Annotated in this window: 198 protein-coding genes, 1 other RNA gene, 2 pseudogenes and 1 riboswitch (2 of these 202 only partly in view); of the genes and pseudogenes, 120 read left to right on the top strand and 81 right to left on the bottom strand. The window is 37.6% G+C overall.

Annotation, left to right across the window (positions count from 1 at the left end; all coding sequences use genetic code 11):
* Window positions 1-948: the 3' end of an Eco57I restriction-modification methylase domain-containing protein gene (locus NOX80_RS10830; RefSeq protein ID WP_256549797.1), read on the top strand. The gene continues 2,799 nt to the left of window position 1, outside the view; 948 of the gene's 3,747 nt are visible here — the last part of the coding sequence; its start codon lies off the left edge, out of view; the stop codon is at window positions 946-948.
* On the opposite strand, the gene NOX80_RS10835 is transcribed toward NOX80_RS10830, so the two are convergent.
* A complete protein-coding gene (locus NOX80_RS10835; RefSeq protein ID WP_256549798.1) occupies window positions 945-2,111 on the bottom strand; it encodes a type IIL restriction-modification enzyme MmeI in 1,167 nt (388 codons plus the stop codon). The genes NOX80_RS10830 and NOX80_RS10835 overlap by 4 nt on opposite strands.
* A 97-nt stretch (window positions 2,112-2,208) precedes the next feature.
* Between NOX80_RS10835 and NOX80_RS10840 the strand changes: the two genes are divergently transcribed.
* Window positions 2,209-3,366, top strand: a complete 1,158-nt coding sequence (locus NOX80_RS10840; protein ID WP_256549799.1) for a site-specific integrase — start codon at window positions 2,209-2,211, stop codon at window positions 3,364-3,366.
* Window positions 3,367-3,416: 50 nt separating this feature from the next.
* Here NOX80_RS10840 and NOX80_RS10845 read toward each other — a convergent pair whose 3' ends face one another.
* The 14 genes and pseudogenes from NOX80_RS10845 to NOX80_RS10905 all read right to left on the bottom strand — a co-directional run bounded on the left by NOX80_RS10845 (window position 3,417) and on the right by NOX80_RS10905 (window position 24,062).
* Window positions 3,417-4,601 carry a tyrosine-type recombinase/integrase gene (locus NOX80_RS10845; RefSeq protein WP_256549800.1) on the bottom strand — a complete coding sequence of 395 codons (1,185 nt, stop codon included), beginning with the start codon at window positions 4,599-4,601 and terminating at the stop codon, window positions 3,417-3,419.
* Between the two features lie 548 nt (window positions 4,602-5,149).
* Entirely contained in the window at window positions 5,150-9,706 is a 4,557-nt protein-coding gene (locus NOX80_RS10850; RefSeq protein ID WP_256549801.1) for an NACHT domain-containing protein, read from the bottom strand.
* Between the two features lie 139 nt (window positions 9,707-9,845).
* Entirely contained in the window at window positions 9,846-12,359 is a 2,514-nt protein-coding gene (locus NOX80_RS10855) for a DEAD/DEAH box helicase (RefSeq protein ID WP_256549802.1), read from the bottom strand.
* Window positions 12,356-13,270, bottom strand: coding sequence for a HamA C-terminal domain-containing protein (locus NOX80_RS10860; RefSeq protein ID WP_256549803.1), 915 nt, complete (start codon window positions 13,268-13,270; stop codon window positions 12,356-12,358). Before NOX80_RS10860 ends, NOX80_RS10855 begins: the two co-directional genes overlap by 4 nt.
* A gap of 143 nt (window positions 13,271-13,413) precedes the next feature.
* Window positions 13,414-15,144, bottom strand: coding sequence for a hypothetical protein (locus NOX80_RS10865; protein WP_256549804.1), 1,731 nt, complete (start codon window positions 15,142-15,144; stop codon window positions 13,414-13,416).
* Between the two features lie 927 nt (window positions 15,145-16,071).
* Window positions 16,072-17,007: a BsuBI/PstI family type II restriction endonuclease gene (locus tag NOX80_RS10870; protein ID WP_256549805.1), complete on the bottom strand. Its 936-nt coding sequence runs from the start codon at window positions 17,005-17,007 to the stop codon at window positions 16,072-16,074.
* A gap of 1 nt (window position 17,008) precedes the next feature.
* Window positions 17,009-18,577: an Eco57I restriction-modification methylase domain-containing protein gene (locus tag NOX80_RS10875; protein WP_256549806.1), complete on the bottom strand. Its 1,569-nt coding sequence runs from the start codon at window positions 18,575-18,577 to the stop codon at window positions 17,009-17,011.
* A 155-nt stretch (window positions 18,578-18,732) separates the two neighbouring features.
* Window positions 18,733-19,596 (bottom strand): annotated as a pseudogene (locus NOX80_RS10880) (IS3 family transposase); the annotation flags it as partial.
* 8 nt (window positions 19,597-19,604) lie between these two features.
* Window positions 19,605-19,895 carry a transposase gene (locus tag NOX80_RS18620; protein ID WP_371926029.1) on the bottom strand — a complete coding sequence of 97 codons (291 nt, stop codon included), beginning with the start codon at window positions 19,893-19,895 and terminating at the stop codon, window positions 19,605-19,607.
* 77 nt (window positions 19,896-19,972) lie between these two features.
* Window positions 19,973-21,466 (bottom strand): tetratricopeptide repeat protein, encoded by a 1,494-nt coding sequence (locus NOX80_RS10885; RefSeq protein WP_371926092.1) that lies wholly within the window; start codon window positions 21,464-21,466, stop codon window positions 19,973-19,975.
* Between the two features lie 96 nt (window positions 21,467-21,562).
* Complete coding sequence (locus NOX80_RS10890; protein WP_256549808.1) at window positions 21,563-22,117, bottom strand: RNA 2'-phosphotransferase; 555 nt, start codon at window positions 22,115-22,117, stop codon at window positions 21,563-21,565.
* Between the two features lie 2 nt (window positions 22,118-22,119).
* Window positions 22,120-22,707 (bottom strand): hypothetical protein, encoded by a 588-nt coding sequence (locus tag NOX80_RS10895; RefSeq protein WP_256549809.1) that lies wholly within the window; start codon window positions 22,705-22,707, stop codon window positions 22,120-22,122.
* A gap of 256 nt (window positions 22,708-22,963) precedes the next feature.
* Window positions 22,964-23,569, bottom strand: a complete 606-nt coding sequence (locus tag NOX80_RS10900) for a hypothetical protein (RefSeq protein WP_256549810.1) — start codon at window positions 23,567-23,569, stop codon at window positions 22,964-22,966.
* Complete coding sequence (locus NOX80_RS10905; RefSeq protein ID WP_256549811.1) at window positions 23,559-24,062, bottom strand: RNA polymerase sigma factor; 504 nt, start codon at window positions 24,060-24,062, stop codon at window positions 23,559-23,561. The genes NOX80_RS10900 and NOX80_RS10905 overlap by 11 nt, the downstream gene beginning before the upstream one ends.
* 565 nt (window positions 24,063-24,627) lie before the next feature.
* Between NOX80_RS10905 and NOX80_RS10910 the strand changes: the two genes are divergently transcribed.
* On the top strand, window positions 24,628-25,668 hold the full coding sequence (locus NOX80_RS10910; RefSeq protein WP_256549812.1) for an IS110 family transposase: 1,041 nt from the start codon (window positions 24,628-24,630) through the stop codon (window positions 25,666-25,668).
* 200 nt (window positions 25,669-25,868) lie between these two features.
* Here NOX80_RS10910 and chrA read toward each other — a convergent pair whose 3' ends face one another.
* The 12 genes from chrA to NOX80_RS10970 form a co-directional block, all read right to left on the bottom strand.
* Window positions 25,869-26,999 carry a chromate efflux transporter gene (gene chrA, locus NOX80_RS10915; protein WP_256549813.1) on the bottom strand — a complete coding sequence of 377 codons (1,131 nt, stop codon included), beginning with the start codon at window positions 26,997-26,999 and terminating at the stop codon, window positions 25,869-25,871.
* Entirely contained in the window at window positions 26,989-27,423 is a 435-nt protein-coding gene (locus tag NOX80_RS10920) for a DoxX family protein (RefSeq protein ID WP_256549814.1), read from the bottom strand. Before NOX80_RS10920 ends, chrA begins: the two co-directional genes overlap by 11 nt.
* Window positions 27,401-28,000 carry a phosphatase PAP2 family protein gene (locus NOX80_RS10925; protein WP_256549815.1) on the bottom strand — a complete coding sequence of 200 codons (600 nt, stop codon included), beginning with the start codon at window positions 27,998-28,000 and terminating at the stop codon, window positions 27,401-27,403. The genes NOX80_RS10920 and NOX80_RS10925 overlap by 23 nt, the downstream gene beginning before the upstream one ends.
* Complete coding sequence (locus tag NOX80_RS10930) at window positions 28,000-28,473, bottom strand: hypothetical protein (protein WP_256549816.1); 474 nt, start codon at window positions 28,471-28,473, stop codon at window positions 28,000-28,002. Before NOX80_RS10930 ends, NOX80_RS10925 begins: the two co-directional genes overlap by 1 nt.
* Window positions 28,474-28,552: 79 nt before the next feature.
* Entirely contained in the window at window positions 28,553-29,353 is an 801-nt protein-coding gene (locus NOX80_RS10935) for a helix-turn-helix domain-containing protein (protein WP_256549817.1), read from the bottom strand.
* A gap of 34 nt (window positions 29,354-29,387) precedes the next feature.
* A complete protein-coding gene (gene arsB, locus NOX80_RS10940) occupies window positions 29,388-30,419 on the bottom strand; it encodes an ACR3 family arsenite efflux transporter (RefSeq protein ID WP_256549818.1) in 1,032 nt (343 codons plus the stop codon).
* Between the two features lie 3 nt (window positions 30,420-30,422).
* The gene (locus NOX80_RS10945; protein WP_256549819.1) at window positions 30,423-31,034 is read right to left on the bottom strand and encodes a protein-tyrosine-phosphatase; all 612 of its coding nucleotides are present in this window, start codon (window positions 31,032-31,034) and stop codon (window positions 30,423-30,425) included.
* 10 nt (window positions 31,035-31,044) lie between these two features.
* Window positions 31,045-31,665 (bottom strand): class I SAM-dependent methyltransferase, encoded by a 621-nt coding sequence (locus tag NOX80_RS10950; protein ID WP_256549820.1) that lies wholly within the window; start codon window positions 31,663-31,665, stop codon window positions 31,045-31,047.
* A gap of 21 nt (window positions 31,666-31,686) precedes the next feature.
* The gene (locus NOX80_RS10955) at window positions 31,687-32,148 is read right to left on the bottom strand and encodes a DUF6428 family protein (protein ID WP_256549821.1); all 462 of its coding nucleotides are present in this window, start codon (window positions 32,146-32,148) and stop codon (window positions 31,687-31,689) included.
* Window positions 32,149-32,205: 57 nt separating this feature from the next.
* Window positions 32,206-32,535, bottom strand: coding sequence for an ArsR/SmtB family transcription factor (locus NOX80_RS10960; protein WP_256549822.1), 330 nt, complete (start codon window positions 32,533-32,535; stop codon window positions 32,206-32,208).
* A gap of 235 nt (window positions 32,536-32,770) precedes the next feature.
* The gene (locus NOX80_RS10965) at window positions 32,771-33,223 is read right to left on the bottom strand and encodes a hypothetical protein (RefSeq protein WP_256549823.1); all 453 of its coding nucleotides are present in this window, start codon (window positions 33,221-33,223) and stop codon (window positions 32,771-32,773) included.
* Window positions 33,224-33,387: 164 nt separating this feature from the next.
* A complete protein-coding gene (locus NOX80_RS10970) occupies window positions 33,388-33,645 on the bottom strand; it encodes a hypothetical protein (RefSeq protein ID WP_256549824.1) in 258 nt (85 codons plus the stop codon).
* A gap of 756 nt (window positions 33,646-34,401) precedes the next feature.
* Here NOX80_RS10970 and NOX80_RS10975 point away from each other — a divergent pair.
* From NOX80_RS10975 to NOX80_RS11030, 12 genes are all read left to right on the top strand, one after another.
* On the top strand, window positions 34,402-35,994 hold the full coding sequence (locus NOX80_RS10975) for a T9SS type A sorting domain-containing protein (RefSeq protein WP_256549825.1): 1,593 nt from the start codon (window positions 34,402-34,404) through the stop codon (window positions 35,992-35,994).
* Window positions 35,995-36,005: 11 nt separating this feature from the next.
* Window positions 36,006-39,395, top strand: a complete 3,390-nt coding sequence (locus NOX80_RS10980) for an RHS repeat domain-containing protein (RefSeq protein WP_256549826.1) — start codon at window positions 36,006-36,008, stop codon at window positions 39,393-39,395.
* Between the two features lie 7 nt (window positions 39,396-39,402).
* Window positions 39,403-43,017, top strand: coding sequence for a DUF6443 domain-containing protein (locus NOX80_RS10985; RefSeq protein WP_256549827.1), 3,615 nt, complete (start codon window positions 39,403-39,405; stop codon window positions 43,015-43,017).
* Between the two features lie 6 nt (window positions 43,018-43,023).
* The gene (locus NOX80_RS10990) at window positions 43,024-43,941 is read left to right on the top strand and encodes a pentapeptide repeat-containing protein (RefSeq protein ID WP_256549828.1); all 918 of its coding nucleotides are present in this window, start codon (window positions 43,024-43,026) and stop codon (window positions 43,939-43,941) included.
* Between the two features lie 8 nt (window positions 43,942-43,949).
* Complete coding sequence (locus NOX80_RS10995; protein WP_256549829.1) at window positions 43,950-44,864, top strand: pentapeptide repeat-containing protein; 915 nt, start codon at window positions 43,950-43,952, stop codon at window positions 44,862-44,864.
* Between the two features lie 8 nt (window positions 44,865-44,872).
* The gene (locus NOX80_RS11000; RefSeq protein WP_256549830.1) at window positions 44,873-45,787 is read left to right on the top strand and encodes a pentapeptide repeat-containing protein; all 915 of its coding nucleotides are present in this window, start codon (window positions 44,873-44,875) and stop codon (window positions 45,785-45,787) included.
* Between the two features lie 8 nt (window positions 45,788-45,795).
* Window positions 45,796-45,933, top strand: coding sequence for a hypothetical protein (locus tag NOX80_RS11005; RefSeq protein ID WP_256549831.1), 138 nt, complete (start codon window positions 45,796-45,798; stop codon window positions 45,931-45,933).
* A gap of 88 nt (window positions 45,934-46,021) precedes the next feature.
* A complete protein-coding gene (locus NOX80_RS11010; RefSeq protein WP_256549832.1) occupies window positions 46,022-46,276 on the top strand; it encodes a hypothetical protein in 255 nt (84 codons plus the stop codon).
* A gap of 378 nt (window positions 46,277-46,654) precedes the next feature.
* Window positions 46,655-47,023 (top strand): hypothetical protein, encoded by a 369-nt coding sequence (locus NOX80_RS11015; RefSeq protein ID WP_256549833.1) that lies wholly within the window; start codon window positions 46,655-46,657, stop codon window positions 47,021-47,023.
* Between the two features lie 115 nt (window positions 47,024-47,138).
* The gene (locus NOX80_RS11020; protein WP_256549834.1) at window positions 47,139-47,519 is read left to right on the top strand and encodes a hypothetical protein; all 381 of its coding nucleotides are present in this window, start codon (window positions 47,139-47,141) and stop codon (window positions 47,517-47,519) included.
* A gap of 127 nt (window positions 47,520-47,646) precedes the next feature.
* Window positions 47,647-47,934: a hypothetical protein gene (locus NOX80_RS11025; RefSeq protein ID WP_256549835.1), complete on the top strand. Its 288-nt coding sequence runs from the start codon at window positions 47,647-47,649 to the stop codon at window positions 47,932-47,934.
* Window positions 47,935-48,108: 174 nt separating this feature from the next.
* The gene (locus tag NOX80_RS11030) at window positions 48,109-48,444 is read left to right on the top strand and encodes a DUF4844 domain-containing protein (RefSeq protein WP_256549836.1); all 336 of its coding nucleotides are present in this window, start codon (window positions 48,109-48,111) and stop codon (window positions 48,442-48,444) included.
* Between the two features lie 106 nt (window positions 48,445-48,550).
* Here NOX80_RS11030 and mobC read toward each other — a convergent pair whose 3' ends face one another.
* The 5 genes from mobC to NOX80_RS11055 form a co-directional block, all read right to left on the bottom strand.
* Window positions 48,551-50,542, bottom strand: a complete 1,992-nt coding sequence (gene mobC / locus NOX80_RS11035) for a conjugal transfer protein MobC (protein ID WP_256549837.1) — start codon at window positions 50,540-50,542, stop codon at window positions 48,551-48,553.
* Window positions 50,543-50,552: 10 nt separating this feature from the next.
* Window positions 50,553-51,866 carry a relaxase/mobilization nuclease domain-containing protein gene (locus tag NOX80_RS11040; RefSeq protein WP_256549838.1) on the bottom strand — a complete coding sequence of 438 codons (1,314 nt, stop codon included), beginning with the start codon at window positions 51,864-51,866 and terminating at the stop codon, window positions 50,553-50,555.
* A complete protein-coding gene (locus NOX80_RS11045) occupies window positions 51,854-52,237 on the bottom strand; it encodes a plasmid mobilization protein (RefSeq protein ID WP_256549839.1) in 384 nt (127 codons plus the stop codon). Before NOX80_RS11045 ends, NOX80_RS11040 begins: the two co-directional genes overlap by 13 nt.
* Window positions 52,238-52,444: 207 nt before the next feature.
* Complete coding sequence (locus tag NOX80_RS11050; RefSeq protein WP_256549840.1) at window positions 52,445-53,359, bottom strand: toprim domain-containing protein; 915 nt, start codon at window positions 53,357-53,359, stop codon at window positions 52,445-52,447.
* A gap of 92 nt (window positions 53,360-53,451) precedes the next feature.
* Window positions 53,452-55,305 carry a KAP family NTPase gene (locus tag NOX80_RS11055; RefSeq protein ID WP_256549841.1) on the bottom strand — a complete coding sequence of 618 codons (1,854 nt, stop codon included), beginning with the start codon at window positions 55,303-55,305 and terminating at the stop codon, window positions 53,452-53,454.
* Window positions 55,306-55,417: 112 nt separating this feature from the next.
* Here NOX80_RS11055 and NOX80_RS11060 point away from each other — a divergent pair, with 112 nt between their 5' ends.
* From NOX80_RS11060 to NOX80_RS11070, 3 genes are read left to right on the top strand one after another with little or no spacing between them, the layout of a single operon-like run.
* The gene (locus NOX80_RS11060; RefSeq protein ID WP_256549842.1) at window positions 55,418-55,585 is read left to right on the top strand and encodes a hypothetical protein; all 168 of its coding nucleotides are present in this window, start codon (window positions 55,418-55,420) and stop codon (window positions 55,583-55,585) included.
* 7 nt (window positions 55,586-55,592) lie between these two features.
* Window positions 55,593-56,171, top strand: coding sequence for a conjugal transfer protein TraO (locus tag NOX80_RS11065; RefSeq protein ID WP_256549843.1), 579 nt, complete (start codon window positions 55,593-55,595; stop codon window positions 56,169-56,171).
* Window positions 56,172-56,204: 33 nt separating this feature from the next.
* Window positions 56,205-56,612 (top strand): TraQ conjugal transfer family protein, encoded by a 408-nt coding sequence (locus NOX80_RS11070; protein ID WP_256549844.1) that lies wholly within the window; start codon window positions 56,205-56,207, stop codon window positions 56,610-56,612.
* 66 nt (window positions 56,613-56,678) lie between these two features.
* On the opposite strand, the gene NOX80_RS11075 is transcribed toward NOX80_RS11070, so the two are convergent.
* Window positions 56,679-56,852: a hypothetical protein gene (locus NOX80_RS11075; protein WP_256549845.1), complete on the bottom strand. Its 174-nt coding sequence runs from the start codon at window positions 56,850-56,852 to the stop codon at window positions 56,679-56,681.
* Window positions 56,853-57,029: 177 nt separating this feature from the next.
* Between NOX80_RS11075 and NOX80_RS11080 the strand changes: the two genes are divergently transcribed.
* Both NOX80_RS11080 and NOX80_RS11085 read left to right on the top strand, forming a co-directional pair.
* Complete coding sequence (locus NOX80_RS11080) at window positions 57,030-57,311, top strand: hypothetical protein (protein ID WP_371926031.1); 282 nt, start codon at window positions 57,030-57,032, stop codon at window positions 57,309-57,311.
* A gap of 154 nt (window positions 57,312-57,465) precedes the next feature.
* On the top strand, window positions 57,466-58,248 hold the full coding sequence (locus NOX80_RS11085; RefSeq protein ID WP_256549847.1) for a hypothetical protein: 783 nt from the start codon (window positions 57,466-57,468) through the stop codon (window positions 58,246-58,248).
* A 203-nt stretch (window positions 58,249-58,451) separates the two neighbouring features.
* Here the strand turns inward: NOX80_RS11085 and NOX80_RS11090 are convergent, their stop codons facing one another.
* A complete protein-coding gene (locus NOX80_RS11090) occupies window positions 58,452-58,838 on the bottom strand; it encodes a hypothetical protein (RefSeq protein WP_256549848.1) in 387 nt (128 codons plus the stop codon).
* 94 nt (window positions 58,839-58,932) lie between these two features.
* Here NOX80_RS11090 and NOX80_RS11095 point away from each other — a divergent pair, with 94 nt between their 5' ends.
* From NOX80_RS11095 to NOX80_RS11105, 3 genes are all read left to right on the top strand, one after another.
* Window positions 58,933-59,793: a LytTR family DNA-binding domain-containing protein gene (locus NOX80_RS11095; RefSeq protein WP_256549849.1), complete on the top strand. Its 861-nt coding sequence runs from the start codon at window positions 58,933-58,935 to the stop codon at window positions 59,791-59,793.
* A gap of 314 nt (window positions 59,794-60,107) precedes the next feature.
* A complete protein-coding gene (locus tag NOX80_RS11100) occupies window positions 60,108-60,506 on the top strand; it encodes a hypothetical protein (RefSeq protein WP_256549850.1) in 399 nt (132 codons plus the stop codon).
* A 259-nt stretch (window positions 60,507-60,765) separates the two neighbouring features.
* Complete coding sequence (locus tag NOX80_RS11105; protein ID WP_256549851.1) at window positions 60,766-61,080, top strand: hypothetical protein; 315 nt, start codon at window positions 60,766-60,768, stop codon at window positions 61,078-61,080.
* Window positions 61,081-61,128: 48 nt separating this feature from the next.
* On the opposite strand, the gene NOX80_RS11110 is transcribed toward NOX80_RS11105, so the two are convergent.
* From NOX80_RS11110 to NOX80_RS11125, 4 genes are all read right to left on the bottom strand, one after another.
* Window positions 61,129-62,469 (bottom strand): TlpA family protein disulfide reductase, encoded by a 1,341-nt coding sequence (locus NOX80_RS11110; protein WP_256549852.1) that lies wholly within the window; start codon window positions 62,467-62,469, stop codon window positions 61,129-61,131.
* A gap of 185 nt (window positions 62,470-62,654) precedes the next feature.
* Complete coding sequence (locus tag NOX80_RS11115) at window positions 62,655-64,034, bottom strand: RagB/SusD family nutrient uptake outer membrane protein (RefSeq protein WP_256549853.1); 1,380 nt, start codon at window positions 64,032-64,034, stop codon at window positions 62,655-62,657.
* A gap of 3 nt (window positions 64,035-64,037) precedes the next feature.
* Window positions 64,038-67,532: a SusC/RagA family TonB-linked outer membrane protein gene (locus tag NOX80_RS11120; RefSeq protein WP_256549854.1), complete on the bottom strand. Its 3,495-nt coding sequence runs from the start codon at window positions 67,530-67,532 to the stop codon at window positions 64,038-64,040.
* Between the two features lie 192 nt (window positions 67,533-67,724).
* Window positions 67,725-68,801, bottom strand: a complete 1,077-nt coding sequence (locus NOX80_RS11125; RefSeq protein WP_256549855.1) for a FecR family protein — start codon at window positions 68,799-68,801, stop codon at window positions 67,725-67,727.
* Window positions 68,802-69,134: 333 nt separating this feature from the next.
* Here NOX80_RS11125 and NOX80_RS11130 point away from each other — a divergent pair, with 333 nt between their 5' ends.
* The 3 genes from NOX80_RS11130 to NOX80_RS11140 all read left to right on the top strand — a co-directional run bounded on the left by NOX80_RS11130 (window position 69,135) and on the right by NOX80_RS11140 (window position 71,705).
* Window positions 69,135-70,031 (top strand): Abi-alpha family protein, encoded by an 897-nt coding sequence (locus NOX80_RS11130; protein ID WP_256549856.1) that lies wholly within the window; start codon window positions 69,135-69,137, stop codon window positions 70,029-70,031.
* 123 nt (window positions 70,032-70,154) lie between these two features.
* Window positions 70,155-70,748, top strand: coding sequence for a hypothetical protein (locus NOX80_RS11135; protein WP_256549857.1), 594 nt, complete (start codon window positions 70,155-70,157; stop codon window positions 70,746-70,748).
* 12 nt (window positions 70,749-70,760) lie between these two features.
* Window positions 70,761-71,705, top strand: a complete 945-nt coding sequence (locus tag NOX80_RS11140) for a hypothetical protein (protein WP_256549858.1) — start codon at window positions 70,761-70,763, stop codon at window positions 71,703-71,705.
* Between the two features lie 924 nt (window positions 71,706-72,629).
* Here the strand turns inward: NOX80_RS11140 and NOX80_RS11145 are convergent.
* Window positions 72,630-73,223, bottom strand: a complete 594-nt coding sequence (locus NOX80_RS11145; protein ID WP_256549859.1) for an RNA polymerase sigma factor — start codon at window positions 73,221-73,223, stop codon at window positions 72,630-72,632.
* 274 nt (window positions 73,224-73,497) lie between these two features.
* Between NOX80_RS11145 and NOX80_RS11150 the strand changes: the two genes are divergently transcribed.
* Entirely contained in the window at window positions 73,498-74,703 is a 1,206-nt protein-coding gene (locus tag NOX80_RS11150) for a hypothetical protein (protein WP_256549860.1), read from the top strand.
* A 121-nt stretch (window positions 74,704-74,824) separates the two neighbouring features.
* Here NOX80_RS11150 and NOX80_RS11155 read toward each other — a convergent pair whose 3' ends face one another.
* Both NOX80_RS11155 and NOX80_RS11160 read right to left on the bottom strand, forming a co-directional pair.
* Window positions 74,825-75,700: a DUF4238 domain-containing protein gene (locus tag NOX80_RS11155; RefSeq protein WP_256549861.1), complete on the bottom strand. Its 876-nt coding sequence runs from the start codon at window positions 75,698-75,700 to the stop codon at window positions 74,825-74,827.
* Between the two features lie 2 nt (window positions 75,701-75,702).
* On the bottom strand, window positions 75,703-77,091 hold the full coding sequence (locus NOX80_RS11160; RefSeq protein WP_256549862.1) for a hypothetical protein: 1,389 nt from the start codon (window positions 77,089-77,091) through the stop codon (window positions 75,703-75,705).
* A 276-nt stretch (window positions 77,092-77,367) separates the two neighbouring features.
* Between NOX80_RS11160 and NOX80_RS11165 the strand changes: the two genes are divergently transcribed.
* The 20 genes from NOX80_RS11165 (at window position 77,368) to NOX80_RS11265 (ending at window position 100,450) form a co-directional block, all read left to right on the top strand.
* Complete coding sequence (locus tag NOX80_RS11165) at window positions 77,368-77,829, top strand: hypothetical protein (protein WP_256549863.1); 462 nt, start codon at window positions 77,368-77,370, stop codon at window positions 77,827-77,829.
* 191 nt (window positions 77,830-78,020) lie between these two features.
* Window positions 78,021-78,308 carry a DUF4134 domain-containing protein gene (locus tag NOX80_RS11170; RefSeq protein ID WP_256553005.1) on the top strand — a complete coding sequence of 96 codons (288 nt, stop codon included), beginning with the start codon at window positions 78,021-78,023 and terminating at the stop codon, window positions 78,306-78,308.
* A gap of 70 nt (window positions 78,309-78,378) precedes the next feature.
* The gene (locus NOX80_RS11175) at window positions 78,379-78,747 is read left to right on the top strand and encodes a hypothetical protein (RefSeq protein ID WP_256549864.1); all 369 of its coding nucleotides are present in this window, start codon (window positions 78,379-78,381) and stop codon (window positions 78,745-78,747) included.
* A gap of 38 nt (window positions 78,748-78,785) precedes the next feature.
* Window positions 78,786-84,305: a helicase-related protein gene (locus tag NOX80_RS11180; protein WP_256549866.1), complete on the top strand. Its 5,520-nt coding sequence runs from the start codon at window positions 78,786-78,788 to the stop codon at window positions 84,303-84,305.
* An 11-nt stretch (window positions 84,306-84,316) separates the two neighbouring features.
* The gene (locus tag NOX80_RS11185; protein WP_256549867.1) at window positions 84,317-84,655 is read left to right on the top strand and encodes a DUF4133 domain-containing protein; all 339 of its coding nucleotides are present in this window, start codon (window positions 84,317-84,319) and stop codon (window positions 84,653-84,655) included.
* Entirely contained in the window at window positions 84,642-85,136 is a 495-nt protein-coding gene (locus tag NOX80_RS11190) for a hypothetical protein (RefSeq protein WP_256549868.1), read from the top strand. The genes NOX80_RS11185 and NOX80_RS11190 overlap by 14 nt, the downstream gene beginning before the upstream one ends.
* Before the next feature lie 40 nt (window positions 85,137-85,176).
* Window positions 85,177-87,645, top strand: a complete 2,469-nt coding sequence (locus NOX80_RS11195; protein WP_256549869.1) for a TraG family conjugative transposon ATPase — start codon at window positions 85,177-85,179, stop codon at window positions 87,643-87,645.
* A gap of 2 nt (window positions 87,646-87,647) precedes the next feature.
* A complete protein-coding gene (locus tag NOX80_RS11200; protein WP_256549870.1) occupies window positions 87,648-88,331 on the top strand; it encodes a conjugal transfer protein TraI in 684 nt (227 codons plus the stop codon).
* A gap of 26 nt (window positions 88,332-88,357) precedes the next feature.
* Entirely contained in the window at window positions 88,358-88,759 is a 402-nt protein-coding gene (locus NOX80_RS11205) for a hypothetical protein (protein ID WP_256549871.1), read from the top strand.
* Between the two features lie 4 nt (window positions 88,760-88,763).
* Window positions 88,764-89,411, top strand: coding sequence for a hypothetical protein (locus NOX80_RS11210; protein ID WP_256549872.1), 648 nt, complete (start codon window positions 88,764-88,766; stop codon window positions 89,409-89,411).
* A gap of 4 nt (window positions 89,412-89,415) precedes the next feature.
* On the top strand, window positions 89,416-90,045 hold the full coding sequence (locus NOX80_RS11215) for a TerB family tellurite resistance protein (RefSeq protein WP_256549873.1): 630 nt from the start codon (window positions 89,416-89,418) through the stop codon (window positions 90,043-90,045).
* 30 nt (window positions 90,046-90,075) lie between these two features.
* Window positions 90,076-91,245, top strand: a complete 1,170-nt coding sequence (gene traJ, locus NOX80_RS11220) for a conjugative transposon protein TraJ (RefSeq protein ID WP_256549874.1) — start codon at window positions 90,076-90,078, stop codon at window positions 91,243-91,245.
* Between the two features lie 22 nt (window positions 91,246-91,267).
* On the top strand, window positions 91,268-91,879 hold the full coding sequence (traK, locus tag NOX80_RS11225) for a conjugative transposon protein TraK (RefSeq protein WP_256549875.1): 612 nt from the start codon (window positions 91,268-91,270) through the stop codon (window positions 91,877-91,879).
* 1 nt (window position 91,880) lies between these two features.
* Window positions 91,881-92,261, top strand: coding sequence for a hypothetical protein (locus tag NOX80_RS11230; RefSeq protein WP_256549876.1), 381 nt, complete (start codon window positions 91,881-91,883; stop codon window positions 92,259-92,261).
* Window positions 92,254-93,510, top strand: a complete 1,257-nt coding sequence (gene traM, locus NOX80_RS11235) for a conjugative transposon protein TraM (protein ID WP_256553006.1) — start codon at window positions 92,254-92,256, stop codon at window positions 93,508-93,510. Before NOX80_RS11230 ends, traM begins: the two co-directional genes overlap by 8 nt.
* 22 nt (window positions 93,511-93,532) lie before the next feature.
* Window positions 93,533-94,372: a conjugative transposon protein TraN gene (gene traN, locus NOX80_RS11240; RefSeq protein WP_256549877.1), complete on the top strand. Its 840-nt coding sequence runs from the start codon at window positions 93,533-93,535 to the stop codon at window positions 94,370-94,372.
* A gap of 63 nt (window positions 94,373-94,435) precedes the next feature.
* A complete protein-coding gene (locus tag NOX80_RS11245; protein WP_256549878.1) occupies window positions 94,436-95,302 on the top strand; it encodes a hypothetical protein in 867 nt (288 codons plus the stop codon).
* Between the two features lie 14 nt (window positions 95,303-95,316).
* Entirely contained in the window at window positions 95,317-96,378 is a 1,062-nt protein-coding gene (locus tag NOX80_RS11250; RefSeq protein ID WP_256549879.1) for a hypothetical protein, read from the top strand.
* A gap of 623 nt (window positions 96,379-97,001) precedes the next feature.
* Entirely contained in the window at window positions 97,002-97,304 is a 303-nt protein-coding gene (locus NOX80_RS11260; protein WP_256549882.1) for a hypothetical protein, read from the top strand.
* Window positions 97,305-97,513: 209 nt separating this feature from the next.
* Window positions 97,514-100,450: a type I restriction enzyme HsdR N-terminal domain-containing protein gene (locus tag NOX80_RS11265; RefSeq protein WP_256549883.1), complete on the top strand. Its 2,937-nt coding sequence runs from the start codon at window positions 97,514-97,516 to the stop codon at window positions 100,448-100,450.
* Window positions 100,451-100,709: 259 nt separating this feature from the next.
* Here NOX80_RS11265 and NOX80_RS11270 read toward each other — a convergent pair whose 3' ends face one another.
* Both NOX80_RS11270 and ssrA read right to left on the bottom strand, forming a co-directional pair.
* The gene (locus NOX80_RS11270) at window positions 100,710-102,104 is read right to left on the bottom strand and encodes a site-specific integrase (RefSeq protein ID WP_256549884.1); all 1,395 of its coding nucleotides are present in this window, start codon (window positions 102,102-102,104) and stop codon (window positions 100,710-100,712) included.
* 290 nt (window positions 102,105-102,394) lie between these two features.
* Window positions 102,395-102,791: a transfer-messenger RNA gene (gene ssrA / locus NOX80_RS11275) on the bottom strand.
* Window positions 102,792-103,001: 210 nt separating this feature from the next.
* Here ssrA and NOX80_RS11280 point away from each other — a divergent pair.
* A complete protein-coding gene (locus NOX80_RS11280; protein ID WP_256549886.1) occupies window positions 103,002-104,204 on the top strand; it encodes an NAD(P)-dependent oxidoreductase in 1,203 nt (400 codons plus the stop codon).
* 45 nt (window positions 104,205-104,249) lie between these two features.
* Here NOX80_RS11280 and NOX80_RS11285 read toward each other — a convergent pair whose 3' ends face one another.
* Both NOX80_RS11285 and NOX80_RS11290 read right to left on the bottom strand, forming a co-directional pair.
* On the bottom strand, window positions 104,250-105,167 hold the full coding sequence (locus tag NOX80_RS11285; RefSeq protein ID WP_256549887.1) for a Dyp-type peroxidase: 918 nt from the start codon (window positions 105,165-105,167) through the stop codon (window positions 104,250-104,252).
* Between the two features lie 80 nt (window positions 105,168-105,247).
* Window positions 105,248-106,267 (bottom strand): proline iminopeptidase-family hydrolase, encoded by a 1,020-nt coding sequence (locus tag NOX80_RS11290; RefSeq protein WP_256549888.1) that lies wholly within the window; start codon window positions 106,265-106,267, stop codon window positions 105,248-105,250.
* 103 nt (window positions 106,268-106,370) lie between these two features.
* Between NOX80_RS11290 and NOX80_RS11295 the strand changes: the two genes are divergently transcribed.
* From NOX80_RS11295 to NOX80_RS11325, 7 genes are all read left to right on the top strand, one after another.
* Window positions 106,371-107,372 carry a metal-dependent hydrolase gene (locus tag NOX80_RS11295; RefSeq protein WP_256549889.1) on the top strand — a complete coding sequence of 334 codons (1,002 nt, stop codon included), beginning with the start codon at window positions 106,371-106,373 and terminating at the stop codon, window positions 107,370-107,372.
* Window positions 107,373-107,457: 85 nt separating this feature from the next.
* Window positions 107,458-108,441, top strand: a complete 984-nt coding sequence (locus NOX80_RS11300) for a helix-turn-helix transcriptional regulator (RefSeq protein WP_256549890.1) — start codon at window positions 107,458-107,460, stop codon at window positions 108,439-108,441.
* Window positions 108,441-109,409 (top strand): helix-turn-helix domain-containing protein, encoded by a 969-nt coding sequence (locus NOX80_RS11305; protein WP_256549891.1) that lies wholly within the window; start codon window positions 108,441-108,443, stop codon window positions 109,407-109,409. The genes NOX80_RS11300 and NOX80_RS11305 overlap by 1 nt, the downstream gene beginning before the upstream one ends.
* Window positions 109,410-109,529: 120 nt before the next feature.
* Window positions 109,530-109,916 (top strand): hypothetical protein, encoded by a 387-nt coding sequence (locus NOX80_RS11310; RefSeq protein WP_256549892.1) that lies wholly within the window; start codon window positions 109,530-109,532, stop codon window positions 109,914-109,916.
* Between the two features lie 120 nt (window positions 109,917-110,036).
* On the top strand, window positions 110,037-110,795 hold the full coding sequence (yaaA, locus tag NOX80_RS11315) for a peroxide stress protein YaaA (RefSeq protein WP_256549893.1): 759 nt from the start codon (window positions 110,037-110,039) through the stop codon (window positions 110,793-110,795).
* Window positions 110,796-110,875: 80 nt separating this feature from the next.
* A complete protein-coding gene (locus NOX80_RS11320) occupies window positions 110,876-111,307 on the top strand; it encodes an META domain-containing protein (protein ID WP_256549894.1) in 432 nt (143 codons plus the stop codon).
* A 22-nt stretch (window positions 111,308-111,329) separates the two neighbouring features.
* A complete protein-coding gene (locus NOX80_RS11325; RefSeq protein ID WP_256549895.1) occupies window positions 111,330-111,788 on the top strand; it encodes a hypothetical protein in 459 nt (152 codons plus the stop codon).
* Window positions 111,789-111,816: 28 nt separating this feature from the next.
* Here the strand turns inward: NOX80_RS11325 and NOX80_RS11330 are convergent, their stop codons facing one another.
* The 12 genes from NOX80_RS11330 to NOX80_RS11385 form a co-directional block, all read right to left on the bottom strand.
* Window positions 111,817-112,167 (bottom strand): hypothetical protein, encoded by a 351-nt coding sequence (locus tag NOX80_RS11330; RefSeq protein WP_256549896.1) that lies wholly within the window; start codon window positions 112,165-112,167, stop codon window positions 111,817-111,819.
* 179 nt (window positions 112,168-112,346) lie between these two features.
* Window positions 112,347-113,930 carry an MDR family MFS transporter gene (locus NOX80_RS11335; RefSeq protein ID WP_256549897.1) on the bottom strand — a complete coding sequence of 528 codons (1,584 nt, stop codon included), beginning with the start codon at window positions 113,928-113,930 and terminating at the stop codon, window positions 112,347-112,349.
* A gap of 1 nt (window position 113,931) precedes the next feature.
* Window positions 113,932-115,011 (bottom strand): HlyD family secretion protein, encoded by a 1,080-nt coding sequence (locus NOX80_RS11340; protein WP_256549898.1) that lies wholly within the window; start codon window positions 115,009-115,011, stop codon window positions 113,932-113,934.
* Between the two features lie 20 nt (window positions 115,012-115,031).
* On the bottom strand, window positions 115,032-116,351 hold the full coding sequence (locus tag NOX80_RS11345; RefSeq protein WP_256549899.1) for a TolC family protein: 1,320 nt from the start codon (window positions 116,349-116,351) through the stop codon (window positions 115,032-115,034).
* Window positions 116,341-116,964: a TetR/AcrR family transcriptional regulator gene (locus tag NOX80_RS11350; protein ID WP_256549900.1), complete on the bottom strand. Its 624-nt coding sequence runs from the start codon at window positions 116,962-116,964 to the stop codon at window positions 116,341-116,343. Before NOX80_RS11350 ends, NOX80_RS11345 begins: the two co-directional genes overlap by 11 nt.
* A gap of 634 nt (window positions 116,965-117,598) precedes the next feature.
* Window positions 117,599-118,360 carry a tryptophan synthase subunit alpha gene (trpA, locus tag NOX80_RS11355; protein ID WP_256549901.1) on the bottom strand — a complete coding sequence of 254 codons (762 nt, stop codon included), beginning with the start codon at window positions 118,358-118,360 and terminating at the stop codon, window positions 117,599-117,601.
* 29 nt (window positions 118,361-118,389) lie between these two features.
* Entirely contained in the window at window positions 118,390-119,583 is a 1,194-nt protein-coding gene (gene trpB, locus NOX80_RS11360) for a tryptophan synthase subunit beta (RefSeq protein ID WP_256549902.1), read from the bottom strand.
* The gene (locus NOX80_RS11365) at window positions 119,573-120,169 is read right to left on the bottom strand and encodes a phosphoribosylanthranilate isomerase (RefSeq protein ID WP_256549903.1); all 597 of its coding nucleotides are present in this window, start codon (window positions 120,167-120,169) and stop codon (window positions 119,573-119,575) included. The genes trpB and NOX80_RS11365 overlap by 11 nt, the downstream gene beginning before the upstream one ends.
* Window positions 120,170-120,201: 32 nt before the next feature.
* On the bottom strand, window positions 120,202-120,990 hold the full coding sequence (gene trpC, locus NOX80_RS11370; RefSeq protein ID WP_256549904.1) for an indole-3-glycerol phosphate synthase TrpC: 789 nt from the start codon (window positions 120,988-120,990) through the stop codon (window positions 120,202-120,204).
* A gap of 1 nt (window position 120,991) precedes the next feature.
* Window positions 120,992-121,987, bottom strand: coding sequence for an anthranilate phosphoribosyltransferase (trpD, locus tag NOX80_RS11375; RefSeq protein WP_256549905.1), 996 nt, complete (start codon window positions 121,985-121,987; stop codon window positions 120,992-120,994).
* 83 nt (window positions 121,988-122,070) lie between these two features.
* Window positions 122,071-122,640: an anthranilate synthase component II gene (locus tag NOX80_RS11380; RefSeq protein WP_256549906.1), complete on the bottom strand. Its 570-nt coding sequence runs from the start codon at window positions 122,638-122,640 to the stop codon at window positions 122,071-122,073.
* A 27-nt stretch (window positions 122,641-122,667) separates the two neighbouring features.
* Complete coding sequence (locus NOX80_RS11385; RefSeq protein ID WP_256549907.1) at window positions 122,668-124,068, bottom strand: anthranilate synthase component I family protein; 1,401 nt, start codon at window positions 124,066-124,068, stop codon at window positions 122,668-122,670.
* A 430-nt stretch (window positions 124,069-124,498) separates the two neighbouring features.
* Here NOX80_RS11385 and NOX80_RS11390 point away from each other — a divergent pair, with 430 nt between their 5' ends.
* The 3 genes from NOX80_RS11390 to NOX80_RS11400 all read left to right on the top strand — a co-directional run bounded on the left by NOX80_RS11390 (window position 124,499) and on the right by NOX80_RS11400 (window position 126,741).
* Window positions 124,499-125,359 (top strand): helix-turn-helix domain-containing protein, encoded by an 861-nt coding sequence (locus NOX80_RS11390; protein WP_256549908.1) that lies wholly within the window; start codon window positions 124,499-124,501, stop codon window positions 125,357-125,359.
* A 71-nt stretch (window positions 125,360-125,430) separates the two neighbouring features.
* A complete protein-coding gene (locus tag NOX80_RS11395) occupies window positions 125,431-126,177 on the top strand; it encodes an isochorismatase family protein (protein ID WP_256549909.1) in 747 nt (248 codons plus the stop codon).
* A 24-nt stretch (window positions 126,178-126,201) separates the two neighbouring features.
* Window positions 126,202-126,741 carry a carboxymuconolactone decarboxylase family protein gene (locus NOX80_RS11400; RefSeq protein WP_256549910.1) on the top strand — a complete coding sequence of 180 codons (540 nt, stop codon included), beginning with the start codon at window positions 126,202-126,204 and terminating at the stop codon, window positions 126,739-126,741.
* Between the two features lie 60 nt (window positions 126,742-126,801).
* On the opposite strand, the gene NOX80_RS11405 is transcribed toward NOX80_RS11400, so the two are convergent.
* The gene (locus NOX80_RS11405) at window positions 126,802-128,109 is read right to left on the bottom strand and encodes a voltage-gated chloride channel family protein (protein ID WP_256549911.1); all 1,308 of its coding nucleotides are present in this window, start codon (window positions 128,107-128,109) and stop codon (window positions 126,802-126,804) included.
* A gap of 37 nt (window positions 128,110-128,146) precedes the next feature.
* Window positions 128,147-128,209, bottom strand: a riboswitch (Fluoride riboswitch).
* A gap of 640 nt (window positions 128,210-128,849) precedes the next feature.
* Here NOX80_RS11405 and NOX80_RS11410 point away from each other — a divergent pair.
* The 10 genes from NOX80_RS11410 to NOX80_RS11455 are packed head-to-tail and all read left to right on the top strand — an operon-like array spanning window position 128,850 to window position 139,852.
* Window positions 128,850-129,545 (top strand): phosphoadenylyl-sulfate reductase, encoded by a 696-nt coding sequence (locus NOX80_RS11410; RefSeq protein ID WP_256549912.1) that lies wholly within the window; start codon window positions 128,850-128,852, stop codon window positions 129,543-129,545.
* A 25-nt stretch (window positions 129,546-129,570) separates the two neighbouring features.
* Window positions 129,571-130,476, top strand: a complete 906-nt coding sequence (gene cysD / locus NOX80_RS11415) for a sulfate adenylyltransferase subunit CysD (RefSeq protein WP_256549913.1) — start codon at window positions 129,571-129,573, stop codon at window positions 130,474-130,476.
* A gap of 31 nt (window positions 130,477-130,507) precedes the next feature.
* Window positions 130,508-131,743, top strand: coding sequence for a sulfate adenylyltransferase subunit 1 (locus tag NOX80_RS11420; RefSeq protein WP_256549914.1), 1,236 nt, complete (start codon window positions 130,508-130,510; stop codon window positions 131,741-131,743).
* 4 nt (window positions 131,744-131,747) lie between these two features.
* Window positions 131,748-132,563: a serine O-acetyltransferase EpsC gene (gene epsC / locus NOX80_RS11425; RefSeq protein WP_256549915.1), complete on the top strand. Its 816-nt coding sequence runs from the start codon at window positions 131,748-131,750 to the stop codon at window positions 132,561-132,563.
* A 23-nt stretch (window positions 132,564-132,586) separates the two neighbouring features.
* Window positions 132,587-133,498 (top strand): cysteine synthase A, encoded by a 912-nt coding sequence (cysK, locus tag NOX80_RS11430; protein WP_256549916.1) that lies wholly within the window; start codon window positions 132,587-132,589, stop codon window positions 133,496-133,498.
* 20 nt (window positions 133,499-133,518) lie between these two features.
* Window positions 133,519-134,334 carry a uroporphyrinogen-III C-methyltransferase gene (cobA, locus tag NOX80_RS11435; protein WP_256549917.1) on the top strand — a complete coding sequence of 272 codons (816 nt, stop codon included), beginning with the start codon at window positions 133,519-133,521 and terminating at the stop codon, window positions 134,332-134,334.
* On the top strand, window positions 134,324-135,982 hold the full coding sequence (locus NOX80_RS11440; protein WP_256549918.1) for a diflavin oxidoreductase: 1,659 nt from the start codon (window positions 134,324-134,326) through the stop codon (window positions 135,980-135,982). Before cobA ends, NOX80_RS11440 begins: the two co-directional genes overlap by 11 nt.
* Window positions 135,983-136,000: 18 nt before the next feature.
* Window positions 136,001-137,650: an NADPH-dependent assimilatory sulfite reductase hemoprotein subunit gene (locus tag NOX80_RS11445; protein ID WP_256549919.1), complete on the top strand. Its 1,650-nt coding sequence runs from the start codon at window positions 136,001-136,003 to the stop codon at window positions 137,648-137,650.
* Window positions 137,651-137,693: 43 nt separating this feature from the next.
* Window positions 137,694-138,404 (top strand): DUF2490 domain-containing protein, encoded by a 711-nt coding sequence (locus tag NOX80_RS11450; RefSeq protein ID WP_256549920.1) that lies wholly within the window; start codon window positions 137,694-137,696, stop codon window positions 138,402-138,404.
* On the top strand, window positions 138,401-139,852 hold the full coding sequence (locus NOX80_RS11455; protein ID WP_256549921.1) for a TSUP family transporter: 1,452 nt from the start codon (window positions 138,401-138,403) through the stop codon (window positions 139,850-139,852). Before NOX80_RS11450 ends, NOX80_RS11455 begins: the two co-directional genes overlap by 4 nt.
* Before the next feature lie 70 nt (window positions 139,853-139,922).
* Here the strand turns inward: NOX80_RS11455 and NOX80_RS11460 are convergent, their stop codons facing one another.
* The 3 genes from NOX80_RS11460 to NOX80_RS11470 are packed head-to-tail and all read right to left on the bottom strand — an operon-like array spanning window position 139,923 to window position 141,619.
* On the bottom strand, window positions 139,923-140,489 hold the full coding sequence (locus NOX80_RS11460; protein ID WP_256549922.1) for a YceI family protein: 567 nt from the start codon (window positions 140,487-140,489) through the stop codon (window positions 139,923-139,925).
* A gap of 28 nt (window positions 140,490-140,517) precedes the next feature.
* Window positions 140,518-141,150, bottom strand: coding sequence for an NAD(P)H-dependent oxidoreductase (locus tag NOX80_RS11465; RefSeq protein WP_256549923.1), 633 nt, complete (start codon window positions 141,148-141,150; stop codon window positions 140,518-140,520).
* Between the two features lie 13 nt (window positions 141,151-141,163).
* Window positions 141,164-141,619, bottom strand: coding sequence for a MarR family winged helix-turn-helix transcriptional regulator (locus NOX80_RS11470; protein WP_256549924.1), 456 nt, complete (start codon window positions 141,617-141,619; stop codon window positions 141,164-141,166).
* A 135-nt stretch (window positions 141,620-141,754) separates the two neighbouring features.
* Here NOX80_RS11470 and NOX80_RS11475 point away from each other — a divergent pair, with 135 nt between their 5' ends.
* The 5 genes from NOX80_RS11475 (at window position 141,755) to NOX80_RS11495 (ending at window position 144,503) form a co-directional block, all read left to right on the top strand.
* Complete coding sequence (locus NOX80_RS11475; protein ID WP_256549925.1) at window positions 141,755-142,321, top strand: TlpA disulfide reductase family protein; 567 nt, start codon at window positions 141,755-141,757, stop codon at window positions 142,319-142,321.
* A 25-nt stretch (window positions 142,322-142,346) separates the two neighbouring features.
* Window positions 142,347-142,958 (top strand): thioredoxin family protein, encoded by a 612-nt coding sequence (locus tag NOX80_RS11480; RefSeq protein WP_256549926.1) that lies wholly within the window; start codon window positions 142,347-142,349, stop codon window positions 142,956-142,958.
* A 222-nt stretch (window positions 142,959-143,180) separates the two neighbouring features.
* Window positions 143,181-143,609, top strand: coding sequence for a lipocalin family protein (locus tag NOX80_RS11485; protein ID WP_256549927.1), 429 nt, complete (start codon window positions 143,181-143,183; stop codon window positions 143,607-143,609).
* Window positions 143,610-143,849: 240 nt separating this feature from the next.
* Entirely contained in the window at window positions 143,850-144,101 is a 252-nt protein-coding gene (locus tag NOX80_RS11490) for a hypothetical protein (protein ID WP_256549928.1), read from the top strand.
* An 81-nt stretch (window positions 144,102-144,182) separates the two neighbouring features.
* Window positions 144,183-144,503 carry a rhodanese-like domain-containing protein gene (locus NOX80_RS11495; protein WP_256549929.1) on the top strand — a complete coding sequence of 107 codons (321 nt, stop codon included), beginning with the start codon at window positions 144,183-144,185 and terminating at the stop codon, window positions 144,501-144,503.
* A 38-nt stretch (window positions 144,504-144,541) separates the two neighbouring features.
* Here the strand turns inward: NOX80_RS11495 and NOX80_RS11500 are convergent, their stop codons facing one another.
* The 5 genes from NOX80_RS11500 to NOX80_RS11520 all read right to left on the bottom strand — a co-directional run bounded on the left by NOX80_RS11500 (window position 144,542) and on the right by NOX80_RS11520 (window position 151,904).
* The gene (locus NOX80_RS11500) at window positions 144,542-145,267 is read right to left on the bottom strand and encodes a TIGR00730 family Rossman fold protein (protein WP_256549930.1); all 726 of its coding nucleotides are present in this window, start codon (window positions 145,265-145,267) and stop codon (window positions 144,542-144,544) included.
* Window positions 145,268-145,587: 320 nt separating this feature from the next.
* A complete protein-coding gene (uvrA, locus tag NOX80_RS11505; protein WP_256549931.1) occupies window positions 145,588-148,422 on the bottom strand; it encodes an excinuclease ABC subunit UvrA in 2,835 nt (944 codons plus the stop codon).
* A gap of 328 nt (window positions 148,423-148,750) precedes the next feature.
* Window positions 148,751-150,571: a chloride channel protein gene (locus NOX80_RS11510; RefSeq protein WP_256549932.1), complete on the bottom strand. Its 1,821-nt coding sequence runs from the start codon at window positions 150,569-150,571 to the stop codon at window positions 148,751-148,753.
* 81 nt (window positions 150,572-150,652) lie between these two features.
* Window positions 150,653-151,318, bottom strand: a complete 666-nt coding sequence (locus NOX80_RS11515) for a DNA alkylation repair protein (protein WP_256549933.1) — start codon at window positions 151,316-151,318, stop codon at window positions 150,653-150,655.
* Window positions 151,296-151,904, bottom strand: a complete 609-nt coding sequence (locus NOX80_RS11520) for an acyl carrier protein phosphodiesterase (protein WP_256549934.1) — start codon at window positions 151,902-151,904, stop codon at window positions 151,296-151,298. The genes NOX80_RS11515 and NOX80_RS11520 overlap by 23 nt, the downstream gene beginning before the upstream one ends.
* Window positions 151,905-152,122: 218 nt before the next feature.
* Between NOX80_RS11520 and glmM the strand changes: the two genes are divergently transcribed.
* A complete protein-coding gene (gene glmM / locus NOX80_RS11525) occupies window positions 152,123-153,511 on the top strand; it encodes a phosphoglucosamine mutase (protein WP_256549935.1) in 1,389 nt (462 codons plus the stop codon).
* Between the two features lie 60 nt (window positions 153,512-153,571).
* Here the strand turns inward: glmM and NOX80_RS11530 are convergent, their stop codons facing one another.
* The 7 genes from NOX80_RS11530 to NOX80_RS11560 all read right to left on the bottom strand — a co-directional run bounded on the left by NOX80_RS11530 (window position 153,572) and on the right by NOX80_RS11560 (window position 158,679).
* Window positions 153,572-154,330: an SDR family NAD(P)-dependent oxidoreductase gene (locus NOX80_RS11530; RefSeq protein ID WP_256549936.1), complete on the bottom strand. Its 759-nt coding sequence runs from the start codon at window positions 154,328-154,330 to the stop codon at window positions 153,572-153,574.
* A gap of 76 nt (window positions 154,331-154,406) precedes the next feature.
* A complete protein-coding gene (locus NOX80_RS11535; protein WP_256549937.1) occupies window positions 154,407-154,925 on the bottom strand; it encodes a 5' nucleotidase, NT5C type in 519 nt (172 codons plus the stop codon).
* Window positions 154,926-154,933: 8 nt separating this feature from the next.
* Window positions 154,934-155,389 carry a GNAT family N-acetyltransferase gene (locus tag NOX80_RS11540; protein WP_256549938.1) on the bottom strand — a complete coding sequence of 152 codons (456 nt, stop codon included), beginning with the start codon at window positions 155,387-155,389 and terminating at the stop codon, window positions 154,934-154,936.
* An 83-nt stretch (window positions 155,390-155,472) separates the two neighbouring features.
* Window positions 155,473-156,714, bottom strand: a complete 1,242-nt coding sequence (locus NOX80_RS11545; protein ID WP_256549939.1) for an agmatine deiminase family protein — start codon at window positions 156,712-156,714, stop codon at window positions 155,473-155,475.
* A gap of 43 nt (window positions 156,715-156,757) precedes the next feature.
* The gene (locus NOX80_RS11550; RefSeq protein ID WP_256549941.1) at window positions 156,758-157,132 is read right to left on the bottom strand and encodes a VOC family protein; all 375 of its coding nucleotides are present in this window, start codon (window positions 157,130-157,132) and stop codon (window positions 156,758-156,760) included.
* A gap of 124 nt (window positions 157,133-157,256) precedes the next feature.
* The gene (locus NOX80_RS11555; RefSeq protein WP_256549942.1) at window positions 157,257-157,712 is read right to left on the bottom strand and encodes a hypothetical protein; all 456 of its coding nucleotides are present in this window, start codon (window positions 157,710-157,712) and stop codon (window positions 157,257-157,259) included.
* Window positions 157,713-157,866: 154 nt separating this feature from the next.
* The gene (locus tag NOX80_RS11560; protein ID WP_256549943.1) at window positions 157,867-158,679 is read right to left on the bottom strand and encodes an AraC family transcriptional regulator; all 813 of its coding nucleotides are present in this window, start codon (window positions 158,677-158,679) and stop codon (window positions 157,867-157,869) included.
* A gap of 84 nt (window positions 158,680-158,763) precedes the next feature.
* Between NOX80_RS11560 and def the strand changes: the two genes are divergently transcribed.
* From def to NOX80_RS11600, 8 genes are all read left to right on the top strand, one after another.
* Entirely contained in the window at window positions 158,764-159,411 is a 648-nt protein-coding gene (def, locus tag NOX80_RS11565; protein WP_256549944.1) for a peptide deformylase, read from the top strand.
* A gap of 2 nt (window positions 159,412-159,413) precedes the next feature.
* Entirely contained in the window at window positions 159,414-159,806 is a 393-nt protein-coding gene (locus tag NOX80_RS11570) for a VOC family protein (RefSeq protein WP_256549945.1), read from the top strand.
* 197 nt (window positions 159,807-160,003) lie between these two features.
* A complete protein-coding gene (locus tag NOX80_RS11575) occupies window positions 160,004-161,167 on the top strand; it encodes a porin (protein ID WP_256549946.1) in 1,164 nt (387 codons plus the stop codon).
* Between the two features lie 30 nt (window positions 161,168-161,197).
* On the top strand, window positions 161,198-162,628 hold the full coding sequence (locus tag NOX80_RS11580) for an anion permease (RefSeq protein ID WP_256549947.1): 1,431 nt from the start codon (window positions 161,198-161,200) through the stop codon (window positions 162,626-162,628).
* Window positions 162,629-162,644: 16 nt separating this feature from the next.
* Window positions 162,645-163,301: a succinate dehydrogenase cytochrome b subunit gene (locus NOX80_RS11585; protein WP_256549948.1), complete on the top strand. Its 657-nt coding sequence runs from the start codon at window positions 162,645-162,647 to the stop codon at window positions 163,299-163,301.
* 28 nt (window positions 163,302-163,329) lie between these two features.
* Entirely contained in the window at window positions 163,330-165,246 is a 1,917-nt protein-coding gene (locus tag NOX80_RS11590) for a fumarate reductase/succinate dehydrogenase flavoprotein subunit (RefSeq protein ID WP_256549949.1), read from the top strand.
* 16 nt (window positions 165,247-165,262) lie between these two features.
* Window positions 165,263-166,009: a succinate dehydrogenase/fumarate reductase iron-sulfur subunit gene (locus NOX80_RS11595; protein WP_256549950.1), complete on the top strand. Its 747-nt coding sequence runs from the start codon at window positions 165,263-165,265 to the stop codon at window positions 166,007-166,009.
* A 154-nt stretch (window positions 166,010-166,163) separates the two neighbouring features.
* On the top strand, window positions 166,164-167,657 hold the full coding sequence (locus tag NOX80_RS11600; RefSeq protein WP_256549951.1) for an aminotransferase class V-fold PLP-dependent enzyme: 1,494 nt from the start codon (window positions 166,164-166,166) through the stop codon (window positions 167,655-167,657).
* Between the two features lie 16 nt (window positions 167,658-167,673).
* On the opposite strand, the gene NOX80_RS11605 is transcribed toward NOX80_RS11600, so the two are convergent.
* Window positions 167,674-168,585, bottom strand: a complete 912-nt coding sequence (locus NOX80_RS11605) for a lysophospholipid acyltransferase family protein (protein ID WP_256549952.1) — start codon at window positions 168,583-168,585, stop codon at window positions 167,674-167,676.
* Window positions 168,586-168,695: 110 nt separating this feature from the next.
* Between NOX80_RS11605 and NOX80_RS11610 the strand changes: the two genes are divergently transcribed.
* The 15 genes and pseudogenes from NOX80_RS11610 (at window position 168,696) to NOX80_RS11680 (ending at window position 185,925) form a co-directional block, all read left to right on the top strand.
* Window positions 168,696-169,334: a rhomboid family intramembrane serine protease gene (locus NOX80_RS11610; protein WP_256549953.1), complete on the top strand. Its 639-nt coding sequence runs from the start codon at window positions 168,696-168,698 to the stop codon at window positions 169,332-169,334.
* Window positions 169,335-169,383: 49 nt separating this feature from the next.
* Window positions 169,384-170,070 (top strand): SIMPL domain-containing protein, encoded by a 687-nt coding sequence (locus NOX80_RS11615; RefSeq protein ID WP_256549954.1) that lies wholly within the window; start codon window positions 169,384-169,386, stop codon window positions 170,068-170,070.
* 196 nt (window positions 170,071-170,266) lie between these two features.
* Complete coding sequence (locus NOX80_RS11620) at window positions 170,267-170,800, top strand: hypothetical protein (protein WP_256549955.1); 534 nt, start codon at window positions 170,267-170,269, stop codon at window positions 170,798-170,800.
* 289 nt (window positions 170,801-171,089) lie between these two features.
* Window positions 171,090-172,619 (top strand): glutamine-hydrolyzing GMP synthase, encoded by a 1,530-nt coding sequence (gene guaA, locus NOX80_RS11625; RefSeq protein WP_256549956.1) that lies wholly within the window; start codon window positions 171,090-171,092, stop codon window positions 172,617-172,619.
* Window positions 172,620-172,694: 75 nt separating this feature from the next.
* The gene (locus NOX80_RS11630) at window positions 172,695-174,695 is read left to right on the top strand and encodes a LysM peptidoglycan-binding domain-containing protein (protein ID WP_256549957.1); all 2,001 of its coding nucleotides are present in this window, start codon (window positions 172,695-172,697) and stop codon (window positions 174,693-174,695) included.
* Window positions 174,695-175,096: pseudogene (locus NOX80_RS11635) on the top strand (OsmC family protein). The gene NOX80_RS11630 and the pseudogene NOX80_RS11635 overlap by 1 nt, the downstream one beginning before the upstream one ends.
* Window positions 175,097-175,540: a DUF805 domain-containing protein gene (locus NOX80_RS11640; protein WP_256549958.1), complete on the top strand. Its 444-nt coding sequence runs from the start codon at window positions 175,097-175,099 to the stop codon at window positions 175,538-175,540.
* Complete coding sequence (locus tag NOX80_RS11645) at window positions 175,540-175,776, top strand: DUF3820 family protein (protein WP_256549959.1); 237 nt, start codon at window positions 175,540-175,542, stop codon at window positions 175,774-175,776. The genes NOX80_RS11640 and NOX80_RS11645 overlap by 1 nt, the downstream gene beginning before the upstream one ends.
* Before the next feature lie 102 nt (window positions 175,777-175,878).
* The gene (locus tag NOX80_RS11650; protein WP_256549960.1) at window positions 175,879-177,495 is read left to right on the top strand and encodes a CTP synthase; all 1,617 of its coding nucleotides are present in this window, start codon (window positions 175,879-175,881) and stop codon (window positions 177,493-177,495) included.
* Between the two features lie 34 nt (window positions 177,496-177,529).
* Window positions 177,530-179,425 (top strand): membrane protein insertase YidC, encoded by a 1,896-nt coding sequence (gene yidC / locus NOX80_RS11655; RefSeq protein ID WP_256549961.1) that lies wholly within the window; start codon window positions 177,530-177,532, stop codon window positions 179,423-179,425.
* A 116-nt stretch (window positions 179,426-179,541) separates the two neighbouring features.
* Entirely contained in the window at window positions 179,542-180,288 is a 747-nt protein-coding gene (locus NOX80_RS11660; protein WP_256549962.1) for a toxin-antitoxin system YwqK family antitoxin, read from the top strand.
* A 58-nt stretch (window positions 180,289-180,346) separates the two neighbouring features.
* On the top strand, window positions 180,347-181,534 hold the full coding sequence (gene mnmA, locus NOX80_RS11665) for a tRNA 2-thiouridine(34) synthase MnmA (protein WP_256549963.1): 1,188 nt from the start codon (window positions 180,347-180,349) through the stop codon (window positions 181,532-181,534).
* A gap of 25 nt (window positions 181,535-181,559) precedes the next feature.
* Window positions 181,560-183,170: a S8 family serine peptidase gene (locus NOX80_RS11670; RefSeq protein WP_256549964.1), complete on the top strand. Its 1,611-nt coding sequence runs from the start codon at window positions 181,560-181,562 to the stop codon at window positions 183,168-183,170.
* 146 nt (window positions 183,171-183,316) lie between these two features.
* Window positions 183,317-184,948, top strand: a complete 1,632-nt coding sequence (locus NOX80_RS11675) for a S8 family serine peptidase (RefSeq protein WP_256549965.1) — start codon at window positions 183,317-183,319, stop codon at window positions 184,946-184,948.
* A 38-nt stretch (window positions 184,949-184,986) separates the two neighbouring features.
* On the top strand, window positions 184,987-185,925 hold the full coding sequence (locus NOX80_RS11680; RefSeq protein ID WP_256549966.1) for an NAD(P)H-dependent flavin oxidoreductase: 939 nt from the start codon (window positions 184,987-184,989) through the stop codon (window positions 185,923-185,925).
* Window positions 185,926-185,958: 33 nt separating this feature from the next.
* On the opposite strand, the gene NOX80_RS11685 is transcribed toward NOX80_RS11680, so the two are convergent.
* Complete coding sequence (locus NOX80_RS11685; RefSeq protein ID WP_256553007.1) at window positions 185,959-186,639, bottom strand: Crp/Fnr family transcriptional regulator; 681 nt, start codon at window positions 186,637-186,639, stop codon at window positions 185,959-185,961.
* Between the two features lie 106 nt (window positions 186,640-186,745).
* Between NOX80_RS11685 and NOX80_RS11690 the strand changes: the two genes are divergently transcribed.
* From NOX80_RS11690 to NOX80_RS11725, 8 genes are all read left to right on the top strand, one after another.
* The gene (locus NOX80_RS11690) at window positions 186,746-189,130 is read left to right on the top strand and encodes a heavy metal translocating P-type ATPase (protein WP_256549967.1); all 2,385 of its coding nucleotides are present in this window, start codon (window positions 186,746-186,748) and stop codon (window positions 189,128-189,130) included.
* 121 nt (window positions 189,131-189,251) lie between these two features.
* Window positions 189,252-189,443, top strand: coding sequence for a cbb3-type cytochrome oxidase assembly protein CcoS (gene ccoS / locus NOX80_RS11695; RefSeq protein WP_256549968.1), 192 nt, complete (start codon window positions 189,252-189,254; stop codon window positions 189,441-189,443).
* Window positions 189,444-189,445: 2 nt separating this feature from the next.
* A complete protein-coding gene (ccoN, locus tag NOX80_RS11700) occupies window positions 189,446-191,641 on the top strand; it encodes a cytochrome-c oxidase, cbb3-type subunit I (protein WP_256549969.1) in 2,196 nt (731 codons plus the stop codon).
* Window positions 191,642-191,647: 6 nt separating this feature from the next.
* Complete coding sequence (locus NOX80_RS11705; protein ID WP_256549970.1) at window positions 191,648-191,836, top strand: CcoQ/FixQ family Cbb3-type cytochrome c oxidase assembly chaperone; 189 nt, start codon at window positions 191,648-191,650, stop codon at window positions 191,834-191,836.
* A gap of 11 nt (window positions 191,837-191,847) precedes the next feature.
* Complete coding sequence (locus tag NOX80_RS11710) at window positions 191,848-192,792, top strand: cbb3-type cytochrome c oxidase N-terminal domain-containing protein (protein ID WP_256549971.1); 945 nt, start codon at window positions 191,848-191,850, stop codon at window positions 192,790-192,792.
* 45 nt (window positions 192,793-192,837) lie between these two features.
* Window positions 192,838-194,256, top strand: a complete 1,419-nt coding sequence (gene ccoG / locus NOX80_RS11715) for a cytochrome c oxidase accessory protein CcoG (protein ID WP_256549972.1) — start codon at window positions 192,838-192,840, stop codon at window positions 194,254-194,256.
* 31 nt (window positions 194,257-194,287) lie between these two features.
* On the top strand, window positions 194,288-194,734 hold the full coding sequence (locus tag NOX80_RS11720) for a FixH family protein (protein ID WP_256549973.1): 447 nt from the start codon (window positions 194,288-194,290) through the stop codon (window positions 194,732-194,734).
* Between the two features lie 79 nt (window positions 194,735-194,813).
* A complete protein-coding gene (locus NOX80_RS11725) occupies window positions 194,814-195,515 on the top strand; it encodes a sulfite exporter TauE/SafE family protein (protein WP_256549974.1) in 702 nt (233 codons plus the stop codon).
* Here the strand turns inward: NOX80_RS11725 and NOX80_RS11730 are convergent.
* Together NOX80_RS11730 and hemN are read right to left on the bottom strand one after the other, a co-directional pair.
* A complete protein-coding gene (locus NOX80_RS11730) occupies window positions 195,512-196,087 on the bottom strand; it encodes a uracil-DNA glycosylase family protein (RefSeq protein ID WP_256549975.1) in 576 nt (191 codons plus the stop codon). The two genes, NOX80_RS11725 and NOX80_RS11730, sit on opposite strands and share 4 nt — an antisense overlap.
* Window positions 196,088-196,264: 177 nt before the next feature.
* Complete coding sequence (hemN, locus tag NOX80_RS11735) at window positions 196,265-197,626, bottom strand: oxygen-independent coproporphyrinogen III oxidase (protein WP_256549976.1); 1,362 nt, start codon at window positions 197,624-197,626, stop codon at window positions 196,265-196,267.
* Window positions 197,627-197,758: 132 nt separating this feature from the next.
* On the opposite strand from hemN, the gene NOX80_RS11740 reads away from it, so the two are divergent.
* The 7 genes from NOX80_RS11740 to NOX80_RS11770 all read left to right on the top strand — a co-directional run bounded on the left by NOX80_RS11740 (window position 197,759) and on the right by NOX80_RS11770 (window position 205,131).
* Window positions 197,759-198,148: a rhodanese-like domain-containing protein gene (locus tag NOX80_RS11740; RefSeq protein WP_256549977.1), complete on the top strand. Its 390-nt coding sequence runs from the start codon at window positions 197,759-197,761 to the stop codon at window positions 198,146-198,148.
* Window positions 198,149-198,161: 13 nt separating this feature from the next.
* Window positions 198,162-198,908: a histidine kinase gene (locus NOX80_RS11745; protein WP_256549978.1), complete on the top strand. Its 747-nt coding sequence runs from the start codon at window positions 198,162-198,164 to the stop codon at window positions 198,906-198,908.
* Entirely contained in the window at window positions 198,877-199,596 is a 720-nt protein-coding gene (locus tag NOX80_RS11750) for a LytR/AlgR family response regulator transcription factor (RefSeq protein WP_256549979.1), read from the top strand. The genes NOX80_RS11745 and NOX80_RS11750 overlap by 32 nt, the downstream gene beginning before the upstream one ends.
* Before the next feature lie 124 nt (window positions 199,597-199,720).
* On the top strand, window positions 199,721-201,991 hold the full coding sequence (locus NOX80_RS11755; RefSeq protein WP_256549980.1) for a cation:proton antiporter domain-containing protein: 2,271 nt from the start codon (window positions 199,721-199,723) through the stop codon (window positions 201,989-201,991).
* A 61-nt stretch (window positions 201,992-202,052) separates the two neighbouring features.
* Window positions 202,053-202,613 carry a helix-turn-helix domain-containing protein gene (locus tag NOX80_RS11760; RefSeq protein WP_256549981.1) on the top strand — a complete coding sequence of 187 codons (561 nt, stop codon included), beginning with the start codon at window positions 202,053-202,055 and terminating at the stop codon, window positions 202,611-202,613.
* Window positions 202,614-202,696: 83 nt separating this feature from the next.
* Window positions 202,697-204,910: a heavy metal translocating P-type ATPase gene (locus NOX80_RS11765; RefSeq protein WP_256549982.1), complete on the top strand. Its 2,214-nt coding sequence runs from the start codon at window positions 202,697-202,699 to the stop codon at window positions 204,908-204,910.
* A gap of 5 nt (window positions 204,911-204,915) precedes the next feature.
* Complete coding sequence (locus NOX80_RS11770; protein ID WP_256549983.1) at window positions 204,916-205,131, top strand: heavy-metal-associated domain-containing protein; 216 nt, start codon at window positions 204,916-204,918, stop codon at window positions 205,129-205,131.
* Between the two features lie 53 nt (window positions 205,132-205,184).
* On the opposite strand, the gene NOX80_RS11775 is transcribed toward NOX80_RS11770, so the two are convergent.
* The 4 genes from NOX80_RS11775 to NOX80_RS11790 all read right to left on the bottom strand — a co-directional run bounded on the left by NOX80_RS11775 (window position 205,185) and on the right by NOX80_RS11790 (window position 210,282).
* Window positions 205,185-206,207 (bottom strand): M28 family metallopeptidase, encoded by a 1,023-nt coding sequence (locus NOX80_RS11775; protein WP_256549984.1) that lies wholly within the window; start codon window positions 206,205-206,207, stop codon window positions 205,185-205,187.
* Window positions 206,208-206,327: 120 nt separating this feature from the next.
* Window positions 206,328-206,990: a thiamine diphosphokinase gene (locus NOX80_RS11780; protein WP_256549985.1), complete on the bottom strand. Its 663-nt coding sequence runs from the start codon at window positions 206,988-206,990 to the stop codon at window positions 206,328-206,330.
* Window positions 206,991-207,073: 83 nt separating this feature from the next.
* Window positions 207,074-207,889, bottom strand: coding sequence for a DUF4249 domain-containing protein (locus NOX80_RS11785; RefSeq protein ID WP_256549987.1), 816 nt, complete (start codon window positions 207,887-207,889; stop codon window positions 207,074-207,076).
* 26 nt (window positions 207,890-207,915) lie between these two features.
* On the bottom strand, window positions 207,916-210,282 hold the full coding sequence (locus tag NOX80_RS11790; RefSeq protein ID WP_256549988.1) for a TonB-dependent receptor: 2,367 nt from the start codon (window positions 210,280-210,282) through the stop codon (window positions 207,916-207,918).
* A gap of 177 nt (window positions 210,283-210,459) precedes the next feature.
* Between NOX80_RS11790 and NOX80_RS11795 the strand changes: the two genes are divergently transcribed.
* The 8 genes from NOX80_RS11795 to NOX80_RS11830 form a co-directional block, all read left to right on the top strand.
* On the top strand, window positions 210,460-211,464 hold the full coding sequence (locus NOX80_RS11795) for a sensor histidine kinase (RefSeq protein ID WP_256549989.1): 1,005 nt from the start codon (window positions 210,460-210,462) through the stop codon (window positions 211,462-211,464).
* The gene (locus NOX80_RS11800) at window positions 211,440-212,135 is read left to right on the top strand and encodes a LytR/AlgR family response regulator transcription factor (protein WP_256549990.1); all 696 of its coding nucleotides are present in this window, start codon (window positions 211,440-211,442) and stop codon (window positions 212,133-212,135) included. The genes NOX80_RS11795 and NOX80_RS11800 overlap by 25 nt, the downstream gene beginning before the upstream one ends.
* A gap of 208 nt (window positions 212,136-212,343) precedes the next feature.
* A complete protein-coding gene (locus tag NOX80_RS11805; protein ID WP_256549991.1) occupies window positions 212,344-213,924 on the top strand; it encodes a helix-turn-helix domain-containing protein in 1,581 nt (526 codons plus the stop codon).
* A 49-nt stretch (window positions 213,925-213,973) separates the two neighbouring features.
* Window positions 213,974-215,092, top strand: coding sequence for a tetratricopeptide repeat protein (locus tag NOX80_RS11810; RefSeq protein WP_256549992.1), 1,119 nt, complete (start codon window positions 213,974-213,976; stop codon window positions 215,090-215,092).
* A 147-nt stretch (window positions 215,093-215,239) separates the two neighbouring features.
* On the top strand, window positions 215,240-223,105 hold the full coding sequence (locus NOX80_RS11815) for a choice-of-anchor J domain-containing protein (protein ID WP_256549993.1): 7,866 nt from the start codon (window positions 215,240-215,242) through the stop codon (window positions 223,103-223,105).
* A gap of 65 nt (window positions 223,106-223,170) precedes the next feature.
* Window positions 223,171-224,106, top strand: a complete 936-nt coding sequence (locus tag NOX80_RS11820) for a PorP/SprF family type IX secretion system membrane protein (RefSeq protein ID WP_256549994.1) — start codon at window positions 223,171-223,173, stop codon at window positions 224,104-224,106.
* Between the two features lie 15 nt (window positions 224,107-224,121).
* Complete coding sequence (locus tag NOX80_RS11825; RefSeq protein ID WP_256549995.1) at window positions 224,122-225,987, top strand: OmpA family protein; 1,866 nt, start codon at window positions 224,122-224,124, stop codon at window positions 225,985-225,987.
* Window positions 225,988-226,156: 169 nt separating this feature from the next.
* Window positions 226,157-230,686 carry the 5' portion of a T9SS type B sorting domain-containing protein gene (locus NOX80_RS11830; protein ID WP_256549996.1) on the top strand. Its footprint extends 1,377 nt past the window's final position, so 4,530 of the gene's 5,907 nt are visible here — the first part of the coding sequence; it begins with the start codon at window positions 226,157-226,159; its stop codon lies off the right edge, out of view.

Raw genomic sequence — 230,686 nt, forward strand, 5'->3', positions numbered from 1 at the left:
GATGATCTTAATAACAGTCCTACTCAAGAGCCATCTCGTTGGGTCATTAACTTTTTCGATTGGTCGGAAGAGAAGGCTCGAAGCTACCCAGACTGCTTTGATATAGTTGAGCGTTTAGTCAGACCAGAACGTCTTATTCAGAAAGATAAAGGAGGTAAAGAAAAATGGTGGCAGTTTTTAAGACCTAGAAAAGAACTCTATGCTACCATATCTGAGTTAGACCAGGTAATGGTTATTGCCCAAGTAAGCAAAACTTTGGCATTTACATTTGTGCCTACAAATCAAGTTATCTCTATGATGTGTATTGTACTTACATTTGATGATTATTTACATTTTGGTTTATTGCAAAATTCCATACATCAATCTTGGGTACAGAAGTATGCATCAGCTTTAAAATCAGATACTCGTTATACTCCGTCGGATGTATTCGAAACTTTTCCACTACCAAAAATCACAGGTTTTGAAAAAAGCAATCTAGAAGTATTAGCTAAATCATATTTTTCAAAACGGAAAGAGGTAATGGAGCGTCTTAAAATTGGTTTAACAAAAACATACAACCTTTTTCATGATAGGGATCTGCATGATGGGACTAATATTTGGCTAAAAAAGCATCTTCAAAAATGTAATGAGATAGATTATTCCGAAATAAATGATATTATTAATGAAATGAGAAGTTTACAGGCTCATTTGGACAATTTAGTATTATCTTCTTATGGATGGAATGACCTAAATTTAAAACACAGTTTTTACGATTTAGAACATTTGCCAGGAAATGACAGGACACGTTTCACTATTCATCCCGATGCTCGTAGGGAGGTATTAAAACGCTTACTTCTCCTCAATCATCAGCTTTACAAAGAGGAAAAGTCTAAAAGTTCTAATATTATGCCCAAGTCTAAAAAGAAAATCAATCAAAAAAAAGAAAATAATTTCCCGAAGTTATTTTAATCTTCGGGAAACAAAGTAATATTTGAGGTTTTGGGAACCGATTTCGATCTCTTTTTACCAACATTTTTATCAGAGGTATCGAATTTTGATTCTTCGTTATATTGCTGAAGGTTTAGCAATAATAATCGCTTTAGAATTTCCTTTCTAGCGGCTGGATCTATTGAAAATCTCACGCGATCATTTTCAGGAAGATATTCTAATTCATAAAAACCATGATTGAGTTGGATATCTTTCCATTCGTATATATCTATTACAGCCTGATCCATCTGGACATATAATTTCCTTAGCTCGATAATACCTTCTATTACAAACTTATAACTATCTGTTGATGAAGTCTTTTGTAGATGTTTTTTAAGATGTAAAACATGATTATCTTTTGGATCTATATCTTTTTGAATACCTTTGGTGTGGAATAGATTACTGATTTTGGTTAAGCCTAAGCCACTTATGAGTAGTAAATTCTTCCTATATTCATAATATTGCTTGCCAATGTTTTCTATCAAGATATTATTTTTAGGAAAAGGGTAATTTTCAAAGCAATCTGTGGTTGAATAATTTAATGTCCCCGATCCCAAAGTTGATGAATATTTCCAACACCATATGCTATGTATTGAACTGGAAAGAATTGCAAAATTGCGAAAATCATTTAAAACAATAACTCCTAACTTATGCATAAAAACAGTATTTGTATACGAAAACTCAAATAAAGAATATTTACTAACCAATGGAATAACCATTACCTGGTCTAACTCAGATATGGTATTATATAGAGCAGGTCTTTTCTCACCGTATATCCACCACTTTTGAGGTAATGGTTTTCTTAAAGCATACGTACCAATAATCTCATTACCTTCGTCGTCTTTTTTCCATCGCTGTCTTTCGGGTTTAACCAGCTTTTCAACAATCTCGTAACAGTCAGGATAAGTTTTCGCTTTTTCTTCATCCCAGTCAAAGAAATTAATAACCCATCTCGAAGGTTTTTGTTCAGGGTCATTGTTTAGGTCATCACCGTTTAAATATGGGAAAATTACATCCTTATTTCGTGGGTCTTTTTTTATTAGTTTTTCAGCTTGTTCACTAGATAAAACAAAGCCTTTTCCAAGAACAATACTCCCTTGAAAACTCTTTCCTTTATTTGATAATAAAGGCATAGGTTTTCCCATCTCTCCAAATTCCGAATATAGTTGCTGGTTTTTACTGCTTTAAATCTGTCAGTTTGCAGATTATGAATAAATTCACTTCACAAATACTTCAGTAACTATGAGCATACAAATAAGCTATCGCTTTGTAATAAAAAAAGAAAAGAACAAACAGGGGCTATATCCAATTTATTTAAGAGCATTTCTAAAAGGAAAAAAAATAGAAACTGCTACGCCAGTAACGATTCCTTTGCGTGACTGGTCATTGAGGAATCAACGGGTGAAATTTCAAAATAAACACCATGAAAGATACAACATGGTACTAGATGCAATAGATAAAAAATCTATCAAACTGTTGGTGGATAATTTTTTAAACGAAGAATATCCTCTTTCATTAGCACAGTTCAAAGACCGTTTACTTGCCTTAAATCATTATTCAGTAGAACAAAGTTTTACAGATTATATTCTTGGTTATTTAGAAGAAAATAAAATAAAATTCAAGACGGAAACTTGGTTCGGATATAAATCTCAGATTTCCAAGATGCTTAAATTCAAGAAAGACATCTCCTTTTCAGATATCAACGAAAAATTTATAAATGATTACAGACAATATATGCTAAATACTTTAAACAATAATGAAAATACAGCAAGTAAAAGCCTGAGAGTCCTTCGAACTTTTGTCAATATTTCTATACGATTTGGCTATATAAAGACAAATCCATTTAAATATACTTCGATAAAAAAAGTCGATGGTCAAAGAGATTTTCTCTCAATTGAAGAGTTAAATAAACTTGCTGATTATTATTCAAAAGATAATTTCACCCAGTCAATAGAAAAAGATATTCTTGGGTATTTTTTATTTGCTTGTTATACTGGACTTCGGTATTCTGATTTAAAAACCTTCTCAACGGATTCAATAGTTAATAATTCTATACACCTCCGAATGCATAAAACAGGATATTTAGTAAATATTCCTCTTAGCATGAAAGCGAAGAATTTTATTCCAATTACACCTTTTAATAACAATTGTGTCTTTAGAATATATTGTAATAAAGTAACAAATAGAGTGTTAAAAAAAATAGGAATAGAATTGGAACTAAATAAAAAACTTACTTGTCATGTTGCCAGGCATACATTTGCTACTACCTCAATTTCATTAGGAATTCCAATAGAAGTGGTAAGTAAATTATTGGGGCATACTAATATACGGACAACTCAGGTTTATGCAAAAATTGTCGATATAGTTAAAATAAAAGAAATGCAAAAATGGGATGACTAGAAGTGTATAAAATATATAATTGAAAGTTATGAGTGTAAAAAAAAACTTAATTATGAAATTCCAGAAAATATATCATCAGCGGCATCATCTAAAATTTCTTCCTGTCTAAGATCCTTTAGGTATTGTTGGTGTATGGCTAGGGAAGTATGCCCAAGAAGCTCCATCGTAATCATTGGGTTATTGATCTTATCGATAGCCATCCTGGCAAAGGTATGCCTTGCCACATGAGAGGAGAGGGGTTTCGTGATGCCCGTCATGCCTGCTATGACTTTGAGGTGCTTGTTTACAATTGTAGTACAACTTTCCTTGTGTTTTAGCCTTCGTCGTTCATTCTCGAATGCTGTTAGTTTCTCATTTGGTTTCCACGAAAAGAAAGGGAAAAGCCGTTGATGTTTCCCTTTGTACCTGTCAATAATAGGTCTAGCGGTATCAATGATTTTCAGAGAGAATTTTTTGTTTGTCTTGTCATCGTAATAAAAGAAACGGTCATTTTCAAAGTCGCTGGAATAGGCCTGAAGAATATCCCCGACACGGATTCCGCGAAGATATATCTGGAGGATAAAAAGATCTCTGGCTGCAGTGATAAGGTCGTTCCCTGGAAGCTGAAGGTTTTCGATCAGGTGTATCTCCCGACGTGTCAGCTTGACTTTTATCGAATTCTGTACCGGGATGCGGATATTCCTGTGTTCATTGGTCACACCTTTTTCAGAATAGCGGGCGATGACGCTCCGAAGTAGCTTTACTTTTTTCTGTATCGTGGAACCTATATTGCGTCTTTCCCTAAAATCATCGATAAGTGCCAGTATCCATTCCCTGTCAATATCCCGGATATCGATGTTGATGTCCTTTATCTGTCGTTTCAGCCCAAGTATCTTGTCGTACTGCCCAGACTTATGTTCAAGTTGCATCCTAGTGAGTTCCCTGTCCAGTGCTTTCTCGATCGAAATGAACGGCTTCGATTTGAATATTTCCGATCTTGGTTTTTGGCCCGACCTGATTTCATAGAGGTCCCTTTCGGCGTTCTGGAATTCAGTATCTATGTACTGGTTGATGGCATTTGCGTTTGGCATTGTTGTCCTGAGCCTTCCGGTATCGGGATCCCAGTCCTTTTCGTGGCATCTTGCAAGTACTTTCCGCTTTACTTTCCTATTGATGGTATACTGTAAGAGAATAGGATGGGAACCGTCCGAATATGTCTTGTGTACATAGTAGATAAGGTTGAGGCTGATATGCATATTGTGCTGGGAAACTTGGATTTCCCGAAACAGAAACGTTATCGTTGGTCAGATTGTTTCTAGACCCTTTGTGGTAACTTTATGATCGGATTCTCAATTGCATTTCTGGTGTAAACATGAATTTCTTTCTGGTGTAAGCAGGGTGTAGACAGTGCCACAATTTTGGGACGTTTTTTGGATGTTTTTGGCTGTACGAAAAATGGGAAAGTGCCTTTTTGATGGCTTAAAGTAGGTTTTTGGAACAGGGTTCGGGAGTTTTTAGGTTTGGAAAATAAGCGTGTAACTCGTTGGTTTACAGTTGGTTACACGCTTAGTGGAGCTGAAGGGTCCGACACCTATGCGGTTTAAATGCCTTTCAGCCCTGTTTTTTGAGGTTTTTCCGAAATGTGCCACGAATGTGCCACGGGAAATTTGAATGTTTTATCTATGCAAAGGCCCCTGCACGAAGCCATCTGATTTGAAAGAACGATATTATCCTATTAGTTGATTCAAAGATAGTTATTATTTTTAATGTAGGATTAAATATAATCTTTAAAATACAAATGAACCTATATCAACTCACTCAAAATTTGTTCTTGATTTCTTCTAAATCTTAAGTCAGTTAGTAGTCTATCAAATGACTGTAATAGTTTTTTTCGAGCTGCTATACTCTTCTCGTCTTTATCTGTGACGGATTCATAAGCAGAAACTATAAATTTAATAGCCTTCGCATCAATTTCATAACTATGTCGCTCATCCACTTTTAGTTTGTTATTGTTTACGGCAGATTCAAATAGTTCTATAGCAAGAAAAGTAAATTTGCCGCATTGGGTGAGCAGGTATTCAATAAATTGATCTGTTAATTTAAAATATTTTGATTGAATAAATTTTTTGACAAACTCATAAATATCTGACAGTGAAACATGTCCAGCATTATAAAACGACCATGAGATGTCATTAAATTCTTCTTCATCAACCTTAGACATTATAAATTCCAGTAGCTCGTCATTTTTACTTTTTGAATGATCAACGGTATAATAGTATTTCATAATATTATCTATAGCGTTGGATCGGTTTAAATTACCTGAATTTAATAAGGCCTCAAGCAATTCCTTAGCTCCGTCTTGATTATGAAGGTAGGAGCCATAAAAGATTGTGAATAGTTTATTACTATCCTCAGTTCCCATAAAACCCGATTCTATCAGTAATCTGTATGGTTTGTCCAAAATTTTAAGTCCATTAGTCCTGAAATATTGCAAAGAAATAATTGAAGAAGCGATAACATGAATATCTGTTTCATTATTCAATGATGTAACAAACAGTTCATGTGCTCTTTCTCTGTCCAATCTAGTTAGGTAATAAAACCGATAGTAGATAGAAGCTTTTGATTCTATGGGACCAATTTCCAATATGTTCTTAATGGTATTGAACACAATATCTTTAAAAGTTGGATCCCCGACTTCGGCTAAATAGCCAGAGGCGGCACCATGGCGTGTATTTATTCCTTTTGTTATAAGTTTGTTGACACTGGTTTGATTATCATCCGTGTCAATAAACGAAGTGTCCGTGTTTTCGTACTGCAGGCTATTATTTACAAGATAGTCAATTACTTCTGGCAGTGTTTTTTCTAAATAGGCAAATCTGCCTGCTATCGAAGTTATGTAGGTTTCCTGATCTGATGGATAGCCTTTTTCTAGAATTTTCAAGAACGCTGGTAGAATTTTGGTCAAATCAGCACTTGACTGTGTCCAACCATATAGACCACTAATGGCAAATTCAATTGGAATATCAACGGCATTAATAACTGCAGTAATTGTATCTAGCTTATCTAAAGATGGATTTTTTTCAACTTCTGAACGAAATGCAGATGAGAGCTCCGTTTTACCACCTTTTAAAAAGTCTTCTCCCCATCTCCGTTCATCACGATCATATTTTTTAAAAGATTTAAGCCAGTGCTTTTTTTTCATAAATGCCTGCGCATTTATAGGAATAGGACTATGAACAGTACCTGCTATAACATTCCTTCTCTTTGGAATATCTTTTCGCCCTGGAAATTTTCTTTGTAATTCTAAAAATGATTTTTTTAACTCTGCATCAGATTGAATAGCATCACTAGGAATATGCATTAGCCAATAATATTTAGCTAGCCCCCAGAAAAAGTGCAGTTTTCTTTTACCTTCGTCATTAGTCCATGTTCTGAGCTCTTTTTGATCGTTGTAATTTCGAATAGTGTCCAGAATAATCTTTTGTTGTTTAGTGTTCATGAACTGAAAACTCTTTCCAACCAGTAATCTCATATCATATTCTAGGTCATCACCAGAGGTTAGAAGTCCCAAGCGCTGGAAGTGATTGAACAACTCAATGATTTCATTAGTAAATCTTTGTTCGTTATCGGTTAGAGCGAATAAGATTATCCTTAAAATGGCATAATGATTTGATGATTTGTGGGTGTTGAAAAATTTTAAGAAATCGTCTTTATAGTTCGAAGCCGTCCTCTTTAAACAGTATGCCAGTTTTTGATACAAAAAGTCCTTACCATCATATTGCTCCTCATCCCGCAAATCAGTATAGCTATAGGTCCAATCCCTTATTATGCCATCATAAAAATCACTTTCTTTATGCAGATTTTGAACTATGCATTCATATAGTATAGGAAGCAACTTGTGGGGAGCATCTTTTGCCAACAATTTTATAACTTCCCGTTCGTCATAGTCATGTTTATTGTTTCCCTTTTTGTAATGTAGGGGCAGTGTTTCTTTTAGGATATTTAGTACAAAGTCTATGTCATATTTTGCAATATTTTCAAGGACATGATAATATGACCAAGTATCTGAATTTATAAAGTCTGGACATTTGGCCAGCATAAAAAATGGATCGTCATTGCCCCAGTCCGTGATAAAGTATAGAATTTTTTGTATGATTTTGGTATCCTCAATCTGTTTAAAATAACTCCAAGCTTTTATATCGTTTGAAACAACATGTCTTTGCAAAAAATGTACTTTCAGACTTGACATTGTTTCTTCAAAATTCGGATCTGTTATTTCAAATTCTGATATGTTATTTGTATTGGTGTCATCATTCAATAAGCCAAGTAGGGAATTGCCTATAGCAAAATCCAGCCAATAGCTGCCGTTGGCATGCTCAAAAAATAGTACCTTAAAATTTTGGGAACGTTTAAGGCATAATTCTACCAGTTCTTGCTCTTTCTGAGTGGGCTTCGGTTGTAATAATATGTTTAGAAATATAATATGTTTAATATGAAAAAATATCTCATCATCGGAAATGATCTGGAGGGCATATTTATCATATAGTACAGCATCATAATCTCTCAGATAGGCAATAATCATCTTGACGGCTGAACGAATATGTATAGATTGTTCAGCTTCTTTGATATAGATGAGCAAGTCCTTCCCATCTTCGACAAATTGCTTAGCGAAAACGAAGTCATAAAAAGATTGGTGGAAGAATTGTAGTTGTTTTTCCTCTCTTTTTATTAGCTGTTCGCTTACTAAATAGTCGATTTCATCTGAAAAATCTTCCAATTGATGTTCTGAAATAGTAATACGTTGGCTGCTGAACATCTTGTCTGCAATGGTATACAGAGCTTTGCGAACTTTGGTCTTATTGGTTTTGCTATGATTAGGAATTTGCTGCACCTTCTGTTTCCAAAGCTCCATATAGAGTTCATCTATGGTAGTTACTTTTAAGCTGTCTTCATTTGATGCTATTCTTGAGAAGATGTTTAAATTATTGGGTATTCTAAGCAGTTCTAATAATTTGGACGATACGCGGTTTTTTGTAATCCCTATTTTATCAAGTTGCCCCAATACTTGTTCTTGGTACAATTTGGAAACTTGAATGGTGTTACGATTTCTGAATTGCCTCAATATTGGATCATAATTTAAATCCTGGTTGCGGACTGAAATAATGATTTTGATATTGGGGTCGTTTTCGAAACGGTTGATAAATCCTTTAAAAACTTCTAGAAATTGTCTGTCAGATGACATCGATTGTGAAAGCGCATCAATTTGGTCGATCACAATAATGGTTAGGGGATATAGTGCCCTACATCTTTCTATAAAGTCAAAGACAGGTAGGGTAAGACCAATGCTTTTCTGAAGATCGGTAATGGTATAGGAATAAAGCTTGTCAGTTTTCAAACCCAAAACAGGAAGATTGAGCGACTGACATTCTGAAAAAAAATCTTTAAGAATTACGGTTTTCCCGTATCCAGAAGGTGCTGCGAGTAGGCAAACATTTTGCATGATACCTTTCGCATCTTTTTTTGTTTCGCTTTGAACCCAATTGATTAATTGTGCAGTTTCACTTCGCGAAATATGGGAGTCTTCAATTCCTTCAAAAGTATTTCTTTCGGATATTAAACTGATTGAACCATTATAAAGTTGCTTTGAGACTTCCTCTTCTGAGAGATTACCGTTGAGAATGTTAAGTATTTTTTCCGTTCCTGTATTGTCTGTTACAGATCGAACTGCAAAAAAAAGCTGTGCTAGCTGTGGCTTGCCTATAAGTTCCAAATCCAACTCTTGTGGTACGATTTTTTTTACTTTGATTTTTGAAAGGATATCCCGAAACTCAATTTTATAATCTCCTGTTTTTAAAGACTGGAGGGTTGGCATTTGTAGATTGCTTTTTAGCCACTCTTCCAAATTAGGCTCGGCAAGTATTTGGCTATTGAAATTATCAATGAGCGCACGACAATCTGCTGTAAAATCTTTTGCTACGGCAATGTAATAGGTAAAGTCATTTCGGTCAGGAATTATTCTGTCATCTAAAAGACTGTATAAGATTAGTTTTGTGATTTCTTTTCCAAATTCATCCTTGCTCAAATTGGTGGTATATTTTTTACATTGGATTACCGCGCAAGCTTTTCCATTTTTAAACATGACGCTATCTCGTCCCTGTTCTGAAACGCCGCTCATTAAGCTGATATTATCGAAATTGGTTAATTCGCTATTATCGATTTTACTTTTGTAAATACTATAAAGTAATTCTTCAAATCTTCGAGGATCAGCTATCAATGTATAGGGGAAAGATTTATTCTCTATTGGAACTGGTTTGTTTAAATCTTCTGATATTTTGGGTTCTAGGAAATTGACAAGCTGCATTTTGATGGAATTTTGATAGGTAAACAAAGATATTATAAGGAAAAAATAGATGAACTATTTATTTTAGCTGCTTATTAATGAAGATCTTTTGGATAATTCCTGATCACGAGGAAGAATAGGCGGTCATAATCAAGGAATGTTAAATTGAACTTAGTTGAACTCTATGCCAATATGAAAGTTGTGGTTTAATAGTCCGTAGCTGCCTCATTAATGAATGTTTGTCATCGACATTAAAAAATTCAAAATTTTCGTTAAGATAAATAGCCGTTTCTCTCGGAATGTTAAGCTCAATAAACTTTCGAGTAACTGGTAAAAATGCGCCTAATTCAATAAAACGAGTGAACATCGTTTCAGGTTCAGCCATATCGTAAATCGGTTTTAATAGTAAAGGCAAACCATAGGAAACTTTATTTTGCAAATCGCTGATTGTACTTTCAACTTTAGCTGAAGTATCATAGTAAGGGTCACTAAACAATTCAAAGAGAGATTTTTCTTTAAGCCATTTGTCTGTTAAAATACACATACGCATGATATGGTCTTTTTCCCGACCATTTTTATCAAATGTATTTTCAATTCCAAAATATCTGGTGTAATAAACAGGAAAGTCTTGCTTCAACCTAAGCAAAGTCGTTTTGAGTCTATTTGCAATAAGATTTTCAGAAGCACTGGTTGGTAATGTGTAGTTTGCCCTTGAACTATAAAGTTTATCCAAATCAATTGGATCCCAATATCTGTTTCGTGAGCATACTTCTCTAGGAACGTTAAGATTATACATGGAAGAAGCTATTACCTGGAGTTCCTCATTACTAAGTCTGATACCAACCTTTTGCAAAAATTGCGGAGCATTTTGACCATATCTTAATACAATTTGCCTCAAATATGTAGTGAGGTAAGCATATTCCTGGTTGGAAGGTGTATTTCCAATATTATTTTGCAGATCGTGAGTTATCTTTTCGTAATGTTCACGATATCTACCTCCATATCCTACGCTTAACTCTTTTGAAGTGTTTTTGAAGATGTCTAATTGCTCAGTTTTGCTGTCCTGAAAACTCTGCTCATCCAATATAAATGTTCTACCAACAAAATCTTTTAAAAGCCTACCAGCGCGACCACGCAAATTAGCAATTTCGTAATTGGATAATTTGACCTTTCCCTCACCTTTTTGTACGAATAAGTTGGGGTTTCGTATGATAATGTTTTGCACAGGCAGATTGACTCCTTGAAGGAGTGTTGTAGTTGAAACAATAGTGCCAATTTTTTTCTGCCGTATAGCATCTTCAATAAGTATACGAGCATGAAAGGGGAGTTTGCCGTGATGATATGCAACACCCTTTTTAATTGTTTCTGCTAATGGGAATTGCGGATGAACAGTTGTTGAAATAAAATCGGATAAACCAGTTAAAAAATCTTCGTTTGAAATATTTTCGTCTTCTCCTACTGCTAGGGCAATCTTGCTACATTGGCTCGAAGTAGGTGAAAAAATGAGACTGCATTCGTCGTTTTTAAATGAATCCATCAACGACTTTACATAGCCTAAGAATATATCATCATATCTAACTTTTCCATAACCTTGAATTTTTTCGGTGTTTGTTATTTGAACTTTTTCAACAGATTCAAGTAAATCCGAGTATACGTTAAAATAGTACTTATTATTAATTTTTGATATAGAATAAGTTAGGTTTAAAACGGGAGAGGCATCGGTTTCGTTTTTCTTTGCGTCATTACCAAAAAGTGCCTTTCCTAATTCGTCAATTTTTACAATTTTAGGTCCTGAAATTACAACATGCTCAATGTTTGATGAATTTCTAAGCTCCACAATTAGGTCGTATAAAACTTTTGAACGTTGGTCATCTGCCTCAGCTACTTTTTCAACGTTTTGAATTTCATCAATTACAACTATTCGAACCTCTGAAAAAGGACTATCGCTTTGTGAAAAAGCGGCAATTGCTTTTTCTTGCGTTAGAACATAAATTGATCTGGAGGTTGCGGTAGCGATATTAAAAGTTGACTCAATGGAATAATCTATATCAAAATCATCAAGAGCCTTACGGAAATCCATCATTACTTGCGAAACGAGGCTCAAAGTAGGGACAATATATATCACTAAACCTTCTTTCTTTAGTATAAGGTCTATTGCTTTTAAAAGTATTATAAATGATTTTCCTGCAGATGTAGGAGCTGATATTCCAACAACATTATTTTCATCTATAGTGTCCCAGATTTCTTTTTGAAAATCACTTACTAAAAATCTCTTTTCAGCAACTGTTATTTCAGAGGTAGCCTGCTCAACTGTGATGGCAAACTGGTTAATCAAACTATCTGACGAGGAGTACTTGTTATCTTTGTAATCATCATCCACCATTATTGAAGAAGGAGCAAAACCAGCTCTTGAGAGAAATAGGATAAGGTAATTCTTTAATCCATCCCAAGTTAAGTCGCGATATGTCCAAATAAGGGCACATATTGCAACTAATTGTTTTTTTTGATATTCAGTTGGATTAATCGATAGGTCATTTAATATTGATATGGCTTCAGTTAAAAAATCTTTATCAATCACTGTCGGATTATCTGCGGCAATAAGATCTAGCTTTTGAGCATTTGCCAAAAGTTCGAAACGGTAAAGTCGCTTTAAAATTTCTTCTGGAGTCATCATTTACCTATCAATTTCTGAAATTGCTGAATTAATGTGTCAAGCTCCCAGACTGGAAAAATAATGTAGTTAAAGCGTGGATGAAGTCCGCTATCTATTAAGTCGAAAAGTTCCTTATCAACTTTTGAACCTCTATCTTCAATTATTTTAGCTATATCATCTTTAATTTGTGCTTCGGAGTTTTTTTCAAGTTTATTGGTTTCTTCATAAGTGATGATAGAAACTAGATGAACTTCGACATCTTTTAATATGCCATTTTTGTAGTCTCTAGCAATGGCGATTAATTTGTCGCTAATAAATGAGTCATAAATATAAAGGCCCAATTCTTTCCTATGGTTAGCATAAGTTTTCAAAATACTTTCAATAGCGTCTTTTAATGCAACATTAAAGCGATATTTACTCGTATATGTCTTTGCTTCTCCCAAATAGAATAAATGTTTTCCATCCTTATAATTATAATGTATTGCATCTGCACCAAATCTCTCCATTTCTGTAGATGTGGTAATCGGCATTTTTCGGAGGAGAGGAATAGCATTAAAAAAGGTTTGTAAAAAATTAAATAACAATAATTCACCGAATTGTCCTTGAAGGGTTATATCCCTTGTGTCAGAATTTCTAAATTTCTCAAAAGTTTTGCTGGCGAATGCCATCTGTGCATTAATTGTTGAACGACCTTCACTGACTAAATCGTCCATTATTGCTGTTGCTTTGGAGTTACTATAGACCCACTCTGGGATCGTATTGACTAGTTCAGTGCAAAATTCTTCTCGGTATTCTTGCAGGTCAATGAAATTAATACTTGTTCCCCAATGGTCTCTGTTTGGTACAAGATTAAAAGACTGTTGTACCCAATGGACATGATTCATGAACATTTTGGTACAAGACAATAATTTTTCTAATTCTTCAGGAGGCATCAATTTTTTCAATGTTGTAAAACGCTAATTTACAAAGTTTTTAAGGTGGTACATTATAAAACAATAATTATTGTAGGCATGTGGTGAAGTCAAGTATGATGATTTTTGAAACATTCCTTGATAACAATTAGATTAGACAATCATTATTCAAAAATATCTTGTATTAACTTCCTTATCGTGAGATTTTCTAATTTGGATGCAATTGGTGAAACGTTGTCAAGGGTATCTTTCCAATGCATCCCCTCATTGTATATTATTCCTAAAAGATAATGAGATTCAGGTGAAACAACTCCCATTTCCTGAGCCTTTTCTAATTTATTCCTAGTCATGTTTGTTGCTAAAAAGGCTGTCTGTGAAGCTGGTGTTTGTAGCTTATTGTATGCTATTTCTTCAATTTTTACTCTTACACCACCACAAACTGCAAAGGGACAGAATGGACGTCCGTTTAGATAGTTGTCAACCTCAGTGAAAAGAAATTGATAGAAGTTGTCTGCCTCTCCCCAAAGTTCACGTAACCCAAGAGCATTAAATTCTGCCCTTTTATTTATATGAGTTGGTTCAAAATGAAGTAAGTGTTTTGAAACATCATCTTTAATTGTCTGATAATCTCTGTTTCTTAATAACCTTACAACACTTTGGTTTACATTAATATTTGATTTGTCTAGATAATAAACCTTTTGATTGCTGAAGGCGAAGTTTTTAAAATAATTCGGGTTTAAATGTGTTAGAATAATAGGATAAAGTCTCTTGTCTTCGTCTTTAAAATCTTTGATGAAAGTTGTAATATAATATTGTGCTGCAATTAGGTTAGCGTCATCAAGATAGTCAAATACTTCATCAATGATTAAGATATTTGCTTCTTTCTTTAAATGCTGTTTTGCCCTGAAAAGCATGGCTATAAAAGTTAGGATATCTCTTTGTCCGTTGGATATATGTATGGCTTTAGGAAACTTTACAACCAATTGCCCACCTGTTTGGCTGGCACGGATGCCCTTCCAAGTGCAATTGAAGGTTGAAAGTGTATTTTGAAAACGTTGCTTGTCAAGTTGGTAGTTGCTGTATTTGGAAGCCTCTTTAAAATTATTTGAATTGTTGTTATAGAGCCATATCAATTGAATTGCTACCATATAGGATTTTGCTTCCGAATTATAACCCAAGTCAATTTCGTGAACTAAGTCACCGATAGTATTTAGATATTCAATTTGTTTCAGATCGTTCAGCTTGTTGTTTGTTATCCAATCTGTTAAAACTTCAGTTGTTCCTCCTTGTTGGTTTATTTCATCTATAATTGCATTGATTCGATTTTGGACCCTTTGACCGTTAGCTCTTTCCAGAACTTGATAGTTAAGGCTTAATTTTTCAACTAGTTTCAGGTTGCTAAGAGCCGAATCAGGATTTGGTAACACTTTAGCATTTTGACCGAATTTTTGTTGTGCGGCTCTATATTGATTGCCAAATGGAACATTATTAGGAATTCGATCCACTAAGACAACATCTTTAATTTCTAAAGTTGCACTTGCTCGTCCAAATTGACTTCCTATACCTTTGGGCTTAGTCAGGTTATTTATTACAAAATAATCCATCTCTGAACTTATTGTATTCGTAGCATTAGTAGCTTCGAGTGAAACTCTTGTGTTATCTGGCCTCGTATATTCTATGCGGATTCGTGGAGCTAAAGCCCCATTTTCTTCGTGGTAATTTTCTTCATCGAGGACAATTCTTCTATTATTCATTGAATTGAATGCTGCTGCAAATGAACTTTTGCCAAACCCATTGGGAGCTACCAAAAGACTCGGTTTATTAGGTTGTATATCTAGCTCAAATCTTTTGAGCTGAATTCCCTTTACGTGTTCGATTTCAATAACGTTAATCATAATTATGGGGAGTTTTTGGTTATAAATCTCTTTTCTCTTTTAAATATTCTATACCGTTGAATACCGCGATTTTGGATTCCTTTAAAGTGGCAAAGATTTTCTTTCCGAACGTTTCACCTATCGTTACCTTATATTTTTTTGTTTCCTTATCTCGATAAATAAGTTGATTATACTCATCTATAATTAAAAAGTAATTCCCGTTTTTAATTCTTTTTCATTGCTTTTTATCTAGTTAATTTTCCTACTTACCCGATTTCTCAATTCTCGTTCCCGTCTCTAAGGGCTGATATAATCATCGGTCACTTTCTCTGCACAAGTATAACTGACCCTAAACTCTTCGTTTACATCGGGATTTTCCAAAACATGTACGCCTCCGATTTTTTCATTAACAGACATCGTACAAGTTTTATAATCGATTTCCCTCTTTGGCAGACCATCTTCGCGAATATCAATTACATCTGCTAAAGTCCGTCTTCTTATATGGAACTCCTTATTACCCCCAGAAGTTAGCCATCTTCTCTAATATTTAAATTCTGTTTTATAGAGCAGTACCAGTTATTTGTTCTTAATTTTATATCTTGTTTATTTATAATGTTTTAAATTTGATTAAAAGCTGTACGATGTTCCAGAAAGATTTTTTGAAGCTCTTTTATAATGTTCGTTTGATATAGCAGGAAATATTAAATTTCGAAAGTAGGTTAAAAAATCACTAGATGATTACGGTAAACCGTAATTTGTTTTTTAGACGTTAATTTTGTTGAATATTTTTAAACACAAATGCCTAAAATTGCAATATAAGAGCTATTCCTTTATTTTGTTTAAATACTGCGTCACAAAAAATTTCCTAACGTAAAAATGCCATCGATTTTGATGGCATTTCCTTAGAAAGATAAATTTTTGATTAAAGTATTTCCCCTGTTTACAAGGCTATCTTGGCCCCATAAATCTATCTCCGTTAAAATGAATCATATGGTCAGGCATATCCATTAACCAAACTTCGGTTTCCCAAGCAATATCATTTGTATGTTTCTTAAACTCCTTCATATCAGGAAATGCGGTTATATATACTTTTCCAACTGTACAAACCTTTAAGAGATCTTCTAGCTCGACAATTCGTTTTGGAGATACAGGTCCATGCGAAGTAACTGCTTCAATCAAAAATAACCAATTTCTTTTACTGTCATATATAACGACATCGGGCAATTTGCTATGTTGATTGATCGGAATACCTAATTCTTCAAGTCCTTCATTATTAACATACAAGTTCTTTTTTGCTGTGTCACCCAAATAAAGCAATGTACCACCGTTTGCAAAACGCGGGGCAAATTGCTCAACGATTGCTACCTGAACTTCATTATGTTTCCCTGTTGAAAGTTCCAAAACATTTCCATCTGGAAGCGTTAGGGGAATCATATTTAGTTTTCTTTCTTTATTATATATTTCGGTCAACTTACCAACGTTTACGATAAAGTCCTCTACAGCTTTTTCCCAATCTATAGTTTTATATTTTTTGACAACTTCTAAAACCTCTCTGGTTATAGCATAATGTGCTCTGGGGCTATTTACAGCTAAATCGGGTATATCCGGATTGTAATCTACAATTCTCGCTTGGGCGAATTGGTGGAGTACTTGTCGTCTAAAAGTTTCGCGGGTATTTGGAGCATACGATTTGCCATAATTTACGTTTACGAATGTCATAATACCTTTTGTGACACCCAAGCTTTGCCGCACAGCATTTTTCCAGTTGTCTTCTTCTTTGATATTGCAGATGGCTAAAAAGGTTAAAGCAGCCATTTCATTATACTGGGCAGGAGGGAGGCCTAATGTTCTTAATATTTCCTGTGCTTCTTGTATTTTATTCATATTAATTCATTATTGCTTCTAATTCATAAATCTCGTTGATAATAGTATTTACATTTGCCATAGAGTAATCATTTGAAAGTATTATTCTATTTCCGATTCGTATAATGTCATCAAGGGGAGGAAGCCTCATTTCTCTTAGTTCGGTTGCACTTACATTTACATTTCCGTTGAAAATCTGGAAATACGTGTCAAATAGTTCACTATTGAGTAAAGCACAAAGGCCAACCATTTCGTCTCTATTTAAATGACCATTCTTTCTATATATATAGTTTACCTTGTTTTCAACGCCGATGAAATCGGATTTTATATAATTACAAAAGTAGGGTGCGGCTATTAGACGACTTTTGTCATCTTTTGTACTGAAACGTCTTAAAAAGATATAATTCTTGTTTGGGATCAATATGGATTTCGAAGCATTTTCTAATCTTATATATTTTTCTTTGTCTTTGAACTCTTTTGGCCATTCCAAAATCATTTTACCTACATTATGTAGCCAAAACAAAGGAGCTAAGAATACGGTTCCATTTTCATAATTGTCTTGGAGAAACTGTTTTGAACGAAAAGATACAACTGGTCCCGTAGAAATTTTGATATTAAAATCTGATAAGAAATTTTCCCATGACGAGACTAAGTTTAAAATGCTCTCTTCTTTGTCGCTAGTTGGTAAATGTAATATCTTTTCTCTTGAAGAGAGATCTATTAGTTCGGAAGAATTAAAGTGCTTTATGACAGGTTCAGAAATATCGATTATACCATTGCTCGAAGAAACAAGAACCCTTTTGTTAGGATCTATTGATTCCTTGATGGCTTTTATTATAACGGTCTCCTGTAGAACACTATCTCGGTTAAATGTGTCTTTTCTCGAATTGAATAAATGTATCGTATCTATTTGGACTGTGTTAAAAAACAATTCTCTAAAAGCTTTGAAGTAATTGCCTGATGCGAAACTTCTTGGGGTTATAAAAATGAGCTCCCCTCTATCTGCAAGAAGTTTTGCAGCTATTCCCATAAAAATGGAATAAATATTTGGTTGTCCGCTAACGAGTTCTTTTGCCGCTATTGTTTTTACATCATCTTTAGCCAGTTTAAAATACGGTGGGTTTGAAATTATAAAATCAAATAGCTCACTTCTATAGTTTTTTTGTAGTGCTTTATAATTATCAAGAATAAAGTCGTATTGATTGAGTACATAATTTAATATAATATCTCTCTTCTTAAGCCAACTCTTAATATATTCTAAAACTCTGGTAGAAAAAGGAACTAAGCATTCGTCGGTTTCGTAGACAACTAGTTCAATTACTTCGATATTTATTTTTGTATTTACTAAATGTTCAATTAAAGTGCATGTTAAAATAGCTGTTCCGCAACCAGGGTCTAATATCTTGACGGTTGTGTCTCCCTCTTTACAATAGGATGCCATCAGACGTGCAATTGGTATAGGAGTAAAAAATTGACCGTTGTCTTTCTTATGTTTTGCGGTTACCTGTTTAGTGTAATAAATACCTAGCCTGTCTGCATATTCACTTGGCAATTCTTCGTTGAAAGGATTGATATTTATATTCTTTGTCATAGATTACAAAGTTAATTAAATATAGGTTTTTACATTCGTATGTGCGCGCTTTTCTTTTATGTCTAATTTCAGGTTATGATTTCAGCTTGCTCTAAATTAATCTCTGCCATTCGTTTCAAATATCCTTTTAGCATTGATTTTTTTAAACTTCATAATCAATAGGAAATGGTGTCCAGACTTTTAAATTCTTCTATTGTTAAATTTCCAAGAGCAGAATGCCTTCTCCGTTTATTGTAAAAGTTTTCTATATACTCAAAAATCGATTCTTCTGCTTTTTTTCTGGTTGTATATTTATTGTGATATATCAGTTCAACTTTTAAAGTCTTGAAAAAACTTTCAGCCACTGCGTTATCATAACAGTTACCTCTTCTGCTCATACTTTGTGAGATCTGGTTACTTTTTAATATGCGGACAAAATCTTTACAGGTATATTGGGTTCCTCTGTCTGAATGAAACATCAATTTTTGATTGTCAACTAAAGGGCGACTAAGCTGCGCCTTTTTTAAAGCGGTTATACTTGTATCTGTTGCCTTCATTGATTTGCTTAACGACCAACCTATTACTTTTCGGTCAAACAAATCTATAATTATGGTGAGGTATGCCCAGCCCTCCGCTGTACGTATATAGGTTATGTCAGATACCCATACTTCGTTCTGTCTTCCCACCTTGAAATTTTGGTTTAGACTGTTCTCCGCGACAGGATGCTTAGGAGAGGAAATAGTTGTTTTTTTGAATTTCAATTTTAAAATGCTACGCAAATGATGTTCCGTCATTATTTTTCCGACAAAAGACCGACATACTTTTATCCCTATGGCTGCTAATTCTTTGGTTATTCTTGGACTTCCGTATGTGCCACGGCTCGAATGATATATTCTACAAATCTCGAATGTTATATAAACTTTGCGTAATGCTCTGCTGGTAGGGATCTTTTTTAGCCATTTGTAATAACAGCTACGGTCCACTTGGAAAACTTGGCACATCTTCTCGACGGGAAATATATCGCTATTCTCCCTGATGAATTCATATCTTACCCGTCTCTCCTGGAGAAGATGCTTGGCACCTTTTTTAGAATATCGCGTTCGGTTTCTATATTCCTAACCTCCTTTCGTAATCTTGACATTTCCTTTCTTCTCTTATCCGGGTCGGAGGTTTTTTGTAATGTAAGTTTTTCTTTTCCAAGAGACCTCCTCCAGTGATAGAGGCAGTTTTTGCTAATACCCAGTTCCTCGGCCACGCGAAGTGCGCTTCCATATTGTTCGCATAGGCCGACCGCGAAGATTTTATATTCGGAGGTGTATTTTTTCCTAATCTTTTCCATCTCTTAAAAATTTTAGAAATGTTACTCATTGTAAATTTAGAATAGCAAATCGTTCTTTTTTTATCTGATGGGCTGGCTCAGGAAGAATATTGCCTTAGCTTTTTGTGGCAAAAAAGGTAGCAACTCCAAAAGGAGCAGTAGTCCCCATAACTACGAATAGAACTGAGGAATGGTTCCAAGTCAAAGCCTGATTCTATGAATTCCACAGTAGATGTATTTTGGAATAGGACAGTTCTATTTTTGATCAACTCAAACATCCTTGAGTTTTCTCCGTCATTAAAGTATATTTTACATAGGCATTCTAGTGCGATAGTGTCATTCGGTTCAAAGTTGAGACGGAAAAGCATGAATTCTTTGGCTAAGCGTTTTTTTTCAGGACTTTCGTGCCACCTCTCGACAAAAAGATTCCTTTTAAGGTTAAGTAGGTATGGATCACCAGGATAGTGTGTCAGACCCTGCGAAAGGTAGAATTCACCCTTGCTATTCTGGTCAATTCCAAAGTTAGCAAAGGAAAGCCAAAAATAGCCAGTGCTGAATTTTGAGAATAGATCGGGATCTTCCATAACAGCCTTTTCAAGATATTTTATACCTTCATCAAAATTTTGCATTTCTCTTATAAGAGCAATTCCCATACTCATCAAAGCCGGGGCTAATTTTGGATTTATCGCAAGCGCATTTTTATAACAGTTTATTTCCTTATCGGTATCTCCTTTTTTAGAGTAGATCTCTCCCAGATTTTTCCATGCTTCAGCATAATTCGGATTTTTATCTAACGCAATCTTAAGATGCTTTTTTGCCTCGTCATAATATCCAAGCCATCTCAATGTATTGGCATAATTATAATGTTGATTGTAATCTTCGTTTTCATCTAAAGATGACTTGAATATTGTACTGGCCTCGAGAACCATTGCTTTATTTCCAGACTCGATACCATATTCAGTTAAAATAGATGCTTTGTTGAGTCTTATTGTACTGGAGTCTATTATTGCCAAGGCTTCATTAATATTTTTTAAGGCGTCCTTGTACTGATATAGTTCATAGTGGCAAAGTGCAATAGAATTTAGCAAATGGGCAGAAGGACTTTTCTTTTGAAGCTGATAGTATATGTGTAGAGCAGAAGTGAAATCGCCTTTGATAAAATGCGCTGATGCTTCTTTTTCCTCTATACCCATTTCCGAAAATGTGTGTTCTGGAAATGAATGAAGGAGAAATCTTCTGCTGAAGATTTCTTCGATATGGGAACTTATGGTATTCCAATCGATGGAACTCAATTTATTTGTGCTATTAAAAGATATGGTAAAACTTTTGTTTTTCTTAGTAAGATCTACCGTTTTCTCAGTAAACCAGCAATAATATGCTTCGTCATGTTCAGCAATATAGTATATTATAAGAACTGGCTCAAGTATTGCCAGATATAGATTTATCGTTGACCTCTCAAGTTTGGCGGTGATAGGTTTTCCAGATGCTAACTTTGCATGCGATTTCAGCTGGACTGAAAAATTTTGTCCATTAATAAGCCCATCCTTAACGGGACGGGGCTTTGCGATGGTGGGGCAATCGAAGCACGTCAGTTGATGATTGCACTAAAGCTCAATAGTAGCACAAAAGTTGAACCTTTAACTTTCAGCCCCACTATTGCAAAACCCATGTTACCTGTTGTTATTATTTTATTCGTCATTTTGTTTCAAGTATTTTGTCGGCACATTGTCAGTCAACCAAACACCATTGTCTGAAATGAAAAACTGAAAATTGTCATTATACATTTGTCCTGCAAGTACTTTAAATACAAAAGGCTTTCCGTGTCTTTGTCCAACCTTAATTGCAGTTTCAATATCACTACTCAAATGAACGTGTTGTCGGTTTCGTCTTTCAAGTCCTGTGTCAATTATTGATTGAACTGATTTTTCGCCTGTTCCGTGATATAAAATTTCGGGTGGTTTTTGATTTGTGTAACCTAATTCAATTTCAACTGAATGTCCTTGACTTGCTCTTATTTTGTCAAGCGTTTCATTAAAAGCAAATCTTTTCTTTGTATTTGTAGCAACGATGTAATTAAGCGTTTCTCGGTCGAACTTTATCCCGTTACTGTTTGCATTTTCGATTAACTCATCTACGTTAGTCCAACCATTTTGGTCTAGTTTAATGCCAATTGTTTTAGGTTGGTGTTGTAATACCAAACTTAAAAATTTGCTTATATGTGTCAGTTGCTTATCGCTTGTCATAATTATTTCCAATAGCTCATTAAATACTCTTTGATTTGGTTTCTGTCTGTTAAGTCTATTAGTTCAGAGCTATTCCAATTAATCAAAACCAATTCACAACTTTCGCCTAATTCGTAAAGAGCTTCTAAAATTTTGTCAAACCATTCTGTTGAAGTAATGAGAGAAGTTGAAATCCAAATGTTTTTTACAAAATCATCCTTGCAGTCGTAAAAAAAAGTAAAACAAGGCAAACTAAATGCATTTGAAGTCGTTTTTGAACATTCAGTTATTGTATAACCATCGTAACGAATTTTCGTTGCTTTTTCAAAACCCTTTTCAGTCAGCAACTTCTCAAAGTAATCAGTTCTTAATTCTTCGTTTATGGTTGGAAACGGCAAATCTTCTCTCATGAAAATATCTGTAAACCCATATTCGGTTCTTGTCTTTTCTGTGAACTCGTCAATTTGCTTTATTGATTTTTCAATGTGCTCGATGTTTTTTCTTGGAACAATTTCAATTTGACAATAGTCGTCTTCCCAAAATGAAGGCAAATTTTCGTCTTCATTTTGGGGGTTTGTGTTTCGTCTAAATATTTTATCAAATAGTCTCATTGTCTGTTGTGGTGTGTCGCTCTATAATAGCAGGTAACAAGATCAATACAGAAGGCTATACCATAATCGATAGGTTTGTTGATAATCAAGTCTGCTGGCAGATGCTGTCGTAGGAATAATTCAGATCGGTGTTCTAGGCCGTGGTTTAGATGTCTCTTAGGATATTGGGTCACGCGTTGTCTTTATTAGTAGTAAAAATAGTAAATATAACTAAGCACCGTGCGTTTTTCAATTTAGACACAGGTATTTGAAAATGTCATTCTTCAAGTTCATCCAGTACCGACTTGATCTGCTTTGCGTATTTGCCGTAATAAGAGTTTGTCCACAGCACTATCGCCCCCATAAAAATGGAAATGGCTATAATGATAATGACAAACAACAATATGGTTTTCTGTTCCGAAAGATTGATTATCGTTAGACTGTTTTTTTGCATTTTATCGTTAATGAAAAGCAATAGCCAGCAAATACAGAAAGGAGCCAAAAGAAAACCGAAAGCTTTGTAACGTTCCATGTTCAGGCGTAGGTCGGTATGTATTTCGAGCAAGGTTTTCTTTGCTGTTCCCGAGTATTTCTGGATCTTGGTATAGAACTTTAAAAATGTTGCGAGATAATAAACGGCTACGACTGCAAATGCAGTGTAGGTGACATAGAAAATAACGGTGTTGGTGCGGTTAAAATCACACCAGTATGGAACAAAAGCGATAAATAGCAAAGCCAGTATCTGCGCATAGAATTCCTGGCGCATATTTGATTTTAGCTTGTCAAGGGGATGCAGCGAAGACTTCAGTTTATCAATGTTATGGGACAATTGGTAATCTTCATCATTTTTTTTCCAGTTTTTCTTAAATCTATCAAAACTCATGGCCATTCTTTTTTAATATGATCTGTAATTTCTCTTTTACCCGGCTCAGTTTTACCCTTGCGTTACCTTCGCTGATGCCGAGATTTTCACCGATTTTTCTATGTGACAGATTTTCAAGATACAAGAACATAAGTGCTTTTTCTATTGGTTTAAGTGTTTGCAGTGCTTCAAAAAAAGCTTTTGATTGGATGTCTTTCTCATCGTTGTATGGTGTATCCCTAATTTCGGGAAAATTTTCGGTGTAATTGGCCTTTGGTTTCCTTTTTTCTTGTTTGATATAGGTGATCGAGGTGTTGACCGCTACTCTATACATCCAGGTCGAAAATTTACTTTCGCCCCTGAAACTGGGATATGACTTCCATAACTGTATGATAATATCCTGTTGCAGATCTTCACGATCCTCCCGATTGTATGCATACAATTGTACAATTCTGCATAAGATACCCTTATGTTTTTCAATGAGATCAATAAAGTGGGTTTCACTTGTATCCAATTTTAATTACGGCAATAGTTATCGGTGTCGATATTTAGATTTAAAAGGTTTGGTTTTGTTGCAGTAAAACCAGGCAATTCCCGTAAAATATTTTGGTCTTAGGGGAAAGATTTTTTTAATAATAAAAGGATGGGGAATAATGCAAAGCTAGTCTTTATCTAGTCTTTTTTCTTTAAGTGTTTCCACTGAAATTTCCATTTCATCCCTTATCTCGGTAAATTATTTGGGTATTGGGTCTTGTGGTATTTGAGACGATATATGAAGATATAGCTGAGATAATGTATAAAATATAAGAGCTTCTGGTTTTCATGTAAACGTTCGGGCTGCGTTTTCTTTTGCTTCTCCTATGTTTGTATAATTTAATCTAAGTGAAGAAGGGCGAGAGCAGATTTTGCTTTAAATAGCCTTATGGTATATTCAAGAAAAGAGACTGCCTCCTCTTCTTTAACCTTTTAGAATCTGAACAGAATGTAAGGAATTTACTCATTATAATGAGTCTTATAACCAGTATATCCAGTCAGGAGAAAAGATGAAGAAAGGTTATCACTTACCTAAACCAGATAAGATGAAGGTATTATTAAAGCAGACAGTAGGAATTGATGTTGCACAAAATGAATTAGTTGTATCACTTGGTAGAATGGATGAACTGATCAATATAGAAATCTTTGCCTACAAAGTATTTCCCAATACTAAAAAAGGGTTTTCAAGTCTTGTATCGTGGGTAAATAAGCAGACATCAATTACAACAGAAGTACGCTACGTAATGGAAGCTACAGGGGTTTATCATGAATCCTTAGCTTATTACTTATGCAGTATAAAAAAACAAGTCAGTATCGTTTTACCAAACAAGATCAGTAATTATGCGAGAACACTTGATATAAAAACCATAACTGACAAGAGCGCTTCACAGGCCATTTCGAGATTTGGTTTGGAAAGGCAATTGGAAATTTGGCAACCTCCTTTAAAAATATTCAATGATTTGAGACAGCTTTGTCGAGAACGAGAGCAGCTGGTACATGAGCGTACAATGTTAAAAAATCAACTGCATGCAGAACATACTTCTGCAACATCAAGTGAAAGCTCAGTGAAACGAACTAAAAAAAGAATAGCTCTTATTGATTTGCAGGAGAAGGATATAAGAGAAGAAATTGCCTTACTTATCAAAGGAGATCAAGCTCTAGTAGAGAAGATGAAAATAGTATCTTCTATTCCAGGAATTGGAAATCTAACCGCTGTAATCATTATCGCAGAAACCAATGGATTTGAGTTAATAAAGAATAAAAGGCAGTTGGTGAGTTATGCAGGATTAGATGTAAGAGAAAAGACATCTGGTACCTCAGTGAAATCCAAACCCCGAATATCCAAGCGGGGTAATCGGAATTTAAGGAAAGTAATGCACTTTCCGGCACTGGCTGCAATCAGAACTGATGAAAGGTTCAGAGATATTTTCTTAAGAATAGTTTCAAGGCATGGTATTAAAATGAAGGCTATAGTGGCCATCCAACGAAAACTACTAGAATTGACTTTTATCTTATGGAAAAACAATGCGTTTTACGATTCAGGTTTTGATCATGACCAAGTTCGATCACCATTAATAAAAGCATAAAAACTATTAAATAGGTTGAAACTAAATCTTATAATTAAAAAAGGTATTAGCTGTTTGCTATTATCCAAAGATTCTTCATGTTGAATTTAAAGCAATCATCCTTTTCAAAAACATGATATGTATCTCCGGAATCAAGTTGATTTGATGATTTATCGCACTCAAGTTATTAGTATGAAGTGTATTAATACTCATTATGTATTTTAAAATTGAAATAATAAGTATCCTAATAAAGAACCACCTAAAACAACGAATGCACTATTGATTTTTTTTAATCGGAAAACGATAATGCCACTAATGAGAGCGATGGTAATGGTTCGCCAATCGGTAATAGTTTCTTTGCCCATTGTAAAACATACTGCTGCTATAATAGCTACAGATGCGACATTTACGGCATCTAAAAAATCGGACAGTCCTTTAGAATTTCGTAATTTTCTGATTAATGGGTTGAGCAGTGCTACAAAAACAAATGAGGGAAGGAAAATGGCAATGGTTGAGATAATTGCTCCTGAAAGCCCATTGATTTGAAAGCCGATAAACGTTACTGATGAAAAAACGGGGCCGGGCGTGAACTGACCTACTGCAATAGCATCCATCAGTTGCTGTCTTGTGAGCAGACCTGTCGCCACCAGTTCCGTATCTAAAAAGGCAAATAGCACATATCCGCTCCCATAAAGTATGGAGCCAATTTTAAGAAATGTCCAAAATAGTTTTGAGTTTGTGGTTGTCCAAAAAGTTGTTTGCACAATTTGAAGAAAGGTAAAAGGAACAAAACTTTGCAAAGTATCAGATTTTCTTTTCCGAGTGTAATGCAAGGCAAAAGCCAGCAATCCTGCACCAAACATAAGATAAATTTCATCGCCCCCCAATAAAGCTCCTATCAATACCCCAACCCCCAATATTCCTAAAAATGTTGATTTTATCGACTTCTTTGCTAATGGGAAAACAGCACCGATTATAATAGCGATAATGGCGGGCTTAATGCCATAAATGAATGGTTGTATTTCAGGTAATTGTCCATACTTGTAATACAGCCAAGCAAATACTCCTGTAACTAAAACAGCGGGTAAAATAAAACATAAACCTGCCGTTAGTAATCCTTTCCAGCCACCTTTGTCATAACCAATATGAATAGCCATTTCTGTACTGTTAGGTCCCGGAATAAGATTAGTTGCTCCAAGTAAGTCCAAAAAATGCTGTTCGTTCATCCATTTTCGTTTTATTACCACTTCATCCCTCATCATGGCAATATGAGCTGCCGGACCTCCAAAACCTACAAAGCCCAATTTGAGAAATATTTTGGCAATTTCCTTCTGGCTAATCTTATTTTCCATTGTTCATTATCTTAGTATCAATAGACCAAAGGCCTCCACCTTTTATCAATAGAAAGATACTCCCCAACAGCATCGCCCAGTCTGTCCGGCTTCCGTGCATCATTTCCCAAAATCCTTTTTCTGCCAATACTTCCGATTTGGTTGTTGCAATAGCAACTAACATTATTATAATCAATGGAACGCTCGCCAATCTTGTTAGAAGTCCAATAAGAATTAAAAGCCCACAAACGATTTCAAAGCTGCCAACGACCGGACCCAAAAACTCAGGATTTGATAAGCCGATTTTTTCAAATCGTCCTGACCCCAATGTATCAGCAAATAAAAACTTCTGTATTCCTTCTGAAAGAAAAACCGCACCTACCATCAGTCGAATAAGTATAGTCGTTTTTGATAGGTCTGTCTTAGTTATTTTTTGAAACATCATGATTAAATAGTTTTATGAATTTTGGATTATATATTTTATATAAATGGGCTACTATCCATGCAATAGGCATACTTAAAATAGCTGGAACTAAAATATCAGTGGGATAGTGTACACCTAAATACACCCTGCTTAAACTAACAAAGATTGCCCAAGGGATAAGAATGAATGGCAGCCATTTTAGACTATGTTTAGTTAACATGACTAAATAAAATGCTAAGGCAAAAACATTTGCGGCATGTGAGGAAATAAAACCAAACTTACCGCCACGATAATTGTTTACTATATGCAGCTGGCCCTCTAATTCTGGATTTTGACTTGGGCGCAGCCTTTCAAATATTGGCTTGAATATACTCGAAGCCAGCTGGTCACTCATTGTGATGAGCAAGGCGATTAGTAAGATCATCAGGATAGCATCCTTTTTATACTTCCAGATAAGCAAAACTATCAGCGTAACATAAAAAGGAAGCCATGTGTATTTGCCGCTGGCAAACCACATTAATTCGTCCCAAAATTTATTATGGCATCCATTTAGCCATAATAGAATATTTGTATCTATCTGTTTGATATCTTCAAGCATTATTTTCTGATGGGTGATTGTCTTTCTGTCGGAGTTTTTACAGTAAAAAAAGGTACTTTTTCCATTGCATGACAACTAAGGCAACTATTGGTAAGCATTTGGAAGTTCTTATTAAAAACAACTGTATCCCTTTTTTTTAGTGCCTCTTTCATTTGAGGGAGTGTAACGGTAAGAAAATGTTGTGCGGAAGATGTACGCTTAGGTCTTCTTTCCAATCCATTTTCTATCGCCTTTTGGATTTTTTCCAGTTGATAATCTGCATACTCCCAGTTTTCATCCTGTCCTGCCCAATACAATTCCTGATAACGATATCCGGTTTCAACCATTGCCATATCAAAACCACGAAATTGATTTTCTATCGTTTCAAGTTTCTTTTGCTCATTTCCTTTTATCCACTGTCCCTGATCGCCTTCTTGTTTTTGATTACAAGCCGAAAGAAAAAGAAATATTAATGTAGATGTTAAATATCTCATTGCTTACAATTTACATTATACAAATTTCGTACAATACAAATCATTTAGCACGGTATATTTGAAAATACCGTGATGTATTTTAGGTATTACGGAAGATTTGTGGAGTAACACCTGTGTGGCGTTTAAAATATTTCACAAAATGGGAAGTGTCGTTAAAATTTAAACTAAACGCAATTTCAGAAACACTGTTATCTGTATAAATCAGTTTCCTTTTTGCCTCACTGATGATATGTTTTGAAATTATCTCAGAGGCAGTCTGGTCTAGGGTTTTTCGGCAAATTGCATTGAGGTTTTGTGGCGTAGTATGAAGTTTTTCTGCATAGTGAGTGACATTGTTTCGCAGGTCGTTTGTTTGGTTGAGTAGTTCCCGGAATACTGCAATTATATCATCCGTTTTACTGGTTCTAATTGTCAAAGGTTTTGCCGCAATCAATATTTTAGCAAATAGAGCCTTTAATAATCCTTCGGTAACGGTAAAATCTTTTTCTGTAGTAAGCAATTGGAATAAAGTATCTATACTTTCTGTTTCTTTCAGATGAATGCAACTTAATCCGCTTAGTTTGGATAAAAGACTTTTCAGTACACTGTCCATCGACTGGTCGACAAATCCCTTCTTTAAAAGCAGTACAAAACCGTCTGGTATATCTGTCATATCCCAATGATGCACCTGTTCTTTACGAACAAAAAATACGATTGGCGGTTTTATTGAAAATGAAGTATGGTCTATGGTATGAAAACCACTTCCTTCCCGTAGAAAAATAATTTCAAAATAACTGTTGTGTATGTGCGGTTCGGTCTTGCGAATTTCTTTGCGGAACGGTGCAACTTTTAATAATGCTGCCGCTTCAATTTTGGTTTTTATGGATATGGTCTTTTTCAATCCGTTGCAACTTCTATATTTTATGTTTATAAAATTAACTATAATATTTCTTGTTCAACCATAAACTTGCCTTGACTAAAAGTATCAATACGGGTACTTCAACCAATGGCCCAATAACGCCCACAAATGCTTGTGGCGAATGAATACCGAAAACGGCTATGGCTACCGCTATGGCCAACTCGAAGTTGTTTCCTGTGGCTGTAAAGGCTATTGATGCGTTTTTAGCGTAAGGAATATTTAAGGACTTACTGATAAAGAAGCTCACGAAAAACATCAGTACAAAATAAATGATTAACGGTATGGCTACTTTTAACACATCCATTGGCAACTCTACTATTTTATCACCTTTCAGACTGAACATTAAAACTATGGTAAACAATAAAGCATATAATGTAATGGGTGATATTCTCGGTACAAATTTCCTATTGTACCATTCTATACCTTTTAATTTTATCAATGTGTAACGGGTTATAAAACCTGCTAAAAATGGAATACCTAAATATATCAAAACACTTTCGGTTACGTCTTGAATGGATACACTTACATTGAAGTTGGCTAAGCCTAATTTTGCCGGTAATACGTTAATGAATAGCCAAACTAAGAAGCTGTAAGAAAGCACTTGAAAGATACTGTTTAAGGCTACTAACATAGCTGTATATTCTCTATTTGCTTTAGCCAAATCGCTCCATACGATTACCATTGCGATACATCTTGCCAAACCTATCAGTATCAAGCCTGTCATATAATCGGGTTCGTTCCGTAAAAAGAAAACGGCTAACCCGAACATCAATACAGTACCGATAACCCAATTGAGCAATAAGGATATACCAATTACTTTTTTATCCTTAAATGCTTGGGGCAATAATGAATAATCCACTTTTGCCAATGGCGGGTACATCATCAGTATCAGACCTATTGCCAAAGGAACGTTTGTAGTGCCTACGGATAAAGCATTTGTAACTTTTGCTATTCCCGGAAAGAAATTTCCCAATCCTATACCTGTTGCCATTGCAAGGAATATCCATAAGGTTAGGTATCTGTCTAAGAATTTTAGTTTTGGTTGCATCGGCTAACTATTAATCATTGAAAAGACATAAAACATTTCCGTTGCTATCTGCAAACTTCTTTCTGCATATACCTTGGATTGCTCTGGTGTATTATCCGATATTTTAGGGTCTTCAAATGTGATAGGTATTCTTTTTTCCGCACCTGCAATAAACGGACACCCACCGTCTGCCTGCGAACAGGTCATAATAGCTGCAAATGCTGATGCAGGATTAAAAGGGCTATCATATTTTTTAGAAAAGCCAATTATAGGTAAAGCATTATCGCCATACTTGATAGCATATACAGGATTATTACTTTCTGCAATTTTGAAAATGTTAAAACCTTGATTAATCAATGTTTCTGCTACTTTAGAGAATAATGCCGTTTCTTCTGTACCTCCCGAATAACAGTTTACATTTGGTATGCTAAAATGTGCTGCTGCTGCCTTTGCCCAAACCTGCGAAAGATGGCTTCTGCGAGAATTATGGGTGCAGATGAAATTGATATTTACTTCCTGCTTATTATCTATTTTTTGCTGTACAAAATCGATCAGCGGTTGTAATATGATTTTGCGTTCTTCGCTGATGTTCTGAGTTTGTAACTGCTCGATTGTTTTTGATAATGATGAATACATAATAGAGTATTTAATTTTTACGAAAACTACAGAACACGAAATTCTGATTAGTTTCAAATGGTGTTTTATGGTCAATAGTAATACAACCTATTTTTTGAAAATGATTTTGAAACAAATCTGTCATTGTCTGCTCTGAATATTGCTTGATTTCAATACCGCTACATTTTGTAGGACCTTGTTCAGAAAAAGTGCCAATAACCAGATTTCCATTTTTGGAAATAGCTTTGGCTGTAGTTTCTACATAATTTTCTATTTCATTTTTATCTGTTAGAAAATGGAATGCTGCTCTGTCGTGCCAAAAGTCATACAGCTCCGTAGGTATAAATTCTGAAACATCTGTTACAATCCATTTTACCATATTTGCTTTATTGCCTAACCTTTTTTTCGCCCGCTGGATAGCGGAATTAGAAATATCCAGGACTGTAATATTTTCATAACCCAAGTCAAGTAAATGGTCAACTAAAAAACTGTCTCCTCCGCCAATATCAATAATTTTAGCGGTCTTGGGCAAGTTGAATTGACGAATAAAATTTAGTGAGGTTTCAGGATTAGGCTGATACCAGCTCACGGTTTCTAAAGGTTTGCTTTCGTAAATATTTTCCCAGTGGGATTTTCGATTGAAATATTCCATATTTCTCTTTTAATTTTATGATTAACAGCACCCGCCACCAGGTGTACAAGCATTATTCGCTGATAATGCTGCCAAATTTTTCTTTTCTGGTGGAATACCGCATGCACCTTGAGCTAAGCAAGCGGTCTGTTTGTTCTTCAGCATAAAGTGATTTCCGTTAAAATCCAAATCGTATTTACCGATTGTAGAACTTTGGTATTCTACTTCTATTTCAGCATCTTCAATACCTAATTTTTCTTCGGATAGCTTAATGATGTTTAATAGTTTGGTCGGCTTTAATCGGTGTTCAAAGTCGTTGGCATTCCATAATTGGAAATTGACAACTTTTTCATTTCTAATCGCTCCGCCACAATCAATAAAATGTTTGGTAATAACACCTATTTCTGTAACGTGGAAATGCTCCGGTACAACTGCTCCGTTCTCTAATTGAAATTCAGCATTATCTAATGCTGGTAAGATTTCTTTGATGCTTGACAGTTTCATTGTTTTTTATTTAATTGTTATATTGCTTTATTGCAATATACAGGGTTAAAAAAATGCTTAACAGGATTTATCAACTCCTACATTGTCCACAAAGAAAATGTTGAGTTCCTTTTTTATCTGCTGCCAAATATTTTCGTTGATGCAATAACATATACTGGTTCCTTCGATATTTCCTTTGATGATGCCAATGTTTTTAAGTTCTTTTAAATGTTGTGAAATCGTAGCCTGTGCCAATCCTAATTCTTCCACTAAGTCATTACAAATGCAAGCATTCTGTTTAATGATGTACTGAAGGATAGCAATTCGGGCAGGATGAGCCAGTGCCTTTAAAGTCGTTGCTAAGCTGTTTTGCTGTTCTGTAAATATTTCTGTTTTTGTTACGCCCATCTTATCTCGTAATAATATATCGCAATATTACGATATTAAATTTAGATACAAAAGATTTTTATTTTTTATTTATAAAAGCTCAATACTAGACCCTTCAAAATCAACTAAAAAAATATACAAAAACTTGGATCATAACACAGAATCTTTTCTTTTCCAAAAGAAAAGAAGCTTTGGCTGATTGGATTAATTTTCAATTTGCCAAAGCTTTTGAGCTGGTCTATGTTCAATTGTTTTTTTAAGGGCTTGTATTGTCATTTATGAGTAGTTGCATTATTGGAAAACTTTTTGTTCGAAATTCTTCATCAGTGTATTTGCCGTATGCTTTGTAAAAGGCGGTAGAATCGGGACGAATTACTAGTGTATAATAGTCTAGCTTGCTTTCAGGTAAGCAAAAGTTTTCCTCTTCATCCTTTTCAAGGATTACAAATGTCCACTCATTTTCACATAAGATATCGTCAATGAGAAGGGGAGTTTCGCCAATTTGATAAAAAGTTGCAGAAGTGTCATAGTAGTTCATGGATAGTAGATCCGGATCACCTTTCAATCCGGTAATAGTAACCAGTCTTTTCATCTGTTCAAATTTCCACTCTTCGGTTATACGAATAATGGCAAAATCACAAAAGTCCCATTCACTGCTAGTGCTCGCTTTTAGTAAAACATATCCTGTATTTTTGTTTGTAGTTTTCATGTTGTTGTTTTTTCTAAATAAATATTGATTTTATGGTTTGGCCTTTAGATATCAAGGTTGAAAAAAGCATTAACCAAATGGTAGAAATTACTGTCCTTTCGCTTGTTTGCAGCATATTTGCCTATACAATCAATGGTAAATAAAGCGAGATATCCATCAAATAGCTAATCAGCAAAACATCTACTTTTTAATAATTTTTTACCATTTTGTTTTATTGCTCTATTTACTTCCTCTGCAAGTCTATACCACATGTCCACAGTGATTATATTTGTATCCCAGTTTTTGCGTATTTTGTCTTCGTTATCGGAAAGCATTTCGTAATGCGCCTGTATGTACTCGCTGATTTTCAATAACTCGTTTGGGAAAAGGTCAGCTAATAACTTGCCCTTTTCGACGTTGTTTAATAGGTTTAAACTTTTCATTTTATTTCTTTTTGCGTTATGAAAAGGCAGCCATCGTTAGATAGGCAGCCAATGTTAGGGTAGATTTTATTGATTATCGGGCAGACTAAATACTAGTATTTGTTTACCCGTGCTGAAGTAGGTTGACTCAGTCATTGTGAGCTGTTTGAATTTTTTGAGTTTTTCGATCTGTTTTAACTTCATTGGTTGGCTCGAATACACGGGAACAAAGAAATAGTCGTCCTCAAATGTTAATTCCGGATTTTTTAATGAATTTTCCATTATAAAATAGATTTAGGTTAATACTTGTTTTTCCTTTTTCTTTTTTTCACCCGTCTATCGAAGGTTTTGTACAATGCGGAAAAACGGAAAAAAAGAAAGCCTTTTTCCAGCATGTACTTCCGGCAATGGGGATCTATAAGTCCCAAAGGGTGGTATTGTGAAGAATGAGCAATACCATTATGCGATCACCTTCGCCGGTACATGCTATTTTTGTTTTCCTTTTTGTCTGTTTTCGCATTGCAAAGAATGTATCGGGCGGATGATCGATTTCTGATCGAGGTAACTGTGGGGAAAATCGGAAAACAAGTACGAGCTGTTTTTCGATTCTGGAAAACACGTACAGTGGTTTGCGTATTTTTGGGTGTATATGTCCGTGTTTATAGTTAACTTATTGAAAATCAAAGGGGAAAAACACCCTTTTTTTTGAGGAAATTTGCTTCGTATTTAAAGTTTGCCCTATGTTTGGTCTTCAAAACATACAAAAAAACAATCACCATGTCTTACTCATTTATGTGCAGGCTTTACTGTCTGTTCCTGCTATTGGCATGCCCGCTTCATAGCTTTTCCCAAGATATTCTATGGGAAAAATCCTATGGAGGTAAACATGCTGAGTTCCTAGCAGATGTACTTCCTACGCCCGATTATGGGTTTCTTCTTGTGGGAAGTTCACTTTCCGATAAAAACGGGAATAAGCAAATGGCTTCGAGCGGTAATTTCGATTATTGGCTCTGGAAAATGGATGAACACGGATCGCCCGAATGGCAAAAAAGCTTCGGCGGTTCCGGTATGGATTTTTTACAGAATGTACAATTAACTTCAGATGGCGGTTTTATTCTTGGCGGAACAAGTTTATCGTCTAAAGGCGAACAGAAAAAAGAGGATAGCAGAGGGCAGCAGGATCTATGGATCATCAAACTCGATGCAAAAGGAAGTGAACAATGGCAACGTACCATTGGCGGTAGTGGACAGGAAGAATTGGCCTGTATCCGTCGCACTAAGGACGGTGGCTATATTGTTGGTGGCTCTTCGGCTTCCGGCAAGTCGGGTGATAAAACTGAAGATAACTATGGTAATCTTGACTACTGGATAATAAAGCTTTCTTCTGATGGTAAAATCGAGTGGCAAAAGACCTATGGCGGTAAAGGACTCGATCAGTTAAGAACCGTTGAGCAGACCTTAGATGAAGGTTATATCATAGGTGGTTATTCCAATTCACCTGCTTCCGGAAATAAACAAAGCGATAACATGGGAGCCGGAGATTACTGGATTCTGAAAACCGATAAAAATGGTCTTGTCCAATGGCAACGTACTTTAGGCGGTGACGGGGATGATAACCTAACGGCACTCATCCAATGTCAGACCGGTGGTTATTTATTGGGCGGAAGTTCCAATTCGAATCCCTCACGCGATAAAAGCAGGGCTAACGGTAAAGGAACGGATTTCTGGTTGATGCGTTTGGATCAGGACGGACAAACGATCTGGCAGGAAACCTACAATTACGGTAAAACAGATTTGCTGACTTCCATTATTGAGAATCCCGATCATACCTTTTTAATCGGTGGTCATGCTGCTACAGAAGTGGGCGACGGAAAAAAAGACAAAAAGGACATCAACGATTATATCGCTTTAAAGATCAACGATAAAGGCGAAGAATTGTGGAGCAAAACCGTTGGTAGTGACGGAGAAGATATCCTCAGCCGATTAGTTGAAACCCGTGACGGCGGTTATCTGTTGGCCGGTACTTCTAAAGGTACTGCATCCCGTGATAAAAACGGTAGCCATGGCGGTAGTGATTTCTGGGTGGTTAAACTCAAAGATCGTTACAAAAAAGAACTTGACAAACCGGCGATCGAAGCCTTGCCGAATCCGGCACAGCAATTTACCAACATCATTGTGGACTATGACTTTGAAACTGGAACTGCATCGGTATTCGATTTAGCAGGAAGACAGCTCCAACAATTCGCAATAGGCAGCCGTACGGTACCTGTTGATTTAAGTACATATCCGGAAGGGATTTACATTGTGGAGATCCGAACCAACGTGCAAAACAACTCGGTAAAAGTTATTAAAGGCATCCAACCTAAATAAGAAAAATCAACATGAAAAAAATACTATTCACTTTACTGCTTTTAGGGCTTTATGGGACAGCTATGGCACAACCCGAAAGTGCTGGCGAGATGATAAGACCCGATTTTACGCCACCATCACCTCAAGCCCATGCAATGACCAAGTTTGGAGATGTCCCGGTAAACGAATTCTCGGGAATGGTCAATGCAACAATTCCTATCTATACTGCAAGGGTTGGAAAACTGGAAATACCAGTTTCCCTTAATTATTCTGCATCCGGCGTGAGGGTTGCCCAGACCTCCACATGGACGGGTATCAATTGGGTACTTAATGCCGGAGGTGTGATCAGCCGTACTATTAATGATGCACCCGATGAATCGATTTCAGCAGATAAGCGATTGACGGCCGATATGATTATTCCAAACCAGCTTGTTAACGGATCATCCCATGCCGCATTTCTAAACGGTGTTTTCTTGGGAGCACGTAAGCATTATGATTTTAAACCCGACCTGTGGAGCTATTCTTTTGGGAACTACTCAGGAACTTTTTATCTGGATGCAGATTTTGTTCCCCAGTTTTCCAAGCTCAGTAGTAATCTAAAGATAGAAATCGTAGGTACTGAAACCGATTTGAGACAACGTTTTCGTAACAGTCAGTCATTCTGTATCACGACCCCTGACGGGATCAAATATTATTTTGGAGGTATAGATGCATGCGAAAGCTCTTTTATGGGTTCGCATAGGGATAACCCTTACGCTAATACCGGTTTTTATCTTACCAAGATACAACACCCCGATCATGGCATAGTGCTTTTTGAATATGAAACTGATACTGTCAACCATTCCGTATGGATGAACCAAGAGGAAAGTGTGACCATAAAAGTTTCCGAAAGCAGATTGGGGGAATTGTGTAAACGCCCCCCAACCAACGAAGAACAACATTTGATCCATAGTACGGGAATTGTAACTATGAATGGAAAATGGCTAAAGAGAATCTATAGCCCACATACTTATCTTCAAATATTATTTAATCGAAGTCAAGGTTCTTCCGGACATTATAAATACGTTCTTGACAATATTGAAGTTAGGGAAGGAAGTACGGTTATGAAAAAGGCGGACTTGAGCTATCTGTTTCCGCAGACAAAGACTACTTCTGAACGTTTCTTTTTAACAAAGGTCGAATTTGACAAGGATCGCAATTATGGTAGTGGCCGCAAGAATGAGGAATATGCTTTGGAATACAACGACCCGTTGGGATTGCCGAACCGTAAGAGCGAGGCGAAGGATCTTTCGGGTTACTATAATGGTCAAAATGGTAACAGTACGGCACTGCCGCAAAATGACGATCTTTGGTTTAACAACTACTATCCAAACCTAGCAGATCGTACACCTGATTTTAATTACTCGGTAAAAGGAACACTTAAAAAGTTGATCTATCCAACCAAGGGATACACTTTGTTTGAGTATGAGTCGCTAAAGGCAAAAGCCTATGACAGACAGCACCGGTCATTGACCATATGGAGGAATAATCCCGGCAAGATCCCTGCTTCAAAAACAAATGTAGCTATGCCATTGGGTGATTTTTACGCTAATCCAGATGGCACAATGGGAACCAGTGCTGCGGTTATTGATGAGCAAGTGAAAGTAAGGGTAGAGTTAACGGCCAATGCGCAGATGGGACATACCGACAGGGTAATTTTTAAGGTGGTTGATCAAACGGCAAATACAACACAGACCTTTACCATACAAATGCCTGACGGAAACGAGGAAACAGGGACGGGAGCATTTAACTATACTCGGGAGTTCAGTATAAATGTAATAAAAGACCACATCTACACTATAGAACTTAGCAATACCTATTCATCGGTAGTCATGTTTGAGGCAACGGCCTACTTTTTCAATACAAAAGGTTTTAAGACCATTGATGAGAACGGAGGGCTACGTGTGAAGCGAACAACTGATTTCAGTGCCGAAGATAATAATGCTTATGTAAAACGATTTTATTATCATCAGGCAAAGGACTTGCTTGTTGATCCCTATAGCTTGCTCAATTTTAAAATGAACTTTGAGTCTATCAAGGATATTTACCTAACCAAGTGTTGTAATCCAAGGTTTCCTGCTGGTTCTGACCCGGGTGGTCCGGTGTTGTTGACGCATACGGGAGATATAAGGCTGCGCACCTTTTCCTCGGGTACAGTGTTTACAGATGCATTCAACCAGAAGTACGAATATGTGACCATTAGTTACGGAGGAGACGATTTTGAACTCGGAGGTAAGCAGAAATTTTTTAACAAGTCACACATGTACACCGACCTTCCAATCCAAGATTTAAACGATACGCCATTTCAAGATGAAAAGGCAATGTACCGGGGAAATCTCGAATCGGTCTATCACGGAACCCTGTTGTCTGAAGTCGATATAATTAAAAGGGGAGGTAAGATTTATAAGGTAAATGAGAAAATCTTCGACTATGATTATGTTCCTTATGGAAATGGAATTTCCGGTATTATAGGAGGATATGGACGAATGAATTGTTCATATCCGGTGGATGGGGCTGAAAATCTTGATATCGTAAAATTTGAATATCTATCCAAAAAGGTAAATCTGGTTTCCACCATTGAGAAACAATTCACAATTCCAATGTCCATTACTTTAGATGCCGCTTTTGAAGCCGGTTACAAACCGGTTGTTGTCAGAACCGACTATACCTATGGCTCGTTTGCCGGTCTGCCCTTAACGATCAGAACTAGTAGCAGTGAAAACAATGGTTATACAGAAATTCAGAATACGTATGCCGATCAGGCTAGCCAGCTATCAGGTTTGACCTCTGGTTATTTGGCTGCTTACTTAAAACTGTTGCAGATCAATAAAATAGCAGCACCAATAGAGATAAGGAGTTTCCGTACCGAGAATGGACAATCTGTTCTGACATCCAAAAAGAGAACCCTTTATAAGAACTGGGGATCTTCAGTTGATTTGGTATTGCCGGAGATCATACAGTTAGCCAAGGGAAGTTTGCCATTGGAAGATCGGATCATTATGCACAATTATGATAACCGGGGTAATCTGACGCTGGTCTCCAATGTAAATGGACACAAGATTCGCTATGAGTACGATCTGTATGATAATTTAAAGGCAAAGATTGAAAATTATGCAGGAACGGATACACCAATTGAAGCACCTAATGTTCCGGTGGAGGTAGAGCCGGGAGCATCAACAGATTGCAATTTAAGTTCTATGTATCCGGGTGCCTTAGTTACTTGGTTCTATTATGATACATTTCAAAGATTGCTTAGACGAACCCTTGATAGCAATTGCCGTAGCACCTATTATGAATATGACGCGCTATTACGCCTAAAGTACATTAAGGACAATTCAGGAAACATTATAGAGGAATATGACAATAATTATAGAAACAATTAAGATGCTTATGAAACGATCGGTTACATTAATTTTATTATTGCTTTCCTATTTGGCAATTGGCCAAAGTATCAATCAAAATTATTCCAAAAGAACCATATACAGGGAGGTTAATGCCGGCCGCCCGCAGAGTGATATCATGTATTATGACGGTCTTGGAAGACCGGTACAGCAGATTTCAGGTAAGCAAGGGGCGAACGGAAAGGATATCGTTCAGCACATCGAATATGAACTGGACAGACAGATAAAAGAATACCTGCCGTATGTCGCAACTTCCAACAATCAGGAATTTAAAGATCAGGCCAAACAGGAAACTGTTAGCTATAATGCTTATTCCGGCCAAGTACCCTATCAGGAGAGTGTACTGGAAAATTCCACATTTGGGCGGCTTTTAAAACAAGGAGCGGTAGGGAATGATTGGCAAGTTTCTTCCACGGGAACTACAGACCGAACAGCTAAATACGACTATGGTACAAATAATAACGATGAGGTCAAGAACTATTTTGCCCAGACCTCATGGAATGCCAGTTCGAAACTGTATGATATAACCTTGGTTGACAGGGGATATTTTGCGGTAAACCAGTTGTATAAAACTATCGTCAAAGATGAAAATTGGGTAGGCGGTACTGATAATACTGTAGAGGAATTCCGGGACAAGGAAGGTCGTGTGGTACTGAAGCGCTCATATGGTAACGAACCGCACAATACCTATTATGTCTATGATATTTATGGAAACCTGACCTATGTCATTCCGCCTTTGGCAAATAATCCGCAAAGCCAGCTTGATGAATTGTGTTACATGTACAAGTACGACCATCGCAACCGGTTGGTGGAAAGAAAGGTACCGGGTAAACAGTGGGAGTACCTTGTTTATGATCAGTTGGATCAGCTTGTCGCCAGCGGGCCATCTTTTCAGCCTTTCGGAGGTGTAAAGACCGGATGGTTGATTACAAAGTACGATGTACTGGGCAGACCTGCTTATACAGGTTGGTTTGATGGACTAGTCGCAACGGCATCTGGCAGAGTTCAGTTTGCACAAAACTATGCCAATGCAAGGGCTGTCGAGACCAAGGGGACACAAAATTCAATAGAAGGTATTGAAAACATTTATAGTAATAGGGTTTATCCTACTACTTCATACCGCCTTTTAAGCGTAAATTATTATGATGATTATGGTTTTTCAGGTGCACCCAATCCATTGCCGGCGACTGTAGAAGGTCAGAGCGTTTTGCCTAAAGTTACTGGTTTGCAAACGGGAACATGGCTAAGAATTTTGGATGGTGGGCAAACTGAGCCTGTAGGGGTTACAAGCTATACACTTTATGATGATAAGTACAATACGGTACGTCTTTTTACCGGTAACCAATACGGAGGTTATACAAGAACCGATGGTAAGTTCAATTTTATTGGAAATCCTGAAAGTTACAGTACCTACCATAAGAGAAACTCTTCATCAAATGAATTAAAGATAGGTGACCGGTTTGTTTATACCGAACAGGATAGGGTAAAACTACACCTTAACCAGATCAATAGTAATGCTGAGGAACTTCTCTCAAGTAACAGCTACAATGACCTTGGCCAGTTGGTACAAAAAAAAGTAGGAGGGGCAGACATTACCGGACAGATTGGTTTACAGACTGTAGATTTTAAATACAATATCAGAGGTTGGCTTACCGGAATAAATAATGAAGGGACAAACGGTCTAAGCTTGGGCGGGTCAGATCTATTTGGGCTAAAAATCAACTATAATCAAGTAACCGAAAGTAATCAGGGAGTTGTGGTGCCTGCAAGCGAGAGTATAGCAGGTCAGGTTAAACCACAGTACAACGGTAATATCTCGGAAACATTTTGGAAATCGGCCAGTGATGGTGTTGTACGTAAATACGGCTTCGCTTATGATAAACTCAGCAGGCTAACCTCTTCATTTTATCAAAAGCCGGAATCAGCAATACCGGTAACGGGCTCATACGATGAGAAGGTTTCCTATGATAAGAACGGGAATATTACCGGTATCAGAAGAAATGGGAATCTTGACAATCCGTCCGTTAAAATTGAGATCGACCAATTGGATTATACCTATAATGGCAATAAGCTTAAAAGGGTTATCGATTTAAGTAACAATCCGGATGGTTTTAGTGATAATGCTTATGGTTCACAAGCGGATGACTATCAGTATGATCTTAACGGAAATCTTACCAATGATGCCAATAAGCAGATTACAAGTATCACTTATAACCATTTTGACCTTCCTACAGAGATCGTTTTCAGTGCGGGAAATAAAATTAACTATCTTTACGATGCTGGTGGAAACAAGCTACAGAAGAAAGTTACTGTAGGCTCAACGGTTTCCACAACGGATTATTTACAGGATTTTGTCTATGAGAACGGAAATCTAAAGTACTTCTCAAATGAGGAAGGATATGTAAGTGTCAATTCCGGTACGTTCTTTAACTACGTTTACAATTATAAGGATCATTTAGGAAATGTACGATTAAGTTGGACGTGGGAAGATAAGAGCGGAAGTCTTAGGATTATTGATGAGAACCATTATTATCCGTTTGGGCTGAAGCATACGGCATACAATACGCAGGAATATGTTTATGTTCCTTCTCTTGGTGATGCACCGGGCTATAATCGACCGGTTCTGGAACAGGTTGGGACAAGAGGTGTTGTTAGTATCTATAAGGACAAGTTCAATGGCAAGGAACTAGAAAACGATCTTGGATTAAACTATTATGCAATGGATTACCGTCAGTATGATGGTGCCATTGGAAGGTTTGTGGGCATTGATGCCCTCGCGGGTCAGGCGGCAGATTCATCGCCATATAGTTTTGGATTTAATAATCCGGCGGTATTCAATGATCCTACAGGTTTGTGTCCGGAGTGTCCCGATCCTGCCAAGGCGAAGGAAGGAGCTACCTATACATCGACAGGAGGCGGTAATTATACCTTCAGCAATGGCCAATGGACTAGAAATGACGGACAGCTTGGCGATGTTGTTGTAAAGGCTAAGGTAAAGGGTAGTGCAGGTGCATCCGCTCAGAATGGGATGGCCGGTAAGCGCACCGAATCAAGATTGTTGGGGTTAATCCAAAATCCAAATGTTGATGCTCAGGGACGTAGCCCTCTGGAGGCCTACCGCGAAAAAAGAGCTAATCCGGGATACAATGAAGGAGAGGATAAATGGGATCGCATATTTAGACTTATAAATAATTCGCATGTCGAGCAGATGCTTGATTTCGGAAGTGGTGGCCACAATATGTTTGGTGGTTATGGACGTGCAGCACGTGCATTAACAACTACTCAAAGAATGCAGGCACATGTTGATAGAGCTAGGGGAATTGTTGATGCAGCTGGTGATGGAGCTTTTACTGATAAACAGTTTGCGGCTATTAAAATAATGCCTCGATTACGAGCAATGTTTCGAGGGAATAGAATTGATGTAATGGCTAGAGAATTTATTAGAAAAGATCCTAAATTGGGGCATTTAAAGAGTAACTATACGAAGGGGCCGGACTTTGTTGACCCCGCAACTGGAAAATGGTGGGATATGACTACGCCAAAGCAATGGCAGATGCATGTGGACAAATACGGACCAGGTGGAACTTTATTAAAAACAAAATAAAAAGATATGGCAAAAAGTGCTTTGTTCAAACGTTGGGAAGCTGATAAGGATAGTGTTACTTGTCACGAAAAGATTGTTAAGAAACTACAATCCGGATCGATACTTTCTGAAACGGAGACACCATTTAAAGTGCTGGTTAATGGTTATTTGGATTATCGTGGGATACATATTGGTGGTCAGACCATTAAAAAGAACAAGTTAAAGAATATTGATTTTTCAGAAAGTTATTTTGCAGGTGCTTGGATTGAAAAGTCTGAGTTTATTAATTGCATCTTCGATAAAACCGATTTTACTGATTTTTCAGATCATGGAAATATTTTTAAAGATTCTCTTTTCCAGAATTGTAAATTTTCAAAAGCTGTTATTGGATATGATGGGACAAAATTTGAGAACTGTATTTTTAGAAACTGTGATTTTACCAGAACAAATCATATACGGACAGAATATAATAATTGTCAGTTTTTAAACTGTAAGCTTAAAGGCTTCGATTATGGTGCATCCTCGTTTGAAGATTGTGTTTTTGAGGGCAAAGTTGAAGATGTATGGTTCAGGGGAGGGTTTCAGCATCCAATTCAACTTTCGGAATTTGGAAAACCAAGACCTAACAAGATGAAAAATGTTTCTTTTGAGCATGCTGAGTTAATTGATCTTACGATTAGTGATAATTGTGATTTGTCAACTGTTAAGGTGCCAGATGATGGTAATTACCTACTACTTGGAAATTGGAAGACTAGGCTTGAAAGATTAGATTTTTGTTTAGAAAGTCTTACAGATAATGATAAGATAAGGTTACAACTTTTTATAGATGTTAAAAAACGATTTACACATAATCAAGATTGGATGATTCTTAATAAGGAAGAGCTGGAGAAACGTTATGGTTTAACTGTTGCCTTAGTTATTTTCAACGAGTTGTCTCATAACTAGATTGACTTATGAGTACAATTTTATTCAAACGTTGGGAAGCTGATAAGGATAGTGTTACTTGTCACGAAAAGATTGTTAAGAAACTACAATCCGGATCGATACTTTCTGAAACGGAGACACCATTTAAAGTGCTGGTTAACGGTTATCTGGATTTTAGAGGAATACATATAGGCGGGCTAGTTATTAAAAAGAATAAGTTGAAGAATATTGACTTTTCTGAGAGTTATTTTGCTGGAGCATGGATTGAAAAGACTGAGTTTATTGACTGTATCTTTGATAAAACTGATTTTACGAATTTTTCGGATCATGGTAATATCTTTAAGGGAGTACTATTTGAGCGTTGTAAGTTTACAAAAGCGGCGATGGGTTATAATGGTTCAAAGTACGAAAATTGTATTTTTAGGAACTGTGATTTTACACGTTCGGTTCATACTCGCACCGAATACAACAACTGCGAATTTATTAACTGCAAATTAAAAGGAATTGATTTTTCAGGTTCATCTTTCGAAGATTGTGTATTTGAAGGGAAAATTGAAGATGTTTGGTTTCGTGGAGGATTTCCATTGCAGTCAGATGATTCATACTTTGGAAAACCAAGACCAAACAAAATGAAAAATGTGTCTTTTGAACATGCGGAGTTAATTGATCTTGCGATTAGTGATAATTGTGATCTGTCGACAATTAAAATGCCTCTTGAAGGAAACTATCTTTTGTTGGATGATTGGAGAGAGCGACTTTCTAAACTCGAAAAAAATGGGAAAGAATTATTGCAGAATGATAGAAAGGAATTTGAGTTGTTTATTACGGTTAGGAAAGTTCATGCTGCCAAACAGGATTGGATGATTCTTAACAGAGACGATTTGGAAAGGGAGCATGGGCTAACCGTTGCATTAGTAATTTTTAACGAGTTGTCTCATAACTAAATTGACTTATGAGTACAATTTTATTTAAACGTTGGGAAGCTAGTAAAGATAGTGTCGCTTGTCATAAGAAGATTGTAAAGAAATTACAATCGGGATCGACACTTTCTGAGAAGGAAACTATTTTTAAAGAACGGATTAACGGTTATTTGGATTATCGTGGAATACATATTGGTGGTCAGACCATTAAAAAGAACAAGTTAAAGAATATTGATTTTTCAGAAAGTTATTTTGCAGGTGCTTGGATAGAAAAGTCTGAGTTTATTAATTGCATCTTTGATAAAACCGATTTTACGAATTTTTCGGATCATGGTAATATCTTTAAAGGTGTATTATTTGAGCGCTGTAAGTTTACAAAAGCCGCAATGGGCTATAATGGTTCAAAGTTTGAAAACTGTATTTTTAGAAACTGCGATTTTACAAGGTCGGTTCATGCTCGTGCCGAATACAATAATTGTGAGTTTATTAACTGTAAATTAAAAGGGATAGATTTTTCAGGTTCATCTTTCGAAGATTGTGTTTTTGAGGGAAAAGTTGAAGATGTTTGGTTTCGTGGTGGGTTTCCATCACAACTTGAAATTGAAGATTTCGGTAGACCAAGACCTAACAAAATGAAAAATGTGTCTTTTGAGCATGCTGAGTTAATTGATCTTACGATTAGTGATAATTGTGATTTGTCAACTGTCAAGGTGCCGAACGATTGTAATTACCTGAGACTTGATAATTGGAAGGCTAGACTCGAAAGACTAGATTCTTGTCTAGCTAGTCTTACAGACGATGATAAAAAAGGATTGCAGCTTTTTATAGATGTTAACGAACGCTTTACACATAATCAAGATTGGATGATTCTTAATAGAGAAGAGTTGGAGAAACGTTATGGTTTAACTGTTGCCTTAGTGATTTTTAACGAGTTGTCTCATAACTAGATTGATTTATGATTACAATTCTATTCAAACGTTGGAAGGCTGATAAGAATAGTGTTGCTTGTCACAAAAACAAAACTACGATTACAAAGGACGATTTAATGGAATTCTTTTCGTGTCTGGAACAAGGAAGCGAATTAACAAATTAAAAATTAACATGTTCGTACACGAGGTTTGATGCTGGCAATATAATCAGTCCTGAAAACATTATTAAGTAATCTAAAATATTGATTTTCTATGATAAATACCTTTGTGATTACCACAAAATATGTGATCGATAACAAATCGCCCGTGTTAACTGTATACAAAGATGAGGATGGGGACTGGCAATTTTTTGGAGGTGAGATAGATATTTTAGAAGAAGACGCGAGCGTAGTAAGTTTGGTAGAGATGCTTAATCTAGATCCAAGCTTAGGAAATATTCTATGGATAGGTAATGGAATGAAAGCTACAAGAGCGTCTATCAGTGATGAGTGGGTTACCCACGTCTAACTTTGTTCAAAGTATTAACTTGATTAAAAACATGTATTGATTTTAGGTAAAAATGGAAATGATATTAGAAGTCGTGATTGTATTGCTTTTTAGGTATCCAGGAGCTTTTATAAGGTGGAAATTTCTTAATAAGCGAAGAACATTTGGTTCGTTGTTAAAAGACGATCCGTATATAAATGCTACATTGTCAATCGCAATATTAGGTGGAATTGCACTTTTAATTAGTTATATCTTTAAATTCCGCATATGACGTATTAGTTGAAAAGTATATGACTTTCTATAGCAATAATTTTGACGTTTTTTACTTGTAAGAGTATAATAACATAATCTATTTAATTAATAATGAAACCTAGTGTAATTATAAAATACATTTTTTTCGTGATAACCTTCAATGTAGTACATCTACAAGGGCAAGAAATTAATTGTAAAAAATTCCATGTTGGTAAATTTAGACATGTATCCGATGTGTCAGGAACTACTCAGATTGTAAGGACAAAAAATACTCAAACTGAAGTAAATGAAAAATTGAAAGTTAAAGTGGTTTATGATATCCGATGGATTGATGATTGTACTTATGAAATTAGTAATAGACGAATAATTTCAGAAAAAAATAAAACGGATAAAGATGAGATGAATTTTATATTGAATGTGAAAATTCTCAGATCCGAAGGAAATAAAGTTTTCGTTTCCTATACTTCTAATTTTTCAGATGATGTCTATGAAGGGATAATGTACAAGGATGATTAAGGAAAATTGAAACAGAATATAAATACACCGAGGAAGAAATAATTTCTTTAGAACAGGCCTACACTGATTTTATTTTTGGGGGAGTAATATTGATGTTTTATATCGCTTAAATCTTATGAAAGAAAATACTTTTGACGAATTAGTAACCCTAATGATTTATCAAGCCAAGGCTTTTTTGGAGGAGACTAGAGAGTTTTTTCCTTATGCTTCCGTACTGACAACTAGGAATACTTTGGAAACCGTTGGTATTATGAATAGTGATGACGAGAATTTTGATGCTATTAAAGCTATCGTCATCTTTAAAAGTAAGATTGCTGAACAGATTAAAAGTGGTGAAATCTTTATTGGGGCGATTGGTATAGGTGTTACTATTTCTGAAACTAATCAGAATGCTCTAATGATCAAAGCAAGTGATAATGGGGTTAGATGGCATGAGCGAAGCTATCCGTATTACTTTTCAGAAGGAAAAGTCATCTTTAACGATAACATTTCATAGGGAAACCGAGTACTTTCTAGTAAAATCCTTTCTCGATGAAGGTGAAAAAAATGGACAAAGGACATTTGAGGAAAGTTGTATGGAACATAATTATCAAGAATAGGAATCGAATTAAACAGTATCATCTATGAAAAAACTTATATATAAATATTCCGAGACTCCGGATGGATTATTCAAGAGACTATTTATCACTTTCACTTTCGGATATATTCCCTTTGGCATCTTTCAGGCCATATTGAATATGATGGGAGTGTGGCCGTTGAGTTTCAATGACCGGAACTATTACGGAATGTTATCGGCTGTAGTTATTCTATGTAGTGTGCCTTTGTTCGCACTGTTACTTACCGTCATTGTATGGTTCTATTTTATGATAGGTATCCTGATGATGAAAGTTGCCAGAACTTTTCTGAATTAGCCAATTTAAAGAGATCTAAATTATCCGTTATTGTATAGCGGAATTAGCTTACTACACTCTATTTATTTGATTGTGGACGGGGCATTCTGTGCCTTGTCCACATAACAAATGAGCAAAGTATTATATCGATTTGCCACAGATAATAACAATTTTACCAAACCTAAATTTTAGATTATGCCATACCGATTAGTTAAGGAGAAACTGGTTATTTTTCGCATGGAAAGAAAGTTCGAGGTACCAATGTCGATTTATTATCCGGGAGCGGATAACGAATCGGTCAGAAAGGAATTAAGTAATATATTGGATCACAGCATTAGGGAAGTGTATTCAAAAGTAGATCAGGGAATCGTAACGATGGAACTTATGAGCATTGTTCATAAGACACTTTCAAAATTTGATTGCTTTCACTTGGACGAGCATGATTTTGTTGTTGTTCGCCAATACCTAAACAGACTTATTTTGATTGTCGAGTGGGACTGTAATGCTGATGAAGTGGAACATTTAATATAAAGATATCAAAAGCATCCGCAAGGTTTAAGCGGATTTTTACTTCACTCAACTATTTGGTTGTAGAACAGGGCAGAGGTGCCCTGTTCTCTTTTTAGAAATTTTTGATCTACTTGCGTATGATAAGGTGAGCTAGAGCCGGGTCACCAAGTAGCCGCTCAAATTCGGAATTCACAATATCTTTAATATCCTCCTTAATCTGTAAATAGTTTCGCTGAACCATTTTCATATCGACCTGTCTAATAACTGGTATTTCTTTATACTCCTTTTCTTCCCTTTGTATTGCTTCGAAATCATTCTGTATTTGGCAGTGGAAAGCTTTAAGTTCAATTTTCTGACTAGGTGTGTCTGCTATCATGCCTACGAACTCCCCGGAACTAAGTGCGGAGATTTTCGAAGCCGGAACAGCATAATCCAATTGTTTGCTTTTACTGATCGAGGTATCACCACTGTTTATAGATAGGCTTTCCCGTTGCTGCATAATCTTTCCTATGCGTTCTGAAAGCTGCTTCGCACTATCACCGGTTACCTGACCGGAAATAATATTTCCAACGGTATTGGTTATCACATCGGCCTGTTCCCGCCCGTAATCCTTTCGCAATTGACTTGCATCCTGAATGCCCAGACAGACTGAAATCAAATTACTTCTTCCAGTCACTATCGTCGGAATGATATCAGTCGTTAAGGTTGGAAATTCATCAAAAACGAGCATGCTCTTTAGCTTGTTTTTCTGATTGACGACCTTTAGCATACGGTTAACGTAAAGAGAAAGAACAGCCCCATAAGTTTGAATTTTTTGTGGATTATTACCCATACAAATGACTTTTGGATTTTCAGGATTGTTAAGGTCGATACTGAAATCATTCCCCGATAATACGTAATACAACTGCGGTGACGCCAATCTTGCCAGCGCTATTTTGGCACTTGCGATCTGTCCTTCCAACTGTTCCATTACATCGTTTAGGTAAGCGTTAACAAATGGGTTGATAAGCACCTCGATTTCCTTCTCAGTCCGTAGTAATGTGAATAGTTCGTCATAAGGTAACTGTATCAATTCAATCACATGAGGAAGCGTGCAGAATAAACCGTTTTGGTATTTTCTCAAGAACCAAATGATTGCCGTTACAAAGTTGATGGCACTCTCGACAAAAAATTCGCCGGTTTTCTTTTGCCATTCGCGGTTTAAACCTAGTAGGATGGTTCGTGCGCTCTCAGTAGCATCTGTAATATCTGTCATTCCAAGCGGATCGAAAACATTGCCCCTGTGTGAGCGTGAAAGGTCGTCAAAGTTGATGAAAATACATTCTGAATTACCTTTGTATCTGTGCTTATTCTTTAGCCAATGGTTATAGGCAATTAGCGAGAGATCTGGAAATTTAAAGTCATATACAAAAAGTGTGTACGGATCGGGTTTTGCTAATGCCTGTGTAATAAAATGTCTGATCACAAAAGCGGATTTCCCGGCTCCAGGACTTCCCGAAACAATTGTTGCCCGAACGGGAGAAATTATATTAATCCACGAGTTACGATATTTGTTTTTAAGCCTATACCTTGCAGGCAGGTTAATGGATAGCTCGTTTTCGAGCAATCGCTCTTCCTGTGGAAATGTTTCGGCTTCCGAGTTGAAAATATCATTGTTGTTAAAACTACTTTTAATAATCCTTGAAAGGAGTGTTCCACCAGAGAGTATCAACAGATACCCCAATGTTGTAAGGACAATATAGGTTGTTGCAGAAATAACGACATTGCTATCGATATACAGTGAAAAGTAACTGATAAAGTAAACAAACAATCCGCAAATTATATAAGCAAAAGCCACTTTGTAATTGAGCTTGTCATCTTTTCTGCCCTTTGCGCCAAGTAGCGAAATCAAAAGAAATCCAAGGGCAAAAAACTTTGCCCTGTGAAATGTCTCAAGTATACCCGTCCTGAAAATATTTCCGAGTATCTTGTCTGAAAAAGGGCTGACTATTCCCAAGGTTCTAAATGCGGCATAGCAGAAATAATAGTAGTGTATCGAGAGTATGACCACGCTGATCAGTCTGGTCATGTCCAATATCTTACGTAATGCCTGTTCATTTTCTCCGGTCTGATGTGCCATAGTATAAGATTTAAAGACTTGTATTGTTATTATTATTGTTCCTGCGTTTCTTTTTTCTCCTTTTCTTTTTAAGGCTGTTGGGTAGGTAATCGGAAACATTCTCGGTATCCAGCAGGGCATCTAATACGCTTTCATTGCCGGAGTGTTCCTTTTCCGGTAATTCATTTTCGATCTGTACTGGTAAAGTGTTTTTTTGGGAAGTGGTTTCCGGGATAATTTTCAATGGTTCCTTTGGTGGAGTATTAGGATTGTTGCCGGTGGCAAACTGTTTTTTCTGGCAGCGTTCCAGTATGGCTTTGGCGCTATAATTTTTACCGAGAGAACTGCCGTTGAAAACCGATTTTGAGGTGTGGTCAACAAATGTGATCCCGTAGATCCTACCGTCTTCATTCTGTCTCAGTACGGTGTAGATACCCTGTGTGATCAGTTCCTCCTTCAGCTTTTGGATGTCTGCCGGTTTGCCATTGAGTACTTTATCAATAGTATTCTTGATCCTGGCCTTAAACCGAGCTCTTTTTCCACTGTTTTCGGTAAAGAGTTTCTCGAGATGTGAAAGTGTAGGTTTGTTGTAGAAGTCACTTGCCTTGATCGGGACCCCGACGGGTTTCCGGTCGTCATCGAGTATCCTATATACCATGCCATTTGCCTTGAATGTGCGTGAATTTTCATTGCCCCGGTCTGCCAGTATATTGTATTGGTTCAGTACCGCATTAAGTTCGTTCAGTGTGGTGAAATTGTACGACGATAATACTTTGTCCAGTACGTTTGAAATCGCTTTTTTGGACGGTATCAGACCATAACGAACCTTTACCGTGTTAACCGGTTCCAGGGTGTAGATAGGTTTATTGTTCCTTCCATCGGCCACGACCAAATCATGTTTTTTTTCAATCGCTCTTCGGGCAATTTCCGATTGGTTTTTGCCAATATTCTGCATGTCGATACGTGAGCCGTCGGCACGAACCTTTACCGAGACAATATGGATATGTGGATGGCCGGCGTCCCAGTGCTGATAGACAAGATAGGGCTGTTTTCCAAAGCCTATTCTTTCCATATAATCATGGGCGATTTCCATCATTTTATCTGTTGTCAAGTGGCTTTCCGACGGGTCGAAATTGAGAGATATGTGAACGCTGTTTCGCTTACATTTTTCATTCAGTTCAGCCTGCTTTAGCAACCGGTTCAGCTTCATAGTGAGGCTCATTTCCGATGCATCCATCGGGTAGTTTGCTTCACCTATGAATTCTGCTACACCATCCTTTACCTTGTTCTCATTGTAGTTAAAAATCCGATGGATGGAATGTCCGGTCTTAATTATTGCAACCATCTTTCGGCGAATTTTTGGATAATTGTTCTGATCTCTTCCATCTTGTTGAAAAGGGTATTCTTTTCGATGTCGTAGGCCATCAGCCAAGTTCTGAAATCGGTAATCGTACTTAGCGTATGCAATTTTTTTACCGACTGGTTGTAGTTGTTCGCGATCCGGTTGAGTTCAAAACGAAGTGCTATCATTTCGGTCATAAAATCATCAAGTGATCTATCACGGTAACTCTTGATAATAGGACGATCAAGAAGCTTTGTTCGACAATATTCACTCAGCTTTCTGCATGTAGATGCTTTAAAATGACCCTGAATTATCAAATTTTCTTGTTCTGAGAGCCTTATATGTAACCATTTTGTTTTTGTTTGTTCTTCCATCTTCATCTTCCATTTTCATTATTTCAAACATCATTTTATCTTAATAAAGGCAAAGCCCACGAGTTTCGAGTGATAGGGCTTAAAAAGGCGGTTGTGATACAACCGGACATCTGGCCGTTTGCAGGAACGTGGCAAACTACTGGAGTCTGCTGTTAAGCTTTAGAGAATTCTTTTAAGTTTTTAGTTACTGCCAATGAGTGAGAACAGTTAGAGACTTCGCTTAGTCCTTGGAGGTTTTGGACGGCTTTGGAGGTTTGGATTTTCCTTGCGGATATGCCAGTCGTTGAAGTCTTTGAAGCCATCGTAAAGGTTACTGTTGTCCCGGAAGGTTGCGTCAATTTCCATAGCTTTTAAGGTGGCTTGGCGACCGGCATTGTCACGATCAAGATATAGGTTCTTGATCTCATACCTATACATAACCGGCAATGCACGCTCAAAAAAAGATAGGGAATTTAGGATAAGATAATCACTTGAAAGAGACTGTTCGCCCTTAAAGCTTACGAATGAAAGGAAATCCATGTAGCCTTCAAAAACAGACAGGTTTTCGCTGCCATTTTTTATTAACGTGTAGTCTTTTGGGGAGCTGCTGGTCTTGTAAAAACTATTCCTAATTTCCCAACCGTTTGAGTTGTTTCTAAAACCAATTCCGAAGTATTTTTTACCGGCCAGATTAAAGTGTACCTGACTACAAAACAGGTCTGCTATATCCAGGTCAATCCTTCTTTCGCGGAGGTATTTTAAAAGAGAAGGGGAGGTAAGTCTGGAGACCTGTTCAATGATAATTTTAGGATCTTCAGGAGCAACTTTTTTGGGACTGATTTTAGGTCGCTTCTGAATAGAATTGGGGCCATTTAAGATGTCTAAAAATTCAGCTACCGAACATTTAAAGTATGCAATGCCAAAATCGACAAGGTTACCACCTTTGCCTATGCCATGATCATACCAAACATTGAGCCGTGAATTGATTTTGAAAGATGCCGAGTCTTCATCCCTTAGAGGTGAAAGGTACCAATGATCATTTCCTCGAACCTTAACGACTTGATGTCCTATAGATGCCAAATATTGAACCATGTCAATCTGTTTGGCCTTTTCAATTGTAAATTTTTCTTTTCCGGTCTCCATTCCCAATACATCCTTTACATTATCCGATGTACTAAGTTAGGAAGCCTTTAAAGAAAAAACATAACCCCATCAAATTATGATGGGGAATTAGTTTATCTTGGTGTACCCATCATTTTGTTTTCCAAGGCATTTAAAACCTCACCTATTTCATTAAGTAATATTAATAATAGGTGGTGCCTTAGTGGTTCAAGGTGCTTCTCTTCTTTTAAATAACTTTTTAGTTTTGTCCCTAGTATTTCAAAGCTTTCCACTTCGCTATGCAAGGATTTATGAATATCTGTACGATGGTAACGATGAGGTAAGATAGAACTTAAATCGCATAGCATAGCATTATTTGTTTTTAAAATAGCGTCGAATAATAGATTCTGGTCAACGGAGTTAAAGAAAGGATAGATTGTATTTACAATTTGATCTCCAACCATCTTTAAACGGTGCTGGTCATTTTGGTTGAGAGCTCCGATCAATTGTACACCCAAGCCTAAGTAGTTTTGTTCTTGCGTTTTATAATGATAATCCTGGACAAGTTTTTTAAATTCTTCGATATGTTCAGGACTTATAAAAGCCATTAAGTTGTTTAATTGGTTATCATCCAATTCTTTACGAAGAATAGCAATTTCAAGACCTTTTTTAAGACCTGCCTTCACATTTTCTACAGTTTCGGTGATTAAATTATTAAGTGAAAAATGGTGATAATGATTTAGAATGTGGGGATAATCATAGATGGAATAATTCCCCAGTAAAGCATTTTCCCACACAGTTGAGGTCAACCTGTCAAATTCTTTTTGCTCTAGCCATTTGTACTTACCCTCCATGATTTTTTGCAAATCCTTTTGTTCTTGAGTAACAACAATTTTTTTTCGTCCTTCGATTTCATTTTTAAACCTTTCTGCATTGAAATAGCCGGAGAGGATCAGGCTGTAGATCGAAGGATAGAAGTAGTAGTAGTCAATTCGGCCTGTCAGAAATTTAAGGTAAAATACTTCTTCATAAGGTTTTTCGATATGCGGTTCTATCTCTTCCCGTTTTTTCTTCTGGTCAAGAGCGACTTTACTTATACGCGACCTTTCATAAGATTTGTTTAGCCTGTCTAGTTTTTTACGGTCTTTATAATCCGTTGATTTTAGATTACCTGCCTTATATTCTATTGAAATGATTGTCGAGAAAAAGATGATCTCTTTTTGGATATCTCCCTTCTCGTTGCTGAATACCGGAAAAAGTTTTTGAAGGCAATCCATGATAAAGGAAATATTACGAAGATTTGTTTCATTAACTAATTGCAATGTTTTTATGAAAAGTTCCTTTTCTGTGTGGAGATATTGGTAGAAATCATGGTTATCATTTTTGTATTTCAACAAAAGTTGCGGAATGAGTTCTGGCAGGCTTGGTTCAAAGTTTAACGTGTAGCGAATAATCTTTTCTTTGACCTTTTGGTATTCGATGTCATTGAACCTGCTTTCATCTGCAAGAAATAGTACTTTAGCCTGTTTGTGTTCTATAAAGTTGTTGATAAAGCCAAGAACTTCACCTATTGGAATCTGACATCTTTCGAGGTCATCAAAGCATATTAGCTTATCCGTGAAATTGAGATTGTTGGCTACAATACCATTTACGAAGTCTGAAAATTTAGAGCCTGTCAGGCTTGTCAAAACTGTGTCGAAGCCATTACTAATGAGCTTAAATACTGATCTTAGCCTTCCTGTTTCTTTTTGAGAAATAAATGGCATCATGCCGAGCATGATCTGGTACTCTATGGTTTCAATTTTCGCAACACCATTAAGTGATATATAGATGGGTTTAAGGGAATTTCGTAAAACGATCGGTTGGAGTTTCTGTTTCCAAAAATAGGTTTTCCCACTTCCCCAAGGACTATTCAATAATAATGCATATTGAGTTTCATTCTCAATCAGGTAGTCACCAAAGATATTCTCTATATGTTCTGCGTTCATTTTTTGAGCGAATAATCAGTTTCCCAAAAATAGCCAAAAGCAATCTGTTTGATTGTTAAATCCCCATCATATTTTGATTAGGAAACTTTCATCAACTAAAGTTAATTTTGTCATGGCAAAGGCCACAGTAGGAAATAAAGTGAGGAGGATAATGATGGCGAACAATTACCATTCTATAGAAAACCGGAAATTCTTTAACCGGTTCCCATATGGGGAAACAAAACAAATTCAATTGACCACAACAGTGTTAGACAACCTCGAAGGTTTAACGATTAAATAAAAATCAGATGAAAAAGTACATGAAGTATGTGCTGCTGGCTTTATTGTCAGCGGCTAACGTAGCGTATGCGCAACGTTTTGAAAAGGGGCAGATCGGGATCGAAGTTAGGGGCGGTTTGGCCAACGGTTATTTCTTTAGCAAGTACCAAGATCCTTCCTTTTTTGGTGGCATTGCTGCCAATATTTACACTGGTATCGATAGCAAATGGGTAGTGGGTGGCGAATTTTACCACAAAAGTTATGATTACCAAAATAGTAGTATCAAACTGGCACAGTTTACAGGCGAAGTAGGTCATTATTTTCCAATTGTTTTCGATTGCAAACAGAACTTGGTGATCTCTGCCGGGGTAAGTGCTATTGCCGGATATGAACGACTGAATTGGGGCGAACATTTGCTTTACGATTATGCAGTTCTGCTGAACAAGGATAAGTTCATCTACGGCGGAGCAGCAACATTGGAAGTAGAATTTTTTCCGTCTGATAAGCTGATCGTTTTTGCTACCGGTAGGGAACGTCTGCTGTTTCGTGCGCATGATAAGTTTAATTCACAGGTTGGGGTAGGAGTTAGGTTTTTAATTAACAGATAGGAGAAAAGAGAAATGAAAAAAATATTATTGGTATTGGTAGCAGTTTTCGCTATTGCCGTTAGCGGTTGCAATAAAAATGAATTAGATATAACCAGGGGATACGATTTCTCTCTTGTGATGAGAGAACTACCATTCAAGTTAATGAGATACAGTTCTACGGATGTACGTTTGCGCATTAATCCAGATGGACTTTATCCGGATACAAAATATACGATGTCCTTTGTTCAGTATACAGGAAACGGAACATTACAGAACGAAGGCGGAGAATTTCTTGCGCCCAATGTAATCTATGATCTTGAAAATAAAATCTTTGTCTTAAAATATACTTCCTATGGTGTTGATGACCATTTTTTTGAAATCACGATCAGGGATAATTTTGGCCATGTAAAAAAACAGAAAGTCAAGATGTTAAATGACGATAGTGTGGATTGGGTAAAGTAAATTTTTAACTTGATAAAAAAAGGTAGGATATTATAAAAGCATCCTACCTTTTTAGTTTAAGGGATTCTATTTAGACTTCTTCGCCTTTTGTATTTGTACACTTCTATTATCCAATACAGCTTTGCGTGCTTTACTTATGCCTGATGTGCCACGGTTCGGATTAGGTTGGTCAGCCTTAATGTTCGGTTTTCTAATTGGTGCAGATGGGGCAATCTTTGGTTTGGTTGTCTTCTTTTCCATAGGTCATGATTTTAGAGTTGTTAATGTAAAAATACATGTTATTGAGTTACAGTGTGATACCAGCATAGTCTTTTTTCTGTAGTTGCAGTTGAATTCCCCGTTAAATTATGCTTAGGGTTGGCATTGATTTAAGGTTTAAATTTGTATTTATTGTTAAACGTATTAAAGTAAATGATTATGAATGTGAACGATGTTGCAAAAGTTTTTGATACGATTTTGAGCATACCAGGTATGGGCGAAGTGGTGAAGGTGGATATGAAGATGAGCAGGAAGAATGTATTGCTCTTGAACCAGGTAATTGAGTTGGGTATAGCGGCTAAGGCTGATGATAAATCCGGGCTGCTTGGAAGCGTTCCCGCAGAAGATCTCGTCGAACTGAGAAATCTTGCAGGGGATTGTTTGACCAAAGCAGGTCTGAACGAATTAAACGAGAAACTTAAGGTACTAGGAGCAAAATAATCTAATTGGAAAGCTGAATGGAAATTCAGCTTTTTTAGTTAGTTAAAAATCAGGTGTTTATACGGTGTTTTTGATATGATATTTTTTTTAGCTTGTGATAAATTATTTTTAATCACGTCAAGGCTAATAATTAATTAATCAAAACAATATTATTATGAATTTAGGAGAAAACTATTCAAAAACAGTTGCGAAAAAATTTGATAAGCTGCCTGTCTACGTGCCAGATACGAAAATAAAACCGGGCGCAGTAATTTCGTTTGGAAAAGATATGTTGGGTAGACCGAATAAGCCTTTTGGGACTTTCCACCATATAACTGATTTAGTAGGAGGGAAAGTGTATGATTTTCAAATAACCAATCCACCTAAACCGTCGTCGACAGCTGTACTAAATTTTGTTTCTCAAAATGAGGTAACAGTTACTTCCGCTTTAAAAGCAAATGTACCTAACGCTGTTGATGGCGATATAGCATTTCAGTTCGGTAAGGCTGGATCAGTTCTTCTGTACGCTGTAAAAGGTACTGATTATGGGATTGATCAATTGGCACTAAAAAAAAATCTAAGTAAAGTGGCAAATGAAGAAAAATGGGAAGATTACTACATTGTTACAGAGGTGACCATTTATGAGAGGGCATTAGTCTATCAGTCTATTGACCGAAATGGAGCATTGGCGGTTTCAGCATCTGCTAAAAATATTTCCATTTCTGGAAACGATATTACAAATATTGGAGCAGAAGCTACGTTTTCAGTTAAATGGAAAGATAAACAAGCATTCAGTGTGGACTGGGCTGAAAATGTTGTTCTTTTTATGAAATTAGTTAGATTTAGTAAAGGAGAGCTAAAAGTTTACGAAAAGGCACTTACAGGAGCAAATGCTGTTAGCAGTGGCGAGTTTGAGCTAGTAGAAGTAGATACTAATCTAATGTTGTTACAGGAGTGAGGTTTATTTTCATAAACAAAAAAAGGGGCTGAAATTCAGCCCCTTTTTTATGCCTTTTTGTAAGCGAGATTTACGGTTTATACGTAAAATTCTAAATATGGAATTGTTATCTTGCATAAAACCCATCCCATATTTTTATTTACAACTGGCATCTTCCCCTTAAACTGTTAAGACGTGTTTAAAGGGAAGGCTTCGGTTTGTTGCTATACAGTAGTATAAGAAAACTCAAAAGTTAATGAGCCAGTAGCAACAGGCTTACCTTCGCCGTCAGTTTTTACGGCTAGGTTGTTCTGTGGAGTTCCTGTCCATTTTGAATACTCACCAGTTGGAGGCGCGGGATAGATCAGGTCTATTGGCAACTTACTGCTAAAGCAAACAGAGCATTGAGAACCGAAGTAATTGGCGGCCTGTTTGTTCAGGTCGTCGAGGTAATCTTCCTGCTTAGTAGACAATGTAAAGTGATCTTTGATCCAAGCTTTAAAGTCTCCTTGGATTGCCAATGCTTCAACTTGAATAGCGGTAGGGGTTAAACCGTAAAGTTCGGTTAACAGGTCTTGCACGCCAGTAGGCGTTAACGGTTGTTTTGTCATAAAACAATTGTTGTTTAAAAAGTGAAAAATTGATTGTTAGTTAGATTTTAAGTATTGTTTAAAGGCATTTTGCCTATAGAAAACCGTTGTTTAGATGTTAGTTTTAAAGTATCACCCGCGTTGGGTTAGGGTAGTGGTAGCGATTATTGCTTCGCTTTTTATTTTATTTTACGGTAGGCCGTTGGATCTTGTCCGTTCCTTTGGTAGCATGCAGTTTTACCCCGTATTTATTGTTAGCAGTTTGGTAAGCTTTGCGATGGTTGAAATGACCCACCAGTTTACTAGATGGTTGGACAGACGTGATCCGTGGTCATATCAATGGCAAGAGCGAGCGATACTACAGTTCACTTTGGGCGTACAGGTTCCCTTGATATTTGATGTGTTCTTGTTTTCCGTTTACTTCGCGTACTATGGTATAGATATTACCCAGAATGGCTTTTTCTCAAAAGATTTTCCCTTAATAGCTTCGTTTATGCTTCTTCTAAATGCATATTACGCGGTGAGGTTTTATTTTGCCTATGGTACCAAGTCAAGAGATGAGATTTTGGTTTTAGAAAACAGCTCAGCGGAAGTTACCGGAGTAGATAGTTCTGATTTGATGCGGATAGAGAATAACGGTATTACCATTAATCTCGACCTTGGAAAGGATATTATTCTATTTGCTTATATCAACCGACAGTTACGTGTCTATGACCGGGAAGGAAAGATTTATCCTGTAAAAGATAAGCTGACAAACCTAATTAATGAACTTGAAGATAAAGGATACTGTCAGATCAATCGTAGTACAATCGTCAATCTTGAAGCAGTAAAAGGATATAAAATAGGAGCAAAAAGGAACACGTTAGAACTGTTTATAGTTACTGATCTCGACGAAATTGACGAAGACAAGCGCCCAAATTTGACTGTAACGGGTGAAAATATCGATGATTTTAAGTCAAAATTTGATATCCGCTAATTTTTTTTTGTCATTTCGATACATAAAAGTGTATGTTTCGATACATAAAAATGTATGTTTCGAACAAAATGTGATTTTTTGAGACTTTTTACGGATTTATTCCTTGCTTTTTATCGCAATTTGATTATATCTTTACAGTGTTACAATGATTTGTAAATCAATATTTTGTGTTTTTGGTGGCTTTTGCGATCAGCTATAGAACTAAAAACTTTCATATATGAAAGTGTGTGCCGGGGTACTAACTAAGTGGTTAGACTATAAGCATCCCAAATCTATTTACAGAATGACCTATAAAATTTAAAACAATTGATTTAATGATGAATTTGGTACTTAACAAGAACCTTATATTGGGTTTAGGATGGTTAAGGGAAAATAGAGGCGTTTTGCTATTTGCCATCTTTGTCCCTTTTATGGTGTTTTCAATCTATTTCAATCTTATGGCATTGGACATCACTAAAAAGGCCAGTCTGGAGCCTTATGTAGCCATTTGTACAGCAGCCCTATCTGTTGCTTGGTTAACTGCTTATTTTAGATGCCGGGTATTAGACAGTATAATGGACGATATACCAAGTTTGATTTTTTTGCTGCTTTTACTTGCCTTTACCATGATGCTTTATTATTATTCTCTTTTGTTCTATCTGATGGAAATAGGGGTAGTAGATAAGCCAAAGTATTACTGGCGTAATGAACTTTTTAAGAATTTTAAAAAGTAGTTTTTCAGCAAATTTAAGCCTCTCTTAAAATAGTTAACTCTAAGTCAAACCTAAAACTATCTGTATTGCAGATAGCTCACTTCCAAAGTGCTATTTTCCAATAGCCAATTTACAGCCTGTTTTAATATTTCAAAGGACAATATTGGTGAGGCACCGCCTTCACCGAAAGGGTAGATATATGCCAAACAAAAAGCTAGGGGAGGCCGAAAACCTACAATAGAGTAGGCGCAATATTTTTTAACCTCAAATTTTTACCATTATGAAAAATTCCAAAATTTTTGCCGTTGTTGCCGTGGTATTGGTAGCCGGTAGCGCATTCGCTTTTTTTAACGGAGAACCAAAACCGATTAAAAAGGTTGTAAACAGCCAAGTTTATTATCATATCGGAGAAAATTATGTTCCAATGCCTAGCCCACCTTCTGGATTGACATGCACTCCAGACGATAAATTTTGTACGGTTACACTTGAAAGTACAGGTGATCTTCCACAGACTTTCAGCGAAAATGACTTAGATAACTTAGATCCAGGTGTAACAATCGCTGACCAAGGACAAGCTAACCGTTCTTGGAAATAATGGAAATGTACACATTGAGTTAGTGGTGGAAATTATTTCCCCACTAACTTATTTGTTCAAACTCTTCATAATAAGTTTCTCAAAAGCTACAACGTTGCTATTACTTTCATCTGGTCTCGGTGGCCTTGCTGTAATTAAATCTCCATTTTTGTCAATTATCAATTGTTGGGGAAAGCCGGCAAATTTATAATAAGCAATCATAGGGGCATTAAAACCTTTTCCGTTAGTATAAAGGTTAATCATTCCGTTTGATGTATATTGTCCGGATGCGATACTTTTTAACCATCGTTCCCTTGGATCGGTACTTACCGTAATAAAAACAATATCGTTCCGTTTTTTGTACTTTTCAAATATCGGGTGCATTGCTTTTGCCACCATTGTACATGGTACGCAACCGGTAAACCAAAAATCCATTACAATTACTTTACCCTTATAATCCTGCAAGCGATGCGGATTGTTTTCTGCATCATAGAAAACAAAAGGAAATGCAGGAGCATTATATTTCTCTATTAACCGGGTAAGTTGCTCTTTGATTACTTGGTTATTTACTGTTTTATGGGCCGGTTTGTACATTCTTTTAATATCGTCAGCTTTCTTAATTGCATAATTTTCAAATGAAAGTAGTATCAAATTGTCACGTACCAATCCAGTGTAACCGTTTTTAATGTTATTGAACAGTTCATCAAAAGAGAAATCTTTATAGCTATTACGATTTTCCTTGAATAGTATCAGTTTTGTAACTTCTCTTTCCAAAAGCATAGCAGTATAATATGCTGAACGTGCTTTAGCATCTTCGGATAAAAATGTTTCATCAAAATCTAAACTGTCAACAGATTGAAAATAAGACCGGACTAATTCTTGTTCTTTTTGACTTGGGAAACGTAAATAATAATTCGGTAGCTTATAGTAGATCTGCTGTTTTAAAAGTGAAATTGCATCAAGGCTAATTTGCTCGTAAATGTCTTTGCCCAATTTAGAACTGTATGAGCTTAATAACGCTTCTAATTGCGATTTTTGAGCTTTTATTGAAGTAATTTCCAACTGTATTGCTTTATGTAATTCACTTTTGTTCTCCAAAGCAATCGCTCTTGAGAGTATAATTTTTGGTTGGGAGAAGAGATTGAATATTTGATACTGACAATTCAGTTTTTCGCTACCTTTACCCCTAAATGTTAAAGAGTTGTTCTTTTGGATGAGAACTTTAACACTATCTCCATTTTCAAAAAGATACAGTTCATTTAGTGGATTGGCTCTTTCAGGTTGGGAAAGATTATAATATCGTCCTGTAGAACTCGATATCCTATTGTCTTGCATTTCAAATGAGGCATAAGTATTTCTATTCTCGATTTTGATATTTTGAGAAAAGTGCCCACTATCATTAATTGACACCTTCAGGTCGTCACTGAAACTATTTTTACTTCCATTCTTTTTAAGTCTGAAAAGTAACTCTTTCGAAAGATATTTTGTGGTGAAGGCGGTGTCGATGTAGCCATATATTTTAAACGAGTTTTGTCCCGCTAAATTGATAGATAATAGCAGGAATGTAGCTATAATAATTAATTTGAAAGCTCTCATTATCTTATGTTCTGTTCTATTCCACTCAATGCGATCTCATCGTCTGGAATTGGCATAACATATCTTGGACTGTTAGGTTCCAAGGTATATATTGTACCATTTAAGTTGCGCGTAAGCACAATGTTCCGTCCTTCTAAGTTCAATCTCCTTAAATCTGTCCACCTCACACTACGCCATAAAAGTGATTTTTTGCGTTCACTTAACACTTTGTCAAGTGCATCAGAAGGACTAGTTGCCGTAATTGACTGGTAAGGCTTTGTGGGGGTGGTCGCATTGGAATTCCAACGGGTAATAAGTAGACGGTTCACCTGATCCATTGCATCCTGGCTTTGGTTTCGTCGTGCCAAACACTCGGCCTTAATTAACAAAAGCTCATCAGTTGCCAATCCGGTAAATGGATATCTATAGATATTATTAATACCTTTAATATACCAGTTGCCATTAATATTTTGAGTAAACCAGATCGTTTTTCGAAGATCATTTTCCTCAAATGAATTTACTATACTGGGGAGTACACTATAAAAATCACCCCGCGAAACGGAAGTTTCGGTCCAATCTACCACATTAGAAAAATAGATAACTTCGTCACTGTTTATGGTAAAGGAGGACGAGGTAGGAACTACCTGTAAAGTTTTGTAGTCTTTCAATGTAGAAAACAAGGCTAATGCTTTATCAGTAGCTGCCTCAGCTTCAATATACTTTCGCATACTTAGATACACCCGTGCTAATAGGGCGTGAGCTGCAGCCTTTGATGGACGATTGCGTTTAGTAAGATTAACTTCAGTCTGCAATAGATTAGTCGCTTCTGTAGCATCAGATATGATTTGATTATAGTTTTTTTGAACCGTGCTTCTCGGAACAATCTGACTGATTGCACTATTTAATTTCAAAGGCAATCCTAAATCCGTGTTGGCTGTAGATGCATCGTATGCTTTTGCAAAAATACTTACTAGTTCATAATAACTGTAAGCCCTTACAAACATCGCCCAACCTTTAATTCTTTTGAATTCTGTTACGTGTTCAAGGTTTTGATTTTTCAATTCATCCAAAATGCTATTACAATAGTAAATTTGTGCATAAGGTCTTTTCCAGTCTGCTGTTTGGGTTTCACCTTGGTATATGTCTTTCGCCCAGATGTATGCAGTTCTAGTTGGAGTTTCAACTATCGACTGATAGTCTGCAAGTGTGGGGATAATGTATTCATCAGCTGAAACTTGGGCTAAAGCAGGCGATAGGTTCATTACAGCAGGGTTGTCAAGCAGATTTTCGAAATCGCTAACCGTTCTTGGTATCACCAATGAACTGTTAGGTTTTAGCTCAAGTTTTTTACCACAAGAAAAAACAAAACCAAGTGTTATTAAAAAAAGTATCTTTTTCATTTTTTAAAGTTTTAGGTTAAGGCCAAAAGAAAGACTTAATGGATCGCGTAATAATCTGGTACCATAATCGGGATCAACACCTATATTATTTTTGCGCCAGATCAATCCTAAGTTTTTGGCGTAGGCAAAAGCGTAAATTGCTTTAAATGGTAATTTTTTTAATGTTTTTTGCGCAACAGAATAGCCTATTCGCACATCCTGTAAGCGGATATGATCGCCACGCTCCACATGGTCAGCGCTGTTACGGTAAAATGAAGTTAAGGCAGACGAAACCGGATAGAATAATGCTGGCACTCTAGTTGTGAGTTCATCTCCTGGTTTTTGCCAACGCTTTTCATAGTCAATATATTGGTTAAGTGCAGTACTATATTGTCCTAAAAATACATTTGACCTTCTGAAATAATAATCAAGTTTGAATGAAATGTTGATTGATAATTCGAGGTTTTTATAGCTAAAAGTGTTCATTACACTGCCAAAATATCTTGGAGAGGCACTTCCATGATATTTGATTTGCGAGGGATCTAAAGTGTTTATAATAGTAGCGTAATTCTTGCTTAGTTCTCCTTTAAAATATCCCATTGGTGAGCCCGTAGCATCTAAACCGGCATAAGGATAACTATATATAGCATGATAAGGATAACCTTCCAACGGATTGTTTGCGTTAGAACTAATAATATTTTCATTGCTACTTTGTCTAACTTTATAGTTTGTTACCTTATCTGTATTGTAATTAAAAAGTAGGGATGTGTTCCATGCAAATTGACCAATCAGATTACGGGAGTTTAAAATTACATCAATGCCTCTCGTGCGTAAGTTCGCACTGTTGCCTTTAAATTGTGTTAAACCGCTTTGCATGGCTATTGGACTATTGCCAATAAGATCAAAAGCTGATTTTTGATAAAGATCAACACTACCGCTAATGCGGTTTTCCTTTGTAGCAAAATCAATTCCTATGTTATAGGTCTTTACCTGTTCCCATTTAAGATCGGGGTTGGGAGGGTTAGTTATTTCTGAATATTGGCTTCCCCAGTCATTTGAAGAATTTAGTTTTCTCAAAGTTAGAAAACCAGTAATGGTTTTATCTACATTGCCACTATATCCAAAAGTTGCACGGATTTTAAGGCTTGGAAACCATGATAAATGATAGAAATCTTCTTTGTTAACTATCCACGCCAAGCCCGCAGACCATAGGGGTACACCTTTTTGGTTGGTATTTACACCGAATAGGTTGGATTTATCTTGTCTTGCACTTCCGGAAAGTATGTAACGTTGCTTGTAAGTATAGGAAGCGTTAGCGTAAAACGATTGGTTAATATTGATCTGCTCCGAGTAGTTAGGAGAGGTATTTATCCGGCCGGTACCTCCAGGAGCGTAAAAGATAGCGTACTGTTTCTGCGGATCAATCAGATCGTTTCTGTTGGTTTTTGTGGCATCAGAGTAACCGTACATGATCTGACCGAAGGAACTATTTCTACGGTCGCCTCCCTCAAAACCGGCTATGGCACTTATTTCATGGTCGGTGCTAAAGGTCTTATTGAAATTTAACTGAATACGGCCAATTTTTGACGTGTTTTTGGTATCGCCAAGATTATAGATGTTCCCAAGTTCAATAACGCGGTTTACCACGTCACCGGTAACTGTAGAATAGGTGTTGATGAGGTTACGGGTATAGAAGCTATTAGCACCGTAATTTGTTGCTATATCTGAGTTTTCATCAAGGTATTGGTAACTACCGGTAAGATTTAAACCTTTGATAATTTCGAAATCCACACTGGTGTTAATTCTGAACTGGGTGTATTCCCGGTGGAAATTTGAAGACACTTCATCCAATGGTCTGTATTTCCAATCTAAAAGCTTACTTACAGCCGGTGAGCTGGTGTAAGAATCGCTCAAAGTAGTGGTAGTCACCACAGAAAGGGCATTACCATTTTCGTCTGCTAACCTGTCGTAAGGTGTATAGGGTGTGTATCTACCGGCAACGCTATAGGTGTTGCTTATGTTGTACCCTAGATCGCCGGAAACCTTTAGACGGTTGTTAAACAGCGCAAAAGTATTACGTGCAGATAAAGTTAATCTATCGTATTTTTCTCCTACATTGTTCTGTAAGTTATTATCGTATCCGGCTGATAGGTAATACCAATTATTTTTACTGCCACCATTCATGTTCATCTGGTATTGTTGGTAAACAGCCGGTTGATAGTAATACTTTGAAAGATCATCACGAACGTTATGCGATCGTAAGTTGTTTAAACCTTCTGTTAATTGGGCTTCGGTAATCTGATTATTACGTCTTTGCTTTAGTAGTTCTACTGCCGGTGAGATCGGAGAGTATAGTCTGTTAATAGCGCTATTATAGTAGTTTTTTGAGAACATAAAAGCTTCAAGATCTACGTAATCGCTTGAAGAAATCTGCGGTAGATAATCCTGATCGGGTTTACCGGCAATGGTAAGTGTAGAATTTATATTAACTGAAAGGGGCTGATCTCTTTTTCCGTTTTTTGAGGTAATTACCACCACGCCATTTCCGGCTCTTGTTCCCCATATTGAAGCTGCTGCGGCATCTTTTAATATGCTAATGTTTTCTATGTCGGCCGGGTTGATCTGGTCAAGGTTTCCATCGTAGGGAAAACCATCTAATATGATCAATGGATCGGCGGATGCAAAAAGTGTACTTCTTCCGTGGATAGCTATTTTTGAACTGTTAGGTAAACTCCTGTTCAATAAAAGGCCACTGGTTAGACTTTCTAACCGGTCAATAATATTGATACCTACATTCCGGTTTAAGGTCTTGTTATCTACTTGTGTAAAGGAACCGGTAGCCCTTTCTTTGGGTAAAGTTTGGTAGCCGGTAGAAACACTAATCTGAACAGCATCGAGTTCGTTGGATGCCGAGATCATTTGTACCTTGCCTATGTTTGGTTTGGCCGGTATCTCTAAACTGGTTAGGCCGACATATATGATCTGTAAGTTTTGCCCCGGCTGTATCTGACGTAAGGTAAAGTTTCCATTGCTATCGGTATAGGTACCATTGCCGGTATCTTTAGCTCGCACTGTTGCACCAACCAAGGGATTGCCCTGATCGTCTATTACCGTGCCTGTAACATCAATCGAAGACTGATCTTGTTGTTTGTTTTCAGCTTTACGCTCTTTAATGACTATCGTTTTATCGAGTATTTCGAAGGTAAATGGTTGATCTTTGAAAAGATCGTTTAGGGTGGCTTGTAAAGGTTTTGCCTTTACATCGATAGTCACCTTTTTAGCATCTTTTAACATGCTCTTTGTAAAAAGAAATTGGAAACCGCTTTGCTTTTTTATTGCGTTAAATACATCTTCAATGTTCGCATTGTTGTACTTTACGGTGATGTTCTGTGCTTTTGCTGCAAAGGTAGCTACGGCGAGTAGCAGACAGCATAATACGATCTGCATGAGATGCGTAGAAGGAGAGAGGCCGGTAAACTGGTTAGGTTCTCCGGATTTTTCCTTTGTTGAAATTTTCATACTTTTGAATTGCTTGGGTTAGTTGATAAATTACTTTGTGTAGTGGTTTTGAACACCGGGCATTGCCGGAGGTGTTCTGATCAACACCGCCGGCTTTTTTATGCCCAATGACCTAATTAATTATTGAACCTAAATATTCTTTTTTACTTCATTTATGAGGTTTTAGTTAAACATTTTGTTGGTTAGAGAGTGTTAAAGTATGACGAGGGTCTTTCTTCCTTTTTCGTTGTTTTCGATCTTATAGTTGATCTTGATTAGTTCGAGCATTTTCAGTACCATCTTCAAATCCGATTGACGTGAGATACCACCGCTGATACGTTCGTTAGGTATCGCTGTATTGTAACGTACATCGATATTATACCATCTGGAAATCTGTTGCATTACTTCTGGTACGGTAGCTTCGTCAAACGTAAACAATCCGTTTTTCCACGCTAGATCGGTTTCGAGATTGGCAGCAGCAATGTTAATCGCTGATTTACCCAATACCGATTTTTGTCCAGGCTTTAGGATTTTGGCAAATAGCGAATGAAGAGCCGGTTGTACCTGAACAGAACCTTCTGCAAGCGATGTAATGGTTTGTCCATTGTCACCGTAGCTATTCACGTTGAAATGGGTTCCAAGTACCTTTACTTCCTGCTGAGTTGTTTTTACAATAAAAGGGCGAGTTTTATCATGCGCAACCTCAAAGTAGGCTTCGCCGCTTAGTTTTACTGTCCTTGTTTGGTAACGCGACCCAAGCGAAGCAGCGTAGGTAAGACTTGATGCGGCGTTGAGCCATACTTTAGAATTATCTGGTAATATTACCTGATAGGTTTCACCTTGTGTTGTTGTTAGTGTATTGTTTTTTTCTGTTGCCTCACCACTTGCTTCAATTTTGTACACCAATACTCCATTGGCATTTTTGCTGATACTTATCCCGGGTTCATTTGCGAGTTCTCCAATACCTTGATCTGAAAGAATAATCTGTTTGCCATTAGATAGGGTTAAGGTCGCAGCATTTTTTCCGGGTTTAACATCGTCAAAGGATGCGATAGCCGGCTTATTGTTTAAAACATCTTTAGATCGTAGGAAGTAAGCTGCGGAGGTAGCTATTGCCAACAGTATGGCGGCAATTGCTATGACTTTTTTCCAAACAGCTTGTTTTTGTTTTTCCACAAAAATGTGCTGTTTGATGCCTAGGTACAAGTCTCCAAGCTTTTCGGCTCTTGCCGGGTTGGTAGCAAGTGTATCATCATCGTCTAATGGTGTGGAAATTATAAGATTGCGCAAAGCGTCTTCATCGGTCGTTCCGAAGTGATTGAAGAGTTTGTGTAGGTCTTCGGGAGTACATTGCCGAGATAGGAAGCGGTTGAATAGATTTTGTATGTTTTGCGAATTTTCCACGTGCCTTTTCTTCCTTATATGCTTTGAAATGAAAAACACACTAATGAAATGCGAAAAAAAATAACAAAAAAAATAAAAGTGTGATTTTACGCGAAACCGTAAAGCTAATAGGGAGTAATTGATTAAATTGATGTTTTTTGAATTATTCGTAATTGTAATAGCTTTAATATAATTAAGAGTGTCAATGTTAGTTAAATGAATTAAAAAGTATAAAGGTTAATGACGAAAAAACTTGATATAACTTCCACAGTTGCGGAAAATGTAATAAATACTGCAAAAAGTTTTTTAGGTAAACTTATTGGTCCAGCAGTTAGTGAAACTGGACTTCTATTTAAAGATAAAGTGTCGTTTTGGCGCTTCAATAATCAACTCAAGATAATTTTAAGGGCTAAGGAAAAGTGTGAAAAACATGGGATTAATCCTAAGTCCATTTCTTTTAAGATTTTATGTCCACTTTTGGAATATGCTAGTATGGAAGATAATGAAGAAGCTCAGGATATATGGGCTAATTTATTAATTAATATGGTTGATTCTGAGCAGAATATTCAGAACCATGTTTTTCCGTATATATTAAGTCAGGTTTCGATAAATGAGTTTTCAGTTATTGAAGAAATATTTAATATCAATTGGAAAAGAAAGGAAAAACATCAAAAAGAGATAGAACTTTTGGAAGATCAATTGGTTGATTTACAGAAGATGTTGGATTTTGAGTTAATAGAAAGAAATAAAGACGGAGATGTAGTAGATCTGTTGGATGATTTAATCTTTTATGAAAAAGGAGATACCCCAGAAAAACTTCGGGAAATAAAAAACAAAATTAATTTTAACAGATATTTTATTAATTCCCCTTGCCGAATTCTCAAAAGAAAATTGGCAAATTATGAGGAGGCGAATCTAGTAAGACTCGGTGTTTTAAAAAGTATAATGCGCCCTCATGCCTATGTGGCACAAAATAGTATTCCTCAGCATATAGACGGAGAAGACTTGAACTTACAAGATTTGCAGATCCATGTGGAAAATAAAGATGAAGATTTGATAATCACTGAATTAGGGGAAATGTTCCTAAAGGCTTGTTTAATTAAAATGGACAAGAGGAGTAAAGAGCCGACTGTTTAATAAATCAAAATGATAAAATAAAAAATATAACCGCGGATGAAGGGAATGTATAATAGCTATAGGACGGACTATCCTAACCAGGTACACCAATTGAATTTTTCAATCTCTCAAAATCACTATTTATTGAAAAACGGGGATATTAAGTTCCAGGATAAAAAGTTTGATGTTAATTGGAAAAATTATCAGAGTACAGGAAAGAGACATTTGGTGAATATTCTAATCAGAGATCATTTCAGTAATTGTTTTTATGCTGAAATACACGCAATCGATCTCGTTCCGAGTATTGGCGATTTTTTATTTAATGCATGGAGGGAGAAAGATCATTTTGAATTCTGTGGAATTCCCAAAAACTTAATTTTGGGCAGGCATATTATTCAGCAGTTTCCGGAAATTGAAAATTTGCGAGTAAATGCAAATCTTAATGTTGAACTGGCACAAAATGGTTTTGCAACGGGGATACGCTCGGTAAGGGATTGGGAGAATAATATTAGATACTATTCTTCCTTTAGGAATCTTAAGAGCTTAGATGATTTTCAGGATAATGTAGAAATAATATGTAGAGCTTTAAATTTAAGTGAAAGTGGAAAAACAGAAGCTAATCTGAAGAAATGGATGAACAATGCCCCAAGAGGAACTGTGATTAATGATAAACAAGTATTTGAGAGTCTGTTTGAACAGACGAAAGACAAAGGTAATACTATCGAAAGCAAATTATAAATAACTTTAAAGATGAAGGTTTATATTGACTTAAATATATTTGATAGACTTGAAAAGCTTGAAAAGCTTGAAGAACCAGAAAGAAAGTTTTACGAGATACTTTTTTCTATGCTCAAAGAAAAACGTGTCTTGACAGCGTATTCAAATGCGCATCTTAATGATCTTTTCCGTGGTTATAAAAAAAATCCTAATTATATAGAAGGCCACTTAAATAACATTAAATCATTTACGGATAACCTATGTATCTGCCAATATTGGGGGGAGAAAGCCGCTTTGTTACATTTTAGGGATATTTCAGATTTTTTTAAGGAAAAGGTTGATGATTGGGAATTTGAATTTAATTCATATGATGAGCTTTTTGAAGAAGAACCTTTATTAAAACAGACAATTGAATTGTCTAAATTTATTCCATTGCCTCTTGAATTTAAAAAGGGATATGTAGATCCGATGTTTGGCGTAATGTTTCCACTTTCAAAGATTCATAATAATCTATATGCGTTACAATCTGATATTTTCAACTTCCAGTTAAGACTTAAATCGGATTACGGACTTTATAAATCTTTCCGTGCTAACTTGATAACGGGATTGAACAAAATTAAAAGCAATAAAGAATTGATAAAATCTTTGAACGCAAATGTTCAAGAGTTACCCAAACATTTGGAGTTAAGTGATATTTTTGACGTTTATACACCTGAGAATAAAACTAGTGATAATGCAATTTATTCTAAGATAATTGATACGTTCTTTAAATACGATTTGTCAGGGTATAAAAGTGATGGGCATTTTAATAATATGTTTGACGATGCTCTGCACACATTTTATGCCGCACATTTTGATTATTTTATCACCAATGATGATAGATGTAAATATAAGGCGGAGAAAACGTTTGATAAATTAAAAATTAAGACCAAAGTAATCACGATCAGTGAAATTGAAGTAATAAAAAATAGACTTTAGTTGATTATATTGATTAAGTAAATTATGAATATTTTACTTTGAACACCTATTATTTTTCATTTTCTTTAGGATGTGAATAGCATTTTCAAAATCCTGATCAAAAATTGGTTTATCCCAATCTGGTAGAGCAGTGAAAGAGGGTGACTTAAATAGTAAATCTTTTTCTCTCACCATTTTAGAGTTAAACAACAGCTGTAGATAAGAGTATAGTTTATTTGCAACATTTCTATTAAATGCTTCCATTTCTAGATCAGATAATTTTCCCGCGGCATGATATTTTTCTATGACAGTATTTCTTAAGTACAATCTAGCCATATGAAGAGCAGTCGTTTCGATTAATTTCTCAAATTATGGCTCTTCATGCTTAAAATTGATACTTGACATATTTTGTTGGAGGATATTCGAAAAGTGGCCACCTGTTTTTTTTCAAAGTGGCCACTTTTTTCGGTGTAAAGTGTTCAGTGAATTTCAGTTTAATATGTTCAGTTGACTGATTTTAAGGGGGTTTTAAGATATGTGTGGCTTGGTTTGAGGTTTCTCTCTGGTGATGTTCAAATCTTTTGTCTAAAGCTCTCAAATAGCCATGAACGCTTGAAAAAAGATTTGTTTCGGACCGTGTATTTACTTTAAGTATAATGAAGGTTAGACATCGCCCTTTGCGTAGCAAAACTAAGCCTAGATAGCTCGTTTCAATCGAACAATTCAAAGTCTAAATACAAGAAAATGAAAGGATGGGTCAGTAATAAAATATGCTATGAGAATTGGACAGTTTGAAACGAAATAGCGTGGCTACTTTTTACGGAATACACAGTGTAAAGTATTTACTAGGCTAATTTTAATAAGATTTAACGGCTGTTGGGTGTAATCAGTTTTTTCCTTGTCTTTATTTTCTGGAATGATAGATTAGGATGAAATGACTTTTTGCTATTTTAGTAATAATATTGAAATCAATATCGCCATTCTCTCCTGCGATTGGAAGATATAATTTCGTACTATGCAGGTAGCCTGTACTAAATGATTACTTACCGTAGAAACCGAAACGCCCATTTTTGTAGCGGCTTCCTGGTAACTCATTCCATCAATTCTACATAGTTTAAAAGCTTCTTTCCGCTGTGGTGTCAACTGTTCCATAGCCTTAACCAATAATTCCTGGCTTTCTTTGTAAAAGATACCTTCTTCGGTATGTGAATAGGTTTCGATAAATGTACTTACAATATGTTCCTGTAATTTCTTATCACGTGCTATCTTGCGGTAAAGTTGATAGACTTCATTTTCGGCGACTTTATATAACCAAGACTTGATCGAAAGATCAGGATTGATGGTATGTCTCTTATTCCATAAAATAATAAAGGTGTCCTGTAAAAGCTCGTCAGCAAGCTGTTCCGACTGTGTTAGTTTTAAAAGTCGGCTATATATCTTATTCGCGTACTGTTGATATAGCGTGTTAAATGCAGTTTCTTCCCCATCTCCTAATTTAATTAGAAGTTCCCTTTCATCTATGAGAGACAATACTGGCATTCGGTTAGTTAGGTAATTTAAATGAACTTACTAAAACAGTAAGTTATAGCAAATTGTGAAGCAATTATACTTAATTATCAACGGATTGGCAAGATTTAGCGTAAAAACCCGTTGATAAGCATCAGTTCTTAATGTTTGCTTTTATCACTTTATTGATTATTAAAGTTTAAAATGTAACTTTTTGTGTAACGTTTTTTATGGGGTATCTACAGACCTAATAAATCATCATTTTATATGATTTAATACCAAATATCAAATTAATACACTCAACGTTATGCAAGATAGATACCCATTAGAGTACATTGATTTGCTGGCAAGTATGACATTAAACCCTAGCAATGAAAATTTGAGCCGCCTTACCAAAGAAGAAATGGACACCATCAATTATCATCTGGAAAAGGAAACCTATCGTATTCAGTCTACGATCAAAAATCACGTTTTTACGGTAAATAAAAAAAAGGAGGTTGAATTGTTGGTTCGCCAGTACTATTCATCGACAATTAATTTGATAGACCTTTTGTTTGATAACCGGGAAAAGCTACCAAAGGGAAATTCCGGACTTAAAAAGATCTATGATAGTATGATCAATATCCTAAATGATCTACTTATGTTTATTGAAAGTCGGTTCGCTAAATTTTTAAGTCTAGAAGAAAAAGTAGCCAATACTTATCTGCTAATGACAAAGCAGCGTTTGAGGCAAAAATTGCAAGAATTGCAAAAATATCTTGAACTACCGAACCTAAAGAGCCGCGCTCCACTGAATTTACTTTTAAGCCGCCTGAACCGTTTTGCTGATCGTGCCGGTTCGGATTTTGAGGTTACTTTTAGAACCTTGTTTTATAAAAAGGAACTGATCAAGGCATTAGAAGAATTGCAATTTGAAAAAGCCGAATTGACGAATGAAAGTGTTTTTGATGCAGTGGATAGAGTTCTTATCTATTTGAATTACAATAGTAAAACCTATATCGATGAACTCACACTAAGAATTTTTAAAAGTATAAACCTCTTCAAAACAAGCTTTCAAAAACTTGACAAGTTAAGGTATCACCGAAAAGAGTTTAAGCAACTTCATCGTAAGCCGGGCTATATTCTAAATCCTAATTATCATGATCTGGATATTATCGTTGAGAAATGGTTTGATGAAGAAATCGGTTACTGGGAAAAACTTGTTCAATCAACAGTTCAGGTCGAATCACACATTAAGGCTAATATGGTAAATGAGAAAGTAAACAAGATTTTATGTAATCTCACCACTGACCAGATAGCGCTAATTCTTCGGGGCGCTGATGACGCACGAATCTTTATTGCCAAATCAATGAACGAAGTATTTAAAACTATTGTACCGCATTTATCTACTCCGCATAAAGTTGATCTTTCCTATGATGCCATGCGCAGTAAGTCCTATGTCGCCGAGGAGCGGGATAAGGAAAAAGCAATAGAAGCGTTAGAAAAAATTATAAGGAAAATCCGAAGCTATTAAATTAAATATAGAGAATGGCAAATGCTTGTCGATGTATTTACCTGGTTGTTTTTGATGTTTTCATCGGAAATATAAATAACGGTTAGAAGTTTATCTCCTTAGAGGATATTAATTATACAATTTATGCAAGTCGGAATAAGTAGCGGTTTATTTTTTCTATCTGTCCATTTGCTTGAATCTGGTTATAAACATCAGCAATCTGGTGGAGATATTCTTTATCATTGCATACAATATATTTTTTTGCCTGATGAAACATTGCTAAATCTTTGTTTAGATAGAATGTGGCATTCTTAATATTTTTTGATTGAGAATCATTGCAAATAAATGTTTCAGTACTACTAAGTGGTAATATGAAATTGCCGAAATTTTCGAGATCATTGCTATCACTTTCTATCAGTGGGACATCGCCAAGGATTGATTTTATATTGGGATTGATATTTATATAACTATTACGGTGAACGCGTAGTAATTTTTCTTCACTGATGTTAAAGTTGTCATAGAAAGGAAGAAAGGGGAAAATCAATTTTTTTGTTTGTTTAAATAATTCTGAGTTCATTAGATATTCTAATGCTTCCTTGTGATCCGAACCATCGTTTCTTTTGATCACAATGTTGATAGGAAGTTTATCATAGGGGAATTCCTTGTCTTTGGCATCAAAAAGATCATCGTTTGATGGCAACCGCCATTTCAGGGATGATGCCATGACCAATATAGATGTTAATGCCTCTTCTGTAATGATACCGGAACGTGAAATTTCTACTATATCTCTTGAAAATTTTTCATCAAGTTCAGCATAGAGTTTTTCGATGTTATCATTAGGTACTCCGTCAAAGTACCAGGTGTTTCTGTTCATCTCGAAGAAGACAGATTTGGGACTTCTTTTCTCTTTTGCAAAAGCTTGTTTTTCTTTATCGTACAGATAAAGCATATTGTCTTTGTCAGCAAATCGCTTTATGAGAAACTGCGGGATATAGTGGTGCCTCTTTGAAATACCCATATTTAGCTATTATTCTGTTTTATGTTTTCCAGCTCCCGAAGATACGGCCCATATAGGTTCAGTTCATTAAGAGCGAGCCTGAATACTATACCATTGATCGGCGGTGGCGTAAACTTTTCAAAATTGTCACAGTCAGGATCTTTATCAGGAAATGTGTACTTCGCTTTTTGGTGTGCCGGTCTTGATGCAATTCGGTTTGTCCGCAGGCTTTCAAAAATTTCATAAGTTGCCAAGATCAATACAGTTGCTTCTCCAAAGGTCGTGAGTTTATCGATGTAAAAAAACTGTTTGTCTTTCAGTATAAGAGGTGGGGTAAATAAGTTTATTATCCTTGAAAGTTCCAGAAGGAATTTCTGTCTGTATTTAATCGTATTCTCCTCTGAAACAAAAAATGGTCTGATAAAGAAAAAGAAATCGTTTTCTTTTAATTTCTGTGCTATGTAAAATTTATCGTAATAATATTTTAATGCTTGTGATATGTGAACACGACCTTGCTCGGATGTCAGGTCTGCAAAATTCTTTATATTATCAAGAACTACATTGTATTGGGGAGTTTCTGAAAAATTAGAGAGTAAATATGTCTCTGGATTTTCCTGAAATTGTTCATAGCCACCATCCTTTAACTTTTCCAATATATCAATAAGGGTCACTGGAGGATTTGAGGAATTTAAAGCAAAGTATGCAATAAGAATTTTTTCAAATGCCGAAGGTCTTCTTATTCCATAGAATAAAAGGAGTTCCTCAAAAAAACAATAGGGGTAAAAAGGCCTTTGGCTGAGCATGCTTGGATTTATATCCGATAGATCGTTTTCAAAAAGGTATTCATCGATTGCGGAACTTAAAAATTCGTCGATTGCTCCGAATGTCAGGTTAAAGCTATGTACATTGATAAGCCCTGTGGTGTGTATTGTAATAAAGTTTCTTTCTCCGCTATGTTTTACTCCATCTACAATAGCTTCCATTGGCCTGTTAGTCCTTTCTATGGATGCGATCTCAAACTTTTTATTCGCTGTACTGTTTGTATCCTCTACAACTTTGTAATCAATGTCATCTTCGGAAAGTAAAGTAGCTACGTCGTTCCAATAGTCTACCATATGCTTACAGCTTTGAAAAGTGTTGGAATTGATAGGATAAGCATCGATTCCTTCGGCCGCTGTTAAAATGGTTGATGCTCGGAACCTGTCGCAAAAGTTCAGGCAGAATTGGCGGATACCAGGTAATGTAGCTATGTTGGTGAGGTAGTGATAATATTCGTGGATGAATATAGATTGATGTTGACCAATTTGTAGGTCGGTTATAAAATCCGTTAGATTTTTAATGTCAAAACCGTCCAGACAGACGTAAAACCTATCTGGATAGTATTTGATTTTTGTTAGATCAATTTCTTCCATTAAATAATTTTAAGAGCTTCATTGGTAATGAGCGTTATTATGTAAACATAATAAAAACAGCGGAATTTATCAGAGCAAAACATGATAGTTATTTGACTTTATTTTAATACTATTTACGATAAGAGTTTCATTTGCAATGCTGTGGTTGTTGGGTACCAACTAGGTACCAACAAAAAGTTGGACTTGTCCGGCCTTACTTCTCTTTGCAACTTTGTTATCGAACAATAGGGAAGATCGGTTTTACCGGTCGAATGTGTAACGATAAAATGAAGAGTTATGTTTACAAACATCAGTTGGCCGGATTATATCACTTATGTTGCTACGGCAACCATCATCTACTACATAGTGATAGGACTTAAATATTTCAGGAATGACCTTGCCGATACATTCGCATCAAAGAGAAGTGGGAGATCGGAAACGCTATTTATGGAAGAAGAGCACCAAGAAAGGGATTTTCCTTTAGGGGAAGATAAACCTGTTTTTTTTGAGACCAGTACCGATCAGGACTTTGACGATGTGGAAGAACTTATCGCGCGTATAAAGGAGATAGTAGCAAAAAGTGCTCACTTAGAAGTACAGACCGGAGATTTTAAAAAATACCTTGGGCTTACCCTGAATGAATATCCTTCAATAAAGAAATCGGCATTACGGGCATCGGTGAATGAACTAATTGTTTCTGAGTGCCAAAAGAACGGAACTGTAAAACTTAGCATGGATGAGGTTGATCTGTTGTGGTAGGTTGCTAAGTAAGCGGTTCTAAAAGAAGTTGGTTGCCCCAACCAGCCCGGTGCGGTGAGGTAAAGTGTGGCAGATTAAGGGGTAAGAGTTGGCGTAACCACTTCTTTTATTTTCAAGAAAACTAAAAATCAATAAATATTTCGTGAGTGATGGAAAAGTGTAGAGAGAATACGAAAACAATTCGCAGGGGCATGATATTGACCCTATTATTAATTACTTCAGGTGTCATTACTGCCTATGCGCAGGATGGTATAGCCGGAATAAACCAAGCCAACCAACAGGTACGAAGCTATTTTGCCGCAGGTACCAATCTAATGTACGCCATAGGGGCTTTACTGGGTTTGATCGGGGCAATCAAGGTTTACCAGAAATGGAATGCCGGGGATCAGGATACGGGCAAGGTTGCAGCCGCCTGGTTTGGCAGCTGTGTATTCCTTGTAGTGGTTGCGACCGTGATACAATCATTCTTCGGGGTATAAAATTCTGATTAGGGTTACGATTCTTAAGGAAAAGTTATGGCAATACATTGTTGACCATAATCCAGATCTTATGTTCGATTTGCAGGAAGCCTATACGGTTTCTAAATATCTCCAAGATATGGTAGCTACGGTATTGCCTTTTGCTGAAGAGCAGATGCAGGCACAGATTCCGGATTACATCATACAGGAACAATGTATGGAGCAGTTAACGGCTCCATTAAAACCTTCAAGATTTCTGTATATAAAAAATGTGGTGGAAGAGGAATTTCCGGGTGATTTTGAAAGGTTGAGGGAAGATGGCACGTTGACCTACGAAGTGATCAATATGTTGCAGGTTTGTAAGGAAACTTTTGAACAGTTTGATTTTTCGGTGGAAAATGAAGACAACAGGCATTTAAGGTATGCGATAATCGCAGAGGTACACGATTACCTGATATAGAATGGAAGCATTGGTGTAGAAAGAAAAATGGGGGGAAGATGGCTTACAATATATCAAAGAAGCTGGCGGGTAATATCACCGCCATCAAAATTGCTTTAGCTTGGGATGGGCAAAGAACTTTAACAGGGGAGGATATTGAACAACTGCGTAAGTACGCGGGTTTTGGTGGGATAAAGGTAATCCTGTATCCACCGACAACAAAGGAAGAATGGAATGTACTTGGCGCAACACAGAATGACCTCAAATATTTTGATCAGATCTGTGAGCTGCATAATCTTCTAAGGGAACAATTTGATGAAACGGAGTACCGGAATATTGTCAACTCGTTAAAGGAAAGTGTTTTGACAGCTTTTTATACCCCTGAAGTAGTTCCCCGTGTACTATTTGAGGTGATGCACCAAAATGAGGTTCGTCCAAAGAGGATTTACGATCCATCTGCGGGATCGGGTATATTTGTGGATGGGGCGATAAAAGCTTTTCCGAATCTTGAGCATATAACAGCAGTTGAAAAGGATCTGCTCACCGGTAAGATTTTGGGCGCTATCAATTTCCATCACGGTGTCGAAAGTCAGACACATGTCTGTGGAGTAGAAGAGGCACCGGCTAATGACAACGGCACCTATGATCTGGTGGTAAGTAATATTCCTTTTGGAAATTTTAAGGTGTATGATCCGCAAATCCGAAATAGTGATCTCACTGGTCGTATTCACAACTATTTTTTTGCTAAAGGCTTGGATAAGCTTGCCGAAGGTGGGCTGATGGCTTATATCACAACGGATGCTTTTTTAAATACACCTTCCAATATGGAAGTTAGAAAATACCTCTTTGAAAGGGCTGATTTCGTTGCCCTTGCGGTAATGCCCGATAACCTGATGTTGGAAACCGGTAATACCGAAGCACCTAACCATTTGTTAATCGTTCAGAAGAATAGTAATAAAGAAGCATTATCACAAGAAGAGCGGCAGCTTATTGTCAGTGATAAAGTTCAGGGTACTACCGGTTCCTATTATCAAAATGCATTCATTTCCGAAAACCTGGAAGAATTGAGAGTAGGTGATCAGATGCAGGAGGGAAGTAACCAGTACGGAAAAACTTCAATGTGCTTTACCCAGTCCGGTGATATTGCAAGTATAGAAAAGACACTGAATGAGGTGTTGGATCTTGGCTTTTTAAGATGGGAAGGTTTAGATAGATTTAAGGCATCCCTTGATAAGATTCCTAAAGTTGAGGTAAAGGAATCCCGAGGGAAATTCACCTATCTACCGATGCCGGAGAACGGCAATAATCAATTTGTAGGACAGTTGGGATTATTTGATATGGTTCCGGCGGATAACATTAACAGGGCATCCGCGTACATTAATGTTTTGGATGAAACTGTAGTCGATAAACAGTCGGCCAGATTGATTTCGACTTTAAGGACAACAGATAATCGTAGTCATGAGGCAGCCGTTTTGATTGCTGCTAAAGATAACAAGGGGAGGTATCTTTTCAAGTTGTACTCAAACGTTAAAGAGTTGAATAATTTCTCGGCCAACTGGATGGTTGGCGGATTGGTGAACCATGAGATGCGCAGTCTTTCCTTGCAGCTTGCCAAATTTGAGCATTCCTATATATATGAAGGGGATAGGTCTTTAGAGCATTTTTTTGCCGTACAACAGAATCCGGCATCGTTTTTTTTTACTCCAATTAAACCGTTTTACCAAGATGGCATACTGGTCAGTTCCGCAGGAAACATTGGTATTTTGGAAAATGTCAATCAGGATCACAACAGGGCTAATTTCAAAGACCTTCATTTGGTGGGGAACAGGGATTTTTATCTGCATTACATATTATTAAGAGATAATTATTTTGCCCTTAGTGAGCGGGAGCTTTCGGGAGAGATTGTAGATGATCTGTTCCGTGCCAAGACTAATGAGACTTATGAAAGTTTTGTTGCCAATTATGGTCAGCTTAATCTTCCTGCTAATCGTAAACGTATCCTGGAAGACAGGGCAATGGGACATACTGTACTTTCCTCATTGGAACGTCGGGAAGGAGAAAAGTTTGTAAAGTCAGATATTCTAACCCAATCAATCGTTAAAATTGAAGAGCAGTTTAGAACCGATGATCCTGTAGAAGCTCTTGCCCGTAGTCTTAATGATACCGGAAAAGTCGATTTAGACTTTATAAGAACGGCAATGGGGCTTAGCGAAGAAGGGGTGGTTTTGGCTTTGGAGCAGCATATCTACCTGAATCCAAATGGTAATGTATGGGAAACAAGGGATAAGTATCTAAGCGGTAATGTTCTGGAAAAACTTCATGAGGCCAGAGAAGCCGCAAAGTTACAAGCGGATAATATTCACTATCAAAGAAGTCTGGAAGCTATTGAAGCGATCCAGCCGGAACGAATACCCTTCGACCTTTTGGATTTTAATCTTGGTGAACGATGGATACCGGAAGCATATTATAGCCAATTTGCCGATGAGCTTTTTGATGCGAAAACTAAAGTCTACTTTTTTCAGTCTATGGACTGCTTCAAGGTTGAGGTCGGTCATAATACCAAGGTTGACCGGGAGTACGCTATTTTTCCTAAGAGCGGCAGGACAATGTACGGCTACACACTTTTGGAGCATGCCCTTGAGAACACGGCACCTTTTTTTACCTATGAGGTGAAAACCATTGATGGAACTGTTAGGTTGCCTGATAATGATGCCATACAGATTGCACACCAGAAAGTCGAGCAGATAAGGAACAATTTTATCAGTTGGCTTGGTGAACTTCCCGATGAAAAGAAAAAGGAACTGGAAGATCTGTATAACGACACCTACAACTGCTATGTGCTAAGGGAATACGACGGAAGCCATCTCAATTTTCCGGGACTTGACAGAAAAGCGTTGGGAATTGATGATCTGTACAGTTCACAAAAAGATGCTGTATGGCGTATTATGCAAAACCGTGGAGGACTTATTGACCATGAAGTGGGACTTGGTAAAACGCTAACTATGATCGTTGCCAGTCAGGAGATGAAACGATTGGGCATCGTTCAGAAACCGGTTATTGCCGCACTGAAGGCCAATGTTGGAGATATTGCGGAAACCTATAGAAAAGCCTATCCAAAAGCAAGGATTCTATATCCGAGCGATGGCGATTTCGAGCCGAAAAATCGGGTAAGACTGTTCCATGAAATCAAGAACAATAATTGGGATTGTGTTATCATGACCCATGACCAATTTGGAAAGATTCCTCAAAGTCTGGAAATCCAAATGGAAATTTTGGAGAATGAGCTGGATAATATTGAGCGGGATCTTGATACAGTCAAGAGTATTGGTGGTGATATTTCCAAGAAAATGCTGAAGGGGTTGGAGATACGAAAGAAAAACCAGGCAATTAAGCTTAAGGAGGTACAGGATCGTATAATGAGCAAAAAAGACGAGGGTATTGATTTAAAGACTATGGGAGTGGATCACGCATTGGTCGATGAAAGCCATAAGTTTAAAAACCTGACATTCACCACCCGGCACAACAGGGTTGCGGGTATCGGTAATATGGAAGGCAGCCAAAAGGCATTAAATATGTTGTTTTCTGTACGACAGTTTCAAAAGATGTATAATTCGGACCTGTGCGCTACCTTGCTTTCGGGGACTCCTATTTCAAATAGTTTAACTGAAATGTACCTGATATTCAAGTTGCAGCGTCCGAGAGAGATGCGACGCTTGGGGATCGAAAATTTTGATGCATGGGCGGCAGTTTATGCCAAGAAAACGACAGACTTTGAATTTAGCGTAACCAATGAGATTGTGGCCAAGGAACGTTTCAGGCATTTTATTAAGGTTCCGGAACTGGCTATGTTCTATAATGAGATTACAGATTACAAGACCGCAAAGCATATCAATCTTGATAGACCGGAGATTGACGAGGTACTGGTCAATATCAAGCCAACTCCGGAACAGGATGATTTTATCGTAAGACTGATGGAGTTTGCCCGTACCGGTGATGGTACGTTGATCGGTCGTGGAGCACTTAGCGATTCCGAAGATAAGGGCAGAATGCTTCTGGCCACAAACTGTGCAAAGAAAATGGCCGTTGATATGAGGCTTATCGATGAAGATCTTTATAGTGACCATCCCAATAATAAGATAAATACCGCGGCACGTAATATTGCGGAGATTTATAGAGAAAGTACCGTACATAAAGGAACCCAGATTGTATTCTGTGATATCGGTACGCCAAAGCCCGGGCAATTTAATGTCTATGATGAGCTAAAGGATAAATTGTTACGGGACTTCGATATTCCCGCACATGAGATAACCTTTATCCACGATTCAGATTGGGATGGTTCAAAGAAAAAGAACCTGTTCAGGAAAATGAACGATGGGGATATCCGTGTGCTGATCGGTAGTACCGAAAAGGCCGGTACAGGGCTGAACGTTCAAAGGCGAATAGTGGCGATGCATCATTTGGATATCCCGTGGAAGCCATCGGAATTGGATCAGCGCAATGGACGCGGAGCAAGACAAGGAAATATTATAGCCAGGGATTTCTACAACAACAAGGTGAGGAACTTTATCTATGCTACAGAAAAAAGCCTTGATAATTATAAGTTCAATCTTTTGAAGAACAAACAGACTTTTATATCACAGATGAAAAACTGTGAGCTGAGCGTGCGCACTATCGATGAAGGGGCTATGGATGAGAAAAGCGGAATGAACTTCTCCGAATATATAGCAATTCTCTCAGGGGACACCTCGCTGCTTGAGAAAACCAAATTGGAAAAGAAGGTGGCGGTTTTAGAAGGATTAAAGACTTCGCATTTTCGTGAACTCAGCCGGCATAGAACCAGTTTAGAAAGTCTTACAAAGGAACAAGGTAAGGATATTGAAACTTATGAGAAGCTTTCAGCAGATTTGGTGTTCTATCAAAAGCAGTTACAGTTTGAAAAGGACGGAAGCAAGGCGAACCTTATCCAAATGGTGGGATTGAAAACAAATGATGCCGAAATAATTGGAGCTCATGTGATTGATCTGTACAAAAACTGGAAGCCAAAAACTGGTGATCCGGATGTTCAAAAGATAGGATCACTATATGGATTTGATCTTTACATCAGAAGGCAGGAGGATTTCTTCGCCGATAATGTCAGAGAGGCTTTTACGGTTAACTTTTTTGCCCAACGGGGGAGTGATGGTATTAAGTACACCTATAATCAAGGGCATCCCAATGTCGATAATGACAAGATCGCTGCGCGGCATTTTCTTAACGCTATTGATAGAGTAGAAAACCTTAGTTCCAAGTATGAACGCGAACTAAGAAAATATGAAGAGGAGATACCCAAGTTAAAGCAGCTATGCTCGCGTGCGTTCTTGCAGGACAATGAGTTGCAAACCTTGAAAATGGAGCTCAGCAATATCGAAAGAGAGATAGCGATAAATATCAATCGTAAACGTCTGGCAGAAAACGGTATCGTTGAGGAAGCTATGGTAGTTGAGACCGACAAAACGGAACAACATGCGCAAAAGGCGCAGGTAATGAATGTCGTGACTGGTCAGCAACAGCAACGCATAGGACAAAGAGTGCGGTTTTAAATCAAGGTGAGATGGGAAGTAGTGTGTATAAAATCAATAAAGGGATTAACCAATCGATAGAATTTAAGGGGTTGAAAGCACAGTATATCTGGTATCTCGGTGGTGGGATCGTAGGGCTTTTGATCCTGTACTCGATAATGTATATCATAGGATTGCCGACGCTTGTCTGCCTTGTGGTAATTGGGGGTTCCGGGACATTATTGGTCTTGCAAATATATAGGATGAGCAGTAAATATGGCGAATACGGATTGATGAAAGAACTGGCACGTAAGCAGCTGCCAAAAACGGTTGTATGCAGGAGCAGAAAGGTTTTTATGTTTAACAGCGGAGGTAAAAATGGAATTGGATGAGCAGCAGGAAGAATTATTTAGAAAACGACAAAAGGGCATATTGCCAGAGATTGAGTTTCCCGGCCAGATCTATGTTATAGATTGGAGGGAAAGGGTGTTAAGGGCTAAGGATAAAATAGAAGTGGAGCCAATAAGAATCTCCGAAAGAAAGAGGGGTTTTTATGGAGATAATAACTTTCTGATCTATGATACCCGAAATAGAAATGTAATTGAATACAAATTGGAAGAACCGTATTCTGTGGCAAACCTGGTGGTATTGAATATTCCGGGAGGACTGACCCTTGATCCGGTAGGTGTGGCACGGGAAAATGGCCTTGATGAGCGGAAGTTCGCAGCGATCCATCCGCTAACCCAAAAGATTGTAGCTAAGGTTGTGCCGGTCTCACGGGCTGAAATACGAAGGTTGATAGGGATAATGTCTGCAAAACCCTCCGAAGGGGAAGCAATTAAAAAAAACAGCAGGAAAGGTAAGGGAATTTGAACATATAAGGGAATTGAGTAACAAGGTAAAAGAATGTGTGATGGAGAAGATGTTGGAGGAGATTTTACCGATTATGGATGTTGAACATGACTGCATCCTTTCGAAACAGGGAGATATTACTGTAGCTTACAAAGTGGAGCTTCCGGAGATATTTACTATGTCTGATAGTGATTATGAAGCCTTTCATCAGGCGTGGATCAAAGCGATGAAGGTGTTGCCCAAATTCACTGTATTACATAAACAGGATTGGTTTATCGATAGTAAATATAAAGCAGACTTTACAAGGGAAGACACCAGTTTTCTCTCGAGATCAAGTGAGCGTTTCTTTAACGAGCGTCCTTTTTTGGATCATAGCTGTTATGTATTCTTAACAAAGAAGCCCAAGGGAAGGAAAAGCAGTAGTTCTTTGTTTTCCAATTTGCTAAGAAGGAGCATCGTTCCGGAAGAAACGTTAAAGCTCTCACCATTACAGGATTTTTTGGATGCCTGCGGACAGTTTGCACATATCTTGCAGGATAGTGGATTTGTTAAGCTCTTGCGGTTAAAAAGGGCGCAGATCATAAGCAGTAAAAGTGATGTTGGAATCGTTGAGCGATATTGTACACTTTCTGAAAACCGCTATATAAAAGATCTCGATTTTAGTGACGGTCTAAAGGTTGGGGATCAAAACTGCCAGCTATATACCCTTGGTGATGCTGTTGATCTTCCGCCATTATGCGGTAGCCGGATCAACTATGATCGTTATAGTACCGATAGAACCAAATTCAGTGTTGGCTTTGCCAGTACCTTGGGGCAATTGTTGTCTTGTAATCATATCTACAACCAGTTTGTTTTTATAGATGATGGTCAGAAAACACTTCAGAAACTGGAAAGTAAGCGACTGCGCTTGCAGTCCTTATCGGCCTATAGCCGGGAGAATGCCATTGCCAGGGATGCTACGAACGATTTTCTAAATGAGGCTATCAGTCAGCAGCGCTTACCGGTAAAGGCGCACTTTAATGTGCTGGTATGGACGGATGAGCAGGAAAAGTTAAAGGATTTAAAGAACTTGGTTTCTTCAGCACTTGCTCAAATGGACGCCGTGGCCAAACAGGAAACCGTTGGAGCGCCACAAATCTTTTGGGCAGGTATTCCCGGAAATGCCGCTGATTTTCCGATGAACGATACCTTCGACATTTTTGCCGAGCAGGCTACATGCTTTTTAAATCTGGAATCCGGCTACCGCAGTTCGTTAAGCCCGATGGGCATCCGGCTCGGTGATCGTCTTACCGGTAAGCCGGTTCATGTAGATATTTCGGACGAACCCATGAAAATGGGTATTTGCACCAACCGAAACAAGTTTATTTTGGGACCGAGTGGATCGGGAAAAAGTTTTTTCACCAACCACATGGTGAGAAGCTATTACGAGCAAGGGACGCATGTGGTTTTGGTGGATGTTGGTCACAGTTATAAGGGTTTGTGTGATATGGTAAAGGGCTATTACTTTACGTATAGTGAAGAAAACCCTATTCGGTTCAACCCCTTTTATATCGGAGAAGGTGACAGTTTGGATACTGAGAAAAAGGAAAGCATTAAAACTTTATTGCTTGCTCTTTGGAAGAAAGATGACGAACAATTTAAAAGATCGGAGTATGTTGCCCTTTCTAACGCAATTGGTGGCTACTACGCACATTTGGAAAGTAATAGTGACGTTTTTCCTTGCTTTGATACCTATTATGAGTTTTTACGTGACCAATACCGGGAAGTACTTACCGGTGATAAGGTAAAGGAAAAGGATTTCGATATTGATAATTTCCTGTATGTACTACGACCATACTATCGTGGTGGGGAGTTTGACTATCTGCTTAATGCAACTGAAAACCTTGATCTTTTACAGGAGCGTTTTATAGTGTTTGAACTGGACAATATCAAAGATCATCCCATACTTTTTGGAATCGTAACGATCATCGTGACAGAAGTTTTCATCAACAAAATGAGAAAGATGAAGGGCATCCGCAAGATGATCTTGATAGAGGAGGCTTGGAAAGCGTTGATGAAGGATGGATTTGCTGAGTACATCAAGTATCTTTTTAAAACAGTCCGGAAATTCTTTGGCGAAGCAATAGTGGTGACGCAGGAAGTGGAGGACATTATTTCCTCACCGGTTGTTAAACAGGCTATCATCAATAATAGCGACTGTAAAATTTTGCTTGATCAAAGCAAATACCAGAATAAGTTCGACCAGATCCAGGAACTTCTTGGGCTGACCGAAAAGGAAAAGGCTCTGGTATTATCGGTCAATAAAGCCAACGATCCCACTAAAAAATACAAGGAAGTTTTCATTTCCCTTGGCGGTGTATTATCCAAAGTATATCGGACTGAAGTTAGTCTGGAGGAGTATTTGGCCTATACCACCGAGCAAAGCGAAAAGGTGAAGCTATTTCAGCATGCCGAAAAATTTGGGGGTGATCTGGCAAAGGGCATTCGTGCTATGGCAGATGAAATAAGAAATAACGATCAAAATCAATAATTATGAAAAAGTTTATCAGTATGTGGCTGGTTGCTGTGATAATCACCACGACAATTGTACCGGTTCAACCGGCTTACGCCGCGCCAGGTCTTTTTGGACTGTTTGGTTCTGCTGTGGTAAGGGCTATAAAAGCGATCGACCTTAAAATACAGAGGCAGCAGAACAAAGTAATCTGGTTGCAGAATGCGCAGAAGACCATCGAAAATACGCTTTCCAAATTAAAGCTTAGGGAAATTGCCGATTGGACGGAAAAGCAAAAACAGCAATATGCGGTCTATTATGAAGAGCTGCATAAAGTGAAAAGTGTTATCAGCTATTACCAAAGGATCAGGGAGATCATGCAAAAGCAGGTTAGGATGGTTCAGGAGTATAACCGTGTATGGGGCTTACTTAATCAGGATGATAATTTCACGTTAAGCGAAGTGGCTTATATGGGGCAGGTCTATACCGGCATTTTGGAAGAGTCTCTTAAAAATATCAATCAGATCACGATGGTAGTTCAATCTTTTACCACAACAATGAGTGATGCCAAGCGATTGGAAATTATCAATGCGGCAGCGGAAAAAGTAGATGAAAACTATAACGATCTGCGTGCATTCAACCAACAGAATACCCTTCTGAGTCTTCAGCGTAGTAAGACCTTGGCAGAAAAAGATCAGGTTAAAAGGCTATATGGATTAGAATAAAGAAGATGAGAAATATACAAAGAGGATTGGAGATGCTAATAGAAAAACTCAAAGACAAGGGATATGATGTATCGGCATTTCAAACCAATGGAGGATTTAATGGAAGCCTTAGAGATAGTGTCAATAGATATCTGGAAGCTTCCCTATTGGGACTGGAAAAAGGATTGGTCAATGAAATTTCCCTTAGAACCTACTTGGAATATAATGGCGAAGATAAACCCTACACGGAAGCTTACATGAAGGTAAAGTACAATGGACATGCTTTCAATATCACACAAATGCAGATCAACCGGAACTCGCGAGATGGGGCTAAGATGAAGGAAATAAATTTAAAGGGAGAAACAGCAGCTTTATTACCTCCCTTTAAAGAAATCATGGCGATGGCTATTGAGGATAAAAAGAAGGTGGTACGGAAATTTAATAGATAGGCGTATGAAAAGATTAATGTTTTTAATGGTAACTGTGTTATTGTCCGGTTCGGGGCTACGGGCACAGACCTGGGGCGAATGGTTCAATCAGAATTCCACCCAAAAGAAGTATCTGAAGCAGCAAATTATTGCTCTTCAGGTTTACATCAATTATGCACGTCAGGGGTATAAGATTGCTAAAGATGGGCTCAATACGATAGGGGATTTATCCAAGGGAGAATTCAATCTGCATCAGGATTATTTTACCTCATTAAAAGTCGTAAATCCCCGAATCAGGAACTATCAAAAGGTAACAGGAATTATTGAACTACAGTTGCGAATTGTCAACGGCTATCAGCAGGTACGGACCAGTATCTACCAAACGGATGTGTTTTTGCCGGTTGAACGCCAGTATGTAACGGAAACTTATTCCCGCTTGATTTCGGAGTGCGAAAATACGCTGGTCGAACTTATTGCAGTAGTAAGCGATTTTAGATTGGAGATGACTGATGAACAGCGAATCAATAGGATAGATCAGTTGTTTACCCATATGCAGTCGCATTATGGTTTTTATAAAAGTTTTACCAGTGAAAATAAAGTATTGCTTCTGGCCAGATCAAAACAAAGCAAAGATGTTCAAAACAGCCGTGCCCTGCATGGCATAAACCAATAAGGATATGGAAAGGATATTTTGGATGTTATGCCTGTTTTTAACCGGTTTGGTTAAGACACAGGCTCAGGTAGCTGAGAGCGCACAATTGGCGCTGAATATTGAAAAATTAGCCCAGTTTAAGCAAATACTTAGTGATATGAAAAAAGGGTATCAGGTGCTTTCGGGAGGTTATAACACCATTAAGGGGATTTCGCAAGGGAACTTCAATATCCATAAGGTTTTTCTTGATGGATTGATGCAGGTCAGCCCAACTGTTCGCAATTACCGGAAGGTAGGTGATATTGTGAATTTCCAAATTATGTTGGTACAGGAATATAACAGGGCATACAACCGGTTTAGGGCTGATGGAAATTTTACGGTAAGGGAGATTGGCTATCTGGGGAAGGTGTATGATAATCTGTTTAAGGAAAGTCTTCGGAACCTTGATGAGCTGACCACAATTATTACTGCCGGTAATCTCAGGATGAGTGATGACGAAAGATTGAAGGGAATTGATGCAATTTTCAGTGATATGGAAGGGAAACTCAATTTTCTTCGGCAATTCAATCAGAATACATCGGTTCTTTCATTGCAACGTGCCAAAGAGAGAAAAGATGCCGAAAGTATAAAAAAGGTTTACGGATTAAATAATTAAGGGGATATGGAGAAAAGGATTTGGACTGTCATGGTGATACTATTTTTAGTGGTGCCGGTAAGCAGTTATGGTGCTGGTGTAGCTAGTGAGATCGGTAGTTTGCACAGCGTATTGGAACAACTATACGATGATATGATACCATTGTGTAGCCAGTTGATAGGTGTTGGACAGGGATTGGCCGGTTTTGCAGCTTTGTGGTATATCGCAGCGCGAGTTTGGAGACACTTGGCCAATGCGGAACCTATCGATTTTTATCCGCTTTTCAGACCGTTTGCTATCGGTTTATGCATTGCAATTTTTCCAAGTGTGCTTGCAATCATAAATGGTGTAATGAAGCCAACCGTGACGGGAACCGCTGCGATGATGGACGGATCTAATAGGGCAATTGCGACCTTGTTATTGGAGAAGGAGCGGGCGATCAAAACTACGGACAAATGGAAAATGTATGTAGGAGAGACTGGTTCTGGAGATCGCGATAAATGGGTTAAGTACACTTATCCTGAACTCTCAGGTCAGAATGAAGGTTTGCTGGAAGGTTTGGCAATTGATCTGGAATTCTCTATGGACAAACAGATGTACAAGTTCCGCAACTCGGTAAAGGAATGGATGTCTGAAGTACTGCGTGTCCTTTTTGAAGCGGCCGCTCTTTGCATCGATACACTTCGAACGTTTCAGTTGGTAGTTTTGGCCATACTTGGGCCGATTGTCTTTGGTCTGGCAGTTTTCGACGGATTTCAGCATACCCTTACGGTCTGGTTGGCAAGATATATCAACGTTTTTCTATGGCTTCCGGTAGCCAATATATTCGGTAGTATTATTGGTAAGATACAGGAAAATATGCTCAAAGTCGATATCAGTCAGATCGCGCAGGAAGGAGATACCTTCTTTAGCAGAACCGATATGGGGTATCTGATCTTTATGATCATCGGAATTGTCGGCTATTTCACAGTACCAACGGTAGCAAATTATATCGTGCATGCCGGTGGAAGTGCGCTTACCCAAAAAATCACTTCGATGTTCAATAATTCATCAAGATCGACGGTTAGTACCGGTCAGCAGGCTGCGGGTATGGTTGCCGATGGCCTTGGTAATGCCGTGAACAGGATGCAGAACGATATGGCGAGTTATGGCTCATCTTCGCCATATTTCAACGAGGGAAACGGCTCAGGATACATGGGAGATAAATTAAAAGGTAAATAAAACAAAGTTTATGTTCAGTAAGATGAAGAATATCGATATGGCTTTCCGGCACGTACGAACTTTTACGATAATAGTGATCTGCGTTTGTACACTTATCACCTGTTTTGCAATCTATAGAAGCGCAAATCTTGTAGATAGAATGCAGGAAAGGATATACATACTAGCTAATGGAAAAGCATTGGAAGCTTTTGCAGGAGATCGTCGCGATAATATACCGGTAGAGGCCAGGGATCACGTAAAAACATTCCATTCCTTGTTTTTTACCCTTGATCCGGATGATAAATCGATTCAGGCTAATATCAGTAAAGCATTGTATTTGGCGGACGGAACTGTAAAACGAGTTTATGATGATCTGAAGGAAACGGGGTATTATTCTGCTCTTATCTCCGGGAACGTCAACCAGACTATATCGGTAGACAGTGTATCGGTAGATGTAGCGGATTACCCCTATCGGTTCCGGTTTTATGGGCTGCAAAAGATTATCAGACCAACAAGTGTAACCGAAAGAAGCCTTATTACCGAAGGATTTTTAAGAAGTGTGGGTAGGAGCGACAACAATCCGCATGGATTTTTGATCGAAAAATGGTCTACTATTGAAAACAGGGATTTGAAAACTGAAACAAGGAAGCAGTAGGATGGGGATTTTTGGAAAAGGTAAAGAGAGGGATAAAGGGCAAAGTCCCCTAATCATTGTTGGTCGTGGTTATAGCTATGTTCGAAAATGGTGGGTCAAATGGATGGAACTGGCAACGGGAGAAATGTCAAGAGCAAACTTGATTGTGCTGACCGTGATTTTTGTCGGTTTTGGATCAATTTATTATGTGGTAATTATTGTAAGGGCATTTACCGGAGATAGCATAGAAAAGGTTAAGATGAACCGAATTAAATTACCGGAACAGGCAACCAGTACCGGAGAGCCTTATCTGAATGCAGTTCCGAGTTTGGACAGTATAAATGTTAAACAATTAAAAAGAGAAGGAAATGGAGAAGAAGGAAAAAACAGTAAAAATGATTAAGCACCGCAAGTTTTTACTAGTGTTGCCGGTGATGGTTATCCCATTTATGACAGTGTTCTTTTGGGCATTGGGTGGAGGAAAGACCGAAGCGGCCGAAAGGAATGGAAAGGCGCAGGTCGGCTTTAACCTAAAACTGCCCGATGCCAATGTTAAGGAAGATAAGATCTTAGACAAAATGGGGTACTATGATAAAGCAAAACAGGATTCTGTCAAGTTTCAGGAACTACTCAAAAATGACCCCAACTACATGCAGGGCGGAAGAGATTTTGCCGGATCAGATCTTGGTTATGATATGTTGCAGCATTATAACGGGAATATGAATATGTCAGTCAATGGTAGGGGCTACAACAATCCAAATGAGCAAAAGATTTATCAAAAACTTGCCGAGCTGAATAGGGAAATGAACAGGCCGCCATCCTATAGTAATGAAAATTCCTATCAGGGTTATCAATCGGGCGGTTCTCAAAACGGCACCATTAATACCGGTGATGTTGATCGTCTGGAACAGATGATGAAAATGATGAGCCAACCATCGGGAGAAGATAAGGAAATGCAGCAGTTGAATGGGATGTTAGAGCGCATATTGGATATCCAACACCCTGACCGTATGCAGGAAAAATTAAAGCAGAGTTCCCAGATGAAAAAGGGGCAGGTCTATCCGGTGGTCAAACCGAAAAAGGAAAATACGGTATCGGTTCTGGAGAACGGAAAGTCAGTCAAGGAAATTGGAAATTCTTTCTTTTCACTGGAAGAAAATACCTCGGTTATCGAACAGAATGCCATCAGTGCCGTAGTACATGAAAACCAGACTTTGGTCAACGGGTCAACTGTAAAATTAAGGCTTTCCGGTGATGTTATGGTAAACAACATAACCATTCCAAAGGGGACTTTTCTCTTTGGGGTAGCCTCACTTACCGGCGAAAGATTGGGAATCAAGATCGATAATATCCGATTTGGAAATTCATTATTTCCGGTTGAGCTTAACGTATATGATCTGGATGGAATGGATGGTATCTATATTCCCGGTGCGATAACAAGAGACATTGCCAAGCAATCGGCCGATAGGTCATTGCAAAACATAGGAATGACCTCGCTCGATCCGTCATGGGAAATGCAGGCTGCCGGGGCTGGGATAGAAGCGGCCAAGGGATTATTGAGCAAGAAAGTGAAATTGGTAAAGGTTAAAGTTAAGGCCGGCTACCAACTGCTGCTTAGGGATGAAAAGCAGAAACAAAGTTTGACAAATTAATAGTAACCAAAACCTTAGAAAGATGAATACGGAAAGAAGAATAGTGATGATGATGGGATTGTTCATTTTCATTTTAGGTAGCCTTCAAGCTTACGGTCAGAGAAACAAAACAAATGAAATTTTACCGCATCGAATAGAAGCGGCCTACAACAAGACAACCAATGTCATATTGCCCCATGCTATTGTGAGCGTTGATCGTGGTAGTAAGGATGTACTGGCGCAAAAGGCAATGGGCGCGGAAAATATCTTACAGGTAAAAGCAGGAAAGCAAGGCTTTGCGGAAACAAATCTTTCGGTAGTTACTGCGGACGGTAAGCTGACCTCCTTGATTGTAGTGTACTCCAAAGAACCTGCACAATTAAATGTTTCGTTGCTAAGTGGTCATAGGCCAAATACGATCAGTCTATCCCCGGAGGCCTTAAATGAAGCGGAAGTTAAAAAGTATTCGGAGTATGCCATTCACGCAAGGCAACGTAGTTCCGGGATGAGGGATACCAAGTATAACATGGCACTTGATCTCACGGGTGTATTTATTCATTCGGATATTATGTACCTGCGAATAAAGGTTCAGAACCGATCCAATATCAGCTACGATGTTGAGCAATTGCGATTTTTTATAAGAGATCAAAAGAAAGCGGAAAGGACGGCTTCCCAGGAGATGGAAGTTTTGCCAGTATATGTGCACAATGAAGTCCAAAAAATCAATTCGCAGTCTCAGGAGATTATGGTTTTTGCAGTACCAAAGTTTACGATCCCTGATAGCAAGTTTCTCACAGTACAGATGATGGAGAAAAATGGTGGACGCCATTTGGAAATAATACTCAAAAATAAAAAGGTCGTTAATGCCTGGCCACTGGATTAATGAGCGGCAAACGATGATGGATAAGGGAAATTGAATTATCAAAGAAAGCAAAAAAGTAAAGTTATGAATGAAAGTAATTTAGATTATCTGCAAGATCAGGTAAAGTTCACTGGGTTTGGTGAAGAATTGGCGATGCCCTTAAAAGAGGCGATCGATTTGGGTGCGGAAAAATTTGCTTTGAACTATAGCAGGGAGTTTGGAAAAGATAGTGTTTCAGTGAACCTGAATTTCAGTAAATCCAAAACGAGTGATATGTACTTTTTTAATTCGTATCAGGTAAACCTTCAAAAAGAAGGATCGCAGGAAAGTACCAATCAGACTTTTTACATCAACAAAGGTAGCAATATATCACTAAGAGAAGCTTACAATATGATGGAAGGCAGGTCAGTGTATAAGAAGCTCAGTACCAAAGATGGGGAAGAATATAATGCCTGGGTTGGACTGGATTTCAAACAGACCGATGCCTCGGGTAATTTTAAGCAAAAGCAATTTAGTGATAAGTACGGTTTCGATATTGAAAAAGTACTCGATAAACATCCAATTAAGGAGTTGGAAAGTGAAGGCATGAAAGAGGAATTAGTGGATTCCATTAAAAGGGGCAATATGGCTGCTGTCACCTATATCAAAGGTGAGGTAGAAGAAAAGCGTTACGTGTCAGCCAATCCACAGTTTAAGTCAATTAATTTTTATGATGAACGAAAAGAGGCCATCGGTAGAAACAAGGGGGCAAAACATTCGGAAAAGCAGGGTAGCCAACAAAGTGTTTCCACTAACAACAATGAGACTACAAACACTCAAGATGTTCTGGGGAATTCAGAACAAGATGCAAATAAAGAAGTAAACAGAAATAGACGATCGACGGCTACGGAGGAAGCTCCTGATATTCCCGAAAACAGAAAGCGGAGAAAAAATAGGAATAGAGCGGTTTAAAAAATAATTCTGATATGGAACGAAATGGAGAAAGGGATAACAGGATTGAAAATGCAATTCTGGAATGGCGCAAAAGAGAGGAAAGATACAGTGACCTATTCGGTTTTAATGTGGCATCTAATAAGCTTATTCTTCGGGATAAGCTTATCTACTACGATAAAATTGCAAATAAGTTTGCCGGGACAAAGAGTATTGAAGAACAGTATGCGCTTCGACTTTTAAACCAGGAGCGTAAAAATCTTGAAAAACGGCTTTATCCAAATCGTGTTATACGTTTTCTTAGGCGTTTGCTAGTTAGGGTCATCTGGACGGGAATTATTGCTAGAAGGGATGAAAAAGACGTGAAAAACCAGATACAACAGTTACAGGGACAACTCGGGCGTTTCGGTTTTTCCGTAGATGGTGATGTTCTTGCCCAAAGAATTAAAACGGATAATTCAAGTTTTAGTATTGGAATTCCTTCCCGATATTTTAGTGAGCATGAGCGGATGAATTATTCGCTTATGTTTACAAAGGATGAAACAGGGCATTATCATTTTCAGGGCTATACTGCTTCATTACAAGATGATAAAAATCCGGAACAGGACAAGAGCCATTTTTTTAGTGCTGATCAACAAAACGCCTTGGATTATAGTAAGGCTTATAACCTCTTATCCGGGCGTTCGGTAATGAAGGAAGGTAACTGGATGAAAATGGACTTTAATGATAAGAATGCCAATGGGGAATATGCCATGCGGGAATACGGAGGTAAGTATGGTTTTGATTTGGATAAAGTGTTAGCCGATTTGCCGATGAAAGAAAAGGACGAGTTGAGTTTATTCAAGATAAAGCATAGCTTGGAAAATGGTATGAGGACATCTATTTCCTTCACCAGAGAAGGTAAGGAGGAAACGTATTACATCGAAGCTGATCCAAAGAATAAGAGTGTTGTTATTTATGATCAGGCATTAAAGAAGATCACACTAAATTCTATTAGCGCCAAAAAAGATAGTAACGATGTACTTAAAATTGTCAGCAAGGCCAATGATGTAAAGCTAGAGAATAAACCGAAAAGAAACAGTGTAAAGTTTAATTGATTGGAATGCATGAACTTAATCCATTAACGGAGTTTTTTTTATCCATAAAGAATGATGGTAGGATAAGTATAACCCATATTGCTATTTATGCTGCAATTCTGGATTTCCGAATAAAGTCAGGATTTGATAACCCCATACAGGTGTTTAGCTACCAGATCATGGAAATTGCGAAGATTTCTGCGGGTGCAACCTATCGGAAATGTATAAAAGACCTTAGCGAGTTTGGGTACATTAGATATGTACCGTCATTCAAAAACAATCAGGCAAGCAAGATTTACTTCGTTTGAAAGCAATTGAAGCGGGTATTTTGCCAAAGTAAAATATAGTATTAACAAATCAGTGTAGAGGTATTATGGAGAGAGAGATAACGAAAGATGATCTTAGGCAATTTGGTTTGTCTTTGATTACACAGATTAGCGAAATAGTAAGTGGAAAAGATGTTATAGGCCGAGCGGATCTTCATCCGGGATGGATAAAGAGTAAGAGGGTACGCACTATGTTGGACATGTCTGCTGCCACTTTGCAAACTTTGCGCATATCAGGAAAAATCAGGCACAAAAAGGTATTAGGTTCCTATTATTATAACGAAGAGGATCTAAAATCCCTTTTTAAATAAATAGGGGATGACTTTTAAAGTGCTGAAAAACTATATGCGCCTTTTTGAAAATGATGCCAAGCTGAACGTTTGGCATCAGGCGCTAATGAATGCGATTCTTCAAATTGCCTGCCTCCAAAAGCAGGAAAAGGTAATAAAGGTCAGCAGAAGAAGACTAATGGCTTTTTCACATATCGCTACGATACCAACCTACCACAAATACTTTAAGGAACTTCAGGATATGGGCTATATTGCATATCGGCCTTCATATCATCCTGGATATAAAAGTGAAGTTGAGTTGTTGATAAAACCAAGGAATTATTGGCGGTAATTATTTTAACAGTGAAAAAAGCTAATCTCAATGATTAGCTTTTTTTGTACTACATAAATCTATACCTTTCTTTTCCGCATTATTTGATGTACCTGTTGTGTAGTTTTCTATATATTTGCTTTCCCTGTAAGTTCGCGCATACTATTCAGTATAAGCCTTGAACATGAACTTTAATTAGAATTAAGCATTATTTTTCAAATTTTACATATATGAACGAAGAAGATATTAGAGGTAGGTTATTATTGCCTTACATTCATGATCTAGGATTTGATGTTTCAGAAATTTCCCTAGAGATGGGATTTATTGTACGCCTGGGGAAGAAGAAGTATATGCGAGGAAGATCCGATATTCTATGTAAACGAAACAATAGAAATCTCTTTGTAATTGAATTGAAAAGGGATTCGGTTGAAATTACTCAAGATGATATTGATCAAGGTATTTCTTATGCGAGATTACTTTTAGACGATATAGCGCCATTTACTATAATAACAAATGGGGTAACAACTAGGATTTTTGATTCAATCACAAGAAAAGAATTGTTAGGGAGTATAACGGGACAATCATCTTTTTATAATAATGGTTATACACTATCAACGGAAGAGGATTTAAAAATAAGGTATGAAGCCTTAAAGAACTTTGTGGCTTTATCTCCTACGAATTTGAAAGCCTTTTGCCAAATGCAAGTCTACGATAGGATGGGGCAGATTATCGGAAATATAAACAGTCCATATTCTAAATTTGTGAAAGAAATTCACATCCAACGTCAAGAATTACATACTGCATTTCAAGAATTTCTACAATCTTCTCAGTCTATTTTTGGTTTGGTTGGGTCAGCGGGAGTTGGTAAAACAAGTGCAATATGTTCATTAGCGCTTCAGAATATAGAAAACATGTTTGTTTTTTTTTATAATGCAGCTATAATCCGTTCACCGCTTGAATGTATTGCACAGGATTTGAATATTAATTTTTCCAGTAGAAGCGAAACCGATATAGTGCTTAAAAAGCTTGATGAAATTGGAAGGTTTGCTGATAAAACTATTCTAATTTTCATTGATGCGGTAGACGAAAATACGAATCCTGATATTTCGCTTGAATTGAGTGAAGTTGCACTAATGGCAAAAGACCTTGATAAAGTGAAGATTGTTATTAGTTGCAAATCAAATATTTGGGATACAATATTGAAGATTAAGAACAAGCCAACCCATCTCCATGAAGAATTGTGTAAAAATCATAATCTCATAAAAAGTCTCTCTAATAATCCAGGATTTCTTTTGGAAGATTTTTCGGAGGAAGAATTAGAGAAGGTAATACCTTTATACCAAGAGGTTTTCGGCTTTAAAGGAGAAATTTCAAAAATACTAGCTAAAGAACTAAGGAACGGTTTCTTTTTGAAAATCTTTAGCGAAGTTTATATGGGTAAGAAAGTTCCAGAAAAAATAACCGATCAGGGACTTATAAAAAAATATCTGAAAAAGTCTTTAGACGATACGGATATGGGGTATATATCCGGTGCAAGAATCTTGGCTGAAATTGGGAAAGTTTTGCTTACCCATTCGTATAGTCACTGGGAAGAGTATAAAGATGAAGGATTAGATATTAATCATTTTCTCGAACGCTTAAATTTTTCTATTGATGATAACATCCCAGAAGATTTATTTACTAGAAACATACTTATCAAATCTAACACTGATGATTCTTATAATGTTTCATTCTACTATTCTAAAATCCGTGATTATGTAATTTGTTTCCATTCATATCGTTTAGATAAGTTAAGTGATGACGATTTTTATGATATATTATGTGACTTTTATCGTAATCATATAGGTAGAAGTGCACTTGACTTTTATATTGAAAATGCTAGATCTTCCCATCTGCAGACTTTGGTTAGATTCAAGAAAGATAAAGCGCTTAGCTATGTAATCAATTATGACTCGTATCTGGAAAATAATTTCAAGAAGTTTAAAAATAAATTTGATCCCAACACTGATGGCGATATTGGAATATTATTACCAGATGACCTAATAAAAGGAAGTGGTTATGGACTTTTTCCCTTGGAGGAGGGAACCAAAAGTAAGGTTGTGTGTGAGAAAATAAATGATTTTTTTGGTACTGAAAGTGATCTGCTTTGGCAAAGAGGAATAAATATTATTTACTCTAGTCAAATGTCACTATTTACGAATGATCAATATTTAGTTGTGAAAAGAAATATCTTTAAACAATTGGCTGAGATACTTAAAAAGGGAAAATTTAGTGCCTATAATTCTGAATTTCTTCTTGTAGAGGAAGTTTGTTTGATTCTTTATTATTACCCTGAAAAGCTAGGCTATAAATTCAATATTGAAGATTTTTTCCTACCAAGATTTAAAAGTATTTATCCTATAGATCTGAAAGACCTAAAACAAAGAGTAAATAAATTTAAAGTAGCCGAATTATACAGATATGAATCAATAGAAAAAGGGCTTAAAGATGAGTTAATTGATAAGGCATTGAAAGAAAACAATATTCCAGAATATGAAATGACAGGAGACGCGCCGCCATTTACGGAACTCGGCAAGATTATAGATATATTATTAAGTAATGGAATTAGCGAGATTAAGCAGCATTACTTACCGTTACCAGACAAATCTCTGTTTGAAGCTAAAACATTCTACGAAAAAAATAAACCCCAAGACATTAGGGCAATATTAAAATTTCAATTTAGTGAAAGTCAGGCCATTTTGTATTTAACTGAGTTTTTTGAGAAGTTTGAGAAATGTTATAGCGAATTTGTCGAATATTGTTTCCCAACTTATAAAGATAAATTTGTTTTTTATTCTAGTATGCCTCATGAATATATTTTCTATATGGAAGATTCTGATATACTTAAATGGGGATTGTTTGGATATCGGGCTTCTCGTAGTGGTGAATTTAAAATAACAATTAAGAATAAAAATAAGTCGGATGAAGCATTTATTACCGAGGAAATTCAACTCCTAAGGTCATTCTCTTTAGATATGATTTTAAAGATTAGAAGTTTCGCCCAATATCCAGTAAAAACTATAGACAAAATTAATACTTCAAAACTTGATGGATTCTGTGTTCTTAGAAATTGGGTTTACAAGTTTCTTGAGGATGATATGAAAAAAATTTTCGAGGAGAACAAGTAATAAACAGTAGCGAAGAAAGATCAAAAGTGTAATGTTAGGTGTATAATCAAGACTGAAATATGAGTGTGTCTAGTGATTAAGGAACTAGAAATAATGAAGTGACTCTTATCAATCTTCAATCTAAGCTTATATATCGAAACCTTAATAACATTTTTGAGATTAATCATCATATTAATCTTGTGAACAAATCAAAAAAAGTAGCTGTAGACATAAAAAAACCTCCTCGCCAAATATATGCAGGAGGTTTTTTATGATGTCGTTATCCTGTTTTTTCAAGCAAACGATTTTTTAGTATCGACATTTGAGTTTCGATGGCTTTAATTTCTTCCATAGTGATGGCCTTGCTCACGCTCGGATTTTTAAACTTATCATCCATGTCAGCCAGATCATTTTTCAATCTTTCTAGCATCTCATAAGCATTTTCTTCTACTTGTTGCTTAACTTCTAACTTTTGTTTGAGATCCTTCATAGCATCGGCAATACTCGTTTCCTCGGTTAATGCATATTCTTCCGTTTGGGTAACCGATGAATGTCCTAACATTGCCTGTACAATATTAATGGGAACGCCATTTTTAAGCGCAACAGTCGTAGCAAAAGTCCTTCTTGCCATATGGGTATTCAATTCGATTGTAAATACGCATAAGTTCGAAATTTCCTTTAAATATTCGTTGGATTTCTGATTTGATCTTACGGGAAGAACAGAATCACGCTTAATACAAAGTGGGTCATTTTCATATTTTTTCATTATTTCTATTGCCTTTGGTAGTAAGGGAATTCTGATTGGTTTCTTAGTTTTTTGCCTACTTATTAAGATCCACCATTCACCGTCTATTCCCCTTTGTATATCAGTTCTTTTTAGCTGAAATACATCAATATATGCGAGTCCTGTATAGCACTGAAAAACAAAGATATCCCTGATTATACTTAAACGCTCTGAAGAAAATACTCGATTTTCGAGAATACAAAGTTGTTCTGTTGTTATCGGTTTCTTATTTGACCTGGTACGCTTTTGCTTGAACCGCCTGAAGGGATCTAGTTTTATATATTCTTTATCAATAGCTCTAAAAATTACTTTTTTAAAGTTAGTGATGTATTTAAGAGCGGAATTGTTATTGCATAATCGAACTGTTCTCAGATATAGATAGTAATCTTTGATAAATTTATAGTCCAAATCAATAAAGTCGACATCGTCAACTTTGTATTGATGTACAATATATTCTCTAACATGACCTAGAGCGGTCGTATATCTTATAGCAGTAGACTTCGATAGTTCGCCGACTTCCGCCATTGCTTTAATTTCAATATTATGCTCTTCGAATTCTTCTAAAACTTTATTTCTTTTACTTTCTACACCGTTGATACATGCTATCAATTTTTCGGCTGTTATTGCACGTCCTTCGCCCAAGAGCTCTGTCTTACGCTGTACTATCTTTGATGTTAGCAAATCAAGGTATGAATTAAGAATTTTTGCATCTTCTTTTGATCCAGTAGCTCTTTCGATTTTCTGGTTCCACCTCTTAATATCCCACTTTTCATTGATTGAGGTTTCTTTTGGGTTACCATCCACAGTAATTCGTACATAGATCATTCTAATGTCATTCGGTTTTCTTGGGGTCTTCAGAAAGAAGGTCATCCCGTAGCTGCTCTCCAACATAATCTTCAATTTTTAGGTTAATAAATTTCGGACTATATCGCTTTTTAGTCAAGATGTAAATATGATTAACTAGTTGTAATTCAATTAGTTAACTAGTGTTTTGTGGCACACTTTTAAATTTCATGCTTGTGCCACAAATGTGCCACAAAAATTTTGAGCATTTCTGAAAAATTTGGTAGTTGCTAACCCAAAACGACAAAGCCTACAATTGCAATAATCGTAGGCTTTGTGCGGGTTTTAGAAGTTTTTTGCGAAAAATCAATGAAAAAATTATTGATCTTTTGGTCATTCTGTGGAGCCGGAGAGAATCGAACTCTCGTCCAAACAAGCAATCGAAGAGCTTTCTACACGTTTAGTTTCCGATTAAATTTTCGACAAAAAGCAAGGCCGGAAACCGCCACTTTTTGCTTAGCTTTATCAGTGTCAGAACGGATTTAAAGCATTACCGTTCCTAGGTTTACTTTTACGGTTCCCCTAAACCAGCCGCCATAAACCAAGGCTTCTGAGGAGAATCTAGCTTTCCGACCTTGTCGGAACTAGGCAAATCGTACTATAATTCGGATTAAGCAGCTAAAGCGTAATTATTTTCGCCGTTTATAAGTTTGAAACATGATATTTACGAGCTGTGTCCCAGCGCTCGACGTGCTTACTGTCCAATTCCACTCGCTGTCAAAACCAGTCGGCCCCGGACTGTCGGTATTACTATTAACCAGCAATAACCAGACCGCAAATATAAATGATTAAATTTTCAATTAAAAATAATTGCAACACTATTCTTTAAATGTTACATTTGGGAACTATTTATTAAAAACAAACTAAACAACCCGTCGAGAGTTACATTAATAACAGTTTTCTGACTGTTTTTCTGTTAATTTCTCAAAGCTACTTACAATAAAAATGAAAATTGGACTTATTAAGGAACGAAAAAATCCGCCTGACAGACGCGTGGTTTTTTCACCTTCAGAACTCGTTAAACTAAAAGAACTTTACCCGCAGACGGAAATTAAAGTCGAAGCATCCGATATCCGGATCTTTAAAGATGAAGAATACAAAGCCCTGGGCTTTGAAGTAACCGACGACATGAGCGATTGCGATGTCTTATTAGGTGTTAAGGAAGTACCCGTGGATGCCCTGATCCCGGATAAAAAATATTTTTTCTTTTCGCATACCATCAAAAAACAACCCTATAACAAAAAATTACTGGTTGCCTGCCTTGAAAAAAATATCAGACTGATTGATCATGAAACGATCGTTAATGAAACGAACCACCGACTTATCGGTTTTGGGCGTTATGCCGGAATTGTAGGCGCTTATAACGGTTTTAGAGCTTTCGGAATTAAATTTGATCTTTTTAATCTGCCTAAAGCGGAAACACTTGCCGACAAAGCGGCATTGGTTGAACGTTTACGCCGACCTGTTTTGCCTCCGATCAAGATTGTATTGACCGGTCATGGAAAAGTGGGTATGGGTGCTAAAGAGATTCTGGATGCTATGAAAGTCAAGCAGGTTTCTATTGAAGATTATCTGACCAAAAATTTTGCAACTCCGGTATATACGCAGATTGATGTATTGGATTATAACAAAAGAATTGACGGACAAAAACTGGATAATCAGGACTTTTATCACAATCCACAGGACTATACATCCGATTTTGAACGCTTTACAAAAGTATCGGATATCTTTATGGCCGGACATTTCTACGGTAACGGCGCTCCGGTGATTTTAACGCGAGATATGCTGAATGCACCGGACAATAAAATCAAAATTGTAGCTGATATCTCTTGTGACGTAGAAGGGCCGATCGCTTGTACGCTAAGAGCTTCAACAATCGCAGAACCGCTTTACGGATATTATCCGAGTGAGGATAAAGAAGTAGATGTCAACCATCCGGGAGCAATCGTGGTTATGGCTGTTGATAATCTGCCTTGTGAACTTCCTAAAGATGCCAGTGAAGGTTTCGGAGAAATGTTTCTGGAACACGTTATCCCGGCATTCTATAATAACGACAAAGACGGTATCTTACACCGTGCAAAAATAACTGAAAACGGAAAACTGACAGAACGCTTTAGTTATCTTCAGGATTATGTAGACGGTAAGTAAAAAATGAAATACCTGACAGAAATTTAAAATCTGTCAGGTATTTTTTTATTCACTAAAACTATCCAACATATCAAAAGTCGGGACAAAAAATAAAGTTCCCGTTTTTGGTGTGCTAAAGTCCAGTATTCGATCGTAATTTCCTTCCGGCGAACCGATAAACATATTCGTAAGCATTTTGGTAACGGTCTGAAATGAACTGGCATACGCTATAAAATAAGTTCCCATTTCATTGGTTCCCATTGTGCCGAACGGCATATTATCGCGGACGATCTTAAGACTATCACCTAGATTGGCTAAAGCCGAATGCGAGTTAGCGGGTTTTATATCATCTGACATCTCGATATCATCTGTTTTACTACGACCGATTACTTTTTCCTGTTCGTTTACCGGTAAGGCTTTCCAAGCTTTTATATCATGGATGTATTTTTGTACAAAAAGATAGCTTCCGCCTTGATAATCGGGATCTTCACCACCGATAATTCCAAAAAAGGGACGTTCGTCTCCTTGAGGATTTTCGGTGCCGTCAACAAAACCTAAAATACTTCGGCTGTCCCAATAACGAAATCCGTGTGTTTCATCAATACATTCAGCCACATCGGTTAAAACATCAGTAATCGCTGAAGCGGTATCAATACAAAAGCTATAAGCATCCGAACGAATATGCAAATGTAAATCACCTCTGGTAGCAACTGCCTGATGTTTGTTTCCGGTAATAGGTTGGAAAGAGACAAATTCTTTAGGCAAAGGTTGCGGCAAATCGAGTAAATGCCAGGCTTCATAACCGATTCCGAGAACAACACTGGCTTTGGCATTCGGAAAACGGGTAGCAGCAGAATTGTTAAGATTACTGATTAAGTTACAAAGACGTTTAAAAGCGTCTGTATAATTACGATCGGTGTTAAAATTCCAAACCATAAAAATGGTATTGTTGTTGGGATAATCCAATGTATTTTGGGAATTCATAGGCATTTAAAATAAAGTGTCAAAATAAGTTAATAAGATAATGTTGAAACAAATAAAATAATCTGATTATAATGTGTTTACTACTTCTTTAAAAAAGCAATCAGACCTTTAAAGTAAATATCCTGATCGTCATACATACTCATATGCGATCCGTTCGGACAAAAAAGATACTGACCGTTAGGTAATAATTTCGACATCGCTTCCATATGTTTAGGATCCATAGTGTCATATCGGGCTCCGATTACCAACGTCGGTACCGTGATGTTTTTTAAATCGTTTTTACGATCCCATTTTTCGAGTTTCCCGGAGATTCCGAATTCACTCGGACCTTGCATCGTTACATATAAGGATTGGTTGATTTTTGAAAATGAACGGTTCATCGGTTCCGGCCATTGATCTATCGGTAAACGGCAAACATGCTTAGCATAAAAATTAGGCAATAAGAGTTCCATATAACGAGGATTGTTAAAATCGCCTTTAGCTTCAAGCGATCGGATTTCTTTTAAAACCGTCGGGTCCATATCTTTTGATAACACTTCCTCAGCATAACGATCGTATTCCGGTGCGCTGGCCATCATATTCGAAATAATCAAACCTTTTATATGTTGTTGGTATTTCATTGCATATTCCATTGCCAAAATTCCACCCCAGGAATGGCCCAATACATATAGATTGTCTTTGTCAAGATGCAAGGCTTGACGAACTTGTTCGACTTCTTCCACAAAACGAGGTAAATCCCAAAGACTAATATCCTGAGTGGCACTGGAATTTCCACATCCCAATTGATCGTAGTAGATAAATTCGATACCTTCTGCTGGTAAAAAACTCTCAAAACATTCGAAATACTCGTGCGTAGCTCCCGGTCCGCCGTTAAGCAATAAGACTTTTATCTTCGGATTATTACCGATACGCTTGGTCCAGATGTTAAATTTTCCTTTGGGTGTTTCAATCGGAATCATTTTAACACCGCCGGTTTGAATACCGGTTTCTGTATTTTGAAAATAAGTAGCGGTATTTTCGGCAACTTTAGAATCAGTTTTATTACAGGACATTAGCATAATTGCGAATATAAAAATGGAAAGGAATATTGTTTTTTTCATAAAGCCGTATTTAAGATGTTTCATAAAGTTATAAAAAAGAAGTGGTTAAAGAAGTAAACCATTGTTGTTTGTTAAAAAATAGCATTAACCGTATCTTTACGCCATGGATTCACTGACACAGATTGTACTGGGTGCCGCAGTTGGAGAAAAGATTCTCGGCCGCAAAATAGGAAATCGCGCGATGCTTTACGGAGCCATTGCAGGGACAATTCCGGACCTGGATGTTGTAGTTGGTCAATTTTTGGATCCGCTTACTGCCGTTGAGATACATCGTGGATTTAGCCATTCGATCGTATTTTTTATTTTGCTATCGCCTTTGCTCGGTTGGTTCATTGCCCGACGGGAAAAAGAAAGTAAAGTATCAATTATGAATGGTGCCGGTTTGGTATTCTGGGCTTTGTTTACACATGCGTTGCTCGATGCTTTTACAACCTGGGGAACACAATTGTTATGGCCTGCACCGTATAAATTGGCTTTTCGTTCCATTTTTGTAATTGATCCGTTATATACGATTCCTTTTTTATTTTGTTTGATCAAAGCAATGCGAAAGAATCGGACCGATTATAGTCGTACCGAATGGAACAATCTGGGATTAAAAATAAGTACGACTTACCTGATGTTGACTTTATTGATTAAGGGAATAACATACTATAAGTTCCAACAAGCAGTAGAGCAATCGGGGATGGAAATATTGCAACTGGAAACAAAACCGTCACCTTTCAATATCATTTTATGGACTGCCACTGCAGAAACAAAAGAGGCTTATTGGATCGGAGAGTACTCTTTTTTAGATACACATCCGATTGTTTTTAAACGCTATCCGAAAAATCACGAATTACTAAACGGTTTTACCCGTGATACAACTATTAAGCGTCTGATTGCACTTTCTGAAGGACAATATACGGTTATGGAAAAGGACGGAAAACTTTATTTTAATGATTTACGTTTCGGACTATTGAGGACAGATGGGGATAATCCGCAATTTGCGTTTAGTTATCTCTTGATCCATACTGAAGACGGATTTCGTGCTGCTGAAGTTCCGAAAACAAGGCAGGACGGAAGATTGTTATTACAACAGCTTTGGAAAAGAATCTTAGGAAACTAAATTTTCGATTACTATTGTAAGCAGCTTCATTTTTAATTTCTTTGTTTTTTTTATAACTTAATGTCTTTATTAAAAGGATAAAGGAGTGAAAAAAATTACACATCATTACGGAATTGAACCGGATTGGGTAACACCGCTGGCTTTACAATTGGAAGGGGAGGTCGATGGTAATTTTATCAGGGTACCGGATCATATTCATTCCGGAATCCGTTACTTTTTAAATTGCAATTCGGGAATTACAGCGTTGTACATCGATGTGGTTTACAATACCGAAATCCATTTCAGACAGCAAAATCTTACGAATGATTTTTTAGGTATTTATTACAATCTGACAGAAGGTGAAGCCGTTTTGCTAGCCGATAATACCGCAAATCCCGTTGGAAGATGGGATTATAATCTGGCTATTGTCGACGCAGCGTTAAGTACCGATTATATTGTAAAACCCGGAAGCCGGACTTATGTGCTTTGTATCTTTATTAAAAAGGAACTTATAAAAGAGTATATGCGCGATAATCCTTCGCTTCAGGCTCATGTGGATAGTATTATGGATGCTGAAACCAATACGGTTATCCGCTTTACCCGTATGCCGCACGAAAGTTTTCATCTTCTAAATGATCTTAGAACGCAAACAATAGGAACCACCTCTTTTGATTATTATCTCCAGGGAACGATTCAGAGTTTATTGGCCGATTATATTGAAAAAATGACAATAGATGATATTGTGATCGGGAAGGTAGGGGAAAGAGATCTTAACGGTATCGTAAAATCACAATCGTATTTGGTTAATCATCTCGAAGAAACATTTCCCGGAATTGATTTTCTGGCTGCGATGGCCTGTATGTCTCCGGCAAAGTATAAAAGTCTTTTTAAAAAGATAACAGGAATACCACCGAATACGTTCTTTTTGAATAATAAACTAGTAAAGGCACGATTATTATTGCAACAAAATGAACTACCAGTAGATGAAATTGCCCGAAAATTACATTTTACAAACAGTTCTTATTTTATATTGAAATTCCGAAACTTTTTTGGACTGTCGCCGAAAGCATTTATTAAACAGCTTTATTGATGAAAGAAATCACACATATTTATTCGCTTAAACCGCATTGGCAGCATACGATTACAGCGGCTATCGGTGCAGCATTAATAGCGGATAAATGGTTGGTGCAACCGACAAGTCTCGGAACGGGGGGAAGCTATTTTCTGGAAGTTGCACCGGGTATCTCGGTAATTGTATTGGATCTTGTTTTTAATCAGCCGGTACGAATTAACCGCAAAGGAACAGATGAAGAATTTTATATTATTCATTATGATTTTAGTGATGAAATGAATGTAATACGGGTTGAAGGTCAGCAACAAAAGTTAGCATATAAAACCGGAATCGGATTAGGAGTAATGGACAATAGTACAGATAGTATTTTTGAACCTGTAGTAAACGAACGTGTTTTTGCAATTCGTCTGATTGTAGCAAAGAAGTTGCTCGATTTTGTATTACCGGTAACCGGAAAATCGAAAAAGAAAGCAGTATACTTTTATGATACGATCGATAGTAAAAGTCAGATTATTATGCATCGGATCAAAAATAAAGCCTTTACAGATCCGGCTTATGATTTATATCTCAGAGGAGTAGCATTTAAATTGTTAGCTAAGTTTATGGACCGTTATTCCAACACAAAGAAAACCCGGCTTGTATCGGGTAAAGAGGCGACGGCGCTTGATCTTACAAAAGAGTATTTGTTAAAGCATTTGTATGATGATTTTCCGGGAGTTGAGGTAGTATCTGAAATGGCGGGAATGTCGGTTTCAAAATATAAGCTTTTATTTAAAAGTATGTATCAGGATTCACCTAAGAAGTTCTTTATCCGTAAAAAAATGCTATTGGCGGAACAACTCCTGTTAAGCGGTGAATACCAATCGGTACATCAAATTGCCCGGGAACTGGGATATGACCGGGCGGATTATTTTTCAAAGCAATACAGAGCATTTAGAGAGAAGAACCCGGATGATGATTTTTGTAGTTTATCTGGTTTTACTTAATTTTTGTTATTTTAATATTGTTTTTTGGCTTATTATGTTGTTTTTATAACTTTTTAATACGGTTTTACTTTTGGTTTTCGATCAATTTTGTAGCGTGAAAAAACGCCTAAAGATATAGAGATGAAACCAAAAGCATTTAAAATAGTAAACATACTACTGATTATGTTGGTTGTTGCCCAAAATGTATGGGACGGATACCGGATGTTGGAAAATCCGACACAGTCATTTTATGGAACTGAATTGGGAGAGCATACTGTTTTTATGGGAGTGTTGTCGGTTTGTTGTGCTGTTTTTATATTGTTTCCGTTTACTTATATAACCGGAAATTTGCTTACCGTTTTTAAAATGGCTGTTTTGATTCTATTTATGTTAAAGATGGGGGAAGTTGCAGCAGCATTTTGGGAAGTTCCGTTCTTATTAATCCCGGTTGTACTGGCTCGTTGTTGCCATCCCTTTTCGAATCGGTACCAATGGGACGATATGATGCTGGAGCGAAAAACGGGATAATAAAGGATGGATACTGTGCTATATATAAAGAATACCAATACCGAAATCGAAACTATCCATTTTACGGTGTCCTTTTTTAAATTCGGAATTCGTATTTTTGGTTTTCTTAATTAAAATGCCATGAAAATAGTAATATCTCCTGCGAAATCACTTGATTTTGAAAGTCAGTTGCCAACCACTTTGTACACGGATTCTTCCTTTTTAAAGGAAGCCAATACGGTTCATCGGGTATTGAAAAAGAAGAAACCCAAACAACTTTCAGAGTTAATGGATATATCGGAAAAATTAGCTGATTTGAACTGGCAACGAAATCAAGAGTGGGCGACACCGTTTACGCCGGAAAATGCCCGTCCTGCGGTTTATGCTTTTAACGGAGATGTATATACCGGATTAGATGCCTATACATTACCTGTAGAAAAATTAGCGGTATTGGAAGAGAAATTGCGAATTCTTTCCGGTTTATACGGGCTTTTAAAACCTTTGGATCTGATACAACCGTACCGTCTGGAAATGGGAACAAAATTACCGATAGGGAAGAGTAAAGATTTATATGAATATTGGAAACCGAAAATTACCAAAGCATTAAACGGCGAACTAAAAAAAGACGAATTGTTTATTAATCTGGCCAGTAATGAATATTTCTCTGCCGTTGATAAAAAAGCGTTAAAGGTTCCTGTAATTACACCGGAATTTAAAGATTACAAAGACGGTAAATTAAAAATGATCAGTTTTTTTGCTAAAAAAGCAAGAGGGATGATGGTGCGTTATATTATTGATACCGATGCCCAAACAATAGAAGATTTAAAAGGGTTTAATTACGAAGGATATCAGTATGATGCAAACCTAAGTAAAGGCAACACATTGGTGTTTACGCGTTAATTCAAATCATTATAAATAAAGTATTTAAAGTTGTTTTAAACAGAATTTTCGTAAATTTAAGCAACCTAAATGCTGTATTTATGAAAAAAATAGCCTTGATTTTTGCAGTAACTCTCATGGGAGTGTTGGCAGGTTGTAACTGTACTAAAAAAACAGTAGCCTATGATGCCATGATCGGAACCGGTTGGGAACTGGAGTATATCACCGGAGTCAGAATTGCTTTTGAAGGACTTTATCCGAACCAGAAACCACAGCTAACCTTTACTAAAACCGGGGAAGCTAACGGGAATAGTAGTTGTAATCCGTTTTCAACAAAGTATACAACGAAAGAACCGAATAGTATTACGATAGAAGCGCCGAAAGCGATGACAATGCGTTTCTGTGAAGGTGAAGGTGAAAAACGCTTTTTGGAGATGATGCAAAAAGTGAATAAATATGATGTAACACCCGACGGAAAACTGGTATTACTAATGGATGACATCGTAGCAATGCGATTTAAAAAGAAAAACTAAAGACTATAAAAGAAGTGGAGCTATGAGAAAAATAGGATTTGTTTTTGCACTTTTTATATTGATTACCGGATGTAAAAAAAATGCAGATAAAGAGAAAATAAACGATAGCGAAATTGCTATGGTGCCTACCGTTCAAGAGGAATGCTATGCGTATCGGAATGACGGAAATACAATTTACATGCATCTTAAAAAAGAAGCAGATAAAGTTACCGGTAATCTGGAGTATGCATACAGTGAAAAAGATTCTAATACCGGAACTTTTGAAGGCACAATTAAAAATGATGTGCTGATTGCGATGTACACATTCACTTCAGAAGGTACAAAAAGCAGGAGAGAAGTAGCTTTTCAGGTAAAAGACAATACTTTAATTGAAGGTTACGGAGAAGTAACGGAACAAGATAGTACGGTGAAATTTAAAAGCCCGGATAAACTCGTTTTTAATTCCGATATGCCACTGACTAAAGTGGATTGTAAAAAATAAAAAATCCGCACTTAGCGGATTTTTTATTTTAGTGCATGTAAAAATATTCTTCATAGTCCCGCAAAGTCTCACGGGTCATTTTTTTCTGATCTCTGGAAAGTTCTCTCAGGGCTTCAACTCCTTTTTTAGCGCATCGTTTTATCCGTCCGAGACGTAATGTGAAATCCATAAGCTTGTCCACTTCTTCCGTATTCAATTTGAGACTTAGTTCGTTGATGTAATCTTTAAACTCATATAATACGCTTCGGTTCTCTTCATATTCGGATTTCAGATCCTCCAGAAGTTCGTTAATTTCTTTTTCGATATCATTGCAACGGTCTTCACTTTTCCGGCTAAATTCCTCAATGATCTTTTTTTCGGAGTTGTTGAATATTCCCATGATAATGCTTTTTAGGTTAATAACTATTTTAAAATCAAATAGTTGATGTACTGTAAAAGTACGTTTTTTTTACCGGAATTAAAAGCACTAAACATTTTTATAACGGAACGATAATATAAAAAAACTCCGGAATCAATTTCCGGAGTCTCTTATAACAAATTAAGTAATCCTATTAAAAATTAGTGAACATTTGACATGTCTACTTTACCGCCGGAGCCTTTTTTGATCAATAACACAAACGGTACACAGATCAGAAACAGAATACCCAGATACATAAAAACATCCATATATGATAGAACAGTACTTTGCTTCATAACCGACATTTCAATTGCTTTATGCGCTTTATCCAAGGCTTCACTGCTACTAAAACCTTTCGAAATAAAGGCCATTTGCATCTGTTGGATTCGTTGTTGTACCTCAAATTTAGAACCGTCTAAATTAGCGATCAGATCTACACGGTGTCCTTGTGTAAAACGAGCAATAAAAGTTGTAATGATCGCAATACCGAATGAACCTCCTAATTGACGCATCATTCCGGTAAAAGCAGCACCTTCACCAATATTTTTACCTTTTAAGGTTGATAAGGCTAAAGTCGTAATCGGTACGAATAATAAACCTAATCCGACACCTCTTAAGATTAACGGCCAGAACATATGTTCCGTTCCGGTATCCGGTGTAATTACATTATGCATCCAGAACGTAAAAATAAAGAATAGCAGGAATCCGGTAGCCACCATATAGGATTGCGGAACCCCTTTCTGTATTAGTCGACCGATAATCGGCATCATAAACCCGGTCATAATCGAACTCGGAATTAATAATAAACCGGCATCAGTAGCCGTCCATCCTAAAATAGATTGTGTATAGATCGGGATAATAAACGTTGAACCGTATAATCCGAAACCTAAAATAAAACACATAATGGTTCCGACACGCAAATTCCGATCCTGTAATACTCTAAGATTTACAATAGGATATTTATAAGTTAATTGGCGCCAGATAAACAGTATTAATCCGAAAACCGAAACCACACTTAAGGTAACAATCAGCGGGTCTGCAAACCAGTCATCCTGTTGCCCGTGTTCCAGTACGAATTGTAAAGAACCGATAAAGGAAGCTAATAATATAATTCCCCACCAGTCAACCTGATTCGCTTTTAATTTTTCACCATATTTTGGACTTTTTACAAAAGAAAGCGTCAAAATCGTAGCAATAATTCCTAATGGAATATTGATATAGAAAATATACGGCCATGAAAAATTATCAACCAGATAACCTCCTAACGGCGGTCCTAAAGTTGGTCCTACAATAACTCCCATTCCATAAATTGCCTGTGCCATTCCTCGTTTAGCAACGGGATAACTCTCCGTAATAATCGTTTGAGCGGTAACCAGAAGGGCACCACCACCCATACCCTGAATAAAACGGAAAGCTACCAATTCCCATATATTGGTTGCGTTACCGCAAAGAAAAGAGGAAACGGTAAAGATAATAATGGAAGCGGCAAAGTAGTTTCTTCGTCCGAATTGTTGCGATAACCAGCTGGTCATCGGAATTACGATTACATTGGCAATCGCATAAGCCGTGATCACCCAGGCAACATCGGTAAGAGTAGCCCCTAAACTACCTCTCATGTCGTTTAGGGCTACGTTTACGATAGTAGTATCAACAATCTCAAGCAAGGCACAAAGTACCGCCGTGATTGTGATAATGACTCTTCGAAAGCCATATTCTACTAAATTATCTTCTCCGGTTGTTTCCATATTATTTTACGTGTACATCTACTTCTACGTTCATTCCCGGACGTAATAGTTTTATTTTTTCAGGATCGTTATTCGGTGTTAATTTAATTTTTACAGGTAAACGTTGAATCGTTTTTACGAAGTTACCGGTAGCATTGTCCGGAGGCAAAATTGAAAAACGGGCTCCTGTAGCCGGAGAGAATGAATTCACTTCTCCTTCAAATTCAGTATCCGGATACGCATCAACCACGATGATCACTTTTTGTCCTTCACGCATTTTGTTTAATTGCGTTTCTTTAAAGTTAGCAACAACCCAGGTTTCCTGATTATTGATGATATAGAATAAAGCCTGACCCGGTTGTACCATCTGGCCTGGTTGGATATCAATATTGGATACCTGACCGTCTACGGCAGCGGTAATTACTGTATAGCCTAAGTTTAATTCAGCAGCTTCTAATGAGGCCTGTGCTTTTTTAATGTTGGCAGCAGCTACAGAAGTCTGTTTGTTGGCCACATTGGTTTTAGAAACAACAGCCTCACGTTGATGAGCACTTGCATTACGTTGTTGTTGTAACACTTCAACCTGCTTTTCAGCTTCTTGTTTAGCGGCTAAAGCCTGCTCATATTGTTGTTTGGTAATCGAATGATTTTTATACAGATTTTCATAACGTTCGAAATCGTTTTTAGCACGACCCAAACGGATTTTAGCAGCATCAATATTCCCTACGTTCGACTGGATTGTCGCATCTGAAATGGAAATATTCGCAGCCGAAGCACTAACATCGGCTTTGCTTACTTCAAATGAGCTTTCGGCACTGGCTAAAGCCGCTTTCGCCTCTTCAACTCGAACCATATAATCTTTGTTGTCGATAACAAATAAGGTATCACCTTTTTTAACGAAGTCGTTATCTTTTACATATACTTTAGCAACATATCCCGATACACGTGGTATAATAGGATTCATGTTTTTCTCTATCTGAGCATCATCTGTTTCCTCGTGGGCCTGAGCATGCATATATTTGAATATCCCGTAAGCCGAACCTAAAATAACCAGGGTTCCCAGAACAATGATGAATTTTTTATTTGATGGTTTCTTTTCCATGATCTTTGCAGAAATTAATATTAGTTTTTGGTGAGTGTTAAAGTTGTGGTTAATTTACCGCCGGCAGCAAGAGCTGTGTAGTATTTTTCAATACTGTTGGCTTTGGAATAAGCCAGATTTATTTTGGATTGTAATTGTTCTACGTCGGCTTCCAGTAAGTCGTTGGTGTCAGACAAACCATTATCGTATTTATCTTTTACAATACGGTAATTTTCAGTAGCTTGTTCAACAGCTTCCAGATATACTTTGTTTTGTTTTAGTGCCAACTGATAATTTTCGTTTGCCTGTTGGGTTTCCACTTTTACACGGTCGGTCATCATTTCAACAGCTTGTTCCGCTTCGTGTGCTTTACTTTTTGCTGCTTTTACTTCTTTTCCGTTTTTAAAGATGGAAGACAGATCATAAGAAAGGCCAACTCCAAAATTCATAGCATTGGTCACCGTCATTACATTCTGAAGATCTAAAGCGATATAACCACCCATTATTGAAATGGAAGGATAATAATTTCCCTGAGCAATTTTTACATTGGCATCAGCTGCTTTTTGTTGCGAACGGATAGCTTCCAAATCATTTCTTCCGGTCAACGCATCTTCTATACTGGAATTTAAAGCATTCGTTTTTTGGAAAGCTGTAGCATCCGGAACGATTTGAGTACCTTCTGATAATTTTAATAAAGTGACCAGTTGGTAATTAATAATGTTGACGTTCTTTTTAGCGTCTTCCAATGCAATCTTGTAATTGGATACCTGTAATTGGGCTTTTAGTAAATCATTTCGGGCGATAAGACCATTGGTTTCCATCGCTTGAAAATCCTTAACACGTTGTTCGGCACTCTTAATATTTTCAGTGATCAATTGTGTGCTTTCCTGTGCTTTGTATAGGTTTACATAAAGTTTTACTACATTAAGAGCTAATTGTTCTTTGATGTTTTTGGAAGTGTACTGTTCGGCTTGATACAAGTTCTCGGCTACCTTAATGTTGTTTTGAATTTTAAATCCCGAAAACAACGGTAAGGAAGCACTCGCTTGTCCTAACATTAATTGATTTACTTTTGGTGCCGCACCGGATTCTTCTCCGCCACCGCCCAGTTTCAGATTCACATCAGCATTGGTCAGGCGCTGATATTGTCCGCTAACTTTCAGGTCGGGATATTGACGATTTTTTACCGATTGCATTTCAAATGCTTTAGTGGCTACTTTGGTTTCAGCCAGTTTTGCCTCGGTACTTTGTGTCATAGCCAGTTGTATCGCTTCTTCTAATGCCATTTTCTTTTCCTGTGCTTCCACAGTGAAAATACCAAACAGAAAGAAGGCGCCCAACCAGAGGGAACTATTCTTCATAGGTTAAAAGTGCTTTAATGGTTTTTTGTATGTGTTTTGTTAAATCGTTTTTGATGTAATGATCATATTTTTCAGGCGTATCCAGTCCTAACGTTTCGACATAAAACGGACGGTTCATCTGAAAATGAAAATAAGTACCCATTACCGTAGGCGGAATCAGTGTAACATTGATGTTCGGTTTAAAATCACCCTTGTCCTGACCTTCTTTGATAATGTCTTCCAATGCTTCTAAATTGTATCGCTTTACTTCATTGAATGACTCACAATTGATTTCCCGTTTTTTGGAACTGATCTCAAAATGAATAATCTGATACATTCCTTTGTTTTTATTGATTCGGGTAATGTACAGTTCAATGAGTTTGTCTATTTTTTCAAAAGGAGTGAGACTCTCTTTGTGTAAATTCTCGATCTGTAATCGTAAACCGGATATTCTTGCTATAATCAAAGCTTCCAGTAATTTTTCTTTCGAGCCAAAATAGTAAGAGATCATGGCTACGTTGATGTTGGCTGCTTTGGCTATATCTCTGACGGAAGTACCGTCAAAACCATGCTCGGAAAACAACTTCTCTGCGACTTGCAGAATCTCTTGTTGTTTATCATTAAAATCAGACATCACATATTTGGGTTAAAATGCGGGTACAAAATTAAACACTTGTTTAAATTAAACGTTTGTTTAGTTTTAATTTAACGTTATTTTAACAAAATTGAAGACGAAGGAAAAATGTTTTAAATGATGAATTTTAAATTTTGAATGGAGGGAAACGAGATTAGATATAAGAATAAAGAAACAAGAATAAAGAGGGAAGAATATTTTAAATGATGAATTTTAAATTTTGAATGGAGGGAAACGAGATTAGGTAAAAAAAACAAGAATAAAGAGGGAAGAAAATTTTAAATGATGAATTTTAAATTTTGGATGATGGGAAACGAGATTAGATAAAAGAAACGAGATTAGATAAAAGAAACGAGAATAAAGAGGGAAGAAAATTTTAAATGATGAATTTTAAATTTTGGATGATGGGAAACGAGATTAGAATAAAGAATAAAGAATAAAGAGGGAATAAGAAGTGTACTATCAATAAAACTGAAATATCATTTTTTTTGTTACTTTTACGGCTCTTCTGAAAACAAAAAAAGGCAACGTCTAGGTTGCCGATTCTGTAAGTTTAAACCGAAAATAATTATAATAGATAAAATCTATATTTATCGATTAATTACTTTAAAATGAATTTTTTAAATATGTTTATTTAAACTATATTTTTGATAAATTCCGGAATGCTTTCAATTGGATTTTTTTTCAGATAATTGACAAAAGCACTGCCGATTATCGCACCTTTTTGATCTTGTGTGGCTTGTAAAAAGGTCGCACGATTACTGATTCCGAATCCGACTATCTGCGGATTTTTCAACTTCATTTTTGCAATCTTTTCGAAATAATCCTGTTGTATTGGTCCGAATGTATTTTGAGTTCCGGTTACACTCGCGCTACTCACCATATAAATAAATCCGTTGGAAATGGTATCGATATGCTGAATGCGTTCTGTTGATGTTTGTGGTGTAATCAGAAAGATATTAAATAATCCGTTCTGCTCAAAAATAGCTCGATAATCCTTTTCATAAACCGCGATCGGAAGATCAGGAATGATCAATCCGTCAATACCGATCTCGGAACATTTCCGACAGAAATTTTCAACGCCATATTGCATAATCGGATTAAAATAACCCATGATTAATAATGGAATGCGTACTGTTTTTCGGATGTCTTTTAATTGATCAAATAGATAGTGTGTGGTCATTCCGTTTTCCAATGCCTGTGTTGAACTCGCCTGTATGGTAGGACCATCGGCCAACGGATCGCTAAATGGCAAACCGATTTCAATCATGTCGACTCCACTTTTTTCGAGTGTTTCAATAATACGTACCGTATCGTCCAGATGGGGATAACCGGCTGTAAAATAAAGGGACAATATCTTTTTATCTTCCTGTAATTTTTGAGTTATGCGATTCATATGCTAATTTTTGTCATTAAAGGTTTGTGCTAAAAGCCGAAATAGGAGATATACGTATTCAGATCTTTGTCTCCGCGACCGGAAAGATTGATCACAACAATATCGTCTGCTCCGAATTGGCGTTGATTCAATACCGCCAGTGCATGGGCACTTTCTATAGCGGGTATGATACCTTCGGTTTTACAAAGTTCAAGTCCGGCTTGCATAGCTTCGTCATCGGTAGCGGCTACAAATTCGGCTCGCCCGCTGGTAAACAAATGGGCGTGAAGCGGACCGACTCCCGGGTAATCCAATCCGGCGGAAATAGAATAAGGTTCGGTAATTTGCCCGTCTTCCGATTGCATCAGTAAGGTTTTGCTTCCGTGAATAATACCGGTTTTACCTAAAGCGGAAGTAGCGGCACTTTCTCCGGAATTAATGCCTTTTCCGGCTGCTTCTACAGCGATTAATCGGACTGTTTCATCATCCGTAAAATGATAAAAAGCTCCGGCGGCATTACTACCGCCACCAACACAAGCAATAACGTAATCCGGATTTTTCCGACCTTCTTTTTCGAATAATTGTTGCTGAATCTCTTCGGAAATAATACTTTGAAAACGCGCAACCATATCCGGATAAGGATGTGGACCTACTACCGAACCGATGATATAATACGTATCTACCGGATTGTTGATCCAGTCACGAATGGCTTCATTTGTAGCATCTTTTAGCGTTTTGGAACCCGAAGTGGCCGGACGTACTTCGGCGCCGAGCATTTTCATTCGGGCGACATTCGGTGCCTGGCGTTGAATGTCAATTTCGCCCATATAAACGATACATTGTAAGCCCATTAAAGCGCATACCGTTGCGGTTGCTACGCCATGTTGACCGGCTCCGGTTTCGGCAATGATTCGTTGTTTACCAAGGCGTTTGGCTAATAATATTTGTCCGATCGTATTGTTGATTTTATGCGCACCGGTATGGCACAAATCTTCCCGTTTCAGATAAATCCGGGTTTTATAGTGCTGCGAAAGTCTTTCGGCATAGTATAAAGGTGTCGGGCGACCGACATAATCTTTTAGTAATTGCTGAAATTCCTGTTGGAAAGCAGTTTCTTCCATGATGCTTAAATAACGCTGGCGTAATTCTTCTACATTCGGATAAAGCATTTCGGGGATAAAAGCACCGCCGAATTCTCCGTAATAGCCTTGATTGTCTGCGTGATATGTTGTGTTAGTTTTCATTGTTTCTTATTTTTAAAACGACCTGCTCACATAAGTGTGGATCTTTCAGGCCGGGTACTGTTTCAAATTTACTGTTGATGTCGATAGCATAAGGTGATAATCCGGATTGGAGAATGGCAGTACTATCCTCCGGTCCGATACCGCCGCTTAGAAAATACGGTTTATCGGATGGATACCGCTCCAGAATTTTCCAGTCAAAGGCAAAACCGTTTCCGCCGGGGAACTTTCCTTTGGTGTCAAACAAATAATAGTCGCAAGCGGTTTCATAATCCTGAAGCAGTGTAAAATCGAAAGCAGCATCAATAGAAAAGGTTTTGATGATTTCCACATTTGTATTTCTTCGTATTTCAAGACACAGTTCCGGAGTTTCCGTTCCGTGAAGCTGAACCGCTTGTAAATCATATTGCTTAACGGTTTCCAATACGGTTTTTAAATCGGAATCAACAAAAACACCGGTTTTTTTGATGGATTTTGGTATTTCGGGAATAAGACCATCAAAATAGCGCGCCGAGTTTTTATAGAAAATAAAACCCATATAGTCCGGTTGTAAGTGGGCTATAGCTGCTATATTTTCAACATATTTCATACCGCATATTTTGATTAAAAATCGATTTTTCATTAGAATACAGTCAATTGATTTATAAAATTTTTAATGCTGTTATTTAAATCATTACTTTTCATAAAATTTTCACCGATTAAAAAGCCTTTATAACCATAATTCCGAAGCTCTTTTACCGCTTCCGGTGTACGAATGCCGCTTTCAGAAATACGAATAAAATCTTTTGGAATGTGTTCAGCCAATGTTTTACTGTAATCCAGGCTGACTTCAAAATTTTTCAGGTTTCGGTTATTCACTCCGATCATGTTAATACTTGGCATCAGACTTTTTAAAAGTTCGGCCTCATTATGAACTTCCAGTAAAACTTCTAAACCGATTTGTTGTGCGAATTCCGAAAGTTGTTTGATTTCTGCCGATGATAAAACCGCAGCGATCAGAAGAATCACATCAGCTCCGTAGGCTTTGGCTTCCAGAATCTGGTATTCATCAATAATAAACTCTTTTCGAAGTAACGGAAGATGTACCGAAGCTCTCGCCAGGACTAAATCATCCAATGATCCGCCAAAATATTTGCCGTCGGTTAAAACGGAAATACCACTGGCTCCCGCTGTTTCATATCCTTTTACGACTTCTTCAACAGTATAATTATTATTGATTACCGATTTTGACGGTGAACGACGTTTGTGTTCCGCGATAATACCGGACGAACTATTTTCGAGATTCCGACTTAATGAGTATACTTTGCGTTCGAATAAAGCAGAAGCTTCCAGTTGAATAGTCGGAATAATGCTCTTTTTTAAAGCAACTTCCTGGCGTTTATCGGCTATGATCTGATCTAAAATGGTCATCTTAATTCGTGCTTAATTGTTGTAATTTTTTTAATTTATCCAATGCTTTTCCGGATTGTAAGCTTTCCTGCGCGAGTCCGAATCCATCAGTAATGGAAATATTATTAACGGTAGCGAGAGCAAGAGCAGCATTGGCACAAACCACGTTATTCTGGGCTTCGGTTCCTTTTCCGGAAATAATATCCAGAAAAAGTTGTGCCGATTCGGTTACTGTAGTTCCGCCTTTTATGGCATTAGCATTAAGAAAGCTAACGTTAAAATCGTCCGGATTCAGTATTTGTTCACTTCGGTTCGAAATCACTTTGGTACTTCCGGTTAATGATATTTCATCATAGCCGTCCAAACTATTTAGAATCGTAAAATTAATCGACGTGTTTTGGTATAAATAAGCATACATCCGAGCCAATTCAAGACTAAAAACACCAACCATCTGATTTTTAGGAAAGGAAGGATTTACCATTGGTCCCAACATGTTGAAAAAGGTTTTCACCGCCAGTTCCTTACGAATTCCGCCTACGTTTTTCATGGCCGGATGAAATAAAGGAGCGTGAAGAATACAAATATTGGCATCTTCGATACACTGTTGCAGAAACGAATTATCATTGCTAAATCGGATTCCCAGATTTTCCATTACATTACTGGAACCGGAGATCGATGAAACCCCATAGTTTCCGTGTTTGGCCACTTTAACACCGGCACCGGCTACAACAAACGAAGCTAATGTCGAAATATTAAAAGTATCTTTACCATCGCCACCCGTTCCGCATAAATCGATAGTAGTGTAGTCTGACAGATCAACAGGGATACAAAGATCCAGTAATGCATCGCGGAATCCGGCCAGTTCATCGATAGTAATACTTCGCATCATATACACGGTTAAAAAACTGGCAATCTGACTAGGGTTGTATTGTCCGTTAGAGATATTAACCAAAACGCTTTTGGCTTCTTCCCGGCTAAGGACTTCCTGATTTATTAATCGGTTTAATATTGTTTTCATGATTTTTAGGTATAAGACGGGCCCTTTCCTAAAGTGATACAACTTTAGAAACCCTTAATTTAAGAATTATATGTTGTTGGATTTTAGCTTTTTATCCAGTTTTTCAGGATCGTTTTCCCTTCAGGAGTAAGTACACTTTCCGGATGGTATTGCACGCCTTTTACATCAAAAGTTTTATGGCGGAGTGACATAATTTGTCCGGAATCATCTACGGAAGTGATTTCCAGTTCAGTCGGAAAGTTCTCAGGATTAATCACCCAGGAATGATAACGTCCCACTTCTATATTTTTACTTAATCCTTCAAAAAGCGATTCGTCATCAACCGTGATGGTAACCGGAGTTGCGACACCATGATATACTTTTTCAAGATTGATCAAACTTCCTCCGAATACTTCTCCGATAGCTTGTTGGCCCAGACATACACCTAAAATACTTTTAGTAGGCGCATATGTTCGGATTACTTCCTTTAGTAAACCCGCTTCATCAGGAATTCCGGGACCGGGCGATAATACTATTTTATCAAAATCCTTAAGTTCATCCATCAGGAATTCATCATTGCGAAAAACCGTTACGGAGCAGTCCAGATCTTCCAGGTAATGTACCAGATTATAAGTGAAACTGTCGTAATTATCTATGACTACTATCTTTTTCATGTGTGTTCTTTTTAGCTTTATTTTGTTTTAAATAGTGGTTGCCAGGTCCAATGCTTTGGTTAGCGCTCCCAATTTATTATAGACTTCCTGCATTTCACTTTCTTCCGAAGAATCGGCCACAATTCCGGCACCGGCCTGATAGTGTAACTGGTGATTCTGACTTAAAAAAGTACGGATCATAATTGCGTGATTAAAGTTACCGTCAAAATCCATAAATCCAATAGCACCGCCGTAAAAATTTCGGGAGGTATTTTCAATGCTTTCAATCAGTTGCATGGCACGATGTTTCGGAGCGCCGCTTAAGGTTCCGGCCGGAAAAGTAGCGGCTACGGTTTGCATAGTCGTTGTAGCATCATTTAATTGCCCGGTAACTTTTGAAACCAGATGAATCACATGTGAAAAAAACTGAACTTCCCTGTATTTTTCAACCTGTACCTGATGTCCGTTTCGGCTTAAATCATTTCGTGCCAGGTCGACTAACATAACGTGTTCGCTATTTTCTTTCGGATCTTCCGATAATTGTTTGGCCAGTGCGCTGTCCGTTTCGTCATTTCCGGTTCGTTTAAAAGTACCGGCAATCGGATGAATTTCTGCTTTTCGGTTTTGGACAACCAGTTGCGCTTCCGGTGAAGATCCCATGATTTTAAAGTTGCCGTAGTCGAAAAAGAACAGATAAGGCGAAGGGTTAATACTGCGCAATGCACGGTATACATTAAATTCATCTCCTTTAAATGCCTGTGTAAAACGACGCGATAAAACCAATTGAAAAACATCTCCGCGAAAACAATGTTGTTTCGCTTGTGCGACTTGCTTTTTAAACTCGGCATCGGTTAGATTAGAAGTTACATCTCCTTCTTTATCAAAAGCATAACTGGCAAAGTTTTTTGAAAGCAATAATTGTTCGATTTCCGGGATATTGTTACGATTGTCTACACTGTGGCAAAAAATGTACGCTTCGTTTTTAAAGTGATTAATAGCAATAATATTTTGATAAACAGCATAATAAATGTCCGGTATTTGTAAATCATTTTGCTTTTTAGCGATTTCAACTTTTTCAAAATAACGCACAGCATCATAAGCAATATAACCGAACAAACCGTTATTGATAAATTTAAAACCGTGACTTTCCGATTCAAAACGGGAAGCAAATTCTTGTACCGTTTTAGCTACGTCGTGTCCGTCAGATAAGGTTTCATTTGTTTGTGTTCCGTCCGGAAAGGATTGTATCAGATTTTCATTTTCGATTTTAATACTGGCTATCGGATTACAACAGATATAGGAAAAACTATTGGTATTGGTATGATAATCACTGCTTTCTAATAGTAAACTATTTGGAAATTTATCACGGATTTTCAGATAGATACTTACCGGGGTAATTGTATCTGCCAGGATTTGTTTGTATTGGGTATGTAAGTGAAATTTTTTCATGATTATTGAATTTTAAGTAAACAAAAAAAGGCCTGTCGTGATGACAGGCCTTTATCTATTTTTGATTTTTAAAAATACAGATAGGAGGTATCGCTCACGACGTTTGACGTAAGTAATTCCACCACCAAGTATTGTTAAAAAAAGTGCTCATTGTTCTGAATTATGTTACAAAGGTATAGAAATCATTTTTAATTAAACAAATTATTTTTTGAAAAAATGGAAATAAAATTTTTAATACGATTTTTTTAGTTCCGATTTTATTTGGTTTTAAGTGTTGTTTATTAGTGTTTTACGTTGTTTTAGGATAACGTTTTATCTATCGGAATGGCCGATCTGTCCATTTTTTTGAAAGTATCGTTTTTCAATCTTGCGCATCAAAGAAACAGGCTTCCGGTTTAGATAAAATACCGGAATTTGAAATTGTATTAGGATGAAGCAAATGGTATCAGAAAACGGACATTATTTAATCGGATTGGAACAGAATAAAACCGGATTGTTGTCGGATCCGATTCAATTTCCGGAATACGCGGTACTCTTAATTCACAAGGGAAAAGGAACGTATCATGCCGATTTTTCGTCCTTCGGATTTTCCGGACCGATGCTATTGTTTGCAACACCTATGCAAACAATATACTTACAATCTGAAACACCGGTTACTTATACGCTTTTGCGATTCCACACCGATTTTTATTGCATTGAAACACATCGGGAAGAAGTAGCCTGTAACGGACTGCTTTTTAATACTATTTATATTGAACCTTCGGTCACGATTTCTGAAACCGAACATACGGCTTTGTATCAACTAATAGAGCAGATGAAAGAGGAACTCGAGCGAAAGGACAGATCAGAAATGGTAATTAGAGCCTATTTACAACTATTGTTAGCCAAATGTAGTAGTATGAAACTTAGATCATTGAATGATAAGGAATTAAATCTGCCGAAAGATGCTATAATGGAAAAATTCCGTCTGCTATTGGACGAGCATTATCTCACATTGCATAAACCAAATGATTATGCCGATTTACTGGCTGTTTCACCCAATACGCTAAGTAAAAAAGCAGTTCGTTATTTTGGAAAAACACCTTCTCAGTTAATACAGGAAAGACTTATACTGGAAGCTAAAAAAATGCTTCATCTTACTTCTTATAGTATTAAGGAAATTGCATACCGGCTGCAATTTAATGATGAATATTATTTTAGTCGCTTTTTTAAAAAACATACGCAAGTATCGCCACTGGTATTTAGAAATGAGTCGGGAAGAACCACAACGGTAAATTTGTCCATCCAATAGCCTTTTTTATGCATTTTATAGCCCTGAAGGCCAACCTAACTTTGTACCATAGAAATTAATAAACAAATGTTATGAAGAAAGTAGTAATAACGGGACTACTATTAGTTAGTTCCTTCTTTGCTCAGGCACAATTACCGGATCCGGGATTTTCAATTGATGAAAGAACGGCTATTGTTATTACCGATCCGCAGAATGATTTTTTTAGTGAAACGGGTAAAGGATGGGGAATCTTTAAAGAAAGTATTCAAAAAAATCAGACAAAAGAGCATATCGAACAGATTTTTAAAGCTGCGAATGAGAAAAATATGTTGGTATTTGTATCGCCGCATTACTATTATAAACACGATCATCAATGGCACTTTGAAGGTCCGGTTGAAAAAATGATGCACGTTAACGGAATGTTTGAAAGAACCAATCCGATTCGGGAAGAACATTTTGAAGGATCCGGTGCCGATTGGTACACGCCTTTTAAGAAGTATATCAGCGGTGATAATTTTATCGTCACAAGTCCACATAAAATTTTCGGACCGGAGACAAATGATCTGGTTTTACAGTTGCGAAAAAGAAAGATTGATAAAGTAGTATTAATCGGAATGGCCGCAAATTTATGTAGCGAATCCCATTTAAGAGAACTATTGGAGCAAGGATTTGAAACAGCTGTAATATTTGATGCAACAGCGGGAGCGATCATTAAAGAAGCCAATATTGATGCACCGGAGGCGGCACTGACTAACTTTAGAATGTTAGCCGGTAAAGTATATCAAACCCGTGATTTTCTAAAAGAATTATCAAAATTACCGGTAATTAAAAAGAACTAATTCAAACATTTAAAATACAATATCATGAGCAATATAAAAGTTCCAACAAGAGATCAGGTGAGTCAGGACTCACAAGTTATATTTGATCAATTACAAAAAGGTTTAGGTAAAGTACCCAATCTATATGCAACAATCGGTTATTCTTCCAATGCCTTAAAAGCCTTATTAGGTTTAGAAGAACAATTAAATAAAGGCGTTTTTACTGTAACGGAAAAAGAAGCCATTAATCTGGTTGTTTCAGAAGTTAATAACTGTGATTACTGTTTAGCCGCTCATACCCTGATTGCCGGTATGAAAGGAATTTCCAAAGAAGAAACGCTAAATTTTAGAAGAGGAAGTGTAAACGATCCCAAACTGAATGCCGTCCTTCAGTTAGCAAAATCTGTAGCGGAAAACAAAGGAAAAGCAGATCCGGATAAAGTAGAGGATTTCCTGGCTGCCGGTTATGATAATGCTGCAGTTATGGAGCTGATCGGATTTGTAATCTTACGATCATTCACTAACTATGTATATGCATTAACCGAAGTTCCGGTTGATTTCCCCGCTGTAGAAAAATTGGCGTAAGTAGCAAACGGCAGGAATACCGATTCTTAATGAATCGGTATTCTTTTTAAAGAATGGATATTAAGATCGTAAATTTTCTTTTTTTTCGGTTTCCGATAATGATTTACCTTTTAAACGAAGATAAAAATGATGTTTCGGACTACCGATGATTTGCGATGTATAAATACCGGTATGCCCGGAAAATAAATAAGCGGTTACACAGGCAATCCCGATATAAATTCCGCTTTCCGCACCAAATAATTCGATTCCCATAAGTGTACAGGCGATAGGAGTATTGGTTGCTCCTGAAAAAACAGCGACAAATCCCATTCCGGCTAACAAAGCCATCGGAAGCGGAACAAACCAAAACAAAGCATTCCCTAAGGTAGCGCCGATAAAAAATAACGGAGTTACTTCGCCTCCTTTAAAACCGGCGCCAAGCGTAAAGGTGGTAAATAATAGTTTTATAATAAACGAATAGGATACAAGATTATCTTGAAAAGCAGCTTGAATGGTAGGAATTCCGAGACCGATATATTCTGTTGTTCCGATGCTATAAACGGCTAGTGCAATAACAATTCCACCCACAAAAGGGCGCAATGGAGGAAAAGCTATTTTAGCTTTAAAAAAAGCACTCCAAAAGTGAGTTGTTTTTGAAAAAAGCAGAGCTGTTAAACCAAAAAGGATACCGGTAAAAACGGTCCACAAGAGGGTAGTCGGACTCAGTTCCGGAACGAAAGGAATGCTATATTGAGTATGGGAAATATGCCAGGCTAAACAGGTATAATGGGCAATGGCGGCGACTAAAAAACCGGGTAAAATAGCTTCATAACGGATGCGTCCCAGAATCATAACTTCTAAGGCAAATACAGCTCCGGCTAACGGTGTTCCGAATACGGAAGCAAATCCGGCGCTGATTCCCATTATAAGCATAATTTTTCGGTCTTCTTTGTTAAGGTTAAACCAATGGGAAAAACGATCGGCAATGGCACCGCCCATTTGTACAGCTGTTCCTTCACGTCCGGCGGATCCGCCAAAAAGATGGGTTAGCAATGTGCCGGATAAAACCAAAGGTAACATACGGAAAGGGATGATTTTTTTAGGCGAATGAAAGGTCTCGAGTAATAAATTATTGCCTTTAACGACGCTTTCGCCAAGATAATGATAACTCAAACCGATTATTAATCCGGCTAATGGTAACAACGCGATAATCCAGGGATGTGCTGTTCTGTAATCCGTTACCCAATCGAGCGAAGTCAGAAAAAAGGCAGATAAGGAACCGATTAATATACCGATTATAGTTGCCAGTATAAGCCAACGCAATAAAAAAGCGAATAAAGGAAGTTGGGAAAAATTGGCAATTTGCTGTTTAAAAGAATATTTGTCCATAATTGTCTTGATTACATGAGTCTATAGCGGTATAAACCGTTTTACAGACGTCATCAGCTTTTTAAGGCGGTTCAAGGCAGACATCATTGCCATAACAGGACAAATGTAGGAATAAATTTTTATTTCTGATTGAAGAGCAATCCGTTTTTTTAAAATAATGATATTGAATTTTACTGTTAAAAAATGATAAAAATAGCGAAAAGGGTAAGCTTTATTGCATTTTTAGCAGTGATTTGAATTATTAGTTTGTTCCGGATGAGAAAAATTAATTTCAAAAAAAGTTTTTTTATTTGGTAAATATTTAAAAATTGTTATAAGTTTGCAACATCTAAACGAATGATTCAAATGACAAATTATGTTTTATCTATTGCGATGTGTATGTGCTGCTCAGATTATGAGAGGAGCCTTGCTATTCGTTAATGTCGGTAAACATTTTCAATATCAGTAAAAACTCCTCAGGCAATTGAGGAGTTTTTTTTTGATCCGTTCCAACCAAAAAACAAAAAGTAAACAAAATAATACAAGTAAAATAAAATGACCGATACAACAACAATATTGATTTCAATCCTAACGACATCTGCAATTTGTATGATGATGATGTGTTGTTGTATGCGAAATTTCGCAAGAGGCCGCCTATCGTATTATTTGCTGTAAGATATAATAGTACCCGCGTATAAAGCCTCTTGATTTCAAGGGGCTTTTTTTATACCCGGATTTTACAATACACAAACAGAATAAACATGAAAGAAACAATAATCAATACGCTGAAAAAGGGAGGAAATATTCGGGAAAACCTGAAGCTTTTATCGGAAAATACAACCGGTAAAATAGTGTTTTCGACCAGTTTCGGTATAGAAGATCAGCTGATTACGGAATCGGTTTTCACACAGGATCTGGATAATATTGAAGTTTTTACATTGGATACCGGACGTTTATTTCCGGAAACCTACGCCACATGGGATAAGACATTATTGCAGTATGGCAAAAAGATAAAAACCTATTATCCCTATCAGGATCATCTGGAAACATTTGTTGAAGAAAGAGGAATTAATGCTTTTTATGAAAGTCCCGAACTCCGAAAAGAATGTTGTCATATCCGAAAAGTAGAACCGCTGCAAAGAGCATTAAAAGACGCCGATGTTTGGATTACAGGTCTCAGAGCAGAACATTCACCTAATCGAAACAGTCTTGAAATAGTGCAATGGGACGAACAATACCAGTTATATAAATACAATCCGTTACTTCATTGGACAACAGAGGAAGTTAAGACGTATGTGCAACAAAACGGAATACCTTATAATGTTTTGCATGACCGCGGATTTGTAAGTATTGGCTGCGCACCGTGTACAAGAGCAATACAGGAAGGCGATGATTTCCGGGCCGGAAGATGGTGGTGGGAAGAAACCTCCAAAAAAGAATGTGGATTACACCGTTAAAAAAGAACCCTTTAAAATTGATATTATGAGCAATACAAAAGAATATTTAAAACAGTTGGAAGACGAAGCGATTTACATTCTTCGTGAAACGGCTGCACAATTTGAAAAACCGGCGCTCTTGTTTTCCGGAGGGAAAGACTCGATTGTTTTGGTACATCTGGCGCTGAAAGCCTTTCGTCCGGGGAAATTTCCTTTTCCGTTAGTACATATTGATACCGGTCATAATTTTCCGGAAGCGATTGCTTTTCGGGATTACCTGGCCAATACGATCGGAGAAAAACTGATTGTCGGATCGGTAGAAGAGAGCATCCGTAAATACAATCTGAAAGAAACACCGGGGCGATTCCCGTCCCGAAATGCATTGCAAACCTATACATTACTGGATACAATTCAGGAATATGAATTTGATGCCTGTATTGGTGGCGCCCGACGTGATGAAGAAAAAGCAAGGGCTAAAGAACGGATTTTTTCTGTGCGGGATGATTTCGGTCAGTGGGATCCCAAATTACAACGGCCGGAATTATGGGATATCCTAAACGGAAAAATACAAAAGGGACATAATGTTCGGGTTTTTCCGATCAGTAATTGGACCGAATTAGATGTATGGCAGTATATCCAACAACAGAATATCGAATTACCGGGACTTTATTTTGCCCACGATAGGGAATGTATTGTCCATCAGGATAAACTGGTTGCCACATCTGAATTTATTCAGCCTTTGCCAACCGATACTGTGGTTGTGGAAAAAGTGCGCTATCGAACGGTCGGTGATATGACTTGTACGGCTGCTGTTCCTTCGGAAGCATCAACCATTCAGGATATTATTGATGATATTATCCGAACACGAATTAGTGAAAGAGGACAAACCCGTCTGGACGATCAACTATCGGAAGCGGCAATGGAAGACCGAAAAAAACAAGGCTATTTCTAAAAACAACCCAATCACTTAAAAAATCAGGAAAATGAACACATTAAAATTTATAACAGCCGGAAATGTAGACGACGGTAAAAGTACATTAATCGGGCGCTTACTATATGATTCAGACAGTATTCACACGGATCAGCTGGGAATCTTGCAAAAGCAAACGAAACAGGATAATGTCGAAATCGATTTATCACTGATAACAGATGGACTTCGTGCGGAAAGGGAACAAGGAATCACGATAGATGTCGCTTATAAGTATTTTGCGACTTCCAAAAGAAAATTCATTATCGCCGATGCACCCGGACACGAACAGTACACCCGGAATATGATTACCGGCGCTTCCAACTCCGATCTGATTATTATTCTGGTCGATGCCCGAAAAGGGATTACTACGCAAACGAAACGACATGCAAGTGTGGGATCGTTAATGGGAATTAAAAAAGCAATAATTGCCGTTAATAAAATTGATTTGGTCGACTATTCCGAAGCGGTTTTTAATACAATAAAGACCGATTTTGAAGGCATCCGTTCGGAACTAACATACGATGAAATTGCCTATATCCCGGTTAGTGCGCTTGTGGGTGATAATATTGTAACCCGATCGGAAAATACACCGTGGTTTGAAGGCGATGCTTTATTAAGTACTTTGGAACATATCGAAATTCCGACCCGTGAAAATCTTGAAGCGCGGTTTCAGGTACAATGGGTTATCCGACCAAAGGATGAAGAAAATCACGATTACCGCGGTTATGCCGGACAAGTGTTAAGCGGAAATTATGCCGCCGGTGATGTTGTCGTAATTCTGCCTTCCGGAATAGAAACCAAAATCACAAAAATTGAAAAACATCAGGAAACAATTGACAATACGAAGGCTGGTGATAATGTAGTCATTCATTTGGCTGATAATATTGACATCAGCCGCGGTGATACAATCGTTAAAAAATCGGCATTGCCATTGACTTCAAATGATTTAAGAGCCTGGATTTGCTGGTTGGATAACACACCGTTACAAATCGGAAAAACCTATCTGTTACAACATCGTTTTAAAACAGTACGGGTAAAAATTCAAACGGTAGATCGGAAATGGGATGTTAATCAATGGGAATTTGATACGACCAGTGAATTGAAAATAAATGATATCGGACAGATTTCATTGCGTTCGAGTCAGCCATTGTTCTTCGATTCTTTTATTGCGAATTCCAGAAACGGAAGTGCCATCCTGATCGATGAAACTACTTTTAATACAGTTGGAGCAGTCATGTTTTTACCCTAAAGTAATGGAACATCCGATCTATACAATAAATAAAAGGGAGAATAGCAATAGAATCCCCGATAAAATAAAAACCGGAATATGGATAGAAGCTCTTTTTAACTGGCTTTTTGCGATCGATACCACTTTAGATGATTACAACGCCTTTTTAAAAAAAGAAAAGGAATTACAATCTGAACTGGCAGAAATTATCCGAAGCGTTCTTAAAGGGGAAGAAACGAAAGCCGTTGTTAATAGTTTCTTTGAATCGTTGGAATCCGTTCACCGTCAGTTAAATGCCGACCTTGATACGATTTTTAATTTCGATCCGGCAGCAAAATCAAGAAATGAGGTGCTGGCAGCCTATCCCGGTTTTTTTGCAATAGCAGTGTACCGTTTGGCACATCAGCTATGGAAAAGTAACGTACCGGTAATTCCACGGTTAATTTCAGAATATATACATGGAAAAACCGGTATTGATATTCATCCCGGAGCGATAATCGGTTCGCGCTTTTTTATCGATCACGGAACCGGTGTTGTAATTGGTGAAACAACGATAATCGGAAACGATGTTAAAATCTATCAGGGCGTTACACTGGGCGCACTGAATGTCAGTAAGGATAAAGCCGAACAAAAACGCCATCCGACTATCGGTAATAATGTAATTATTTATGCCAATGCAACCATTTTGGGCGGAAATACGATTATTGGTGATGATGCTATAATCGGAGGAAATGTATGGATAACCCAATCGATACCGGAAAAATCACTTGTCTATCACAAAAGTGAAATTGTAATTAAAAGCCAGGCTTCTTTTCCGGAGCCAATCAATTTTGTCATATAAAAGAACAACTAAATAAAGAAAAAATGAAAGCAAATAACATATTAGAAACAATAGGAAATACACCGGTAGTCCGACTTCAAAAACTTTTCGGTGAACGGAATAACGTTTGGATTAAACTCGAAAAAAATAATCCGGGGAACAGTATTAAAGACCGTATCGCTTTGGCGATGATTGAAGATGCCGAACAAAAAGGAATTTTAAAACCGGGAAGTGTCATTATCGAACCTACTTCCGGAAATACCGGAATCGGATTGGCTTTGGTTGGAGCGGTGAAAGGATATCGTGTTATTCTGGTCATGCCTGAATCAATGAGTGTAGAACGACGAAAACTGATGGAAATCTACGGCGCTGAATTTGAACTGACACCACGTGAAAAAGGAATGAAAGGAGCAATTGAAAAAGCAAATGAACTGGTTACGCAAATTCCGAATGCCTGGTCACCGCAACAATTTGATAATCCGGCTAACGTAGCAATTCACGAAAAAACAACAGCTCAGGAGTTGATCAATGATTTTCCTGACGGAGTAGATTATCTGATTACCGGAGTGGGTACAGGAGGTCATATTACCGGAGTGGGTAAAGTTTTAAAAGCAAAATTCCCGCAACTTAAAGTGATTGCCGTTGAACCGGAATTATCACCCGTATTAAGCGGCGGAGAACCGGGACCGCATCCGTTACAGGGAATCGGTGCCGGATTTGTTCCGTCTGTATTACAATCGGAATTACTGGATGAAATTATTCAGGTTAGTAAAGACGAAGCCTTTGATTTTGCCCGTAAAGTAGCTAAAGAAGAAGGAATTCTGGTTGGGATTTCAACAGGAGCTTCATTAGCCGCGGTTGCACGTAAAATTCAGCAAATCCCGGAAGGAGCTACAATTGTAACCTTTAATTACGATACGGGAGAACGTTACCTGTCAATTGAAGGATTGTATTAATTAAAAATTGCAAAAAAACAATGAGTATAGAAAATAAAGGGAAAGTCATTTTAGCCGGTGCCGGTCCGGGTGATCCCGATTTGATAAGTGTAAAAGCATTACGCTATTTACAAACTGCGGATGTGATTCTGACCGATCGTTTGGTAGCGCCGCAATTGATTGCCGATAATGCCCGAAAAGAAGCCATCATCATTTATGTAGGAAAACAATGTTCGAAGGGAATTCATACACCGCAAAGTGACATTAATACCCTTATGGTGGAATTTGCCGGACAGGGAAAACTGGTGCTACGTCTTAAAGGAGGGGATGCGTCTCTTTTTTCTAATGTGTTGGATGAATTAGAGGTCGTAAAGGCCAATCAGATTCCGTATGAAATTGTACCCGGAATCTCGGCTGCTTTCGGTGCGGCTGCTTATACCGGAATTCCGTTAACCGCAAGAGGATTGTCTCGTGGTGTACGTTTTCTGACACTGTTTGACTTGTCAGCTGTGACTTCGGAACAATGGACCGACTGGGGAAAAACGGATGATACTCTTGTTTTCTATATGAGCGGACAACGATTGCAACAACTCGCCAATTATCTGTTGGCGAATCAGGTTGATAAGGAAAAAGGATTGGCAGTGATTCAACAGGCAACAACGCCTTTTCAAAAAACCAGAGTGTTTTCGTTTGAGGAACTAAAAACAAAGGAATTACCGGAATTCGGATATGTTCCCACCTTATTGATTGTAGGTAAAGTGGTTAAGCTGCACGAACAATTTGCCTGGTTCCGGGAACAATCTAAAAACGCATCTTATTTCGATAACCATATAATCAATTTTCAACATGCTAGCTGATAATAAATTAGAAGTATTAAAAGAACTGATCCGACAGTCTTCCCGAGAGGAAATTATCTGGACGAATGGTTATCTGGCGGGACTTTTGGCCCAAAAAGAAGTACAGCAACCGGTGGAAATAACAACGAATAATGTTACGGTAAAGCCAACGATAATCTATGGAACGGAAACGGGAAATTCCAAAAAACTGGCCTCGCAATTACAGGCATTACTGAAAAAGAACAAAATTCAGTCAAAAGTAATCGATGCCTTTCAATATCCGGTTGAAAAACTGGATAAGGAAGAATTTCTGATTGTGATTATGAGTACGCAGGGAGAAGGTGATCCGCCTCAAAATGCAATCAAGTTCTTTGATAACATTAGTAATAGTAGTGCTAATCTGGCTAAAACCCGATTTGCTGTTTTGGGATTGGGAGATTCGTCTTATCCGTTGTTTTGTAAAGCCGGTGAAGATATTGATCAGCAATTAAAACGTCTCGGAGCGCAACAAGCTGTTCCTTTCCAAAAGGCGGATGTGGATTTTACACCGGTAGCAGAAAGTTGGTTTGCCGCAATATTAAATAGTCTTCAGACAATAAATACCGGGAATGCGACTTCGGTAGCAGTGACTTCCGCAGCAGTAGTGGAAAAGAAAAATTATACCGGAATTGTACGGCATAAAGTAATCTTAAATGATCGGGATTCGAAAAAGGAAACACATCATATTGAAATTGAAACGGATGAACCGGTTGTTTATGAACCCGGTGATGCGATTGGTTTTTATCCGGAAAACAGGAGGGAAGAGCTACTCGAGATTGCGGTATTGCTAAAGGCAGAAGCGCGAAGTAACGAATTGCTTACGAAAAATAGCAGAGGGTTATCCAAAAAATCACTCGATGCGCTTTCAAAAGTATTTGAAATAACGATTACCGAAGATAAAGCGGATTTACTGGACATTCTAAAAAAATACCCGATAAAAGAAGGTGTTTCTTTTGATTCTGTATTGGAATTATTGCATCCGATTGCCCCGCGGTTGTATTCGATAGCATCCGCAGCTGAAGCCCACGAAGGAGAAATTCATATTACGGTTAGTAAAAATACATTTACGGTTGACAATACGATTAAAACCGGGTTATGCTCGCAATTTCTGGCCGATTTTACTAAAGATCAGGAAATAGCATTTTATATTCATAAAAACAGAAACTTTAAATTACCGGAGCCGGATAAAGATGTGATTATGATTGGTCCGGGAACGGGAATTGCTCCTTTTCGCAGCTTTTTGGCACATCGTGATGCTACCGGAGCCGAAGGTAAAAACTGGTTATTCTTTGGCGAACAGCATTTTGTATCCGATTTCTATTATCAGACTGAAATACAGGAATGGTTGGCAACCGGTGTACTGACACATCTGGATACCGCTTTTTCAAGAGATCAGAAACATAAAATTTATGTTCAGGATCGGTTAAAACAAAAAGCGAAAGAGGTCTGTAAATGGCTTGAAAACGGAGCGTATCTCTATATCTGCGGACAAAAAGATCCGATGAGTACGGATGTGGAAATGGTCTTACGGGACATTATTGCAACGGAAAAAAATGTCAGTACGGAAGAAGCGAAAACGATTCTGGAAAGCTGGGAAACGGAAGGTCGCTATCAGAAAGATGTATACTAAAATGATAAAATCAAGAATATGAGTAATGATAAATTATCCCCGATTGAAGCGATAAAAGTAAAAAGTGACGGGCTTCGGGGAACTTTAAAAGAAAGTCTGACCGATAATCATACCGGAAATGTCCGGCCGGATGATGAAGCTTTGGTCAAATTCCACGGTATGTACGTTCAGGATGATCGGGACAGAAGAACGGAAAGAGCGGAAAAAAAACTGGATAAATTGTATTCCTTTATGATCCGGTTACGTATTCCGGGTGGTGTGATATCTGCTGATCAATGGCTGACTACTCATGCTATTTCTGAAGAATACGGAACGGGTACACTGAAAATTACAACACGTCAGACCATCCAGTTACACGGATTGTTAAAACATCAGTTGCAACCTACAATACAAGGATTTCTATTGGCTAAACTGGATTCGATTGCAGCTTGTGGCGATGTAAACCGTAACGTAATCTGTAGTTCACATCCGCAGGTTTCCCCTTTATATCAGGAGATTTATGATTATGCCGATAAAATTTCCACGTTGTTATTGCCTAAAACGCAATCGTATTATGAAGTTTGGATTGATGGTGAAAAGATATACGAACGATCCGGTGAAGCTGATCCGTTATATCAGGATCGTTATCTGCCGCGAAAATTTAAAATTGCCGTTGCAATTCCGCCTACAAATGATGTGGATGTTTTTGCAAATGATATCGGATTGATTGCTATTATTGACAACGGAAAATTGAAAGGATTTAATATCGCAATTGGTGGTGGTTTGGCAACAACACACGGTAATCCGAATACCTATTCCCGATTGGCTACGATAATCGGATTTACCGATACGGAAGAAAAAACACTAAAAGCAGTCTATGAAATCCTGACCATTCAGCGTGATTACGGAAACAGAAGTGATCGTAAATTGTCCCGTTTAAAATATACGGTAGATAAACTGGGTGTCGAAAATTTTAAAAAAGAATTGGAAAACAGAATCGGTTTTGAACTGTTACCGGAACAAGAATATGAATTTACAGAGCGAAATGACCGTTACGGATGGCAGGAAAACCACGAAGGAAAATGGTTTTATACCTTATTTGTAGAACATGGGGTGATCAAACCTTATCAGAAAGAATTTTTATATGAATTGGCGCAATTGCAGCTTTCGGATTTCCGTTTTACGTGTAATCAAAACCTGATTCTGGGCAATATTGATGCTAGCGCTAAAACACAGGTTGAACAACTGATCGCAAAATATAAAATCGAAGAACAGGATAGCACAATGCGAAAAAGTTCAATGGCTTGTGTAGCTTTGCCGACTTGTCCGTTGGCTTTGGCCGAAGCGCAACGTTATTTACCGGAATTGGTTACTAAAATTGAACCTTTTCTGAAAAAATACGAATTGGATCAGGATGAAATCAGCATCAGGATGACAGGTTGCCCGAACGGATGTGGACGACCATATCTGGCAGAAATCGGTTTGGTCGGAACCGGACCGGGGCAATACAATCTGATGTTGGGTGGCGACAGACTGGGAAACCGGTTAAATCAGCTATATAAAAAACAATTAACAGAAAATGAAATACTATCGGAATTGGATATACTTTTCGATCAGTATATAAAAGAACGAATACAAGATGAAACATTTGGGGACTTTACATTCAGGAAATATTTTTCAATCAACTAAAAAAACACGGAGAAGTATAGCCTTTTTCCTTTTGTTATTCCCTATGATGCTGTTTTCTCAAAAAAAGGTGACCAATCAACAATTAATATGGTACACCTATAATAATACGATTCGGTTTAATGACAACTGGGCATTGGTCAGTGAAGTTCAGGAACGGCAGTTTTTCAATCCAACGGCACAACATCAGTTGGTTTTCAGAAGTAATATCCAACGAAAACTGATTGAAAACTGGATTGCATCAGCCGGGATGACCTATTTTTTACAAAGTCCGCAGGATCCGGAATCCGAAAGTAATCTGACGGTGCCGGAATTGCGACCGGATTTAGGCTTCGAGAACAAACAAAGATTGTCTTTTATGACCATTTCACATCGATATAAGGCCGAAGCACGTTTTATTCACGATTTTGCTAACGATGAATTGACCGGAGGATATCGTTTTTCGAGTTTTCGGTTTCGCTACCAATTGGGATTTGATATTCCGGTATGGCGAAATAAAGACACCAGAGAAGAGCGTTTATCGCTTAAAATTAAAGAAGAAATATTGCTGAATGCCGGTAGTAAGATTGTTAAGAATACGTTTGATCAAAACCGGATTTATGCCGGAATTAATTACCGGATCAATCCTGCTTTTTCAGTAGAGGCCGGTTATCTGAACTGGTACCAGCAACGGGTTTCCGGAACAGAATATTATGATCGTGATATTATCCGGTTTTCCCTGTTCCATACCTTATTTTTAAAAACCAAAAAGTCATGAAAAACACCCTATTCCCAATATTTTTAAAAAGTGATTCCTATCGCTTCCTGATAGTAGGAGGTGGGAATGTCGGACTTGAAAAGGCAGAAACCCTATTACGTCAAAATCCGTTGACAACACTTACCGTTGTCGCTCAGAAAATCAGCAGTAGTTTGTGGAAACTACAGGAAAAACACCCGTATTTAGAGGTGAAGGAGCGCTCTTTTAACGATTCGGATCTAAATACCGCTGATTTCCTGATTATTGCAACAGACAATACCGAACTCAACAGGGAAATTAAACAAAAAGCAAATGATAAAGGAATTCTGGTCAATGCAGCCGATCAACCGGACTTATGCGATTTTTACCTTGGATCGATTGTGAATAAAGGCTATCTTAAAATTGCGATTTCGACCAACGGAAAATCACCGGTCTTGGCGCGTCGTTTGCGTGAACATCTGGAAGAAGCAATTCCGGAAAACATCAGTGAAAGTATTGAAAACCTGAACGCATTTCGGGAACAACACAAAGGCGATATCCAGGCCAAATTACAATCGTTAAATAAAGCGACAAAGGTTTTGGCTAAAGAAGAAGATAAAAAAGAAGGAAAAAAATACAAAGAGCTCACATTTGAAATTACCGTTGTTTTTCTGGCTGTTTTCTTCGGATACGGTTTGTCGACAATTATTTCTGCCGATGAATTAAACGGTTATATAAAAGAAATACCACCGGCTTTTTACGGAATGGTTCTGGTTGGTTTTTTTGCCCAGTTGGTTGACGGTGCAGTAGGATTGGGCTATGGTGTAACTTGTGCGACCAGTATGATGTTATTTGGAATTAAGTTACCCGCCATAAGCGGAAGTATCCATACAGCCGAAATGTTTTCCAGCGGAATCAGTGGTTTTTCACATTATAAATTCGGCAATGTCAATAAAAAATTACTGTTATGGCTGGCTATTCCGGGGAGTATTGGAGCTATATTCGGAGCATTATTACTGATTTATCTTGGCAATAAATACGAAACGATTACGTATGCGATATTGGCATCTTATACAATGATCATTGGAATACGGCTGGTTATTATCGCTTTCCGAAAAAAAATCACACGAAAAAAAGTAAAACACACCGGTTTACTTGGATTTTCCGGAGGATTATTTGATGCTTTCGGCGGTGGCGGATGGGGACCAATTGTAACCTCTACCTTATTAGCCAAAGGAAGAAAATCCAGTTATGTAGTGGGAACTGTAAGTCTGGCAGAGTTTTTTGTTACATTCGCGGCCTCGGCAACTTTTTTTGCTTCATTAGGCGTTAGCCATTGGTATATTGTAATCGGTTTAATTTTAGGAGGTTCAATAGCAGCGCCATTAGCGGCACGACTTGCCGGGAAATTACCACAAAAAACAGCAATATTGGCAGTTGCCTTTCTGGTAATCGTTTTTAGTATCCGAATGTTGTTTAAAATATTTTAGAGAAAATATAATATAAAAAAAAGGTGCCGCATTAACGGCACCTTTTCCTTTTCATAGCAATATAGGGGAATTAGAACTGTAAGTTTACAGTTAAATCAAACTCATCATTGATAGCTTTATCTCCGATTGAACTGAAGATAGAACCTGAGTTATATTCAATACCGTATTTAGTTCTGTCAACTTTGAAGCTTGTTGTAGCCGTGTTTCCTTTTACAGTGATGTCAAAAGTTACAGGGTTAGTTTTGTCTTTGATTGTTAAATCAGCAGTAACTGTATAAACATCAGCACCTTTGTCAGCGATAGTTTTGAAAACTAATTTAGAAGTAGGGAATTTTTCAACTCCGAAGAAATCATCTGCTTTTAAGTGACCGTCTAATCCTGCTTTTGATTTTCCGGAAACGTCAGTAGCACTGATTGTAGTCATATCTACAGTGAAGTTACCACCTTTTAATTTTTTTCCTTTGAAAACTAAAGCACCTTCTTTTAAGTTAATAGTACCTTCGTGTTGTCCGGTTACTTTTTTACCAACCCAGTTGATAGTACTTTTAGAAACATCTACTTTTTTAGTTTGAGCTGATGCAGTTAAAGTACCTAAAGCTACTACTAAAGCTAACGCAATTGATTTTAAATTTTTCATTTGATTTTAAAATGGTTTAATTAATTGATTATAAATTGATAAATAATTCTTCATTTGATTTTCTCACTTTAGCATAATGCTGTGTCGCATCTTCTTCGTGACGGTATCCTAATGCTGCAAATACAGCTGCATTTAAACCTAATTCTTTTAATCCAAGTATTTCATTCACTTTTTCAGCTTCGAAACCTTCCATCGGAGTGGCATCGATTTTTAATTCGGCTGCCGCACTTAATAAGTTACCTAAAGCGATATATGTCTGTTTTGATGTCCAGTTGTTACGAACATCAGCCGGTAAAGCGCCTAAAGTATTCTTCATAAAATCACCGTATCCTGCAATGGTTTCCATCGGAATTTGACGGGTTGCAACGATGTTGTTTAAAAATGCATCAATTTGAGAAGCATCAAAATCGATTATATTGGCAAAAACAACCAGGTGAGAAGCATCTACAATTTGAGATTGTCCCCATGAAACAGGTTGTAATTTAGCACGTACTTCCGGATTTTCAATGATGAAAACTTTATACGGTTGTAATCCGTAAGAAGAGGCACTTAAACGGATGGCTTCTTTAAGCGTTTCCAAATCTTCGTTGGAAATTTTTTTGGTTGCATCAAATTTCTTTGTTGCGTAACGCCATTTTAGCGTATTTATTAAATTACTCATGTATGTTCTGATTTTAAATTGTTCTGTATCGTTCTAATAAATCATTTAAAAGTTCTTGTTCTTCCACGGTAAGGTTTTGAGCAAAAAGTTGTTCGTGCTGATCCACTTTAGGATCCAGTTCATCCAGTAAATCCAATCCCTTTTGGGTGATGGTTACTTCCATTTTACGACGGTTTTGCGGGCAAACTTCGCGGGTTACAAGCTCCTTTAATAATAATTTGTCTACCAGACGAGTGGTGTTGCTGGTTTTGGCCAGCATACGTTCCTGTATCACGCACATGTTGGTCGGCTTCGCCTTCTGTCCTCTCAAAATTCGCAATACGTTGTACTGTTCGCTTGACAACTCATAAGGCTTTAATACCTCAGCGAATTTCTCGGAAACCAAATTTTGGGTGTACAAAATATTTAGCACTGTTCTTTTGCCCAGTGATAAAGCTTTTGTAGATTTGATGATGTCTTCGATTTTCATTGTGTTATTAAATTTGTAGGTACAAATGTAGTAATGTTTTTAATTGTATATACAAATGTTTGTTTAATTTTTTGTTAAATTTATATCCGAGCCTCTTAGAATGCTTAATTTTAGTGACCTAAACCAATAGTAGCTATGAAAAAAATAATCGTAATGCTTACCGTTTTAAGCTTTTTATCCTGTAAAAAAGAAGCAACGGAAATTGACAATACGGTAACAACAACCGAAAAAGAAGTGGTAGTTGATCAACATAAACCGATTAAAGTTTACGAAAAAGACGGCGTTAAGATAAAGTCTTACGATTTTAATGCTTTTGAACCGTATTTAAAGAAGCATAATGATACGACCTATGTTGTGAATTTCTGGGCAACCTGGTGTGTACCTTGTGTGGAGGAATTGCCTCATTTTGAAAAACTGAATACAACTTATAAAGATCAGAAAGTAAAGGTACTTTTGGTGAGCCTGGATATGCCGCAAAAGGTAGAATCGAATTTATTACCTTTTGTTAAGAAGAAGAATATGCAGTCGGAAGTGCTATATTTGAATGATCCGGATGCTAATGCCTGGATTACTAAAGTCGACACAGCCTGGTCCGGTGCAATACCGGCTACCGTAATATATAAAGGAGACAAACGTAAGTTTTTCGAACAATCCTTTACTTATGACGAACTGGAAAAAGAATTAAAAACCGTTATGAATTAATTAACCTTAAAAATAAATACATTATATGAAAGCAATTAAATTTTTAGCTCTGACCCTTGTCGTAGGAGCCATGAGTGCCTTTACAATGATCAAACCGGCCGGAGGTTATAAAGTAGGGGATGTCGCTACCGATTTCAGCCTGAAAAATGTAGATAATAAAAAAGTAGCGTTGGCCGATTTCAAAGCAGCAAAAGGTTTTATCGTGGTGTTTACTTGTAATCATTGTCCGTATGCACAGGCTTATGAAGACCGAATCGTTGCTTTGGATAAGAAATATAAAAAATTAGGATATCCGGTTATTGCGATCAATCCGAATAATCCGGCCAAACAAAAAGACGACAGTTTTGAATTAATGCAGGTACGCGCCAAAGAGAAAAATTTTACGTTCCCGTATTTATTTGACGACGGACAGAAAATTTATCCGCAATACGGAGCTACTAAAACGCCTCACGTATATGTATTACAAAAAACAAAAGGTGGAAATGTGGTAAAATACATCGGAGCAATCGATGATAATTATAGCGATGCTAATGCTGTAAAAGAAAAATATGTAGAGAATGCTGTGGATGCTTTGTTGAAAAATAAAGATATCGCGGTAAAAGAAACCAAAGCAATCGGATGCTCGATTAAAGCATAAAAAGCAATAGTAAAAGTTTGCTATTATAAGGAGTTCGGTGTTAAATCGGACTCCTTTTATTTTTGTATAGTTCAAGAGGAAATCAATTTGGTCCTTTTAAACCGGCTTATTAACAGGAAAAAGATAAAAAATGACCTATTTATTTAATTTTGTAATAATATATCATACATTAGCGAAATTTTTAATCAGAATAAATAATAAAAACACTCTAAAATTATAATTATGTTTAAGTTAAGAAACCTGTCTTTATTTCTAGCAGTATTGTCTTTAGGTTTATCTTCTTGTAGTAAAGATAGCGATGCTACTCCGGAAGCGGCTCCTCAAGTTGAAGGAACCTGGCAATTTACAAAAGAAGGAACGATCACAAATAATCAGGAAGTTTTAAATAATTACGAGCACACTACAGGTTGTACAAAAGATTATATCGAAATATTTGGAGGGAATGTGATTAAGGATCATTATTTTGACAATCCAAACTGTCAGGAAACAATCGATACAGGAACTTGGAATAAAAGCAATAATGCGTTGACATTTGTATATCAAAACGGAAATACAGTTAATGCAGAGATTATGCAATTAACCAATACCACATTGAAATTAAAATTTGTAGTTTCCGGTTCAACTAATTTGATCGTGTTAACCCGAATGTAATAGCAACGAAATATACCATTAAAGAATAGGACATTATTGTCCTATTTTTTTTATTCTTTCTTGTATCGTTTAAAATTTTGATATTAAGTATAAACGTTTGATTTTTAGTACATATTTTCGAATTAAAACGGTAATGTTAAAATGGATCAGGATTTTGTTTTGTGGTTACGACTTTCCGTAATCCGGAGGTAATTTGTTGCACTACTTTTGAAATGTTAATCATTTAATTTAAAAGAAAACATGAAAAAAGTATTACTTGTTATTTTACCGTTTGTATTATTAGGATGTTCATCTGATGGTGGAGCTGAAGTATCAGAAATATCAATACCGTCAACAGTTGTAACAAATCCAAATTCAGGCTCTGGTTCGGGCTCTGTTAGTTGTGGAACCTATAATGGAAAAATATTATATAAAGGTTCTAATGGAGGTTGTTATTATATTAACTCGAATGGAAATAAAATGTATGTAGACGCGCACTATTGTAAGTGCTAACTGAATCAACAATAAAAATATTTCCATTAACCATTTAATCTTTTTTATATACATTTGGGTTTTAAACTCGAATCAAAAAATATGGACATTACACAAGAACAATGGTGGAAAGAAGCACAACAGGATAGCAACGCAGTGATTCTGGATGTGCGTACTGAAGACGAATGGAATCAGGGAATTATCCCGGGAGCGATTAATATCGATATCTATAAAGGACAAGGATTTATTTATCAGGTTGATGAACTGGATAAATCCAAAACCTACTACATATATTGCCGTTCAGGAGGAAGAAGCGGACAAGCTTGCAACTTGATGCAACAGATGGGATTTGCCAAAACCTATAATCTGGTTGGCGGTATCATGGAGTGGAACGGACCGGTTGAAATGCCGGAAGAAAAATAAAAAAGGGACTTTCAAAGTCCCTTTTTTTGCGTCCGATTTTAGAAGTTAGGACTTAAGTTGTATTTTTTATAGAAATTATCTAATACATCTAATACTTCATCTTCGTTATCCACGATTTTGAAAAGATCCAGATCAGTCGGATTTGCATTAGCATGTTTTTCAATAATCACGGTTTTGATCCATTCCATTAAACCGGACCAGAAATCACGGCCGACTAAAATAATCGGGAATTTTCCGATTTTTTTAGTTTGAATCAAAGTTATAGCTTCAAATAATTCATCCAAAGTACCGAATCCACCCGGCATTACTACAAATCCCTGTGAATATTTTACAAACATTACTTTACGTACAAAGAAATAATCGAATTGTAAATTTTTATCACGGTCAATATAAGGATTAAAATGCTGCTCGAACGGTAATTCAATATTTAAACCTACTGAAGTTCCGCCTCCGAAATGAGCTCCTTTATTTCCGGCTTCCATAATTCCGGGACCGCCACCGGTAATTACACCATAACCGGCTTTACTGATTTTATAAGCAATTTTTTCTGCCAGTAAATAATATTTGTCTTCCGGTTTGGTTCGGGCTGATCCGAAAATCGAAACACACGGACCGATTCGTCCCATTGTTTCATAACCGTTAACAAATTCCGACATGATTTTAAAAATAGCCCATGAATCATTTGTTCGTATTTCATTCCAGGTTTTTTGCTTAAACTTATCCTGTATTCTGTCGTCTTCGTTTTCAAATTGTTCTTTCATCATGTATACGCTTTTCTATTAATAATTTATTTTGTTTTTATTAGGATCGGTAATCATATTCCATACACTATCCGGTCAGTATGCACTAGGCTACTGTTAGTATCGGTTTAGCTATATAATTAGGAGTGTTGTTGTTTGTATTATTCGATCCGATTGGAAATCCGGCGAAATATGCACTAAAACTATTATCTTTTTAGATGCCAAACAAATTTAGTCCTCCTTTTTTTTGAAATAAATCAATCTTTGCAATTCTTTTTTTTACAAATGATTTAAAAACAGTGTTTTGCAAAAAAAAGAGACAATACGAAATTGTCTCCTGTTCTTTATAAATGCAACTCCTTTTTCAGGAATTTAGCTGTATAGCTTTTCTGGTTTTTGATAATCTCTTCCGGTGTTCCTTTGGCTACCAACTGACCGCCGCCTTTCCCGCCTTCATATCCGATGTCAATAATATAATCGGCTAGTTTGATTACATCCAGGTTATGTTCGATGATCAAAACTGTATTCCCTTTTTCAACCAGTTTGTTAATGACCTCCATTAATACGCGGATGTCTTCAAAATGCAAACCTGTTGTAGGTTCATCCAGAATATAAAAAGTATTTCCGGTATCTTTTTTAGACAATTCTGTCGCCAGTTTGATCCTTTGTGCTTCTCCTCCGGAAAGGGTTGTACTTTGTTGCCCTAAAGTGATATAACCTAAACCAACATCTTGTATGGTTTTGATTTTGCGATAGATTTTCGGTATGTTTTCAAAAAACGGAACCGCTTCGTCTACCGTCATGGCCAGTATATCGGAAATGGATTTCCCCTTATAACGGATTTCCAGTGTTTCGCGGTTAAAACGTTTTCCCTGACAGGTTTCACATTCTACATAAACATCAGGTAAGAAACTCATTTCAATGGTTCGTACGCCGGATCCTTCACAGGTTTCACAACGACCGCCCGAAACGTTAAAACTAAAACGTCCCGGTTTATAACCACGAATCATAGCTTCCGGTGTTTGTGTAAATAACGTACGGATTTCCGAAAAAACATCGGTATAAGTAGCCGGATTTGAACGAGGTGTACGTCCGATCGGACTTTGGTCGATATCAATTACTTTGTCGATATGTTCCAGACCTTCGATTTTTTTATATGGCTGTGGCTTTTTAACCGCATTAAAGAAATGAGCGTTCAGAATTGGGTAAAGCGTTTCATTGATCAATGTCGATTTACCGCTTCCGGAAACTCCGGTTACACAGATTAATTTTCCTAACGGGAATTCTACACTGACATTTTTCAGGTTGTTTCCGCTGGCACCGGTTAATTTCAATGTTTTCCCGTTGCCTTCGCGACGTACTTTCGGAATGGCAATTTCCATAGTACCGTTAAGATAGGATGCCGTCAATGTTTTTTCGGATAATAATTCCTGAGGTGTTCCTTTACTGATGATCTCACCGCCGAAACGACCGGCTTTCGGTCCGATATCAATCACATAATCGGCGCGTTCAATCATGTCTTTATCGTGTTCGACAACAATAACGGAATTCCCGATGTCACGTAATTGTTCCAAAGAGCGAATCAATCGTTCGTTATCGCGTTGGTGTAAACCGATACTTGGTTCGTCTAAAATATAAAGTACACCGACTAACTGCGAACCGATTTGAGTCGCCAAACGAATCCGTTGTGCTTCACCGCCTGAAAGCGATTTAGAACTACGGTTTAACGATAAGTAGTTTAGTCCGACATCAACAAGAAAGCTTAATCGGGCGCTGATTTCTTTTACAACCTCGGTAGCAATGGCTTTTTGTTTATCTGATAAATGAGGTTGAAGATCCAGAAACCATTGACTCAATTCATCGATATCCATAGCGGAAAGTTCTCCGATATTTTTTTCGTTAATTTTAAAATATAACGCTTCTTTTCTTAGGCGTGTTCCTTCACAAACCGGACAGTTTACTTCATCCATAAACTCTTTTGCCCAACGTTTAATAGTGGCAGAGTCGCTTTCGTCATGCTGGTTTTTGATGAAACTGGAAATCCCTTCAAAATCAATCTTATATTCTTTGGTGATTCCCATTACTTTCGAAACCACTGAAAACTTTTCATTACCACCGTTTAAAATCATATTAATGGCTTCCGGAGTAATTTTTTCGATCGGATCGGTTAATTTAAAACCGAATTTTTCACCGATTATTTCCAGTTGTTTGAATATCCACGAGTTTTTTTGTTCCCCTAGCGGAGCCAAACCTCCGTTTTTAATGGATAATTTAGGATTCGGGATAATTTTATTCAGATTTACTTCATTTACAACACCCAGTCCGTTACAATGTTCACAAGCTCCTTTAGGGGAGTTAAATGAAAAATTATTCGGTTCCGGATTCGGATAAGAAATCCCGGTTGACGGGCACATCAGATTCCGACTAAAAAAACGGACTTCCTGACTTTCCTGTTCTATAACCATCATAATATCTTCACCGTGGTACATCGCGGTTTTAATACTTTCGGTTAGTCTTTTATCATTCTCTTCCGTGTTTTCAATTAACATACGGTCGATTACAATCTCAATATCGTGGGTTTTATAACGATCCACTTTCATTCCGTATTCCAGATCACGGATTTCGCCGTCAACGCGTACTTTTACAAACCCCTGTTTGGAAATTTGTTCAAATAGTTCGCGATAATGTCCTTTTCGGGATCGAATTACCGGAGCTAATATATTAATACGTTTTCCGTTGAAATTATCGAAAATAAGTTCTTTAATCTGCTCATCGCTGTAACTCACCATTTTTTCGCCGGTATTATAACTATACGCTTCGCCGGCACGGGCATAAAACAAACGAAGAAAATCGTAAATCTCGGTAATTGTTCCTACTGTGGAACGCGGACTTTTACTGGTGGTTTTTTGTTCAATGGCAATTACAGGAGAAAGCCCATCGATTTTATCTACATCGGGACGTTCCAATCCGCCCAAAAACTGACGGGCATAAGCCGAAAAAGTTTCAATGTAGCGACGCTGTCCTTCTGCATAGATGGTATCGAAAGCCAGAGATGATTTTCCGGAACCCGAAAGACCGGTTATAACGACCAGTTTTTCGCGGGGAATTACAACATCAATATTCTTTAAATTATGCGCTCTTGCGCCTAAAACTTCAATGGTTTCTTCTGTATTCAGCATAAAAAAGTAGTGCAAAACGCAAAGGTACTGTTTTGGAAGCGAATTTGATACGGACTGGAGAAAGAATTTTATGTTATTTTTTTGTGATGATTTCTTTTTAAGGTGATACCCGGAAATGGAATAACCCGTTGACTATGAAATACGAATCTACTGTTTTTAAAGTGCCGGGCAATATTTTGTTTTTTTTGAAAGCCGTTGTAAAATGAGTCGCATTTTTATATCTGATCGGGTTTAAAGCGAAATATAAAAATGTGTGTTGTATAATCAGGTGCTCAGCGCTTTTCAAAGCGTTCGTTTAATATAACAGTACTTTCTTTATAGCAGCAGGTTATTCAATTCGCATATCTTTTAGTTTTTCCCTGTAATTTTCAAGCACATCAATTTTTGAAATATAACCCAGGTACTTTTGATCTTTCAACACAAAAAGAATATCGGTATGATTGGCTTCAAACTTATCCATTACGGTTTCCATGATTTCATCATAACAGATAACCGCATCTGTCTTTTCGATCACATCCTGTAATGCAGTATATTTTATCTGGAAAGGTTTAAAAATAATGTTTCGGATTTTATTAAAGTCGACTACACCGGTAAGCTCTTCTTTTTCGTTTAATACCGGAAATAAAGTTTGTTGGGTATTGGAAAGTAAATCAACAATATCGTCCAGTTTGCTTGCAGCTGTAATGGTGGTAAAATCATTTCGGATATGTTTGGACAGATCGATAGAAGAAAGGATGTTTTTGTCTTTGTCGCTGGTAAATACCTGACCTTTATCAGCCAGATTTTTAATATCCATAGAATGGATTTCCATTTTTTTGGTGATTGCAAAACTGATAGACGAAACGATCAATAACGGAACCATTAATCCGTAACCGCCGGTAATTTCAGCAATAAGAAAGATAGCGGTAAGCGGTGCGTGAAACAGACCACTCAAAACACCCGCCATTCCTACAATGGTAAAATTACTGACCGGTAAATTATCCGATAAACCGATCAAACTGAAAAATTTGGCTACACAAAAACCAAGATAGGATCCGACAAACAGGGAAGGTGCAAAATTACCACCGTTTCCACCGCTTCCTAAGGTGATACCGGTTGCAAAAACCTTTAACATCATGGCCGCTCCAACAAACAACAGCAAAATAATATCGTTATCCTTAAATGTGTTTAATACCGTATTTTCCAGTATTTTATTGGGATTTCCGTTTGATAATGTTTTAATACTTTCGTATCCTTCTCCGAAAAGTGTCGGAAAAAAGAAAATCAATACAGCCAAAACAGAAGCACCGATTAGCGCTTTTTTATACGTTTTGTTTTTATAGCGTTCAAAAAAGTGTTCGACCTTGCGAAAGGTACGGGCATGGTAAACCGAAACAAGACCGGCACAAATACCAATCACAACATAATACGGAATATTATGATAATCAAAAGTAAGCTGCTGATGAAAGGAAAGAAGAATATCTTCTTTTAAAAGTACATTCGATACTAAAGCACCGGTAGCCGCCGAAATCATAATCGGAATAAAAGCAGTAACGCTCATGTCGGCAAGAATAACTTCTATGGCAAATAATACACCGGCTATAGGAGCGTTAAAAGCAGCAGCAAGTCCGGCAGCAACACCACAAGCCAGAAGAAGCGTCCGGTCTTTATAATTCAAACGGTATTTTTGTGCATAATTCGATCCGAAAGCAGCACCGGTAATTGTAATCGGTGACTCCAAACCGGCCGATCCACCCAAACCTACAGTAAGGGAACTGGTAATGATCTGCGCATACATTTGTTTCCGGGGCATAACACCGGATTTTTTAGCCACAGCTATCATAATCTGAGAAGTACCTTTTTCGATACTGCCGTCAAGAAATTTTTTAATTACAAAAGCAGTTAATAAAATCCCGACGATAGGAAGGATACTGTTACTGTAAGGCAGGTGAAGTATATTATCAATATAATTGGCAAATCGGAATACGGAATGCGCAAAAGACTTTAAAACAATAACAGCCAGTGCAGATGACAATCCTACCAATACACAGGATAGATAAATAAACTGACGGTTGTTTAATATTGCTTTAAGGAAAAATAACGTGGCTTCTAGACGCTTTAAGTTTTTTCGGAAAAACAGGCTTACAGGAGAGACGTTCTTATTCGGCATTTTGAAAATGTTAAGGCGAACCGGTTAGAAAACTTTAAACTGCTAAAATACGCCTTTTGAACCAGTATCTTTTTAAAAAGATTATAAATTTTTCAGTGCTTCACGCTTGCTTAGCGGTTTTAGATTGGTTTCGGAAACAAATTTTTTAACCGCTCCCGGATTGGTTTTTGCATATTCCCGTAATGCCCAACCAATTGCCTTTTGAATAAAGAATTCCTTTGAACCGGAATGTTTTTCACATAATGAAAAGAGTAAAGCGGCATCGGTTTTGACTTTATATCCCAGTTGAAACAGTATCGCCGATCGGTTTAACCACATATTAGCAGAATCGGAAAACCGGGAAACAACGGTTAAGGTTTCTTCGGGATATTGCATCAGATAATTACCTAACAGGTATTTCGCCAGGAAATCGACAGTATCCCACCAGGAATCAGAAGTAATGGTTTTTTCAATTAAGCGGATATCGTCTTTTACAAATTTTTGGCGTAATTCTTTTTCCAGTATTTCCATTGCCACATAATGAAATTCCCGCTGTTTTTGTTGCAGTAATTCCATACCGATTTCACGGGCATTATTTTGTACCTCAGTTTTATGTAAAGACCATACCGATTTGGTGATACTTTTTCGTAAAGGCGATTTAATACCATAAAATTGAAAATGGTTTTTCATATAAGCTTCCATCGGTTTAGCATTTTCGATTGAAGCATTATCCTGGAACGCCTGTTTAAGATTCGTTAGAAAAGTCATGGGTAATTTCCGCTAGTTTATCGGTTGCAAATTGTTTTATTTCTTCAAAGAAAAGGGAAAATTCGATTTCAAAGTTGATATAGTATTCCTGTAATTCCCGTACGGAATATTGCATACGGGAACGGTTTTTTGTACGTTGATCCATTTGGTAAAGAATAGTTCCGATTCCTTCAACAGCGGCATAACTGACCAACCAGTTCCGTTCGATCATATACGGCATTAATCCTTTGGTTTTTTCCGTTAGCTGATCGTAATTTTCCTGTAAGGAAGAATAAAATGCCGAAACATAGGTTTCCAGTGGTACTTCTGAATAACGATCCCAGTTTTTAGCAAGGAAATGATCATAGAATACATCCATAATCACACCGGAATAATGACCATAGGCTTCATGCAGCCGGTGTTTACTTTTTCTGAAAATCGGATGCGCATCGGTAAAAGTATCGATTGCGCGATGTAAAAGAATTCCTTTTTGTATGTCCGGAGAAAAGTTACGGTAATCGTTTCCGCGAATACCATCGGCCATAAAGTTCCCGATTTTAATCAGGTCATTGTCTCCGGATAAATAAATATGTGCCAGAAAGTTCATGAGTTGGTTTCGCCTGACTTTATTGGCGATTTGTAAATGTAAGAATTACTTTTTCAAAAAACAGATTTTATCAGGTTTTATCGGAGTTAAAAAGGATATTACAGGCCAATAACCGGAATAAAATATATGAGAATAAAAATGAAAGCATTACGTTACAACGCCGACAACTTTTTTATATTTGTGATGATTTTTAATTTTTAATCTCCAATAGTAATTATATGACATTAATAAAATCGATTTCCGGTATCAGAGGAACAATAGGAGGGAAAGTAGGTGATAACCTGACACCTGTGGATGCAGTTAAATTTGCGTCTGCCTATGGAACGTTTTTAAAGCAAAACAGCAATAAAGAAAAATTAACCGTTGTGATAGGTCGTGATGCCCGAATTTCAGGTCCGATGATCCACAATCTGGTTGTAAATACGCTGGTTGGTTTGGGAATTGATGTCATCGATTTGGGATTATCAACTACACCAACGGTTGAGATTGCCGTTCCGTTGGAAAAAGCAGACGGAGGTATTATTCTTACAGCTTCTCATAATCCGAAACAATGGAATGCTTTGAAATTGTTAAATGAAAAAGGAGAATTTTTAAGTGGTGCAGACGGTGCGAAGATTCTTGAGATTGCCGAAAGTGAGGCATTTGATTTTTCGGATGTGGATCATTTGGGTGTTGTAACTGAGAATGATGCATATATGGATATTCATATTGATGAGGTGTTGAATTTAGCTTTGGTTGATGCTGAAGCAGTTAAAAAGAAACAATACAAAGTTGTAGTAGACGGAGTAAATTCATCCGGAGGGATTATTATTCCGAAGTTATTGGAACAAATGGGCGTGGAAGTCGTTCGTTTGTATTGCGAACCGAACGGTCATTTTCCACATAATCCGGAACCGTTAAAAGAGCATTTAGGTGATATTTGTGAATTGGTGGTTAAAGAAAAAGCCGATTTCGGTATTGTTGTCGATCCGGATGTGGATCGTTTAGCCTTTATTTCCAACGACGGTGAAATGTTCGGGGAAGAATATACGCTGGTAGCTGTTGCCGATTATGTATTGAGTCGTACACCGGGGAATACCGTTTCGAATATGTCATCGTCCCGGGCGTTACGCGATATTACAAATAAGCATAACGGTAGTTATGAAGCGAGTGCGGTCGGAGAAGTAAACGTTGTGGAATTAATGAAAAAAAATAACGCCATTATAGGTGGAGAAGGAAATGGCGGAATCATTTATCCGGAATCGCATTATGGTAGAGATGCTTTGGTTGGCGTTGCTTTATTCCTGACTTATTTAGCCGGACAGGATAAAACGGTAGCCGAATTAAGAGCCGGATATCCGCAGTATTTTATGAGTAAGAATAAAATTGAGCTAACACCTCAAATTGATGTGGATGCGATTCTAAAAGCAATGGAAGAGCGCTATAAAAACGAAAATATCTCCACGATTGACGGAGTTAAAATCGATTTTGCTACCGATTGGGTACATTTAAGAAAATCGAATACAGAACCGATTATCCGTATTTATACAGAAGCTCCGACGCAAGAACAAGCGGATCAACTGGCACTTCGTATTATTGATGAAATCAAAGTTATTGCCGGAATATAATACCAAAACGGAATAAATAAAAAGCCTGTCAGAAATTAATAACTGACAGGCTTTTGTTTTTTATAGCATCATACCACCGGATACTTCAATACGCTGGGCATTGACCCATCGGGCGTCATCGGTACACAGGAAGGCAACGACACCACCAATATCATCAGGTAAACCTACACGTCCCAAAGCGGTAACGGAAGCGATGTTTTTATTTAGGTCTGCATTATCACGAACAGCACCGCCACCAAAATCAGTTTCGATAGCACCCGGAGCTACAACATTAACGCGAATTCCTCTGGAACCTAATTCTTTAGCCTGATATTTGGTTAAGGTTTCAATAGCTCCTTTCATAGCAGCATAAGCCGCATAACCCGGAAATGAAAAACGAGCTAATCCGGTTGAAATGTTTACAATTCCGCCTCCATCAGCAATAATCGGCAATGCTTTTTGAGTCAGAAAAAACGGTCCTTTAAACTGAATTCCCATTAAAGTATCAAATTGTTCTTCTGTAGTATCGGCAAATGAAGCATGGATTCCTATACCGGCATTATTTACCAGATAATCAAAACGATCGGTTTGGAAATGGGACTTTAACGTTTGCTGAACGGTACTCCAAAAGGTATCAAACGATTGTATATCGGATACATTAAGCTGTACAGCCGCTGCTTTTCGGCCGTATTGTTCAATTTCCTTAACTACTTCAAGTGCTTCTTCTTTTTTGCTATTATAAGTCAGTACTACATCCAATCCTTTTTGTGCCAGTTGCAGTACCATATTTTTACCAAGTCCGCGGCTTCCGCCGGTTACGACTACTATTTTTTGTGCCATTACTTTGATTTTTAAAGTTTTACTAAACAAAGGTAAACGGATTAACCGACGTGATTATGGTGACAGTTTAAGTATTTTATAATAAAATATTTGCTACATCATACCAACTGTTGACACGAGTGTGGTTACGATCGTTACCGGAAAGATTATGAGGTTGTGTAAAGAGAAGCCCTTTTCCATCAAAATAATCCAGATTTTTAAAATGATCGTCAATCATGATATCGCCTTTTACAACTGTTTTAGAGCCGCACATTACGATTTGTTTCCAGTGGATAAACGGAAAATGTTCTTCCAACCAATAAAACTTATCAATAAGGCTGTTCGGAAATTCCATGGCTGCCGTTACGATAAACAGTTCGTATTTTTCATTCAACTGTCTTAAGATTTCGACACTTCCGTCCATAACCGGTAAGTTTCTGAAAAAACCGTCGGCATAAATATATTTAAGTGCATTTTTAAAGGTATCAACTTCAGATGTTCCGTTCATTTTTTCAATGGATTGACGGATTCCGAGATCCTGGTATTCGCATTCAATAAGCTGGGCGTATATATCGGCGAGAACACCGTCCATATCGACTAACAAGCGTTGTTTCATATATAATATTATTTAAGTGATTTGACCAGGTATTTTGGGACTTCTGTATAGCCCTGGCGTTCATAAAATTGATGTGCTTTCGTCCTTCTGAAATGGGAATGCAGTTCAATACGATCACAATTTCTTTCTCTTGCCAGTTTTACACAATACGATTCCATTTCTTTTCCGATTCCTTTACTTCGTGCTGCTTGATCGACAGCAAAATAACTGATACGGGCAAAATCGCCTTCCAATGCTAATTGTGGAATAAAATGGATGGAAATAAAGGCCAGTACAGTATCGGCTTCTTCATAAACCAATAGTACTTCATCGGGATGCGCTATTAAAAGTTCTATTTTTTTGCGGATGAAATCTCCGGTATCCGGATAACCCATTTGAGCCAGTAAATCCTGGATTTTATCATTGTCGGCTAAGGTTGCTTTTCGGATAGGCATAGTAAAGAAACTGAATCGAAATATATTCAAATTTAAATGTTTATCAGAATAGGAGTGTATTGACGGATGTTAATTTATGTATAAATTTCGATAGCCTAAATTTTTTCGGATTTTCAGCTTTTAGGAACATTTCGCGTATGGCAATGAATTCCGCCGCCGCATAGATTTAATGCGATAGAATCGATGGCTATCACCTTTCGATCCGGAAAAACACTTTTCAGAATATTTAAAGCTGTTTCATCTTTTTCTTTTATGATGTAAGGCATACCTTCCCGATAATATTTTTGAGCAATAACAAGATTATTGGTAATAAGAAAATTACAATAGCTGAGTGCGGGAAGTACTTTCATCCGTTCTTTAGGAAACGGACTACCGTCTTTTAGTTTGCCATGAAGCAAGTCATAAGGGAATTGATAACTTTCGTATACCTCATCGCCTTCTTTAACGGTTATATAAATCGGTTCGGGAACCGGCATTTGGATCACCTTAAAAGGAGATCCGCTTTGATCCGTTTCTTTAATCAGTGTAGTATAAGCAAGATCCAATCGCTCTTTATTGAGGGCATGAATAGGATTTTGTAGTGCTTCTTCCATCGGAATATGTGCGATTAGAATCGTATCCCGATTTACAAAACGACACATTTCATCGATATGACCGTTAGCTGAAGCGGAGCGATAGGCTAGAAATTCACCGTTTTCGTCGGGTATCGGTCCGGCATGCATATCCTCATCGTCATAAGTAGCATAGGGTAACCAAATTATTTTATCGAGATTGAAAATGCGCTTGAATTCATCTTCTACCTGCTCTTTAGTCCAGCCTTTATTACGTTTGTTTACTTCGGTATCTTCAATTGTCATCAGTATGCCGTTACCGTTAAATTCCCGATCGCCGCCTTCACTGGTTAGTCGCGTGAATATTAATCTTTCAACAGCAATAAATTTGGCATGCGCCCGATCATATTCTTCCATTTTTTTAGAAATCGGATGATTATTCGGCAGAATACCATATGAGTCAAAATTAAAATCAACAACAGCATGTTCACCTTGATCATTTACCAGTATCTCAGCTCCGAAATCCCTGGGAAAGATAAACTCAGAAGGAAAAATCATAAATTGAATTTTTTCGATAGCAATAGTATGATTTTTCAATTCCAGTTTAGCCCGTTCCTGTGTAGTTTCATCATAACAGGAAACAATAATATTCACATTGTCTATTAGAAGAGAAATGACCGAAATAGTAACGGCTTCGACATCGTATTCTTTGGAAGCTGTGGCATATTGAAACAACGGCCATATTAGTAAAACGGATTCCTGTGGTTCAAATTCGCCGACGGTTTTGAAGTTATGGGTGCTCATCTGAAATGATTTTGACTCATAAAGTTACAAAATTATACGGGCTTTATGTTCCGGAATAGGTAACAATATCAATTCCGACTCCGTTAGGATCTGTAATTGCAAAATGGCGATCGCCCCAAGGTTCGTCCCGAAGTTCAATCGAAATAGGAATTGCCTTACTTTGAATATCTAGGTAAACACTGTCTACATCATCGACTTCAAGTGTCAGGTAAATTCCATTTCCGGTAAAAGGAGATTGAAACAATGGTTGTTGTGACGGATGATCGGGAAGGAGAAAACTGATTTCATATTGCTGATCGGGTGTATGGAGTAACAAATAAAAATCATTTTCGAAAGTAATACCAAACCCCAATACGGAAGTATAAAATGCTTTACTTTCTGCCAACTTAGTCGTAATAATGCCGGAATTTAATTTCATAGAATTTTGTTTTAAGTTCTATAAAGAACATGTTATTTTGACAAAGTTCCGGTTTCATTACCTGAAAAAATTGTAAAAAACGGACAATTTATGTTTGCTCCGAAAAATACGCCGTTTTCTTTCGTTAAGTTTCCCATGTTAAAATAACACAACTTCCTTTTCTACTAACATGAATATCAAATGTGTCGGATTCAATTTCTCGTAATTCTTTTAAACATTTATAGGCACTGGAAACACCACATATTGTACAGCTATTTTCAATATATTTGATTCTGACAGCATCAGAATGCGGTTCCTGGAAAATAATAATTCCGGAATAGGGATCGGAAAGATTTGTTTGATTAATTGAAATTACAGCTGTATACTTTTCATCTAAATCCATCAATGCGTCAGCAGCAGCTTTTATATTATCATACAACTTTTGCTCCGTTATCGAAGCATTGTCATATTCCGATTGTGTCACGATCCTAAAAGTACTGTCTTTTGTTTCAAGAGCATCACCGTTTTTTGTTGCTGCATTTTCATTTTCACAGGCAAAGGACAAGAAGGCAACAAAAATAAAAAGGAATACATTTCTCATAATTTTTAGTTTTAGAGTTGTTATAAAAATCATTATAGTCGTACCGGTACATAATTAAAGTTAAGCCCTTTTTATCAAGGCTTTACAAAATGCTCCGTTTTGTCCTTTTGGGTAGGTAAATGTCCTTTTCCGATTTATTGAAGTGACCGGATCCTTATTTTTTTAAAGCATTTTTTGGCGTATCACCATACATGGTTTTAAATTCCTTAATAAAATGAGCTTGATCATAATAACCAAAATCCAGAAATGCATTCGGCTCTTTATTTTCGGTTTGAGGATGGCGGTATAAAATGTTCTGAAAACGGATCACTTTACAAAACGTTTTGGTCGAATCGCCTACATAAAACGCAAACAAGCGACGCAATTGCCGCGAACTGATACCGGTATTGAGATCGCCTTCAATAGTTATATTTCCGGAGTTTTTCAGAATATGATCCATAGCAGAAAAAAAACGGAAATCGGGTTTAACACCATGTTGATTAATCCGGTTCAGGTAAAAATGATCTAATAGGGACTGGATAGTAACGAGATCTAATGTCGGATTAAAATGGTTTTTGATAAAAGCGGCTTTTTCTGGCAGTATCAATTCCAGTAATTCATAGCGATCGGTCAGTTCGGAGGCATTAATATGAAAAAGCAGCGGAAACATCGCCGGATAAAAACGAATACCAATATAATGAAAGGTCGTATCCAAAGGGAATTCGGTATAGTTTTTACTAAAACCGATTACATAACTTTCGATCGGATTGTTCAGTTCAAAATAAATATCCATACAACCGTCTGCAACCACTCTGTAATGAAATTCCGCTTCCAATTGCTGCTCGGTTTTTAATTCCCAGTAACAATAAATATATTGAGAAAGTCGTATATCGGGTTTAAATTCCTGATATTTTACATGGCCGAAAGCGGGCCTTATTATAGGTTGAACAGGTTGATATAAGCGCTTTATGTTGATATTTTTTTCCAAATCAGTTGTAATTTAACGGAATCCGATTAACTTTAAATCCGTTAATATTCCGCTACAGGTAAAAATAATGTCTTAATTTTAGAAATGAAAAAAATTTACGGATTGTTGTTTATTTTTGTTGGTATGACCGCTACAGCACAACATTTTACAAAAGAAGAGAAGGCGCTTATCCATGCAGGAAACGGCAAGCAAAAAATGAAGGTAATTCAGTTTACGGAACCTTCGGAGTTGATTATATTAAAGTCGGCTTCAAAAGATATCAGTCCTAATGATAAAGATTTACAGGTATTATTGGAAAGAATGTATCAGGCGGTAACCGATCCGGAAGAAGGCGGAGTAGGAATTGCCGCACCACAAGTGGGGATTAATCGAAACGTAATCTGGGTTCAACGATTTGATAAAGAAGGAGAGCCGTTTGAAGCCTATATCAATCCGGTGATTATCTGGCGTTCTAAATTATTGCGAAAAGGAAATGAAGGCTGTTTGTCGATTCCGGACCGTAGTGGAGAAGTGTACCGCAATTATACGATCCGATTGACCTATCAAGATACAAAAGGAAATAAAAAAGAAGAAATAATAGAGGGTTTTACAGCGGTAATCTTCCAGCATGAAACCGATCATTTACACGGAATATTGTTTACAGACCGACTGGAAGAGCAAAGTAATAAACACTACCATAATATAAGCAGTGAAACAGCACTGTATTTAGAAGACCGGTTAAAACGACAATAATTATGAAAGTCAGTTTAGGAAGAGTAATTCTTTTAGTGGAAGATTATGATAAAGCATTTGATTTTTACCGCAGAAATTTTTTCTGTAAAAAACTATATGATGCAACTATGCCTGATGGACAACGTTATGTACACATCGGTTTTTCAGATAACGATACGGTAGGGATATGGCTTTTAAAAGCCGACAATCCGGTGCAATCGGCTCTTATAGGAAAGCAAACCGGCGGACAACCCACAATTGTTATTTATACGAATAATTGTGAGGATCTTTATTCTTATGTGAAAAGCAACAATGTCGAAATCATCGAAGAACTGATGATTACACCCGAAAGTACGTTTTTTCATTGCCGGGATTTATATGGGAACCGGCTAACTGTTGTGGAGCTGCTTCATTAATCCGTTTCGGTTTTATAATCGCTAGTATATTGATTTAGGGGTAACGGAATGTTGTATTTTTAACAGTAAAGCGGAAGAATTGAAAAAAAATATTTTGTAAGGTATTTTTTTATAATTTTTTTGTTAATTTTATAGTGACGACAATTTCCCTTGTAAGGTAAATACGTAGTATCTATCGAGGCCCTAAATTCTTCACTATGGAAATTAAAACTACTAATTCGTTATTAACCAGTATTTTATTTGTTTTTTTATTTCCAATAGTCTTATGGGGACAAAGTATAGACAGTACAAGTGTGTCCCAACCTTCCAAACCGCAGATCAAATACCCTCAGGTTCAGTTTAAAGGACTTTTTCAGGCACGTTATTTAGTTGGTCTTACCGAGAATGTTGATTTAAACGGTTTACATCATTCTGATGGTGATGTCACACAAAATTCGTTTGATATTAAAAGAATGCGGGCTCAGGTCAGAGCCAAAATATCCGAACGTACCGAAGTAGTTGCATTGGTGAATCTGGCCGATTTTAAATCCGATCCGAAAAATAAGGTACTTGAGAATGCGTATCTTAAATATACTTTCAATAAACATTTTGGGATTACAGTCGGACAATTTCGTCCCTGGTTCGGTATTGAAGAAACGTATCCGGTAGACATTATCAAGTCGATGGATTTTTCAAATCAATATTATGAATTCGGAAAAAACGGATGGACCAGTTTTCAGATCGGAGCTGCTTTGAGCGGTGTATTTGATGTCGGAAAAGTACCGTTTACTTACGCCTTTTCGGTAGTGAACGGAAATGGCCGGAATCAGGAAATGGATAAAGATAACGGAAAACAATATTCGACCCGGATCGTCATGGGATTATCCAAAAAGAACAATGTCAATTTAGGACTGAATGCCGGAATAGGAGAAGTTTTTAAAAAAGAAGTATATGCCTTCGGAGCCGATCTTACAGCCGATTTCGAATTAAGCGATCGTTTGTTTTTTGAAACCCAGATGGAAGCCAAACAGGCAATTAACCACAATCTCTATTTTTCATTACCGGTTGAAGAAAGAACGCCTTATATCAGTAATTATCAGATCAGGGGATTTTATTTTTTACCGAACCTCCGGTATGAAATTAAATATAAAAAACTCAGTGCTATCGAGTTTTCCTGCCGTTATGAATACCTGGATAGCAATTTCCGACTTAATTCGAATGTTCGCCAATCATTGGTACCGATGTTAGGATTTGAATTCCTGAAAGATTACGGTGCCCGTATCCAGCTGGGATTACAGATCGATCGTTATAAACACACGATTGATGATACCACCACACATAATAATAATTTGTTGTTATTACAAGTACAGAGCCGTCTTTAGGAAGTATTAATATAAACAAAACCATTCATTATGAAAGAAGTCAACATTACCAGGGTTTTTATCACTTTGGCTGTCGGGATTGTACTTTGGCTGATTCCGCAACCGGAAGGGGTAACCCCGGAAGCCTGGCATTTGTTTGCCATTTTCGTAGCCACGATTTTAGGAATTATTCTGAAAGCGGCTCCTATGGGAACGATGTGTATGATCGCTATAGGAATCACGGCATTTTCGCAGGTATTGGCACCCGGTGAAGCCGGTAAATCCATTACACTGGCCTTACGGGGATTTGGAGATAAAGTAATCTGGTTAATCGGGATCTCCTTTTTTATTGCAAGAGGATTTATTAAAACCGGATTAGGAAATCGTATTGCCTTTTTATTTATCCGCATCTTCGGAAAAAGTTCATTAGGATTAGCGTATGGTTTGGGATTAGCGGATTTGTGTCTGGCTCCGGCCATTCCGAGTAATACGGCTCGTGGCGGCGGTATCATTTACCCGATCATGAAATCAATGGCGATTAGTTTTGGTTCCGAACCGGATAAACCTGAAACGCATCGAAAACTGGGATCGTATTTGACATTGAACAGTTATAATATGAACCTGATTGCGTCTTCTATGTTTCTAACCGGAACGGCAAGTAATCCGATGTGTCAGAAATTTGCAGCTGATTTGGGTATAAAAATTTCATGGATGTCCTGGGCGATAGCTGCGATTATTCCGGGTCTGGTTTCTTTTTTTGTTATTCCTTTTGTATTGTATAAACTATATCCGCCGGAACTGAAAAAAACAGGCGACGCACCGCAAATGGCTGCTAAGAAACTAAAAGAAATGGGACCGGTTAGCCGTAATGAATGGTTGATGCTGCTGGCTTTTTTCCTATTGTTATTTTTATGGATCACGGGCGATTTATTTTCAATCGATGCTACAACAACTGCATTTTTAGGGTTGATCATGTTATTACTGACTTCTGTATTAACCTGGGAAGATATTAAATCGGAAAAAGGAGCCTGGGATACAATTGTCTGGTTTTCGGTTTTAGTTATGATGGCCAGTTCATTAAATGAGTTGGGTTTTATCGGATGGTTTAGTAACTTAGTAAAAGTACAGATCGGTGACTTAAGCTGGCAGATTGCCTTTCCGGTAATTGTGCTGGTTTATTTTTTCAGTCACTATATGTTTGCCAGTGCAACAGCGCATGTGGCGGCGATGTATGCAGCGTTATTGGGAGTGGGCGTTTCGCTGGGCATTCCGGGACTTTTACTGGCTTTTATGTTAGGATTTATAGGTTCTTTATACGGAACATTAACCCATTACGGACATGGCCCGGCACCGGTATTCTTCGGAAGTGGTTATGTCGACTTAAAAAACTGGTGGCTCCGGGGATTGGAAACCGGACTGATTTTACTGCTCATCTATATGACCGTAGGCGGATTATGGATGAAAATTATTGGTTATTATTAATTAAAAAATATAGCGCATGCAATCACTTTCAAGAAAAATACTAATGTGTATGACGGGATTGTTTTTATGTTTTTTTCTGATCATTCACCTGTTGGGAAACCTTCAGTTGTTCTTACCGGCCGAAAAAGCACATTTACAATTTAACGCTTACTCTCATTTTTTATCCGGAAATCTGTTTATTAAAATGGTCTCCTACGTATTGTATACCTCAATCATACTGCACGCGCTGTATGCATTGATTATTACAATAAAGAATAAGAATTCGGGCGGATCGTATAAAAACGATAACAGAGGAAGAGCCAGTAAATGGTATAGTCGGAATATGGGCGTATTGGGGACAATTCTGCTCGTATTTCTGATAATTCATTTTAAAAACTTCTGGTACGAATACAAGTTCGGAAGTTTGCCGCTCGATACAAACGGTAACAGAGACTTGTACACACTCGTTGTGGCAACTTATCAGGAATGGTGGTATGTTGTGATCTACGTATTAGCAATGATTGCTTTGGGATATCATTTGTTGCACGGTTTTTTTAGTGCTATCCGGACATTGGGTGTTTTTCATCCCAAATTTGTAAAATGGTTTCGCTATATCGGAATAGGATATTCAGTGATTATAAGTCTTGGATTTGCCATTATTCCGGTGTATATCTACTTTCTCAATACAAAATAAATTATCAATTCATAAAAACGGATGGAATATGAATATTGATGCAAAAATACCAAAAGGACCATTAGAAGAAAAATGGGCTAATTATAAAAAAACGGCAAAACTGGTAAACCCGGCGAATCGAAAGAAAATTGATGTTATCGTTGTGGGAACCGGTCTGGCGGGAAGTTCTGTTGCGGCTTCACTAGGAGAAATGGGATATAATGTAAAATCGTTCTGCTTTCAGGATAGTGCCAGAAGAGCGCATTCCGTTGCAGCGCAGGGAGGTGTAAACGCAGCCAAAAATTATAAAAATGACGGTGATAGTGTATACCGGATGTTTGTCGATACTTTAAAAGGAGGCGACTTCCGGGCACGTGAAGCCAATGTATACCGTATGGCCGAATGTTCCTTGAACCTGATTGATCAGGCGGTAGCACAAGGTGTTCCGTTCGGAAGGGAATATGGCGGCTATCTGAATAATCGTTCATTTGGTGGCGTACAGGTGAGTCGTACGTTTTATGCCCGCGGACAAACCGGACAACAACTGTTAATAGGAGCTTATCAGGCTTTAATGCGACAGGTAAGTAAAAAAACTGTACAATTACATACCCGTCATGAAATGCTCGATCTGGTCGTAATTGACGGAAAGGCAAGAGGTATTATCGTTCGGAATCTGGATACCGGAGCAATTGAAAGACATGCGGCACATGCCGTAGTTTTGGCAACCGGCGGATTTGGTAAAATCTATTATCTGTCGACATTAGCAATGGGATGTAATGGTTCGGCTATCTGGAGAGCGCATAAAAAAGGAGCCTTGATGGCTAGTCCGAGCTGGACACAAATTCACCCGACATCCTTACCGCAATCGGGCGATTATCAATCTAAATTAACATTGATGTCGGAATCACTTCGAAATGACGGACGTATTTGGGTACCGTTAAAAGAGAATGAACAACGTCAGGCCAATGCTATCCCGGAAGAAGAAAGAGATTATTATCTGGAAAGACGTTATCCTGCTTTCGGAAATCTGGCGCCGAGAGATATAGCATCACGTGCTGCAAAAGAGCGAATTGATGCCGGTTTTGGCGTTGGCGCTTTAAAAAATGCGGTTTATCTGGATTTTTCTAAAGCGCTTCGCGAACAAGGTGCTGCTAAAATAAAAGAAAAATACGGTAACCTTTTTGATATGTACCGGAAAATAACGGGTATCGATGCGTATAAAGAACCAATGATGATTTCACCGGCGGCTCACTTTTCTATGGGTGGACTTTGGGTGGATTATGAATTAATGACCACAATTCCGGGACTTTTTGCTTTAGGCGAAGCCAATTTTGCCGATCACGGAGCCAATCGACTTGGAGCTAATTCGTTATTGCAGGCTTCGGTTGACGGTTATTTTATCGCACCTTATACAATGGCAAATTACCTTTCGACCGAAATTCATACCGGAAAAATAGCAACCGATCATCCGGCATTTGAAGAAGCAGAAAAGAATGTAACAGCACAATTGAATCGTTTTATCAATTCAAAGGGGAATAAAACAGTGGATTATTACCATAAAGCACTGGGAAAATTGTTATACGATTACTGCGGACTTTCGCGTAATGAATCCGGTTTAAAATATGCCATTGAAGAAATAGGGAAACTTCGAAATGAGTTTTATGAAAACGTTCATATTCCCGGAAAAACGGATACTCTTAACAGCGAATTGGAAAAAGCGGGACGCGTAGCCGATTATCTGGAAATAGGCGAATTGATGTGTTATGATGCGTTAACCCGAAATGAATCCTGCGGAGCTCATTTTAGGGAAGAATATCAGACTCCGGATGGGGAAGCGATGCGAAATGATGCAGAATTTCAGTTTATTTCCGCCTGGGAATGGACCGGAAAGGATAACGAACCGAAGTTACATAAAGAACAATTGGAGTTTGAAAATGTAAAACCGATTGTGAGAAGCTACAAATAATTAATGGGAGAAGATTATGAAGTTACACTTGAAAATTTGGAGACAAAAAAATAAAGATTCACAAGGTACTTTGGTCGATTACCGGCTGGAAGATGTGAACCCACATATGTCATTTCTGGAAATGTTGGATACACTCAACGAACAACTGGTGCTTTCGGATGAAGAACCCGTAGAATTTGATCATGATTGCCGGGAAGGAATCTGTGGACAATGTGGCGTGATGATAAACGGATTAGCACATGGTCCGTTAAAAAACACAACAACTTGTCAGTTGCATTTAAGAGAATTTAAAGATGGAGAAACAATCGTTATAGAGCCGTTTCGCTCCAAAGCTTTCCCGGTTAAAAAAGACCTGAAAGTCGATCGAAGTGCATTTGACAGAATTATTTCGTCCGGCGGATTTGTATCGGTTAATACCGGACAGGCACCGGAGGCAAACAGTATTCCTATTAACCATGATACAGCCGAATCTGCTTTTGATTCAGCGGCTTGTATCGGATGCGGAGCTTGTGTAGCAACCTGTAAAAACGGAAGTGCCGCTTTATTTACATCGGCTAAAATCACACATTTAGCAAAACTGCCGCAAGGAAAAGAAGAAAGAGATCATCGGGTGCTTCAAATGGTTCACCAGATGGATGCCGAAGATTTTGGTCATTGTTCGAATACGGAAGCCTGTGAAGTAGAATGTCCGCAAAGTATATCGGTACTCAATATTGCGCAAATGAATTATGAGTACAATCGCGCCAAAATCCTAAAAAAGTAAACACACGAGTTCTATATTTCAAAAAAGGGAAAAGATGAAAGTTTCGGCTTTCATCTTTTTTTATGGTCATTATGGATAACAATATAATTTCAGGGTTTATTTTAACAGTTTAAGTGTTTATAAATTATAAATTTGCAATTCAATAGTTTTTATAATGATAACAACAGCGACGAAACCAACAACATTAGAAGAATACTTCCAGCAGTTCAGAAAAAACATTATCGGGATTGATCAGGAATTTGAATCCCCTTTCGGAAAACAGAAAATTATTTACACCGACTGGACTGCCAGCGGACGTTTGTATCGACCGATTGAAGAAAAGCTGATTAATGATTTTGGTCCGTTTGTTGCCAATACCCATACGGAAACTACGGTTTCCGGTACTGCTATGACAATGGCTTATCATGAAGCCCGTCATATTATTAAGCACCATGTAAACAGTAATCAGGACGATGTATTGATCGTGGATGGTTCCGGAATGACAGGTGTTATCAATAAATTCCAGCGAATTTTAGGATTAAAAGTTCCTGAAAATCTACAGAAATACACACAGATACCGGATGAGAAAAAACCGGTGGTATTTATTTCGCATATGGAGCATCACTCGAATCAGACTTCCTGGTTGGAAACTATTGCAACGGTTGAAGTAATTCCGGCTTGCGAACAGGGATTAATCTGTTTGGATAGCTTCCGTTCGTTGTTAGAAGAATATAAAGACAGAACCTTGAAAATTGCTTCTGTTACAGCTTGTTCCAATGTAACCGGAATTCGAACTCCGTATTATGACATTGCTAAAATGATCCACGAATATAACGGTGTTTGTTTTGTCGATTTTGCCTGTTCTGCACCTTATGTAAAAATTGATATGCATCCGGCGGATAATCCGGAAGGCTATCTGGATGCCGTTTTTATGTCACCACATAAATTTTTAGGAGGCCCCGGAACTTCAGGTGTTTTGGTTTTTAATAAAAAATTATATAAAAATATGATTCCGGATTGTCCGGGTGGTGGTACTGTTAGCTGGACTAATCCATGGGGTGAACACAAATATCTGGACAATATCGAAGAACGTGAAGATGGCGGAACACCCGGTTTTCTTCAGGTGATTAAAACGGCTTTAGCAATCAAGCTAAAAGAACAGATGGGGATTGATAATATCCTGAAAAGAGAACATGAAATCATCGAACAGGTTTTTGCCCGTTTAAAAAACATACCGAATATTAACATTCTGGCCGGGCAGCATGAAGATCGTTTAGGTGTTGTTTCTTTTTATATTGACGATTTGCATTTTAACTTAGGCGTAAAAATATTAAACGATAAGTTTGGTATTCAAACACGAGGCGGTTGCAGTTGTGCCGGAACATACGGACATTATCTGTTACATGTAGATCAGGAAACGTCACATTATCTGACCGATAAAATTACTTCCGGTGATCTGATTGAAAAACCGGGATGGATCAGAATGTCAATTCACCCGACGACCACAACCGATGAGGTAGAATATGTATGCAATAGTATTCAGGCACTGGCCGAAAATCATAAGGAGTGGAGTAAAGATTATGAGTATAACAAAACATCAAATGAGTTTATTCATAAACAAGCACAACATTCCGAAAAGGAAATGGTAAAAAGCTGGTTCCGATTATAAAAAAATAAAGCCCTGATTAATTCAGGGCTTTTTTAATTCTTGGTGATCGTTCCGATTGTTTGTCGCGGTGTTTCCAACGCTTGTGCGTCCAAAGATAAAACTCGGGAGCTTCATAGATTTGTTCTTCAACCATTCTTAAATAGGTTGAAGTGATTTCATAATTAGGTATTTCTTTTGGATTTTCGGCTAAAGGAACAAAAGTAGCCTGATAATGGCCTCGTTTAACCTTTTGTACTTTTACAAAGACTAATGACAGATCAAGTTTTTTGGCTAACATTTCCGCTCCGGTAAATACAGGGACATTAATGCCCATAAAAGTGTCAAAATAATTAGTGCGGTGTAGCTGCGGTGATTGATCACTGGCAAATCCGTAAAATCCTTTTTTATTTTCGATTTCGTTACGTCGGATAACATCAACTGTTTCTTTTGCCTCAATTAGTGTAGATTTAAAACGGGAACGAATATCGCGAATCAGTTTGTCAAAGTATTTGTTCTGAATCTTTTTATAAACAGCATATGTACCAAAATCAATGTATTTTTCTATAATAATTAACCACTCCCAACTAGCATAATGCGCACACATCATAATGATACTTTTGTTTTTACGTTCCATTTCTTTCACGAGCTCTATATTGGTAAAAACAAAACGTTTTTTCATTTCAGCCTCCGATATCGTCATGGTTTTCACCATTTCAAGGAACATATCGCACATATGCTGGAAAAATTTCTTCTCAATACGGCGACGTTCCGCTACCGATAAATGAGGTAGTGTATCGGCTAAATTGTCTCGTACCGTTTTTTTTCGGTAACCAATAACATGATATACGATAAAATAAACACAATCGGAGAGTAAATAAAAAACAGGAAAAGGAAGTATAGAAACACACCATAAAAACGGGTATGCTATTATATAGAGTATAAACTGCATTTTAAATTATTTTTTACAAATATACCTTTTAAAAATATTTTTACCATTCCAAATTAACATTAACTAAACAAACAATGTGTATTTTTACACAAAGAAAATATTGAAAGAGAATGAATCCGGTATTGTTATTGGTTATTGCGATAAACGTGTTTGTAAGTTTAAAAGGATGGAAAGATCCTTCGTTTTTTAGAAAATATGAATTTCATATCGGAAGTATCCGTGCAGGAGAACAAATCCGAATGGTGACCTCCTCTTTTTTACATGCCGATATTGGTCACCTGGTTTTTAATATGATCACACTATACTTTTTCGGAGATGTGGTGCTTAATTATCTGGGAGAGTTGTCCTTTTTAATTATCTATATCGGAAGTTTGCTTTGCGGAAGCCTCTTAACACTCTATTTTCATAAAGATGACTATTATTACAGAGCTATAGGTGCATCGGGAGCTGTTACGGGAATATTATATTCGGCTATATTGTTGCGCCCGGATATGACATTGGGATTGTATTTTATTATACCGGTTCCGGCTTATCTGTTCGGAATAGGCTATTTGTTGTATTCGATTTACGGGATGAAGGCGAAAAATGATAATATAGGACACGTGGCACATTTCGGCGGTGCAATTGGAGGGTATATGATTACCATTGCCAAAGTACCGGATATTATATATACGAATACGGAAATGGTTATATTGTTGACGATACCGATTATTATTCTGTTTTTTCTGGCCAAAACAGGCAAGTTGTAAACTTTGGCATCAGATTTGATTTATAACGTTTAACTTTAAAAGCACAAAAATGAAAAAATTAGTATTATTCGCAGTAGCCTTATTTATGGTAACCGTTTCAAAAGCACAGGATATGAAAACACAACCACAGATAATTGTTTCCGGAGAAGGAAAAATTAAAGTAACCCCGGATTATGTAATCATCAATGTTGGAGTTGAAAATACAGGCGAACAAGCCGCTGATGTTAAAAAGAAAAACGATATCGCAATTGATGCGGTTATCAAATACCTGAAAAAATCAAAATTGCCGGAATCGGATTATCAGACGAAACAAGTACAGTTAAACAAAACTTACGATTACGACAAGAAAAAACATTATTTTGTAGCCAACCAAACCATCTCTATTACGTTAAAAGACCTGTCTAAATACGATACAATGATGTTAGGATTAGTTGATTCCGGAATTAATGTAATCAACGGAGTAGATTTCAGATCGACTAAAGTAGCTGAATATGAATCACAGGCAAGAGTAAAAGCGGTTCAAAATGCTAAAGCCAAAGCTCAGGATTATGCAGGTGCTTTAAACCAAAAAATGGGGAAAGCGATTTTAGTAACGGATAACTCATCTACTTATTACCCAAGACCGTATATGACAGCAATGAAAATGTCGGCTGATACGGAAATGTCCAGAGAAACATTAGCAATTGGTGAGATCGAGGTAACGGCTAACGTTACGATTAACTACTCACTTGACTAAAAAATAATCAGTTATAAATAAGAACGGCTTCATTGGAGCCGTTTTTTTTGTTTTAGTATTTCGTTTTTTATGGTAAGATCGACATTGTGAAGACTAATAAAGGGCAAATATGGATGGTATATTGAAAGTCTATTTAGAATTTGACATTTTTGTAAACTCAAAAAAATAAATTCAAGTGGACAGTACTCTCATTTATATGATCGTAATAAATATAATATGCAGCGTAATAGCCTCTCTTATTTTTTTGTTTATCATTCTGTTCTTCTTAAAACCATCGATTAATATCTGTCCTTTTATCTGTAAAGGAAAAGTTGAATTTGATAATGATACGATATATCATAGCTTTAAGATTGTTAATCAATCGTGGTTCTCCGCATTTGATATCAAATTAGAATTATATGAGTTAAGAAAATATCCAATACCGCCAAATGGAGCTATGAATACGCGTTATACATCCATAGCGCTAATATTGAATACGATTTCAAAGATACCGCCATATAGACCCGTATGTATGAGAAAAGAAGTAATACAGGCTATCAGGATCAGAACGAGTATCGATATCGAGGAGTTGTTAAAAGATCCGAATGTTTCCGTTCAGTTAGAGGTAAGTTTAAGACATGGTTTAACCGGACTGACAAAAGTGTTTAAAGTGGACTATTGTGATATTTCGGAAGTCAAAAAAGGAAAATTTACGTACGGCACTAAGTTTGACTATATAAAGTGTAAATAATTTAAAAAATAGGGTTATTTTTATATAAAAACAGATATTATGAGTTATAGCGATATTGATTTAGGATAATTGAAGGGTAGTAGATTATTCTTGTATTGTAAAATAGACGGCCTCATTATTGAGGCTTTTTTATGTTTTTTAATTTGTTTTTTGGATGTGTAGTGTCTGGTTTAAGGATGAAATGACTTCTATCGGATAAAAATGTTGCGGTAAACATTTGAAAACTATTTCTTTACGTTTTTTCAATCGTTTAAATTTTTCAATTTTCAAGAATTGTCTATTTTTGCACATGCAACACAACGTACTTATTTTAGATTTCGGGTCGCAATACACACAGCTTATTGCGAGAAGAGTTCGCGAATTAAATATTTTCTGCGAAATTTTTCCTTACAATCACATTCCAGGTGATTTATCAAGTTATAAAGCGGTTATCCTTTCCGGTAGCCCATTTTCCGTAAGATCAGAAGATGCTCCTCATCCTGATTTATCACAAATCAGAGGTAAAATGCCGTTATTGGCCGTATGTTACGGTGCGCAATATCTGGCTCATTTTAGTGGTGGAGAAGTAGCACCTTCCAATATTCGGGAATATGGTCGCGCGAATTTGTCATTTGTAAAAGACGACGAACTGTTCTTTGACGAAGTGGCATTAAATAGCCAGGTTTGGATGAGCCATAGTGATACAATTAAACAAATGCCTACTAACGGTATACGTCTGGCAAGTACAAAAGATGTAGAAAATGCGGCGTATCGTATTGAAGGTGAAACAACATATGCCATTCAGTTTCACCCTGAAGTATACCATTCGACTGACGGAAAACAGATGTTGGAAAACTTCCTGGTAAAAATTGCCGAAGTACCGCAAACTTTTACACCTAAAGCTTTTGTGGAAGAAATTGTAGAAGAAATGCAACAGAAAATCAAAGGTGACAAGGTTGTTTTAGGACTTTCTGGCGGTGTCGATTCTACTGTGGCAGCCGTATTACTGAATAAAGCAATCGGTGAAAATTTATACTGTATCTTCGTGAACAACGGACTTTTACGTAAAAACGAATTCGAAAATGTATTAGAACAATACAAAGGAATGGGATTAAATGTAAAAGGAGTGGACGCATCGGCACGTTTTTTGAATGAATTAGCAGGAATTGAAGATCCGGAGTTAAAAAGAAAAACGATCGGACGCGTGTTCATTGAAGTATTTGATGATGAAGCTCATCTGATTGAAGATGTAAAATGGTTGGCACAAGGAACAATTTACCCGGATGTAATCGAATCCGTATCGGTAAAAGGACCGTCTGCTACTATTAAGTCACACCATAACGTAGGTGGATTACCGGATTATATGAAACTGCAAATCGTAGAACCGCTACGAATGTTGTTTAAAGATGAAGTAAGACGCGTAGGAGCTACTTTAGGAATCAGTCCAGATTTATTAGGAAGACATCCGTTCCCGGGACCTGGTTTATCAATCCGTATCTTAGGTGATATCACACCTGAAAAAGTACAGATTCTACAAGATGTGGATGCCATCTTTATCGAAGGATTAAAAGCACACGGATTGTATGATAAAGTATGGCAAGCGGGAGCAATCCTTCTTCCGGTAAACAGTGTAGGTGTTATGGGAGATGAGCGTACCTATGAAAAAGTGGTCGCATTACGTGCGGTAGAATCAACCGATGGAATGACAGCTGACTGGGTGCATTTACCATATGACTTCCTGATGAAAATATCGAACGAAATTATCAATAAAGTGAAAGGGGTGAACCGGGTTGTTTATGATATCAGCTCCAAACCGCCGGCCACAATTGAGTGGGAATAAAAAGAAAAGTAAATTCTGAATAAGTCGTTATAAAATTCTAACTTTATAACGACTTATTCGCGTAAAAAAAGTAGTATGAAACATTTTGTAACTGTTGTAATTTCAGGGTTATTCCTGTCGAATGTCGCGTTTGCGCAAACCAAAAATTACATCGAACATAAGGTAGAAAAAGGAGAAACGGTAGTTCAGATTGCCAAAAAATACAGTGTAACTCCTTATGATATTTATCGGATGAACCCCGATTCGCAAAACGGATTAAAGGAAAATACGAAAATATTGGTGCCGACAAGTTCCGGTAAAATAGTTTCAACAAAGACGGAGGATAAAAAAGCACCGGTGAAAGAAGCTTTAAAAGAAAAAGTGAAAGAAGCGGTGGCTTACAAAACGATTTCGCATACGGTTGAAGCTAAAGAAGGTGTATACGGTATCGCAAAAAAATACGGTACCACCATTGAAGCGATTTATAAAAGTAATCCGACTGTAGAAAAAGAAGGATTAAAAATCGGACAAGTTTTAACTATTAATGTGCCGAAAACCGAAAAAGAGCCGGTAAAAAATAGTGTTCAGGAGGTAAAACAATCACTTGCAGCAACTACCGGTAAAACACTGTATCATATAGTAGAACCTAAGGAAACGAAGTTTGGTATTGCTAAAAAATATGGTTTGTCGGTTCAGGAATTGGAAGATCTAAACCCGGCAATCAAAGAAAATCTGGAAATCGGATATAATCTTCGGTTAAGTAAAAATGTTCCGGCGGTACAAAAGACTGTAGAAAAGGAAATTGAAAAAGTAGCCGAGAATAATAAATACATATCCTACGAGGTTAAGCCGAAAGAAACGATGTATCGTTTAACAAAATCTTCCGGTTTGTCACAAGAACAGTTAATCGTATTGAATCCGGAGTTAAAAGAAGGTGTTAAAGCCGGTATGGTATTGAAATTACCGAATACCTCACGTTTTGATGATGTAAAAGGAAACAAGACTTCCGTTGATATTCTGAAAACAATCAAAAAAGAAGGTGAAAAAGAACTGGTGTTATTCATGCCTTTTAATCTGGATCGTATAGCATCTGATTCCATTCGTTCAACACAAGAAAGACTACGTTCGGATAAATTCCTGAATATGACACTGGATTTTTATGCCGGTGCTTTAATGGCAATCGATTCGGCTCGTGCATTGGGATTACCGGTTAAAGTCAGAATTTTTGATTCTAAGGAAACTAAAAATAATTCAGCTGTAGCAGCTATTATTGATAAAAATAATTTTTCGAATACGGATGCTGTAATCGGGCCGTTTTTTCAGTCGAATGTAGAAAATACAGCCAATCTGTTAAGTCAGTATAATACACCGGTTATTTCGCCTTTGTCAAACGAAAAAGGAAAACCGTATTCAAACTTGTTTCAGTCGATGCCGAATTCAGACGATGTGAAACGAAAAATGTTCGACTACATGCAGTCTAAAAACGGAAATATTATTGCTATTGTAGATCCTAAAAAAGGATCATCAAGACAATATTTAAAAGAGAATTACCCGTCTGTAAAACTGGCTGAACTGAATGAAAAAGGATCGGTTACATTGGAAAACATCAAAAGTCTGATGGAAGCAGATAAAGTTAATTTTGTGATTCTGGAGACTGAAAGTAAAACGTTGGTGTTAAATTCACTGAATATTCTGGTTAGTGCATTATCGCAATTCCAGGTACAATTGGTAACATTGGAAAAAAATGAAACACTTGATTTTGAAGAAATACCGTTAAGTCGTTTAACCAAACTGAAATTGTTGTATCCGTCTGTTACAAAAGATAACGAAACACCGGAAGCCTTGGTTTTTGCTACTACTTTTAAAAAGAAAAACAATATTTTCCCGAACCGTTTTGCAACCCGCGGATTTGATGTAACATTTGATGTAATCGTTCGTATGTTCCAGGAAAACGGATTCAAAGAATCAATTACAGAAACAGCATCTGAACAGGTGGAAAATAAATTTGATTATGTCGGTTTAGGTGGCGGATATTACAACACAGGTGTGTATATCATGAATTACAACGATGATTTAACCGTAAAAGAAGCAAAATAATGACATCCAAAGTAACGTATTTAGGCGATTTAAGAACATAATCAGTTCATTTACAGTCCGGTAGCGAGATTATTTCAGATGCACCGGTAGATAATAACGGAAAAGGAGAAGCATTTTCACCAACCGATACCGTAGCGAATGCTTTAGCCAGTTGTATGTTTACCGTAATGGGAATAAAAGCCCGTTCGATGGACGTTGATTTTTCTGGAGCAACAGCAGAAGTGACCAAAATCATGCAGGCTGAACCGCGAAAAATTGCTGAAATTCATGTGATTTTTAATATGAATATTGAAGCAGACGATAAAACCAAAACTATTTTAGAAAGAACAGCGTTAACCTGTCCGGTTTATCTGAGTTTAAATCCGGATATTAAAAAAGAAATTACTTTTAACTGGAAGTAAATGAGAAAAAAAGAACAGGATTATAATATGTTTGACTGGTGGAAAAAAGTAATGATTGATAATTATGCTAATTTTTCCGGTCGGGCCAGACGCGCAGAATACTGGTATTTTAAATTATTTAATGCCTTTATCGTATTTGGTTTATGGATGTCTTTTTTAACTTTAGTTATAGGATATGAGAATAGGACGGCAGGCGTATTTATATTAGGATTCATATTTTTGTATACTTTGGCCACAATTCTTCCTTCATTAGCCGTTATGGCCAGAAGACTTCACGATGTTAATAAAAGCGGATGGACCTATTTGATTGCTTTTGTTCCGTTTGGAATATTTGTGTTATTATACTATAGCGTATTGGATGGAGATAGAAGAAGAAATGACTATGGTGAAGATCCGAAAATGCCGTTGGGGCGTAATGATATTTATAAAATCGGAATAGAATAATGTTTCCTGAAAAACAAAAAGAACTGCTGATTAAATTAGCACATACAAAAATGCCCTTTGGAAAATACGAAGGGCGTTTTCTTATCGATTTACCGGAACATTATATAGTGTGGTATCACAATAAAGGTTTTCCGAACGGTCAGCTTGGAGAACAATTAAAACTGGTTTACGAATTAAAACTAAACGGACTCGAAGAATTAGTTCGTAACATAAAAAGAAATTTCCCGAAACCCTGACCGGTTTATTAACGAATAATTGTCAAAATACCGTTATTAATTCTCAATTTATAATTGTACTTTTGCCAAGTTTTTTACACAACTACAACAAACAACAACACAATGAATCAGACGAAATATATTTTTGTTACAGGAGGTGTGACTTCTTCTTTAGGAAAAGGAATCATCGCAGCTTCTTTAGCTAAATTATTACAGGCAAGAGGTTACCGAACGACAATCCAGAAATTTGATCCGTACATTAATGTGGATCCGGGAACATTAAACCCGTATGAACATGGAGAATGTTATGTAACGGATGACGGTGCCGAAACCGATCTGGATTTAGGACATTACGAGCGTTTTCTGAATGTACCGACATCTCAGGCGAATAACGTGACAACCGGAAGAGTATATCTTTCGGTAATTGAAAAAGAACGTCGCGGTGAATTTTTAGGTAAAACCGTACAGGTCGTTCCCCATATCACAAATGAGATTAAGGAACGGATGCAATTGCTTGGGAAATCAGGCGAGTATGATATCGTGATCACAGAAATCGGAGGAACGGTTGGTGATATCGAATCGTTACCGTATATCGAGTCAGTTCGTCAATTGCTTTGGGAATTAGGAGATGATAACGGAATCGTAATTCACTTAACGTTGGTGCCGTATCTGGCTGCTGCGGGTGAATTAAAAACAAAACCGACACAACACTCCGTAAAAACGCTGATGGAAAGCGGAATTAAGGCGGATATTCTGGTATGTAGAACAGAACATGAAATTTCATCTGATTTACGCCAAAAACTGGCTTTGTTTTGTAATGTTAAAAAAGAAGCCGTTATTCAATCGATCGATGCTTCGACGATTTATGATGTGCCAAATTTAATGTTAGAAGAAGGTTTAGACCGTGTGGCATTAAAAAAATTGGATTTGCCGGAAAAAAACACACCGGATTTGTCACAATGGAATGAGTTCTTACACAAATTGAAAAACCCGAAACATACCGTAAATATAGGTTTGGTAGGGAAATATGTAGAATTACAGGATTCGTATAAATCGATTTTAGAAGCATTCATCCATGCCGGAGCTGCTAACGAAACGAAAGTAAACGTAATCAGTATTCATTCCGAATATCTGGATGAAAAAACGGTAGCTGATAAACTAAAAGGACTGGATGGAATTTTAGTAGCACCGGGATTCGGAGGTCGCGGAATTGAAGGAAAAATAGAAACGGTTCGCTATGCCAGAGAAAACAATATTCCGTTTTTCGGAATCTGTTTAGGAATGCAGATGGCCGTAATCGAATACTCCAGAAACGTATTGGGTTATGCCGATGCTAATTCAACAGAAATGAATGATAGCACGTCATATCCGGTAATCAGTATTATGGAAGAGCAAAAAAATATTACCGATAAAGGAGGAACAATGCGTTTAGGAGCATGGAAATGTACCTTAAAAGAAGATACACTGGCGCATTCTATTTACGGTAAAACGAATATCCTGGAACGTCACCGTCATCGTTATGAATTTAACGGCGAATATCTGTACGTACTGGAAAAAGCGGGATTAAAAGCATCGGGTGTTAATCCGGATACAGGACTGGTAGAAATAATCGAATTAGAAAACCATCCGTTCTTTATCGGAGTACAATACCACCCGGAGTACAAAAGTACCGTAGCTAATCCGCATCCGTTGTTCGTACATTTTGTACAGGCAGCTGTTAAGAATAAAGTTTGTTGCTAAAAAAAAAGCAAGATCTAAATATTAAACGATTAGAATGGAAGAAAAAAAATTAGACACAAAATCTATTTTAGGATTTGTTTTGATTGCCGGATTGATGATTTGGATGATGTACAACAACATCGACAAAGAGAAAAAATCCATGGCGGAAGATGCTGAAAAAGCTAAAATCGAAAAAGTGGAAAAAGCGAAGGAAGCAGCCGTTAATAAAGTTATGGCTGATACCACTAAAGCGGATTCCCTTCGTGTAAAAGCATTGCAAAGTTCCCTTGGCGCTTTTGCTTACAGCGCGTCTTTGCCTTCGGCTAAAGAAAACCTTACGGAAGTAACCAATGGACTTTTGACGTTAAAAATCGCCAACAAAGGGGGATATATTACAGAAGCTACCGTAAACGGATACGAACAATTCAATAAGGATTCAAAAAAGCAGGTTGAATTAATCAAGCAGAATAATGCCAACCTGAACTTACAAATCAATACCCAGGATAATCGTATTTTAAATACAAAAGACCTTTATTTTGAGCCGACAGTAACCAAAGAAGGAGAAAATCAGGTAGTAACCATGCGTTTAAAAGCAGGTGCTAACCAGTTTTTAGAATACCGTTATGTGTTGAAGCCAAAAGAATATATGATGGATTTTGCCATCCGTTCTCAAGGATTAAATTCTGTAGTTAATACATCGAAACCGTTGGAAATGGAATGGCAGTTAAAATCATTCCGTAACGAGAAAAGTGTAAGCTACGAAAATCGTTATACCGACCTGGTTTATGAATACGAAGACGGAAAAGACAATTCATTAAGCGCAACCAGTAAGTTAGATGAAAAATCGGTTGAAAAAGTGACCTATGTAGCCTTTAAACAGCACTTCTTTACATCGATATTACTTACGGATACACCGTTTAAAACAGCGCAGTTAAAATCAGAAAACCTGGTTCATGACGAGAAAATCGACACGGTTTATACTAAAAACTTTGTAGCAAGATTACCGTTAGAATTTAAAAACGGTGAATTGAGCTATAACATGAACTGGTATTACGGACCATCAGATTATAAGACCTTAAATTCATACAACAAAAACCTGGATGAAGTAATGCCTTTAGGTTGGGGAATCTTCGGTTGGATTAACCGTTATGTATTTATCCCGGTTTATAGCGTATTAAGCGACTTTATGCCTCACGGTATTGCGATTATCATCTTTACAATTCTGGTACGTTTGGTAATGTCGCCGGTAACGTATAAATCCTACTTATCGCAGGCAAAAATGAAAGTGTTGCGTCCGGAAATTGCCGAATTAAATGAAAAATACGGTAAAGATCCGATGAAAAAGCAACAGGAAACCATGAAACTGTACAACAAAGCAGGTGTAAACCCTATGGCAGGATGTTTGCCCGCCGTTATGCAGATTCCGGTCTTCTATGCCCTCTTCCAGTTCTTCCCGTCTTATTTTGATTTAAGACAGAAAAGCTTCCTTTGGGCGGATGACTTATCATCGTATGACTCGGTTTTACATTTACCGTTCTATATTCCTTTCTACGGAAACCACGTGAGTTTATTCCCGATTTTAGCTTCGGTTGCTATTTTCTTCTATATGAAAATGACTACCGGTGATCAGGCAATGAGTACACCGCCACAGGAAGGTATGCCGGATATGAGCAAAATCATGAAAATTATGATTTATGTTTCACCTATCATGATGTTGTTCTTCTTTAATAACTATGCTTCCGGATTGAGTTTGTATTACTTTATTTCGAATACAATTACAATTGGTATCATGTTAGTGATCAAGAACTATATTGTAAACGAAGAAAAAATTCATGCTCAGATTCAGGAGAATAAGACAAAACCGCAGAAGCAGAGTAAGTTTCAACGGAAAATGCAGGAAATGATGGAGCAAGCTGAGGCACAGAAAAATGCCAAGCAAAACAAAAAATAAAGAAAAGCATCCGTCAAGGATGCTTTTTTTGTGCGATCTTTTGATAATTTAGCAATTCATCCTTTAAAATTATTTTACCGATCATACGTTTTACTAATAAACGAACGAAGACTATCATGAAAACAAAACTTTTAGCATTATTTACAATATTAAGTACGGTTGCTTTTGCACAGGAAACCAATAAAACGGATGATAAAGGACAACGTCACGGCCTTTGGAAAGGAAGTTATGAAGATACCAAATACCCGCGTTATGAAGGAACGTTTGATCATGGAAAAGAAACCGGGGTCTTTAAATATTTTGATAATACAGTGGCTAATCCGGTAATTGCAACCAGAGATTTTACGGCCAAAGACGGTTCTTGCTATACGATTTTCTTTGACCAGAAAGGGAATAAAGTTAGCGAGGGTAAAGTGATCAACAGAGAGCATGAAGGCGAGTGGAAATATTACCACAAAGAAGGAAAAGGAATAATGACGTTGGAATATTACACGCAAGGAAAATTAAACGGGACACGTAAAGCGTTTTATCCGAACGGAAAAGTAGCCGAAGAAATACAATATGTAAACGGAGTAAAACAAGGACTTTATAAAAAATATTCGGATAAAGGAGTAGCGATTGAAGAGACCAATTATGTAAATGATCAGTTTGACGGACCGTCTGTTTACCGTAATGCGGCTAATGAAGTAATCACAAGAGGACAATTTAAAAACGGTAAAAAATCCGGTATCTGGAAATTTTACGAAAAGAATAAGTTGGTTAAAGAAGTCAATTCCAAAAAAGTAAACGATGTGACCTTTAAAATTTACACGGATTCCGACGGAAAGAAGAAACCAACAGAATTAAAAAGTAAAACAAATTAATGTTGTACTTTTGCGGAAAATAACTGAAAATCAATATAAAACGAAGGAGAATAAATAAATGAAACGAGTAGTCGTAGGACTTTCCGGTGGAGTAGATTCGAGTGTGGCAGCCTATCTTTTACAAGAACAAGGCTATGAGGTGATCGGTCTTTTTATGAAAAACTGGCATGATGACTCGGTAACGATATCGAACGAATGTCCGTGGCTGGAAGACAGCAATGATGCGTTATTAGTAGCCGAGAAACTGGGAATTCCTTTCCAGACGGTCGATTTAAGCGAACAATATAAAGAACGTATTGTAGACTATATGTTTAACGAATACGAAAAGGGGAGAACTCCAAATCCGGATGTGCTTTGTAACCGCGAAATCAAGTTTGATGTCTTTATGAAAATAGCATTAAGTCTTGGCGCCGATTACGTGGCTACCGGCCACTATTGCCGTAAAGGAACCCTCGAAAAAGACGGAAAAGAAGTTTATCAGTTGCTTGCCGGTGTTGACGGAAATAAGGATCAATCGTATTTCTTATGTCAGTTATCACAGGAACAATTAGCTAAATCTTTATTTCCTATCGGTGAGTTAACCAAACCGGAAGTAAGGGAAATTGCCGCCAAAATGGAACTGGTTACAGCAGAAAAGAAAGATTCACAAGGACTTTGCTTTATCGGAAAAGTACGTTTGCCGGAATTTCTGCAACAACAATTACAACCGAAAGAAGGCTTGATTTTTGAAGTCACAGCTGATAATCCGATCTATAATCCGGAAAAACCGACTTTTAATTCTTTGGAAGAAGAGCTGACTTACGAAGCTAAAAATATAGCCTATACACCGGAAATGGGTAAAGTGGTTGGAAAACATCAGGGAGCACATTATTTTACAATCGGTCAGCGAAAAGGATTAAACGTAGGCGGAACTAAAGAACCCTTGTTTATTATAGCAACGGATGTAACGACCAATACCATATATACCGGTCAGGGACACGATCATCCGGGACTGTTTAAAAAAGCATTGTTTATTCAGCAACCGGAAGTACACTGGATTCGTGAAGATCTGGCTTTAAAGAACGGTGAAAAAATGGAAGTAATGGCGCGTATTCGCTATCGTCAGCCTTTACAAAAAGCAACATTATACCAATTTGAAAACGGAATGTATGTTCGTTTCGACGAACCGCAATCGGCTATAACTGAGGGACAATTTGTTTCCTGGCATATTGGAGAAGAATTAGTAGGTTCGGGAGTAATTTCTTAAATTGCGTTTCCAAACACACGGAAACATGAAAAAACGATTTACACTAGTATTCCTTTTAATCTGTACAATAGCATTCTCACAAGAAGACGCATGGGTTTATTTTAATGATAAACCCAATGCGCAAACTTCACTAAATAATCCGCTGTCTATTCTTTCTCAACGCGCTTTAGACCGAAGAGCAGCACAAGGAATTCCGTTGGATTTGCAAGATGCACCGATCCATCAGCCCTATATTGATCAGATAACTGCGGCACCGGGTATTACGGTAATGGCAAAATCTAAATGGTTAAATGCGCTTCATATCAGAGGTACACAACAGGCAATTAATACGCTTACTGCTTTGCCTTTTGTAACACGTGTTGACTTTGCTAATAAATCGTTGAATACCGGAAAAATGGCTGTAACTGCAACATCCGGCTTATTCCAGAAAACGTATACGATTCAGGCTGATTTTCCTTATGGACAATCGGCAACTCAGATTCAAATGTTAAACGGACATTTGTTACATCAGCAAGACTATACCGGAACAGGAAAAATTATTGCGGTGTTCGATGCCGGTTTCCCGGGTGTAAATACTACAACACCGTTTGAAAGAATACGAAATAATAATCAAATCAAAGGCGGCTATAATTTTGTAAACCGAAGTGATAATTTTTATACCGGTTATCAACACGGAACTCAGGTGTTATCTAATATGGCAGCATATGTTGAAAACCAGTTGGTCGGAACAGCACCGGATGCATCCTATTACTTATTTGTAACGGAAGATTACAATACGGAAAACCCGTTGGAAGAAAGTTTATGGGTCGAAGCAGCGGAACTGGCAGACAGTTTAGGTGTTGATGTGATCAATTCATCCCTCGGTTACAGTCAGTTCACAAATACAGCGTATAATTATACGTATCAGGACATGAACGGCCATACTACTTTTGTAACACGTGGTGCTACGGTTGCCTTTACAAGAGGAATGATCGTAGTTTGTTCAGCCGGAAATGAAGGCGCAAAACCCTGGAAATATATTACAGCACCGGCTGATTCTCCGAATGTATTAACGATCGGTTCGGTTAGTGCAACTGAAGTGCGATCCTCGTTTAGTTCACAAGGACCTACATCTGATGGCCGAATAAAACCGGATGTAATGGCAATGGGAGCCGGATCAGTAGTAACAACGGAAACCGGAGAGTTAGGATTTAATAGCGGGACCTCATTTTCATCGCCTACATTAGCCGGACTGGTTGCGTGTTTATGGCAGGCTTTACCGAATAAAACCAATGCTGAAATTGTTCAGTTAATTAAAGAATCAGCTGATCGTTATACCAATCCGGATGATTTTTATGGTTATGGTATTCCGGATTTTCAGTTAGCTGTTACAAATGCCCTTTCTACTAAATCTTTCGAAAAAAACGGATTTACATTATATCCGAACCCGGTTGGTGCAGCGTTAACAATTGCTGCTACACAACAAAACGAAGCGACTTTGGTACTTTATAACGGATTAGGACAGGAGGTAATGCGGAAATCAATTAACGGTTTACAGGAAACCGCTGTATCGATGGAAAATCTGAAAACAGGTGTGTATTTGTATACAATCTTATCCGGTGAAGCAACTTTTTCCGGTAAAATCATCAAAAAATAATCAAATAATAAGTCATACAGAATAACATATTCTATATCAGTATTTTTTGTAATATTTGACTGAAGTGCTGGTTAGAATGTCCTATCAGATAATCAAAGAAATTAACAGTTTTAAACTAATATCGTAAAATAACTTTTTAAGAATAAATGATGAAAAGATTTTTTACGTTATTATTGGTTTTGACACAAGGAATAGTATTCTCACAGGAAGATGCCTGGGTGTATTTTAAAGATAAACCGGATTCCCAACATTTTTTAAACAATCCTTTGTTGATGTTATCGCAAAGAGCGTTAAACAGAAGAATAGCGCAGAATATAGCCCTTGAAGATCGTGATGTTCCGGTTTACCAACCCTATGTAAAACAAATTACGGACAGAATTGGGATTACTGTAATGGCAAAATCCAAATGGCTGAATGCATTACACATCAGAGGTGCTGAAATGAGTATTAAAGAATTGAGCCAGTTAACATGTGTTGAACGTATTGATTTTGCAAATAAAAGCTTAAATACAGATGGTGGAATTGTATCCGCTCACAAAGACAATAATAAAGCGGTATTTACTAAATTAGCAGCCGTACAATCCGATTTTCAGAGTCAGGAATTAACAGATACTCAAATACAAATGTTAAACGGACATTTGTTGCATCAGGAAGGATATACAGGTAATGGAAAAATGATTGCAGTTACTGATTCCGGATTTGTTGGTGTTGATACCGATGACCCGTTTAAAAGGATACGGGATAACAATAAAATTAAAGGGAGTTATAACTTTGTGACCCGAAGTGAAAATGTTTATGGAGTATCCGATCATGGAACAATGGTGTTGTCTACAATGGCTGCCCATATAGAAAATAGATTTAACGGTACTGCTCCGGATGCGTCTTACTATTTGTTTACTACAGAAATTAAAGATGTTAAAAATCCGATTGAAGAAAGTCTTTGGGTAGAAGCTGCTGAAAAATCCGATAGTTTAGGAGTCGATATAATTAATGCTTCTCTGGGACATTATAAATTTGATAATCCGGCTTATGATTATACCGATCAGAATATGGATGGTAAAACGACCTTTATTTCACGTGGTGCGGAGATGGCAACCAAAACAGGAATGATTGTAGTCGCATCTGCGGGAGATTTAGGAAATTCAGAATGGAAATTTATCACAGCTCCGGCTGATGTTGCCGGTGTATTGTCTGTTGGAGCCGTTAATTCGATAAAACAAAGGTTGAATTTTAGCTCGTATGGACCAACTTCAGACGGAAGATTAAAACCGGATGTAATGGCATTGGGCTTTGGAGTTCAGGTAATAAACGGTACTGAAGCTACAGATAGTAAAAACGGCACTTCTTTTTCAGCTCCGACTGTGGCTGGTTTGATCGCTTGTTTATGGCAAGCATTACCCGGCAAAACAAATAAAGAGATTGTTGCGCTTGTAAAAGAGTCGGCAGATCGTTATCAGAATCCGAATAATTTTTATGGATATGGTATTCCGGATTTTTATAAAGCTATAGAGGAACAAGTACTGGCAACCCATACGTATACGCTAAACGAATTTAAATTATATCCGAATCCTACTGATGCTCTAATTACGATTAGAACGTCGGGAAATAAGAATACTGTTTTCCTGTTATATAATAATGTGGGACAGGAAATAATTCGACAACAGCTCACCGGATTAGAAGAAACAACAGTTTCAATGGAAAATCTGGAATCAGGACTTTATCTGTATACGATTGTTTCTGATGAAAGAACTTTTTCCGGTAAGATTATTAAAAAATAAAACGAACCAGAATATTTAGAAAATAATACTACAATAGAATGAACAGAATAACAGAACTTTTTAATATCCAGTATCCGATTGTTCAAGGTGGAATGATCTGGAACAGCGGATATAAATTAGCCAGTGCCGTTAGTAATGCCGGCGGACTTGGATTAATCGGAGCCGGATCAATGTATCCTGAAGTATTGCGGGAACACATTCAGAAATGTAAAAAAGCAACTGATAAACCTTTTGGTGTAAATGTTCCGATGCTATATCCGAACATTGAAGAGATTATGGATATAATCGTAGCGGAAGGTGTAAAAATTGTTTTTACGTCAGCCGGAAATCCGAAAACCTGGACCGCTTTTTTAAAAGAAAAAGGAATTACGGTGGTTCACGTTGTGAGTAGCTCCAAATTTGCTTTAAAGGCACAGGAAGCAGGTGTTGATGCTATTGTAGCAGAAGGCTTTGAAGCCGGAGGTCATAACGGTAGAGAAGAAACGACGACCCTAACATTGATTCCGATGGTTAGAGAGCAAATTACGATTCCGTTAATCGCTGCCGGTGGAATTGCTACCGGAAGAGGAATGCTGGCTGCTATGGTTTTAGGAGCGGATGGTGTACAAATGGGATCTCGTTTTGCAGCATCGGAAGAAAGTTCTTCTCACGATAACTTTAAACAGACAATACTAAAAGTAAAAGAAGGGGATACCCAATTAACATTAAAAGAACTGGCACCGGTTCGATTAATTAAAAATAAATTTTACGAAGAAGTACAGACTTTATATACGCAATGTCCTACTCCGGAAGAACTAAAAGCATTATTAGGAAGAGCCCGTGCCAAACGAGGTATGTTTGAAGGTGATCTGGAAGACGGTGAACTGGAAATCGGACAAATTGCCGGACTGATTCACGATATAAAACCGGTTTCGGAAATTGTCACCAATGTGATAGAAGAGTTTGAAGCAGTAAAAAAACAAGTTGCAACATTATAAAAAAAACGGCTTCATTGAAGCCGTTTTTTTATGTTATTCTGCCATCTTTCGCAGTTGATTTTTATCTTTCAGACTTATTTTTTTTCCGGTTAAGGTAATCAGACCACTCTTATTAAAATCGGATAATAATCGAATGCAACTTTCGGTTGCCGTACCGATAATACTACTCAATTCTTCACGGGATAGTTGAATTTTTAATGTTTCGTCGGGATTAACGCCAAAGGTATCGTGAAGATATAATAAAGTTTCAGCTAAACGCTCTTTAACGCTTTTCTGTGCCATCGAAACCATATGATCATCAGCTTCTTTTAAATCACCGCAAATCGTTTTCATAACATTCATTGAAAACTGATTGTTATTGTTGAAAAAAGCAAGAATTTCACTTTTCGGAATAAAACAAACCTGCATATCTTCCAAAGCAATAGCACTTAAGTTAGCCGGTTCGTCACTAATCATCGAACGCTGACCTAAAAGTTCTCCGGGTTTTACCAGTTTTACAATCTGATCTTTACCGTTTTGGCTCAGTTTGGATAATTTACAAACACCATCTTTTACGCAATAAATACCATTGGTAATTTCGCCTTCCTCAAAAATAGGTTCTCCTTTTTTAATGGTGTATGAAGTCTTACAACCAGCAATCTTAAGCAATTCCTCTTTATTCAAGGCCTTAAGAGAGCTGAATTCTCTAACGATACATTGTTCACATTTACCCATATAACGATCCTTAACAATCCAATACAAATATACCAAAAGTATGACAAATATCATATTTTATCTATAGGCGAATTCCAACCTTTGTCAAAGGTAAAATGAGCAAATTATGAATACGCAAAATTGTTTCCATTGTGGTAACGATATTGTAAAAACAGAAGAAATCCTTTTTGAAGAGAAGTCATTCTGCTGTCTGGGTTGTAAAACGGTATATGAAATTTTCAGCCAAAATGACCTGACCTGTTATTACGATTTCGAAAAAGCACCGGGTGCAACACCACAGGAAGTACTCGGAAAATATGATTTTCTGGATAAGCAGGAAATCATTTCTAAACTATTGGAATTTGAAGAAGAAAACATTCACATTGTTTCCCTTTATATTCCCCATATACATTGCAGTTCCTGTATCTGGATATTGGAAAACCTGCAAAAATTGCAAAAAGGAATTAGTTTATCACAAGTAAACTTTTCCCGGAAAAAAGTACGGATCACCTATGATCCGCAAATCACAAATCTGAAATCGATTGTATTGCTTCTCAATTCAATCGGATATGAACCGTATATAAGCCTTGAAAATTATGAAGGGATCAGGAAAACCGTCGACAGGAGTTTAATTTACAAAATTGGGGTAGCGTTTTTTTGTTTTGGAAATATAATGCTCCTGTCTTTTCCTGAATATTTTGAGGTCGGAGAATATTGGATTGATCAATATAAAGATTTTTTCCGTTGGTTGATTTTTGCCCTTTCACTTCCCGCATTTTTCTACTCCGGATGGGGCTATTATGTGTCAGCCTGGAAAAGTATTCAATCTAAAATGTTAAGCATTGATATCCCGATTGCATTGGGGATTATCGTAATGTTTGTCAGAAGTACTGTTGATATCGTTTTTGATTACGGACAAGGCTTTTTCGACAGTATGTGTGGTTTGATCTTCTTTATGCTGCTTGGTAAACTCTTCCAACAAAAAACGTATAACTTTTTATCATTCGAACGTGACTATAAATCTTATTTTCCTATTGCTGTTACCAAAATTAACAAAGATGGAAAAGAAGAAGCGACGCAGGTTTATGACGTTGGAAAAGGAGATCGTCTATTAATTCGCAATCAGGAATTAATACCGGTCGATGGGATACTGATTTCCGAAAACGCCTATATCGACTACAGTTTTGTAACCGGAGAAGAAGTGCCGATTGCTAAGAAATCGGGAGATAAAATCTTTGCCGGCGGAAAACAAATCGGTAAAGTAATCGAAATGGAGGTATTACAGACCGTTTCACAAAGTTACCTGACGCAATTATGGAGTAATGAGGTTTTCCAGAAAAAAACGGATTTAAAGTACAAAACCATTACTGATTCGGTCAGTCGTTATTTTACTCCGGCTTTATTACTACTAGCTTTTGTCTCCTTTGGTTACTGGATCTTTATTGATACCAATACGGCTTTTAATGTATTTACAGCAATATTAATTGTAGCCTGTCCGTGTGCATTGGCACTTACAGCTCCTTTTACATTGGGAAATGTACTTCGGATTATGGGCAATCGAAAATTATACCTGAAAAATGCAACGGTAATCGAACAAATGGCTAAGGTCGATACGATTGTATTCGACAAAACAGGAACGATTACATCCAATAAAAAATCGGCGATTGCTTATGAAGGAACACCGCTTCGGGAAAAGGAAATTGATAAACTGAAAAATGTTTTACGCGCTTCCAATCACCCGTTAAGCAGAAGGTTATATGATTTTCTACCGGCAACGGAAACTTTGGAAGTCCGGGAGTTTGAAGAAATAACCGGAAAAGGAATTCGTGCTATAATAGGACAACAGGAAATTCGTCTCGGATCGGCTACATTTATTAATCTGACTGAATTGAAAAAATCAGAACAAACAAGTGTATATGTCAGCATTGACGGGATTTACAAAGGAAAATTTTCATTCGACAATCAGTATCGTGACGGTTTGCAACAGTTATTCAAACGTTTGGGACGTAACTATAAGTTGACGGTTCTTTCGGGTGATAATGAAGGAGAAAAAGAAAACCTGACAAAATTGCTGCCACCGGGAACAACACTGGTCTTTAATCAGAAACCGGAACAAAAACTGACTTATATCCGAACATTGCAGGAGCAGGGTAATAATGTAATGATGATCGGTGACGGATTGAATGATGCAGGAGCATTGGTGCAAAGTAATGTCGGAATTTCAATTTCAGAAAATGTAAATGTCTTTTCTCCGGCTTGCGACGGAATACTGGATGCCGGTCAGTTTTCAAAAATCAGTTATTTTCTGAATTACGCTCACAATGCCATGAAAACGATTATGATGAGTTTCGGATTGTCGCTCCTTTATAATGTAGTAGGGCTGAGTTTTGCAGTTTCCGGCAATCTTTCGCCACTTGTAGCCGCTATTATTATGCCGTTAAGCACGATCACGATTGTCAGCTTTGTAACGGTTATGAGTAATCTCTACGCCCGAAAAGATTTTAAAAGATAATTTTTGTTTTAAATCATTGTTTTACAGTATTTTAAAATATTGAAATATATTCCGATACATGATAAATGTCATGTTTTTTAAGGAATGGCTAAAGTAATTTTGTTTAACACAATTTTAAGGTATGAGTGTCATTTACATTTTAATCTCCATCAGTATTGTTGTTGCTGCACTATTTCTGTATGTCTTTATAAAAGCAGTCAGAAGTGGCCAGTTTGACGATGATTATACACCATCGGTCCGAATGCTTTTCGATGATGAGCTTCAAAAGAACAACAAGAATAAATCAGAAACAAAAACAGAAAAACAAAACTAATTATGGAAGTGCAACAATTTTATTACGACAACAAAATTGTAAAGAAATTCCTCTACGCTTCAATCGTTTTTGGGGTAGTGGGAATGCTCGTCGGGCTCCTTGTAGCTACGATGTACCTATTTCCGAATTTAACCGATGGTATTTCCTGGTTAAGTTACGGACGTTTAAGACCGTTACATACAAACGCAGTTATTTTCGCCTTTGTTGGTAATGCCATCTTTGCCGGGGTTTATTATTCTTTACAGCGATTATTGAAAACCAGAATGTACAGTGATGTATTAAGTAACATCAACTTCTGGGGTTGGCAATTAATTATCGTTGCGGCTGCCATAAGTTTACCGTTAGGATATACAACTTCTAAAGAATATGCAGAGCTGGAATGGCCCATAGATATTGCCATTGCAATTATTTGGGTAGTATTTGGTATTAATATGATAATGACCATTTTGCGAAGAAGGGAGCGCCATTTATATGTCGCAATCTGGTTTTATCTGGCAACATTTGTGACCGTTGCAGTGCTGCATATCTTTAATAGTTTGGAATTACCGGTTAGTGCAATGAAAAGTTATTCGGTATACGCCGGAGTTCAGGATGCACTGGTACAATGGTGGTACGGACATAATGCGGTGGCTTTCTTCCTGACTACACCGTTCCTGGGACTAATGTATTACTTCGTTCCGAAAGCGGCCAACCGTCCGGTTTATTCCTACCGATTATCGATTATTCACTTTTGGTCACTGATCTTCCTTTATATCTGGGCAGGTCCACACCACTTATTATATACGGCTTTACCCGATTGGGCACAAAACTTAGGAGTAGTTTTCTCCGTAATGCTGATTGCTCCTTCATGGGGTGGTATGATTAACGGATTGCTAACCTTACGAGGTGTTTGGGATAAAGTAAGAACAGAACCGGTTTTAAAATTCTTCGTTGTAGCCATTACCGGTTATGGTATGGCCACTTTTGAAGGTCCGATGTTATCGCTTAAAAATGTAAATGCAATCGCTCACTTTACTGATTGGATCGTAGCACACGTTCACGTTGGAGCTCTGGCATGGAATGGTTTTATGACCTTCGGTATGATCTATTGGTTGATCCCGCGAATGACCAAAACAAAGTTATATTCAACTAAACTGGCCAATTTCCATTTCTGGATCGGAACTTTAGGTATCATTTTATATGCCTTACCGTTATATGTAGCCGGGTTTGTTCAGGCGCAAATGTGGAAACAGTTTAATCCGGACGGTTCATTGGTATACGGTAACTTCCTGGAAACTGTAAAAGAAATTATGCCGATGTATGCCATGAGAGCAATCGGAGGAACATTGTTTGTAATCGGTTTATTTGTATTGGTTTATAACATCATAATGACAGTTAAAGTAGGTCAGAAAATTGAAGATGAATTGGCTGAAGCTCCGGAACTGCAAAGAATATCAAGCGGACGTTTAAAAGGTGAAAAATTCCACGGATGGTTGGAAAGAAAACCGATCCAGTTAACCGTTCTCGCTACGATTGCCATTCTGATAGGAGGTATTGTGCAGATTATTCCAACGTTGGTTGTAAAATCCAATATACCGACAATTACAAGTGTAAAACCGTATACACCATTGGAATTAGAAGGACGTGATTTATATATCCGTGAAGGATGTGTGGGATGTCACTCGCAAATGGTTCGTCCGTTCCGATCTGAAGTAGAACGCTACGGAGAATACTCTAAATCCGGAGAATATGTATACGATCACCCGTTCCTTTGGGGATCAAAAAGAACCGGACCGGACTTAATGCGTGTAGGTGGAAAATATTCAGATAACTGGCATTTTAACCATATGTGGGATCCGCAAAGTACTTCAGCCGGATCAATCATGCCGGGGTATAAATGGTTATTCGATAATAAACCGATGGATTATTCGAAAACAGAAGATAAAATGAGAGCGATGGTAAAATTAGGAGTACCGTACAGCGATCAGGAAATTATCGATGCACAACAAAGTATTAAAGATCAGGCTCAAAAAATCGAAAAGAATTTACATGCCGATCCGGACTTTGTAAAAAGTTATGAAGAAAGCAAAAAGAATGCTGCGGCAAAAGGTGAAACTTTCGTACCGATGCAGGATCGCGAAATTGTAGCATTGATTGCTTATCTACAACGCCTGGGAACCGATATTAAAGTAAAAGACGTAGCGGAAAATAAAAACTAATTTGTTATGCTAAAGTTCATCAAACACAATATGGATACCATTTCAGGAATTGAAATCTATCCGATTATCTCACTGCTTATTTTCTTCCTGTTTTTTGTAGGACTCTACTTTTGGGTATTTACATACAAAAAAGAGAAAATCACAGAAATGAGTAATATCCCTTTTGAGGATCAGGACATGGCCAACAATCAATAATTGTAAAAAGTATGAAAAAGTATTTTCCAGTATATGTTAGAATTCCGGTTTTATTCGCCCTTTTCTTTATGGCGATGGAATTCTTTATCGACTCCGGCGACAGACCCGCTTTTATCAAGTTTCCTATCGTATCACTGATTTTATTGTTGTTCCTGTTTGTACTGATCGCAATGGAAATCGTTTTAAAAGCAACGAACAATGTTCTGGATGCGCTGTTAACAGAAGAACAACGTAAACAGAAAGAAATAGAAGAGAACCTTCCGCTGGCAGAAACACCGTTTGTAAAAGGGTTACTTCAAAAACTGACCCGTTCCCGTAAAATTGAAGAAGAAGGGGAACTGATGATGGATCACGATTATGACGGAATTAAAGAATTGGACAATGTATTACCGCCTTGGTGGGTTTATCTTTTCTACGCTTGTATTGCCTTCGCTTTTATTTATCTGGTAAAATTCCATATTCTGGGTTATGACGATCAGACTACGGAATTTGAAAAAGAAATGGCTGAAGCCAAAATTGCAGTGGAAGAATACAAAAAAACGGCTCCGGATTTAATGGATAAAGAAAAAGTAACATTGTTAACCGATGCTACATCATTAGCCGCCGGTAAAGCCATCTTTGAAACTAACTGTATTGCATGTCACCGAAATGACGGCGGTGGTGGTATCGGACCGAACTTAACGGATGATCACTGGATATTAGGCGGTGGTATTAAAAATGTATTCAATACCATCATGGAAGGTGGTCGTGACGGAAAAGGAATGGTATCCTGGAAAGCGATTATCAAACCGTCTGACATTCAGAAAGTGGCCAGTTATGTGTTAAGCTTACAAGGTTCAAATCCAAAAGAAGGAAAAGCTCCGGAAGGAGATGTATGGAAAGATGACAGTGCTCCGGCAACGGAAGCAGCTAAACCGGCAGATAGTCTTAAAACTGCTGCTGTAACCTTAAATTAAACAATGTCTCAGGGTTCATAACCCTGAGGCTAAATCAAAAATATCATGTCTGATTTACCCGATGAAAGTTTTAGAGATAGTATCGGAACTATCGATAAAGAAGGGAAAAGAGCCTGGGTCTTTCCGAAGATTCCAAAAGGGAAATTTTATGATAAAAGAAAGCTGGTCAGCTATTTTCTGTTAGCCTTCTTATTTTCAGCTCCTTTTATTAAAATTAACGGGAATCAATTCCTGTTGTTCAATGTGCTGGATCGGAAGTTTAATTTTTTCGGATTCCCGTTCTGGCCACAGGATTTTCACCTGGTAGTGATTTCCATGATTGTAGGTGTTGTATTTGTTACGCTCTTTACAGTTGCTTTCGGACGTATTTTCTGCGGATGGATTTGCCCGCAAACGATTTTTATGGAAATGGTTTTCAGAAGAATCGAATTCTGGATCGACGGTGATCGCGGCGCACAAATGCGATTGGCGAAACAGGAATGGAATGCCGAAAAAATTAGAAAACGCCTGCTAAAATGGGTAGTATTCTTTATCATGTCGTTCTTAATTGCTAATGTATTTCTGGCGTATCTGGTTGGAAGTGATCACGTACTGGAAATGGTAAAGCAAGGACCGTTTCACAATACAAATACTTTGTTAGCCTTATTAATTTTTACAGCGGTATTCTATTTTGTATTTGCCTGGCTTAGAGAACAAGTATGTATTATCGCTTGTCCTTACGGAAGATTACAAGGTGTTCTGCTGGATAACAAATCAATTGTTGTGGCCTATGACCATGTTCGGGGAGAAGGCGAAAGCGGTAGAGCCAGGTTTCGTAAAAACGAAGATCGTACACAATTGGGAAAAGGCGATTGTATCGACTGTAAACAATGTGTAAATGTATGTCCTACAGGAATTGATATCCGAAACGGAACACAATTGGAATGTATCAATTGTACGGCTTGTATCGACGAATGTGATCATATGATGGAAAGCGTAAACTTACCGAAAGGTCTGATTCGATACGCTTCTGAAGATGAAATTGTAAAAAAAGAAAAATTCGTTTTCACAGCCCGAATGAAAGGTTATGTAGCGGTATTAGTCATACTGACCGGAGTTTTTGTCGGAATGTTATTTCTGAGAAACGATGTGGAAGCTACCGTTTTACGATTACCGGGACAATTATACGAACGAAAAGGAGAAAATATCAGTAATGTATTTACTTATAAAATAGTGAACAAGACAGTTAAAGATTTTGATAAGGTACATTTTAAACTGGTTGATCCAAAAGGAAAAATCATTGTAGTTGGAAAACCGCAATTTCAAATCAAAAAAGAAGGATTGGCACAAGGAACGATGTTTATTGAAATCCATCCGGCTTTTCTGAAAGGAGATAAAACAAAAATAACGATTGAAGTCTTTGACGGAGACAATTTGATTGAAACAACAACAACTAATTTTTTAGGACCGAGAAGTTTTAATTAAAATCGTTGCTAACCATTAAAAAAAACGCACCATGAAAGTAAATTGGGGAACCAGTATCGTAATCGCTTTCGCCTTGTTCATGACTTTTATCCTGTATTTTGTTTTTAAAGTACAATCGGATAAAAACTATGATCACGAAATGGTTACAGAAGAATATTATAAAAAAGAAATGAGCTTTCAACAACAGCTCGATAAAGAACAGAATGCGGCCGGTTTAACTGAAAAAGTAACCGTGTCCACAGCACCCGAAGGTATTATAATTACTTTTCCCGAAAGTTTTAATAAAGCCAATATAAAAGGAAAAGTGTCCCTGTACAGACCGTCTAACCAGAAACTGGATTTCGAAGTTCCGATCTCGTTATCCGCTTCAAATTTGCTCATACCTAAAACAAATTTGGTTGACGGTCGCTGGGACATATCCATCGATTGGGAATATGAAGGAAAAGCCTATTTAAACAAGCTAGTAGTCAATTTGTAATTTTTGGTTTGTAGTCAGAAGATTTTTTATAGTTTTTTGGTTGTCTTCTGGCTACAAACTAAATTAATCATTAGCAATTATGTTACTGTCTGCTTTTATATTCGGTTTGGTTAGTAGTCTGCATTGTATCGGAATGTGCGGACCCATTGCCATGATGTTGCCGGTTGACCGAAATAATCCGGCTAAAAAAGTAATCCAGATCCTGTTGTATCATAGTGGTCGTTTAACGGCTTATGCTTCATTAGGACTGGTTTTTGGTATTTTAGGTAAAGGGTTGTATTTGGCCGGTTTACAACAACAAATGTCCATTATTGCCGGTATTCTGATGATCGCAATTGTCTTGATTCCGGAAAAAATACTCGCCCGTTATAATTTTTCAAAACCGGTTTACCGCATCATTTCAAAAGTAAAAAGTAGCCTTGGTCAGCAGTTTAAAAAGAAAAGCTATAAAGCGCTTTTTACAATAGGTCTTTTAAACGGATTTCTGCCATGCGGACTCGTTTATGCGGCGCTCTTCGGTGCTATAGCCATGCAAAACGAAACATTAGGAGTAGTCTATATGGTATTATACGGACTGGGAACGATCCCGATGATGAGCATGGTTGTTTATTTTTCCAATTGGATTAGCTTGCCTATTCGCAATAAAATAGGAAAAGTGATTCCTTATGTAGCGGTATGCATCGGGATGCTCTTTATATTAAGAGGTCTCGGATTAGGAATTCCGTATATCTCTCCGGGTAATATGAGTTTATTCGTAAGAGGGGAAGCACATTGCGGTTAAAGAACCAAAGCCTCGCGAACCTGTTGTCGTAACTCCGGAATAATTTCTTCTTCAAACCAGGGATTCTTTTTTTGCCAGATGCGATTGCGCGGCGATGGATGAACCAACGGAAAATAATCGGGTAAAAATTCCTTATAATGCAATACATTTTCGGTTAGTGTCCGATAAGAATTACTTCTCAAATAATAGGATTGTGCATAAAATCCGATCAATAAAATCAACTTTATATTCGTAAGTTCAGTCAAAATCTGCGGATGCCATGTCGGAGCACATTCCGGTCTCGGAGGTAAATCACCCGATTTGCCGGTTCCCGGAAAACAAAATCCCATAGGGACAATACCAAATAGGGAAGGATCATAAAACTGATACCGATCTACATCAAGCCATCTTCGTAGCTCTTCTCCGCTGGCATCATTCCACGGAATACCGCTATCATGCGCCTTTCGACCCGGAGCCTGTCCGACAATTAGAATTCGGGATGAATTACTAAAAGCGAGTATCGGTTTGGGAGGATAGGGAAGTGAAGCTTGACATAAAGTACAGGCATTTATTTGGTTTAACAATAAATCCATAAGAATGACGAATTAGTCTGAAATACCGGATTAAAAGATAAAAATAACATTTCCGGAAGTATCTTCTACTATACCGAAATATATTTTTGGCACAAAAAAATATAGGCCGTTATTAATAACAGCCTATATAGGGGGAGAAAATAACGATATTGTCCTTTTGAAAGAGATTTACATAAATTATATCGTCATTGAAAAGAGTTGTGTTTGTGGTGCTTTTCGTTTTAAACGCAAGTCAAAGGCCATACAGATATTACGAACAAAAGGCTTTCCTTTTTCTGTTATTCGGATGCCTTTTTCTGAAATATGAAGCAATCCGTCGTTTTCCATTTCCTGTAGTTGAATAATAATATTCTCTTTTTCCGGGAATGGAACTGTTGTATCCCAATCGGTCTGAAACTGACACATCAGATTTAGAATATGACGGCGAATAATCAGGTCTTCCGGAGTCAATATATGGCCTTTAAAAACAGGTAGTTCCTCTTTATCCAATCGGGCATAATAATCCTCCAGTGTTTTTTCATTCTGAGCAAAAGCATACCAGCTATCACTAATAGAAGAGACACCCAAACCAATCATTAGTTGGGTTTGGGAAGAAGTATACCCCATAAAATTACGATGTAACTTCCCTTTTTGAAAAGCCTCATACATACTGTCGTTTTCAACAGCAAAATGATCCATACCGATTTCATGAAATCCGTTTTTCTCTAGAATCATTTTACCCACTTCATAAAGCTGTCTTTTATTGCGATCTTTCGGAACGTCTTCATCCTTAAAACCGCGTTGCCCGTTTCCTTTTATCCACGGAACATGCGCATAACTGTAAAAAGCCAGTCGGTGCGGAGCCAGTGATTTTGTTTTTTCGATAGTATCAATTACATCTTCAAGCTTCTGAAACGGAAGTCCGAATACTAAATCATGTGAAATTGAAGTATAACCGATTTCTTTAGCCCAAAAAGTTACCTTAGCAACATTATGGAAAGGTTGCTCGCGGTGAATCGCCTTCTGAACTTCCGGGCTATAATCCTGAACACCGAAACTAACCCGGCGAAAACCCAAATTATAAAGCGTAACCAGATGAGCATGGGTGGTATTATTAGGATGACCTTCAAAACTGAATTCATAATTGTCGGCACGTTTCGCCCGACTAAAAATACCGTTAATCAGCATTTCGAGATTTTCCGGTGAAAAAAAAGTAGGTGTACCGCCGCCTAAATGGATTTCCCGTATATTGGGCGTTTCCGGAAAAGAATCACAATACAGAAACCATTCTTTCAGTACGGCCTTAATATAAGGATGCTCAACATCATGACGCTTGGTAATACGTTTATGACATCCGCAAAAAGTACAGAGACTTTCACAAAACGGCAAATGAATATACAAACTGATTCCTTCAGCAGTGTTACTTTCGTTAAAAGAACGAATATAGGTATCGCGCCATGCAGCAGCAGAAAAAAGCGAATCGTCCCAATACGGAACAGTGGGATAGCTGGTATAGCGCGGCCCGGGAACATTGTATTTTTGTACTAATGAAATTGTCATAACCTAAAACTAATTTTCAACAAACAAAATTAAATGACGTTAACGGACTAAAAAATGATATTTATCATGCCGAAAACCGATGGACGGGAATCCGGACATTTTTTGTATTTTTAGGCCATTAAAAGAAAGACTATGAAACTGAACATTTTTAAATTGTTATTTTGTGTATTGTTTTTTTCTGCATGTCAGTCACAGGTTAAAGAAGGCACACAATTGGTAGATTCGAACGGATTTGAAAAGACAATAACGGAAAATAAAGGACAACTAATTGATGTTCGTACACCGAAAGAATTCCAGTCCGGACACTTGAAAGGTGCAAAAAACCTACATATCTACGAAAAAAACTTTAGTGAAGAAGTAGACAAACTGGATAAAACAAAACCGGTATATGTTTATTGCAAAGCCGGCGGAAGAAGTGCCGAAGCGGTTGAAATTTTACAGCAAAAAGGATTTAAAAAAATTGTAGAACTGGATGGCGGTATCGATGCCTGGAATGACAATAAAAAACCGGTTGAAAAATAAAAACGAAAACTAAATGACAAACCTGGATTATATATTGATCTTTTTATGTTTGCTGACATTAGGTTTAGCATCGTATCTGATGTATCGCTTGCGTTGGCTTGAAAAAGAAAAAAAATATATGCAGGTGAAATATGTCGATTTCGAAGAACGATTCAACCATCTGCAACTGGAAACACTGGAGTCCAAGCTCAATCCGCATTTGTTTAAAAATATATTGAATTCCATTCAATCACATGCTTATCAAACGTATTTTGCTATGGACAAGCTGTCGAATGTATTGGACTATATATTATATGAAAGCCGAAAACGTTTTGTAAGTCCGAAAGAAGAAATCGAGTTTGCTTTAAATCTGATTGAAATCAACAAAATTAAAATCAGTCCGCTTTTTGCGCTGACGATCAAAAAGAAAATCGACGAAAATGATAGCCTTTATCAACAACAGTTAATGGCGCCGTTGATTTCAATTGATCTGATCGAAAATGCGTTTAAACATGCCGATTTACAGAGTGCAGATGCCTTTATTACCGTAGTAATTGAGTTCAAAGCACATGTGTTTTCAATGACGGTAACCAATAAAATATCCAGAAAAGGCGCTTTTAAAAAAGAGAACAGCGGACTCGGTTCTGAAACATTGGAACAAAGGCTGAAAATTATTTATAAAAACCATTACAAACTAGACAAATACGTTGACGGAGATGTCTATTTTGCACAATTAAAAATTGATTTACGTGAGTACAAAACTCAAATGCTTGCTTCTTGATGATGAGCTACCGGGATTAACTTACCTGAAAATGCTATGTGAACAAATTCCGGAACTGGAAGTGATCAAAGCATTTAATAATCCGGAAACATTTCTTGCCGAATGTAATGATCATGATTTTGATTTACTGATTTCCGATATTGAAATGCCGGGAATAAACGGATTACAGGTAGCGAATTTACTGGAAGGTAAAGCCATTATTTTTACAACAGCCTATAAAGATTTTGCAGTGGAGGCGTACGACCTCGATGCAATTGATTATGTCGTAAAACCAATTAAAAAAGAACGATTGCAACAAGCCATTCAAAAAGCACTGAAGCGATTTGAAAACAATAAAGTGGTTCGTAAACATTTGCAATTAAATACGGATAAAGGAAAAACGATACTTTCTATTGATCAGATATTTTTTATCAAATCAGCTGAAACGGATAGCCGGGATAAAGTGATCTATTTACAGGATCTGACCAATTTTGTAGCCAAAAACTATTCGTTTGATAAGCTGTTAAAACAATTGCCGGCAGAAGAATTTTGCCGGATCAATAAGAAAGAAGCATTAGCGATTAAGAATATTCAGTTTTATTCGCACGATGAGATTACGGCTAATATTATGATGCCAAACGGGAAGCCGTATAACTTTGGTTTAAGTGAAAGTTATCGCCCGGAATTTGTAGAAAAAGTCAAGCTGTAACTTTCGTTACAAATTTTTTCGGCTTCGTTACAAGAGGCGTTTTTAATATTACGGTTTCGTTTTTTTACAAAAGTTTATATAGCATCTTTGCACCAAAAATAAGTGTAAGCCAAAAAGATAACCTATGAAAAACTTTAAAAACAGCTTCTTTTATGTTGGTGTATTAGGAGTCGCTTTTGCAGCCATGTACTGGACTGTCCAAAATGGAAAAGTGCTGGAAGCGGGACGTCATGTTGTTGTGCCAAATTCCGGAAACACCCAATGGCAGGAATTTTTATCTTCCTTAATTCACAATTTAACCCATCCACTGGCCATATTATTGGCACAAATAGTAACAATTGTATTTGTTGCCCGACTGTTTGGCGAACTATGTAAAAAAATAGGTCAGCCAATGGTAATCGGAGAGATCCTGGCCGGTATTGTTTTGGGACCTTCTTTGGTGGGAACCTATTTCCCTGAATTTTCACATTTATTATTTCCGGAAGCCTCATTAGGAAATTTACAATTCCTGAGTCAGATCGGTTTGATCCTGTTTATGTTCGTAGTCGGAATGGAACTGGACTTAAAAGTATTACAAAATAAAGCTAAAGAAGCTGTCGTTATAAGCCATGCCAGTATCGTAATCCCGTTTACATTAGGAATGGTATTGGCCTATTTTATTTACACCCAATTTGCCCCGGATGGTGTTGAATTTCTTTCGTTTGCCTTATTTACCGGTATTGCGATGAGTATTACGGCTTTCCCTGTTCTGGCTCGTATTGTCCAGGAAAGAGGATTGCATCGTACCAAATTAGGCGCTATGGTTATTACCTGCGCTGCTGCCGATGATATTACAGCCTGGTGTATTCTGGCAGCTGTAATCGCAATTGTTAAGGCAGGTTCTTTTTTAAGCTCTTTGTATATTATAGCTCTTGCGATTATTTACGTAATTCTGATGCTTAAAGTGGTGCGACCGTTCCTGAAACGAATCGGAGATTTGCATACCAGTAAAGAAAGTATCACCAAATCGGTGGTTGCGATTTTCTTCCTAACCTTATTAATCTCATCTTATGCTACCGAAGTAATCGGAATTCACGCTTTATTCGGCGCTTTTATGGCCGGAGCGATTATGCCGGACAATATGCGTTTCCGAAATGTATTTATTGAAAAAGTAGAAGACGTTTCGCAAGTAATGTTATTGCCGTTGTTTTTCGTTTTCACCGGATTACGTACGCAAATCGGACTTTTAGATGATCCGTATTTATGGAAAATCTGCGGATTGATTGTATTGGTTGCTGTAGTCGGAAAATTTGTCGGAAGTACGATTACTGCTAAATTCGTCGGACAAAATTGGCGTGATAGTTTAATGATCGGTGCTCTGATGAATACACGGGGATTGATGGAGTTGGTTGTATTAAACATCGGATACGATCTCGGTGTTTTAAAACCGGAAATTTTTGCGATGATGGTAATCATGGCCTTAGCAACAACCTTAATGACCGGACCGGCTTTAGATTTGATCAACTATATATTTAAAACAAAAGATGAAATTGTACCGGCTGAAATCAGTCAGGTAAGTAAATACAAAGTATTGGTATCGTTTGATACGCCGGAAGAAGGAAAAGGATTATTGCGCCTTGCGAATACTTTTGTCAAAAAAATGAAGAAAAATGCAATGGTAACGGCCATGCATATCCCGTCCAGTAATGAAGTAAATCCTTTTAATGTAGAAGAATTTGAAGATCAGTGTTTTAAACCGGTTTTAACGGAATCAAAAGAGTTAAAACAAAAAGTAACAACCTTGTTTAAAACTTCAACGGATGTGGATTCGGATATCATCGAAGTCTCTAATAAAGGAGAATTTGACTTGGTTTTGATTGCTTTAGGACAATCTATTTTTGAAGGAACATTATTAGGCAAAATTTTAGGGTTCACAACACGTATCATTAACCCTGAAAATCTGTTGAATAAATTTACCGGTAAAGAAAAATTATTTGAAAACTCACCGTTTGATGAACGTACAGAACAGATATTAGCGAAAACCGAAGTTCCGGTTGGTGTGTTGGTGAACAAGAGTTTTGAAAAAGCAGATCGCGTTTTTGTAACCTTATTTGATAATTCGGATGCCTTCCTGATCGATTATGCTCAAAAATTGATTGCCAATGTAGAATCGCAGGTTACGGTATTGGATGTTGTGGGTAATATAAAAAATAATGCAACTATAAAAGAAGGTATCCGTGCGATCGAACAAATGGCGCCTAATCATATCAAGCTATTGAATGAACGCAAAATAGAAAAAGACTTTTTACAGGAACAGGATCTAATGATTATTAGTGTTGACAGCTGGAAAAAATTAGTAGATTCCAGAAGTACCTGGCTTAATAATACACCGTCACTTTTAATACTAAAACCTTAAAAAGACGTTAAGAATTTAAAATCCCGTTGGCAAATTGTATTTTTGACAGTAAATTTATGTTATGAAAATAGCTGTTAAAAATATGGTTTGCCAACGTTGCGTTTTGGCAGTAACCCAAATCCTCGATAAAATTGAACTTCCGTACCAACAGGTAACAATGGGAGAGGTTACGCTTGATGAATCGGTTCCGGAAAACAAATTGCAACGATTTTCGGAAGAACTGGAAGCAATCGGTTTCGAAATAATTGATGATAAACGCAAACAGCTTATTGAAAAAGTTAAGAATACGATCATCAACTTTATTCATTACGATCAGGAAAAAACAAAACTGACATTATCGGAGTTTCTCTCGGATAAAGTACAATACGATTATAATTACCTGAGCAGTCTTTTTTCTGAAATGGAAGGAATTACAATCGAAAAATATCTGATCAATCAAAAGATCGAAAAAGTAAAGGAACTGATTGTTTACGACGAACTTTCGCTAAAACAAATTGCTGATCAGTTAGGTTATAGCAGTGTGGCTTATCTGAGCAATCAGTTTAAAAAAGTAACGGGATTAACACCATCACACTTTAAAAATATCCGGGACGAAAAACGAATCCCGTTGGACAAAGTGTAAATCTTACAACTCCATTATAAAATTCTACAACAGTTTTTATTGCAATCCGATCTAACTTTGTCATAACAAAACAAAGAAAGATTATGGAAGCAATCACCAAAAATTTTCCGGTAACCGGGATGACCTGTGCTTCATGTGCCGTTAGTGTGGAAAGCATGCTAAAACACCAGAAAGGGGTTGTCGATGCCGCGGTTAATTATGCCAATGCCTCTGCAAAAGTGGAATACGATTCGGAAGTAGCATCCCTTGACGATTTTAAAACAGCGATACAATCCATCGGATATGATATTATCGTGGAAGAAGATATTGATGTAAATGAGGTAGTAGAAACCCAACAGAAAAATCATTATGAGGAACTGAAAAAGAAAACAATAGGAGCGTCTTTGTTAACGCTTCCGGTTTTTATTATCGGAATGTTCTTTATGGATATGCCTTACGGAAACGAAATCATGTGGTTTTTTGCCACTCCTGTTTTATTCTGGTACGGAAAAGATTTCTTTATTAATGCCTGGAAACAACTAAAACACCGTTCGGCCAATATGGATACATTAGTGGCATTAAGTACGGGTATTGCCTATGTATTCAGTGTTTTTAATACACTTTTTACCGATTTCTGGCACCAACGCGGTTTACATGCACACGTTTATTTTGAAGCAGCTACAGTTGTTATCGCTTTTATTCTTCTGGGAAAATTATTGGAAGAGAAAGCGAAAGGAAATACAGCTTCTGCAATTAAAAAACTAATGGGACTTCAACCCAAAACGGTTACCATCGTAAAAGATAACGGAGAATTTATGGAAGCACCGATCGAATCGATTGTTGTAGATGATTTGATTCTGGTTAAACCGGGTGAAAAAATTGCAGTAGACGGTGAAGTGGTTTCCGGAAATTCGTTTGTCGATGAAAGTATGATTTCAGGTGAGCCGGTGCCGGTTGAAAAAGGAATCGGAACGACCGTTTTTGCCGGAACATTAAATCAGAAGGGAAGCCTGCAATTCCGGGCTCGTAAAGTAGGAGGTGATACTTTATTAGCGCATATTATCAAAATGGTTCAGAATGCACAGGGAAGTAAAGCACCGGTTCAAAAACTGGTGGATAAAATCGCCGGAATTTTTGTGCCGATTGTGGTTACGATTTCAATAATAACGTTAATCGTCTGGTTGATTTTCGGAGGTGAAAACGGATTTACACAAGGTTTAATGGCGATGGTAACCGTATTGGTAATTGCCTGTCCGTGTGCTTTGGGATTAGCAACGCCAACAGCCATTATGGTAGGTGTAGGAAAAGGAGCCGAACAGGGTATTCTGATAAAAGATGCGGAAAGTCTGGAACTGGCGCAAAAGGTAGATACGATTATTTTGGATAAAACGGGGACTATTACGGAAGGAAGACCGAAAGTTACGGCTACAAAATGGTTGCATGATGATACTACAAAAGCTGCAATTTTAAAAACAATTGAAAAACAATCGGAACATCCGTTAGCTCAGGCTGTAGTAGATGAATTCGAAGAAGTAGATGAATTTGCTACGGTTACACTGGAGAAATTTGAAAGTATAACCGGGTTTGGAGTAAAAGCAATTGTTGGCGGCGAAACCTATTGGGTGGGAAACCAGAAATTGATGGAAAATGAAAATATCTCGATTTCGGACAATTTAAAACAGTTTGCAAACGATTATTACAGTAAAGCAGCAACTGTTTTGTTTTTCGGTTCTGAAAAAGAAGTAGTAGCTATTATTGCGGTTCAGGATGCAATAAAACCAACTTCGGTTCAGGCTATCGAAGATTTACAACGGGACGGTATTGAGGTAATTATGCTAACCGGGGATAATCAGGCTACAGCTGAAGCAGTGTCAAAACAATTAAATATTAAACGTTATAAAGCCGGTGTATTGCCACAGGATAAATCCGACTATGTAAAACAATTGCAAAGTGAAGGTAAAGTAGTAGCCATGGTGGGCGACGGGATTAATGACAGTGCGGCATTGGCACAGGCAAATGTGAGTATTGCAATGGGGAAAGGATCGGATATTGCGATGGATGTAGCGCATATGACGATTATTTCATCCGATTTAAAGAAAATTCCGGTTGCGATTCATTTGTCAAAACAAACCGTAAAAACAATCAAACAAAACCTGTTCTGGGCCTTTATTTATAACATAATCGGAATTCCGATTGCAGCCGGTGTATTATATCCGATTAACGGATTCTTATTAAATCCAATGATTGCCGGAGCTGCTATGGCGATGAGTTCAGTAAGTGTAGTTAGCAACAGTTTATTATTAAAATTTAAAAAATAACAATCATGAAAACAATGAAATTTAAAACAAACATTAAATGTGCCGGGTGTATCGAAAAAGTAACCCCGGTTTTAAATCCGCTCGTAGGTTCTGAAAACTGGAAAGTGGATACTGAAAATCCGCAAAAAATATTAACGATTGAAAGTGATTCCGTTTCAGAAGCGACTTTAGCGGAACAACTTAAAAATGTAGGTTATACGATTGAAAAAGTAGCAGAATAAAAAACGGTCAGGATAGTCCTGACCGTTTTTTTTATGATAGCTAAAAATTTGTTTTATTCGCCGTTTCGATCTACAACAATACGATTGGGACGATTTGCCAGTTCCCAGGCTGTAGCAAAAGCCAGTTTTGCTCTTTTTTCCAATAAGTCATATTCGATTTTATCCGGTGTATCGCCCGGTTGATGATAATCTTCGTGTACGCCATTAAAGAAAAATACAGATGGAATACCGTGTTTAGCAAAGTTATAATGATCCGAACGGTAATAAATCTGCTCCGGATCGTTACGATCGTTGTATTTGTAATCCAGTAACAGGTTTACATATTTTTTATTGGCTTCCTCATTAATCGTATGTAATTCGGTACTCAAACGGTCGGAACCGATTACATAGACATAATTTCCGTTGTCTTTATGTGCCGGATCACGTCGTCCGATCATATCGATATTAATATCCGCAATTGTATTTTTTAGCGGGAATAGAGGATGCTCAGAATAGTAACGGGAACCGTGTAAACCATGTTCTTCACCGGTAACATGTAGAAACAAAATGGAACGTTTTGGTCCGTGTCCGGCTTTTTTGGCATCCATAAAGGCCTGAGCGATTTCCAATAAGGCTACAGTACCGGAACCATCGTCATCGGCACCGTTATAAATTTCACCGTTTTTCATTCCGACATGATCATAATGAGCTGAAATAACCAAAACCTCATCCGGTTTTTCAGAACCTTCGATATAAGCCCAGATATTTTCAGAATCGCCTAACTTAGGACTAAAAGGACGTGCCATAAATTCGGAAGGGACTTTCTGATAAAAGCTATCGGCTCCTTTAGGATACGAAATTCCCATTTTTTTGTATTCGGCAATTAAATATTCTCCGGCTTTTTTCTGTCCCGGTTCTCCGGTATTTCGCCCTTGCATCTCATCGGAAGCCACGATATAAAGGTGCTTTTTCAGCTCGTCTTTATTGATCGTATTCATGTATTTAGATACATAATCTTTGGAAGAGGTTGCTTTTTGGGAGGAACAGCTGCTCAATACGAGAGAAAGTGTCAGACTGCAAAGAAGTATTTTTTTCATTGTATCGATTTGTAGGTTGTATTTTAGATAATGAGTAGCCTAAAATACTATTTTGTTTCAATTGTAACGTGAATTTTTTCTATTTTTTATTTTTACTGTTAAAAACAGGGGATATATTTTTTAATCAAAGCATTCCATTAATAATAAATCACCGGATTCATGTGTAATGCTAACCAGCCCGTCTTTTAAAACATGATTGCTGCTTCCGGTACGATAGCCAATTGTAAGGGAATCATCCTGTAGCGGATAAAAAAGATTTGTGGAATGAATACCGGTTACGGTGCCGATCGGAATCAGCGAAAGTATCGTATCAGCCGGATACCATTTTTCAAACTTTTGCGGTAGTTGGAATATTTTAGAATGATCATCCAGAATTACAATTTTGAGTCGGTTGCGATAGCGGACAATATTCGTGATATTACTGATCGTATGATCGGCTCTTCTTCCGGTTGCCCATATCACATTAACAGCGGGGATATTGCGTTCGATAAGGTAATCAAAAGCTTTTTCCAGATCGGTTTTTTCCTGATCCGGAGCATGTACAATTTCAATCGGATATTGCGTTTGTTTATAAAATTCCGCATCGAAATTCCGATCGAAATCGCCTAAAAGGACATCAACTTTTATTCCCAGATCCAATACCCGTTCCATAGCCGAATCCAATACAATAACCAAAGGCGACCATTCCAGTAGCTGTCCGAGTAGTTCGTCATCGCAAGGCGCTCCGTTAGCAATGATTAAAGCGGGTTCCTGATCATCGCGGACAATATGGTGTGAAGACATTTTTGCTTTTTTGAGTTATTCCAAAAGTAAGCAATGATTTTAAAACAAAAAAGACAACTTATCAAAGTTGTCTTTTTTCATTTTTATTGAACGGTATAAGTAGTTTCATCGACTTCCGACAGACTGAAATAGCCCAGCGGATAATTAGCCTGATTGTTTTGATTGATCACATTTCCGCGTACTGTTGCCGGTGGCGTCTGGAAAGGACCACCTCCGCCGTTTACCACACTGATCAGGATATTCATATAGTTGTAATATTGTCTGGAAATACCCATTAATCGGATGTTTACTTTATCATTGGCTTCCAGGTCTTCATGCGAATAAATATCAAAAGTGGTATTCCCCTGAACAAAACGGTCGTCACTGGTACGAAAAACGGCTAATGTACTGTTTCGGATATAACGGAATAAATAATAATTATCCTCATCACCCGGATCGTTATAATACGTTTTTAACTCGATCTGATCACCGGTAAAGCCACCGTCATTTTTTTGTTCGATGTTTTGAATGCTCGGTACACTTATCATTTTTTCCGTAGCTTTATAGGTAACACCCTGAGCTACGACAGTAAGTGTATAGGTTTCGCCCAATACCGGTTGGAAATTAGTACAGCTATATTCGCCCGCTGCTACCTCAAGAAAAGGAAAATCAACATTACTACTGTTCGTAATAAACACAGTGGCACCGCTTACTTTCGGAATTTCGGTTCCGAAATAATCGGCAGTTGTCGTTAAATAAATGGTTTGTTCGCTACCGGTTGTTCCCTTAATCCAGTTAATCGCGGCATCCACAACCAATCGGGGAGGAGCTGTATCCAGTTTAACGTCGACAACTTCTTCACAGCTGCTCATTAAAAGTACTGCGAAAAGAAAGGAACAATATTTTAATATGGTTTTCATAATGATAGTATCTTAAATGAAACAGTTTAGAATTTAAAGTTATAAGTTACAGAAGGCACAATTCCGAAGATGGATAATTTAATCGCTTCATTTCGGGCGGTATCTTCATTTTGACGGAAACTGATGGAAGCAGCATTTTTACGGCTATACAAGTTGTAAATACTGAAAACCCATTCACCCTGCCATCCTTTTTTCTTTTCCGGTTTTGGCGTATAAGTAGCCGATACATCCAAATGGTGATACAACGGCAGGTTATTGTCGTTACGACTGCCATAGCTCGGTACCGAAATTCCCTGATAAATATATTGTCCGTTCGGATAGGTTACCGGTTGCCCGGATTGTAAAGCGAAAATCGCTCCGAATGTCCATTTTTCGTTATGCGTGTACGATCCGGTAACCGATAGGTTATGCGTTTTGTCGTATCCGGAACGATACCATTCTCCGTTATTGATTCCGGTTTCGTTAGGCGTTCTTCCCGGTGTTTGCTGTTCGGAACGGGATAAAGTATAGGAAACCCATCCGGTTAATTTCCCGGTGTTTTTGCGCAACAAAACTTCCAATCCGTAAGCACGTGCACTTCCGTTTAATACAACTTGCTCAATAGCATTATTAGCAATCAGATCGGCTCCGTCAATATAATCCACTCTGTTTTTAATTTTCTTATAGAAAGTTTCCACTTCTAAGGAATATTTATCTTCATTAAAATTTCTGAAATAACCGATAGCATATTGATCCAATGTTTGCGGTTTCAGGAAATTATCACTCGGAGCCCATACATCCAGTGGTGTAGGAGAAGCGGTATTCGAAATCAAATGCAGGTACTGACTCATACGATTATAACTTGCCTTTACAGATTGATCATCATTTAAAGCATAGGAAACAGCTACCCGAGGTTCGAAATTATCAAAGCTCGCAATTGTTTTATTACGTCCGAAATACTCACTTCCGGTTGGTGTTCCTTTTTCATAAATCTTTAGATCATCGTTAAAGATAACCGCCTGATTGTTGTCGTAAATATTCATTTTTTGTTGTCCTAAACGGTAGAACATCGAATAGCGTAAACCGTAATTAACAGAAAGATTCTCCGTTATTTTTTGCTCGGCATCAATATAGAAAGACGGTTCAAAGGCATATTTTTTATCCAATTGATCAGCATTGATACCGGAATTCGGTTTATTCGGTTCGATCGTTCCCGGATTGAAATCATAATAGATGGCATTAACACCATAGCTCAACTGTAATTTGTTGGATATATAATGTTTCAGATCGTATTTGAAATTGTAGTTTTTAATCCCTGAATCCCAGTTGAAGCCTACAAAGTCTAAAGTTAATCCATAGTAGTAATCACTGTAAATCAATGACATATTGGAGAATAGTTTATCGGAAAATAAATGGTTCCAACGTAAGTTAACAACCGTGTTTCCGTAGGTATTCATAAAGTTACTGTTCAGATCAAATACATCACGACCGAAATATCCGGATAAATATAAATTGTTGTTATCATTGAGTTTATAGCTCAATTTGGTATTTAAATCATAGAAATAAGCGGAGTTTTTATTATCCGTCATTTTAAGGAATAAATGCGCATAAGAAGCTCTACCGGCAACAAGGAATGAACCTCTGTCTTTGGTAATCGGACCTTCAGCCAACAAACGACTGGAAATTAATCCGATACCGCCATTCATATGGAATTCCTTACTGTTTCCTTCTTTTTGGTAAATATCCAGAACCGAAGAAAGACGACCACCGAAACGCGCCGGAATTCCGCCTTTATACAATTTCAGATCTTTAATCGCATCGGAGTTAAATACGGAAAAGAAACCGAATAAGTGAGACGAGTTATAAACGGTAGCCTCATCCAACAAAATCAGGTTTTGATCGGCAGAACCACCACGTACGTTAAATCCGGAAGCGCCTTCACCGGCATTGGTTACACCGGGAAGTGTCAGAATCGATTTTAAAACATCCGTTTCTCCTAATACAACCGGCATTTTTTTAATTTCCTTAATGGAAAGCTTGTTAACACTCATTTCCGGGCGACGGATATCTACTTTTTTCTTATTCTCAGTAATTACAACTTCCTGTAAGTCCTGTGAATTTTCGCCCATTCCAAAGTTTTTACGGGTGTTTTGATTCAGCGTAAGGGTCTCTTCAATACCCTGATACCCCATGTAGTTCACCTGTACGGTGTAGGTTCCTTTCGGAACGGTAATCGAGTAAAATCCATACTCGTTTGTAGTAGCGCCGGTTTGCAGACTTTTAATGTAAACCGTTACCCCGATCAGGGTTTCGTTGTTCTTGGTATCCGAAATGGTACCGCTTAAGGTCACTTTCTCCTGAGCCATCATGCTGACGGAGCAAAAAAACAGGCAAATAAAAATTTTAAAGTTCATTTTTTTTGATAATTGTCGTTTTTTGATTGATGATTAAAAAATTACTGCAAAGATACCTCTTGCAAGAAAAATTAAGTTAAAATTTATTTAAATTATTGTGTTATTATATTAGTGGCGTTCGTATAAAAAATAATGCTAATAGATTGAAAATAGTTCGATTACTCTATTTTTGCAATCATGAAACTACGGCTTACCTACGAAAACTTCTGGGTTCGGAATACTACCTTTTATCTGCTGCTTTTTTCGTTATTTTTATATAATGAATATGCTGACAGGGAACAGAATAAAACTCCGGAACTTATATTAATAGAATTAATACTGATCTTAACGGCCATTTATGCGGCAGTCATGTTTAGTAACGTGATTCTTGTAAGAAAATTTCTTTTGGAGCGAAAATATTTTACTTTTTTTAAATATTTCGCACTTTTTTGGTTGTTTTATATTATCGTTCAGGTACAGGTAACCCAAAACTTCGGAGAGTATATTTCGCTTTTCAATGAAATACTCGGAACACTTTTTATGCTTTTTGTCGGAACCGGAATTTATTTTATTCACCTCTGGGTTTTACAAAACGTATTCCGAACCCATAAAAAACTACTGAATTCGCAGGCTGAGCTGACTTTCCTAAAACAACAGCTTAATCCGCATTTTTTACTTAATGCGATGAACAATCTCTATGGTGATGCACTCGCGGAGCCGCAAACCGTAGCCGAAAAAATACTGAAGCTTTCCGGTTTGTTGCGGTATCAGATTGAAGCTACTAAAAAAGAATATGTATGTCTGACGGAAGAGATTGATTTTGTCCAGAAATACATTGGTTATCACCAGTATAAAAGTCATAATCTAAGAGTAACAGAACGCTCAGAAGGTGATTTTGAGAATTTTTTTATACTACCGCTCGTATTTATGACGTTAATCGAAAATGCCATCAAGTTTTCGTCAGAATGCGAACAACCTTATGTCGACATTCACTGGAAGTTTTTGGATGATCATTTAATTTTTACAATAGAGAATAATTGCCTTGCAGAAGGTTCATTTCTGGAAAGCACAGGACTTGGACTGGAGAATTTAAGACGAAGACTGATCGTGTCTTTTGTAAAACATAAAATCACAATTGATAAAAATGTTACCGGTATTTTTAAATTGGAATTACAATTATGGAAATTAAATATAAATGCTTAGTCGTCGATGATGAAAAACCGGCGCATCAGGTTATCAGATCGCATATCGAACAATGCCCGGAGCTTATTTACGGCGGAAGTGCCTATAACGGAAAGGAAGCCCTGCAAAAACTGGTTAATCAGGAATATGATATTATATTTCTGGATATCAATATGCCTATTCTTACCGGCGTTGAGTTGATGGAACGGATGCCGAAACGTCCGGTGACTATTGTTACAACAGCCTATTCGGACTATGCACTGAAATCGTTTCAACATGATGTTGTGGATTATCTGCTAAAACCGGTTTCATTTCCGCTTTTTGCTAAAGCTATTGAAAAAGCAAAACTGTTTTGTGATGCGAATGGTCATAAAACAGAGATAAAAAATACCATCCGTCTTAAAGTAAACGGTGAAGTAACGGATATCGAGCTAACTGCGATTATTTGTATCGAAAGTGTGGGCAATTACCTGAAAATTTATATCCGGGAAAATATTGTGCCGATTGTAGTATATGGTAGTCTTATCGAGATTATGGACAATCTTGATAATCGTTTTGTACAGGTACATCGTTCGCATATTGTTAACTCAGAACATTTAAAAGGCAATAACAAACACAACCTGACGTTAACCGATGATCGCATTATCCCGATCGGACGAAAATACCAGATTCTGGCCGATAAACTCTACTAAGACAACTTTCAGGTTGTCTTTTTTATTAAGAATAAGTTTATAGCAATAAAGGTAACCTCCTTTTTCATGTTACATTTTTTTGTGATATAAAGGGATTCGTTTTAAAAAATCAGGATATGGGCGATATTGTTTTAACCTTCTAAAATCATTGTGATTGTTAGTATTATCGATACATTTGTAACACATTGTATAATTTCGGAACGGTCAGATGAAGTATAACAAAGTACAATCTTATTGCTTATTACTGTTTATTTTTACCTGGATAGTATCATCAGATACTGTAATGGCGCAAGCTGTATCTAAACAACAGCTTTTATTTAACGAATCAGAAGAACTGGTTTACTCCAAACCGGACGAAGCTTTAAAAGTGGCGCAGCATTTACTGAAAAATGCCGGCTCCGGAAAAGAAAACGCCAAAATCAATCTCTTGCTGGCCAAAATTTATGAGGCAAAAGGCGATTATAACAATGCGCTGACCTATTTGTATGAAGCGAATAAAGGGGTTGCCGATTTATCCGAAAGAGATGCCGTTGAAGTATCGGTTACCCAATCCGGGATTTTAAGAGCGTTATATTTTGACAATCAATCACTAAATTACTTTAAAGAAGCCCGCCATCGCGCTGATAAAATAAAAGATCCGGCAACAAAAGGCTATGCTCTTGGTTTGTTACAGCTTGAAAAAACGATGATGAACCTGGAAAGGGAAAACTACAAGGCAGCCTTACAAAATCTCAATCGGGATAATTTTATATTTAAAGACCAAAGTCGTAAAGACGAAGAAGAACTGGCATTATGGATTGCCATTGCTAAGGCTCGTATCTATAGCAGTACCAACGAATATACAAAAGCGGAGGGGCATTTTTCAGCCATTTTAAAACGTCTGGATACGATGAAAGTGAAAAATAACTATATCGAAGTATTTGCTTTAAGCGGAATGGCTTCAGTCTATTTTCATAAAAAAGAGCATTCAGATGCGATCCGATTATTGTTAAAAGCACTTCAGAAATCACAACCTTTTGAAAATCTGTATTTTGCTGAAATTCTAAACAAACAAATAGCGATTAATTATCTGGCTTTAAATGATACAGCAAATTATAAATTTTACAATACGAATTTCTTAAAAGCCAATGCTGAAGTTGAAAAAATAGAACAGGAATCGGTCAATACGGCTTATAATCTGATTACACAGGAATATGAAAATCAATACCTTTCCCGTAAGCAGAATTATATCACTTTGTTTTATACGGCTTTAGGTCTAACGTTTGCGATTATAGTAATCGGCGGATTGTTTTGGTTTAAATTTCATTCAAAGAAAAAGCGACTTCGTGAGATTATCAGTTATCTGGAAGTGACCCGTAATAACCTCATCATCGGATTTACTGAGAAAAAAGAGGTTACGAAAAAGAGTACCATACCGCAAGAAACGGAACAGGCTTTACTGGCTAAGCTGAAACGTTTTGAAAATTCAACAAAATTTACCAGTAATGATATGTCGCTCGCTGTTTTAGCCGGGCAATTCGAGACGAATACGAAATACCTGTCGGAGATTATCAATAAGCACTATGATATGAATTTCAATACGTATATCAACAAGTTACGGATTAATTATATCGTCGAAAAACTGAAATCGGATCCGAATTTCAGGAATTATAAAATCAGTTATCTCGCTGAAAACAGTGGCTTTTCTTCCCACAGCAGTTTTGCAACGGTATTTAAATCGATTACGGGAATTGCTCCGATTACTTTTATCGAGTTATTAAAGAATGAAATGGAGGTGACCAATGGGTAAAATCGTTTTCCGAAAATTTAGTTTCATATTATATCTTCTTGTCGGTTTTATGCTAACAGAGAATACTGTTTACGGTCAATCGGCACAAAACCTTGATAGTATTATCCGGGTAAGTATCCGGGAGATGTACGGTAATCCCGATAAAGTAATCGCAGCCGGAAGAGAAGTGGTTAGTAAAGCCGGGAATGATGTAAATATCAAAATACGAGGGTATAAGCTGATATCTGATGGTTATTCTTCAAAAAGAGATTATGAAAAATCACTGGAATATGTAATTAAAGCCAATCAGCTATTACCGAAGTGCCAGGATGAATTGCTTAAAATACAGATGATCAATAAAGCCGGTATTCAATATCATCAGTTAAAAATTTACGATAAAGCGATTCAAAGCCTGGATGAAGCAGAACAATTGTGTTTTGAATATCCGGTTCGGGATTCGGTTCGGGTTAGTCTCGGATTAAATTATCTGGTCAGAGGGTTTATTTATAAAGAAAAGCTAAACTGTGATATTGCGATTACTTTTTTCGACAGAGGAATTGCTGAAATCAACCAGTCGAAGGCAGCCGGGAATAACGCCTCGAAGATTAGTATTGCCAAATACAATAAAGGAAATTGTTATATCCTGATGTCGGATAATGAAGCTGCGATTAAAAGTTTTAAGGAATCCGGTGATCTGGCCAAAGCGGTAAATGCCTATAGTTTGCAGGGATTTGCTTTAAAAGGATTGGCACAGGTTTACACACTGGAAGGAAAATATACCGAAGCCATAGCAACATTAAAAGAAGCATTGAAAATTTCAGGAAACGTAGAGGATCTGATTTTAAATCAGGAAATCTACAAAGGACTGTCTGAAAATTATCTGGCAGTTAACGAATGGAAACATTATAAAGAGTACAGAACCCAATATCTTCAAACCCAATTAAAGATTAAAGAGCGGGAACGTAAATCAATTAGTGACTCGCTTAATGAGGCAGAAAAAGAAGAAGAATTTAAATTGAAAAATGATATACCGAAGTTTATTTACGGTTGTATCGGTCTTTTTTTAATCTCCGTTTTGATCCTGTTTTTCTTCTTTTTGTCTGTCAAAAAATCTAAAAAGAAGATTGAAAAACTTGAAAATGTAATCCAAAGCTTACAAAATGAAAAACCGTTAAGGGAAAGTAAATAAAAAGTTAAATTATATTTTAACTGATTGCTTATTAGTTGTTTAAACTCCTTTTTTCTCTTTTGAAATTCCGGAAACCATAAAGCCTATACCTATTATAGTAGGATTCATGTAATTATTTTTATTGCAAAACTATTAACTGATCAAGTAATGAAAATGCAAAGAAAATTACAATTAACTACTCAAGGTTTTTTGTGGATTGGCTTTCTGGATTTCCTTTCCGGTTTTCCAGAATGTTTATTGCACAAAAAAATAAAAGGTAAGATACTGACGTTTCTTGTCCTTTTATTTTCAATTTCGGGTTATAGTCAGCTGACTACCGAAAATTTTGAAGGAGGAATCCCCACCTCCTGGACATTGTTTCAAAACACTGTCGGAACTTCAAGTTGGGGTATTTCCAACGATGGTTATTTAGGAGGTAATGCGGCTTATATCAATCCGGCTTCTGAAAACATCGGTGCGGGAAATACAGCTCAGTATTTCCTGGTCACACCTTTGGTACCGGTACCGGCCAACGGTGAATTGCGCTTCTTTACCAAACAGGGAAGTGCAACAAACAACGGTACAATTTACCAGATTCGGCTTTCTACAGCTAGTCAACCGGACATCAATGGTTTTTCGGTAGTCTTGAAATCATGGACCGAAGCGGATTTGAATACCGGATCTCCTACAACTTACGAAGAAAAAGTCGTGGCTATTCCGGATAATATTCCGGTAGGATTAGAGATTTATATTGCTTTTGTGGCTATTAATACACAAACAGGTGCCACGCCAACCGGTGATGCCTGGTTTGTAGATAATGTTAGGGTTGTAGAATCCTGTTTAAAGGTACAACAACCCAATTTTACGGCGAGCAACATAACAGCACATACGGCTAATTTATCGTGGACGCATCCGTCATCCAACTCGTTTGAAATTCAGGTTGTGCCACAGGGAACAACACCGGCTGCAAACGGAACTCCGACAACCAATTCCTATTCGGCTTCCTCTTTAGTTGCCAATTCGTTTTATGATGTTTATATCCGGACAAATTGTACCGGAACTGTGCCACAAAGTGAATGGGCAGGTCCTTTTACATTTAAAACCGGTATCTTAGGATTGTCGTGTAGTGAACCGATCGTAATTCCGGATGTCACAACGCAGGCTTACACTTTGTCTGCAAACCTGAATCAATATCAGAATCCGGCCGTAACGTACGCAACACATGGAAGCGGATGTTTATCGCCGGCAATTACAAATAATTATTTGAGCGGTGCCAAAGCGTTTCTGACCTATACACCAACAACAACTGGTTTAATTACAATAACTCAGACCACATTAGGCGGAACAGGATGTTTTAATAACTCAACCGGAGTTTTTGTGTATCAGAGTTGTGCAGATGTAGGTGTATCCTGTATTGCCGGGATGAACACCGCAACAGCGAATGTACCGAAAAGAATTTCCAATCTTTATGTACAGGCAGGACAGACTTATGTGATTGTGGTTTCATCGAATTTGGCACCATCGGCAAGTATCTGTTTCAATCTGAAAGTAGAAAGTTCAACTTGTCCGGCTCCGGCTACATTCACATATAAAAATCTGTTGCAAAATAGTGTATCGTTTTCTTGGGATAACGTAGGCGGATTTGCTACTGCATGGGAATATAAAGCCGTACCAACCGGATCAGGAGCGCCTACAGGTGCAGGAACGGCTACAACAACTAACGTTGATAATGTAATTAATACAGGATTAGCACCGGGAACAACATACGATTTATATGTGCGTTCCGTTTGTGGCAGCGTTCCCGGAAACTGGAGTCTTCCGTATAAATTTACAACACAATGTACAGTTTTTAATACACCGTATTCGACTCAGTTTACCGGAACTTCTGCTACGGTTTCAGCACCTTGTTGGACTGCCGTGGATGTAAATAACGACGGTTTAACCTGGTCGTATCTTGGTGGTTATGCAACTATGCTGACCAATACGTATCAGAATTATAACAACGATATCTTTGTTTCCCCACAGGTAAATGTGAGCGGAACACCAAAAAGATTACGTTTTAAACATCAGGTTGTTGGCGGAGTATCAAGTTATGCGATTCGTATCTCAACAACGGGTATCGGAGCGCAAAACTTTACAATCGAGCTAATGCCCGATACACCGATCACGAATACAACCTGGGTAGAGAAAATTATCAATATTCCGACATCCATTACAGGACCGATTAATATTGCATGGGTCGTTAGTCCGGCGACAGCACATACGGCAACGCGAATCTCTATTGATGATGTCTTTATTGAAGACAAACCGGCTTGTCCGGATCCGTTAAGTCCGGTTGCCCAAAACGTAACCGAAGATCAGGCTTCATTATCCTGGGTTAACGGTGATACCGAAACACAATGGCAAGTAGCAATTCAGCCATACGGAACCGGAGTACCAACCGGAACAGGGACACTGGTAAACAGTAATCCGTATTTGGCAACCAACCTGAATCCGGCTACACATTATGAGTATTATGTAAGAGCTTATTGTTCGGCTACACAACAGAGTAACTGGGTAGGACCCTTTGATTTTACAACGGCTTGTATTACGTTCCCGACACCTTTTTCGGAGAGCTTTAACGATACGGATCCGACAACCAAAAAATTCTGTTGGACCACCAATAATGCAAATGGTGATGGCGCTCAATGGACAATGGGAGCAACGGAAGCCCGTATTCAACGTGGTTTTATGGGGCCGAACTCATTTGACGACTGGTTGATTACGCCTGCAATTCACGCAGTAGGTAACAAAAAGCTGACGTTTAAATACCGCGCTTTATTAACACCGTTTACACCCAACCCGAGACATGGTATTCAGGTATTGATCTCAACGACCGATACCAATCCGGCCAGTTTTACGGAAATTGCTCCGTTAATGGAATTTACCAATACAACCTATCAGGAGAAATCGTTGTATTTCACCGGTACGGGAACGGTATATATCGCTTTTAGAGTACCACCGGAATTAGTAGCACCGGGAACAGCTTCGACATTAAATCTGGATGATGTATTGATTGTCGATGCTCCGGCTTGTCCGAATCCGTCTGATTTAGCAGCAGCGGGTATTACACAAAACGCAGCAGTTTTATCCTGGACTCCGGGTTATGCCGAAACAGCATGGGAAGTAAAAGTACAGTTGGCAGGAACGGGAACACCAACAGGCTCCGGAACTCCGGTTACGCCAAATGCGACGCATACACCAAATGATTTATTACCGGATACGGTTTATGAATATTATGTGAGAGCTGCCTGTGGATCGGCATTTAGTGACTGGATCGGGCCGTTTACTTTCCGAACACTGTGTACGCCTTTTAATACCCCATTTGTAGAAACATTTAATAGCGATTCTACTTCCGAAAACTGTTGGAGAATCGTAAACAGTAATAATGATTCCAATGCCTGGAACCTTAACGTGACAGTGAATCCGTATGAAGGAAATCAGATGGCAGGAATGTTTACAGGAAGTAACGGAGAAAATGATGACTGGCTGATTTCACCAACAATTAATGTTACTGCTAATCAGCGTTTACGTTATTACTACCGTGTAAATGACAGTTTCTTTACCGAAGATTTAAAAATAAAATTATCAACTAACGGTATTGCGTTGGATCAGTTTACAACAACATTGTACGACTCTTCTACCGATCCGGTGTTGATTAACAATATGGAGTATAAGGAAAAAATTATTAACCTTCCTGCGGGAGTAACCGGGAATATTAATATTGCATTCCATGTACCGTTTTACCAAAGTACCGGATCCTATAGAGGTCAGCTACTTTTTATTGATAATGTAGTAATCGAAAATATTCCGGCTTGTCCGCAACCTTCGAACGCTATTGCTTCCAACCTGACCGATACCGAAGTACAAATCAGTTGGGATGCAAACGGAACGACATCACCATGGGAAATTTCGGTTCAGCCTTTCGGAACACCGGCACCGGTAGGCAATACGCAACCGCAATATTTACACACGGCAAACAATAACCCTTATACGGTAAGCGGATTAATTCCGGCTACAAAATACCAATACTATATCCGCTCGCTTTGTGGCGCTTCCGGAAATAGCGAATGGATCGGGCCGTTTGTATTTACGACAAGATGTAGTTTTGAAAACCTTTGTGAATATACGATTAGCCTGACCAGCGGAAGCTCGTGGGGCGTTGGCGGAGGTATTGATGTGATTCAGAACGGAGTAGTGGTACAAACACTGGCATTTCCTACAGGACCGTTTAATCAGGTACCGCCACCGGCGGAATACACCTTATTATTATGTACCGGAGTAGAATATTCTTTATTCTGGGATTCTATCGGAACAGCACCGGGACAATATCCGAATGCCCAGGTTGAGGTGAAAAATGCAAACGGAGATGTGGTATGGACCAGTCCGCTGGGATTAGGGACGCCAAGAACGGTGCTGTATACCGGAATATCCACTTGCGGAACCATTGCTTGTCCGCAACCGACAAATTTACAGGTTAACGCACAGTCTGTCTTTTCATGGACTCCGGGCGGATCGGAAACACAATGGGAAGTATTTATTCAACCGGTTGGAAACGGAACATTACCACAGTCGGGAACAATAGTAAATACGCCATCCTATACACCGCAGCCATCGGATTTCGATTCTCAGACAGCGGCAACTTACGAATATTTTGTAAGAGCAGTTTGTAGCGGAAGCAGTAACAGTTTCTGGTCCGGGCCAAAAGTATTTGTTCGAAATGACGAGCCGTCTACTGCTATTGTAGTGCCGGTAAATCAAAATGAAGAATGCAACAATTCAATATCAAACGTTACGTTCTCCGGTGCAACACCTTCATCGGTACCAATGACTTGCGGCGGAATTAACGGAGGTGATATCTGGTTCGAATTTGTAGCGACTTCAAGAATTCATATTATCGAAGCCAACGGATTTACCGGAAACTTCTATATCTCTTCCGGAGATGAACCGTACCCGAATATGATGATGACTTTGTATAAAGTCGGAGCAGGCGGGGTATTGGAAGAAAAAGCATGTAGTAACAACAATACGATTACAGCGATGTATTCTTCTGAATTAGTAGTTGGCGAAACGTATAAAGTACGTTTAACACTAAATAGTACGGTAGCCAGTACACGAAAATTCAACATGTGTATTAAAACACCGGCTGATTTATGTAATGTAAATGCCGTTAACTATGATTTCGAGCATCCGCCGATGCAAACCGTAACGGGAATTTATACCATTAGTACGCAATATGTGGTTCCGGGATGGCGCGTAAATCTGGATACCTGGGATGCGATGTTCTTCTCAGAAGCACTAAATGCAATCAATTCTTCGCCTTATTCCGGCGGACAGTGTCTTCAGTTATTATCCGATCCGGAAGAAGACTGGAATCCGAATGATCCGAATATCAAAGGATTGTATAAAGAATTTGATACTTCAGAAATTACACAGATGAACTATAGCTTTGCGCATGCCGCCAGAGCAACAAACGGAAGTTCAGTACAATTATATGCAGGACCGCCGGCGGGACCGTTTACATTGGTAACGGAAGTATTCGCTCAAGGTTCAACATGGAATTTACATGAAGGAAGTTATACCGTTCCTACAGGACAGAATGTAACTCGTTTTATCTTTAGATCAAAAGAGAATATCATCGGGAATATGTTGGATGCGGCCAACTTTAAAGCAAATAACGATGTAAAAACAACCGCTCATACTTTAAACTGTAGCCAAAACAGCACAACAGTTGAAGCAGAAGGAGTAGGACAATGGTCGGCAGCAGCCAATAATCCGGGTGCTACCGTAATTACAACACCGAATGTGAAAACAACCACAATTACCGGATTTACAACACCGGGTGTTTATACGTTTTACTGGAGAACACGTTACTGTGAAAAATCAGTTGTGATTACTTACGAAGGGATTACGGATACACCAACAGTTACGTCACCGGTAGTATATTGCCAAAATGCAACGGCAGTGCCATTAACGGCAACCGCTCCGGCAAATTATACCTTATTATGGTTTACAGATCCGACCGGAACAGGAAGTGCTACGGCACCGACACCTGTTACAACAACGGTAGGAAACACATCGTATTATGTAAGTCTGACCGACGGAAACGGATGTCAGGGACCAAAAGAGGAAATCGTTGTTCAGGTGAATGCATTACCGACAGCAACGGTAACAGCTCCGGCACCGATTTGTTCCGGATCTGTAGCTACTGTAGTATTTAACGGTACACCGAATGCAGTGGTTACGTATACTATTGATGGGGGAACCAATCAGACGGTAACATTAGATGCCAACGGAACGGCTTCAGTAACAACGCCGACACTAACAACGAATAGTGTTTATACTTTAGTGAGTGTAAGTGATACAAATACTTGTTCGCAAAACCTGACCGATTCAATTACGGTAAATGTCATGGCGTTACCAACGGCTACGATTTCAGGAACAACTGTAATCTGCTCGGGTGATACCGCAACAATCACTTTTAACGGTACACCGAATGCAGTGATTACCTATACTGTAGATGGCGGAACCAATCAAACGGTAACATTGGATACCAACGGAACGGCTTCAGTAACGACTTCGGCCTTAACAGCTGATACCGTTTATGAATTGGTAAGTGTAGCAGCTGCAACTTCTTCCTGTACAGCAACAGTAACCGGATCAGCGACAATTACGATCAATCCGTTACCAACAGCAACAATTTCAGGAAATGCGACAATCTGTGCCGGTAACACCACTACCATTAGTTTTACAGGTACACCAAATGCAGTGGTGACTTATACTATTGATAACGGAACACCACAAACAATAACATTGGACGCAAACGGTCAGGCAACGATTGTTACCGGAACCGGAGGAGTTTATACCATTATAACAGTAACCGCTTCGGGATCGTTAGCTTGTAGTCAGACGCTATCCGATTTTATAACGATAACTGTGACTCCATTAGCAGCGCCAACCGTAACATTTAGTTATGATTCGGTTTGTGTGAATGCAACAACAAGTCCGGTGCCGACACTGGCCGGCGGATTTACCACAGGTGGTACGTTTAGTTCTGCTTCATTAACGGTAAATGCCACTACAGGTGTTATCGATTTAACAGGAGCAACAGCAGGAACACATACAATTGCTTATGATATTGCCGCCAATACAACCAATTGTACGGATGCCGGACATTATGAAGCTTCTATAGTATTGACTTCAGGAGTTAATCCGGTTACGATTTTCAGTTATGATCCGGTATATTGCCCGGATAGCCCGAATGCCTTACCGCAAACAGCTACCGGCTTTACGCAGGGCGGAACATTTGGATCTGCACCGGGATTAAGTTTAAATACAACTACCGGGGAAATCAATATCGGAGCGAGTACACCGGGAAGTTATACGATCACTTATATCGTTCAGGCTGATGCCGCTACGTGTAATACAGGCGGACAAGATAGTTTTGATATCGTAATTACACCGTCGATTGCAGTTGTTGTTGAAAGCGGATGTGAAAACGAAACATTAGTACTACATGCCGTACCTGTAAACGGATCCTATAATCCGGCAACAGTATCCTATAGCTGGAAAGATCAGAATAACATAACTGTAGGCACCAATGACGCTACATTCAATGTTGATCAGTATATAGCACAAAACCCGACAGCTGCTTTACCGCTAACCTTTACCGTTACGGTTACTTCCGGTACTTGTACAGGATCGGCAGCACTTCCTATTACAAGCAACCCTTGTCGTAAGATACCAAAAGGTATTTCACCGAATAATGACGGTTCGAATGATACTTTTGATCTAACCGGAATGGGAGTACGGGAATTATCGATCTTTAACCGCTATGGTACAGAAGTGTACAAATTCAGCGGAAATTATACTAACCAATGGCATGGAACGTCAAACAACGGTACCGAATTACCGGACGGAACCTATTTTTACGCACTTGTAAAAGAGAACGGAACAAAAGCCACAGGTTGGGTTTATATAAACAGAGAACAGTAACCAAATAATCAGGTATACAGCCTGTTTGATTTCAGACAGGCTGTATTTTTCAAAGAACAGTAAATATGAAAAAAATATATTTTGCATCCCTGTTAGTGGCTATGTTCGCGCTGGACGTTAACGCACAACAGGATCCGCATTATACACAATACATGTATAACATGAATGTGATGAATCCCGCTTATGCCGGTTCGAAAGAAAGCTTATCCGGAGGGATTTTATACCGCCAGCAATGGGTGGATATTGAAGGTGCACCCAAAACGGCTACTTTGTCGCTTCACAGCCCGGTAGGGAAAAATGTAGGGCTGGGGATTTCGGCAGTTTCGGATAAAATCGGCCCGGTTGAAGAGAATAATGTTTATGCGGACTTTTCCTATACGCTAAATTTAGGGGGCGAACATCGTCTGGCTTTAGGATTAAAAGCAGGAGCTACCTTTCAGAAAATCGGGCTGTTTTCCGAAATCGGTAACGGATTTGTACCGCATCCGGGTGATGTGGCTTTTAAAGAAGATACAAACAACACCTATTTTAATGTCGGAACCGGATTTTTCTATTACACGCAAAAATACTATCTGGCCTTTTCCGTTCCGAATCTGTTAAAGAAAACGCATTTGGACGTTACGCAAAACGGACAGGAATATAATTTCGGAAGTGATGTACAACATTATTTCCTGACAGGAGGATATGTATTTAACCTATCGGAAAACACCAAATTTAAACCGTCCTTTATGATGAAATCGGCTTTTAGTGCACCTACTTCATTGGATTTATCAGCGAATGTTATGTTTTTCAACAAATTTGAAATAGGAGCAACATACCGATTGGATGATTCTTTTGGCGGAATGGTTAATTATGCGATCACACCGGGACTTCGTATCGGATATGCATATGATCATATTGTTTCTGATCTGAATGTGACAACACCGGCATCGCACGAATTTATGTTGTTATTTGACCTGAACTTTTCCAAAAAAGTATCGCTGTCACCTCGATATTTCTAATTTCAACCCAACAGTATGAAAAAACAATATATAACATTAGGACTGTTATTGCTCTTAACAACCGGTTACGGACAAGACAAGTTTACGGAAAAGGCCGATAAATTATTTGAAAATTACCAGTACGTAGAAGCTATAGCTGAATACCAGAAACTGGCGGAAGGTAAAAATGCGAATGCTTATGTATATACGCAATTGGCCGACAGTTACTATAATGTGTTTAATATGGCAGAAGCAGCAAAATGGTATGCCAAAGCAACACAAACTAAAACGAGTGCTGAAACCTATTATCGTTATGCTCAGACATTAAAAGCGATGGGGAAATATCAGGAAGCCAATAAGCAAATGGATACTTTCGCGTCTTTAACGCCAAACGATCCGCGGGCTAAGGAACACAAAGCCAATCCGAATTATATTCCAAGTCTGACAAACCGTTCTAAAATGTTTGATGTGGCAACAACCAATATCAACAGTAAAGAGCAGAGCGACTTCGGAGCTGTACTGACAAATGATAATACGCTGTATTTTGTGAGTACACGAAACACGTCAAAAAGAACGGATAAATGGGCAAATCAGCCGTATCTGGATATCTTTGAGGCCACCCGAAACAGCGACGGTACTTTTTCGGAACCTAAACCGGTAAGCGAATTAAATACTGCTTTCCATGACGGACCGGTAACAATTAGCAGCGACGGAAATACCATGTATTTTGCAAGAGACGGACATAGCGCCGGACAATACGAACGCAATAAAAACAATGTAAAAGTTGGCCAGCAGGGAATTTACAAAGCCACAAAAACGGATGGAAAATGGTCGCAAATCGAAGCATTGCCATTTAACAGTACAACCTATTCGGTAACCAATCCAAGTTTGAGTAAAGACGGAAAAACACTCTATTTCGCATCCAATATGCCGGGTGGAATAGGAGAGTCCGACATCTGGAAAGTGAGTGTTACCGCTAGCGGATACGGAAAGCCGGAAAATCTCGGTCCTGCTGTCAATACGCCCGGAAAAGAGAATTTCCCGTTTATTGCTGAGGAAGATATTTTGTATTATGCTTCTTCCGGAAAACAAGGATTCGGTGGATTGGATATCTTTAAAGTGGATTTAAAATCGACAGAACCGGCTCAAAACTTAGGAAAACCGGTCAATACGGAAAAAGACGATTTTTCCTTTAGTTTTAATAAAAGTCAGAATATCGGTTTTTTTGCTTCCAACAGAAATGGGATGGATGCTATTTATACCGCAACTCCGATTTGTTCCGCTGAAGCAATTGCCGTCGTAACGAATAAAAAAACAGGTACGCTATTAGCCAATGCTTCGGTAGCGATTCTGGATGCAAAAGGAAATACAATTGCAACAAAACAAACCGGTTCCGAAGGTAAAGTACGCTATGAAACGGATTGTGAAACGGCTTATACATTTCAGGTAACTGCTCCGGATTTTGAAACCGCCTCATTTCCGGTACAAAAAGTAAAATCAGGAGAAGTAATTGTTGAAGCGCCATTAACGCCAGTTGAAGTGATCATTACCGATAAAGAAGTATTGTTAAATCCGGTATTTTTTGATTTCGATAAAAGCAATATTACAGAACAGGGAGCAAATGAACTAAACAAATTGGTTACGGTTATGAAAAACCACCCGACAATGGTGATTTTAGTAAAATCCCACACCGATTCCAAAGGTAGCGCAGCTTATAACCTTAGATTATCGGAACAAAGAGCACAATCAACAGTACAGTATCTGATTTCTAAAGGAGTTGAAAAAGAACGTATTTCCGGTAAGGGACTCGGAAATACCGAACCTAAAATCAACTGTACTAATTGTACGGAAGAGCAACAGGCACAAAACAGACGCTCTGAATTTATAATCATTAAAAAATAGATCTGAATTGGCTCCCTACGGAAATTGATATCATAAATAGTCTCATGGTTTTTTGGAAGTTAACAAACGATATAATATGATTTTCAAGGGAGCTGTCACGATCGACTTATACAATAGCTAATCTCATCTTTTTGGGGTTAGCTATTCCTCATCAATAAAATACTGATAAATGAAGAAGCTATTATTTGTATTATTAACCTACGTATTTTACGGCTCATTACAGGCGCAGAACCAACCCAACGATTGTGTCAATGCGATCAATGTTTGCGGAAACGGAACATTCAGTTCAAACGCTAGTGGCATTGGGGCTATTCAGGAAGTCTCCGGATGTGGTGGTGCCGAACATAATTCGATCTGGTTAAAAATTAATGTGATTCAATCCGGAACGTTAGGATTTAATATCATTCCGCACGATTCGAATATTACGGTAGACTACGATTTTTGGGTGTACGGTCCTAACAGGACCTGTTCCGCTTTAGGAAGCCCGATTCGTTGTGCCACCACAAACCCACAATTAGCCGGTCAGTTAAATAATCATACCGGAATGAACGGCAGTACAACATTAACACAAACCGGTCCCGGTGCCAATGGGAACAGTTATGTGAGATGGTTAACCGTCACGGCTGGTCAGTCGTACTATATCGCAATTGACAGACCGGTTGGAGACGGTGGATTTGATCTGGAATGGATCGGTACAGCAACAGATAACGGAGGTGCTTTTGCTCCGCCGCCGACTGCGAATCCGGTTCCCGATTATAAAACGTGTAGTAATACACCGAATATCGGACTATTTGACCTGAATTCAATCAGAAGTCAGATCAATGCAGATCTGACCAATAATACAGTGTCCTTTTATGGTACATTGGCTAATGCTAATGACGGAATAGCACCGCTACCGGGTATTATCGCGAATACGACAAATCCGCAAACGATATATGCGACAGTAAAGAATAACACGACCGGATGTTATACTATTACACAGTTTAACCTTATGGTATATCCCGTTCCAACGGCTTCGCTAACGGCGGCTGCTTCGGTAATCTGCTCCGGTGATGCCGCAGCGATTACGTTTACCGGAACACCGGATGCCACTGTAGAATACAATGTAAACGGAGGACCAACACTAACCGGTCTTTTGAATGGATCGGGAACACTTACGATTACGAATAACCTGACAGCTGCAACTACTTATACTTTAACATCGGTAAAAATACTGGATAACAATGGTGTGATGCTTTGCTCGCAACCCTTAAATACTTCAGTAACAATAACGGTTAATCCTTTACCAACGGCAACGATATCCGGAACAACTACAATTTGCTCCGGTGATACGGCTTCGGTTACTTTTAACGGAACGCCAAACAGCACGGTTACTTATACTTTTAATAACGGGACGAACCAACTGCTATTACTGGATGCAGCGGGAACAGCAACTGTTTCAGCGGGAACAGCGGGTATTTACGAATTAGTTCGGGTAACAACTTCCGGATTACCGGCTTGTTCACAAGAGCTTACCGGTTCTGTTACGATTACGGTTAACCCGTTACCAACGGCAAGTATTACAGGAACGACCTCAACTTGTTCAAACACAACAGGAATTTTAACGATAAATGGTACGCCAAATGCCACAGTAACTTATTCGGCTAACGGACAACCTGATGAAACAATTACGCTCGATGCTGCCGGAACCGCAACTATCACGACTCCGGTTTTAACCACTTCCGTAACCTATACTTTAATCAGTGTAACTTCGGCAGATACACCGGCTTGTAGTCAACCTTTGGCAACCAGTCATACTATAACAGTAATTACGGCTCCCACTATTACAACGCCTACATCTTTTCAGATGTGTGATACCGGAAATGGTTTAGCTGTTTTTGATTTAACAACCAAAATCAATGAAATTACAGGCGGAAATACGGGACTAACAGTGACTTTCCATGAGTCGCAGGCGGAAGCTGATTCCGGAAGTAATCCAAAGGGACCTTTATACACGAATAACACTCCGAATACGCAGACATTATATATTCGGGTAGTGAATTCAGCAAACAATCAATGTCCGTCATTTACCACGTTAACATTAAATGTAGCACCTGTTCCACAGATTAACCCGAATGTTACTCCTTTTATAGTATGTGAAACAAGTGTTCCGGGTGACGGAACAGAATTATTTGATTTGACGATTAAAGACGCAGAATTACTCAACGGACAAACCGGCGTAATAGTACGTTATTTTGTAAGTGAATCAAATGCGCTTTCCGGTTCAAGTCCGATTATCCCGGTTACAGCTTATCCGAATATGAGCAATCCGCAAACAATCTGGTATCAACTGAGTAATGGTATCGGTTGTAAAGCTGTAGGATCCTTTCAATTGATTGTAAATCCGAAACCGGTAATTGTTCCGTTAAATCCAATGAATGCCTGTAGTAACGGTTCGAACACTACGGCTGAATTTAATTTGTCACTAAACAATACTTTAGTAACCGGTGGCGTAACGGGAATGGAAGTAAGTTATCATTTAACGCAAGCTGATGCCGATTCAGGTCTAAGTCCGTTGCCGGCGTTGTATACATCCGGTCCGACGACAATCTATGTTCGTGTAAAAAATCCGGCTACAGGATGTTATGCTACGACAACTTTGGATTTGAATATTACACAAGGACCGGTTGCTATTACACCACAACCGATAAAATACTGTGATCCGAGTGATAATGGTGTCGGAACCTTTGATCTTAATGCTGTAATACCGGAAATTACAGGTGGAACCTTACCACCGGGTGTAACGGTTACGTTCCATGAAACGATAGAAGATGCCCAATTGGGATTAAACGCATTATCAAGTCCTTATAGTAATATTCAGCCCTGGGGACAGACAATTTACGTCAGAGTACGATATGCTTTGACGGATTGCGCTAATATTGTAATGTTACAACTAATTGTGAATCGAACACCGAGAGCGACTGCACCAACACCGTTGATGGTTTGTGATGATGCCGTAGCCGATGGTATTACCGTATTTGACCTTAGTGTAAAAAATAATGAGATATTAGGAGCTTTAAATGCTACCGATCATACTATTAGTTATTATGAAAGCTTTGCGAATGCACAAACGGCAACTGACCCGATAGGTACTATATTTAGTTATACAAATCTGACGAATCCGCAAATCATTTATGTTAGAATTGAAAATAACGTAACCGGGTGTTTTGATATTGAGGAATTAAAATTAATCGTAAACCCATTACCATCAGTTCCAATGCCGGTACCGGCTTATACTTTGTGTGATTACACAGGTCAGCCGTTATACGAGCAGTTCGATTTATCGACTAAGATTCCTGAGATCATCGGAACGGCTACAGGATTAGAAGTTAAGTTCTATAAAACAGAGGCGCAAGCTCATGCTAATGTAGTAGGTACGGAATTACCGACATTATATGTGAATGAGATTGCAACGGTACAAACGATTTTTGTACGTGTGACTAACAGTGCTACGGGTTGTTACTCCGTAACGGCTATGGATTTACGAGTAGAGCCATTACCGGTATTGATCATGCCAACAACACCGGTTACGGTTTGTGATGGAACTAACAATGACGGAATCGGAAGTTTTGACTTGAATGATTTAGTGACTGATATGTTAAGTGGTGAGACCAATGTAACGGTAAGTTTCCACGAAACACAACAAAATGCTCAAAACGGCTTGTTCCCAATCACGATCATGCCATATGAGAACATCAACCCTTGGAATCAGACTTTATGGGTATTGGCAACTAATAACGTAACGGGATGTAAGAGTGTTTACTCGTTCCAGTTACGAGTTGAACCGGCGCCAATTATGCCAACGTTATTGGATTTAGATGAGTGTGATACGGATTCTAATCCGCATGACAACCAGACGACGTTTGATTTAACGGTACACACGGCTACAATTTTAGCAGCTCAAACAGGTGCAGCTACAGATTATGAAGTGAACTATTATATTTCGCAGACCAATGCAGAGAACGGAACTCCGTTTATAGTATCAAACGGAAACTTTATCGGCACCAACGGTCAGACGATCTGGGTTCGTGTAACGCATAAAGCTACGGGATGTTATACTATCGGCAGCTTTAAGCTGATTGTAAACAGTCCGCTACAATTAACGCAACCGGATGAGATCACTTTATGTGATGACGCATTACCGAATGATCAACGTCAGATATTTGATTTAACGATTCGTGAGGCACAGATCACCGGAGGCGCAACAGGTTATACGTTCAAATATTACAGCAATACAGCTTTACCGCCAAACCCTGGAACGTTGATCACCAATCCAACAGCTTTCCCTAATACAGCTACAGTACAAACTTTGTTAGTAGAAGTGATAAGCGGAGCAGGATGTAGCAGCTATGTTACCTTAACAATCCGAGTTACCCCATTACCGGAACCGAAATTTGATCCGGCACCACTAGTATTGTGTGATGATGATTATCCTGGCGATGGCATTACGTTTTTTGATGTAACGGTAAATGCGAACTATATCCGTAATAATGCGAACTATGTTCTAACGTACCATGCAAGTCAGACCGATGCATTAGCCGGAATCAATGCTATTGCAACGCCAACGAACTGGCAGAATGTTGATGGAAACGGAAACGCACTAACCAGTGTTTGGATCCGGGTGACTACAGCCCCGGCTAATAACCGTGACCGTTGTTCA

It is taken from the genome of Flavobacterium cerinum (assembly GCF_024496085.1).
Classification (GTDB): Bacteria; Bacteroidota; Bacteroidia; order Flavobacteriales; family Flavobacteriaceae; genus Flavobacterium; species Flavobacterium cerinum_A.

What these genes read in the sequence shown, in the direction of transcription:
- NOX80_RS11620 (WP_256549955.1), top strand. Translation starts at nt 170,267, where the DNA reads ATGATCGTAATAAATATAATATGCAGCGTAATAGCCTCTCTTATTTTT.
- NOX80_RS11100 (WP_256549850.1), top strand. Translation starts at nt 60,108, where the DNA reads ATGATGAATTTGGTACTTAACAAGAACCTTATATTGGGTTTAGGATGG.
- NOX80_RS10895 (WP_256549809.1), bottom strand. Translation starts at nt 22,707, where the DNA reads ATGAGACTATTTGATAAAATATTTAGACGAAACACAAACCCCCAAAAT.
- traJ (WP_256549874.1), top strand. Translation starts at nt 90,076, where the DNA reads ATGGTGATACTATTTTTAGTGGTGCCGGTAAGCAGTTATGGTGCTGGT.
- NOX80_RS11720 (WP_256549973.1), top strand. Translation starts at nt 194,288, where the DNA reads ATGAAAGTAAATTGGGGAACCAGTATCGTAATCGCTTTCGCCTTGTTC.
- NOX80_RS11820 (WP_256549994.1), top strand. Translation starts at nt 223,171, where the DNA reads ATGAAAAAAATATATTTTGCATCCCTGTTAGTGGCTATGTTCGCGCTG.
- cobA (WP_256549917.1), top strand. Translation starts at nt 133,519, where the DNA reads ATGAGTATAGAAAATAAAGGGAAAGTCATTTTAGCCGGTGCCGGTCCG.
- NOX80_RS11755 (WP_256549980.1), top strand. Translation starts at nt 199,721, where the DNA reads ATGAAAAACTTTAAAAACAGCTTCTTTTATGTTGGTGTATTAGGAGTC.
- NOX80_RS11510 (WP_256549932.1), bottom strand. Translation starts at nt 150,571, where the DNA reads ATGCCGAATAAGAACGTCTCTCCTGTAAGCCTGTTTTTCCGAAAAAAC.
- NOX80_RS11165 (WP_256549863.1), top strand. Translation starts at nt 77,368, where the DNA reads ATGTTTACAAACATCAGTTGGCCGGATTATATCACTTATGTTGCTACG.
- NOX80_RS11545 (WP_256549939.1), bottom strand. Translation starts at nt 156,714, where the DNA reads ATGAGCACCCATAACTTCAAAACCGTCGGCGAATTTGAACCACAGGAA.
- NOX80_RS11555 (WP_256549942.1), bottom strand. Translation starts at nt 157,712, where the DNA reads ATGAGAAATGTATTCCTTTTTATTTTTGTTGCCTTCTTGTCCTTTGCC.
- NOX80_RS11570 (WP_256549945.1), top strand. Translation starts at nt 159,414, where the DNA reads ATGAAAGTCAGTTTAGGAAGAGTAATTCTTTTAGTGGAAGATTATGAT.
- NOX80_RS11130 (WP_256549856.1), top strand. Translation starts at nt 69,135, where the DNA reads ATGACGAAAAAACTTGATATAACTTCCACAGTTGCGGAAAATGTAATA.
- NOX80_RS11280 (WP_256549886.1), top strand. Translation starts at nt 103,002, where the DNA reads ATGAAAATTGGACTTATTAAGGAACGAAAAAATCCGCCTGACAGACGC.
- NOX80_RS11295 (WP_256549889.1), top strand. Translation starts at nt 106,371, where the DNA reads ATGGATTCACTGACACAGATTGTACTGGGTGCCGCAGTTGGAGAAAAG.
- NOX80_RS11310 (WP_256549892.1), top strand. Translation starts at nt 109,530, where the DNA reads ATGAAACCAAAAGCATTTAAAATAGTAAACATACTACTGATTATGTTG.
- NOX80_RS11305 (WP_256549891.1), top strand. Translation starts at nt 108,441, where the DNA reads ATGAAAGAAATCACACATATTTATTCGCTTAAACCGCATTGGCAGCAT.
- uvrA (WP_256549931.1), bottom strand. Translation starts at nt 148,422, where the DNA reads ATGCTGAATACAGAAGAAACCATTGAAGTTTTAGGCGCAAGAGCGCAT.
- NOX80_RS11040 (WP_256549838.1), bottom strand. Translation starts at nt 51,866, where the DNA reads ATGGTTGCAATAATTAAGACCGGACATTCCATCCATCGGATTTTTAAC.
- NOX80_RS11350 (WP_256549900.1), bottom strand. Translation starts at nt 116,964, where the DNA reads ATGTCTGATTTTAATGATAAACAACAAGAGATTCTGCAAGTCGCAGAG.
- NOX80_RS11420 (WP_256549914.1), top strand. Translation starts at nt 130,508, where the DNA reads ATGAACACATTAAAATTTATAACAGCCGGAAATGTAGACGACGGTAAA.
- NOX80_RS11490 (WP_256549928.1), top strand. Translation starts at nt 143,850, where the DNA reads ATGAAAAAAGTATTACTTGTTATTTTACCGTTTGTATTATTAGGATGT.
- NOX80_RS11020 (WP_256549834.1), top strand. Translation starts at nt 47,139, where the DNA reads ATGAAAGAAAATACTTTTGACGAATTAGTAACCCTAATGATTTATCAA.
- arsB (WP_256549818.1), bottom strand. Translation starts at nt 30,419, where the DNA reads ATGCAACCAAAACTAAAATTCTTAGACAGATACCTAACCTTATGGATA.
- NOX80_RS11410 (WP_256549912.1), top strand. Translation starts at nt 128,850, where the DNA reads ATGAAAGAAACAATAATCAATACGCTGAAAAAGGGAGGAAATATTCGG.
- NOX80_RS11670 (WP_256549964.1), top strand. Translation starts at nt 181,560, where the DNA reads ATGAAAAAACGATTTACACTAGTATTCCTTTTAATCTGTACAATAGCA.
- NOX80_RS11380 (WP_256549906.1), bottom strand. Translation starts at nt 122,640, where the DNA reads ATGAAAAAGATAGTAGTCATAGATAATTACGACAGTTTCACTTATAAT.
- NOX80_RS11345 (WP_256549899.1), bottom strand. Translation starts at nt 116,351, where the DNA reads ATGAAGAATAGTTCCCTCTGGTTGGGCGCCTTCTTTCTGTTTGGTATT.
- NOX80_RS11460 (WP_256549922.1), bottom strand. Translation starts at nt 140,489, where the DNA reads ATGAAAAATTTAAAATCAATTGCGTTAGCTTTAGTAGTAGCTTTAGGT.
- NOX80_RS11270 (WP_256549884.1), bottom strand. Translation starts at nt 102,104, where the DNA reads ATGTTGGAGAGCAGCTACGGGATGACCTTCTTTCTGAAGACCCCAAGA.
- traK (WP_256549875.1), top strand. Translation starts at nt 91,268, where the DNA reads ATGAAGAATATCGATATGGCTTTCCGGCACGTACGAACTTTTACGATA.
- hemN (WP_256549976.1), bottom strand. Translation starts at nt 197,626, where the DNA reads ATGACAATTTCATTAGTACAAAAATACAATGTTCCCGGGCCGCGCTAT.
- traN (WP_256549877.1), top strand. Translation starts at nt 93,533, where the DNA reads ATGAATACGGAAAGAAGAATAGTGATGATGATGGGATTGTTCATTTTC.
- NOX80_RS11705 (WP_256549970.1), top strand. Translation starts at nt 191,648, where the DNA reads ATGCTAAAGTTCATCAAACACAATATGGATACCATTTCAGGAATTGAA.
- trpD (WP_256549905.1), bottom strand. Translation starts at nt 121,987, where the DNA reads ATGAAAACAATATTAAACCGATTAATAAATCAGGAAGTCCTTAGCCGG.
- NOX80_RS11340 (WP_256549898.1), bottom strand. Translation starts at nt 115,011, where the DNA reads ATGGAAAAGAAACCATCAAATAAAAAATTCATCATTGTTCTGGGAACC.
- NOX80_RS11320 (WP_256549894.1), top strand. Translation starts at nt 110,876, where the DNA reads ATGAAAAAAATAGCCTTGATTTTTGCAGTAACTCTCATGGGAGTGTTG.
- NOX80_RS11500 (WP_256549930.1), bottom strand. Translation starts at nt 145,267, where the DNA reads ATGATGAAAGAACAATTTGAAAACGAAGACGACAGAATACAGGATAAG.
- NOX80_RS11025 (WP_256549835.1), top strand. Translation starts at nt 47,647, where the DNA reads ATGAAAAAACTTATATATAAATATTCCGAGACTCCGGATGGATTATTC.
- NOX80_RS11595 (WP_256549950.1), top strand. Translation starts at nt 165,263, where the DNA reads ATGAAGTTACACTTGAAAATTTGGAGACAAAAAAATAAAGATTCACAA.
- NOX80_RS11485 (WP_256549927.1), top strand. Translation starts at nt 143,181, where the DNA reads ATGTTTAAGTTAAGAAACCTGTCTTTATTTCTAGCAGTATTGTCTTTA.
- NOX80_RS11385 (WP_256549907.1), bottom strand. Translation starts at nt 124,068, where the DNA reads ATGAAAAAATTTCACTTACATACCCAATACAAACAAATCCTGGCAGAT.
- mobC (WP_256549837.1), bottom strand. Translation starts at nt 50,542, where the DNA reads ATGGCACATCAGACCGGAGAAAATGAACAGGCATTACGTAAGATATTG.
- cysK (WP_256549916.1), top strand. Translation starts at nt 132,587, where the DNA reads ATGAAAGCAAATAACATATTAGAAACAATAGGAAATACACCGGTAGTC.
- NOX80_RS10835 (WP_256549798.1), bottom strand. Translation starts at nt 2,111, where the DNA reads ATGGGAAAACCTATGCCTTTATTATCAAATAAAGGAAAGAGTTTTCAA.
- NOX80_RS10950 (WP_256549820.1), bottom strand. Translation starts at nt 31,665, where the DNA reads ATGGAATATTTCAATCGAAAATCCCACTGGGAAAATATTTACGAAAGC.
- yidC (WP_256549961.1), top strand. Translation starts at nt 177,530, where the DNA reads ATGGAAGAAAAAAAATTAGACACAAAATCTATTTTAGGATTTGTTTTG.
- NOX80_RS11815 (WP_256549993.1), top strand. Translation starts at nt 215,240, where the DNA reads ATGAAAATGCAAAGAAAATTACAATTAACTACTCAAGGTTTTTTGTGG.
- NOX80_RS11470 (WP_256549924.1), bottom strand. Translation starts at nt 141,619, where the DNA reads ATGAAAATCGAAGACATCATCAAATCTACAAAAGCTTTATCACTGGGC.
- NOX80_RS10975 (WP_256549825.1), top strand. Translation starts at nt 34,402, where the DNA reads ATGTCTTACTCATTTATGTGCAGGCTTTACTGTCTGTTCCTGCTATTG.
- NOX80_RS11290 (WP_256549888.1), bottom strand. Translation starts at nt 106,267, where the DNA reads ATGAAAAAAACAATATTCCTTTCCATTTTTATATTCGCAATTATGCTA.
- NOX80_RS10925 (WP_256549815.1), bottom strand. Translation starts at nt 28,000, where the DNA reads ATGCTTGAAGATATCAAACAGATAGATACAAATATTCTATTATGGCTA.
- NOX80_RS10990 (WP_256549828.1), top strand. Translation starts at nt 43,024, where the DNA reads ATGGCAAAAAGTGCTTTGTTCAAACGTTGGGAAGCTGATAAGGATAGT.
- NOX80_RS11120 (WP_256549854.1), bottom strand. Translation starts at nt 67,532, where the DNA reads ATGAAAATTTCAACAAAGGAAAAATCCGGAGAACCTAACCAGTTTACC.
- NOX80_RS11115 (WP_256549853.1), bottom strand. Translation starts at nt 64,034, where the DNA reads ATGAAAAAGATACTTTTTTTAATAACACTTGGTTTTGTTTTTTCTTGT.
- NOX80_RS11600 (WP_256549951.1), top strand. Translation starts at nt 166,164, where the DNA reads ATGATAACAACAGCGACGAAACCAACAACATTAGAAGAATACTTCCAG.
- NOX80_RS11675 (WP_256549965.1), top strand. Translation starts at nt 183,317, where the DNA reads ATGATGAAAAGATTTTTTACGTTATTATTGGTTTTGACACAAGGAATA.
- NOX80_RS11095 (WP_256549849.1), top strand. Translation starts at nt 58,933, where the DNA reads ATGTTAGTTTTAAAGTATCACCCGCGTTGGGTTAGGGTAGTGGTAGCG.
- NOX80_RS11790 (WP_256549988.1), bottom strand. Translation starts at nt 210,282, where the DNA reads ATGAACTTTAAAATTTTTATTTGCCTGTTTTTTTGCTCCGTCAGCATG.
- NOX80_RS10995 (WP_256549829.1), top strand. Translation starts at nt 43,950, where the DNA reads ATGAGTACAATTTTATTCAAACGTTGGGAAGCTGATAAGGATAGTGTT.
- NOX80_RS11745 (WP_256549978.1), top strand. Translation starts at nt 198,162, where the DNA reads ATGACAAACCTGGATTATATATTGATCTTTTTATGTTTGCTGACATTA.
- NOX80_RS10865 (WP_256549804.1), bottom strand. Translation starts at nt 15,144, where the DNA reads ATGATTAACGTTATTGAAATCGAACACGTAAAGGGAATTCAGCTCAAA.
- NOX80_RS11465 (WP_256549923.1), bottom strand. Translation starts at nt 141,150, where the DNA reads ATGAGTAATTTAATAAATACGCTAAAATGGCGTTACGCAACAAAGAAA.
- glmM (WP_256549935.1), top strand. Translation starts at nt 152,123, where the DNA reads ATGACATTAATAAAATCGATTTCCGGTATCAGAGGAACAATAGGAGGG.
- NOX80_RS11395 (WP_256549909.1), top strand. Translation starts at nt 125,431, where the DNA reads ATGAAGAAAGTAGTAATAACGGGACTACTATTAGTTAGTTCCTTCTTT.
- NOX80_RS11210 (WP_256549872.1), top strand. Translation starts at nt 88,764, where the DNA reads ATGAAAAGATTAATGTTTTTAATGGTAACTGTGTTATTGTCCGGTTCG.
- chrA (WP_256549813.1), bottom strand. Translation starts at nt 26,999, where the DNA reads ATGGAAAATAAGATTAGCCAGAAGGAAATTGCCAAAATATTTCTCAAA.
- NOX80_RS11645 (WP_256549959.1), top strand. Translation starts at nt 175,540, where the DNA reads ATGTTTCCTGAAAAACAAAAAGAACTGCTGATTAAATTAGCACATACA.
- NOX80_RS10845 (WP_256549800.1), bottom strand. Translation starts at nt 4,601, where the DNA reads ATGCATATCAGCCTCAACCTTATCTACTATGTACACAAGACATATTCG.
- cysD (WP_256549913.1), top strand. Translation starts at nt 129,571, where the DNA reads ATGAGCAATACAAAAGAATATTTAAAACAGTTGGAAGACGAAGCGATT.
- NOX80_RS11330 (WP_256549896.1), bottom strand. Translation starts at nt 112,167, where the DNA reads ATGGGAATATTCAACAACTCCGAAAAAAAGATCATTGAGGAATTTAGC.
- NOX80_RS11055 (WP_256549841.1), bottom strand. Translation starts at nt 55,305, where the DNA reads ATGAACGCAGAACATATAGAGAATATCTTTGGTGACTACCTGATTGAG.
- NOX80_RS11170 (WP_256553005.1), top strand. Translation starts at nt 78,021, where the DNA reads ATGATATTGACCCTATTATTAATTACTTCAGGTGTCATTACTGCCTAT.
- NOX80_RS10875 (WP_256549806.1), bottom strand. Translation starts at nt 18,577, where the DNA reads ATGACAAAGAATATAAATATCAATCCTTTCAACGAAGAATTGCCAAGT.
- NOX80_RS11740 (WP_256549977.1), top strand. Translation starts at nt 197,759, where the DNA reads ATGAAACTGAACATTTTTAAATTGTTATTTTGTGTATTGTTTTTTTCT.
- NOX80_RS10960 (WP_256549822.1), bottom strand. Translation starts at nt 32,535, where the DNA reads ATGGGCGTAACAAAAACAGAAATATTTACAGAACAGCAAAACAGCTTA.
- NOX80_RS10870 (WP_256549805.1), bottom strand. Translation starts at nt 17,007, where the DNA reads ATGAATAAAATACAAGAAGCACAGGAAATATTAAGAACATTAGGCCTC.
- NOX80_RS11200 (WP_256549870.1), top strand. Translation starts at nt 87,648, where the DNA reads ATGAAAAAGTTTATCAGTATGTGGCTGGTTGCTGTGATAATCACCACG.
- trpA (WP_256549901.1), bottom strand. Translation starts at nt 118,360, where the DNA reads ATGAATCGCATAACTCAAAAATTACAGGAAGATAAAAAGATATTGTCC.
- NOX80_RS11495 (WP_256549929.1), top strand. Translation starts at nt 144,183, where the DNA reads ATGGACATTACACAAGAACAATGGTGGAAAGAAGCACAACAGGATAGC.
- NOX80_RS10890 (WP_256549808.1), bottom strand. Translation starts at nt 22,117, where the DNA reads ATGACAAGCGATAAGCAACTGACACATATAAGCAAATTTTTAAGTTTG.
- NOX80_RS11610 (WP_256549953.1), top strand. Translation starts at nt 168,696, where the DNA reads ATGAATCCGGTATTGTTATTGGTTATTGCGATAAACGTGTTTGTAAGT.
- trpB (WP_256549902.1), bottom strand. Translation starts at nt 119,583, where the DNA reads ATGAAAACTAACACAACATATCACGCAGACAATCAAGGCTATTACGGA.
- NOX80_RS10955 (WP_256549821.1), bottom strand. Translation starts at nt 32,148, where the DNA reads ATGAAACTGTCAAGCATCAAAGAAATCTTACCAGCATTAGATAATGCT.
- NOX80_RS11265 (WP_256549883.1), top strand. Translation starts at nt 97,514, where the DNA reads ATGAACGAAGAAGATATTAGAGGTAGGTTATTATTGCCTTACATTCAT.
- NOX80_RS11590 (WP_256549949.1), top strand. Translation starts at nt 163,330, where the DNA reads ATGAATATTGATGCAAAAATACCAAAAGGACCATTAGAAGAAAAATGG.
- NOX80_RS18620 (WP_371926029.1), bottom strand. Translation starts at nt 19,895, where the DNA reads ATGGAAAAGATTAGGAAAAAATACACCTCCGAATATAAAATCTTCGCG.
- ccoS (WP_256549968.1), top strand. Translation starts at nt 189,252, where the DNA reads ATGAGTGTCATTTACATTTTAATCTCCATCAGTATTGTTGTTGCTGCA.
- NOX80_RS11685 (WP_256553007.1), bottom strand. Translation starts at nt 186,639, where the DNA reads ATGGGTAAATGTGAACAATGTATCGTTAGAGAATTCAGCTCTCTTAAG.
- NOX80_RS11325 (WP_256549895.1), top strand. Translation starts at nt 111,330, where the DNA reads ATGAGAAAAATAGGATTTGTTTTTGCACTTTTTATATTGATTACCGGA.
- NOX80_RS11785 (WP_256549987.1), bottom strand. Translation starts at nt 207,889, where the DNA reads ATGAAAACCATATTAAAATATTGTTCCTTTCTTTTCGCAGTACTTTTA.
- NOX80_RS11175 (WP_256549864.1), top strand. Translation starts at nt 78,379, where the DNA reads ATGTTCGATTTGCAGGAAGCCTATACGGTTTCTAAATATCTCCAAGAT.
- NOX80_RS11725 (WP_256549974.1), top strand. Translation starts at nt 194,814, where the DNA reads ATGTTACTGTCTGCTTTTATATTCGGTTTGGTTAGTAGTCTGCATTGT.
- trpC (WP_256549904.1), bottom strand. Translation starts at nt 120,990, where the DNA reads ATGACCATTTTAGATCAGATCATAGCCGATAAACGCCAGGAAGTTGCT.
- NOX80_RS11550 (WP_256549941.1), bottom strand. Translation starts at nt 157,132, where the DNA reads ATGAAATTAAATTCCGGCATTATTACGACTAAGTTGGCAGAAAGTAAA.
- NOX80_RS11800 (WP_256549990.1), top strand. Translation starts at nt 211,440, where the DNA reads ATGGAAATTAAATATAAATGCTTAGTCGTCGATGATGAAAAACCGGCG.
- guaA (WP_256549956.1), top strand. Translation starts at nt 171,090, where the DNA reads ATGCAACACAACGTACTTATTTTAGATTTCGGGTCGCAATACACACAG.
- traM (WP_256553006.1), top strand. Translation starts at nt 92,254, where the DNA reads ATGATTAAGCACCGCAAGTTTTTACTAGTGTTGCCGGTGATGGTTATC.
- ccoN (WP_256549969.1), top strand. Translation starts at nt 189,446, where the DNA reads ATGGAAGTGCAACAATTTTATTACGACAACAAAATTGTAAAGAAATTC.
- NOX80_RS11475 (WP_256549925.1), top strand. Translation starts at nt 141,755, where the DNA reads ATGAAAAAAATAATCGTAATGCTTACCGTTTTAAGCTTTTTATCCTGT.
- NOX80_RS11515 (WP_256549933.1), bottom strand. Translation starts at nt 151,318, where the DNA reads ATGACTTTTCTAACGAATCTTAAACAGGCGTTCCAGGATAATGCTTCA.
- def (WP_256549944.1), top strand. Translation starts at nt 158,764, where the DNA reads ATGAAAAAAATTTACGGATTGTTGTTTATTTTTGTTGGTATGACCGCT.
- NOX80_RS11195 (WP_256549869.1), top strand. Translation starts at nt 85,177, where the DNA reads ATGGAGAAGATGTTGGAGGAGATTTTACCGATTATGGATGTTGAACAT.
- NOX80_RS10945 (WP_256549819.1), bottom strand. Translation starts at nt 31,034, where the DNA reads ATGTATTCATCATTATCAAAAACAATCGAGCAGTTACAAACTCAGAAC.
- NOX80_RS11770 (WP_256549983.1), top strand. Translation starts at nt 204,916, where the DNA reads ATGAAAACAATGAAATTTAAAACAAACATTAAATGTGCCGGGTGTATC.
- NOX80_RS11145 (WP_256549859.1), bottom strand. Translation starts at nt 73,223, where the DNA reads ATGCCAGTATTGTCTCTCATAGATGAAAGGGAACTTCTAATTAAATTA.
- NOX80_RS11450 (WP_256549920.1), top strand. Translation starts at nt 137,694, where the DNA reads ATGATGCTGTTTTCTCAAAAAAAGGTGACCAATCAACAATTAATATGG.
- NOX80_RS11185 (WP_256549867.1), top strand. Translation starts at nt 84,317, where the DNA reads ATGGGAAGTAGTGTGTATAAAATCAATAAAGGGATTAACCAATCGATA.
- NOX80_RS11190 (WP_256549868.1), top strand. Translation starts at nt 84,642, where the DNA reads ATGGAATTGGATGAGCAGCAGGAAGAATTATTTAGAAAACGACAAAAG.
- NOX80_RS10860 (WP_256549803.1), bottom strand. Translation starts at nt 13,270, where the DNA reads ATGCCTCCTGAAGAATTAGAAAAATTATTGTCTTGTACCAAAATGTTC.
- NOX80_RS10985 (WP_256549827.1), top strand. Translation starts at nt 39,403, where the DNA reads ATGAAACGATCGGTTACATTAATTTTATTATTGCTTTCCTATTTGGCA.
- NOX80_RS11640 (WP_256549958.1), top strand. Translation starts at nt 175,097, where the DNA reads ATGAGAAAAAAAGAACAGGATTATAATATGTTTGACTGGTGGAAAAAA.
- NOX80_RS10900 (WP_256549810.1), bottom strand. Translation starts at nt 23,569, where the DNA reads ATGAGTTTTGATAGATTTAAGAAAAACTGGAAAAAAAATGATGAAGAT.
- epsC (WP_256549915.1), top strand. Translation starts at nt 131,748, where the DNA reads ATGGAACATCCGATCTATACAATAAATAAAAGGGAGAATAGCAATAGA.
- NOX80_RS11155 (WP_256549861.1), bottom strand. Translation starts at nt 75,700, where the DNA reads ATGGGTATTTCAAAGAGGCACCACTATATCCCGCAGTTTCTCATAAAG.
- NOX80_RS11710 (WP_256549971.1), top strand. Translation starts at nt 191,848, where the DNA reads ATGAAAAAGTATTTTCCAGTATATGTTAGAATTCCGGTTTTATTCGCC.
- NOX80_RS11105 (WP_256549851.1), top strand. Translation starts at nt 60,766, where the DNA reads ATGAAAAATTCCAAAATTTTTGCCGTTGTTGCCGTGGTATTGGTAGCC.
- NOX80_RS11680 (WP_256549966.1), top strand. Translation starts at nt 184,987, where the DNA reads ATGAACAGAATAACAGAACTTTTTAATATCCAGTATCCGATTGTTCAA.
- NOX80_RS11260 (WP_256549882.1), top strand. Translation starts at nt 97,002, where the DNA reads ATGACTTTTAAAGTGCTGAAAAACTATATGCGCCTTTTTGAAAATGAT.
- ccoG (WP_256549972.1), top strand. Translation starts at nt 192,838, where the DNA reads ATGTCTGATTTACCCGATGAAAGTTTTAGAGATAGTATCGGAACTATC.
- NOX80_RS10850 (WP_256549801.1), bottom strand. Translation starts at nt 9,706, where the DNA reads ATGCAGCTTGTCAATTTCCTAGAACCCAAAATATCAGAAGATTTAAAC.
- NOX80_RS10855 (WP_256549802.1), bottom strand. Translation starts at nt 12,359, where the DNA reads ATGATGACTCCAGAAGAAATTTTAAAGCGACTTTACCGTTTCGAACTT.
- NOX80_RS10840 (WP_256549799.1), top strand. Translation starts at nt 2,209, where the DNA reads ATGAGCATACAAATAAGCTATCGCTTTGTAATAAAAAAAGAAAAGAAC.
- NOX80_RS10930 (WP_256549816.1), bottom strand. Translation starts at nt 28,473, where the DNA reads ATGAGATATTTAACATCTACATTAATATTTCTTTTTCTTTCGGCTTGT.
- NOX80_RS11230 (WP_256549876.1), top strand. Translation starts at nt 91,881, where the DNA reads ATGGGGATTTTTGGAAAAGGTAAAGAGAGGGATAAAGGGCAAAGTCCC.
- NOX80_RS11825 (WP_256549995.1), top strand. Translation starts at nt 224,122, where the DNA reads ATGAAAAAACAATATATAACATTAGGACTGTTATTGCTCTTAACAACC.
- NOX80_RS11000 (WP_256549830.1), top strand. Translation starts at nt 44,873, where the DNA reads ATGAGTACAATTTTATTTAAACGTTGGGAAGCTAGTAAAGATAGTGTC.
- NOX80_RS11535 (WP_256549937.1), bottom strand. Translation starts at nt 154,925, where the DNA reads ATGAAACAACGCTTGTTAGTCGATATGGACGGTGTTCTCGCCGATATA.
- NOX80_RS11400 (WP_256549910.1), top strand. Translation starts at nt 126,202, where the DNA reads ATGAGCAATATAAAAGTTCCAACAAGAGATCAGGTGAGTCAGGACTCA.
- NOX80_RS11245 (WP_256549878.1), top strand. Translation starts at nt 94,436, where the DNA reads ATGAATGAAAGTAATTTAGATTATCTGCAAGATCAGGTAAAGTTCACT.
- NOX80_RS10970 (WP_256549824.1), bottom strand. Translation starts at nt 33,645, where the DNA reads ATGAAAAGTTTAAACCTATTAAACAACGTCGAAAAGGGCAAGTTATTA.
- NOX80_RS11285 (WP_256549887.1), bottom strand. Translation starts at nt 105,167, where the DNA reads ATGAATTCCCAAAATACATTGGATTATCCCAACAACAATACCATTTTT.
- NOX80_RS10980 (WP_256549826.1), top strand. Translation starts at nt 36,006, where the DNA reads ATGAAAAAAATACTATTCACTTTACTGCTTTTAGGGCTTTATGGGACA.
- NOX80_RS11065 (WP_256549843.1), top strand. Translation starts at nt 55,593, where the DNA reads ATGAAAAAGTACATGAAGTATGTGCTGCTGGCTTTATTGTCAGCGGCT.
- NOX80_RS11030 (WP_256549836.1), top strand. Translation starts at nt 48,109, where the DNA reads ATGCCATACCGATTAGTTAAGGAGAAACTGGTTATTTTTCGCATGGAA.
- NOX80_RS11010 (WP_256549832.1), top strand. Translation starts at nt 46,022, where the DNA reads ATGATAAATACCTTTGTGATTACCACAAAATATGTGATCGATAACAAA.
- NOX80_RS11810 (WP_256549992.1), top strand. Translation starts at nt 213,974, where the DNA reads ATGCTAACAGAGAATACTGTTTACGGTCAATCGGCACAAAACCTTGAT.
- NOX80_RS11615 (WP_256549954.1), top strand. Translation starts at nt 169,384, where the DNA reads ATGAAAAAATTAGTATTATTCGCAGTAGCCTTATTTATGGTAACCGTT.
- NOX80_RS11090 (WP_256549848.1), bottom strand. Translation starts at nt 58,838, where the DNA reads ATGACAAAACAACCGTTAACGCCTACTGGCGTGCAAGACCTGTTAACC.
- NOX80_RS11060 (WP_256549842.1), top strand. Translation starts at nt 55,418, where the DNA reads ATGGCAAAGGCCACAGTAGGAAATAAAGTGAGGAGGATAATGATGGCG.
- mnmA (WP_256549963.1), top strand. Translation starts at nt 180,347, where the DNA reads ATGAAACGAGTAGTCGTAGGACTTTCCGGTGGAGTAGATTCGAGTGTG.
- NOX80_RS11775 (WP_256549984.1), bottom strand. Translation starts at nt 206,207, where the DNA reads ATGAAAAAAATACTTCTTTGCAGTCTGACACTTTCTCTCGTATTGAGC.
- NOX80_RS11660 (WP_256549962.1), top strand. Translation starts at nt 179,542, where the DNA reads ATGAAAACAAAACTTTTAGCATTATTTACAATATTAAGTACGGTTGCT.
- NOX80_RS11765 (WP_256549982.1), top strand. Translation starts at nt 202,697, where the DNA reads ATGGAAGCAATCACCAAAAATTTTCCGGTAACCGGGATGACCTGTGCT.
- NOX80_RS11180 (WP_256549866.1), top strand. Translation starts at nt 78,786, where the DNA reads ATGGCTTACAATATATCAAAGAAGCTGGCGGGTAATATCACCGCCATC.
- NOX80_RS11215 (WP_256549873.1), top strand. Translation starts at nt 89,416, where the DNA reads ATGGAAAGGATATTTTGGATGTTATGCCTGTTTTTAACCGGTTTGGTT.
- NOX80_RS11045 (WP_256549839.1), bottom strand. Translation starts at nt 52,237, where the DNA reads ATGGAAGAACAAACAAAAACAAAATGGTTACATATAAGGCTCTCAGAA.
- NOX80_RS11335 (WP_256549897.1), bottom strand. Translation starts at nt 113,930, where the DNA reads ATGGAAACAACCGGAGAAGATAATTTAGTAGAATATGGCTTTCGAAGA.
- NOX80_RS11730 (WP_256549975.1), bottom strand. Translation starts at nt 196,087, where the DNA reads ATGGATTTATTGTTAAACCAAATAAATGCCTGTACTTTATGTCAAGCT.
- NOX80_RS11445 (WP_256549919.1), top strand. Translation starts at nt 136,001, where the DNA reads ATGAGTAATGATAAATTATCCCCGATTGAAGCGATAAAAGTAAAAAGT.
- NOX80_RS11690 (WP_256549967.1), top strand. Translation starts at nt 186,746, where the DNA reads ATGAATACGCAAAATTGTTTCCATTGTGGTAACGATATTGTAAAAACA.
- NOX80_RS11580 (WP_256549947.1), top strand. Translation starts at nt 161,198, where the DNA reads ATGAAAGAAGTCAACATTACCAGGGTTTTTATCACTTTGGCTGTCGGG.
- NOX80_RS11085 (WP_256549847.1), top strand. Translation starts at nt 57,466, where the DNA reads ATGAATTTAGGAGAAAACTATTCAAAAACAGTTGCGAAAAAATTTGAT.
- NOX80_RS10965 (WP_256549823.1), bottom strand. Translation starts at nt 33,223, where the DNA reads ATGAAAACTACAAACAAAAATACAGGATATGTTTTACTAAAAGCGAGC.
- NOX80_RS11050 (WP_256549840.1), bottom strand. Translation starts at nt 53,359, where the DNA reads ATGGAGACCGGAAAAGAAAAATTTACAATTGAAAAGGCCAAACAGATT.
- NOX80_RS11520 (WP_256549934.1), bottom strand. Translation starts at nt 151,904, where the DNA reads ATGAACTTTCTGGCACATATTTATTTATCCGGAGACAATGACCTGATT.
- NOX80_RS10920 (WP_256549814.1), bottom strand. Translation starts at nt 27,423, where the DNA reads ATGATGTTTCAAAAAATAACTAAGACAGACCTATCAAAAACGACTATA.
- NOX80_RS11160 (WP_256549862.1), bottom strand. Translation starts at nt 77,091, where the DNA reads ATGGAAGAAATTGATCTAACAAAAATCAAATACTATCCAGATAGGTTT.
- NOX80_RS11605 (WP_256549952.1), bottom strand. Translation starts at nt 168,585, where the DNA reads ATGCAGTTTATACTCTATATAATAGCATACCCGTTTTTATGGTGTGTT.
- NOX80_RS11075 (WP_256549845.1), bottom strand. Translation starts at nt 56,852, where the DNA reads ATGGAAAAGAAGACAACCAAACCAAAGATTGCCCCATCTGCACCAATT.
- NOX80_RS11575 (WP_256549946.1), top strand. Translation starts at nt 160,004, where the DNA reads ATGGAAATTAAAACTACTAATTCGTTATTAACCAGTATTTTATTTGTT.
- NOX80_RS11530 (WP_256549936.1), bottom strand. Translation starts at nt 154,330, where the DNA reads ATGGCACAAAAAATAGTAGTCGTAACCGGCGGAAGCCGCGGACTTGGT.
- NOX80_RS11795 (WP_256549989.1), top strand. Translation starts at nt 210,460, where the DNA reads ATGAAACTACGGCTTACCTACGAAAACTTCTGGGTTCGGAATACTACC.
- NOX80_RS11760 (WP_256549981.1), top strand. Translation starts at nt 202,053, where the DNA reads ATGAAAATAGCTGTTAAAAATATGGTTTGCCAACGTTGCGTTTTGGCA.
- NOX80_RS11405 (WP_256549911.1), bottom strand. Translation starts at nt 128,109, where the DNA reads ATGGACAAATATTCTTTTAAACAGCAAATTGCCAATTTTTCCCAACTT.
- NOX80_RS11250 (WP_256549879.1), top strand. Translation starts at nt 95,317, where the DNA reads ATGGAACGAAATGGAGAAAGGGATAACAGGATTGAAAATGCAATTCTG.
- NOX80_RS10910 (WP_256549812.1), top strand. Translation starts at nt 24,628, where the DNA reads ATGAAGGTATTATTAAAGCAGACAGTAGGAATTGATGTTGCACAAAAT.
- NOX80_RS11390 (WP_256549908.1), top strand. Translation starts at nt 124,499, where the DNA reads ATGAAGCAAATGGTATCAGAAAACGGACATTATTTAATCGGATTGGAA.
- yaaA (WP_256549893.1), top strand. Translation starts at nt 110,037, where the DNA reads ATGAAAATAGTAATATCTCCTGCGAAATCACTTGATTTTGAAAGTCAG.
- NOX80_RS11150 (WP_256549860.1), top strand. Translation starts at nt 73,498, where the DNA reads ATGCAAGATAGATACCCATTAGAGTACATTGATTTGCTGGCAAGTATG.
- NOX80_RS11455 (WP_256549921.1), top strand. Translation starts at nt 138,401, where the DNA reads ATGAAAAACACCCTATTCCCAATATTTTTAAAAAGTGATTCCTATCGC.
- NOX80_RS11805 (WP_256549991.1), top strand. Translation starts at nt 212,344, where the DNA reads ATGAAGTATAACAAAGTACAATCTTATTGCTTATTACTGTTTATTTTT.
- NOX80_RS11630 (WP_256549957.1), top strand. Translation starts at nt 172,695, where the DNA reads ATGAAACATTTTGTAACTGTTGTAATTTCAGGGTTATTCCTGTCGAAT.
- NOX80_RS11440 (WP_256549918.1), top strand. Translation starts at nt 134,324, where the DNA reads ATGCTAGCTGATAATAAATTAGAAGTATTAAAAGAACTGATCCGACAG.
- NOX80_RS11480 (WP_256549926.1), top strand. Translation starts at nt 142,347, where the DNA reads ATGAAAGCAATTAAATTTTTAGCTCTGACCCTTGTCGTAGGAGCCATG.
- NOX80_RS11080 (WP_371926031.1), top strand. Translation starts at nt 57,030, where the DNA reads ATGAATGTGAACGATGTTGCAAAAGTTTTTGATACGATTTTGAGCATA.
- NOX80_RS11365 (WP_256549903.1), bottom strand. Translation starts at nt 120,169, where the DNA reads ATGAAATATGTTGAAAATATAGCAGCTATAGCCCACTTACAACCGGAC.
- NOX80_RS11005 (WP_256549831.1), top strand. Translation starts at nt 45,796, where the DNA reads ATGATTACAATTCTATTCAAACGTTGGAAGGCTGATAAGAATAGTGTT.
- NOX80_RS11140 (WP_256549858.1), top strand. Translation starts at nt 70,761, where the DNA reads ATGAAGGTTTATATTGACTTAAATATATTTGATAGACTTGAAAAGCTT.
- NOX80_RS11585 (WP_256549948.1), top strand. Translation starts at nt 162,645, where the DNA reads ATGCAATCACTTTCAAGAAAAATACTAATGTGTATGACGGGATTGTTT.
- NOX80_RS11650 (WP_256549960.1), top strand. Translation starts at nt 175,879, where the DNA reads ATGAATCAGACGAAATATATTTTTGTTACAGGAGGTGTGACTTCTTCT.
- NOX80_RS11780 (WP_256549985.1), bottom strand. Translation starts at nt 206,990, where the DNA reads ATGTCTTCACACCATATTGTCCGCGATGATCAGGAACCCGCTTTAATC.